Annotated in this window: 200 protein-coding genes, 2 pseudogenes and 3 riboswitches (2 of these 205 only partly in view); of the genes and pseudogenes, 112 read left to right on the top strand and 90 right to left on the bottom strand. The window is 57.1% G+C overall.

Annotated elements, in window-relative coordinates:
- The 7 genes from hemJ to RMR21_RS14115 form a co-directional block, all read left to right on the top strand.
- Positions 1-227: the 3' portion of a protoporphyrinogen oxidase HemJ gene (hemJ, locus tag RMR21_RS14145; protein WP_498668608.1), read on the top strand. Its footprint begins 319 nt before the window's first position; 227 of the gene's 546 nt are visible here — the last part of the coding sequence; its start codon lies beyond the left edge, outside the window; it ends in the stop codon at positions 225-227.
- A 187-nt stretch (positions 228-414) separates the two neighbouring features.
- On the top strand, positions 415-1680 hold the full coding sequence (gene rho, locus RMR21_RS14140) for a transcription termination factor Rho (protein WP_108722654.1): 1266 nt from the start codon (positions 415-417) through the stop codon (positions 1678-1680).
- Between the two features lie 136 nt (positions 1681-1816).
- Positions 1817-3139: a tRNA uridine-5-carboxymethylaminomethyl(34) synthesis GTPase MnmE gene (mnmE, locus tag RMR21_RS14135; RefSeq protein ID WP_498668607.1), complete on the top strand. Its 1323-nt coding sequence runs from the start codon at positions 1817-1819 to the stop codon at positions 3137-3139.
- A 51-nt stretch (positions 3140-3190) separates the two neighbouring features.
- Entirely contained in the window at positions 3191-5071 is a 1881-nt protein-coding gene (mnmG, locus tag RMR21_RS14130) for a tRNA uridine-5-carboxymethylaminomethyl(34) synthesis enzyme MnmG (RefSeq protein WP_498668606.1), read from the top strand.
- Between the two features lie 11 nt (positions 5072-5082).
- Positions 5083-5700 (top strand): 16S rRNA (guanine(527)-N(7))-methyltransferase RsmG, encoded by a 618-nt coding sequence (rsmG, locus tag RMR21_RS14125; RefSeq protein WP_498668605.1) that lies wholly within the window; start codon positions 5083-5085, stop codon positions 5698-5700.
- Positions 5701-5720: 20 nt separating this feature from the next.
- Positions 5721-6512, top strand: coding sequence for a ParA family protein (locus RMR21_RS14120; protein ID WP_498668604.1), 792 nt, complete (start codon positions 5721-5723; stop codon positions 6510-6512).
- Positions 6513-6620: 108 nt separating this feature from the next.
- The gene (locus RMR21_RS14115; protein WP_498668603.1) at positions 6621-7505 is read left to right on the top strand and encodes a ParB/RepB/Spo0J family partition protein; all 885 of its coding nucleotides are present in this window, start codon (positions 6621-6623) and stop codon (positions 7503-7505) included.
- 62 nt (positions 7506-7567) lie between these two features.
- Here RMR21_RS14115 and RMR21_RS14110 read toward each other — a convergent pair whose 3' ends face one another.
- Positions 7568-7768, bottom strand: a complete 201-nt coding sequence (locus RMR21_RS14110; protein ID WP_498668602.1) for a DUF1674 domain-containing protein — start codon at positions 7766-7768, stop codon at positions 7568-7570.
- Positions 7769-7876: 108 nt separating this feature from the next.
- Between RMR21_RS14110 and htpX the strand changes: the two genes are divergently transcribed.
- The 5 genes from htpX to RMR21_RS14085 all read left to right on the top strand — a co-directional run bounded on the left by htpX (position 7877) and on the right by RMR21_RS14085 (position 15488).
- Positions 7877-8836 carry a zinc metalloprotease HtpX gene (htpX, locus tag RMR21_RS14105; protein ID WP_498668601.1) on the top strand — a complete coding sequence of 320 codons (960 nt, stop codon included), beginning with the start codon at positions 7877-7879 and terminating at the stop codon, positions 8834-8836.
- Positions 8827-10218: an RsmB/NOP family class I SAM-dependent RNA methyltransferase gene (locus RMR21_RS14100; RefSeq protein WP_498670178.1), complete on the top strand. Its 1392-nt coding sequence runs from the start codon at positions 8827-8829 to the stop codon at positions 10216-10218. The genes htpX and RMR21_RS14100 overlap by 10 nt, the downstream gene beginning before the upstream one ends.
- Positions 10219-10533: 315 nt before the next feature.
- Complete coding sequence (locus tag RMR21_RS14095) at positions 10534-12153, top strand: heparinase II/III family protein (RefSeq protein WP_498668600.1); 1620 nt, start codon at positions 10534-10536, stop codon at positions 12151-12153.
- A gap of 155 nt (positions 12154-12308) precedes the next feature.
- The gene (gene purH, locus RMR21_RS14090) at positions 12309-13925 is read left to right on the top strand and encodes a bifunctional phosphoribosylaminoimidazolecarboxamide formyltransferase/IMP cyclohydrolase (RefSeq protein ID WP_498668599.1); all 1617 of its coding nucleotides are present in this window, start codon (positions 12309-12311) and stop codon (positions 13923-13925) included.
- Between the two features lie 282 nt (positions 13926-14207).
- Positions 14208-15488: an L-fuconate dehydratase gene (locus RMR21_RS14085; protein ID WP_498668598.1), complete on the top strand. Its 1281-nt coding sequence runs from the start codon at positions 14208-14210 to the stop codon at positions 15486-15488.
- A gap of 136 nt (positions 15489-15624) precedes the next feature.
- On the opposite strand, the gene cobD is transcribed toward RMR21_RS14085, so the two are convergent.
- Positions 15625-16659 carry a threonine-phosphate decarboxylase CobD gene (cobD, locus tag RMR21_RS14080; RefSeq protein ID WP_498668597.1) on the bottom strand — a complete coding sequence of 345 codons (1035 nt, stop codon included), beginning with the start codon at positions 16657-16659 and terminating at the stop codon, positions 15625-15627.
- On the opposite strand from cobD, the gene cbiB reads away from it, so the two are divergent.
- Entirely contained in the window at positions 16658-17623 is a 966-nt protein-coding gene (cbiB, locus tag RMR21_RS14075) for an adenosylcobinamide-phosphate synthase CbiB (RefSeq protein WP_498668596.1), read from the top strand. The genes cobD and cbiB overlap by 2 nt on opposite strands.
- Here cbiB and RMR21_RS14070 read toward each other — a convergent pair.
- Both RMR21_RS14070 and cobO read right to left on the bottom strand, forming a co-directional pair.
- Positions 17610-19067 carry a cobyric acid synthase gene (locus RMR21_RS14070; protein WP_498668595.1) on the bottom strand — a complete coding sequence of 486 codons (1458 nt, stop codon included), beginning with the start codon at positions 19065-19067 and terminating at the stop codon, positions 17610-17612. The two genes, cbiB and RMR21_RS14070, sit on opposite strands and share 14 nt — an antisense overlap.
- Positions 19068-19070: 3 nt before the next feature.
- On the bottom strand, positions 19071-19688 hold the full coding sequence (cobO, locus tag RMR21_RS14065; RefSeq protein ID WP_498668594.1) for a cob(I)yrinic acid a,c-diamide adenosyltransferase: 618 nt from the start codon (positions 19686-19688) through the stop codon (positions 19071-19073).
- A gap of 108 nt (positions 19689-19796) precedes the next feature.
- A riboswitch (cobalamin riboswitch) is annotated at positions 19797-20005 on the top strand.
- A gap of 117 nt (positions 20006-20122) precedes the next feature.
- Here cobO and RMR21_RS14060 point away from each other — a divergent pair.
- The 7 genes from RMR21_RS14060 to RMR21_RS14030 are packed head-to-tail and all read left to right on the top strand — an operon-like array spanning position 20123 to position 28487.
- Positions 20123-20548, top strand: coding sequence for a DUF1636 family protein (locus RMR21_RS14060; RefSeq protein ID WP_498668593.1), 426 nt, complete (start codon positions 20123-20125; stop codon positions 20546-20548).
- A complete protein-coding gene (gene cobW, locus RMR21_RS14055; RefSeq protein WP_498670177.1) occupies positions 20542-21579 on the top strand; it encodes a cobalamin biosynthesis protein CobW in 1038 nt (345 codons plus the stop codon). The genes RMR21_RS14060 and cobW overlap by 7 nt, the downstream gene beginning before the upstream one ends.
- Positions 21580-21582: 3 nt before the next feature.
- A complete protein-coding gene (cobN, locus tag RMR21_RS14050; protein ID WP_498668592.1) occupies positions 21583-24933 on the top strand; it encodes a cobaltochelatase subunit CobN in 3351 nt (1116 codons plus the stop codon).
- A complete protein-coding gene (cobG, locus tag RMR21_RS14045; RefSeq protein WP_498668591.1) occupies positions 24930-26321 on the top strand; it encodes a precorrin-3B synthase in 1392 nt (463 codons plus the stop codon). The genes cobN and cobG overlap by 4 nt, the downstream gene beginning before the upstream one ends.
- Entirely contained in the window at positions 26318-26950 is a 633-nt protein-coding gene (locus RMR21_RS14040; RefSeq protein ID WP_498668590.1) for a precorrin-8X methylmutase, read from the top strand. The genes cobG and RMR21_RS14040 overlap by 4 nt, the downstream gene beginning before the upstream one ends.
- A complete protein-coding gene (locus tag RMR21_RS14035; RefSeq protein ID WP_498668589.1) occupies positions 26947-27729 on the top strand; it encodes a precorrin-2 C(20)-methyltransferase in 783 nt (260 codons plus the stop codon). Before RMR21_RS14040 ends, RMR21_RS14035 begins: the two co-directional genes overlap by 4 nt.
- Complete coding sequence (locus RMR21_RS14030) at positions 27726-28487, top strand: precorrin-3B C(17)-methyltransferase (RefSeq protein ID WP_498668588.1); 762 nt, start codon at positions 27726-27728, stop codon at positions 28485-28487. Before RMR21_RS14035 ends, RMR21_RS14030 begins: the two co-directional genes overlap by 4 nt.
- Here the strand turns inward: RMR21_RS14030 and RMR21_RS14025 are convergent.
- On the bottom strand, positions 28454-29221 hold the full coding sequence (locus RMR21_RS14025; RefSeq protein ID WP_498668587.1) for a cobalt-precorrin-6A reductase: 768 nt from the start codon (positions 29219-29221) through the stop codon (positions 28454-28456). The genes RMR21_RS14030 and RMR21_RS14025 overlap by 34 nt on opposite strands.
- Between RMR21_RS14025 and cbiE the strand changes: the two genes are divergently transcribed.
- Genes cbiE through cobM form a run of 3 tightly spaced genes read left to right on the top strand, consistent with a single transcriptional unit; the run spans position 29220 to position 31620 of the window.
- The gene (cbiE, locus tag RMR21_RS14020; RefSeq protein ID WP_498668586.1) at positions 29220-30476 is read left to right on the top strand and encodes a precorrin-6y C5,15-methyltransferase (decarboxylating) subunit CbiE; all 1257 of its coding nucleotides are present in this window, start codon (positions 29220-29222) and stop codon (positions 30474-30476) included. The two genes, RMR21_RS14025 and cbiE, sit on opposite strands and share 2 nt — an antisense overlap.
- 41 nt (positions 30477-30517) lie before the next feature.
- Positions 30518-30850 carry a cobalamin biosynthesis protein gene (locus RMR21_RS14015; protein WP_498668585.1) on the top strand — a complete coding sequence of 111 codons (333 nt, stop codon included), beginning with the start codon at positions 30518-30520 and terminating at the stop codon, positions 30848-30850.
- The gene (cobM, locus tag RMR21_RS14010; protein ID WP_498668584.1) at positions 30847-31620 is read left to right on the top strand and encodes a precorrin-4 C(11)-methyltransferase; all 774 of its coding nucleotides are present in this window, start codon (positions 30847-30849) and stop codon (positions 31618-31620) included. The genes RMR21_RS14015 and cobM overlap by 4 nt, the downstream gene beginning before the upstream one ends.
- On the opposite strand, the gene RMR21_RS14005 is transcribed toward cobM, so the two are convergent.
- Complete coding sequence (locus RMR21_RS14005; protein ID WP_498668583.1) at positions 31575-32705, bottom strand: cobalt-precorrin-5B (C(1))-methyltransferase; 1131 nt, start codon at positions 32703-32705, stop codon at positions 31575-31577. The two genes, cobM and RMR21_RS14005, sit on opposite strands and share 46 nt — an antisense overlap.
- 92 nt (positions 32706-32797) lie before the next feature.
- Here RMR21_RS14005 and RMR21_RS14000 point away from each other — a divergent pair, with 92 nt between their 5' ends.
- From RMR21_RS14000 to RMR21_RS13985, 4 genes are all read left to right on the top strand, one after another.
- Positions 32798-34111, top strand: a complete 1314-nt coding sequence (locus tag RMR21_RS14000) for a cobyrinic acid a,c-diamide synthase CobB (RefSeq protein ID WP_498668582.1) — start codon at positions 32798-32800, stop codon at positions 34109-34111.
- 104 nt (positions 34112-34215) lie between these two features.
- Positions 34216-35112 carry a glutathione-dependent disulfide-bond oxidoreductase gene (gene yghU / locus RMR21_RS13995; protein WP_498668581.1) on the top strand — a complete coding sequence of 299 codons (897 nt, stop codon included), beginning with the start codon at positions 34216-34218 and terminating at the stop codon, positions 35110-35112.
- 10 nt (positions 35113-35122) lie between these two features.
- Positions 35123-35503 carry a hypothetical protein gene (locus tag RMR21_RS13990; protein ID WP_498668580.1) on the top strand — a complete coding sequence of 127 codons (381 nt, stop codon included), beginning with the start codon at positions 35123-35125 and terminating at the stop codon, positions 35501-35503.
- 102 nt (positions 35504-35605) lie between these two features.
- On the top strand, positions 35606-36844 hold the full coding sequence (locus RMR21_RS13985) for a cytochrome-c peroxidase (protein ID WP_498668578.1): 1239 nt from the start codon (positions 35606-35608) through the stop codon (positions 36842-36844).
- Here the strand turns inward: RMR21_RS13985 and leuB are convergent.
- From leuB to RMR21_RS13960, 5 genes are all read right to left on the bottom strand, one after another.
- A complete protein-coding gene (gene leuB / locus RMR21_RS13980; RefSeq protein ID WP_498668577.1) occupies positions 36825-37937 on the bottom strand; it encodes a 3-isopropylmalate dehydrogenase in 1113 nt (370 codons plus the stop codon). The genes RMR21_RS13985 and leuB overlap by 20 nt on opposite strands.
- Positions 37938-38131: 194 nt before the next feature.
- The gene (gene leuD / locus RMR21_RS13975) at positions 38132-38737 is read right to left on the bottom strand and encodes a 3-isopropylmalate dehydratase small subunit (RefSeq protein ID WP_498668576.1); all 606 of its coding nucleotides are present in this window, start codon (positions 38735-38737) and stop codon (positions 38132-38134) included.
- Between the two features lie 122 nt (positions 38738-38859).
- Entirely contained in the window at positions 38860-39366 is a 507-nt protein-coding gene (locus RMR21_RS13970) for a GNAT family N-acetyltransferase (RefSeq protein ID WP_498668575.1), read from the bottom strand.
- Positions 39367-39603: 237 nt separating this feature from the next.
- Positions 39604-41424: a translational GTPase TypA gene (gene typA, locus RMR21_RS13965; RefSeq protein ID WP_498668574.1), complete on the bottom strand. Its 1821-nt coding sequence runs from the start codon at positions 41422-41424 to the stop codon at positions 39604-39606.
- A 168-nt stretch (positions 41425-41592) separates the two neighbouring features.
- Positions 41593-43659, bottom strand: coding sequence for a M3 family metallopeptidase (locus tag RMR21_RS13960; protein ID WP_498668573.1), 2067 nt, complete (start codon positions 43657-43659; stop codon positions 41593-41595).
- A 189-nt stretch (positions 43660-43848) separates the two neighbouring features.
- Here RMR21_RS13960 and RMR21_RS13955 point away from each other — a divergent pair, with 189 nt between their 5' ends.
- Both RMR21_RS13955 and RMR21_RS13950 read left to right on the top strand, forming a co-directional pair.
- Positions 43849-44319 (top strand): MarR family winged helix-turn-helix transcriptional regulator, encoded by a 471-nt coding sequence (locus RMR21_RS13955; RefSeq protein ID WP_498668572.1) that lies wholly within the window; start codon positions 43849-43851, stop codon positions 44317-44319.
- Positions 44320-44336: 17 nt separating this feature from the next.
- Positions 44337-45515, top strand: coding sequence for a multidrug effflux MFS transporter (locus RMR21_RS13950; RefSeq protein WP_498670176.1), 1179 nt, complete (start codon positions 44337-44339; stop codon positions 45513-45515).
- A 45-nt stretch (positions 45516-45560) separates the two neighbouring features.
- Here the strand turns inward: RMR21_RS13950 and RMR21_RS13945 are convergent, their stop codons facing one another.
- Positions 45561-46784 (bottom strand): argininosuccinate synthase, encoded by a 1224-nt coding sequence (locus tag RMR21_RS13945; RefSeq protein WP_498668571.1) that lies wholly within the window; start codon positions 46782-46784, stop codon positions 45561-45563.
- A gap of 243 nt (positions 46785-47027) precedes the next feature.
- Between RMR21_RS13945 and RMR21_RS13940 the strand changes: the two genes are divergently transcribed.
- The 5 genes from RMR21_RS13940 (at position 47028) to RMR21_RS13920 (ending at position 50633) form a co-directional block, all read left to right on the top strand.
- On the top strand, positions 47028-47882 hold the full coding sequence (locus RMR21_RS13940; protein ID WP_498668570.1) for an SDR family NAD(P)-dependent oxidoreductase: 855 nt from the start codon (positions 47028-47030) through the stop codon (positions 47880-47882).
- 104 nt (positions 47883-47986) lie between these two features.
- Positions 47987-48634 carry a LysE family translocator gene (locus RMR21_RS13935; RefSeq protein ID WP_498668568.1) on the top strand — a complete coding sequence of 216 codons (648 nt, stop codon included), beginning with the start codon at positions 47987-47989 and terminating at the stop codon, positions 48632-48634.
- A gap of 38 nt (positions 48635-48672) precedes the next feature.
- On the top strand, positions 48673-49212 hold the full coding sequence (locus tag RMR21_RS13930; RefSeq protein ID WP_498670175.1) for a sigma-70 family RNA polymerase sigma factor: 540 nt from the start codon (positions 48673-48675) through the stop codon (positions 49210-49212).
- Positions 49209-49934: an anti-sigma factor gene (locus RMR21_RS13925; RefSeq protein WP_498668567.1), complete on the top strand. Its 726-nt coding sequence runs from the start codon at positions 49209-49211 to the stop codon at positions 49932-49934. The genes RMR21_RS13930 and RMR21_RS13925 overlap by 4 nt, the downstream gene beginning before the upstream one ends.
- A gap of 141 nt (positions 49935-50075) precedes the next feature.
- Positions 50076-50633 (top strand): fasciclin domain-containing protein, encoded by a 558-nt coding sequence (locus RMR21_RS13920; RefSeq protein ID WP_498668565.1) that lies wholly within the window; start codon positions 50076-50078, stop codon positions 50631-50633.
- 62 nt (positions 50634-50695) lie between these two features.
- Here RMR21_RS13920 and RMR21_RS13915 read toward each other — a convergent pair whose 3' ends face one another.
- From RMR21_RS13915 to RMR21_RS13885, 7 genes are all read right to left on the bottom strand, one after another.
- Positions 50696-51490: an ABC transporter ATP-binding protein gene (locus RMR21_RS13915; RefSeq protein WP_498668564.1), complete on the bottom strand. Its 795-nt coding sequence runs from the start codon at positions 51488-51490 to the stop codon at positions 50696-50698.
- Positions 51487-52368, bottom strand: coding sequence for an ABC transporter permease (locus RMR21_RS13910; RefSeq protein ID WP_498668563.1), 882 nt, complete (start codon positions 52366-52368; stop codon positions 51487-51489). Before RMR21_RS13910 ends, RMR21_RS13915 begins: the two co-directional genes overlap by 4 nt.
- A 198-nt stretch (positions 52369-52566) precedes the next feature.
- Positions 52567-53520: an ABC transporter substrate-binding protein gene (locus RMR21_RS13905; RefSeq protein WP_498668562.1), complete on the bottom strand. Its 954-nt coding sequence runs from the start codon at positions 53518-53520 to the stop codon at positions 52567-52569.
- Between the two features lie 105 nt (positions 53521-53625).
- Positions 53626-54819 (bottom strand): dual-specificity RNA methyltransferase RlmN, encoded by a 1194-nt coding sequence (gene rlmN / locus RMR21_RS13900; protein ID WP_498670174.1) that lies wholly within the window; start codon positions 54817-54819, stop codon positions 53626-53628.
- A gap of 244 nt (positions 54820-55063) precedes the next feature.
- Positions 55064-55567, bottom strand: a complete 504-nt coding sequence (locus RMR21_RS13895) for an invasion associated locus B family protein (RefSeq protein ID WP_498668561.1) — start codon at positions 55565-55567, stop codon at positions 55064-55066.
- 279 nt (positions 55568-55846) lie between these two features.
- Positions 55847-56224 (bottom strand): YkvA family protein, encoded by a 378-nt coding sequence (locus RMR21_RS13890; protein ID WP_498668560.1) that lies wholly within the window; start codon positions 56222-56224, stop codon positions 55847-55849.
- A 52-nt stretch (positions 56225-56276) separates the two neighbouring features.
- On the bottom strand, positions 56277-56582 hold the full coding sequence (locus RMR21_RS13885; protein ID WP_498668559.1) for a 4a-hydroxytetrahydrobiopterin dehydratase: 306 nt from the start codon (positions 56580-56582) through the stop codon (positions 56277-56279).
- Positions 56583-56698: 116 nt separating this feature from the next.
- Here RMR21_RS13885 and RMR21_RS13880 point away from each other — a divergent pair, with 116 nt between their 5' ends.
- The gene (locus tag RMR21_RS13880; RefSeq protein WP_498668558.1) at positions 56699-57178 is read left to right on the top strand and encodes a low molecular weight protein-tyrosine-phosphatase; all 480 of its coding nucleotides are present in this window, start codon (positions 56699-56701) and stop codon (positions 57176-57178) included.
- Here RMR21_RS13880 and thpR read toward each other — a convergent pair.
- Positions 57112-57705: an RNA 2',3'-cyclic phosphodiesterase gene (thpR, locus tag RMR21_RS13875; RefSeq protein WP_498668557.1), complete on the bottom strand. Its 594-nt coding sequence runs from the start codon at positions 57703-57705 to the stop codon at positions 57112-57114. The two genes, RMR21_RS13880 and thpR, sit on opposite strands and share 67 nt — an antisense overlap.
- 68 nt (positions 57706-57773) lie before the next feature.
- Positions 57774-58424, bottom strand: a complete 651-nt coding sequence (locus RMR21_RS13870; protein ID WP_498668556.1) for an arylesterase — start codon at positions 58422-58424, stop codon at positions 57774-57776.
- Between the two features lie 83 nt (positions 58425-58507).
- Here RMR21_RS13870 and RMR21_RS13865 point away from each other — a divergent pair, with 83 nt between their 5' ends.
- The 3 genes from RMR21_RS13865 (at position 58508) to RMR21_RS13855 (ending at position 62751) form a co-directional block, all read left to right on the top strand.
- The gene (locus tag RMR21_RS13865; protein ID WP_498668555.1) at positions 58508-59218 is read left to right on the top strand and encodes an ABC transporter ATP-binding protein; all 711 of its coding nucleotides are present in this window, start codon (positions 58508-58510) and stop codon (positions 59216-59218) included.
- Positions 59215-61773, top strand: coding sequence for an ABC transporter permease (locus tag RMR21_RS13860; RefSeq protein WP_498668554.1), 2559 nt, complete (start codon positions 59215-59217; stop codon positions 61771-61773). The genes RMR21_RS13865 and RMR21_RS13860 overlap by 4 nt, the downstream gene beginning before the upstream one ends.
- A 240-nt stretch (positions 61774-62013) precedes the next feature.
- Positions 62014-62751, top strand: coding sequence for a Bax inhibitor-1/YccA family protein (locus RMR21_RS13855; RefSeq protein ID WP_498668553.1), 738 nt, complete (start codon positions 62014-62016; stop codon positions 62749-62751).
- Between the two features lie 69 nt (positions 62752-62820).
- Here RMR21_RS13855 and RMR21_RS13850 read toward each other — a convergent pair whose 3' ends face one another.
- From RMR21_RS13850 to acnA, 3 genes are all read right to left on the bottom strand, one after another.
- A complete protein-coding gene (locus RMR21_RS13850; RefSeq protein WP_498668552.1) occupies positions 62821-63213 on the bottom strand; it encodes a DUF2794 domain-containing protein in 393 nt (130 codons plus the stop codon).
- A gap of 290 nt (positions 63214-63503) precedes the next feature.
- Entirely contained in the window at positions 63504-64259 is a 756-nt protein-coding gene (locus RMR21_RS13845; protein WP_498668551.1) for a DUF1223 domain-containing protein, read from the bottom strand.
- Positions 64260-64466: 207 nt separating this feature from the next.
- Positions 64467-67160 carry an aconitate hydratase AcnA gene (acnA, locus tag RMR21_RS13840; protein WP_498668550.1) on the bottom strand — a complete coding sequence of 898 codons (2694 nt, stop codon included), beginning with the start codon at positions 67158-67160 and terminating at the stop codon, positions 64467-64469.
- 270 nt (positions 67161-67430) lie between these two features.
- On the opposite strand from acnA, the gene ccmA reads away from it, so the two are divergent.
- The 5 genes from ccmA to RMR21_RS13815 all read left to right on the top strand — a co-directional run bounded on the left by ccmA (position 67431) and on the right by RMR21_RS13815 (position 70411).
- Entirely contained in the window at positions 67431-68072 is a 642-nt protein-coding gene (gene ccmA / locus RMR21_RS13835) for a heme ABC exporter ATP-binding protein CcmA (RefSeq protein WP_498668549.1), read from the top strand.
- A 91-nt stretch (positions 68073-68163) separates the two neighbouring features.
- Entirely contained in the window at positions 68164-68823 is a 660-nt protein-coding gene (ccmB, locus tag RMR21_RS13830) for a heme exporter protein CcmB (RefSeq protein ID WP_498668548.1), read from the top strand.
- Positions 68824-68868: 45 nt separating this feature from the next.
- Positions 68869-69639, top strand: a complete 771-nt coding sequence (locus tag RMR21_RS13825; RefSeq protein WP_498668547.1) for a heme ABC transporter permease — start codon at positions 68869-68871, stop codon at positions 69637-69639.
- Positions 69636-69812 carry a heme exporter protein CcmD gene (gene ccmD / locus RMR21_RS13820; protein WP_498668546.1) on the top strand — a complete coding sequence of 59 codons (177 nt, stop codon included), beginning with the start codon at positions 69636-69638 and terminating at the stop codon, positions 69810-69812. The genes RMR21_RS13825 and ccmD overlap by 4 nt, the downstream gene beginning before the upstream one ends.
- The gene (locus RMR21_RS13815) at positions 69809-70411 is read left to right on the top strand and encodes a DsbE family thiol:disulfide interchange protein (protein ID WP_498668545.1); all 603 of its coding nucleotides are present in this window, start codon (positions 69809-69811) and stop codon (positions 70409-70411) included. The genes ccmD and RMR21_RS13815 overlap by 4 nt, the downstream gene beginning before the upstream one ends.
- Before the next feature lie 3 nt (positions 70412-70414).
- Here the strand turns inward: RMR21_RS13815 and RMR21_RS13810 are convergent, their stop codons facing one another.
- From RMR21_RS13810 to RMR21_RS13785, 6 genes are all read right to left on the bottom strand, one after another.
- Positions 70415-71011 carry a DUF2585 domain-containing protein gene (locus RMR21_RS13810; protein ID WP_498668544.1) on the bottom strand — a complete coding sequence of 199 codons (597 nt, stop codon included), beginning with the start codon at positions 71009-71011 and terminating at the stop codon, positions 70415-70417.
- Positions 71008-71658, bottom strand: a complete 651-nt coding sequence (locus RMR21_RS13805) for a septation protein A (protein ID WP_498668543.1) — start codon at positions 71656-71658, stop codon at positions 71008-71010. The genes RMR21_RS13810 and RMR21_RS13805 overlap by 4 nt, the downstream gene beginning before the upstream one ends.
- 2 nt (positions 71659-71660) lie before the next feature.
- Positions 71661-73103, bottom strand: coding sequence for a signal recognition particle-docking protein FtsY (gene ftsY, locus RMR21_RS13800; protein WP_498670173.1), 1443 nt, complete (start codon positions 73101-73103; stop codon positions 71661-71663).
- Between the two features lie 20 nt (positions 73104-73123).
- Positions 73124-74398, bottom strand: a complete 1275-nt coding sequence (gene mtaB / locus RMR21_RS13795; RefSeq protein ID WP_498668542.1) for a tRNA (N(6)-L-threonylcarbamoyladenosine(37)-C(2))-methylthiotransferase MtaB — start codon at positions 74396-74398, stop codon at positions 73124-73126.
- The gene (dapF, locus tag RMR21_RS13790; RefSeq protein ID WP_498668541.1) at positions 74395-75297 is read right to left on the bottom strand and encodes a diaminopimelate epimerase; all 903 of its coding nucleotides are present in this window, start codon (positions 75295-75297) and stop codon (positions 74395-74397) included. The genes mtaB and dapF overlap by 4 nt, the downstream gene beginning before the upstream one ends.
- Before the next feature lie 101 nt (positions 75298-75398).
- Positions 75399-76469 carry an MBL fold metallo-hydrolase gene (locus tag RMR21_RS13785; RefSeq protein ID WP_498668540.1) on the bottom strand — a complete coding sequence of 357 codons (1071 nt, stop codon included), beginning with the start codon at positions 76467-76469 and terminating at the stop codon, positions 75399-75401.
- Positions 76470-76806: 337 nt separating this feature from the next.
- On the opposite strand from RMR21_RS13785, the gene ffh reads away from it, so the two are divergent.
- The 5 genes from ffh (at position 76807) to trmD (ending at position 80496) form a co-directional block, all read left to right on the top strand.
- Entirely contained in the window at positions 76807-78372 is a 1566-nt protein-coding gene (gene ffh, locus RMR21_RS13780; RefSeq protein ID WP_498668539.1) for a signal recognition particle protein, read from the top strand.
- 8 nt (positions 78373-78380) lie between these two features.
- Positions 78381-78698, top strand: a complete 318-nt coding sequence (locus tag RMR21_RS13775; protein ID WP_498668538.1) for a chorismate mutase — start codon at positions 78381-78383, stop codon at positions 78696-78698.
- A 33-nt stretch (positions 78699-78731) separates the two neighbouring features.
- Entirely contained in the window at positions 78732-79109 is a 378-nt protein-coding gene (gene rpsP / locus RMR21_RS13770; protein WP_067645938.1) for a 30S ribosomal protein S16, read from the top strand.
- Positions 79110-79220: 111 nt separating this feature from the next.
- A complete protein-coding gene (gene rimM / locus RMR21_RS13765; RefSeq protein ID WP_498668537.1) occupies positions 79221-79793 on the top strand; it encodes a ribosome maturation factor RimM in 573 nt (190 codons plus the stop codon).
- A gap of 1 nt (position 79794) precedes the next feature.
- Complete coding sequence (gene trmD, locus RMR21_RS13760) at positions 79795-80496, top strand: tRNA (guanosine(37)-N1)-methyltransferase TrmD (RefSeq protein ID WP_498668536.1); 702 nt, start codon at positions 79795-79797, stop codon at positions 80494-80496.
- Here the strand turns inward: trmD and RMR21_RS13755 are convergent.
- Positions 80478-81224, bottom strand: coding sequence for a sulfite exporter TauE/SafE family protein (locus RMR21_RS13755; RefSeq protein WP_498668535.1), 747 nt, complete (start codon positions 81222-81224; stop codon positions 80478-80480). The two genes, trmD and RMR21_RS13755, sit on opposite strands and share 19 nt — an antisense overlap.
- 271 nt (positions 81225-81495) lie before the next feature.
- Here RMR21_RS13755 and rplS point away from each other — a divergent pair, with 271 nt between their 5' ends.
- The 3 genes from rplS to RMR21_RS13740 all read left to right on the top strand — a co-directional run bounded on the left by rplS (position 81496) and on the right by RMR21_RS13740 (position 83892).
- Positions 81496-82062, top strand: a complete 567-nt coding sequence (gene rplS / locus RMR21_RS13750) for a 50S ribosomal protein L19 (RefSeq protein WP_498668534.1) — start codon at positions 81496-81498, stop codon at positions 82060-82062.
- 228 nt (positions 82063-82290) lie between these two features.
- Positions 82291-83043, top strand: a complete 753-nt coding sequence (locus tag RMR21_RS13745) for a transporter substrate-binding domain-containing protein (RefSeq protein ID WP_498670172.1) — start codon at positions 82291-82293, stop codon at positions 83041-83043.
- Positions 83044-83076: 33 nt separating this feature from the next.
- A complete protein-coding gene (locus RMR21_RS13740) occupies positions 83077-83892 on the top strand; it encodes an amino acid ABC transporter permease (RefSeq protein WP_498668533.1) in 816 nt (271 codons plus the stop codon).
- Positions 83893-83895: 3 nt separating this feature from the next.
- Here the strand turns inward: RMR21_RS13740 and RMR21_RS13735 are convergent, their stop codons facing one another.
- Positions 83896-84411: a nuclear transport factor 2 family protein gene (locus tag RMR21_RS13735; protein WP_498668532.1), complete on the bottom strand. Its 516-nt coding sequence runs from the start codon at positions 84409-84411 to the stop codon at positions 83896-83898.
- A gap of 122 nt (positions 84412-84533) precedes the next feature.
- Positions 84534-85823, bottom strand: a complete 1290-nt coding sequence (locus RMR21_RS13730; RefSeq protein WP_498668531.1) for an MFS transporter — start codon at positions 85821-85823, stop codon at positions 84534-84536.
- 403 nt (positions 85824-86226) lie between these two features.
- On the opposite strand from RMR21_RS13730, the gene leuC reads away from it, so the two are divergent.
- Positions 86227-87636, top strand: a complete 1410-nt coding sequence (gene leuC / locus RMR21_RS13725; RefSeq protein WP_498668530.1) for a 3-isopropylmalate dehydratase large subunit — start codon at positions 86227-86229, stop codon at positions 87634-87636.
- A gap of 43 nt (positions 87637-87679) precedes the next feature.
- Here leuC and RMR21_RS13720 read toward each other — a convergent pair whose 3' ends face one another.
- On the bottom strand, positions 87680-88228 hold the full coding sequence (locus RMR21_RS13720) for a L,D-transpeptidase family protein (RefSeq protein WP_498670171.1): 549 nt from the start codon (positions 88226-88228) through the stop codon (positions 87680-87682).
- A gap of 194 nt (positions 88229-88422) precedes the next feature.
- Here RMR21_RS13720 and RMR21_RS13715 point away from each other — a divergent pair, with 194 nt between their 5' ends.
- Positions 88423-89106 (top strand): response regulator transcription factor, encoded by a 684-nt coding sequence (locus RMR21_RS13715; RefSeq protein WP_498668529.1) that lies wholly within the window; start codon positions 88423-88425, stop codon positions 89104-89106.
- A gap of 87 nt (positions 89107-89193) precedes the next feature.
- Positions 89194-89649 (top strand): cyclic nucleotide-binding domain-containing protein, encoded by a 456-nt coding sequence (locus RMR21_RS13710; protein WP_498668528.1) that lies wholly within the window; start codon positions 89194-89196, stop codon positions 89647-89649.
- A 3-nt stretch (positions 89650-89652) separates the two neighbouring features.
- Here RMR21_RS13710 and RMR21_RS13705 read toward each other — a convergent pair whose 3' ends face one another.
- The 6 genes from RMR21_RS13705 to tesB form a co-directional block, all read right to left on the bottom strand.
- Entirely contained in the window at positions 89653-90456 is an 804-nt protein-coding gene (locus RMR21_RS13705) for an exodeoxyribonuclease III (protein ID WP_498668527.1), read from the bottom strand.
- A gap of 94 nt (positions 90457-90550) precedes the next feature.
- Positions 90551-91213: an outer membrane lipoprotein carrier protein LolA gene (locus tag RMR21_RS13700; protein ID WP_498668526.1), complete on the bottom strand. Its 663-nt coding sequence runs from the start codon at positions 91211-91213 to the stop codon at positions 90551-90553.
- 154 nt (positions 91214-91367) lie between these two features.
- Positions 91368-93998, bottom strand: coding sequence for an FtsK/SpoIIIE family DNA translocase (locus RMR21_RS13695; protein ID WP_498668525.1), 2631 nt, complete (start codon positions 93996-93998; stop codon positions 91368-91370).
- Between the two features lie 219 nt (positions 93999-94217).
- A complete protein-coding gene (locus tag RMR21_RS13690; protein ID WP_498668524.1) occupies positions 94218-95579 on the bottom strand; it encodes an ammonium transporter in 1362 nt (453 codons plus the stop codon).
- 28 nt (positions 95580-95607) lie between these two features.
- A complete protein-coding gene (locus RMR21_RS13685) occupies positions 95608-95958 on the bottom strand; it encodes a P-II family nitrogen regulator (RefSeq protein ID WP_174154308.1) in 351 nt (116 codons plus the stop codon).
- 213 nt (positions 95959-96171) lie between these two features.
- Positions 96172-97056 carry an acyl-CoA thioesterase II gene (tesB, locus tag RMR21_RS13680; protein WP_498668523.1) on the bottom strand — a complete coding sequence of 295 codons (885 nt, stop codon included), beginning with the start codon at positions 97054-97056 and terminating at the stop codon, positions 96172-96174.
- 86 nt (positions 97057-97142) lie between these two features.
- Between tesB and RMR21_RS13675 the strand changes: the two genes are divergently transcribed.
- The 4 genes from RMR21_RS13675 to fdxA all read left to right on the top strand — a co-directional run bounded on the left by RMR21_RS13675 (position 97143) and on the right by fdxA (position 102762).
- Positions 97143-98357 carry a ubiquinone biosynthesis hydroxylase gene (locus tag RMR21_RS13675; RefSeq protein WP_498668522.1) on the top strand — a complete coding sequence of 405 codons (1215 nt, stop codon included), beginning with the start codon at positions 97143-97145 and terminating at the stop codon, positions 98355-98357.
- A 294-nt stretch (positions 98358-98651) separates the two neighbouring features.
- On the top strand, positions 98652-101702 hold the full coding sequence (locus RMR21_RS13670; protein WP_498670170.1) for a helicase-related protein: 3051 nt from the start codon (positions 98652-98654) through the stop codon (positions 101700-101702).
- Between the two features lie 99 nt (positions 101703-101801).
- Positions 101802-102221, top strand: a complete 420-nt coding sequence (locus tag RMR21_RS13665; protein ID WP_498668521.1) for an RNA-binding S4 domain-containing protein — start codon at positions 101802-101804, stop codon at positions 102219-102221.
- A 202-nt stretch (positions 102222-102423) separates the two neighbouring features.
- Complete coding sequence (gene fdxA, locus RMR21_RS13660) at positions 102424-102762, top strand: ferredoxin FdxA (RefSeq protein ID WP_498668520.1); 339 nt, start codon at positions 102424-102426, stop codon at positions 102760-102762.
- A gap of 67 nt (positions 102763-102829) precedes the next feature.
- Here fdxA and holA read toward each other — a convergent pair whose 3' ends face one another.
- The 3 genes from holA to leuS are packed head-to-tail and all read right to left on the bottom strand — an operon-like array spanning position 102830 to position 107046.
- Positions 102830-103867, bottom strand: coding sequence for a DNA polymerase III subunit delta (gene holA / locus RMR21_RS13655; RefSeq protein WP_498668519.1), 1038 nt, complete (start codon positions 103865-103867; stop codon positions 102830-102832).
- Positions 103868-103877: 10 nt separating this feature from the next.
- Positions 103878-104423, bottom strand: a complete 546-nt coding sequence (locus RMR21_RS13650; RefSeq protein WP_498668518.1) for a hypothetical protein — start codon at positions 104421-104423, stop codon at positions 103878-103880.
- Positions 104416-107046, bottom strand: a complete 2631-nt coding sequence (gene leuS / locus RMR21_RS13645; RefSeq protein ID WP_498668517.1) for a leucine--tRNA ligase — start codon at positions 107044-107046, stop codon at positions 104416-104418. Before leuS ends, RMR21_RS13650 begins: the two co-directional genes overlap by 8 nt.
- A gap of 193 nt (positions 107047-107239) precedes the next feature.
- Here leuS and RMR21_RS13640 point away from each other — a divergent pair, with 193 nt between their 5' ends.
- Entirely contained in the window at positions 107240-107899 is a 660-nt protein-coding gene (locus RMR21_RS13640; RefSeq protein ID WP_498668516.1) for a YggS family pyridoxal phosphate-dependent enzyme, read from the top strand.
- 86 nt (positions 107900-107985) lie between these two features.
- On the opposite strand, the gene RMR21_RS13635 is transcribed toward RMR21_RS13640, so the two are convergent.
- The gene (locus tag RMR21_RS13635) at positions 107986-116478 is read right to left on the bottom strand and encodes a glycoside hydrolase family 94 protein (protein WP_498668515.1); all 8493 of its coding nucleotides are present in this window, start codon (positions 116476-116478) and stop codon (positions 107986-107988) included.
- Between the two features lie 576 nt (positions 116479-117054).
- Between RMR21_RS13635 and RMR21_RS13630 the strand changes: the two are divergent.
- Positions 117055-118195: pseudogene (locus RMR21_RS13630) on the top strand (M20 aminoacylase family protein).
- 57 nt (positions 118196-118252) lie between these two features.
- Here the strand turns inward: RMR21_RS13630 and RMR21_RS13625 are convergent.
- Positions 118253-118396 carry a hypothetical protein gene (locus tag RMR21_RS13625; RefSeq protein ID WP_498668514.1) on the bottom strand — a complete coding sequence of 48 codons (144 nt, stop codon included), beginning with the start codon at positions 118394-118396 and terminating at the stop codon, positions 118253-118255.
- Positions 118397-118624: 228 nt separating this feature from the next.
- On the opposite strand from RMR21_RS13625, the gene RMR21_RS13620 reads away from it, so the two are divergent.
- Complete coding sequence (locus RMR21_RS13620) at positions 118625-119725, top strand: NAD(P)/FAD-dependent oxidoreductase (protein ID WP_498668513.1); 1101 nt, start codon at positions 118625-118627, stop codon at positions 119723-119725.
- Here RMR21_RS13620 and RMR21_RS13615 read toward each other — a convergent pair whose 3' ends face one another.
- Together RMR21_RS13615 and RMR21_RS13610 are read right to left on the bottom strand one after the other, a co-directional pair.
- The gene (locus tag RMR21_RS13615; RefSeq protein ID WP_498668512.1) at positions 119726-120700 is read right to left on the bottom strand and encodes a threonine ammonia-lyase; all 975 of its coding nucleotides are present in this window, start codon (positions 120698-120700) and stop codon (positions 119726-119728) included.
- Between the two features lie 110 nt (positions 120701-120810).
- Positions 120811-122244 carry an aldehyde dehydrogenase family protein gene (locus RMR21_RS13610; protein ID WP_498668511.1) on the bottom strand — a complete coding sequence of 478 codons (1434 nt, stop codon included), beginning with the start codon at positions 122242-122244 and terminating at the stop codon, positions 120811-120813.
- 282 nt (positions 122245-122526) lie between these two features.
- Between RMR21_RS13610 and RMR21_RS13605 the strand changes: the two genes are divergently transcribed.
- Positions 122527-123720, top strand: coding sequence for a fumarylacetoacetate hydrolase family protein (locus RMR21_RS13605; RefSeq protein WP_498668510.1), 1194 nt, complete (start codon positions 122527-122529; stop codon positions 123718-123720).
- Positions 123721-123799: 79 nt separating this feature from the next.
- Here the strand turns inward: RMR21_RS13605 and acs are convergent, their stop codons facing one another.
- Positions 123800-125758: an acetate--CoA ligase gene (gene acs / locus RMR21_RS13600; RefSeq protein ID WP_498668509.1), complete on the bottom strand. Its 1959-nt coding sequence runs from the start codon at positions 125756-125758 to the stop codon at positions 123800-123802.
- A gap of 234 nt (positions 125759-125992) precedes the next feature.
- Here acs and RMR21_RS13595 point away from each other — a divergent pair, with 234 nt between their 5' ends.
- Positions 125993-126700: a DUF1013 domain-containing protein gene (locus RMR21_RS13595; RefSeq protein ID WP_498668508.1), complete on the top strand. Its 708-nt coding sequence runs from the start codon at positions 125993-125995 to the stop codon at positions 126698-126700.
- Positions 126701-126772: 72 nt separating this feature from the next.
- Here RMR21_RS13595 and pyc read toward each other — a convergent pair whose 3' ends face one another.
- Positions 126773-130234 carry a pyruvate carboxylase gene (gene pyc / locus RMR21_RS13590; protein ID WP_498668507.1) on the bottom strand — a complete coding sequence of 1154 codons (3462 nt, stop codon included), beginning with the start codon at positions 130232-130234 and terminating at the stop codon, positions 126773-126775.
- A 119-nt stretch (positions 130235-130353) separates the two neighbouring features.
- A complete protein-coding gene (locus RMR21_RS13585; protein WP_498668506.1) occupies positions 130354-131091 on the bottom strand; it encodes a helix-turn-helix transcriptional regulator in 738 nt (245 codons plus the stop codon).
- Between the two features lie 481 nt (positions 131092-131572).
- On the opposite strand from RMR21_RS13585, the gene RMR21_RS13580 reads away from it, so the two are divergent.
- Positions 131573-133348, top strand: coding sequence for a glucan ABC transporter ATP-binding protein/ permease (locus RMR21_RS13580; RefSeq protein WP_498668505.1), 1776 nt, complete (start codon positions 131573-131575; stop codon positions 133346-133348).
- Between the two features lie 116 nt (positions 133349-133464).
- Here the strand turns inward: RMR21_RS13580 and RMR21_RS13575 are convergent, their stop codons facing one another.
- From RMR21_RS13575 to RMR21_RS13555, 5 genes are all read right to left on the bottom strand, one after another.
- Positions 133465-134130, bottom strand: coding sequence for a YiaD family glycine zipper/OmpA-like lipoprotein (locus tag RMR21_RS13575; protein WP_498668504.1), 666 nt, complete (start codon positions 134128-134130; stop codon positions 133465-133467).
- Positions 134131-134198: 68 nt separating this feature from the next.
- Positions 134199-135449, bottom strand: coding sequence for a flavodoxin-dependent (E)-4-hydroxy-3-methylbut-2-enyl-diphosphate synthase (ispG, locus tag RMR21_RS13570; RefSeq protein ID WP_498668503.1), 1251 nt, complete (start codon positions 135447-135449; stop codon positions 134199-134201).
- Between the two features lie 155 nt (positions 135450-135604).
- Positions 135605-136768, bottom strand: coding sequence for an MFS transporter (locus RMR21_RS13565; RefSeq protein ID WP_498668501.1), 1164 nt, complete (start codon positions 136766-136768; stop codon positions 135605-135607).
- 23 nt (positions 136769-136791) lie between these two features.
- On the bottom strand, positions 136792-137613 hold the full coding sequence (locus RMR21_RS13560) for a DeoR/GlpR family DNA-binding transcription regulator (protein WP_498668500.1): 822 nt from the start codon (positions 137611-137613) through the stop codon (positions 136792-136794).
- A 116-nt stretch (positions 137614-137729) separates the two neighbouring features.
- Positions 137730-138629: a polyprenyl synthetase family protein gene (locus RMR21_RS13555; RefSeq protein WP_498668499.1), complete on the bottom strand. Its 900-nt coding sequence runs from the start codon at positions 138627-138629 to the stop codon at positions 137730-137732.
- A gap of 170 nt (positions 138630-138799) precedes the next feature.
- Here RMR21_RS13555 and mtgA point away from each other — a divergent pair, with 170 nt between their 5' ends.
- The gene (gene mtgA, locus RMR21_RS13550) at positions 138800-139546 is read left to right on the top strand and encodes a monofunctional biosynthetic peptidoglycan transglycosylase (protein ID WP_498670169.1); all 747 of its coding nucleotides are present in this window, start codon (positions 138800-138802) and stop codon (positions 139544-139546) included.
- Positions 139547-139551: 5 nt separating this feature from the next.
- Here mtgA and RMR21_RS13545 read toward each other — a convergent pair whose 3' ends face one another.
- Together RMR21_RS13545 and metA are read right to left on the bottom strand one after the other, a co-directional pair.
- Positions 139552-140574 carry an aldose epimerase family protein gene (locus RMR21_RS13545; RefSeq protein WP_498668498.1) on the bottom strand — a complete coding sequence of 341 codons (1023 nt, stop codon included), beginning with the start codon at positions 140572-140574 and terminating at the stop codon, positions 139552-139554.
- A gap of 75 nt (positions 140575-140649) precedes the next feature.
- A complete protein-coding gene (gene metA, locus RMR21_RS13540; protein WP_498668497.1) occupies positions 140650-141588 on the bottom strand; it encodes a homoserine O-acetyltransferase MetA in 939 nt (312 codons plus the stop codon).
- A gap of 76 nt (positions 141589-141664) precedes the next feature.
- Positions 141665-141741, bottom strand: a riboswitch (SAM riboswitch).
- A gap of 90 nt (positions 141742-141831) precedes the next feature.
- Here metA and RMR21_RS13535 point away from each other — a divergent pair.
- The 6 genes from RMR21_RS13535 (at position 141832) to RMR21_RS13510 (ending at position 149661) form a co-directional block, all read left to right on the top strand.
- A complete protein-coding gene (locus RMR21_RS13535) occupies positions 141832-142482 on the top strand; it encodes a thiamine diphosphokinase (protein WP_498668496.1) in 651 nt (216 codons plus the stop codon).
- A gap of 4 nt (positions 142483-142486) precedes the next feature.
- Positions 142487-144307, top strand: coding sequence for an ABC-F family ATP-binding cassette domain-containing protein (locus tag RMR21_RS13530; protein ID WP_498668495.1), 1821 nt, complete (start codon positions 142487-142489; stop codon positions 144305-144307).
- A 56-nt stretch (positions 144308-144363) separates the two neighbouring features.
- A riboswitch (TPP riboswitch) is annotated at positions 144364-144473 on the top strand.
- A 42-nt stretch (positions 144474-144515) separates the two neighbouring features.
- On the top strand, positions 144516-145529 hold the full coding sequence (thiB, locus tag RMR21_RS13525; RefSeq protein WP_498668494.1) for a thiamine ABC transporter substrate binding subunit: 1014 nt from the start codon (positions 144516-144518) through the stop codon (positions 145527-145529).
- An 18-nt stretch (positions 145530-145547) separates the two neighbouring features.
- Complete coding sequence (thiP, locus tag RMR21_RS13520; protein WP_498668493.1) at positions 145548-147167, top strand: thiamine/thiamine pyrophosphate ABC transporter permease ThiP; 1620 nt, start codon at positions 145548-145550, stop codon at positions 147165-147167.
- On the top strand, positions 147164-147880 hold the full coding sequence (locus RMR21_RS13515) for a thiamine ABC transporter ATP-binding protein (RefSeq protein WP_498668492.1): 717 nt from the start codon (positions 147164-147166) through the stop codon (positions 147878-147880). Before thiP ends, RMR21_RS13515 begins: the two co-directional genes overlap by 4 nt.
- 254 nt (positions 147881-148134) lie before the next feature.
- Complete coding sequence (locus tag RMR21_RS13510) at positions 148135-149661, top strand: M48 family metalloprotease (protein WP_498668491.1); 1527 nt, start codon at positions 148135-148137, stop codon at positions 149659-149661.
- Positions 149662-149759: 98 nt separating this feature from the next.
- Here RMR21_RS13510 and RMR21_RS13505 read toward each other — a convergent pair whose 3' ends face one another.
- Positions 149760-150329 (bottom strand): CarD family transcriptional regulator, encoded by a 570-nt coding sequence (locus RMR21_RS13505; RefSeq protein ID WP_174154279.1) that lies wholly within the window; start codon positions 150327-150329, stop codon positions 149760-149762.
- 542 nt (positions 150330-150871) lie between these two features.
- On the opposite strand from RMR21_RS13505, the gene RMR21_RS13500 reads away from it, so the two are divergent.
- The gene (locus tag RMR21_RS13500) at positions 150872-155635 is read left to right on the top strand and encodes an NAD-glutamate dehydrogenase (protein ID WP_498668490.1); all 4764 of its coding nucleotides are present in this window, start codon (positions 150872-150874) and stop codon (positions 155633-155635) included.
- Between the two features lie 73 nt (positions 155636-155708).
- On the top strand, positions 155709-157094 hold the full coding sequence (locus RMR21_RS13495) for an MFS transporter (protein ID WP_498668489.1): 1386 nt from the start codon (positions 155709-155711) through the stop codon (positions 157092-157094).
- On the opposite strand, the gene phaR is transcribed toward RMR21_RS13495, so the two are convergent.
- Entirely contained in the window at positions 157085-157657 is a 573-nt protein-coding gene (phaR, locus tag RMR21_RS13490) for a polyhydroxyalkanoate synthesis repressor PhaR (protein WP_498668488.1), read from the bottom strand. The two genes, RMR21_RS13495 and phaR, sit on opposite strands and share 10 nt — an antisense overlap.
- Before the next feature lie 242 nt (positions 157658-157899).
- Between phaR and RMR21_RS13485 the strand changes: the two genes are divergently transcribed.
- From RMR21_RS13485 to bfr, 4 genes are all read left to right on the top strand, one after another.
- The gene (locus RMR21_RS13485) at positions 157900-159081 is read left to right on the top strand and encodes an acetyl-CoA C-acetyltransferase (RefSeq protein ID WP_498668487.1); all 1182 of its coding nucleotides are present in this window, start codon (positions 157900-157902) and stop codon (positions 159079-159081) included.
- Positions 159082-159152: 71 nt separating this feature from the next.
- Entirely contained in the window at positions 159153-159878 is a 726-nt protein-coding gene (gene phbB, locus RMR21_RS13480) for an acetoacetyl-CoA reductase (protein WP_498668486.1), read from the top strand.
- Positions 159879-160121: 243 nt separating this feature from the next.
- Positions 160122-160433, top strand: a complete 312-nt coding sequence (locus RMR21_RS13475) for a (2Fe-2S)-binding protein (RefSeq protein ID WP_498668485.1) — start codon at positions 160122-160124, stop codon at positions 160431-160433.
- The gene (gene bfr, locus RMR21_RS13470; RefSeq protein WP_174154453.1) at positions 160399-160890 is read left to right on the top strand and encodes a bacterioferritin; all 492 of its coding nucleotides are present in this window, start codon (positions 160399-160401) and stop codon (positions 160888-160890) included. The genes RMR21_RS13475 and bfr overlap by 35 nt, the downstream gene beginning before the upstream one ends.
- 47 nt (positions 160891-160937) lie before the next feature.
- Here the strand turns inward: bfr and RMR21_RS13465 are convergent, their stop codons facing one another.
- The 14 genes and pseudogenes from RMR21_RS13465 to rplU all read right to left on the bottom strand — a co-directional run bounded on the left by RMR21_RS13465 (position 160938) and on the right by rplU (position 173008).
- On the bottom strand, positions 160938-161450 hold the full coding sequence (locus RMR21_RS13465; RefSeq protein ID WP_498668484.1) for an RNA pyrophosphohydrolase: 513 nt from the start codon (positions 161448-161450) through the stop codon (positions 160938-160940).
- 39 nt (positions 161451-161489) lie between these two features.
- On the bottom strand, positions 161490-162686 hold the full coding sequence (locus RMR21_RS13460) for a divergent polysaccharide deacetylase family protein (RefSeq protein ID WP_498668483.1): 1197 nt from the start codon (positions 162684-162686) through the stop codon (positions 161490-161492).
- 66 nt (positions 162687-162752) lie between these two features.
- Positions 162753-164081: a S41 family peptidase gene (locus RMR21_RS13455; protein ID WP_498668482.1), complete on the bottom strand. Its 1329-nt coding sequence runs from the start codon at positions 164079-164081 to the stop codon at positions 162753-162755.
- Positions 164071-165477, bottom strand: a complete 1407-nt coding sequence (locus tag RMR21_RS13450) for a murein hydrolase activator EnvC family protein (protein ID WP_498668481.1) — start codon at positions 165475-165477, stop codon at positions 164071-164073. Before RMR21_RS13450 ends, RMR21_RS13455 begins: the two co-directional genes overlap by 11 nt.
- Before the next feature lie 126 nt (positions 165478-165603).
- Positions 165604-166086 carry a 23S rRNA (pseudouridine(1915)-N(3))-methyltransferase RlmH gene (rlmH, locus tag RMR21_RS13445; RefSeq protein WP_498668480.1) on the bottom strand — a complete coding sequence of 161 codons (483 nt, stop codon included), beginning with the start codon at positions 166084-166086 and terminating at the stop codon, positions 165604-165606.
- A gap of 103 nt (positions 166087-166189) precedes the next feature.
- Positions 166190-166632, bottom strand: a pseudogene (gene rsfS, locus RMR21_RS13440) (ribosome silencing factor).
- A 93-nt stretch (positions 166633-166725) separates the two neighbouring features.
- Positions 166726-167310 carry a nicotinate-nucleotide adenylyltransferase gene (locus RMR21_RS13435; RefSeq protein WP_498670168.1) on the bottom strand — a complete coding sequence of 195 codons (585 nt, stop codon included), beginning with the start codon at positions 167308-167310 and terminating at the stop codon, positions 166726-166728.
- Positions 167311-167352: 42 nt separating this feature from the next.
- A complete protein-coding gene (locus tag RMR21_RS13430; protein WP_498668479.1) occupies positions 167353-168639 on the bottom strand; it encodes a glutamate-5-semialdehyde dehydrogenase in 1287 nt (428 codons plus the stop codon).
- A complete protein-coding gene (gene proB / locus RMR21_RS13425) occupies positions 168632-169813 on the bottom strand; it encodes a glutamate 5-kinase (protein ID WP_498668478.1) in 1182 nt (393 codons plus the stop codon). Before proB ends, RMR21_RS13430 begins: the two co-directional genes overlap by 8 nt.
- Complete coding sequence (gene obgE, locus RMR21_RS13420; protein ID WP_498668477.1) at positions 169810-170877, bottom strand: GTPase ObgE; 1068 nt, start codon at positions 170875-170877, stop codon at positions 169810-169812. The genes proB and obgE overlap by 4 nt, the downstream gene beginning before the upstream one ends.
- A gap of 180 nt (positions 170878-171057) precedes the next feature.
- Entirely contained in the window at positions 171058-171624 is a 567-nt protein-coding gene (locus RMR21_RS13415) for a GNAT family N-acetyltransferase (RefSeq protein WP_498668476.1), read from the bottom strand.
- Positions 171621-172253, bottom strand: a complete 633-nt coding sequence (locus RMR21_RS13410) for a GNAT family N-acetyltransferase (protein ID WP_498668475.1) — start codon at positions 172251-172253, stop codon at positions 171621-171623. Before RMR21_RS13410 ends, RMR21_RS13415 begins: the two co-directional genes overlap by 4 nt.
- A 128-nt stretch (positions 172254-172381) precedes the next feature.
- A complete protein-coding gene (rpmA, locus tag RMR21_RS13405; protein WP_045230877.1) occupies positions 172382-172651 on the bottom strand; it encodes a 50S ribosomal protein L27 in 270 nt (89 codons plus the stop codon).
- A gap of 42 nt (positions 172652-172693) precedes the next feature.
- Positions 172694-173008 carry a 50S ribosomal protein L21 gene (gene rplU, locus RMR21_RS13400; protein WP_045230876.1) on the bottom strand — a complete coding sequence of 105 codons (315 nt, stop codon included), beginning with the start codon at positions 173006-173008 and terminating at the stop codon, positions 172694-172696.
- Between the two features lie 328 nt (positions 173009-173336).
- On the opposite strand from rplU, the gene RMR21_RS13395 reads away from it, so the two are divergent.
- Positions 173337-173777, top strand: coding sequence for a metallopeptidase family protein (locus tag RMR21_RS13395; protein ID WP_045230875.1), 441 nt, complete (start codon positions 173337-173339; stop codon positions 173775-173777).
- A 19-nt stretch (positions 173778-173796) separates the two neighbouring features.
- Here the strand turns inward: RMR21_RS13395 and RMR21_RS13390 are convergent, their stop codons facing one another.
- Both RMR21_RS13390 and RMR21_RS13385 read right to left on the bottom strand, forming a co-directional pair.
- Positions 173797-174003 (bottom strand): DUF1737 domain-containing protein, encoded by a 207-nt coding sequence (locus RMR21_RS13390; RefSeq protein WP_498668474.1) that lies wholly within the window; start codon positions 174001-174003, stop codon positions 173797-173799.
- Complete coding sequence (locus tag RMR21_RS13385; RefSeq protein ID WP_498668473.1) at positions 174000-174911, bottom strand: HpcH/HpaI aldolase/citrate lyase family protein; 912 nt, start codon at positions 174909-174911, stop codon at positions 174000-174002. The genes RMR21_RS13390 and RMR21_RS13385 overlap by 4 nt, the downstream gene beginning before the upstream one ends.
- 111 nt (positions 174912-175022) lie before the next feature.
- On the opposite strand from RMR21_RS13385, the gene RMR21_RS13380 reads away from it, so the two are divergent.
- Both RMR21_RS13380 and ppa read left to right on the top strand, forming a co-directional pair.
- Positions 175023-175259 (top strand): hypothetical protein, encoded by a 237-nt coding sequence (locus RMR21_RS13380; RefSeq protein WP_498668472.1) that lies wholly within the window; start codon positions 175023-175025, stop codon positions 175257-175259.
- Between the two features lie 229 nt (positions 175260-175488).
- The gene (gene ppa / locus RMR21_RS13375; protein WP_498668471.1) at positions 175489-176022 is read left to right on the top strand and encodes an inorganic diphosphatase; all 534 of its coding nucleotides are present in this window, start codon (positions 175489-175491) and stop codon (positions 176020-176022) included.
- Positions 176023-176104: 82 nt separating this feature from the next.
- Here the strand turns inward: ppa and RMR21_RS13370 are convergent, their stop codons facing one another.
- A complete protein-coding gene (locus RMR21_RS13370; protein WP_498668470.1) occupies positions 176105-176395 on the bottom strand; it encodes a YggT family protein in 291 nt (96 codons plus the stop codon).
- 402 nt (positions 176396-176797) lie between these two features.
- Here RMR21_RS13370 and RMR21_RS13365 point away from each other — a divergent pair, with 402 nt between their 5' ends.
- Positions 176798-177226: a FliM/FliN family flagellar motor switch protein gene (locus RMR21_RS13365; RefSeq protein ID WP_498668469.1), complete on the top strand. Its 429-nt coding sequence runs from the start codon at positions 176798-176800 to the stop codon at positions 177224-177226.
- Here the strand turns inward: RMR21_RS13365 and RMR21_RS13360 are convergent.
- The 6 genes from RMR21_RS13360 to hemC all read right to left on the bottom strand — a co-directional run bounded on the left by RMR21_RS13360 (position 177198) and on the right by hemC (position 183185).
- Positions 177198-177965 carry a glutamine amidotransferase gene (locus tag RMR21_RS13360; RefSeq protein WP_498670167.1) on the bottom strand — a complete coding sequence of 256 codons (768 nt, stop codon included), beginning with the start codon at positions 177963-177965 and terminating at the stop codon, positions 177198-177200. The genes RMR21_RS13365 and RMR21_RS13360 overlap by 29 nt on opposite strands.
- Complete coding sequence (locus tag RMR21_RS13355; protein ID WP_498668468.1) at positions 177955-178446, bottom strand: tellurite resistance TerB family protein; 492 nt, start codon at positions 178444-178446, stop codon at positions 177955-177957. The genes RMR21_RS13360 and RMR21_RS13355 overlap by 11 nt, the downstream gene beginning before the upstream one ends.
- Positions 178447-178464: 18 nt before the next feature.
- On the bottom strand, positions 178465-180072 hold the full coding sequence (locus RMR21_RS13350; RefSeq protein WP_498668467.1) for a heme biosynthesis protein HemY: 1608 nt from the start codon (positions 180070-180072) through the stop codon (positions 178465-178467).
- Between the two features lie 3 nt (positions 180073-180075).
- Positions 180076-181446, bottom strand: a complete 1371-nt coding sequence (locus RMR21_RS13345) for a COG4223 family protein (RefSeq protein ID WP_498668466.1) — start codon at positions 181444-181446, stop codon at positions 180076-180078.
- Positions 181447-181518: 72 nt separating this feature from the next.
- A complete protein-coding gene (locus RMR21_RS13340) occupies positions 181519-182253 on the bottom strand; it encodes a uroporphyrinogen-III synthase (protein WP_498668465.1) in 735 nt (244 codons plus the stop codon).
- Between the two features lie 2 nt (positions 182254-182255).
- Entirely contained in the window at positions 182256-183185 is a 930-nt protein-coding gene (gene hemC / locus RMR21_RS13335; RefSeq protein WP_498668464.1) for a hydroxymethylbilane synthase, read from the bottom strand.
- A gap of 72 nt (positions 183186-183257) precedes the next feature.
- Here hemC and tsaD point away from each other — a divergent pair, with 72 nt between their 5' ends.
- Genes tsaD through RMR21_RS13310 form a run of 5 tightly spaced genes read left to right on the top strand, consistent with a single transcriptional unit; the run spans position 183258 to position 186755 of the window.
- The gene (tsaD, locus tag RMR21_RS13330) at positions 183258-184355 is read left to right on the top strand and encodes a tRNA (adenosine(37)-N6)-threonylcarbamoyltransferase complex transferase subunit TsaD (RefSeq protein ID WP_498668463.1); all 1098 of its coding nucleotides are present in this window, start codon (positions 183258-183260) and stop codon (positions 184353-184355) included.
- Positions 184352-185341: an NAD(P)H-dependent glycerol-3-phosphate dehydrogenase gene (locus tag RMR21_RS13325; RefSeq protein ID WP_498668462.1), complete on the top strand. Its 990-nt coding sequence runs from the start codon at positions 184352-184354 to the stop codon at positions 185339-185341. Before tsaD ends, RMR21_RS13325 begins: the two co-directional genes overlap by 4 nt.
- Positions 185342-185362: 21 nt before the next feature.
- Positions 185363-185656, top strand: coding sequence for a YciI-like protein (locus tag RMR21_RS13320; protein WP_498668461.1), 294 nt, complete (start codon positions 185363-185365; stop codon positions 185654-185656).
- Positions 185657-185661: 5 nt separating this feature from the next.
- The gene (locus tag RMR21_RS13315) at positions 185662-186105 is read left to right on the top strand and encodes an EVE domain-containing protein (protein WP_498668460.1); all 444 of its coding nucleotides are present in this window, start codon (positions 185662-185664) and stop codon (positions 186103-186105) included.
- A gap of 5 nt (positions 186106-186110) precedes the next feature.
- A complete protein-coding gene (locus RMR21_RS13310; RefSeq protein ID WP_498668459.1) occupies positions 186111-186755 on the top strand; it encodes a class I SAM-dependent methyltransferase in 645 nt (214 codons plus the stop codon).
- A 12-nt stretch (positions 186756-186767) separates the two neighbouring features.
- Here the strand turns inward: RMR21_RS13310 and RMR21_RS13305 are convergent, their stop codons facing one another.
- Positions 186768-187133 (bottom strand): hypothetical protein, encoded by a 366-nt coding sequence (locus RMR21_RS13305; protein ID WP_498668458.1) that lies wholly within the window; start codon positions 187131-187133, stop codon positions 186768-186770.
- A gap of 286 nt (positions 187134-187419) precedes the next feature.
- Between RMR21_RS13305 and sdhC the strand changes: the two genes are divergently transcribed.
- The 15 genes from sdhC to lpdA all read left to right on the top strand — a co-directional run bounded on the left by sdhC (position 187420) and on the right by lpdA (position 204038).
- Positions 187420-187812 carry a succinate dehydrogenase, cytochrome b556 subunit gene (gene sdhC / locus RMR21_RS13300; protein WP_498668457.1) on the top strand — a complete coding sequence of 131 codons (393 nt, stop codon included), beginning with the start codon at positions 187420-187422 and terminating at the stop codon, positions 187810-187812.
- A 12-nt stretch (positions 187813-187824) separates the two neighbouring features.
- Positions 187825-188205 (top strand): succinate dehydrogenase, hydrophobic membrane anchor protein, encoded by a 381-nt coding sequence (sdhD, locus tag RMR21_RS13295; RefSeq protein ID WP_498668456.1) that lies wholly within the window; start codon positions 187825-187827, stop codon positions 188203-188205.
- A 6-nt stretch (positions 188206-188211) separates the two neighbouring features.
- Positions 188212-190056 (top strand): succinate dehydrogenase flavoprotein subunit, encoded by a 1845-nt coding sequence (sdhA, locus tag RMR21_RS13290; protein ID WP_498668455.1) that lies wholly within the window; start codon positions 188212-188214, stop codon positions 190054-190056.
- A gap of 16 nt (positions 190057-190072) precedes the next feature.
- Entirely contained in the window at positions 190073-190852 is a 780-nt protein-coding gene (locus RMR21_RS13285; RefSeq protein ID WP_498668454.1) for a succinate dehydrogenase iron-sulfur subunit, read from the top strand.
- 202 nt (positions 190853-191054) lie between these two features.
- Complete coding sequence (locus tag RMR21_RS13280; RefSeq protein WP_498668453.1) at positions 191055-191594, top strand: protease inhibitor Inh/omp19 family protein; 540 nt, start codon at positions 191055-191057, stop codon at positions 191592-191594.
- A 49-nt stretch (positions 191595-191643) separates the two neighbouring features.
- Entirely contained in the window at positions 191644-192807 is a 1164-nt protein-coding gene (zapE, locus tag RMR21_RS13275) for a cell division protein ZapE (RefSeq protein WP_498668452.1), read from the top strand.
- Between the two features lie 180 nt (positions 192808-192987).
- Positions 192988-193950, top strand: a complete 963-nt coding sequence (gene mdh / locus RMR21_RS13270; RefSeq protein WP_498668451.1) for a malate dehydrogenase — start codon at positions 192988-192990, stop codon at positions 193948-193950.
- 31 nt (positions 193951-193981) lie between these two features.
- Positions 193982-195175, top strand: a complete 1194-nt coding sequence (sucC, locus tag RMR21_RS13265; protein WP_498668450.1) for an ADP-forming succinate--CoA ligase subunit beta — start codon at positions 193982-193984, stop codon at positions 195173-195175.
- A 17-nt stretch (positions 195176-195192) separates the two neighbouring features.
- A complete protein-coding gene (gene sucD, locus RMR21_RS13260; RefSeq protein WP_498668449.1) occupies positions 195193-196095 on the top strand; it encodes a succinate--CoA ligase subunit alpha in 903 nt (300 codons plus the stop codon).
- A 160-nt stretch (positions 196096-196255) separates the two neighbouring features.
- The gene (locus tag RMR21_RS13255) at positions 196256-199252 is read left to right on the top strand and encodes a 2-oxoglutarate dehydrogenase E1 component (protein ID WP_498668448.1); all 2997 of its coding nucleotides are present in this window, start codon (positions 196256-196258) and stop codon (positions 199250-199252) included.
- 56 nt (positions 199253-199308) lie between these two features.
- Complete coding sequence (gene odhB, locus RMR21_RS13250; RefSeq protein WP_498668447.1) at positions 199309-200538, top strand: 2-oxoglutarate dehydrogenase complex dihydrolipoyllysine-residue succinyltransferase; 1230 nt, start codon at positions 199309-199311, stop codon at positions 200536-200538.
- Positions 200539-200606: 68 nt separating this feature from the next.
- Positions 200607-201020 carry an MAPEG family protein gene (locus RMR21_RS13245; protein WP_498668446.1) on the top strand — a complete coding sequence of 138 codons (414 nt, stop codon included), beginning with the start codon at positions 200607-200609 and terminating at the stop codon, positions 201018-201020.
- Between the two features lie 14 nt (positions 201021-201034).
- A complete protein-coding gene (locus tag RMR21_RS13240) occupies positions 201035-201676 on the top strand; it encodes a LysE family translocator (protein WP_498668445.1) in 642 nt (213 codons plus the stop codon).
- A gap of 138 nt (positions 201677-201814) precedes the next feature.
- Positions 201815-202555 carry a DUF4241 domain-containing protein gene (locus tag RMR21_RS13235; RefSeq protein ID WP_498668444.1) on the top strand — a complete coding sequence of 247 codons (741 nt, stop codon included), beginning with the start codon at positions 201815-201817 and terminating at the stop codon, positions 202553-202555.
- Positions 202556-202631: 76 nt separating this feature from the next.
- Positions 202632-204038, top strand: coding sequence for a dihydrolipoyl dehydrogenase (lpdA, locus tag RMR21_RS13230; RefSeq protein ID WP_498670166.1), 1407 nt, complete (start codon positions 202632-202634; stop codon positions 204036-204038).
- A gap of 75 nt (positions 204039-204113) precedes the next feature.
- On the opposite strand, the gene RMR21_RS13225 is transcribed toward lpdA, so the two are convergent.
- From RMR21_RS13225 to RMR21_RS13215, 3 genes are all read right to left on the bottom strand, one after another.
- On the bottom strand, positions 204114-206108 hold the full coding sequence (locus tag RMR21_RS13225) for a BCCT family transporter (protein ID WP_498668443.1): 1995 nt from the start codon (positions 206106-206108) through the stop codon (positions 204114-204116).
- Between the two features lie 150 nt (positions 206109-206258).
- Positions 206259-207350, bottom strand: a complete 1092-nt coding sequence (locus tag RMR21_RS13220; RefSeq protein WP_498668442.1) for a TraB/GumN family protein — start codon at positions 207348-207350, stop codon at positions 206259-206261.
- 123 nt (positions 207351-207473) lie between these two features.
- Complete coding sequence (locus tag RMR21_RS13215; RefSeq protein ID WP_498668441.1) at positions 207474-208454, bottom strand: tyrosine recombinase XerC; 981 nt, start codon at positions 208452-208454, stop codon at positions 207474-207476.
- A gap of 90 nt (positions 208455-208544) precedes the next feature.
- Between RMR21_RS13215 and RMR21_RS13210 the strand changes: the two genes are divergently transcribed.
- The 11 genes from RMR21_RS13210 (at position 208545) to RMR21_RS13160 (ending at position 222995) form a co-directional block, all read left to right on the top strand.
- Positions 208545-210776, top strand: a complete 2232-nt coding sequence (locus RMR21_RS13210; RefSeq protein ID WP_498668440.1) for a primosomal protein N' — start codon at positions 208545-208547, stop codon at positions 210774-210776.
- A 67-nt stretch (positions 210777-210843) separates the two neighbouring features.
- Positions 210844-211230, top strand: a complete 387-nt coding sequence (locus RMR21_RS13205; protein WP_498668439.1) for an AGROH133_08824 family phage infection protein — start codon at positions 210844-210846, stop codon at positions 211228-211230.
- A gap of 260 nt (positions 211231-211490) precedes the next feature.
- The gene (locus tag RMR21_RS13200; RefSeq protein WP_498668438.1) at positions 211491-212057 is read left to right on the top strand and encodes a F0F1 ATP synthase subunit delta; all 567 of its coding nucleotides are present in this window, start codon (positions 211491-211493) and stop codon (positions 212055-212057) included.
- Complete coding sequence (atpA, locus tag RMR21_RS13195; RefSeq protein ID WP_065700562.1) at positions 212057-213586, top strand: F0F1 ATP synthase subunit alpha; 1530 nt, start codon at positions 212057-212059, stop codon at positions 213584-213586. Before RMR21_RS13200 ends, atpA begins: the two co-directional genes overlap by 1 nt.
- 28 nt (positions 213587-213614) lie before the next feature.
- Positions 213615-214493, top strand: coding sequence for a F0F1 ATP synthase subunit gamma (locus RMR21_RS13190; protein WP_498668437.1), 879 nt, complete (start codon positions 213615-213617; stop codon positions 214491-214493).
- Between the two features lie 24 nt (positions 214494-214517).
- Complete coding sequence (gene atpD / locus RMR21_RS13185) at positions 214518-215975, top strand: F0F1 ATP synthase subunit beta (RefSeq protein ID WP_498668436.1); 1458 nt, start codon at positions 214518-214520, stop codon at positions 215973-215975.
- A 72-nt stretch (positions 215976-216047) separates the two neighbouring features.
- On the top strand, positions 216048-216458 hold the full coding sequence (locus RMR21_RS13180) for a F0F1 ATP synthase subunit epsilon (RefSeq protein WP_498668435.1): 411 nt from the start codon (positions 216048-216050) through the stop codon (positions 216456-216458).
- Positions 216459-216589: 131 nt separating this feature from the next.
- Positions 216590-217420, top strand: coding sequence for a formate dehydrogenase accessory sulfurtransferase FdhD (fdhD, locus tag RMR21_RS13175; RefSeq protein WP_498668434.1), 831 nt, complete (start codon positions 216590-216592; stop codon positions 217418-217420).
- A gap of 156 nt (positions 217421-217576) precedes the next feature.
- Positions 217577-218962 (top strand): sigma-54-dependent transcriptional regulator, encoded by a 1386-nt coding sequence (locus RMR21_RS13170; RefSeq protein WP_498668433.1) that lies wholly within the window; start codon positions 217577-217579, stop codon positions 218960-218962.
- Positions 218955-220982, top strand: a complete 2028-nt coding sequence (locus RMR21_RS13165; protein ID WP_498668432.1) for a cache domain-containing protein — start codon at positions 218955-218957, stop codon at positions 220980-220982. Before RMR21_RS13170 ends, RMR21_RS13165 begins: the two co-directional genes overlap by 8 nt.
- 357 nt (positions 220983-221339) lie before the next feature.
- Positions 221340-222995, top strand: coding sequence for an OFA family MFS transporter (locus RMR21_RS13160; protein WP_498668431.1), 1656 nt, complete (start codon positions 221340-221342; stop codon positions 222993-222995).
- 97 nt (positions 222996-223092) lie between these two features.
- On the opposite strand, the gene RMR21_RS13155 is transcribed toward RMR21_RS13160, so the two are convergent.
- The 4 genes from RMR21_RS13155 to RMR21_RS13140 all read right to left on the bottom strand — a co-directional run.
- Complete coding sequence (locus RMR21_RS13155; protein ID WP_498668430.1) at positions 223093-224820, bottom strand: methyl-accepting chemotaxis protein; 1728 nt, start codon at positions 224818-224820, stop codon at positions 223093-223095.
- Positions 224821-225171: 351 nt separating this feature from the next.
- Positions 225172-225648 (bottom strand): chemotaxis protein CheW, encoded by a 477-nt coding sequence (locus tag RMR21_RS13150; RefSeq protein ID WP_498668429.1) that lies wholly within the window; start codon positions 225646-225648, stop codon positions 225172-225174.
- Positions 225648-227426 carry a methyl-accepting chemotaxis protein gene (locus tag RMR21_RS13145; RefSeq protein ID WP_498668428.1) on the bottom strand — a complete coding sequence of 593 codons (1779 nt, stop codon included), beginning with the start codon at positions 227424-227426 and terminating at the stop codon, positions 225648-225650. Before RMR21_RS13145 ends, RMR21_RS13150 begins: the two co-directional genes overlap by 1 nt.
- 195 nt (positions 227427-227621) lie before the next feature.
- On the bottom strand, positions 227622-230686 hold the 3' portion of the coding sequence (locus RMR21_RS13140; RefSeq protein ID WP_498668427.1) for a translocation/assembly module TamB domain-containing protein. It continues 1096 nt past the right edge of the window; 3065 of the gene's 4161 nt are visible here — the last part of the coding sequence; the start codon falls outside the window, past its right edge — the gene reads right to left on this strand; its stop codon occupies positions 227622-227624.

Below are 230686 nucleotides of genomic sequence, written 5' to 3'. Positions count from 1 at the left end.
TTTATCTCGCCTGGTCGGTTTATGGTTTCCAGGGTGGCTGGCTGCACGCAAAGATCGCGCTGGTGGTGCTGATGACCGCGACCCACGTCTATTTCAGCCGCAGTGCCAAGCGTTTTTCGCGTGACGAGAACACCCGCACCGCCCGTCACTGGCGGTTGATGAATGAGGCACCGACGCTTCTGATGATCGCCATAGTCATACTGGTGGTTGTGAAACCATTCGGATAACGGCCGTTCACGATAAATTTCTCGGAATTGGTGCTTTCCTCTTGCAGCTTGAAGGCTGAAACGCTATTTTCCGCTCACTCATCTCAATGGCATGTGAATTATTCAGACGTCTGCGGGCCACCCACAGTACCTGATTCGCGAACAAGCCTTCCCCCACACACATATTTTAAAGACGGTCTTTCTCTTCATGGCTGAAATGAAGCTTCAGGAACTCAAGAGCAAATCCCCTACCGATTTGCTGACGTTTGCCGAATCCCTGGAAGTCGAAAATGCGAGCACGATGCGCAAGCAGGAGCTCATGTTTGCAATTCTCAAGGTTCTTGCCAGTCAGGACGTTGAAATCATCGGCGAAGGTGTCGTTGAAGTTCTTCAGGACGGCTTCGGTTTTTTGCGCTCTGCCAATGCCAACTATCTGCCAGGCCCGGATGATATTTATATCTCGCCATCACAGATCCGCCGGTTTTCGCTGAAAACGGGCGACACCGTCGAAGGACCGATCCGTGGACCCAAGGAAGGTGAGCGTTATTTCGCCCTTCTCAAGGTCAACACCATCAACTTCGACGACCCAGAGAAAATTCGCCATAAGGTGCATTTCGACAATTTGACGCCGCTTTATCCGAATGAGCGCTTCAAGCTGGAACTCGAAATACCGACATCCAAGGATCTGTCCGCCCGCGTGATGGACCTCGTCGCACCACTCGGTAAAGGCCAGCGCGGTCTTATTGTTGCGCCACCGCGCACCGGTAAGACCGTCCTTCTGCAAAATATTGCCCACTCGATCACGGCCAACCATCCAGAATGCTATCTGATCGTTCTTCTCATCGACGAACGGCCAGAAGAAGTGACGGACATGCAGCGGTCCGTGAAGGGTGAAGTGGTCTCGTCTACCTTCGATGAGCCAGCTGTTCGCCACGTTCAGGTTGCTGAAATGGTTATTGAGAAGGCCAAGCGTCTTGTCGAGCATGGCCGTGACGTCGTTATCCTGCTCGATTCGATCACGCGCCTCGGCCGTGCCTACAACACCGTCGTGCCGTCTTCCGGCAAGGTCTTGACCGGTGGTGTGGATGCCAATGCCTTGCAGCGTCCAAAGCGCTTCTTCGGTGCCGCCCGCAATATTGAGGAAGGTGGTTCGCTGACGATCATAGCGACGGCTCTGATCGATACAGGCAGCCGCATGGATGAAGTCATCTTCGAAGAGTTCAAGGGAACCGGCAACTCGGAAATCGTGCTGGATCGCAAGGTCGCCGACAAGCGTATCTTCCCATCCATGGACATCCTCAAATCCGGCACGCGTAAGGAAGACCTCCTCGTTCCGCGTCAGGATCTCCAGAAAATCTTCGTTCTGCGTCGTATCTTGGCACCGATGGGCACGACAGATGCCATTGAGTTCCTGATCGACAAGTTGAAGCAGACCAAAAACAATGGCGACTTCTTCGACTCGATGAACACCTAACCAGCTGGGTTCGTCCTGCTAGGTCATAAGGCCGCGTCCGATCAAACGGGCGCGGCCATTCTTTTGAACGGGTTTTGTATAAACCGTGATGAAAGCCGAACTGCCGCGCTGCTAGCGTTTGATGGAGTGAAAACCAATGTTGCTATCCACTGACACGATTTATGCTCTCTCCAGCGGCTCACTACCCGCCGGTGTGGCGATCTTGCGTATCAGCGGTCCAATGGCGCATCATGCGTTGGAGACATTGATCCGAGGGCACTTACCCACGCCCCGGATCGCCGTTCTGAAAACGATTCGGAACCGCAACGATGAAACGATAGACCAGGCGCTAGTCTTCAATTTTCCTGCTCCGAACTCTTTTACCGGCGAGGACTGTGTCGAATTGCATGTCCACGGCAGCAAAGCGGTGGTCGCAGCGATCTTCGAAGAGCTCGCCGTCATACCAGCATTGCGTCCGGCGGAGGCCGGTGAGTTCTCCAAGCGCGCTTATGACAATGGCAAGATGGACCTTCTCGAAGTCGAGGGGCTCGCCGATCTTCTTAAAGCCGAGACGGAAATGCAGCGACGTCTGGCTGTGGAGCAAACCAGTGGCAGACTGTCTGGACTCTATGATGGATGGGCTCATCGTCTAACGCGGTGCCGTGCCTTGATCGAGGCCGAGTTGGACTTTTCCGATGAAGAAGACGTTCCGGATTCGGTATCGGCCCAGGTTTGGAGAGATGTTTCCACTCTACAGGATGAGCTGTATCTGCATTTGAACGCGGGTTCGAGCAGTGAAATCATCCGTGACGGGTTTAAAGTCGCGCTCGTCGGCGCTCCGAATGTCGGAAAATCGACCCTCATGAACGCGTTGAGCGGACGTGACGTGGCGATTGTCACGGACATTGCCGGAACGACGCGTGATGTTCTCAGCGTCGATCTCAATGTTGGCGGATACCTCGTGACGCTTTTCGACACCGCAGGACTGAGAGAAACCGATGATGTGGTGGAGCAAGAAGGCGTGAGGCGCGCACGTCTCACTGCCGAGAATGCGGACCTCATCTTGCTTCTATCTGACATCGATTCGCCCCCGCAACAATTGGCAGTCGAAGACCAGCGGAGAATCCTCAATATCGCAACTAAATCGGATATCATCAAAACCGCCATCGTTCCTTATGATATTGCGCTCTCCGCCAAGAGTGGGTTAGGGCTCGATCAACTTCGATCCGCCATCGCAGCGGCGATTGAAGAGCGTGTTGGCGCATCTCTCACGCTGGCACCCGTCAGGGCGCGCCACAAGAAACGACTTGAAGAGACGTGCAACTATGTTAGTGATGCGTTGACATCAGACGGCATGGATCTAGCGATCCGATCGGAATATCTGCGTCTTGCCGCTACGGCTCTCGGTCGTATCACCGGACGCGTCGATGTAGAAGATTTGCTCGGTGTGATATTTTCCGAGTTCTGTATCGGCAAATGATTCACGTGAAACATCTCGTAGCCTGCGGGCGCGACAGGGATAAAGAGATTTATGATGACATATGATGTCGTTGTAATTGGTGGCGGCCACGCTGGCAGTGAAGCTGCGGCTGCAGCTGCCCGACATGGTGCCAACACTGCACTGCTGACCCATAACAAAATGACGATCGGCGTTATGTCGTGTAACCCCGCCATTGGCGGCCTTGGAAAAGGCCATTTGGTCAGGGAAATCGACGCCCTTGACGGCCTTATGGGGCGTGTCGCAGATCAAGGCGGCATCCAGTTCCGCATGTTGAATCGCAAAAAAGGGCCTGCGGTGCGTGGTCCGCGTACCCAGGCCGATCGCCGTCTTTACCGAGAGGCGATGCAGGCGGAGATTGGCGCCATCGCCAACGTGACGGTCATCGAAGGCGATGCTTTTGATATCGAAATGAAAAACGATGTTATCACCGCCGTTATCCTCTCGGATAACAGGCGCATCGCCTGTCGGGCAGTCGTTCTAACCAGCGGCACGTTTCTGCGGGGCCTCATTCATATCGGTTCCGAAAAGATTCCGGCGGGGCGGGTTGGGGAAAAACCATCTGTCGGATTGTCCGACACGCTTGCGCGTGCGGGACTAGCGATGGGAAGATTGAAAACCGGGACACCCGCTCGCCTCAGCAGCAAGACGATTGATTGGGACGCGGTTGAGCGTCAGGGTGCGGATGACGAACCTGTTCCGTTCTCCTTCATGACCGACAAAATCACAAATCCTCAGATCGAATGTGGCGTCACGAGGACCACACCCGCTGGTCACAAGATCATTCAGGACAACATTCATCTCTCGGCCATGTATTCGGGGCAAATCGAAGGTGTCGGGCCGCGCTATTGCCCGTCGATTGAGGACAAGATCGTCCGCTTCGGTGAACGTGATGGCCACCAGATATTTCTTGAGCCTGAAGGTCTGGACGACGACACCATCTATCCCAATGGTATTTCCACGTCCCTGCCCGCCTTCGTGCAGGAGATGTTCATCAAAACCATACCCGGACTGGAAAAGGTTCAGATTCTCCAGCCGGGATATGCGATCGAATATGACTATGTCGATCCGAGGGAACTGAAGCCGTCGCTGGAATGCCGTAAGGTTGCCGGCCTCTTTCTGGCTGGCCAGATCAATGGTACGACGGGCTATGAGGAGGCTGCTGCGCAGGGTCTTGTTGCGGGCCTCAATGCTTCCCTGTTCGCGGGCGGCGCTGATGCCGTTCATTTCAGCCGGACCGAGTCTTACATCGGTGTCATGATCGATGATCTGACATCCAAGGGTGTGACCGAGCCCTATCGCATGTTTACATCGCGGGCGGAATATCGGCTGTCGCTCCGTGTCGATAATGCCGATCTGCGCCTCACACCAATCGGTATCAAGGCAGGCATTGTCGCAAAGGATCGTTCCAGCCGCTTTGCTGGCTTTCTGGACAATATCGATCGAGAACGTGCTCGGTTGAAAGCGTTGTCTATCACACCAACGCAGGCGGCTAAACACGAGCTGAGGCTGAACAATGATGGCAAGCGAAGAACCGCATACGAGTTGCTTGCTTATCCCGACATCACGTTGAATACGCTAGAAGCGGAATGGCCTGAGTTGGCCTCTGTGAATGGCAAGGTGGCCGAGGTTCTCGAGATCGAGGCCAGCTATGCTGTCTACATGCAGCGTCAAAGCGCTGATATTGTCGATATTAAGCGCGATGAAGATCGCAAGATTCCTGAAGACTTCGATTTCTCAGGTCTTTCCGGATTGTCCAACGAGCTGAAACAAAAGCTTCAAGTCACAAGGCCCATAAATATCGCGCAGGCAGCAAGAGTTGACGGGATGACACCGGCGGCAGTGTCGTTGATTCTTGCGTTGGTCAAAAAAGGCTCGTATAGCCAAACCTCAAAGTTGCGTACACAGCTATAACGAGTCTCAATATGAACATAAACGGCCAAAGTGTTTCACGTGAAACATTGGATCGTCTTGAACACTTCGTCGAGCTTTTCAAGAAATGGAATGCCACGACCAATCTCGTGGCGTCCTCTACGGTTGGGGACATTTGGTCACGACATATCGCCGACAGTGCTCAAATCTTTCAATTGGCACCAAAGCCCCTGATATGGGCAGACCTGGGTAGCGGCGGCGGATTTCCCGGTATCATTACCGCTATTTTTCTCACTGAGTTGAATGAAGGATGGGTCAATCTCATCGAAAGCAACAATAAGAAGGCTGCTTTCCTGCGTGTTGCCCTCAAAGAAACGGGCGCTCGCGGCTCAGTGCATCCTGTTCGGATCGAGTCTGCGCCTGACATCGTCGGCCCCTGTGACGTGATTTCCGCCCGTGCCCTTGCCGATCTCGATCTTCTTATGGATTATATCCAACCCTGGGCCGTCCAGAATGGCGATCTGCGCTGTTTTCTAAATAAAGGCAGGGATTATGAGGCCGAGCTCGAAAAAGCGCGTGGTCGTTGGGATTTCGATCTGTTAATACATAAAAGCAGCGTTGAAGCGAGTTCTGTCGTGCTTGAAGTCAGCCACCTCGCAGCGAAACGCTGATTGACCAGCAGGTGCACCCTATGTTTGACAAAAACCGGATCATCACGATTGCGAACCAGAAGGGTGGCGTTGGCAAGACGACGACTGCCATCAACTTGGCAACGGCGCTCGCGGCCATAGGCGAGCGGGTACTGGTGGTCGATCTCGATCCGCAGGGCAATGCCAGCACAGGTCTCGGCATCGACAGGCGTTCCCGCACGCTGTCCTCTTACGATCTTTTGATCGGCACGAATACAGTCTCTGAGGTTGTCGTGCCGACTGCGGTTCCCAATCTCGATATCATCGCGTCCACGATGGACCTGCTGGGTTTCGAGATGGAGGTCGCCAATGCTGCGAACCGCGTTTTCCTGCTGAAAAACGCCCTTCAATCGGATGAGGCACGAGCCTATTCCTACATCCTCGTGGATTGCCCGCCTTCCTTTAATTTGCTGACGATGAACGCGATGGCGGCTGCGCATTCGGTGCTCGTCCCGCTGCAATGCGAATTTTTCGCTCTCGAAGGATTGAGCCAGTTGCTCGATACGGTCAACCAAATCAGGGTCACCGTCAACCCTGGTCTCGATATCCAGGGTATCGTCTTGACGATGTTCGATTCGCGTAACAATCTTGCGCAGCAGGTCGTGACCGATGTGCGCACTCATCTCGGGGAAAAGGTCTACCACACGTTGATTCCGCGCAATGTGCGTGTGTCCGAGGCACCATCCTATGGTAAGCCTGCGATCCTCTACGACCTCAAATGCGCCGGTAGCCAGGCCTATTTGCAATTGGCATCCGAAGTCATCCAGCGGGAACGTCTTCGTAAAGCGGCCTGACGCAACCCAAAATTTTTCTCAACGGCGTCTTTGGACCGCTTATAATCCCATCATGAGTCTGAACAGCCGTTTTCGTGCGACGCCTCATTGGTTTTACGGAGTTTGAAAATGAGTGATGATCTTTCCAAGCGTCGACTGGGACGCGGACTTGCCGCATTGATAGGTGAAATGGACCAGCCTCTTCCTGTCGGTGAACCACAGAGAGCCGTGACGGCCGACCGGACTATACCCATTGAATTCATCGCCCGCAGCGCCCGCAATCCGCGCAGACATTTCGATGAAGGAGAGTTGCAGGATCTCGCATCCTCTATCCGTCAGCACGGTATCGTTCAGCCTGTCGTGGTACGAACGGTGGCCGAAGGTCGCTATGAGATTATCGCGGGTGAACGTCGCTGGCGCGCCGCGCAACTGGCGGGTTTTACGGATGTTCCGGTCATCGTGCGCGATGTCGATGACCGCACGGCCCTCGAGCTTGCCATTGTTGAAAACGTTCAGCGCTCCGATCTCAACCCGCTGGAAGAAGCAATGGGCTATGACCAGCTGATTGCCGAGCATGGATATACGCAAAACGATCTTGGCGAAATTATCGGCAAGAGCCGCAGTCACGTCGCGAACAGCCTGCGTCTTTTAAAGCTGCCGGAACCGGTACGCGATATGCTGGCGGAAGGTTCGCTTTCGGCCGGCCATGCACGTGCTCTCGTTTCAACGTCGGATCCAACCTTTCTTGCCCGCTCTATCGTGGCCAAGGGTTTGTCGGTTCGTGACGCAGAACGCATGGCACAGGCTGATATTCATATGCAGCTCAACCCGACGCTTCCCCGCAAGGAAGAACACGAGAAGGACTCCGATACTGTCGCGTTGGAGCGCACGTTGTCCGATGCACTGGGCCTGGATGTGAAAATCAACCACAAGGGAAACGGTGGGCATATCCGCATCAATTACCGGACACTCGAACAGCTGGAGAGCGTCTGCCGATTGCTCGAGCAAAAATAAATCTAAATATTTGATATCATTGGTATTTTCACAAAGAAAAGCAAGGCCCAATGGGGTCTTGCTTAAAAATCGATGGCACGCCCCTTGATCTCATAGTCTCCAAAACGAACAGCTTCCGGCCCCTCGCGTCCACCGATCTCTGGTGGCAGTTCCATGGTCTTGGCCTGCTTGCGACGCTCTTCTGCTTCCTGCAAGGCGCGCTGCGCGGCAGGCGAAATCTTTCGCTTGGTATCGGCGCCGTTGTCGTTGTCCGGGTTCTGCATGATCGGTGAGCCCTCATGACGGGATATTGAAAAGCATTTTCTCATAACCAGATTATAGAAGTCCGGTGGCATTGATAAGCCATTTTGCTTTTGAATGGAGATTTTTGGATGAACATGATGCGTACGGCCATGTTGTTGGCGTTCATGACCGCGTTGTTCATGGGCATTGGATTTCTCATCGGCGGCACGGGAGGCATGATGATCGCATTCCTGTTTGCGGCTGGCATGAACCTGTTTTCCTACTGGAACTCCGATAAAATGGTCCTGCGCGCCTATAACGCGCAGGAGGTGGACGAGCGCAATGCGCCAGACTTCTTCGCGATGATCCGCGATCTCTCACACAATGCCGGGCTTCCCATGCCTAAGGTCTACGTCTACGACAGCCCACAACCCAACGCCTTTGCAACGGGTCGTAATCCGCAAAACGCTGCCGTTGCGGCATCGACGGGTCTGATGGAGCGCTTGACGCCTGAAGAGGTTGCAGGCGTCATGGCACACGAACTGGCGCATATCCAGAACCGCGACACGCTGACGATGACCATCACCGCGACGCTCGCCGGTGCGATCTCGATGCTGGGCAATTTTGCTTTCTTCTTCGGTGGTAACCGTGAAAACAACAATCCGCTGGGCTTTATCGGTGTGCTGGCCGCGATGATCGTCGCACCCTTGGCGGCGATGCTGGTGCAGATGGCCATCAGCCGTACACGCGAATATTCCGCAGACCGTCGTGGTGCCGAGATTTGCGGCAACCCCCTGTGGCTGGCCTCCGCATTGCAGAAAATCGCAGGTGCTGCCCAGCAGATCCATAATCCAGACGCCGAGCGCAACCCTGCGACAGCGCATATGTTCATTATCAATCCGTTATCGGGCGAGCGGATGGACAATCTATTTTCTACCCATCCCAATACCGACAACCGTATCGCTGCCCTGCGTGGCATGACACAGGAGTTTGCGCAGGCATCGACCTATCAGCCGACAAGTGGTAAGTCCGTCCGCAAATCACGCTCCGTGCCCAACGCTGGCTCTGCGGGCGGCCAAAACAATGAGCGTAAAGGTCCCTGGTCTTGACATCGAATTCTTCCGCCAAGCCTGCAAAGCAGCACACACGCAAACCGTCTGGCGGAGGACATGACGACGAACCCGGCAATGATGGCTGGAAGCCCGGACTGGGCGCCAGGACGGCTGCGGTCAAAATCCTGTCGGCGGTTCTGGACAAGAAAACCTCTCTCGATGGTATGCTGGACGCCGAACACGGCAATCCGGCCTATCGAGCACTCAGCCTAGCCGACCGAGCACTTGTTCGTGCCATCGTCAACACAGCCTTGCGACACCTGCCACGAATCGAGGCTGCTCTGTCCATGCTGCTGGATGGACCCCTCCCCCAGGGCGCACGCTCGTTGCACCATGTTCTGGTGGTCGGTGCTACGCAGATGATCTATCTCGATGTTCCTGATCATTCCGCAGTGGATCTGGCGGTCGAACAGGCGCACCGTGATCCGCGAAACCGGCGCTTCGTCAAACTTGTCAACGCCGTTTTGCGGCGTCTGGGGCGTGAAAAGCAAGATATCATGGGGGCGATCGCGACGGTTCCAGTGTTGCCGACTTGGTTTTTTGATCGTTTGAAATCTGTCTACGGCGGCGATGCCGCCCATAAGATGGCCGAAGCGCAGCTCATCCCCTCGGTGATCGATGTCACCGTCAAGTCAGACCCCGTTCATTGGGCGCAAAGGCTGAACGGCACGGTCATGCCCAATGGCAGCGTCCGGCTTGCGTCTTTTGAGGGGTCTGTGTCCGGGCTGGATGGGTTCGATCAGGGTGAATGGTGGGTGCAGGACTTTTCGGCCAGCATGCCGGTGCGTTTGATGGGCAACCTCACCGGCAAGCGCGTCGCGGATTTGTGCGCCGCGCCTGGCGGCAAGACAGCACAGCTTGTTCTGGCGGGTGCCGACGTGACGGCGCTTGATCAATCCGGCAACCGGCTGAAGCGGCTGCGTGAAAATCTGGATCGGTTGCAACTGAAGGCGACGACGATCGAAAGCAATATGCTGAAATATCAGCCGGACGAGCTGTTCGATGCGGTTCTTCTGGATGCGCCCTGCTCGTCCACCGGTACTTTGCGCAAGCATCCCGATGTTTGCTGGACGAAGGACAAAAACGATATTGCCAAGCTCGCGACCTTGCAGGAGCAGATGCTGCGTCATGCCATAACTCTGGTCAAACCGGGCGGTATCGTCGTGTTTTCCAATTGCTCGCTCGATCCTTCCGAGGGGGAGGAGATGGTTGAGCGCGTGTTGGCGAGCAACGGGCGGCTTGAGCGTGTACCTGCTTCGATTTCAGATTTTCCAGGTATGGAAGCAGCGCTTACGGCTAAGGGTGAACTTCGCACGACACCCGATATGTTCGGCGGTGTCGATGGGTTCTATGCGGCGACGCTGCGGGTTAATGCATAGGGTATCGTGGTTTTCATGGCTGAGCGTCGTGCTGCGTCCGCCGCACGTTGCGTCTTTTAAACAATGGCTTGATGGGCGGATGTCGTAATTCGATGCGAAGTCCGATCTGGAATCATTTCTTAAAAATGCCGTTCGTTTACAAAATATGAAGTATTTCGTGAAAATTTGAATGATCTTTCCGTTCCAATCCAAAAACACTTACGTTTTGAAACACAAGTCATCTTCGCGCAGGCGGGAAACACGCGTTTGGTAGGATCCCTGAACAGCAGCTTGAGCGTGACGGGGCTTTTTTTACGTACCCTGTGGGATCGATGCATGATCGGTAGTGCACCGGTGCGTCTGCAGTTCCTGCGTGTTGCAGATCGTGTGCCGAACGGTCTTGTGGCAGCGCCGACCGACCTGCGTGCCGTCGATCCCTACGTCGCCCAGGAATTGGTGCTTGGCCGTATCGCGCTCGCGGGGCGGATATTGGAGACGGGTGGCGTCTCTCCGTTCGTGCTGGAGATGCCCTCGCCCGCCTTTGAAGAAAGGCTGCATGCGTTTCGCTGGCTGCGGCATGTGCGTGCCAGCAAATCCGACGAGGCCTGCGCGCGCGCACGTATTCTGGTCTCCGACTGGATTTCGATGCATGGGCACAAGATCAGCGGTGCGGCTTGGGCGCCGGAAACCGCGGCGCAGCGACTGATTGCCTGGCTGTCACACTCGCCGGTGGTTTTACAGAACGCCGATGCCGGCTTCTATCGCCGCTTCCTCAAAAGCCTCGGCTATCACCTGCGTTATCTCAACCTCATCGCAAAACACGCGCCCGATGGCGAAACGCGCCTTAAAATTCGTATCGCGCTGGCGATCGCTTCTATTTCGCTTCCGAACCGTGCTGCCAGAATTGCCCGCCATGGGTTCAAGCTGGATCGGGAACTAGAGCGACAGATCATGCCGGATGGCGGCCATGTCTCGCGAAACCCTCGCGTGATACTGGATTTGATGCTCGACCTTCTGCCGCTGCGTCAAAGCTACATCAATCTCGGCCATGACGTGCCGCCAGGGCTCGTACCCGCCATCGACCGCATGTTTCCCGCCATTCGCTTCTTCCGGCATCAGGATGGCGATCTGGCGTTGTTTAACGGTGCGACTGTCACGCTTGCCAATGAACTAGCCTCGGTTTTGCGCTATGACGAAACTTCCGGGCGCCCTTCGCGCGCGCTGTCCGACATCGCCTATCAGCGGCTGTCTGCGGCAGATACGGTGATCGTGGTCGACACTGGCATTCCGCAGTCCATGGCTCTCTCCAGAGGGGCGCATTGCGGTTGTCTGTCGTTTGAGATGTCGTCGTCCCGAAACCGCTTTATCGTCAATTCCGGCTTTCCGCCTTTTGCCGTCGATGCCTTCAAACGCGCGAGCCGCTCGACGGCGGCGCATTCGACGGTCACCATCAACGATACCTCGTCTTCGCGTCTGTCGCGGTCACGCCTGCTCGGCCCGGTCATGATACCGGGCATCACCGATGTCCTGGTCGAGCGCGAGACGGATCAGAAAGGGGCCGATGTGCTGCGTGCATCACATGATGGCTATCGAAGCGCGTTTGGCTATTTTTACGAGCGCGAACTGGAGCTGAACGCTGCCGGGAGCAAGATCAAGGGGCGCGATAGCGTCCAGCCCGAACAGGACAGCAAGGGTCCGCCCGTGTCCGCCGATGCCGTGTCGCGCTTTCATGTTCATCCATCCATCGAACTTGTCCGGCTGGATGACGAGTCCGTCATGATGCGCGCTGGCGATGGCACAAGCTGGGTGTTTTCCGCGCCCGGCCAGACCGTTACGATTGCAGAAGACGTTTTCATGGCGGATGCATCGGGAATCCGGCCATCACAGCAGATCGAAATCCCGTTTCTTCTTCCCGATATCACGGACATTCGCTGGATTATCGAAAAGAAACTCTAGCGCTCGACAGCGTCGAAGTGGATTAAAAACAACCTTTGTCGACATAAGCCTAGGCTTGGCTCTGTTTATTAATGCGCAAAGCTGTGCTAACGCGGCGGCAACCGCCGGATGGATCGCTCTCCGGCCTCTCCTCAACGCATCACGGAGTTCTCCCGATGGCTGTCGTTTCCAAGAAAATTCCCGCTCCCGACAAGGTCAAGATCCGCACAGCCCTGCTGTCGGTTTCCGACAAGACAGATATCATCGAGCTGGCCGGTGCCCTCGTGAACATGGGCGTCAAGCTGCTGTCGACGGGCGGAACATCCAAGGCGATCGCAGATGCCGGTCTGCCGGTCACCGATGTTTCCGATATCACACATTTTCCCGAAATCATGGATGGTCGCGTCAAGACGCTGCACCCGAACGTTCATGGTGGTCTGCTTGCCATTCGCGACGATGCCGACCACGTGGAAGCCATGCGCGCTCATGGTATCGAGGCCATCGATCTTTCCGTAATCAATCTTTATCCTTTCGAAGAGGTTCGCGCCAAGGGTGGTGATTATCCAACCACCGTCGAGAACATCGATATTGGCGGCCCGGCGATGATCCGTGCTTCTGCCAAGAACCATGCCTATGTGACGGTGCTGACCGATCCGAGCGATTATCCAGAGCTGCTGGAAGCCTTGCAGGCTGACGATGGCCACACGAGCTATGCGCTTCGCCAGCGTTTTGCCGCAAAAGCCTATGCCCGCACCGCCGCTTACGATGCGGTCATTTCCAACTGGTTTGCCGAGGCGCTTTCGATAGAAGCCCCGCATTACCGCGCCATTGGTGGCGTGCTGAAGGAAAAGATGCGCTATGGCGAAAACCCGCACCAGAGCGCGGGCTTCTACCTGACCGGCGACAAGCGCCCCGGCGTGGCCACAGCCACGCTTTTGCAGGGCAAGCAGCTTTCCTACAACAACATCAACGATACGGATGCGGCGTATGAGCTCGTATCCGAGTTTCTGCCGGAAACAGCACCGGCCGTTGCCATCATCAAGCATGCCAACCCCTGCGGTGTAGCAACCGGCACCACGTTGCTGGATGCCTACAAGCGCGCACTGGCCTGCGATCCCGTCTCTGCCTTCGGTGGCGTGATTGCGCTCAACCGCACGCTGGATGCCGAAACGGCGGAAGAGATCATTCAGCTTTTCACCGAAGTCATTATCGCGCCTGACGTGACCGAAGAGGCGAGGCAGATCATTGCCCGTAAGCCGAACTTGCGTCTGTTGTCTGCCGGTGGCCTGCCGGATGCGCGCGCCCCGGGCATTACCGCCAAAACCGTTTCCGGTGGCCTTCTGGTGCAAAGCCGCGACAATGGCATGGTCGAGGATCTCGATCTGAAGGTCGTGACCAAGCGTGCGCCGACAGCGCAGGAACTGGAAGACATGAAATTCGCCTTCAAGATTGCCAAGCATGTCAAATCCAACGCCGTCATCTACGCCAAGGATGGTCAGACAGCGGGTATCGGTGCCGGTCAGATGAGCCGCATCGATTCGGCGCGCATTGCCGCTCAAAAGGCTGAGGACGCAGCAAAGGCCATGGGTCTTTCCGAACCTTTGACCAAAGGCTCTGCCGTGGCGTCGGAAGCTTTCTATCCGTTTGCGGACGGACTGCTGGCTGCTATTGCTGCGGGTGCGACAGCGGTTATCCAGCCGGGCGGCTCCATGCGCGATCAGGACGTTATCGATGCAGCCAACGAGCACAATGTCGCTATGGTGTTTACTGGCATGCGTCACTTCCGCCACTGAGGCCCTGAACTTACAAGGCTTGGCTGACGCGCGTCGATCGCGTTAGCCAACGCTAATTTCCCCTCCCCTGTTTTCTGCGGATATTTACGCCCGCTTTGATTGCTGGTGTTTGCAGCCTATCTGTGCTTCTTTTCATCGTCGCTGATGCATTCGTGCAGCGACGCTGGAGGAGTTTTGACAATGACATCGGATACGCTGAACGCCGGGCGATGGCGAAGCTCTGCGGTTGGACCTTTCCAGCATGAACCCGTTTTCTGATCCCTGACTGCGAGTGAATGGCCGATGACCAAGATTACCGATCTGCGTGTGTTCGATTTGCGCTTTCCCACATCGCAAAGCCTTGATGGCTCCGATGCGATGAACCCCGACCCGGATTATTCGGCAGCCTATGTCATTCTCGATACCGATGATGCGGCCCTGAAAGGCCACGGGCTGACCTTCACCATCGGCCGCGGCAACGACATCTGCTGCATGGCCATCGAGGCGATGAGGCATCTTGTTGTTGGCACCGATCTTTCCACAGTGTTGGCAAACCCTGGAAAATATTGGCGGCATCTAACCAGCGATAGCCAGTTGCGCTGGATCGGCCCGGACAAGGGTGCCATGCATCTGGCCACCGGTGCCGTCGTCAATGCTGTCTGGGATCTGCTGGCGAAACAGGCGGGCAAGCCCGTCTGGCAACTGGTCGCCGATATGAGTGCGGAACAGATCGCCGATATCGTCGATTATCGCTACCTGACCGATGTGTTGACGCGGGATGAAGCCTTGGCGATCTTGAAAAAAGCTGAGGTCGGCAAGGCAGAGCGCGTCGAGATCCTTAGACAGGACGGTTACGCCTGCTACACGACATCCGCCGGTTGGCTTGGTTATGGCGACGAGAAGCTGCGCCGCCTTTGTCAGGAGGCCATCGATGCTGGGTTCAACCACGTAAAAATGAAGGTTGGCCGCGATCTGGAAGACGACATTCGCCGCCTGACAATTGCCCGTGAGGTGATCGGCCCCGACCGTTACCTGATGATCGACGCCAATCAGGTTTGGGAAGTGGATCAGGCGATCGAATGGGTCAACAAACTCGCCTTCGCCAAGCCCTTCTTCATCGAAGAGCCGACCAGCCCTGACGATATCGCTGGTCATCGCAAAATCCGTCAGGCCATTGGCTCGGTAAAGGTGGCGACGGGCGAAATGTGCCAGAACCGCATCATGTTCAAACAGTTTATCGCCGAAGGTGCCATCGACGTGGTGCAGATCGACAGTTGCCGAATGGGTGGCTTGAACGAGGTTCTGGCCGTGCTGCTGATCGCCGCAAAATACGATCTACCGGTCTGGCCGCATGCCGGCGGCGTGGGCCTGTGCGAATATGTGCAGCATTTGTCGATGATCGACTATCTCGTCGTTTCAGGCACCAAAGACGGCCGCGTTATCGAATATGTCGATCATCTGCATGAGCATTTTATCGAGCCCTGCGATATCAGGAATGCGGCCTATATGCCGCCCACGATGCCAGGGTTCTCTGTCGAGATGAAGCCTGATTCGATTGACGCCTATATGTTTGGTGGGGCGTAGGTTGTTTGGTCACTACTAATCGACCCTCTCCTCCGTCATCCTCGGGCTTGACCCGAGGATCTAAAGAGCCGCCGGCATCAAACGTGGTTAGATCCTCGGTTCAAGCTCGAGGGTGACGACTGTGGCCGGGTCGGATTCAGTCGTTGAAGTTCGCCAATGCCATTTCCAGTCGTCTCCACTCCATTTCATTACCCGGCAGACCGAAACGCAGATCATCAGGCCTTTCGTCGAAAATGCGGGTGAGAATGCCGTTCTTTGCGAGGTGGTCAAATAATGGCATCACCCGTTTGTCCCTGACCAACGTGAACAGCGACGTGCCGCCTGCGATCGCCAAGCCGGTATTCTTCAATAGCCCGTTCAAACGCTCCGCCTCTTCCCTTAGCCGGAGTCTCATTGCATCACTCCACATCTTGTCCGCCAGCGCCTCCGTTGCGATGTGCAGGGCTGGGCCGGAAATCGCCCAGGGGCCAAGGCGCGATTCTAGGTCTGCGGTGATATCGGGGTGAGTAATCGCGAAACCGAGGCGGATGCCTGCCATGCCGTAGAATTTTCCGAAGGAGCGCAGCACGATGCGGCTTTCTGAGTGGCAGGCGTCTGCGATGCTTTCGCCATAGCCGGTTTCAACGAAGGCCTCGTCCACAACCAGCAGGCCGCCTTTGTCGTGCATGGTGTCTGCCAGCGACAGCAAGGTATCGCGATCTGTGACCCTTCCATCGGGATTGTTGGGGTTGATGACGATGGCGTAATCGAAGGCGTCGAGATCAGTGACGTCAGAGACTTCGGTAACAGGTAGTCCGGCGATACGCGCAGTGCGGGCGTGTTCGGCGTAGGCGGGCGACAACACGCCACAGGTTTTCGCACCGCGTCGAACGGCGATCTGCGCGAGCAGTGGCATCAACATTTGCGTGCCTGGCGATGCGGCGATGTGTGCGGAGGAAGGCGCGCTGAAGGCGGTTGCGGCGATGTCTTTCAGCGTTTCCACGGCGCGCGGTTCCGGCAGGCGGGCAAAGGCGCTGGCGGGAACAGGCGAATGCGGGTAGGAGTGCGGATTGATCCCGGTCGAAAGATCGATCCAGGGTTCGGGCGCTTGTGGAAAAAAGAGACGCGCCTGACCCAGATTGCCACCATGGCGGATCGCCGGTTGCGTCTTTTCTGGTATCCTGTCGCCCATGTTCTTCGCTCTCGCTTTCCTGTCGCTGCTGATCGAACGCCTTGTCGGTTATCCCGACTGGCTGTTCCAGCGCATCGGTCATCCCGTGACATGGATAGGTTCGCTTATCGCGCTCCTCGATAGAAAATGGAACCGGGAAGGCGACACATTTTTGCGCCGCAAGGCCATTGGCGTGGTGGCGCTGGTTGTTTTCCTCGGTTTGACCGTGCTTCTTGCAGTGATGTCGCAATCCATTCTTCTGGCTCTGCCTTTCGGCCTGTTTTTTGCGGCCGTGTTGGGTGCATCGCTTCCAGCACAAAAAAGTCTGGAGCAGCATGTCGCCGCTGTGGCCTCGGCTTTGGAGCGTGATGGTATCGAGGGTGGCCGGAAGGCGGTTTCGATGATCGTCGGGCGTGATCCTGAAAATCTGGACGAGGCGGCCGTGTGCCGCGCGGCGATTGAAAGTCTGGCGGAGAACTTTTCCGATGGCATCGTCGCGCCGTCGCTTTGGCTTGGGTTCTTGGGCTTGGCCGGAGGTGCCGGTTACAAGGCCATCAACACGGCAGATAGTATGATCGGCCACCGCTCGCCACGCCATGAGGCATTCGGTTGGGCATCGGCGCGGCTTGATGATCTGGTCAATCTGCCCGCCTCTCGCCTCACCGGTTTTCTGTTCGTCACGGCCGCTTTTTTCGTGAAGGGCGCTTCGCCACAGGCGGGTTTGCGCGCCATTTTCCGGGATGCCAGTCATCATAGCTCGCCCAATGCCGGGTGGCCGGAAGCGGCGATGGCTGGGGCGCTTGGTTTTGCGCTGGCAGGTCCACGCTCTTACGGAGGGCGGATGATCGAAGCGCGTTTTATGGGCGAAGGCGGGCGGAGGGATTTGACCGCTGCCGATGTTCGTCAAGCGTTGAAACTGGCACGCATTGCAGACGCTATGCTGATTGGCCTGTTCGGCGCGCTTCCGCTCGTCATCGCGCTATAGCCAGCAGCGCGTCGAGATCGAGATGGCGTTCCATATGGTCTGCCAGCCGGTCCAGCACGTCATCCACCTGTGCTTCATAATTCAGGGCTGAATGATGGCCGCCCAGCCTCTCCAGCCACGCACTGCGTTGGCTATCATCGGCAAACAGGCCGTGGACGTAGGTGCCGAACACGCGGCCATCTGCCGAGATCGCGCCTTCGCGGTGGTTGCCGATGGCGGAAAACGGGCGAGCTGCATCTTTCCCCTCGGTCGCGCCGACATGCATTTCATAGCCGGAGAAAGATATTCCGTCGAAACTTCTGCCTGTGACCGAAACCAGCCGTTTATCGTCGGTCAGGACGGTATCGACATTCAGCAGTCCCAATCCTTCAACCGTCATCGGCGCGCCTTCGATGCCATCCGGGTCCGCCACGGTTTTGCCGAGCATCTGATAACCACCGCAAAGACCCAGAACACGGCCGCCCCGGCGCAGATGTGCCTTGATATCGGTATCGAAACCGGCATTTTTCAACGTGGTCAGATCGGCGATGGTAGATTTGGAACCGCAGAGCAGAACCAACTTGGCATCGCCCGGAATGGCCTGACCGGGTCGTATGCGCAAAAGCTCCACATCCGGCTCCGCTTCCAGGGGATCAAGATCATCGAAGTTGGAGATATGCGGCAGGATGGGCACGGCGATGCGAATTTTCGCACCGGGTTTGTGCTGTCCTGGTGCTGTTAGACCCAGCGCGTCTTCGGCGGGCAGGCGGCTGGCATCGGCAAAATGCGGCAGAAGGCCAATCGGATTCCAGCCGGTTTTGTCAGCGATGAGACGCATGCCCTCATCGAACAGGGTCGGATCGCCTCTGAAGCGGTTGACGATGAAGCCCATGATCATCGCTGCGTCGTCCGGTTCCAGAACCGTTTTTGTGCCGACAAGGCTGGCAATGACGCCGCCCCGGTCTATATCGCCGATCAGGATTACCGGAACATTGGCTGCGCGGGCAAAGCCCATATTGGCGATGTCATTGGCGCGAAGATTAACCTCCGATGCGCTGCCCGCACCCTCGACCAGAACGAGGTCGGCTTGTGATTTCAGATGCTCGAAACTCTCCAGCACCTGCGGCATCAGCCCCGCTTTCATATGCTGATAATCCGCCGCTTTGGCATTGCCGATGACCTTGCCCTGCACCACAATCTGCGCGCCGGTTTCGCTCTGTGGCTTCAGCAGCACCGGGTTCATGTGGACGGAAAGCGGAACGCCTGCGGCACGCGCCTGCAAGGCCTGCGCTCGACCGATTTCACCGCCATCGGCGGTCACGGCGGCATTGTTGGACATGTTTTGCGGTTTGAAAGGCATGACGGACAGGCCGCGACGCACGAATGCGCGGGCCAGACCCGCCACCATAAGCGACTTGCCGACATCCGAGCCGGTTCCCTGAAACATCAAGACGCGCGCTGCCATGAATTAGAACTCTATGCCGGATTGCGCTTTGACGCCCGCCTTGAAGTGATGTTTCACCAGCGTCATTTCCGTGACCATATCGGCGGTATCGATGAGCAGCTGTTTGGCGTTGCGACCGGTGACGATGACGTGCAGACCGGGGCGACGGTTCTTCAGGGTCTCCACGACCTCCTCCAGCGGCAAATAATCGTAACGCAGCGCGATATTCAGTTCATCCAGCACCACAAGACCGATGGTCTCATCAGCCATCAGAACCTTGGCTTCCTCCCAGGCCTTAGATGCGGCAGCGACGTCGCGTTTCAGATCCTGAGTGTCCCACGTGAAACCTTCGCCCATGGTCCGCCATGCGACGCGATCTCCGAACAGGGCCAAAGCGCCCTGCTCGCCGGTTGACCATGCGCCCTTGATGAACTGGACGATGCCGACACGTCTGCCGGTGCCGAGCATGCGAAGCGCCAGCCCGAAAGCGGCGGTGGACTTGCCCTTCCCGGCGCCGGTGTTGATCATCAGCAGGCCTTTTTCGATGGTCTTCTCCGAGACTTCAGCGTCCTGCACCACCTTGCGATTGACCATTTTGGTCCGATGACGTTCGGCTTCGCTGTCGCTGATGTCACGGGTCATGGCGGTTCATCCTTCCGGGTATCTTGCTTTTCGAAGCGGCGACTATAGCCAAAACGCATGCGTGAGCAATGATGCCTGGCATTGACACTCAAGCATCGTAGGGCCTAAGGGTTAGGGTCTGACGGTCTTTTTCCGGCAACGGGAAAAGCTAAGAGGGAACACGGTTCAGTTTGCAATGCGAACCAATCCGTGGCTGCCCCCGCAACTGTAAGCGGTGAGCCCGCGCCGGAAAGCCACTGGACATCAAAAGTCCGGGAAGGCGGCGCAAAGGCGTTCAAGCCGCGAGCCAGGAGACCTGCCGTTTCAGGAAAAACGTCTGCCGGGCGGGGTGCTCTGGTCAGTCGGTTGTTTGAACAATGGCTGTGCGTGTCGTCGCATGCTGTTTTTCGATATCCGCACCCCAGGACCATGTTGAAGGCGCGGAAATTATACTCTTGGATATCAGATCGACATCGCCCAGCGTGAATGACAAAGCAGATCGCGACACCGCGCCCGGCGTCGTTGTTTACGTGTGCCGTAGCTGCCGGTCCGAAGCGGATCCGAATGCTGACCCGCGTCCCGGCGCAACACTTGCGCAGGCGGCCATTGATCTGGGGCGGTCAGAGGGTGTCGATATCCGCAGCGTCAATTGCCTTGCCAATTGCAAGCGCGGCCTGAGTGCCGCGATGCGTAGCGCCGATGGCTGGTCCTATATGTTCGGATCGCTCGGTGAAGACGATGCGGCCGATCTGGTGGTTGGCGCGCGGCTTCTATCTCAGGCAAGTGATGGCTTGATGCCATGGCGCGGGCGGCCCGATAGTTTGAAGCGCGGCCTTGTTGCCCGCATTCCCCCTTTGCATTTTACCGAGGAGACATCATGACCACGCTCAACCGCGTTCCCTGCACCATTATCACCGGCTTTCTGGGCGCTGGAAAAACCACCTTGCTGCGTGGCCTTCTGGAAAAGCTCGATGGCAAGCGTCTCGCCATCATCGTCAATGAATTCGGCGATGTCGGTATTGATGGTGAAATCCTCAAGGGTTGCGGCATTGAAAGCTGCCCGGAAGAAAACATCGTGGAGCTGGCCAATGGCTGCATCTGCTGCACGGTAGCGGATGATTTTCAGCCCGCCATCGAGCAGATCCTGAGCCGCGAGCCACGCGTCGAGCATATTCTGATCGAAACGTCAGGCCTCGCGCTGCCTAAACCGCTGGTGCAGGCTTTCCAGTGGCCAGCGATCAAAAGCCGGGTGACGGTTGATGCGGTCGTGGCCGTGGCCGATGGTGCCGCCTTGGCAGACGGCATGGTATCGCATGATCTGGAAGCACTCGCTGCTCAGCGCCAGAATGACGAAGCGCTGGATCACGACGATCCTGTCGAAGAGGTGTTTGAGGACCAGATTGCCTGCGCCGATCTGATCGTCCTGACCAAGGGCGATCTGCTCGATGCCGCAGGGTTGGAGCGGGCGAAGGCGCATATCAACGCGCATCTTCCCAAGGCCGCCAAGATCATCGTGGCCGCCAATGGCGTAATCGATCCGGCCGTGCTGATCGGTCTTGGCCTTGCGGTGGAAGAGCATATCGAAAATCGCCACACCCATCACGACGATGAAGAAGATCATGATCATGACGAGTTCGACAGCTTCGTCGTGGAGCTGGACGCGGTAACGGATGCCGATGCGCTGGCCGCGCGCATTTCCGAAACAGCGGCCTCTGAAAACGTGTTGCGCATCAAGGGTTTCGTGGACGTATCGGCCAAGCCGATGCGGTTGCAGGTGCAGGCGGTCGGCTCACGCGTCAATCATTATTTCGACCGTCCCTGGGCCGCCGGTGAGGTGCGTCGCAGCCGTCTCGTAGTGATCGGTGAAAAGGGTCTCGACCGCGCAAAAATCGAGCGGATGCTGGCTGCCTGATCCATGCACATCCTCGCCACCACATCTTCGTCTCTGGACGATCTGATAGAGCCGGTTGATCTCGACCAAGGCGAGGTTGATGTGGTGGTGATGTCCTTTTCGGCGAGCGATCTGGGCGGCCTGGAGCGTGGGTGGCAGCGGAGCACGGATGGTTCTGTTTCATTCGTGTCCGCAAATCTTTTCGAACTGCGGCACCCCATGTCGGTTGATCTGTGGATCGAAAAGACTGCGGAACATGCAAAGCTGATCCTTATCCGGATTCTTGGCGGTGCCGACCGCTGGCGTTATGGCGTCGATGAGTTGTCCAGAATGGCGCGACGACGCGGCATCAAGCTGGTGCTTCTGCCGGGCGAATGCAGCGAGCGCGACGAGAAACTGGAAGCTGCGTCAACGGTCGACCTGCCGACCCAGTCCAAAATCCTGTCTTTCTTTCGGCAGGGCGGGCCGGAGAATATGGGCCGTGTGGCGAAAGGACTTGCAGCTTTTGCGCGAGGTGATGCCTGGCCAGATATCGAAGCAGAACCCCTGCCGAAATCCGGTTTCTACCGACCCGACGAGGGCGTTGTCGATCTATCCGAAGCGCTAAACGGGTTTTCAGACGACGCGCTCCTGCTGCCGATCCTGTTCTATCGTTCCATGCTGATGGCCGCTGATGTCGCTCCCATCGACGCGCTCTATGGCACGTTGCGCAAGCGTCGCTTCGCGCCACTTCCAGTCTTCGTCGGCGGTCTGAAGGATGCGGAAGCGATCCGGTTTCTGGAGGAAACACTCGCGCCACTGAAACCGGCGGCGATGATTGCGGCGACGGCTTTCGCCAGCCACGCCGATGGAGACGGCCATAGCCTGTTCGACCGGCTGGGTGTGGCGACGTTTCAGGTCATCATGGCCACCACGCGGTGGGATGGCTGGGCAGAAAGCATGCGCGGTCTCAACCCATCCGATCTTGCCATGCATGTGGTGCTGCCGGAACTGGATGGCCGGATTCTGGCCGGTGCCATTTCTTTCAAGCAGCCTGACCCGCAAGGCGGACGCGGCCTCGTTCATTGCTCCGAGCCGGATCGCGTCGAACAGGTTGCGGATCGTATCTCCGCGTTTCTGCGGCTGAAAGAGACTGCAGCATCGCAGCGGCGAATTGTCATTCTGATGCCGGATTATCCCGGTGCGGCACCGGGACGCACAGGTTACGCTGTCGGCCTCGACGTGCCGCAAAGCGTGCTGGAGATTTTGCACGATCTGCGCGAAGCCGGTTATGCGGTGGACAATATTCCTGACACGGCACGGGCATTGCTTGATTGCGTCGAGCGCGGGTCAGCCAGTTTCGGACTTGCTGAATATTCGACGTCTCGTCATGCCTTGCCGCAAGCCGCTAATCAGGCACTGGATGATACCTGGGGTGATGCGGACAAGGACGATGCCGTCGCTAACGACACATTTCACTTTCGTGCGGCTCGGTTCGGTTCCGTAACGGTTGCGTTGGCACCGGATCGTGGCCGCACCGAAGACCGGCGGGTGGATTATCACGACCCTGCCCTGCCACCCCGGCATGCGCTTGTCGCTTTCGGCGCATGGATGCGCCATAGCCTCGATGCGCATGCGATCATCCATGTCGGCGCGCATGGCACGCTGGAATGGTTGCCGGGCAAGACGGTGGCTCTCTCGCAAGCCTGCTTCCCGGAAATCGTCACTGGTGCGCTGCCGGTGATCTATCCGTTTATCGTTTCAAATCCCGGCGAAGCCGCGGTCGCCAAGCGTCGTATTGCTGCGGTGACCATCGGCCATATTCCGCCAGTGCTGGTGAATGCCGGGCTTACGAGCGAACAGATGGCGCTGGAACAGCTTGTCGATGAATATGCGCAGGCCGATGGGCTGGACCGCCGCCGCCGTGACAGGCTGGCGAAACTGATTGTCGAAAAGGCTCAAGAAACCGGGCTTGCCGGAGATGCCGGTGTCGGCACGCAGGACGATGCCGATACGGCTTTGTCGCGGATCGATGCGTTTCTCTGCGACCTCAAAGATTTCGCCATCAAGGATGGCCAGCATGTGTTTGGCCGCTGTGTGGATGATGAGCCTGATGTCCTCAGGCGAGACAGTGCCAAGGCAGAAAAAGCGGCGTTGCTGGCAGCGCTAGATGGGCAGCACATCACGCCCGGCCCTTCCGGCGCGCCGGCGCGCGGACGACTGGATGTGCTGCCGACAGGCCGCAATCTCTACGCTGCCGACCCGCGCACCATGCCGACCCCAACCGCTTTCGAGCTTGGCCGGATGGCGGGCGAAGAGGTGCTGCGGCATCATCTGCAAAGCCATGGTGATTGGCCTAAGCATATCGTGTTCGATCTCTGGGGCTCGGCATCCCTGCGCAATGGCGGCGAAGATGTGGGCCACGCGCTGCATCTGATGGGTGCGCGGCCGATCTACGATCAGGCTACGGGTCGCGTCACTGGCATCGAAGTGTTGCCTCCGGCCGTGCTGGGACGTCCCCGCGTGGATGTGACATTTCGCATTTCCGGCCTGTTCCGCGATATGTTTCCGGCGCTGATCGCTTTGCTCGACGCTGCGGCAAGGGCGATTGCACGGCGCGAGGAATCGCCTGGCGATAATCCCTTGGGAGAAGAGGCCGCCGGTCTCGGCCATATTCCCGCGCGGATCTTTGGCTCCGCGCCCGGCACTTATGGTGCGGGCATCGAAGAAAAGCTGGCCAATGGCCGTTGGGATGATCGGGAAGAGCTTGGCCAAATCTATCTCGATGCCGCAAGCCATGCCTTTGGCGGGGCGGATGGTCTTGGCGTGTTCACTGACGTCGGTTTTGCCGCACAGGTAGAGAAAGCCGACCTGCTGGTTCATACAGGAGATGATCCGGGGCGTGACCTGCTGGATGGATCCTCGGACGTTGCCTTCATCGGCGGTTTTGCAGCAGCCAAGGCAGCGCTTGGCCAATCGGCGGATGTGGTGGCGCTGGATACGACCGATCCGGCACGGCCTAGGGCTCGCTCCATTGCCCAGGCCATTACGCGTGTGGTGCGCGCCCGTGCCATTAATCCACGCTTCATTGCCGGGCAGATGCGGCATGGGCCGCGTGGTGCCTCTGAATTTGCCGAGACGGTCGATCGTCTCATCGGTTTTGCCGAGACGACCCATGCGGTGTCATCGTCCCTGATAGAAGCGCTCTACGATGCCTATTTCGGCGATGAAGAGGTGCGCGACTTCATTTTGCGGGAAAACCCGCAGGCAGCGGAGGTGATGGCGCAACGGTTTCTCTCCGCTCGTCGTCGCGGCCTTTGGCACAGTCGCCGCAATGCGGTGGACGCCGAACTGGAAATGCTGATCGCACCGAAACAGGCGAGGGTAAAGGCATGAGCGCCCGCCCTGTGGACGTCCAACCTTTTAAGCGCCGTGGCGTGTGCCCTGCTTTGTCTGCGCCCATGCAGACTGGGGATGGATTGCTGTCTCGTGTGGCGTTTGCGAGTGCGATTTCGCCTACGGATTTGGGGAGCCTGTGCGCTCTCGCCACTCGCCACGGCAATGGGTTGGTCGATATTACTGCACGCGGCGGTTTGCAGTTTCGCGGCCTGACGGAGGGAAGTGCTGTGGCGCTGGAGGTCGATGTTCTGGGGCTTGGCCTGCCGCTGCGGCAAGGGTTGGCGGTGGAAACGTCGCCGCTTGCGGGCATGGATGAGACGGCAGTTGCCGATACGCGCGACATTGTGAGCCGGATATCTGAAACGGCTGCGACGCTTGGTCTTGATGATCGTCTGGCGGCGAAAATGTCCGTGATCATTGATGGCGGCGGGCATGTGCAGATGGGTGAACTGCTCGCAGATATCAGGCTGAAGGCGGTCAGGCCTGATGATGGCATTTTCTGGCTTTTGATGCTGGGTGGCGCGCAAGACAAGGGTTTGAAGGCCGGTCTGCTGCGGGCGGATGATGCAGTTGATGTTGTTATCGAGCTGCTTTCCTGTCTGGCGGAACGGGGACCGGATGCGCGGGGGCGTGATCTTGAGATTGAGACGGTTCGACGGATTTGTGGAGAGCGGTTGCTTGAGCGTGCTGTCGATGTGGCACCGGCACGGGTTTCATCTCCGTCTGGTTTGATGCGCTTGGTAGACTACATCCATCGTCCTTCAATATCGCCACTGACAAACAACCGCTTCGCCGCAGCACTGGCACCAGCCTTTGGGCAGATATCAGCAGAAGCACTTGCCGCTCTCTGCCGCCAAGCATCTGATCTTGGCATAAAACTCATCAGGTTTGGTCCGGCACACGGACTGTTTTTCATCGGCACAGAGGATGCCTGCCAAGCTCTCCTTGCCCGAGCCGACGACGCAGGTTTCGTCACCACTGCCGATGATCCACGTTCGGCAATTGCCGCCTGTGCCGGGAAACCGGCTTGTGCTTCAGCCTTCATCGCCACGCGGGCGCTGGCAGAAGACGCCGTCATCGAGATTGCCGGCTTGCTGGATGGGTCTCTCACGCTCCATCTTTCCGGATGCGGGAAGGGTTGCGCCCACCCGACGTCTGCGCTTCTTGCCTTTTCAGGCAGCGTTGAAGGCCTGGCATTCACCTATTCAGGCCGCGCTAGTGACATTCCAGACGTAGTTTTGCCACTCGTAGAGCAGAAGGCCGCATTTTCGCGACTTGCTCGACTATATGAAAAAGAACATAAGCCCGGAGAAAATGCCCGCGCCCTGCTTGCCCGTCTTGGCAGGCAAACGATCGTTGCGGCGCTCCGACAGGATGATCGATGACTGAATACGACTATATTCGCGATGGTAACGCGATCTACGAGCGCTCCTTCGCGATGGTGCGGGAAGAGGCGGATCTGTCTGCCTTCACGCCCGACCAGGCCGAGATTGCCATCCGCATGATCCACGCCTGTGGGCTTGTCGAGGCCGCACAGCATTTTCGGTTTTCACCGGATTTCGTGTCTGCTGCGCGCGGTGCGCTCGAGGCGGGCAAGCCTGTTTTATGTGACGCCGAAATGGTGGCCCATGGCGTGACACGGGCGCGTCTACCCGCCCGAAATGAAGTGATTTGCACGCTACGCTATCCACAAACACCGGAACTGGCAAAGGCAATCGGCAATACCCGTTCTGCTGCAGCCCTTGATCTTTGGGGCGATAAATTGGATGGCGCGGTGGTCGCTATCGGGAACGCGCCGACAGCTTTGTTTTACCTCCTGGAAATGCTGGAGCGTGGTGCGCCGCGTCCCGCCGCCATCATCGGTATGCCGGTCGGTTTCGTGGGTGCGATGGAATCGAAAGACGCGCTGGCGGAAAGCCCTCTGCGCATTCCCTACGCCATCGTCAACGGTCGCCTTGGCGGTTCTGCGATGACGGCAGCGGCGGTGAATGCCGTGGCGAGGCCCGGACTATGAGTGCTGCACTGTTTGATCCCGCACCCCATAAGGTATTGAAGGGAAAGCTGATCGGTGTCGGTACCGGACCGGGTGACCCCGAACTTTTGACGCTGAAGGCGGTGCGCGCCATCGAGAACGCCGATGTCGTCGCTTTCTTCTGCAAGAAGGGCAGCAAAGGCAATGGACGCGGCATTGTCGAAAGCTTCATCCGCTCCGGTACGCTGGAAATGCCGCTGGTCTATCCGGTGACGGTGGAGAGCGACAAAAACGGCGATGACTATCGCGGCGCGATTGCCGGATTTTTCGATCAGTCTGCCAGAGATATTGCCGTGCACTTAGATGCCGGGCGCAATGTTGCGGTGTTGTCCGAGGGCGATCCGCTGTTTTACGGTTCCTACATGCACCTGCATTTGCGGCTTGCACCGTCCTATCCGGCAGAGGTCGTGGCAGGGATTACCGCCATGTCCGGCTGCTGGTCCATGGCCGGTTTGCCGCTGGTGCAGGGTGATGACATCTTGAGTGTCCTACCCGGTACGCTCGGCGAAGACAGGCTGACCGAGCGTTTGTCCGGCACGGATGGTGCCGTGATCATGAAGGTCGGGCGCAACCTGCCGAAAATTCGCCGCGCGCTGGAAAAGGCGGGCAAGCTCGAAAGCGCGCTTTATGTGGAGCGTGGCACGATGGCAAACGGTCACGCGATGCGGCTTGTTGAGCATGATGGTTCGCCCGCGCCATATTTCTCGCTGGTGCTGGTTCCGGGCTGGAAAGACAGGCCGGTGGGTGGAGAGACCTTATGAGCGGACGTCTCACCGTCGTTGGGCTTGGTCCCGGTAATCTTGGGCAAATTACGCCGGAAGCGCTGGATGCCGTGCGTGAGGCGGAAGACTTTTTTGGCTACATTCCCTATCTCGATCGCCTCTCGCTTGCGCCGCATCAACGCCGCCATGCATCCGACAATCGCGAGGAAATCTCCCGCGCTGAGGCTGCGCTGACGATTGCAGCGGCCGGCGGCAAGGTTTGTGTGGTGTCGGGTGGCGATCCCGGTGTTTTCGCCATGGCGGCGGCGGTGTGTGAGGCAATTGAAGCTGGCCCTGCGGAATGGCGCGACATCGATTTTCGCGTCGTTCCTGGCGTCACGGCCATGCTGGCGGTTGCCGCGCGCGCCGGTGCGCCGCTGGGGCATGATTTCTGCGCCATTTCGCTTTCGGACAATCTCAAACCATGGTCGCTGATCGAGAAGCGGTTGATTGCGGCGGCTGACGCCGGTTTCGTGATGGCGTTCTATAATCCCGTCAGCAAGGCGCGACCCCACCAGCTGGCAACGGCGTTCGATGTGCTGCGCGCTCATCTTCCTGGCTCTGTGCCGGTTATATTCGGACGTGCTGCCGGGCGGTCAGATGAGCGTATGCGTGTTGTGCCGCTTGCTGATGCGGTCAGCGATATGGCGGATATGGCGACTTGCGTCATTGTCGGTTCGGTGGAAACACGGTTGATCGAACGCGACGGACAGATGCCGATCGTCTATTCGCCGCGCTCTTCCAAAAGGGAAAGCTGATGGTGGATGGCGGCCAGCGCGGCGTCTATAGTTGGCACCGTTGGGTTGCGGGCCAACGCCGGTCGCGCAATCATCAGCACCCTGATGCCAAGCTGGCGCGCCGCTTCGATCTTCGCATAGGCCGCTGTGCCACCGGAATTCTTGGAAACGATGAACGCGATGCGGTTTTCACGCAGCAGGTTGATTTCGTCCTCAACCGTGAAGGGTCCGCGCGCCGTGATGTAACGCGCATGCGGAACGTCGAGCGGGGGTTTCACGGGGTCGACACTGCGGATGAGATAATGGTGTTGCGGCGCGGCTTCGAAGGGCAAAAGCTCCTGACGACCCAGCGCGAGAAAGGCGTTTTTGTACTCTGCCCCGAGAGCGCTGACGGCGCTTTCTACATCTTCAACGCTTTGCCAGTCATCACCTGCCTGCTTTTCCCAAGCGGGACGTTCCAGCGTCACCAGCGGCACATGCGCGATCTCTGCGGCCTGAACGGTGTTTGCGGAGATGCGCGCCGCGTAGGGGTGGGTGGCATCCACCAGCAGATCGAAGGCGTGTTCGGTGATAAAGGTGGCCAGTCCGCCTGCTCCGCCAAAGCCGCCGGTTCGCATCGGCACCGGTTGTGGAACCGGGTCGCGGGTGCGGCCCGCCATGGACAGCAACAAACGGTAGCCGGAGTCTTCAGCCAGTTTTCCAGCCAGAATGCGGGCATCCGCCGTGCCGCCGAGAATGAGTATGGAGCGTGTCATGGCGTCTGAATATGCCGGAATGGATGCCGCATCCACTGAAAAGGCGAAAAAGCCATGGCTTTCCATCGTTGGTATTGGCGAAGATGGGCTTGGTGGACTGGGTGATGATGCGCGGCGCGCTATTGAGGCCGCTGATTTCGTGTTTGGCGGCAAGCGGCATCTGGCGCTGGCCGCGGATGGGATCATGGGAGAGGCGCGGTCCTGGCCGGTGCCTTTCGATGTCGCTGTGGCCGATGTCGTGGCGCTGCGGGGCCGAAAGGTTTGTGTGCTTGCCTCTGGTGATCCGTTTTTTTACGGTGTCGGTGTGACCTTGTTTCGGCATGTGGCTGCTGAGGAAACCGTGTCCTACCCTGCCCCATCGGCTTTTTCGCTTGCCGCATCACGGCTTGGCTGGGCGTTGCAGGATGCGGAATGCGTTTCGCTACATGGCCGTTCGATTGATCTCATTCGCCCGTATTTGCAGCCCGGCGCGAAGCTCATCGTGCTGACATCGGATGAAAAAGCACCTGCCCTTTTGGCGCGACTTTTGTGCGAGGCCGGGTTCGGTCGCTCGGATTTCAGGCTGCTGGAGGCCTTGGGCGGACCGCGTGAAAATGTCCGGCATGGCAAGGCGGCGGAATTTTCGGCTTCTGATGTTGATCCGCTAAATGTCGTGGCAATCGATGTTGTTGCGGATGAAACGGCGCGTGTTCTGGCCTATACGCAGGGGCTGGACGATGCATTGTTCGAGCATGACGGCCAGATGACCAAACGGGAAATCCGTGCGGTGACGCTGTCGTCTCTAGCTCCGCGCCATGGTGAGTTGCTGTGGGATATTGGGGCCGGTTCCGGCTCTATCGGCATCGAGTGGATGCTGGCGCATCCGTCGCTGCGGGCCATTGGCATCGAGCAGCACCCGGAACGGGCTGAACGCGCCACGCGCAATGCGCAGGCCTTTGGCGTGCCGGGGCTGGAGGTGGTTATCGGGCAGGCACCGGAGGCTTTCGAGGGTTTACCGACGCCGGATGCGATCTTTATCGGTGGCGGTGGCAGCGAGCATGGTGTGCTGGACGGTGCCATCAAAGTGCTGAAACCCGGCGGGCGGCTGGTTGCCAATGCGGTGACGCTGGAAATGGAAGCCATGTTGCTGGCGGCGCAGGCACGACTTGGTGGTTCTCTGATCCGGCTTGAGGTTTCTCGTGCGTCACTGGTCGGTTCCATGCAGGGCTGGCGTCCGGCCATGCCGGTCACGCAATGGGCATGGGTCAAGCCGTGATTGTTGCCGGGATCGGGTGCCGCAGAGGAACGAGTGCAGAGATGATCATTGCCGCGCTGGACGAGGCATCACTGATCCATAATGTGAAGATCGATTTTATCGCGACTGCGCCCATCAAAGCTGACGAGCCGGGTTTGCTAGAGGCGGCGATGCGGCTCGGTATGGCATTCGTCGTGGTAGCGCAGGCGGATTTCGAACAAGCGAGTGTTCGAACGATAACCCAATCGGCCACGAGCCTGAAACATTCGGGCTCTCGCAGCCTCAGCGAAGCATCGGCTCTTGCTGCTCTGGGACCCCATTCAAGACTTATCGCCCCGCGTATGGTGATCGGCGATATTACGGTGGCGATTGCCACGTCTGGAGACGAACAATGACGGTTCATTTTATCGGTGCCGGTCCGGGTGCGGCTGATCTTATCACGGTGCGTGGGCGCGACCTGATCGCCGCCTGCCCAGTCTGCCTCTATGCGGGATCGCTGGTGCCGAAAGCCTTGCTGGGTTATTGCCCTGATGGTGCGCGCATCGTCGATACGGCAGCGTTATCGCTTGACGATATCGAGGCGGAATATGTGACGGCAGCCCGGGATGGAAAGGATGTAGCACGGCTACATTCCGGTGATCTCTCAGTCTGGAGTGCGATGGGCGAGCAAATCCGCCGTCTGGATCGGCTGGGGCTGGATTATACGGTCACGCCCGGCGTTCCCTCGTTTGCCGCTGCTGCTGCGACGTTGCGGCGTGAGCTTACGGTGCCGGAGGTGGCACAAAGCCTTGTTTTGACGCGTATCTCAGGCCGTGCGTCCAAAATGCCGGAGAGGGAGACGCTGAAGGCATTCGGTGCGACGGGGGCGACGCTGGCCATTCATCTGGCCATCCACGCCATTGCCAAGGTGGTAGAGGATTTGACGCCGCTTTATGGGGCCGATTGCCCGGTTGCCATCGTCGTGCGGGCATCGTGCCCGGAAGAACGGATTATTCGTGGTACGTTGGGCGACATAGAGGCCAAACTTACTGAGGAACCGGTGGAGCGCACGGCGCTTATCTTCGTTGGCAAAGGATTGGTTTCAGAGGATTTTCGCGAGAGCGCGCTCTACAGCACGGATTATGTGCGCCGGTTCCGTTCGCCGGACGGAAAAGCCGAGACGTGATGGGAGGGCGCAAAGCCGAAGCGCCCTTTCAAATCTCCATCCCGGTTGAACACCAGAATTTCTAGCACCGTCTCAGGCACGTTGAGCGCGTCTGCAGCCGTTTTCCACGCATTCTCGGCGACGATATTGCCGAGATCGATCCCCGCGCTGCCCGCCATGGTGAAGGCATGCGCCACCGTGTTGGCATTTCGGATCAAGTCTGCCAGCGCCTCATCCCCGCCCGCGTCTGTCGCGAGTTTCGCCAGCGCATCTAGATCGGCAAGGCCGCGTTTGGAGTGAACGTCCAGCATGCCCTGCGCCAGCTTGGTCATCTTGGCGACACCGCCTGCGATCGTCAATTTTTCGACGGGGTGCGTGCGCAGGTATTTCAGCATGCCTCCAATGAAATCACCCATGTCGATCAGGGCTGTTTCCGGCAGTCCATGAAGCGCCTGTCCGGCTTTTTCCGAAGCGTTGCCGGTGGCACCGAGAATATGGGGCAAGCCTTCGGCGCGCGCCACGTCGATGCCGCGCCAGATGGAATGAATCCAGGCTGAGCAGGAAAACGGAATGACGATGCCGGTGGTGCCGAGAATGGAAATGCCGCCGAGGATGCCAAGCCTGCCATTCAGGGTTTTTTCGGCAATCTTTTCGCCGTTCTCGACAGAGATTTCCACTTCGAAATCGGCGTTTTCGCCCGCGACTTCGTGGATCGCCATCTCGATCATCTTGCGCGGCACGGGGTTTATGGCGGGTTCACCCACGGCCAGTGGCAGGCCGGGCCGGGTGACGGTGCCGACGCCCCTGCCCGCCTTGAAGGTGATGCCGGTACCGGGTTTTCCAGGCCGCACGGTGCTTTCAATCAATGCGCCGTGGGTCACATCCGGGTCGTCACCGGCATCCTTGATGACGCCAGCGCGGGCAAAACCGTCACCATTTTGCCGGGTGGCCAACGAAAAGCCGATACGCTTGCCGCTTGGAAGTTCGATCTCGACAGGGTATGGAAAGTCACCGGTCAGCAATGCGGCGCAGGCAGCTTTTGCCGCCGCCGTGGCGCAGGCACCGGTCGTCCAGCCGCGACGCAGATTTTTTCCATCCGTTTCCATCGTGTTTCTATAGCGGTTACGGGTTTGTCCGTCATCGGGAAACAACAGGCAGTGTGCATGTCGAGACCGCTTATTTTCAAACAGGCTAAGCCATGACGGCACGAGCAATCATCATCGGTGCGCCGCGTTCCGGCTCCGGCAAGACCAGCGTCACAATCGGTCTGTTGCGCGCTTTCGCACGGCGTGGCGTCAAGGTGCGCGGTATCAAGACCGGGCCGGATTATATCGATCCGGGGTTTCATGCCTTCGCTGCGGGAACGCCGGGCCTTAATCTCGATAGCTGGGCCATGCAGCCGGATTTGCTGCGGCATCTGTTTGCGCAGCAGGCGTGTGATGCCGAACTGGTGTTAATAGAGAGTGCGATGGGACTGTTCGATGGCATTGTGGTGCCGGACAACCGAACCGGCTCTGCGGCTGATCTGGCACGTTTGTTCGGCATTCCCTGTTTGCTGGTGCTGGATATATCCGGCCAGTCCCAGACGGCTGCTGCCGTGGCACGTGGTTTTGCCCATTACGATCCAGCCGTCACAATGTCAGCCGTGGTGCTGAACCGCGCAGGCAGTGAGAGACACCGCACGTTGTGTGCAGAGGCAATCGAAAAGGTCGGCCTGCCGGTTGCCGGTTGCGTGATGCGCGATCCTTCGCTGGTTTTGCCGGAGCGGCATCTGGGACTGGTGCAGGCCAGCGAACATCCGGAAATCGACGCGCATATCGAACGTCTTGCCGATGCAATGGAAAAAGCGATCGATCTTGACGCAATTTTTGCATTGGCGCGCCCGGTGGATGTGCCGCAGGGATCGGTTGATGCGGCGATTGATCCACCCGGCCAGCGCATCGCGCTGGCGCAAGATGCCGCCTTCACCTTTCTTTATCCGCATCTCCAGCGCCACTGGCGGGAAGCGGGTGCCGAAATCGTGCCGTTTTCCCCGTTGACTGATGAAGGCCCGGATGCATTGTGTGATGTCTGCTGGTTGCCGGGTGGATATCCTGAGCTTTATGCGGGACAGCTTGCTGCCGCCAACAATTTCAAATCGGGGCTGGCCCGGTTTTCACAAATGAAGCCGGTCCATGGTGAATGCGGTGGTTACATGGTGCTGGGTGCCGGGCTGGAAGATGCGGACGGTGTGATGCACAAGATGACCGGGCTTCTTTCCCATGCGACAAGCTTTTCCAAACGCAAGATGAACCTTGGGTATCGGCAGGCGAAGATCACCGCCGATGGTCCGCTTGGGCGAGCCGGTGAAGTGTTGCGCGGCCACGAATTTCATTATGCGCGCGTGATCGATCCAGGCCATGATCTGGCCTTTGCGGAGATTGCGGACGGGCAAGGCAAGCCGCTTGGACTGTCCGGTGGCCGGCGTGGGCTGGTTACGGGTACGTTTTTTCACGCCATTGCCAAAGGTTAAATTTTTCTCATCAATGATGCAGTGGAGCAAACGCGCTTTGCTCCCTATATTGCTTTTGAGTGCTGAATGCTTGCGCTCTACCAATTGAACAAGGACAGATTTTCATGACCGAAAAATCCCCCGAAAATAACTTTCCCGCCGGTTACGAACCAGCCGAAGTCTGGGAATGGGAAAAGGGCAATGGTGGTCAGTTTGCCAATATCAACCGCCCGATTGCCGGCCCGACCCATGACAAGGCATTGCCTGTCGGCAAACATCCGCTGCAGCTGTATTCGCTGGCGACGCCGAACGGCCAGAAGGTCGGCATCATGCTGGAAGAGCTGCTGGCAGCGGGCCACACGGGTGCGGAATATGACGCATGGCTGATCAAGATCAGCGATGGCGACCAGTTCGGATCGGATTTCGTCAAGGCCAACCCGAATTCCAAAATTCCGGCATTGGTAGACCATTCCGCGCCAGAGCCGACGCGGGTTTTCGAAAGCGGCGCCATTCTGCTTTATCTTGCAGAAAAATTCGGCGCGTTTCTACCGGCAGATCACAAGGGCCGCACCGAGGCGATCAATTGGCTGTTCTGGCAAATGGCATCCGGCCCCTATCTAGGCGGTGGTTTCGGGCACTTCTACGCTTACGCGCCACTTCACATCAAATATGCCATCGACCGTTTTGCGATGGAAGCCAAGCGACAGCTTGACGTGCTGGACCGTCATCTGGCAGAGAACCAGTATCTGGCCGGTTCGGAATATTCGATCGCGGACATCGCCGTCTGGCCATGGTATGGCAATCTGGCCCGTGGACAATCTTATCCGAAGGCCGATGTTTTCCTTGATGTGAAAAGCTATAAGCATCTTCAGCGTTGGGCGGCTGAGATCGCGGAACGTCCTGCGGTAAAGCGCGGTCGGATGGTCAACAAGGCAACCGGCGATCTATCGGAACAATTGCACGAACGCCACGATGCGTCTGACTTCGAGACGAAGACCCAGGACAAAATCGGCAAAGCATAAGGAATAAACGATGGCAAAGCTGCCTGAAATGACGAAACACCGTGGCTTTCCATCTGGCATGCCGAGCACGGGCATTCAGTTCACCATACGCCGCGCAAATCCGCGCGGCGTGACGCCTGTCAAATTCATTCCGCGACGCGCCCGCAACGACTCGGCAGAGCATAAGGTGGACGCGGCCTTCATGCACGCGCTCTGGCATCAGTTCGGCAACGAGCCGTTCGAGCGTGGAAACCTCGATGCGGCCCGTCTCAGCCTGCTTTTCGGGCGCGAAGTGCTGCCCGCGGACAAGAATTTCGATCCTCTGTCCTACGAATCCATGCTGGTGATCGATGAACGGGTTGCACGGCAGAACTTTCCGGAATCCTTCGAGAATTACTTTCAGATCGACTGAAACATCCGCTGCAATAAAGTGGAGCGGGCAGAGAAAGTTTCTGTGCTTCAACTGATTGAAATGTTATAGAGCACGCCAGTTTCATCGTTTTCGGCGTCTGCCATGATCAGGCATTTCATCTGCAGTCTTGCTGCTTGCGTTTTTATCCTGCTGCCTGCTGGTATTGGTATCAGCGAGCCTGCGCATGGCGGGGAAGATTATGCCACGCTGGAAAAGCTGGGCGCTGCGCTCTTCAACGACACCGACCTTTCCATGAACCGCACCATGTCCTGCTCCACATGTCATATGGAAGCTGTCGGGTTCACGGATGCACGCGAGAGCGACAAGGTTGGACATGATGTCTCCTTGGGCGATGATGGCAGCTCGCTGGGCGATCGCAACGCGCCAAGTGCCGCCTATGCGAAATTCTCTCCGCCCTTTGGCAGGAACGCGGCTGGCGAATATGTCGGCGGTCAGTTCTGGGATGGGCGGGCATCGTCTCTGGAAGATCAGGCCGCTGGCCCGCCGCTGAACCCGATTGAAATGGGGATGCCCGACAAGGCCACCGTAGCAAAGCGGCTGAAAGAAAATCCGGATTATGCGGCAGCGTTCGGCACGCAATTCGGTGGCGATGTGTTCAAGAGCGACGACACAGCCTTTGCGGCAATGAAAAAGGCGCTAGCGGCTTTCGAGAGATCTGATGCGTTTTCCACGTTCGATTCGAAGTATGACCGCTTCCTGCGCGGCGAGGAAAAGCTGACAGATCAGGAAGAGCTGGGCCGCGTCTTGATGTCATCCAGCCAGTTCACAAACTGTAACACATGTCATGAGATCAAGGGTGCAAACGGCCTGTCCGATGGTGTCTTCACCAACCACAAATATTTCAATATTGGTGTTCCCGCCAACAAGAATGTGCGGGCAGCAAACGGTTCAAAGCCGGATGCCGTCGATCTGGGGCTGGCACAAAATCCCGTCGTGGCGGGTGACCCGGCCCAGCGCGGCAAGTTCAAGGTGCCGACCCTGCGCAATGTGGCCGTGACCGGCCCTTATATGCACAATGGCGTGTTCAAGGATTTGCGCACGGTCGTGCTGTTCTACGTGAAATACAAAAGCAAGAAGGCCAGCCGTCAGGTCAACCCGGAAACGGGGCAGGCGTGGGACGCACCCGAGGTGCCCGAAAACATCGCCATGACGGAGCTGACGGCGGCACCTGCGCTGGATGACAAGCGTGTCGATGCCGTCGTCGCGTTTCTAAAAACGCTGACGGACAAGAGATATGAGCATCTCTTGTCAAATGAGAATACTGGGCAAGGCGCGATGCCCCCTGCCCAACCAGCTGCGCTTACGCAAAAAGCGCCTTGAACTCTTCCAGAACCGCATCACCCATCTCGGACGTGCTGACCTGCTTGCTGCCATCCGATACGATATCTGCGGTGCGGATGCCCTTGTCCAGAACGTTGGCGATGGCAGTTTCCAGCTTGGTGGCCTCATCCACCATGTTGAACGAATACCGCAGGCACATGGCGAAGGACGCGATCATGGCGATGGGGTTGGCAATGCCTTGGCCTGAGATATCGGGCGCAGAGCCATGCACGGGCTCATACATCGCCTTGCGCTTGCCGGTCTTGGCATCCGGCGCGCCAAGCGAGGCGGATGGCAGCATGCCGAGGGAACCAGTCAACATGGCGGCAACGTCAGACAACATATCTCCGAACAGGTTGTCGGTGACGATAACGTCGAACTGCTTTGGCTTGCGCACGAGTTGCATACCACCGGCGTCGGCCAGCATATGTTCAAGCTGGACGTCGTTATACTTAGCGGCATGGGTTTCTGTGACGACCTGGTTCCACAACACGCCTGATTTCATGACGTTGCGCTTTTCCATGGAGCAAACGCGGTTGCCACGGGTGCGGGCCAGCTCGAAAGCGACACTGGCGATGCGTTCGATTTCGAACGTGTCATAGATCTGCGTATCGATGCCGCGCTTCTGGCCGTTGCCCAGATCGATGATCTGCTTCGGCTCACCGAAATAAACGCCACCCGTCAATTCACGAACGATGAGAATATCAAGACTCTCGACCAGTTCCTGCTTGAGCGAAGATGCGGCAGCCAGCGCCGGATAGCAGATGGCGGGACGCAGGTTGGCGAACAGCTCCAAATCCTTGCGCAGGCGCAAAAGACCGGATTCGGGGCGCACTTCATAGGGCACGCTATCCCACTTGGGACCGCCGACTGCGCCGAACAGAATGGCGTCTGTGGCCAGCGCCTTTTCCATGTCCGTGTCGGAAATCGCCACGCCATGCGCATCATAGGCGCTGCCGCCGACGAGGCCTTCTTCAGTCTCGAAGCCAGCGGCCTTTTCGCTGTTCAGATAATCGATCAGCTTGCGGACTTCCGCCATGGCTTCGGGGCCGATGCCGTCACCAGGCAGCAGGAAAAGCGTGCGCACTGTCATGATAATCCTCCTTGGCCACGACGCAAAACCACGGGTGGTTTTCAAAGCGGCGGGCGCGTCAAAAATCTTGACCCTGCAGCATCAACGTTGCGGGGTGCGGGCTTCTTAGCGGTGGAGATGGCCTATTTCAAGGAAGACTGGCGCCGATTTGGTACGGTTAAGGACCAGATGGCCTCGAATGCGTGCGAAAGCGCCTATGCCCAGGGCCGAGCAGAGGCATTGGTCTTTTCGAACGTGTCGATCGCACCGGCATGTTCCAGCGTCAGGCCGATGTCATCGAGACCGTTCAGCATGCAGTGGCGCTTGAATTCATCCAGCTCAAAGGTAATCGTGCCACCATCCGGGCCGCTGATTTCAAGGTTTTCTAGATCGACCGTCACGACGGCGTTGGAGCCGCGCGATGCGTCGTCCATCAGCTTTTCCAAATTCTCAGGGCTGACGATGATAGGCAGGATGCCGTTCTTGAAACAGTTGCTGTAGAAAATATCGGCAAAGCTGGTGGAGATCACGCAGCGAATGCCGAAATCCAACAATGCCCAAGGCGCATGTTCGCGCGAGGAACCGCAACCGAAATTGTCACCGGCAACGAGGATCTGGGCATTGCGATAGGCAGGCTTGTTCAAAACGAAATCCGGGTTCGGCGAACCATCTTCCAGATAACGTGACTCGGCAAACAGGCCTGTACCCAGACCGGTACGCTTGATGGTTTTGAGGTAATCCTTCGGAATGATCATGTCCGTGTCGATGTTGACGACCGGCATAGGGGCGGCAACACCCGTCAGTTTCGTGAATTTTTCCATCTCTCACTCCGAAATTATGCAGGTCAGCATAGGGCACTTGGCTGCATTAGCGCAAAATCGGTGCTATTTGAAGGCCAATCCGTACGAAGGCGGTACGCTATGTGAGGGACGGAACACGTGGCCTAGCGCCAGGCGAAGCCGAGTTTGCGCAGTTGTACGCCTGCGAAGTCTTCCATGCCCTCTGCCACGTCCTTGCCCCCGTGAGAGCGGAAGAAACGGTTGGCGACATCGCTGTCCTCCAGGCACCAAACGACGACGCCCTTGCAGCCCAGAGACTTGAGCAGACGCCGCGCTTCGGTAAACAGAACGGAGCCAAGGCCCATGCCCTGATATTCCGGTTGCAGATAAATCTCGTATATTTCGCCGTCATAGGGCAGGCCGCGGGCGCGGTTGAGGCCGAGTGTCGCATAGCCCGCGATGACGCCTGCTATTTCCACCACCAACATGGTGGCCGAACCACGCGCCGCCTTGCGCCACCACATTTCATTGCGACGATCTACCATTTGCCGCAGCGGCTTATGGGGGATGAGACCCGCATAGGCCTGCTGCCAGGAGGACCTATGCGCGTCAGAAATGGCGCGCGCATCGTCCGGCTCTGCTCGGCGAATGTCTATGGATAACGTTTTCATAACGCGATTCTGATCCCGGCGCAGAAAACTTACCAGCCATAAAGGTTAACGGCTTTGAGCTTACCCACAGCCTATTCATGTGGATGATGGTAAAAAATTAACGCTATATTTACCACTGACGCAAGCCGGACCCGAAGCAGTCCCGTGAATAAATGCCGGGGACGAACGATAAAATGACAGGCAACAAAAAACCCGGCGCTGTGGCCGGGTTCTTCGAAGTTGAAATTTACATGACAATCAGCCAGCAAGCTTTGCCTTGTCGAAACGCTTGCGGTCGTTCGCATCCAGGAACATCTTGCGCAGACGAATGGACTTCGGCGTCACTTCCATCAGTTCGTCGTCCTGAATCCACGACAGGGCGCGGTCGAGCGTCATACGGATCGGCGGTGTCAGCTTCACGGCTTCATCCTTGCCAGCTGCACGGATGTTGGTGAGCTGCTTGCCCTTGAGAACGTTGACTTCAAGGTCGTTGTCACGGGTGTGGATGCCGATGATCATGCCAGCGTAAACCTTTTCGCCGGGCTCGATCATCATCGGGCCGCGATCTTCCAGGTTGAACATGGCGTAGGCAACGGCTTCGCCGGAACCGTTCGACAGAAGAACGCCCTGAACGCGACCAGCGATAGCGCCCTTGAACGGCTGGTAGGAGTGGAACAGACGGTTCATGATCGCCGTGCCGCGTGTGTCCGTCAGCAGTTCGGACTGGTAGCCGATGAGGCCACGCGTTGGAGCCAGAAACTTCAGGCGAATGCGGTTGCCGCCGGATGGACGAAGCTCGGTCATTTCTGCCTTGCGCTCGGACATCTTCTGAACAACGATACCGGAATGCTCTTCATCCACGTCGATGACGACTTCTTCGATCGGCTCGATGGTCTGACCGTTCTCATCCTTCTGCATGACGACGCGTGGACGCGACACGGCAAGCTCGAAGCCTTCGCGACGCATGGTCTCGATCAGAACGGCCAGCTGCAATTCGCCACGGCCTGATACGAAAAACGAGTCCTTGCCTTCGGCTTCTTCAATCTTCAGCGCAACGTTGCCTTCGGCTTCCTTGTACAGGCGATCGCGGATAACGCGCGATGTCACCTTGTCGCCTTCGGTGCCAGCCAGTGGGCTGTCGTTGACGATGAAGGACATCGTAACCGTTGGCGGATCGATTGGCTGTGCGGTCATGGCTTCGGTGATGGAAGGGTCACAGAAGGTGTCGGCAACGGTGCCCTTGGAAAGACCAGCGATAGCAACGATGTCGCCTGCATGGGCTTCATCAATCGCTGTGCGCTCGATGCCGCGGAATGCGAGGATTTTTGAGATACGACCGGTTTCGATGGTCTTGCCATCCTGGCCCAGAACCTTGACGGCCTGGTTCGGCTTGATCGAACCGGACGCGATACGGCCTGTGATGATGCGACCGAGGAACGGGTTGGCTTCGAGAATCGTGCCGATCAGGCGGAACGGGCCTTCTTCAACCGTTGGCTCAGGCACGTGCTTAAGAACGAGGTCGAGCAGCGGCGCAAGACCTTCATCCTTTGGACCTTCGGGGTTGACGTTCATCCAGCCATCACGACCGGATCCGTAAAGGATCGGGAAGTCCAGCTGTTCGTCCGTCGCATCGAGGTTCGCGAAAAGGTCGAACACTTCGTTGATGACTTCTTCGTGGCGGCCATCGGGACGGTCGATCTTGTTGATTGCAACGATTGGGCGAAGACCAACCTTGAGCGCCTTGGAGACCACGAATTTGGTCTGCGGCATCGGGCCTTCAGACGAGTCGACCAGAACGATCGCGCCATCCACCATCGACAGGATACGCTCGACTTCACCACCGAAGTCGGCGTGGCCGGGGGTGTCGACGATGTTGATGCGAACACCCTTCCACTCGACAGACGTTGCCTTGGCGAGAATGGTGATGCCGCGTTCTTTTTCGAGGTCGTTACTGTCCATGACGCGCTCTGCAACGCGCTGGTTTTCGCGGAACGAACCGGACTGTTTCAGAAGCTCGTCAACGAGCGTCGTTTTGCCATGGTCAACGTGCGCGATAATCGCGATGTTGCGAATTGCCATTGTTCAATATCTCTGAAGTTGGGGCGTCATATCTTGGATGCGCCAATTTAGTCTGGCGGGCCTATAACCTTTTTTTTGCAAAAGCGAAAGGGGGGCCTAGGACATAAGCCCCTTGCAGAAACGCGATAGCAGAGTTTTATGACAGTTTTCGGGTGCCGTTTGAAAGGCTCAGCCTAGAACCAGCCCGCGCTTTTTCAGCATCGCATCGGGGCTTGGCATCTTGCCGCGAAATGCCTTGTAGGTTTCTTCAGCGTCGATGGAGCCGCCGACGGAGTAGATGTTGTTTTTCAGCTTGCGGGCCATGTCAGCGTTGAAAGCATCACCGGTTTCCTCGAAGGCGGCAAAGGCATCAGCGTCGAGAACCTCCGACCACATGTAGGAGTAATAACCGGCGGAATATCCATCACTGGAAAACACGTGCTGGAAATGCGGCGTGGCATGGCGCATGACCATGGATTTTGGCATGTTGAGGGATGCCAGAACCTCAGTCTGAACGGCCATCGGATCATCAACCGCACCCCGCGTATGGAATGCCATGTCCACCAGTGCGGATGAGGTGAACTCGACGGTATTGAAACCGGCGTTGAAGGTCTGTGCTGCGAGCACCTTGTCCAGCAGCGCCTTTGGCATCGGTGCGCCAGTTTCGTAATGCAGGGCGTATTTTTCGAGGATTTCCGGCACGGTCAGCCAGTGTTCGTAAAGCTGCGATGGCAGTTCCACGAAATCGCGGGAGACGCCCGTTCCAGAAACGGAAGGGTAGGTGACATTGGATAGCATGCCGTGCAGCGCGTGGCCGAACTCATGGAACAGCGTACGGGCATCGTCCAGCGACAACAATGCAGGCTTACCTTTGGACGGCTTGGCAAAATTGCAGACGTTGTAGATGATGGGTAACTCGCCTGTGGTGCCGTTCTTCATGGGCAGTTTGTGCTGCGACTGGAATGCGCTCATCCATGCGCCGGAACGTTTTGATGGTCGGGCGAAGAAGTCCCCAAGGAACATCGCGACGAGATCGCCTTTTTCGTTACGGATTTCGAATGTTCGCACATCAGGATGATAGGCGGTCACATCTTTCAGCTCGATCGCGCGAATGCCGAACAGTCTTTGCGCCACATCGAAGCAGGCCTCGATGATTTTTTCCAGCTGCAGGTAGGGCTTGAGTTCAGCTTCCGAAAAACTGAATTTTTTCGCCCGAAGTTTCTCGGCATAGTGACGCCAGTCCCACGGCATGACGTCATGGTTCTTGCCTTCGTCGCTGATGACGGTGGCCAGTTCAGCCTCTTCTTCAGCGGCACGCTCGACGGCTTTTTCCCAGACCTGAATCAACAGCGTGTTCACGGCATCCGGTGTTTTTGCCATGGTGTTATCAAGCTTGTAGGCGGCAAAATTCGCGTAGCCCAGAAGCTTTGCCTTTTCATCGCGCAGCTCAAGCGTGCGCTTCACCGTTTCACGGTTGTCGGTTTCGCCACCGTTTTCTCCACGCGCGACCCATGCCTGAAACGCCTGTTCGCGCAGGTCGCGACGCTCGGAAAAGGTCAGGAAGGGTTCGATGATCGAGCGTGACAGGGTGACGGCGAATTTGTCGTCTTCGCCATGCTCGCGCGCAGCACCTTCCATGGCGTCTCGCAGAAAACCGGGAAGGCCCGCAAGCTCTTCTTCCGTCGATAGAAGCAGCTTCCAGCTTTTTTCGTCAGCCAGAACATTTTGACCGAATTTTGCGCCGAGACCGGCAAGCTCCTCGTTGATCGTGGCGAGGCGTTCCTGATGGTCTTTCGCCAGCTTCGCTCCTGAACGGACAAAGCCCTTCCAGTGCCGCTCCAGCACGCGCGTTTCTTCGCCCGTGAGACCAAGCGTATCGCGTGTCTCCCACAGCGTATCAATGCGCGCAAACAGCGCTTCATTCATACTGATCCTGGAATAATGCCGCGACATTTTTGGCGCGATGTCGCGCTCCAGTGCCTGAATGGCAGGATTGGTGTGGGCGCCGGCCTTGTTCCAGAACAGTGCCGAGACCCGTGACAACGCCTCACCGGCAGTTTCCAGAGCAATGATGGTGTTGGCGAAGTTCGGCGCATCAGAGTTGCTTGCGATCTCGTCGATCTCGGTATCGTGGATGGCGAGCGCTTCATCGAACGCACCGGCAAAGTCCTCGTCTTTGACAGCATCGAACCGAGGCAAACCGTTTTTCCCGTTCCATTCCGTGAGGGCAGGATAGTGCGCGGCGGTTGAAGTCATCGGTTCGTCCTCATGCAGATGCGATTTGTCTGCATATGGGCATGGCTGAGGTCGTGTTTCAATATGTCGTCACGTAATCGCATGCATGGCGAGGCCGGTATCCGTCTCACGAAGGCTGCGCGTAAACAGTGCGTCTTGCCATCGTACGGCGAAGTTTTTTATAAGGGAGGCTTACAAAGCAGGCGCACCATGAAGACTTCACTCGAAAAACAATCGCTGGCATTCCTTTTGAACAGCAGTGCGCGTTTTCTCAACAGCGCCTTCGAAAAGCGCATCAGTGAGGCAGGCCTTGGGCTGACGCCGGGGGAAGCGCGGGCGTTGCTAACGGTTGCTGCTATCGATGGCAGCAAACAGGCCGATATTGCCAGCCGTATCGGTCTCGAACCCATGACGGTCTGTACCTATCTCGACAGGCTGGAATCGCTCGATCTGGTAGAGCGTCGCCCCAACCCCGGTGATCGCCGCTCCAAATGCATTTATCTGACCGACACTTCGGCGCAGTTGCTCGTGGCGGTGCGCCTTGAGGTCGATAGTCTGATCAGTCAGGCAACGGATGGTTTCAGCGAGGGCGATTTTTCAAAATTTCACGATCTTCTGGCAATCCTGCAGAACAACCTGCAAATAGCGGTGAGCGACAAAAACAAGCAGAATCCCGCATGAGCAATCCCACAACGCCCATGAGCGTGCGGCGCACCGCTATTCTCGGGGCGATGCTGACCTCGCTCGGGCCTGTATCGATGGCGATCTATACGCCTGCCATGCCTGAACTCGTCAGAGCTTTCGCGACGACGGAATCTGCTATCAAGATGAGCCTTACGCTCTATTTCGGCGGCTTCGCCCTGGCGCAGCTGGTTTCGGGCGCCATGTCGGATGCCTTTGGCCGGCGCAAGGCGACGATCCTGTTTTTGCTGATCTATCTGGCGGGCGGAACGCTGGCCGCTTTCGCACCCAGTGTAGAGGTGCTGCTGGCCGCCCGGCTTATTCAGGGCATAGGGGCGTCCGTGGGCGTGACCGTCGCGCGGGCGGTTGTGCGCGACCAGTTCAGTGGCCATCAGGCCATCGGAATCCTGAACCTCATCGGCATCATGCTGGCGATTGGCCCGGCAGCGGGACCAACCATAGGGGGCCTGTCTCTGCTGGCCTTCGGGTGGCAATCGGTCTTCGTCCTGATGCTGGCTTTCGGGCTGATTTCGATCACGGCGGTTGGTTTGTGTCTTCGCGAAACGACGGTGCCGGACCCCAGCCGCCTTCGCCCCTCCCGCTTGCTCAGCGCCTACGGCGAGCTTCTGGCCTCGCCGCGCTTTCTGCTGTCGGCACTTGTGCTGGGCGGCACTGTCGGCGCGCTATATGCACAATCGACCATGCTTCCCTTCGTGCTGATCAACGAAGTCGGACTGTCACCCACGGCATTCGGCGTGGGAATGCTGATGCAATCCGGCGCTTATTTTCTGGGGTCTATTGCGCTCCGCTTCATTGCCCGCAGAATCGGAGATCGCCGGTCTGCTGTGGCAGGGCTTTGTATGTCTGCGATGGGTGGAGCGCTGATCTTTCTGTCGGTCCATCTCATTCCGCCCTCGTTTCTGTCCATTATGGGACCGGTTGCGGTGGCAACCTTCGGCCTTGCGCTGCTCACGCCGCACATCATCACCATGGGCATGGCACCTTTTCCGCATATTGCCGGCTCCGCTTCGGCGATGATGGGGTTTATCCAGATGAGTGCGGGTTTTATAGCCGGTGTCGCTGCTTCTCTGCTGGGCTCACCGCTCATGAGTTTCGGCACCATCATTCCGTTGATGGAATTGAGTGCCGTAGCCAGCTACGTCATTTTTGCGATCCTGTCGCGCAGACAAACATGAAAAAGCCCCGGAGAACCGGGGCTTCGACGTCATATTTGAAAAGGTTTATTTACCGAGGTTGCGTTTGGCTAGTGTGCGCAGGCGCAGCGCATTGAGCTTGATGAAGCCTGCCGCATCCTTCTGGTCGTAAGCGCCCTGATCGTCTTCGAACGTTACCAGCTTGTCGGAATAAAGAGACTTGTCGCTCTCGCGGCCAGTGACCATGACGTTGCCCTTGTAGAGCTTCAGCGTCACTTCACCGTCGACATGTTCCTGGCTCTTGTCGATCAGTGCCTGCAGCATTTCGCGCTCTGGCGAGAACCAGAAACCGTAATAGATGAGTTCCGCATAGCGCGGCATGATCTCGTCCTTGAGGTGGGCTGCACCGCGGTCGAGCGTGATGGATTCGATGGCGCGGTGGGCCGTCAGCAGGATCGTGCCGCCGGGTGTTTCGTAAACACCGCGCGATTTCATGCCGACATAGCGGTTCTCGACCAGATCGAGACGACCAATGCCGTTGTCGCGACCGTAATCGTTCAGTGTGGCAAGGATTGTCGCAGGCGACATCTCGACGCCGTTGATGGAGCAGGCATCACCCTTGCGGAAACCGACCTTGATGATGGTTGCCTTGTCTGGCGCTGCTTCCGGGGAAATGGTGCGCATATGCACATATTCGGGTGCTTCAACGGCTGGATCTTCCAGAACCTTGCCCTCGGACGAGGAGTGCAGCAGGTTGGCATCGACCGAGAAAGGAGCCTCGCCCTTCTTGTCCTTGGCAACCGGGATCTGGTGCTGTTCGGCGAAGTTCAGAAGATCGGTACGGCTCTTGAAGTCCCAGTCACGCCAAGGGGCGATGATCTTGATGTCGGGGTTGAGCGCATAGGCGGATAGCTCGAAACGAACCTGGTCGTTGCCCTTGCCGGTCGCGCCATGGGCGATGGCGTCGGCACCGGTCTTCTTGGCGATGTCGATCAGGTGCTTGGAAATCAGCGGGCGGGCAATGGATGTACCCAGCAGATAGACGCCTTCATAAACGGCATTGGCGCGGAACATCGGAAAGACGAAATCGCGAACGAACTCTTCGCGCACATCTTCGACATAGATTTCCTTGATGCCCATCATCTCGGCCTTCTTGCGGGCCGGCTCGAGCTCTTCGCCCTGGCCGAGGTCTGCCGTGAAGGTCACGACTTCAGCACCGAGTTCGGTCTGGAGCCATTTGAGGATAATCGAGGTATCAAGTCCGCCGGAATAGGCGAGAACGACTTTCTTTACGTCTTTTGGAAGAGCCATCAGTGAAATCCATTTGCGTGTCGGCGACATCAGGATATCGCCATTTCCTTGGGATTTCGGCACTTTTAGCGAGTTTATCGGCTGGCGCAACAAAAATGCAAAATCGTCCAAAGTTGGAACAAGGCCATCTTCATGTGACTTGGCGGGCCGATGGGACTAGACTGTGGACAGCGTCAGTAGAACGCATGGTTCCATGGGACGTCGCTGCCGGACTTTTTCAGCGGTAGCGAAAAGGAGAAACCAATGACGAAACTTCATCCCGCATTCATGCAAGACAATGTCGCCGTCGTGACAGGCGCCGCCTCCGGCATCGGCCTCGCCGCCACCCGAAAATTCGCCGGTTTCGGCATGAGCGTCGTGATGGTCGATCTCGACGGTGAAAAGCTGAGCAACGCCCGAAGCGAGATTGCGCAGCTTTCCGAAGGTGGCGAGGCGCAGATCGTCGCCATTCCGACCGACGTTTCGAAACTCGATGAGCTGGAAGCGCTGGAGCGCGCCGTCATTCAACGGTTCGGGCGCGTGCATGTGCTGATGAACAATGCGGGCGTCCAGCCGGGCAGCGCTATCTTTGGTCCGCAGGTGAACTGGGAGAAGATTTTCGGCGTCAACCTGATGGGTGTCGTCAACGGTAGCCGGGTGTTCGGCTTGGGCATGCTGGCCCATGGCGAGCAGGGCCTTATCATCAACACCGGTTCCAAACAGGGCATCACCACGCCACCGGGTGATCCCGCCTACAATGTTTCCAAAGCGGGTGTGAAGGCCTTTACCGAAGCCTTGCAGCACGAATTGCGGAACACGCCAGATAGCAATATTGCCGCGCATCTTCTCATCCCCGGCTTCGTCTTTACCGGTCTCACCGCCAATGGCCGAACCGAAAAGCCATCCGGTGCATGGACCAGCGAACAGACGGTCGATTTCATGGTCGACAGCATCGGCAACGGCGATTTCTACATTCTGTGCCCGGATGGTGATGTGGATCGCAGAACAGACGAGAAGCGCATTCTCTGGGCGGCCAACGACATCGTTGAAAACCGCCCTCCACTGTCGCGCTGGCACGGCAATTACAGCGATGATTTCAAGTCTTTTCTCAATAGCTGATCTACCTGCCGCGCCTTCTGGCGCGGTCTTGCCGTCTCTGGCTTGGCAGGCTCTGGAAACGGCGTTATGAACGCGTATCCAACTCTCCAAAACGTGGTGCCGCCGTGGATTTCATACCCAGCCTGCCAACCCTGATTGCCTTTACCGTCGCCATCCTGTTGCTGGCGGTGACGCCGGGTCCTGACATGACGCTGTGGATCAGCCGGTCCCTGCGTGAAGGCCGGGCGTCGGGCTTTATGACATTGGTCGGGACCAATCTCGGCATTACCGTGCATACGATGCTTGTTGCCTTCGGCGTCGCGGCCCTCATCGTTGCGTCTCCCACGGCCTTTCTGGTTTTGAAAACGGGTGGGGCAGCCTATCTCGTCTGGCTCGCCATTCAGGCCATCCGCAAGGGCTCGAATTTCGTCATGGAGCGCCCGACGGAGCAGAAGGCGGAGGCTTCGCTGACGTCTGCTCTGCTGAACGGTATCTGGGTCAATCTGCTTAACCCAAAAGTCATCATCTTCTTCATGACGTTCCTGCCGCAATTCGTCAGCGCTTCGGACCCGCACGTCACTGGCAAGCTGATTTTCCTCGGCCTCTGGTCGATCATCGTTGCGTTACCGATTGGCGTCGCTATCGTTATTGCTGCGGATCGGTTATCGGGCTGGCTGCAAAGCAATCGCAAGGTTCTGCGCGGGCTGGATTATACGATTGCCGGTGTGTTTTCGCTTTTCGCCTTCAAGATTTTCTTTGCGCAGGCTAAATAGCGGCATGGCGTACCTATGGGCTTTGGCGGGATGGCATGATGCGGCATGAAGACCTTGGTACTTTAATCGGCCGCGTTGCATTGTCGGATCGCAATGCATTTGTTTTGCTCTATAAACAAACAAGCCCGAAACTTTTTTCTATCTGCCTGCGTATACTCAAAGACCGGACAGACGCCGATGAGGCGTTGCAAGAGGTCTACGTCAAGATCTGGCAGCGAGCACATTTATTTTCGACTATGGCAGGAACGCCGGAAGGCTGGATGGCCACGGTTGCGCGCAATCAGTCGATCGACATGATCCGCACGCGCAAACCTGTCGCTAGTGAACTGGATGACGTGCCTGATCTGACCGACGGTTCACCTGACCCGGAACAGGCGACATTGAACAAGGACACCGGTCGAACCATAGATCTGTGTCTGGCGGAACTGGAAGACACCCGTGCAGACGCCGTAAGGCGCGCATATCTGGATGGCATGAGCTATCTGGAGCTTTCAGAACATTACGCTGTACCACTGAATACGATGCGGACATGGTTGAGGCGTAGCCTCATCAAACTCAAAGAGTGCATGGAGAGATGACGGCATCCGAGCAAAATAAAGGGGACAAACCCCGCGATAGCGCGATTGCCGCAGAATATGTTCTGGGCGTATTGTCGTCTACCGACCGCAAAAAGGTCGAAACGCGCATTCTGACGGATGATGCGTTTGCACGTCTGGTCCAGAACTGGGAGACGCATTTCTCTGGTCTGAACAGTGCTTACGAACCCTCCACCCCGCCTGCCGTAACATTGGCGAAGATAGAAAAGAGATTGTTCGGTACATCACAGCCATCAAAAGCATCAGTTTCGAGACTGTGGAGTTCGCTCGCATTCTGGCGTGGCATGACAGCCATGGCAAGTGCCGCCGCTGCAGGGGTTGTCCTCATCAGCGCTTTCAATGTGCAGACACCTGAGCAACCCACACGTATGTCTTATATGGCCGAACTGTCCTCACCGGATGTTCCTATGGCGGTGATGGTTGCCTACAACGCGCAATCGGGAAAAATGGTCCTGACGCCGATGGCCGCCGGTGAAAACCAGCAAAAGTCGCTTGAGCTCTGGCTGGTGAATGCCGATGGAACACCGCATTCGCTGGGTGTGGTCGATCCCCACAAGGACGCGGAAATGGTCGTTCCCGTCAAGATGCGAGATCAGCTTAAAGATGGTATGACGCTGGCTGTCAGCCTTGAGCCTTATGGGGGCTCACCCACTGGCAAACCAACCGGCCCGGTTCTCGCTAGCGGAACGACGCGTCAGCTCTAAATTAAAAAATCGTTATTTTTTCACGAAAAAATCAACACGGCTGAAACTTCGTCTGAACATGGCCCGTACTTCCTCATGTAACCGGATACGTCACCTGCAAAAACGCCGGTGGCGATTGGCGGAACCAGAGGAGAAAACGCCATGATGAAGTCCAGCCTGCGCATGATCGCGCTAGCCGCAGCCGTTTCGACCGTCGCATTCGCAGCCCAAGCCAAGAACCCGATGGTTGGCGGCGCCGCGATGTATGAGAACAAGAACATTGTCGAAAACGCCATGAACTCCAAGGATCACACGACGCTGGTTGCTGCCGTTAAGGCTGCCGGTCTGGTTGAAACGTTGCAGGGCAAAGGCCCTTTCACTGTTTTCGCTCCTACCAATGAAGCGTTTGCCGCACTGCCAAAGGGTACCGTCGAAACGCTTCTGAAGCCTGAGAACAAGGCAAAGCTGACCAAAATCCTGACATGCCACGTTGTCGCTGCTGACGCGATGTCCACAGCCATCGAAAAGATGATCAAGGACGATGGCGGCACACATGACGTGAAAACGGTTGGTGGCTGCATTCTGAAAGCCAAGCAGAGCATGAACAAGATCACGCTGACCGACGAGAGCGGCAACGTGGCCGATGTAACGATTGCGGACGTCAAGCAGTCCAACGGCGTCATTCATGTCATCGACAAGGTTTTGCTGCCGAAAATGTAATTTTTCGGTGCATCGAAACGCCGTGTGCTACCCCAGGCGCACGGCGTTTTTCTATGACCATTCTAGCCGATCAGCAATTCGTCGTCATCCAGCGTTTGCCCGCGTATCTTGCGGAACATCTCGATCAGGTCTTCCACCTGCAAGCCCTTGCGGCTCTCACCGGAGACATCCAGCACGATCTCTCCCGCATGCAGCATGATGGTACGGTCGCCGTAATCCAACGCCTGCCGCATGGAATGCGTGACCATCAGCGTCGTCAGCTTGCGCTCTTCGACGACCTTTTCGGTCAATTGCATGACGAATTCCGCCATACCCGGGTCGAGCGCTGCTGTATGTTCGTCCAGCAGCAAAACGTCAGATCCGGCCAAGGTGGCCATGACCAGTGAAACGGCCTGACGCTGGCCACCGGACAGAAGGTCCATGCGGTCCTTCAGGCGGTTTTCCAGACCAAGGTTGAGGGATGCGATACGATCCTTGAAGAATGCCCGCCGCCCGCCACCAAGGGCTGGCAGCAGCCCACGCACCTTGCCGCGTGCTGCGGCAAGCGCAAGGTTCTCTTCGATGCTCAGCGCCCCACAGCTGCCCGCCAGCGGGTCCTGAAACACGCGGGCGACCTGACCAGCGCGGTTGGCCGTCGGTTTGCGCGTCACGTCCACGTCGCCGATGGTGACTTTGCCCGCTGTTGGCAGAACGTCGCCAGCGAGAACACCAAGGAGAGTTGATTTTCCTGCGCCATTGGAGCCGATGACCGTGACGAAGGAGCCGTCCTCGATGGTCAGATCGATCTTGGCGAGTGCTTTTTTCTCCAGCGGCGTACCGCGTCCGAAGACGACCTGAATATCGGAAAGCGAAATCATGACGATGCTCCTCCACGGCGCAGGCGCGGCAGGATAAGTGCCACAGCCACCAGCACGGCTGTCACAAAATTGAGGTCGGAGGCTTTGAGGCCGAGCGCATCGCTGGATAGAGCAAGCTGAATGGCCAGACGATAGGCAATCGAGCCCAACACGCACCCGATCAGCGCAATCAGAATGCCGCGTGAACCGAACAGCGTTTCGCCGATGATGACGGCGGCAAGACCGACGACGATGGTGCCGACACCGGCGGTCACATCCGCAAACCCATTGGTCTGGGCAAACAGCGCGCCACCAAGGGCAACCAGCGCGTTGGAGAGCGCCATGCCGAGATAGATCTGGTTGCCTGTCTTCACGCCCTGCGCCCGCGCCATGCGGGCATTGGCACCGGTGGCACGCATGGCAAGGCCCGCATCGCTTTCCAGAAAACGCCAGACGAGAATAACCGCGATCACCACCAGCACGCCGACGAACAGCGGTCGCAGCAGATATTCGGAAATGCCAAGGCCGTAAAACGGTTCAATGACCGTTTCCTGATTGAGCAGCGCGATATTCGGTTTGCCCATGACGCGCAGGTTCACGGAAAACAGCGCAATCATCGTCAGGATCGACGCCAGAAGGTTGAGGATTTTGAACCGGACATTCAGAACCGCCGTCACCAGACCGGCAGCAGCCCCTGCCACCATGGCAATGCCCGTTGCCAACCAGGGGTTCAGCCCTGCAACGATCAGCACCGCCGCCACGGCAGCACCGAGCGGAAACGAACCGTCCACGGTCAGGTCAGGAAAGTCGAGCACGCGGAATGCGAGATAAACGCCGATAGCGACGAAGGCAAAAACCAACCCCAGTTCGACGGCACCCCAGAAGGCGATTTGGCTCACGATGAAAGTCCTTGGTTTGTCGCCCGCCTTGCGGTGAGCTGCAATTGAAACAGTCGTCAGACTGCCATTCGGCTGCCCGCCAATCTCTCCTTCGTCATGCTCGGGCTTGTCCCGGGCATCTCCTGCCGTCCAACTTTCATTGAACGTGGTTAGATCCTCGGGACAAGCCCGAGGATGACGAAGAGGGCAGGTGGCCTTTTACTCGATGATCTTGGTCGCGCGCTTCGTTACGCTCTCAGGAAACGTCACGCCAGCCTTTGCAGCTGCCGTTTTGTTGAGAACGAGATCGGTACCCACGGCAACACTCGCTGGGATGTCACCGGGCTTTTCACCCTTGAGGATGCGAACGACGACCGCACCGGTCTGCTTGCCCACGTCAAAATAGTTGAAGCCGAGAGCGGCAATCGCACCACGCGCCACGGAATCCGTATCGGCGGCAAACAGTGGGATTTTCGCCTCTGAGGCAACACCCGCAGCGGCTTCGAAGGCCGAGACTATCGTATTGTCAGTTGGAACGTAGATCACGTCGGCTTTGCCCACCAGTGCGCGGGTCGCGCCCTGCACTTCGGCGGATTTCGTGGCAACGGATTCAACGACCTTCAAGCCTGCCTTTTCGGCTTCGGCCTTCAAAAGCTCCAGCGTCGAAACGGAGTTGGCTTCGGCGGAATTGTAGATGTAACCGATGGTCTTGGCGTTGGGGGTGATTTCCTTGATCAGCGCCAGATGTTCGGCAACCGGCAGCCTGTCCGAAAGGCCTGTCACGTTGCGGCCGGGCTTTTCCATGGACTTGATCAGTTGCGCACCGACCGGATCGGAAACTGCTGTGAAAACGATGGGAATGTCGCGGGTTGCGGCAACGACGGCCTGAGCAGACGGTGTGGAAATCGGAACGATCACGTCAGGCGCATCGCCAACGAACTGGCGGGCGATCTGCGATGCGGTGCCGGGGTTGCCCTGTGCAGACTGGTAGACGAATTTCAGATTTTCGCCCTCCTTATAACCGGCTTCGGCAAGCGCTGCCTTCACGCCATCACGCGCAGCATCGAGTGCCGGGTGTTCGACGATTGCGGTCACGGCAACGGTCACGTCTTGCGCCTTTGCAGGCAGGGCAAGAGCGGTTGCGGCGGCGAGCGCCAGAACGAGTGCGTGCATAGGGTATTCCTCCGATTGTTTCGTTTTTCTTGGCCCTCTTTAAGAAAGCGTTAAAACGAAATCAATCGTGGAAGCCTGAACGCACCCATCAATTCTTTTTCTTGATCAGTCGTCCGCGCCGTGATTGGCGATCATCATGGCCTCGAATGCCATGCGTTCGGTCTTGCGCATACGCTCGGATTCCGACTTCAGCTGACCGCAGGCCGCCAGAATATCACGCCCGCGCGGGGTGCGGATCGGCGAGGCATAACCTGCGTGATTGATGAAATCCGCGAATTTCTCGATCTGTTCCCAGTCGGAACACTGGTAGTTGGTGCCCGGCCATGGGTTGAACGGAATGAGATTGATCTTGGCGGGAACGCCTTTCAGAAGCTGCGTCAGCATTTTGGCGTCTTCCAGACTGTCGTTGACGTCCTTCAGCATCACATATTCGAAGGTGATGCGGCGGGCATTCGACACGCCTGGATAATTGCGGCAGGCGTCGATCAGCTCTTTCAGCGGATACTTCTTGTTGATCGGCACCAGCATGTCGCGCAACTCGTCACGCACGGCATGCAGCGAGATGGCCAGCATCACGCCGATTTCGTCACCCGTGCGGAAAATTTCCGGCACGACACCGGATGTGGACAACGTCACGCGGCGCTTGGAGAGCGACAGGCCGTCACCGTCGGTCGCGATCAGCAAGGCCGTCTTCACATGCTCGAAATTGTAGAGAGGCTCGCCCATGCCCATCATCACGATGTTGGACACCTTGCGGCCCTCGGCGGGCATGATCGTGCCCTGCGGCGCTTCGCGGTCTGGAAAATCACCGAGGCGATCCCGCGCCACCAGAAGCTGAGCCAGAATTTCCTCAGCCGTCAGGTTGCGCACCAGACGCTGCGTTCCGGTGTGACAGAAGGAACAGGTCAGCGTGCAACCGACCTGGCTGGAAATGCACAGGGTGCCGCGACCTTCTTCGGGAATATAGACGGTCTCGATCTCGACCGGACGGCCGGCACCACGCGGCGGAAAGCGTATCAACCACTTGCGGGTGCCATCGTTGGAGACCTGCTCCTCGACGATCTCAGGGCGCGCAATGGTAAAATGCTTCTTCAGCGTTTCGCGCAAGTCCTTGGCGACATTGGTCATGTGATCGAAATCGGAGACGCCGCGAACATAAAGCCAGTTCCACAACTGACTGACGCGCATCTTCGACTGCTTTTGTGACACGCCGATATCCATCAGCGCCTCGGCCATTTCCTCACGCGTGATGCCGATCAGCGACGGCTTGCCATCCATCAGATCGGTATTGGCAACCATCGGGTTCTTGATCACCAGACCGGCGCTCGCTTCCAGTACGGACATCGTCTTCATCCCATCAGCCATTGCAGAGCGAAACCGCGCAAACAAAGCGGCGGACGGTGGTCTGCATGTGGTGAAAAATCAAAGGCGAAGCGCTTTTCGCGCATCCGCCTGTTTTGTTGTCGCGCCTTTAGCATCAAAACAGCCAAAACGCAAATGGCCGGTCAAGGACCGGCCATCTCGAACCACAATTCGGTTATGCTTATTTGCAGCTCTCGACCTGTTTCAGCGCTGCCGAAATCCCAGAAAGGGAGTAGGCGTAGTTCGTGGGCGTACCACGGGCAGATGTGGCTTTTACGGTCATCGACTTGCCGTTCTTCATGGCTGCAACGAGCGCTGGCTCTTCTGCCGCATTTTCAACCCAGGCGGCCTTGTCCTTGGTGAACATCACGAAGGTCTTGCTGTCGATGGTCACATTGACCTTGGAGCCTTCTTTCAGTGAATAACCGACCATGGCCTGTGGCTCATAGGAGATGTTCTGTCCAGGACGCTGCGAGACGATGAAGAAGATATCACCGTGATCGACGCTCGCCGGTTCCTTGGAGGTGGGGATGGATAGCGCATAGCAAACGGTGCTTTTACCCGACTTGTACGAATAGGCACCCCATGCATTGAACTGCTGGATGCGCGTGGGCGACTGTGCAGAGGCAATGCCGACACTGGTCAGCAAAATGGCGACTGCGGTTGCTACACTTCTTACAAACATTGAATTTCCTGCCGGGTTTTATTGTCTTCCAGTTGGCCGAACGGCTGCGCCGGGCCGATGCTAGGTGAGGTCCGTCATGCTGATATTGGCTAAAGATCGGTTACCAAACCGTCAACACCAATGCGAAAATTCGAAATTTGCATCAAGATGTAACAGATCGGTGGTTCCCAGCGCCAGCCCACGAACACTCACATGCTCGTTTGATGAGCAATGACACAAGAATTCAGGCAAGAATTTGTCGGCGTCCAGCTGGGGTGGAAACGGACCATCACAGAGCCGTTACTCCTGCTTGAGCCTTTCGATAGCCGCGTCTGCCGCATCGTAGTGTTCCATCTTGATGTGAGCCCTGATCATGGCAAGAGCTGCCGTCAAAACCGCGATGTCGTCGGTAAAGCCGACAACCGCGAAGATGTCGGGAACGACATCAATCGGCAAAATGAAATAACCGAGTGCTGCAAAAAGAATTCCCTTTGCGCGGAACGGTGTCTCGCGGTCCATGGCGCAATAATAGGCGGCTGCAGCGTCGCGGGCGAACGGCACCTTGCTCGCCACCCGCTTCATCTTCGGCCAGAATTTCGATCGCACCTGACGTTCGGTCTCTTCTTGCCTGTCGGGTTCGCCCGGCAGCAAAATCTCACCAATCTTCACATCATCCATGGTCGTGTGTCCTGTGGTCATGACCAATAATATAAGGCCTCACCCCTTATGTTCAATCGCTGCGCCCACCGGCGGCCCTCTGCATGGCACCAGCGAGCATGATGTCGCGCTCTGTAACGCCTTGTGAATCATGGGTCGTGAGACATACTTTCACGCGGGAATAGACGTTTGACCATTCGGGGTGGTGATTGAGCTTTTCGGCCACCAAGGCACATTCCGCCATGAAACCGAACGCTTCGGCGAAGTTGGCGAATTTGTACGCCTTGACGATGGCCAGACCGTCCTCGCGCAAAGACCAGCCTTCTAGCTTTGCCAATTCGGCGTCGATCACATCTCGTTCGAGTTTGGGATATTGCATCTTTTTGCCTTTCATTGAGCACGGGACACGCGGTTTGCGTGTCTTGATCCGTCCTTCGTTTTATCTATATCGCCTTTCACCGCAAAACCGCCCAACAGTTTTGGTGGAGGTTAGGAATGAAACGCACAGCAGTCCTTTTTGTTTGCATGGGAAATATTTGTCGCTCACCTTTAGCGGAAGGCATCTTCTCGCATTTGGTCGCTAAACAGGGGATCGCCGACCGATTTGTGATCGATTCCGCAGGGACGGGAGGATGGCACTCCGGTGATGCGCCCGACCGGCGCTCGGTGGCCGTTGCGGGCGACCACGGCATCGATATCGCCAAACAGAGTGCACGGCAGGTGAGACCATCAGATTTCGAGGACTTCGATCTCATCCTTGCCATGGACAAGGACAACCTTGCCAGCCTTCAGGTTGTCTGCCCACAGCATTGGTCGCAGAAGCTTCACCTGTTTGCAGACTACGCCACGGGCCAGAGATCAGATGTTCCAGATCCCTATTATGGCGGGCAAGACGGTTTTCAGACCGTCTACACCATGCTTTTTTCTGGCTGCACGTCCTTGATCGGCAGATTAGAGACCGGCCAGGCCTCCTGAAGCGGAAAGGCTTCCTCGACGATGTAGGGTCCGCCGCCGACCGATTCTTTTGATGACATCAGCACAAAACGCCCAATGGTAAAGGGCGACGTTCGAAAATCACCACGCCCGGAAAGATAGTGCACCACATCATCCAGTCTGGAACTGCGCAGACGCGCAAGCGTGACATGGGGCGTGAATTTGCGCGGGTCGGGTGGGAGACCCAGACGTTGGCAGATCCGCTCGATCTCGCCTTGAAGTGCATTCATCTCGGCAGATGGAGAAACACCGGCCCAGATGGAGTGCGGCTTTTTCGAGCCGAACGAGCCTATTCCGGTCAGATTGACGTCAAATTCGGGTCGGTCGATACGATCGAGGCGGTTGACGACTTCATCGGCGGTGCGACCGTCAATGTCTCCGATGAAGCGCAGAGTGATGTGATAATTCTCCACATCGATCCACCGGGCACCCGGAAGACCACCGCGCAACAGTGACAGGCTCATGGCCGCGTTGCGCGGAATTTCGAGGGCGGTAAACAGTCTCGGCATGGCGAGCTCCCCGAATCTTTTGGCAGAACAACCCTAGCGAATCATGCAACGCTTCTGCGTGCAAGCGCTTATTTTTTTTGCTCACCGATAGTCTTTATAAAGTCTTCCACGGTGGGCAGCGTTTTTTCGACCATCACGGCGATGCCCTTGGTGTTGGGATGCATCCTGTCCTCCAGCTGCAGGCTCTCATCCATCACCACTCCGTCCAGAAAGAACGGGTAGAGAGGCACATCATGCTTTTTTGCCAATCGAGGGTAAATCCCGTTGAAACGGCTGGCGAAATCGCCGCCCATGTTGGGGGGCGCCATGATGCCGATCAGCAGAACCGGGACGTTGCGCTTCTGAAAACCAGTGATAATTGCATCAAGGTTTTTTTCCGTCTCATCCGGCGACATGCCGCGAAGTGCATCATTGGCACCGAGCTCCAGGATCACGCCATCGGTGCCGTCAGGGACGGACCACTCGGCACGGGCAAGCCCACCTGAACTCGTATCACCCGAAACACCGGCATTTGTCACGACGACATTGACGCCCTTGGCCTTTAATGCTGTTTCCAGTTGCGCGGTGTAGCTATCGGTGGGTGGCAGTTGGTAACCCGCCATCAGGCTGTCTCCAAACCCGACCAACTGGACCGGCTTGTCCTGCGCCTGCGCGTAGGGCGCTGACAGCAATGCGCAGCTTATAACGATGAATTGAGCGGTAGCAGCTTTAAAACCCATGTCGGCCTTCCTAATTTGTCTGGCACGGCCGAAAGTCTGATTGCTCCCGGATTGCCCTTTTCTTTTATATAGGAACGCGAATTGTGACGAAAAGCATCATTGATCTCGATAAGGCCGATCTGACACTGGGGAGTGCTGCTGCCAAGGTTCATGTTCTCAAAAGCATCGATCTCAGCATCGGTGAGGGCGAAGCGGTTGGCATCGTAGGGCCTTCCGGCTCTGGAAAATCAACGCTTCTCATGGTTCTTGCCGGGTTGGAGCGGCTGGATAGCGGTGCGATCACGATTGCGGGAACACAGCTTCACAAGCTTGGTGAAGACGCCCTTGCGGAGTTTCGCGGGCGCAATATCGGCATCGTCTTTCAGTCGTTTCATCTCATTGCCAATATGACGGCACTCGAAAACGTCGCGGTACCGCTTGAGCTCGCCAACGTGCCGAACCCTTTCGATATCGCTGAAAAAGAGCTGGTGGCTGTGGGGCTAGGCGCTCGTCTCAACCATTATCCGGGACAGCTTTCCGGCGGCGAACAGCAGCGCGTTGCGATTGCCCGCGCGCTTGCCCCCTCACCCGCCGTGCTGATCGCCGACGAGCCGACCGGCAATCTGGATACCGACACGGGCAGGCAGATTGCAGACCTGCTGTTTTCAAAGCAGGCAGAGCGAGGCATGACGATGATCCTCGTCACCCATGACGTGTCTCTTGCCGCCCGCTGCTCACGCCAGATCAAGGTTCGTTCAGGCCAGATCGAAAGCGACAGCGTGGCGTTGGTTGCCAAGCAGGCGGTTTCGGTATGACATCTCCGCTCCCGTCGGTCTTCAATATCCGCAATGCCTTGCGGCTTGCCAGCCGTGAAATTCGTGGCGGCTTGCGTGGCTTCTACATTTTCCTGGCCTGTATCGCGCTGGGCACAGGTGCCATTGCAGCAGTGAATTCGGTATCGCGCGCGGTCACCAGTTCCATTGCCACGCAGGGGCAATCCATTCTGGCCGGTGACGTGCGCTTCGAACTTCGTAACCGCGAGGCATCACCGCAGGAGCGGGCGTATCTGGATGGTCTTGGACAGGTTGCGATTTCGACCGGGCTGCGCTCCATGGCCCGGCTTGCAGATGGGTCGCAACAGACGCTGACCGAGGTCAAGGCGGTGGATGATGCCTATCCGCTCTATGGTCATTTCGAAGCCGAACCGGCAGCTCCGCTTCCGCAGCTTCTTGCCATGCAGGGTGATGCCTATGGCGCGGTTGCAGCCCCGCTGCTTCTGGAGCGGCTGGGGATCAAGCTTGGGGACGAATTGCTGCTCGGCAATGTCAGGTTGAAGATTTCCGGCACTGTCGCCAATGAGCCGGATGCGCTGTCGGACGGGTTCGGCTTTGCGCCGCGCCTCCTCATCAGCCGCGATGCGCTGGCCGCATCCGGGCTTATCCAAAGTGGCAGCCTTGTGGAACATGCCTATAAGGTCCGTCTCAACGATACCTCCAAACGCGCAACGGTGACCGAAGATACCAATCGCGCGTTCCCCAGCGCAGGATGGTCCATTCGCACCAGCGACCGAGCCGCTCCCTCGCTGACGGAAAACGTTAACCGCTTCTCGCAGTTTCTGACGCTTGTCGGCCTTACTGCACTGATCGTCGGCGGTGTCGGCGTGGCCAATGCCGTACGTGCCTTTCTCGATTCCAAACGCACGACCATCGCATCGCTGAAATGTCTGGGCGCACCGGCGAGCGTGGTGACGATGACCTATCTGTTTCAGATCGCGTTTATCGCCGTGATCGGTATTGCCATCGGTTTGGCGTTAGGCGCAATCACACCGCTGATTGCCATGCGTTTTCTCGACGGCGTTCTCCCTGTACCGGATGAGCTGGCTATCTATCCCGGCCCGCTTTTCATGGCGGCCGTCTTCGGCCTTCTGACGACGCTGGCGTTTGCCATTCTGCCGTTGGGTCAGGCGCGTGAAGTGCCTGCGACGGCGCTGTTTCGTGAGCAGGGTTTTGAAGAAAACAAGATGCCCTCATGGCCTTATCTCGTGGCGACGGCACTGCTTTTGGCAGCTCTTGCCGGGCTTGCCATTTTTACGTCGGAAGAACGTTTCATCGCATCCGTCTTTCTGGGCGCCGTGGCTTTCGCATTCATAGTGTTGCGTCTGGTGGCCTGGGGTATCAAAGCTCTTGCGAAGCGAAGTCCGCGCGTTCACTCGGCAGCGCTTCGGCTTGCCATCGGCAATATTCACCGTCCCGGCGCTCTGACGCCGTCTGTCGTATTGTCTCTTGGTCTTGGCCTGACGCTTTTGGTGACGCTGACGCTGATTGACGGTAATTTACGGCGCGAGCTGACCGGCAGTCTGCCGGAGCGTGCGCCGAACTTCTTCTTCGTGGACATTCAAAGCACCGACCGCGACGGTTTTCGCGACCTCGTCAAGCGCGAAGCGCCTGAGGGTACATTGACCGAAGTTCCGATGCTGCGCGGACGTATCCTCGCCTTCAATGGTCAGGACGTGACCAAAATGGAGGTGCCCGCCGCAGGCCGCTGGGTGCTGCGGGGAGATCGCGGTATCACTTACGCCGAAGATCTGCCTGACAATGCCAAGCTGTCTCAGGGCACGTGGTGGGAGAAGGATTATAGCGGCGAGCCGCTCGTTTCCTTCGCGGCGGAAGAGGCGGGTGAGCTTGGCCTGAAGATCGGAGACAGTGTCACCATCAATGTGCTGGGGCGTAACATCACGGCCAAGATCGCCAATCTGCGCGACGTCCAATGGGAATCGCTGTCGCTCAATTTCGTCATGGTGTTTTCACCCAACACGTTCCGCGGGGCGCCGCATGCCTGGCTGGCAACACTTGCCGATCCGTCCGCGACGCCCGCCAAGGAAGGTGAAATCCTGCGGACCATCACCAATGCCTATCCGACGATCACCAGCGTCAGGGTCAAGGATGCCCTTGATGTCGTGAACCGCCTCGTCGGACAACTGGCGACCGCCATCCGCGCGGCAGCGGCGGTGGCGCTGATTGCCTCGGTTCTGGTTCTGGCGGGCGCGCTTGCTGCGGGCAACCGGGCACGAACGCATGATGCCGTGATCCTGAAGACGTTGGGTGGCACCCGCGCCATGCTCATCCGTGCGTTTTCCTACGAATATATGATACTTGGGCTGGCGACCGCCATCTTCGCGCTGGCGGCAGGCGGCGCTTCTGCGTGGTTCGTCATTGCCCGCATCATGAAGCTGCCATCGAGCTTCCTGCCGGATGTCGCCATCGGCACAATCGTCATTGCACTGGTCATGACCGTCGGTATCGGGTTGATCGGAACCTGGCGGATTCTGGGACAGAAGGCGGCGCCGGTTCTGAGGCAGGCCGGCGAGTAATACGAAAAATTGTGCGCCACTTAACTTTAACGATTAAATCGGCATCCTGATCGCCAAAACGTTATCGCTTTTCGCGCATACGGTGTTTTTTCGGTTCTGAAAGCTCTTGTATCTAGGAAGTGATATCATCATATTCTTCGGTAGGCTTGCTGTAGCTCCGCAGCGGCGCCTGGGGTATGGTCTTGAAAGCACGACGATATGCCGACACCGTAGCAATTTCGGAGCTCAAAAGAGGTAACAATGTCTGACTTCAACAATTACCAGAACCGTATGACCCAGGGTCATGCACAGTCTGGTGCTATGATCGATGAAGGTCTCCGGACCTATATGCTCAAGGTTTATAACCTGATGGCACTTGCGCTGGTCATTACCGGCGTAGCATCTTTCGCCACCTACACTCTGGCGGTCACCAACCCGGCTTTCGCCCAGCTGCTTTACGGCTCGCCGCTGAAGTGGGTGGTGATGTTTGCCCCGCTCGGCCTGGTGCTGTTCCTGAGCTTCCGCATCCAGAATATGAGTGTGTCTGCCGCACAGGCAACCTTCTGGGGTTACGCGGCGCTGATGGGTGTGTCGCTGTCGTCGATCTTCCTGGTCTATACCGGCCAGAGCATCGTACAGACGTTCTTCATCACCGCTGCTTCCTTCGGCGCGCTGTCGCTTTACGGCTACACGACGAAGAAGAATCTTTCCGGCATGGGCTCGTTCCTGATCATGGGCCTGTTCGGTCTGATCATCGCGTCTATCGTCAATATCTTCCTGCAGTCGTCCGCCATGGGCTTTGCGATCTCCGCCATCGGCGTGCTGATCTTCGCGGGCCTGACCGCCTACGACACGCAGAAGATCAAGGAAATGTATTTCGACGGTGACGACGTTGCCACGGCTGGCCGCAAGGCCATCATGGGCGCACTGACCCTCTATCTCGACTTCATCAACCTGTTCATGTTCCTGCTGCAGTTTCTTGGAAACCGCGACAAGTAAGACCGGTTGACACAGACATGGAAAAGGCGGCTCTCGGGCCGCCTTTTTTGTTGGTGAAAATCTGCCTGTTTACCTGATGAGCTTCACGACCTTCTCGAAGACCTTCAGCACCTGCGCCAATTCATGCCCGCGCTTCAAGATGCGGCCGTCGACATTGATGACGCTGTAGGCGCCCTGCTTGGCGGCAAGCTTAGGGTTCTTTTCGATGCGGAAGAGCGGCATTTCACCAGAGCGTTTGAACACGGAAAAAACGGCTTTTTCCTTGAGATGGTCGATGGCGTAGTCCCGCCATTCTCCTTCACCCACCATCTGACCATAGACCCGCAAAATGGCGTCCAACTCACGTCGGTGGAATGTAATCGGCAAGGGATCCTTGCTTTGCCTGTATTCACTGATATCGACGATGGAGGGGTTGTCGGTGTGAGATGGACTTGATCGCTGCAAATCCGAATGATCCGTCATCAGGCAACCTCGCTCAACCGCAAATGACATTTGTACGACAGTTTGACCCTGACCAAAGCAAATTGCAAGTCTTGCCTCGAGGTCAAAAAAATGCGTGACGTGGCAATGTTTTAGCGGAATCGGATACGTGCAATTGCCCTATTTCGGTCAAATCATGGCCCGATTTGGATGGGATACCACTATCGTCAATTGATGCCTCGGCACCAAGATGACCCGGTCCGGAGCATTGACCCTTTACCCCCAGCCCCCAATGCCCGGATCGGATCTTCTTAATCCAATAGCTGTTGAATTTAATCTTCCTTTGGTAGAAGAACACTTGCACCGATGATTGCCGAGGGATTTCCCTGCGCATCCGTGGTCTGCAACAGAACTGCGCAACCGCCATTCTTTGCTTTGCTCATGACACTCGCTGGTAGCTTGACTGTCATGGATTTCCCATCCCACATACCCACTGTCTGAACGTCATAAACGCTATGCCAGTAGGAAATCTTCTTGCCTTCGTTCTCGCCCTTCTGGACGTCGACAACCTGCTCGCGGGTGAAGTAAGCGACGACCACATCGGCCTTGCCTTGGCCGGCACCGATATCGATGGCGATCTCGTCTGCAACACGCTGCGCCTTTACCGGTACGCTTAGCCCTTCGCCAGCGCGCTTGAAGGTATCGATCCTGTTGTAAATCGCCTGGACATCAGCGCCTTTGACGTGATCGCGACCATTGACCACGGCCTGCGGCGTATAGACGTTGTTGCGGCCTAGCGCCCGCGCATAACCGTACTGGCGTTCGGTGTTTTCCTTGGACGCCAGCGAATCCGCCCAGCCAAGATAGTTCCAGTAATCCACGTGGTAAGACAGGCCGATCACATCGCCCTTCTGGATCAGCTTGCGCAATGCTTCATCGGCAGGCGGGCAGGACGCGCAGCCTTGAGACGTGAAGAGCTCTACGACGCCTTTAACCTCTTGCTCCTGCGCTTGCACGGGCGCGGTGGCCAACATGCCGAGCATGCACAGCGAAAAACCAAATGTCAGGGACCCGTATTTCAGAGACATTGCAAAACCCTTGTCTGGACGCGTCTCCAGACTATTGATGCTATCAATTCATGTCGGGATGCGCTGCGGAAAATAGCGCCGAAATCCCTTCAATAGAAAGTCACGATGGGGTGAGGGGCAATCACGAAACATCCATGTGTTTCACCCATCTCTCCACGCAAAAACGCCGGGATTGCTCCCGGCGTTTTCTGTTTGATCCCTCAGAGCCTATGCAGCCAGATCGCGAAGAACTGTTTGCAAAATGCCACCATTGTTCATGTAGATCACTTCGTCCAGCGTATCGATACGGCAAAGGAGCGGAACATCCTTCACGGTGCCGTCGCCGTAGGTGATTTTGGCAATCTTCTTCTCGCGCGGCTTGATGTCACCTTCGAGACCATCGATCTCGACCGTTTCATCGCCCTTGAGGTTGAGGCTTGCCCATGTGGTGCCTTCCTCGAAGGTGAAGGGCACGACGCCCATGCCGACGAGGTTGGAACGGTGGATACGCTCGAACGACTGCGCAATCACGGCCTTGACGCCCAGCAGGTTGGTACCCTTGGCAGCCCAGTCACGGGAAGAACCGTTGCCGTATTCCACGCCAGCAAAGATGACGAGCGGAGTGCCCTCGGCCTTGTACTGCATGGCCGCATCGTAAATCGACATTTCTTCCTTGGATGGATAGTGGATGGTGTAGCCACCTTCTTTGCCGTTTGGCCCAAGCATGTGGTTGCGAATACGAATGTTGGCAAACGTGCCGCGCATCATCACTTCGTGGTTGCCACGGCGTGTGCCGTACTGGTTGAAGTCGGCAACGCCCACGCCATTATTGGTGAGATAAGCACCGGCAGGTGACGCAGCCTTGATCGAACCGGCCGGAGAAATGTGGTCGGTGGTGATCTTGTCGCCGAAGAGACCGAGAACGCGCGCGCCCTTGATGTTCTTCAGGCCAGTGCCTTTCTTGCCCATGCCCACGAAGTATGGAGGGTTCTGGACGTAGGTGGACTGGTCGTCCCAGGCATAGGTCTGGCCCGGAGGAACCTGAACGGCCTGCCAGTTTTCGTCACCCTTGAACACGTCTGCATATTTGGACTCGTAGAGCTCGCGCGTGACGTATTTCAGGATGAATTCCTGAATTTCGGCAGATGTCGGCCAGATGTCCTTGAGGAACACAGGCTGTCCATCGGAACCGATACCAAGTGGTTCGGTCGTCAGGTCCTTCTGCACCGAGCCAGCCAGCGCATAAGCGACGACGAGCGGAGGAGAAGCGAGGTAGTTCGCCTGGACGTCCGGCGAGATACGGCCTTCGAAGTTACGGTTACCTGAGAGAACGCCAGCAGTGATCAGACCCTTGTCGTTGATGGTCTTGGAGATCGGTGCTGGCAGCGGGCCGGAATTGCCGATGCAGGTCGTGCAGCCGAAACCAACGAGGTTGAAGCCGATGGCATCCAGATCCTTCTGAAGACCGGACTTTTCGAGATATTCGCCAACAACCTGAGATCCCGGTGCGAGCGACGTCTTGACCCAAGGCTTGGATGTCAGACCCTTCGCTACGGCGTTGCGGGCCAGAAGTCCGGCTGCAATCAGAACGGAAGGGTTGGACGTGTTGGTGCAGGATGTGATGGCAGCAATGGCGACATCGCCATGGCCGAGATCGAAATCCGTGCCTTCGACAGGGTAGCGGTTGTCGAGCTGGCCGGGCTTCTTGTACTCGGTTTCCAGCGACGTCGCAAAACCGGAGGCAATGCCTTCCAGCGAGATGCGGCCTTCTGGACGCTTAGGACCAGCCATGGATGGCACGACTTCGCCGAGGTCGAGTTCCAGTGTGTCGGTGAAGACGAGTTCGGCGCCGTCGCCTGTGCGCCACATGTCCTGTGCCTTCGAATAGGCTTCGACAAGCGCGATGCGGTCCTTGGTGCGGCCGGACATCGTCAGGTAGTTGATGGTTTCTCCATCGACCGGGAAGAAGCCGCAGGTCGCTCCGTATTCCGGGCCCATGTTGCCGATGGTGGCACGGTCGGCCAGTGTCATCGAATCAAGTCCAGGGCCGAAGAATTCGACAAACTTGGAAACAACGCCCTTCTTGCGCAGCATCTGAACGACGGTCAGCACGAGGTCGGTTGCGGTGACGCCTTCCTTCACCTTGCCTGTCAGCTTGAAACCGATGACTTCAGGCAGAAGCATGGAAACCGGCTGGCCAAGCATGGCCGCTTCGGCTTCGATACCGCCAACGCCCCAGCCCAGAACGCCCAGACCGTTGATCATGGTCGTGTGGCTGTCGGTGCCGACGCATGTGTCGGGGTAAGCGATGGTTTCGCCGTCTTCTTCCTTGGTCCAGACGGTCTGGCCAAGATATTCGAGGTTCACTTGGTGACAGATGCCTGTGCCGGGCGGAACGACGCGGAAGTTCTTGAACGCCTGCTGGCCCCATTTCAGGAAGCGGTAACGCTCGCCGTTGCGCTCGTATTCCAGTTCCACGTTGCGGGCAAAGGCTGTTGGCGTGCCGAATTCATCAACGATAACAGAGTGGTCAATGACCAGATCGACAGGAACCAGTGGGTTGATCTTTTCAGGATCGCCACCCAGAGCCACCATTGCATCGCGCATGGCGGCAAGGTCGACAACGGCTGGAACGCCGGTGAAGTCCTGCATCAGAACGCGGGCAGGGCGGTATGCGATTTCGTTTTCGACGAGGCCCTTGTTGTTCAGCCAGTCGGCAACGGCCGTGATGTGTTCCTTGGTGACGGTCTGGCCGTCTTCGAAACGCAGGAGGTTCTCAAGCAGAACCTTCATCGAATAGGGGAGCTTGGAAACGCCTGTCAGGCCGTTCGCTTCTGCCTTTGGCAAACTGAAATAAACATAATCCTTACCGTCAACGGTAAGAATGGAGCGACAATTGAAACTGTCGAGAGATTTAGCCACGGATAAAAACCCCGCTTCCTCTGATAGCCAACACGCGCGTGCGGACCCCTGTGCACAGATGCACATCAGGATGCGGGTACGGTCATTTCCGCTGTCCGCACGAGACGCTGCTTTCGCAACGTCAGGTCCGGCGCCGTATGATGATCACGCCGACCGCTGGCGTGGTTGACACCCATATAGATAATTTATGAGAAACGTGCCAGACCGGAAAAAGACCTAAATCGATTTTTTTCCCATCGAGATGATTAAAATCTTAAACGAGATGATCCCATGCTGCTGACAGCAGAAAATCTTTCCGCCCGGCGTGGGGACGATTTGATATTCATGAATGTTTCCTTCAAGTTAACGAGCGGTGAAGCGCTCGTACTGACTGGGCCTAATGGATCGGGAAAGTCCACGTTTCTGCGCGTCGTTGCCGGGCTTTTGCGGCCCGAAGCAGGTGGTGTGAAGATAGCCGGCGAAGGAATTGAAAAGGATACCTCCATTGGCGAGGCCAGTCATTATCTTGGCCACAAGAATGCAATGAAGCAGGAACTGACGGTTTTTGAAAATCTTGCCTTCTGGAAGAATTTTCTGGGTGACTTTCATCGTGGTGCGTCGCTTGGTGTCGAGCAGGCCGCTGAAACCGTCGGTCTTGCCGGGATCACTCATTTGCCATTCGCTTATCTCTCCGCCGGCCAGCAGCGCCGATTCGCGATGGCCAAGCTGTTGATCGCATGGCGCCCAATCTGGATACTGGACGAGCCAACGGCGGCTTTAGACACAAGTGCGGACATGATGTTCACCGGGTTGGTGTCCTCACATCTCGCAAATGGCGGCATCGTGATTGCTGCGACCCATCAGCCTTTGGGGCTGGAGGGTGCGCGGGAGTTGCGGATGACAGGGTTTGTAGGCGCAGAGGAGGACTGGTGATGGTGGGGTTTAGACTTGGTTCAGCTGTTGTGGGTGCGGCTACCCCCGTCCCAACTCCGCCTGCATCATCATCACACCTCAGAGTGAACCCATGATCGCCCTCTTTCTCCGCGATCTGAAACTCTCCATCCGGGCAGGCGGCGGCGCGCTGATCGGTGTTCTGTTCTTCATGACCGTGGTTGCCGTCATTCCCTTTGGTGTTGGCCCAGATCTCAACCTTCTCTCGCGCATCGGCCCCGCCATCGTCTGGATCGGTGCATTGTTGGCAGCCCTTCTCGGGCTTGACCGTCTGTTTCAGGCGGAGCGTGATGATGGCTCGCTCGACCTCATCCTCATGCAGGAAAACCCGCTTGTCATGACTGTTCTGGTCAAATGTCTCGCGCACTGGACGGCCACCACCTTGCCGCTAGTCATCGCATCACCCTTGCTGGGGCTCTTCATGAACATGAGAGAAGAGGCCATCGGTGCCGTGATGTTGACCTTGCTGGTCGGCTCTCCGGCATTGACCTTCGTCGGGGCTGTGGGCGCGGCGGTGGCTGTGGCCCTTCCACGCGGCGGGCTGCTGGTATCGATCCTCGTGCTGCCCCTATGCATTCCTGTGTTGATTTTCGGCGTTAGCGCGTCCTATGCCGCCGTTCAGGACCCGGCACCTTTTATGCCGCCCTTCCTTATCCTGATCGCCATCACGCTCTTTTCATCGGTCGTCGGCCCGTTCTTCGCCGCTTTGGCTTTGCGCAGTTCTGTGGATTGATAAGGATCAATTGCCGTCACCCTTGTCTCATTGTAGAAAGACGCCATGAGCGACAAAAGCCTTGCCATTACCAAGTTCAGCGACCTTGCCAACCCGACGCGGTTCCTGGCATTGGCATCTCGTCTATTGCCTTGGCTGGCAGCGCTGTCCGCGCTCTGTCTTGCCGCTGGCCTCTATATGGCATTCACCACCGATAGCGATTATCAGCAGGGCAACACCGTTCGCATCATGTATGTGCATGTACCAGCCGCATGGCTTGCCATGATGTGCTACACGGTCATGGCAGTCGCTGCGATTGGTACGCTGGTCTGGCGGCACCCCTTGGCAGACGTCGCTCACAAATCCGCAACGCCCATCGGTGCAGCCTTCACGCTCATTGCGCTCGTCACCGGCTCCCTTTGGGGCAAGCCCATGTGGGGCACATGGTGGGTGTGGGATGCGCGCCTGACTTCGGTTTTCATTCTGTTTTTGATGTATCTCGGCCTCATAGCCTTCAATAAGGCAATGGACGATCCATCCAAGGCAGCCCGCGTCAGCGCGGTGCTGATCCTCGTCGGTTTCGTCAATATTCCCATCATCAAGTTTTCGGTCGAGTGGTGGAACACGCTGCACCAGCCGGCCAGCGTTCTGCGCTTGAGTGGTCCCGCCATAGCATCGGAATTCCTGTGGCCGTTGCTGACCATGGCTATTGGTTTCACTTTGTTGTTTTTTACCCTGCACCTCGCCGCCATGCGCAATGAAATCTGGCGCAGACGTATCGCTGTGCAGCGCCGACTGGCTGCCCGCATGGCGAGCCGTGGGAAAGCCACACCATGAGCCACGCTTTTTATATCGGCATCTCCTATGGTCTGACCGGTCTGATCGTTGTTATTCTGATTGGTTGGATCATCATGGATGGTCGTGCCCGCCAACGCGAAATGGCAGAGCTCGAAGCATCCGGCATGCGCCGCAGGGGACGTAACGCCTCCGTGGAGCAGCCGACACCATGATGAAAGACACGAAAATACCTCCCGCTCCTTCGGGCAAGAAGGCGCGCTACGCTCTGGCGCTGTTGCCGCTGCTGGCTTTTGCAGGCTTCGCCGCCATTGCTGCCAAAATGCTGTATGAGCAGGACGTCAACGGTCTTGATGTCAGCGCCATTCCATCGGCGCTGCTCAACACGAAGGCGCCGTCCTTGTCGTTACCGCCGCTTGAGGGTGCCAATGTGCCGGCACTGACAGACGCCGCCATCGAAGGCAAGCTGACCCTCGTCAACGTCTTTGCGTCCTGGTGCGTGCCTTGCAGGCAGGAACATCCGATGCTGAAGGAACTGGCAAAGGACGAGCGGCTGAACATCGTCGGCATCAACTACAAGGATAAATCCGATAATGCCCTGCGGTTTCTAGGCGAACTCGGCAATCCCTATGCTGCCATCGGTATCGATCCGAACGGCAAGGCCGCCATAGACTGGGGTGTCTACGGCATTCCCGAGACGTATCTGGTTGGGAAGGATGGTACCATTGTCTACAAGAAGGTCGGGCCCATCGATGCCGCGACCTATGAACGCGACCTCATTCCCGCCATCGAAAAGGCCGCTGCCGCTGATTGATTTTCAAGAGGCGGGAAGCGCGTTCTGCCATTCCTTGATCGCATCAATGGGCGAAATCAGCATCAGGACATTGAGTGTCAGATTGTCGCGGATGAGCCAGCCGGTGAAAACCTCGAAGAAGATCGCGACAACAATCGTTACCCAGATTGGCATGCGTGCCGCAAAGAAGAAGCCAAGCATCATGAACACCGTGTCCATGGCCGAATTTATGATGCTGTCGCCGCTGTAACCCAGCGCCATGGTGGCGTTGCGGTAGCGGTCGATGATGATGGGCGAGTTTTCGAGAAGCTCCCACGCAGCCTCGATGACGACGGCAAAGGAAAGCCGCATGGAGAAGGGCTGCTTGCGAAACAGCAGCCATGCCAGCCCGTAAAACAGAAAGCCGTGGATGATGTGCGATGGCGTGTACCAGTCGGCCAGATGCTGCGAATTACCCGGCGTGTTCACGCCCGGCTCGAACAGCTTCACGTAGCCGCATTCGCAGATCGGCAGACGACCCATGAAATAGAGGATGACGATCTGCAACAGCAGGAGACCGGCTGCCACGCCAAACCAGATGTGGGAAGACGAGCGGGTACCTGGCATCTGCGCAGAGGTCATTTCTTGTCTTTCGTCAAAGGCTCAAGCGAGTGGCGCATGATGAGAGGCATCTGCGCCATGGTGAAGAGAACGGTGATGGGCATGGTGCCCCAGACCTTGAAAGCGACCCAGGTATCGGTGGAAAATCCGCGCCAGACGACTTCGTTGAGGACGGCGAGGAACAGAAAGAAAAAGCCCCAGCGAAACGTCAGCTTGCGCCAGCCTTCTTCGTTCAGCTTGAAAGCCGAATTGAAGACGTAGCCCAGCAGAGAATGGCCAAACAGCAGGCCGCCCAGCAAAATGACGCCGAACAGCGCGTTGACGATCGTCGGCTTCATCTTGATGAAGGTGTCGTTTTGCAGATAGAGCGTCAGCGCGCCGAAAACGAGGACGACGATACCCGAGATCAGCGGCATCATCGGCAAGGTGCGGGTCAAAATCCACGATACCGTCAGCGCCAGTGCCGTCGCAATCATGAACAGGCCGGTTGCGATAAAGATCGGTCCGCCGAATTCGGTCAGTACGGGAAATGTTTTTGCCAGCCACTCGCCACGGGAATTGGCGAAGAAGAACACCACCAGGGGTCCAAGTTCCAGCACGAACTTCAACAACGGGCTGATCTCGCGGACCATTTTTTCGCTCTCGCGCTGATTGCTCTCCACGTCCATTGTCATACTCCCGCAATCGCCTTGGCGAAATCTTCCGCTTCGAATGGCTCCAGATCGTCCACGCCCTCACCCACACCGATGAAATAGACCGGCAGTTTGTGTTTGGCAGCAATGGCAACGAGGATACCCCCGCGCGCCGTGCCATCCAATTTTGTCATAATCAGGCCGGACACGCCCGCGACGTTGCGGAAAATCTCGACCTGGTTGAGTGCGTTCTGGCCTGTCGTCGCATCCAGCGTCTGAAGCACGGTGTGCGGCGCGTCGGGATCGAGCTTACCCAGCACGCGCACGATCTTCTCAAGCTCGGCCATCAGTTCCGTCTTGTTTTGCAAACGGCCAGCCGTATCGATGATCAGAACGTCGCTTTTCTTCGCCAGCGCTTGCTCGTACGCATCATAGGCTAGCCCTGCTGCGTCGGCACCCAGCTTCGTGCCGATGAATTCCGAACCCGTGCGGTCGGCCCAAATCTTCAATTGCTCGATGGCGGCGGCTCGGAAGGTATCGCCTGCTGCGAGCATGACCTTGAGACCGGAGCCGGACAGCTTGGCCGCGAGCTTACCGATGGTGGTCGTCTTGCCGGTGCCGTTGACGCCGACGACGAGAATGACATGCGGCTTGTGGGAGAGGTCGAGTTCCAGCGGCTTGGCAACGGGCGTCAGAACCTTGGTGATTTCGCCAGCCATGATGCGAACGACGTCTTCGCCGCTGACATCCTTGCCGTAGCGTTCGGATGACAAGGCACCGGTGATGCGCATGGCGGTTTCCAGACCGAGATCGGATTGAATCAGCAGATCCTCCAGCTCATCCAGCGTGTCTTCATCCAGCTTGCGCTTGGTAAAGACTGCCGAGATCTGGCTCGTCAGTTGCGATGAGGTGCGCGAAAGGCCGGCGCGCAGACGCTGGAACCAGGACAGTTTTTTCTCAGGCGCGACTTCGATCGGTTCGATCCGCTCGCTCGACAGGGAAAAGCCTTTTGGAAGAGCCGATGGTACCAGCAGAGCGTCGAGCGCCTCCTGTTCCGTGGCGGCTTCGGCCTCATCCAGCAATGCGTCCATGGCACCGGTATCCAGTGGTGCGTTCGGGTCGGTCAGTTCCGGTGTTGCGGGCAGGTCTGCCTCCGCTTCCGCCTGCAACAGCGAAAGCGGAACCATGCCGATATCGCCCACCTGCTCGGGGCCGGGAAGGAGAGGGGCGTCCTCTTCCGCTTCTTCCTCTAATAACGCCCCATCGCTGTCTGCATCCGGGGCGGGGCCACCTGCAGTTTCCATTTCGAGCTCGGAGACCGGGTCTTTTGCCGGGGGCGCGTGCGCTTCGGCTTCGATCATGACCTCTTCAAAGGATGCGTTGACATCGCTTTTTTCAATCACGGCATCGCTGTCCGGCTTGTCCGTCTCGGTCTTGTCCTTGCCGAAGGAGAAGACTTTTTTGATGAAGCCGATGGCCATGATTGTTCCGTATCGTTCCGTCAGGCGGCTTCTGCTGCCAGACATTGCATATCTAAGTGTTTTCCGTTGTGACCCGTAATCACAACCTGCGCAAGGGTACGGGGTAGAAGATCGGGTGCAGCAACGAGAGTGAAGTTGTCGGTATGGGCAAAGCCGTTATTCTCGACGAGAATGGTCTGCCGACTGCCGACCATGTTGGCAAGATGCACCTGCCGCAGAGCCTCGCCGCGCTCGCGAAGCCTGGCGGCCCGCTGTTTCACAAGACCACGGTCCAGTTGCGGCATGCGCGCGGCGGGGGTTCCGGCGCGCGGGCTGTAGGGGAAAACGTGCAGGTTGGAAATGCCGCACTCTTCCGCAAGCGTTGCGGCATTTTCGAACATATCTTCGGTTTCGGTCGGGAAACCCGCGATCATATCCGCGCCAAAGGCGATTTCTGGCCGCAGTGCCCTGGCCTGATGACAAAAAGCGATGGCATCTGCGCGCATATGGCGGCGCTTCATGCGTTTGAGGATCATGTCGTCGCCATGCTGGAGCGACAGATGCAGGTGCGGCATGAAACGCGGTTCGTCTGCGATCAGGTCAAGCAGATGATGATCGGCTTCGATGCTGTCGATGGAGGATAGGCGCAGGCGCAGTATGTCCGGTACCTGCTTGAGCAGCGTCTTGGCAAGGTATCCAAGCGACGGTTCACCGGGAAGGTCCGCGCCATAGCTTGTGGCATCCACGCCCGTCAGCACGAGTTCGCAATAGCCGTTTTCGGTCAGCTTGCGGGCCTGTTCGACCACGGCACCCATGGGCACCGACCGTGAATTGCCACGACCATAGGGAATGATACAGAAGGTGCAGCGGTGATCGCAGCCGTTCTGCACCTGAATGAAGGCGCGGACGTGCCCGTCGATATGCTTGATCATCTGCGGCGCGGTGGCCTTGATGCTCATGATGTCGTTGACGCGCAACTTCTCTTCCGCCGAAACGCCAAAATCTGGCAGCGCCCGGTAGGAGGCGCTTTTCAGCTTTTCCTCATTGCCCAGCACGACATCGACTTCGGGCATTTCGGCGAAGGTCTGCTTTTCGGTCTGGGCGGCGCAGCCGGTGACGATGATACGGGCATGGGGATTTTCGCGTCTTGCGCGACGAATGGCAGCGCGGGCCTGCCGCACTGCCTCGCCTGTTACGGCGCAGGTGTTGACCAGCACGGCATTGTTCAGGCCCGCCTTTTCAGCTTCAGACCGCATCACTTCGGATTCGTAGGTATTGAGACGACAGCCGAAGGTTATGACCTCGACGCCGCTCATAGGGCCGCCTGCTCCGGCGCCGCATCGCGCGTCCAGGTGCCGGTTACGGGATCGGCCCGGCCTGACCATTCCCATTCGGCGGGACCCGTCATGACGACGTGGTCGTTCTGTCTCCATTCGATGATGAGGGGAGTGCGAACGGGGCTGGAAGCCACATCGATCTCGACGGTGCGGCCAGTGCAACCCGTGCGGGCAGCGGACACGGCAGCAGCGCATGCGGCGGAACCACAGGCCAGCGTGAGACCCGCGCCACGCTCGAAGGTACGGGTGCGCAAGGCTTTGTCCGAAATAACTTGCGCCAGCGTGATGTTGGCCTTTTCTGGGAACATCGGATGGTTTTCCAGCAACGGCCCGAAGCGCTCCAGATCAAACGTCATCGGATCGCTGTTCACCCAGAAGACCGCATGCGGATTGCCCATCGACATGACAGCGGGCGAATGTAAAATCGGGTTGTCGATCGGTCCGATCTGAAGCTCGATGCGACTTGTATCGTGAAACTCTTCGGCAAGCGGTATGTCGTCCCAACGGAAGCGCGGCAGGCCCATGTCGACCGATATCATGCCGTCTTCGTGCTCGCTGGCGTTCAATATGCCTGCAATGGTCTGGAAGGTGAAGGTCTTCTTGCCGGTTTCGGCGGCCAGCGCCTGCACTACGCAACGGGTGCCGTTGCCGCAAGCCTGCGCCTTCGTACCATCGCAGTTGAGAATGTCGATATAGGCATCGGTGCCCTGCGCGCGCGGGTCGTGGATGGCCATAATCTGATCGAAGGCGGTTTCGGGATCGGCGTTCAGCGCAATCGCCGCCTGCGGCGTCACCATGTCTTTGCGGCCGCGCATATCGACAACGAGAATCTTGTTGCCAAGGCCGTTCATCTTCGCAAATTCGACCGTATCAGACATGCCCTAAACCCGTTTGAGATATATGCGGCGCGATAACCGTATTATACCCTATATGGCGGAAATGCGCGCACATTACCAGTCTGGGTGCTTCTGACTGGTCGTCATACGTGGGGTACGTCGAAGACCTCACTTGGGCGCATGGGCCGAAAGCGATCTTGGGCAACGCCGTGCTCGCTCAAGGCAGCCTTTAGCGCGATGATCGGCGCGTCGATCGCTTCATCGGTGAGCTGGACCGTGCCCCAGTGGTGTCCGCAGGCATAGGCGGCATTGCAAATCTTCATGCCTTCCACGGCCTCCGTCGGGTTCTGGTGCTGGCCTTTCATGAACCAGCGCGGCTCGTAGGCTCCAAAGGGGAGGTTGGCGAGGCGGAAGCTGCCGTGTTTCTTTGCCGCCGCGTGATAATTCAGACCGCGATGAAAGCCGGTGTCGCCAATGTGGTAGATTTTGCCGCCCGGTGTTTCGATGACGAAGGCCGCCCAGAGCGCCATGCGGCGATCGTTCAGCCCACGTGCCGACCAGTGATGGCAGGGCTCGAAATGGATTTTGACGTCAGGTGCGACCTCCAGCACATCGCCCCAGTCCCCCGTCGAAATCTTCGCCGCCTCGATCTGTGTGCGAATGACCGCGTCGTTGCCGAGCGGGGTGATGAAGTGCGGCTTGTGGGCGATATGAAGCTGGTGGAGCGTTTCCAGATCCAGATGGTCGTAATGATTGTGCGTGATCAGTAAGAGATCGATGGGCGGCAGATCATCGAAGCGGATGCCGGGCGGATTGACGCGCTTGGGTCCGGCGAAGCTGACAGGACTGGTTCGTTCGGACCAGACGGGATCGACTAGGATGTTCAGCCCTGCCGTCTGGATAAGGAAGGAGGCGTGACCGATGAATGTCACCCGCAAATCTTTCCCGTCTACGCGTTCAGCTGGCTTTACGAAGGGAAACGGGCTGGGATAGGTTTCAGGCCATGTCGCCTTCTGTCCATCGAAGCGCCACTTCATCAGGTCCAGAAAGCCATTGGGCGCCTCGCCGCCGGGGTTGAAGAAGCGCGTGCCGTCGAAGTGATCCGACATAGGGCCACTATAATAAGCACTGGCACGGGTCTGGCGGGCATAAAGGCCGCCACCGACGAGGAGGGCACCAAGGAAGGAGAGTTTGAAGAGCGCGCGTCGTTTCATGACAAAGCTATATGGCGTGCGCCACGGCCTCTTCAAGCGCGCAGATGCGCATAGGTGTTATTTTCACGAAGACGTCAGCGGTTGCGTCTGTCTCAAAATCCATGCTTTGTCTTGACTCTCTCAGCCTTTTCCTGTTAACCCGCGCCAATCAGCTGGCAGTTTCATGACCGCAGCCGCCGACCGGGACCCGCAAGGTATAAAGAGATCCTGGAGGCAAACATCCGACAGCGCAATGCGCCCTCGGGTGCTTTTTGGCTATGCCCTTTCTTGGGCGTCTTGTTTTTGACAGCAAAACCACCGACGTTTCGGAAACCCCGGAACGAAGAAGGATGACGCGATGTTTGAAAACCTCCAGGACCGCCTTGGCTCCATTTTAAATGGACTGACCGGCCGTGGCGCGCTTTCGGAAGCCGATGTAACGGCTGCCCTGCGCGAGGTTCGTCGTGCGCTGCTGGAAGCGGACGTTGCGCTGGAAGTCGTGCGGTCCTTTACAGACAAGGTCCGTGAGAAGGCCGTTGGTGCCTCGGTTCTCAAAGCCATCAAGCCCGGCCAGATGGTCGTCAAGATCGTCCATGACGAACTGATCGAAATGCTGGGTTCCGAAGGTGTTTCCATCGACCTGCATGCGGCAGCCCCCGTCGTCATCATGATGGTGGGTCTGCAGGGTTCTGGTAAAACCACAACCACCGGCAAGCTTGCCAAGCGCCTGACAGATCGCGACAAGAAGAAGGTGCTGATGGCATCTCTCGACACGCGTCGTCCGGCAGCGCAAGAGCAGCTTCGCCAGCTCGGCGTGCAGACCGGTGTCGATACGCTGCCGGTGATCGCTGGACAGTCGCCGACCGATATCGCTTCGCGCGCCGTGCAGGCTGCCAAGCTCGGCGGCCATGATGTCGTGATCCTCGATACCGCCGGTCGTACCCACATCGACGAGCCGTTGATGATGGAAATGGCTGACATCAAGAAAAATGCCAAGCCGCACGAAATCCTTCTGGTCGCCGACAGCCTGACCGGTCAGGACGCCGTCAATCTGGCCCGCAATTTCGATGAGCGCGTTGGCATTACCGGCCTTGTGCTGACCCGTATGGACGGCGATGGCCGTGGTGGTGCTGCCCTTTCGATGCGGGCCGTGACCGGCAAGCCGATCAAGCTGATCGGTACCGGCGAGCGTATGGGCGAGCTGGAGGAGTTCCATCCGCGCCGTATTGCCGACCGTATTCTCGGCATGGGCGACATTGTTTCGCTGGTTGAAAAAGCGGCTGAAAACATCGATGCGGAAAAAGCCGCGGCGATGGCCAAGAAGATGCAGTCGGGCAAGTTCGATCTCAACGATCTGGCCGATCAGCTTGGCCAGATGAAGAAAATGGGCGGCATGGGCGGCATTATGGGCCTGATGCCCGGCATGTCCGGTATGAAGGACAAGATGGCCGCTTCAGGCCTCAACGACAAGATGTTCGACCGCCAGATCGCCATCATCTCTTCGATGACCAAGGCCGAGCGCGCTAACCCTGACATGCTCAAGCACAGCCGCAAGAAGCGCATCGCTGCCGGTTCCGGGACGGATGCTGCCGAAATCAACAAGCTGCTCAAGATGCATCGCGGTATGGCCGACATGATGAAAGCCATGGGCGGTAAAGGCAAGGGCGGCATCATGAAACAGATGATGGGTGGTCTTGCTGGCAAGATGGGTCTTGGTGGCGGTATGGGCGGAATGCCTGATCTGGCCAACATGGACCCCAAGCAGCTTGAGGCTCTTCAGAGACAAGCGGAAGCAGCAGGGCTTGGCAAGCAGGGTGGTATGCCCGGTCTTGGCGGCATGGGCGGTCTTCCCGGTTTGGGCGGGCCCAAGCTTCCGGGCCTCGGCGGACTTCCGGGTCTTCCCGGTTTCGGCAAAAAGAAGTGAGTGCTGTCATGACCGACGCAGACGTCAAGGCTCAACTTTCGCAATATCGCCAGTCCATCGACAATATCGATGCTGCTCTGGTGCATATGCTTGCAGAACGGTTCCAGCGCACCAAGGCGGTGGGCGTTTTGAAAGCGACCTACGAATTGCCGCCGGCAGACCCGGCGCGCGAAGAATACCAGATTGAACGCCTGCGCCATCTAGCAAAGGCCGCCGATCTGGACCCGGATTTCGCCGAGAAGTTCCTGAACTTCATCATCAAGGAAGTCATCCGGCATCATGAAGCCATTGCCGCTGAACATAACGGCACTGAAAAGACCGCCTGACCGGCGGACTAGCCATTCTTAAGGAGAAATAACATGGCACTGAAAATTCGTCTCGCACGTGGTGGTTCCAAGAAGCGCCCGTACTACCAGATCGTTGTTGCTGACGCCCGTTCGCCACGCGACGGCCGTTTCCTCGAAAAGGTCGGTTCCTGGAACCCGATGCTTGCCAAGGACAACGCTGATCGCATCCAGATCAACGGCGACCTGATCAAGGAATGGATTGCTAAGGGCGCGCAGCCAACAGACCGCGTTCTGCGCTTTCTCGCAGAAGCCGGCATCGTAACGCGCGATGCCCGCAGCAACCCTGAAAAGGCAAAGCCAGGCAAGAAGGCCGTAGAGCGCATTGCCGAGAAGAAGCAGAAGGCCGATGATGCCGCTGCTGCTGCTGCAGAAGCTACTGCTGCCGAATAAGTCCGGTTTGCACGACAGGAACGGGTGGTGTGGTTTTCCGCGCCACCCGTTCCTGTTTATTTTGACTGCGACTTATCGTAAGAACAAAAAACACCAGAAAACGGACAACCGATGGCGAAGCTGGAAAACCCTATTCTCATGGCCAAGATTGGCGCCGCACAAGGGCTGCGTGGCGAAGTGCGGGTCAGCTCTTTCACGGATGATCCGACCGCATTGGGAGAATATGGCAACCTGATTGCCAGCGATGGCCGGACGTTCGAAATCCTTGAAATTCGTGAAGCCAAGACTGTTGTCATCGTGCGCTTTCGCGGGGTCAACGACCGCAACGCGGCGGAAGCTTTGAACGGGCTGGAACTGTTCATCGAGCGTGACAACTTGCCCGACGACGATCTGGATGAGGACGAATTCTATTATACAGATCTCGAAGGACTTGAGGCCGTCGACGCAGAAGGCAAGAGCTATGGTTCGGTTGCCGCCGTTCACGATTTCGGCGCGGGCGATCTGCTGGAGCTGAAAGGTGCCGGTCGCCGTCCGACACTCATTCCGTTTTCCGAAGCTGCGGTGTTGGAAATTGACCTCGAAGGCGGAAAAATCCTGATCGATCCGCTGGCCGCTGGCTTGATCGACAACCCTGATGACGGCAAGGACGACCCGGATCATCCGATCTTCGGCAAGAAAAAATAACATGACATTCAAGGCAACCGTGCTGACGCTCTACCCGGACATGTTTCCGGGGCATCTCCGCCATTCTCTGGCGGGCCGGGCACTGGAGCGCGGACAGTGGCAGATCGAGCCGGTTCAAATCCGCGACTACGCTCTCGACAAGCACCGCAGTGTTGACGACACGCCGGCTGGCGGTGGCGCTGGCATGGTGCTGAAACCGGATGTGCTGGCGGCGGCGATAGACGGTGTTTCGGACGGCGATACGAGGCCAAGGCTTTTGATGAGCCCGCGTGGCAAACCGTTGACGCAGGAGCGCGTGCGTGACCTTGCGCAAGGCGAAGGCGTTATCATCATCTGCGGTCGTTTCGAAGGCGTAGATCAGCGGGTGATCGACGCCCGTAACCTCGAAGAAGTCTGTATTGGCGACTATATTCTGTCCGGCGGCGAACCGGCTGCGCTGACGCTGCTGGATGCCGTGGTGCGCATTCTGCCCGGTGTGATGGGCAATGATCTCTCCGGCGTGCATGAAAGCTTCGAAGGTGGATTGCTGGAGCATCCGCATTATACCCGCCCGCAGGTGTGGGAGGAGCGCGATATCCCTGCCGTTTTGACGTCCGGCAACCACAAGGCTATCGACGCATGGCGGCATGAGCAGGCGCTGGCGCTGACTAAAGAGCGTCGCCCTGACCTGTTGGCGAAACCAACTCAGGTCGAGACGAAGTAGTAGACCGACAGCAGGAAGCCGACCGAGATCACCAAGGCGCGGATGACCCATTGCGGTACACGCCGGGCGATATAGACGCCGCTATAACCGCCAATCGCCGATGAAGGAATCATGATCAGCGCTGCGGGCCATGCCACCACGCCGCCGCCGACAAACACGACGATGGCGACGGCGGCTATCACCACTGCGAGCAGATTTTTCAAAGCATTGAGATGATGATAGGTTCCGCCTGATGTCAGGCTCAGGACCGCCAGCATCATGATGCCCATGCCAGCGCCGAAGAACCCGCCATAGATCGAGGTGAGGAACTGCCCGATCAGGCTTGCGGCATTGCCGGGGGAGCGCTGCGCATTCGAGCGCGGCCGCAGCCATGGACCCAAGGCAAACAGCAGCGTGGCAGCAAGTAGAAGCCATGGCACGAGTTGGCGAAAGGCCGGGTTATCGAGCGACAGAAGCAGAAGTGCGCCAGCGGTCGATCCAGCGATTGATAGCAAGGCTAGAAAAACGGCGCCTTTCCAGTGTGTGCGGATCTCCGGCCAATAAGCGATGACAGAGGTGACGTAGCCGGGAAATTGCACGATGGAGGAGGTGGCGTTGGCCGAAATCGGCGCGATGCCTGCAAGCGTCATCGCCCCGAAGGTCAGAAACGTGCCGCCGCCTGCGATGGCATTGACCGCACCCGACAAGAAGCCGCTGGCGAGCAGCAGCAGAATGATGAACAAAGACATGGTCCCTCCAGTGCCTTTCGCGGCGCTTCGGCCTTCCATATCCCTTGTGAGGATTGCCGACAATTCGGTCGCGACCGATAAAATAATCTTGCAAAAGGGATGACAAATGCGTCGTCTTGCTGTAATGGCCCGCTTGGAACTGGGGTTTACCCCTTTAACCGCAAGCAAAGAATGGTGAACCCGCTCCTGCCGCAAGGCATGGTCCCGAGACTTGGTTTCAAGGGATGACAGTTGAGCGCTCTGGCTGTTTCAGAAGAACTCAGAGGTTAATATGACCAACATTATCGAACAGCTGGAAGCCGAACAGGCTGCCAAGATCGAAGCAAAGCGCAAGCTTCCAGAATTCTCCCCAGGTGACACCGTTCGCGTCAACGTGCGCGTGACGGAAGGTACACGTACCCGTGTACAGGCTTACGAAGGCGTCGTTATTGCCCGTTCCGGCGGTGGCATCAACGAAAGCTTCACCGTTCGCAAGATTTCCTATGGCGAAGGCGTAGAGCGCGTATTCCCGGTTTATTCTCCGCTGGTTGAAGGCGTTGAAATCGTTCGCCGCGGTAAGGTCCGTCGCGCGAAGCTCTACTACCTGCGCGACCGTCGCGGCAAGTCTGCCCGTATCGTTGAAGACACCGGCGTTCGCGCTCGTAAGCTCAACGATGGCGAGCGTCAGGCTGCTGCCGAGGAAAAGGCACGCATCGAAGCTGAAAAGGTTGCAGCAGCTCAGGCTCTGGCCGCCGAAAAGGCAGCAGAAGAAGCCGCAGCAGCCAAGGCTGCTCAGGAAGCCGAAGCAGCGAAGGCTGCTGAAGAGGCTGCAAAGCCTGCTGAAGGCGCAGCTGAGTAAGCTTTTCCATTTTTCTGGAATTTTGACAAAGGCGGTCTTCGGGCCGCCTTTTCTTTTTTGGATGTGTGGTGTGTGACTGTCGTCAATGGCGGCAGGTGTGGCTTACCCCCGCTGCCATCCGATGCACTCTTGCCCATCCCCCTCAAACCATGTCACTTTCCCGCATTGCCAGCAGGAGACACGACATTGCTCAGACGTTCGTTTTTCATCACCATTGCCGCGACGTTGATGTCGCCCGTGATCTCCGTTGCCGCCGATCTGCCGGATCTCAAGGGGAAGACTGTCGTCGTCGTGACTGAGAATGCCTATCCGCCCCTGCAATTCGTCGATCCGAAATCCGGCACGGCCATCGGTTGGGAATATGATGCGATGGGCGAGATTGCCAAGCGGCTGAATTTCAAGGTCGAGTATCAGAACACATCTTGGGATGCGATGATCCAGGCGGTGGCCGATGGGCAATACGACATCGGCATGACCGGTATCAGCATCAAGGACGAGCGCAAGCAGAAGGTGGACTTCTCCGATCCTTACATGCGCTCGGAAATGTTCATGCTGGTGCGTGCCGACGAGACGCGCTTTACCGATGCCAAGAGCTTTGCCGCCTTCGACAAGGGTCTTGTGGGTGCGCAGGCAGGCACGACGCCATTTTACACCGTTGTTTATGACGTTCTTGACGGAAACGAGCAGAACCCACGCGTAAAGCTCATGGAAACCTTCGGCGCGACCGTGCAGGCGCTGAAAACTGGCGATGTCGATCTGGTGCTGACGGATGGCGTGGCGGGGAAGGGCTATGTGGAGGCATCAGGTGGAACGTTGAAACTGATCGGCGGCCCTCTGGGAGGCGATGATTTCGGCTTCATCTTTAAGAAGGGGTCCGATCTGGTCGCACCCGTAAATGCCGCGATTGCAGCGTTAAAGGCGGATGGCACATTCGCTACGCTCGAAAAGAAGTGGTTTCTGGACTACAAGCTTGGCCAGTAAGCGGATGCGCTGTGAGCAGCGAAAGGCGGGCGTGTGAGCGCCCGACCCCGATCCTCTGCTGCCGATGATTTTCCGTGGTGGCTGGTAGCGCTCATTGGCATCGGGCTTGTGCTGGCGGTCCTGATTGCGATTAACGGCCTCTACGCGCAGGTGTTCAACACGGTCATCAAGGGTGTAGGCATGACGGTGTTCGTCACCTTGGCGGCGTTCGCGCTGGCATCGCTGTGGGGGCTGGTGATTGCCGTGCTTGGCATGGCTGACCATATCGTCCCGCGCCAAATTGCCCGTTTCTACATCGAGACGGTGCGCGGCATTCCGGTTCTTGTCGTGCTGTTCTTTATCGCCTTCGTCGGCGCGCCTGCTGTCGTTGGTGCGATCAACTGGATAATCACGCCGCTGGTTCAGGCCGGATGGATGGAGGCAATGCTGGTGCGCGATTTTTCGCTGACCTGGCGGGCCATTCTGGCGCTGACAATCTGTTATGCTGCTTTCATCGCCGAAATCTTCCGGGCCGGGATCGAGGCCGTCGATCAGGGGCAGATCGAGGCGGCCAAGGCGCTGGGGCTCAGCCGTGCCATGCGCTTTCGGCTGGTGATTTTTCCACAAGCGATCCGCACGATCTTTCCGCCGCTGTCGAATGATTTCGTGTCGATGGTCAAGGACAGCTCTCTTGTATCGGTTCTGGGGGTGACGGATATCACGCAGCTCGGCAAGGTCTATGCGGCCGGGTCGTTCCGGTTTTTCGAAACCTATTCCATCGTCGCGTATATCTATCTCATCCTGACCTTGGGGCTTTCGCTGGTGTTGCGGCGCTTGGAAAAATCCCTGCGCCGCAGCCCAAGGGTATAGAGCTTACTGACCCTTCAGCGCTGAATCCCAGTGCTCGTCGGCCTTGCCATCCACGAAGCGCCATGTGTCGAACCATGTCGTCGTATAGGTCTTTGTAGGGTCTTTCGGATCCTTGACCTCACGGACGAAGCCGACGGTGACGAGATCGCCTTCTGCCGTAACGAAGGCGACAGGTGAGCTGATTTTATCGGGAATTGGCTTTTTCTCGACTTTCAAGACTTCGGTGAAGAACTTGACCACACCATCGCGGCCCGATGCCGCGTTGGGATTGTGTTGAATATAACGTTCGGTCAGATATTGGTCCGCCTTGTCCCAGTGGCCCGCCTCCAGAAGATCACGGATGATCTTGTAGGTTACTTGCTTGTTAGCATTCAGCTTGGGGTCGGGACTGGTGAAGAGGGCTTCTGCATCCGCTGCCTTGAGGACGGCTTCCTGCGCATAAGCGGGAAGGGCGGCAAGCGAGAATGCTGGCAGTGCCAGCGTGAAGCTTAGGGCCATGTTTCTGATGAGGCGGATCACGGTGTTCTCCTGTCGTGCGCGGCGGTGGATGCGCGAACCATAGGGCGCGGAGAACGGCGCCGAAAGAAGGCAGTTTTTCCGCCGCTGGTAACACAGAGGGAACCAGCGGCGGTAAAGATGTATCAGGCCTCTACGCCTTGTGCCTTCGCCCGTCTTGCGATCATGCGACCGGCGATGATGACGAGTACACCGGCGACCGCTAGGCACGCCGACAAGAAGAACATCGGAGCGATGGTGCTGCCTGTCTGGTCCTTGATCCATGGCACGACATTCTGGGCAACGAAGCCGCCGAGATTGCCGACCGAGTTGATGGCGGCGAGGCCTGCTGCGGCACCCGCACCTTTGAGGAAGCGGCCGGGCAGGCTCCAGAACACCGGCTGACCCGCAAAGATGCCCGCAGCTGCGACACACAGAAAAGTGAACTGCACGACAGGTGCGGTCACAAGCGCCGACATCAGAAGGCAAAAGGCGCCGAGAAAGGCAGGGCCGACGATGAAAGGAATTTTGTTCTGTGACCGGTCTGCCGCAGACGGGATGACGTAAAGAGCAATCGCCACGCCAATCCATGGAATGATGTTGATAAAGCCGTTGGTGGTGTTGGACACGCCGAAGCTCTTGACGATGGTCGGAAGCCAATAGCTGAGGCCGTAAGCCGCTAATGGAAAGCCGACGAAACAGAGCGACATGAACAGCACCTGTGGATTGATCAAGGCCTTGAAGCCGTTTTCCGCATGCTCTTCCATATCGGAATTTTCAGAGGCGATCCGCTTGCTCAGCCAGTCTTTCTCATCCTGGCTCAGGAATTTGGCCTTCTCCGGCGTATCGTCCAGATAGAAGATCGTGAAGATGCCGGCGATGACGGCGGGAACGCCGGTGGCAAGGAACACCCACTCCCAGCCCGCCAGCCCCATGACGCCATCGAGATCCAGCAGCATGCCGCCAAGTGGGGCGCCGATGGCATTTGCGAGCGCACTGAAGATCATGAACAAGCCGACCATGCGGCCGCGATAGTCACGCGGGAACCAGATCGTCAGAAGGTAGAGAACGCCGGGGAAGAAGCCAGCTTCGCAGGCACCCAAGAGGAAGCGAAGGATGTAAAACATGGTCTGGCTGTTGGTAAAGGCCAGCGCGATGGTGACGAGCCCCCAGGAGATGATGATACGGGCAAACCAGCGGCTTGCGCCGAAGCGGGTGAGCAGCAGGTTGCTGGGCACTTCGAAGATGAAATAGCCGATGAAGAACAGAGATGCGCCCAGACCATAGGCATATTCGCTTAAACCCAGATCCCCGACCATTTGTAGCTTGGCATAGCTGACGTTCTGCCGGTCGATATAGGCGATGAGGTATAGAAGCCCCAGAAACGGCATCAGCCGCCAGGTTATTTTTGAAACAAGTGCCTTTTCAGATACCAAGACGTATCCTCCCTCTCACTGCTTTAAGCGCAGTTATTCTCTGATCATGCCCCCGCCTTCACAAGAGCGTTATAGCACTGTGACATGGCTCCGACAGACCCTAACGTGCAAGAGGGTTGTTTTATCCATTTGAAATACGCGCTGGCCTAGCATTTCCGCGTGAATCGCAATATTGCCGTCGAAATGCCAATCTGCTAGAAAAGCGCCATGGGATCGAAATTCGGATGTCTCGCGCAAAACATTTTCGTGCTGCAGGACCACAAGCGTCTGCCGGCACGTTTTTTTGCGCGCATATCCGGCGCGCTTGGCGGTCGACTTACTTTCGCCTGACAGTCCGTCCAAAAGGCTGACGGCCTTTTTGCACATACCCATTTTCCTGATTCAAAATTTGGTGGATAGAGCCATGAGCGCACCTCGTACCCTTTACGACAAGATCTGGGACGACCACGTCGTCAATCGCGACCCGGATGGAACCTGTCTTCTCTACATCGACCGTCACCTTGTGCACGAGGTGACGAGCCCGCAGGCCTTTGAAGGGCTGCGGATCGCCGGTCGTCCCGTTCATTCGCCAGCTCGCACGCTGGCAGTCGTCGATCACAATGTGCCGACGACTGCCGACCGTCTTGAAGGTATCAAGAACGAGGAAAGCCGCATTCAGGTTGAAGCGCTGGCGAACAATGCCGCGGAATTCGGTGTCGAATATTACTCCGAGCGCGACAAGAGACAGGGTATCGTCCACATCGTCGGACCGGAGCAGGGCTTTACACTGCCAGGCATGACCATCGTCTGTGGTGATAGCCATACGTCGACGCATGGTGCATTCGGAGCGTTGGCGCATGGTATCGGCACGTCAGAGGTGGAGCATGTGCTGGCCACTCAGACACTGATCCAGAAGAAAGCCAAGAACATGCTGGTGCGTGTCGATGGCAAGATTCCCGATGGTGTGACGGCCAAGGATATCATCCTGGCCATCATCGGCGAGATCGGTACGGCGGGCGGTACGGGGCACGTCATCGAATTTGCGGGTGAAGCAATCCGTTCGCTCTCGATGGAAGGCCGCATGACCGTCTGTAATATGACCATCGAAGGTGGTGCGCGTGCCGGTCTGATCGCGCCTGATGAGACGACGTTCGACTACATCAAGGACAAGCCGCGCTCACCCAAAGGCGACGTGCTGGAGCAGGCCATCGCGTACTGGAAGACGCTGAAGTCCGACGAAGGCGCTCATTACGACAAGGTCGTGGTGCTCAACGCTGCCAACTTGCCGCCGATCGTATCCTGGGGTTCGTCTCCTGAAGATGTCGTGTCAATCCAGGGTGAGGTGCCTGATCCGGCTGACATCACCGACGAGAACAAGCGCAATTCCAAGCATCGTGCCCTCGAGTATATGGGCCTGACGCCGGGCACGAAGATGACGGACATCGCCATCGATCGCGTCTTCATCGGGTCGTGTACCAATGGCCGTATCGAGGATTTGCGCGCGGCGGCCAAAGTTGTCGAGGGCCGCAAGGTCGCGTCGACTGTGTCAGCGATGATCGTTCCCGGCTCAGGCCTGGTGAAGGAGCAGGCAGAAAAGGAAGGTCTGGACAAGATTTTTCTCGAAGCCGGCTTTGAGTGGCGCGAACCGGGCTGCTCCATGTGCCTTGCCATGAATGATGACCGTCTTGCCCCGGGTGAACGCTGTGCATCGACATCCAACCGCAACTTCGAGGGTCGTCAGGGCTACAAGAGTCGCACCCACCTCGTGTCGCCCGCCATGGCAGCGGCAGCGGCGGTGGCCGGCCATTTCGTCGATATTCGTGAGTGGCAGTAAGACTGTGACCAAGGCTGGAACGGGTGACTGTTTCTGCCTTGGTCTACAAGACCTCGATCCTTCTGCCCTTGCGCAGAAACGGCAGGATGCGGCGCATGTCGCGAGGATGAAGCGCCACGCATCCGGCTGTGGGTTCATAGCCGGGGCGGATCATGTGCATGAAGATCGCCGAGCCTAGATTGCGGCGGCGCGATGTGATGTTCCAGTCCAGTACGAGACAGACGTCGTAAAGACCATCTGGCCGCTGCATTTCCTCATGGCTTGGTTTGAAGGGTGCTTTGGTCTGGCGGTTGTAGTTGGGGTCCCCAGAGGCATCGCACCATAGCATCGTCGCGCGGGTTCGATACATCGGCAGCGGCGTTTTCAATGCGGCAATTCTCTCGCCGCGATGGAATCCCGATAGGACCGACATAGTGGTAATTGGTGTTTTTCCGTCGCCCTCGCGTTTTCGAACTGTGCGCCCGTTGCGACCGATGGCCGCGCGGAGCGTCAGTTGGCCCAATTGCAGCAAAGCGCGACTTTTGTTGCCTGGTGCTGGACGGATAAGGAGTTTTGAGTGCGTTTTTTGCTGTTTTTTCGTGCGTCTCATCATCATTCTCACGAGATTTTGCTTTGCAGGTGTGCCAACGTGACCTCATAGCTCCGTGTTATAGTGTGACAAAGGGTTGACGTTTCGGTGTCAAACCGCTGAATTGGTTCACGAAAGCGAAAAGCATGTCGATCCTAGCCGCACATGAGCTCTGGCGCGATCTGCTTTTAATATAAAATGAAAGGCTGAGATATCCCATGACGGCCCGTACACTTCTCCTTGTGGATGACGATGACGATCTTCGCGAAACGCTAGCCGAGCAATTGTCTCCCTACGAGGAGTTCAATCTTCTGACCGGTGCCAACGCCAATCACGCAATTCAGACAGCGAAATCCATGCAGGTCGATTTGCTGATCATGGATGTCGGGCTGCCGGATATGGACGGACGCGAGGCTGTGAAGCTAATGCGCAAGAACGGCTTCAAGGCTCCCATTATTATGCTGACTGGCCACGACACGGATTCCGATACGATCCTTGGTCTGGAAGCAGGCGCCAATGATTATGTCACGAAGCCATTTCGCTTTGCTGTGCTTCTGGCGCGCATCCGTGCGCAACTTCGTCAGTACGAGCAGAGCGAAGACGCAGTATTTACCGTCGGTCCATATCAGTTCAAGCCAAGCCAGAAGCTGCTGACGACCGAAGATGGCAAGAAAATCCGCCTGACGGAAAAGGAAGCGGCCATCATTCGTTATCTGTACCGCGCTGGCAGCGCTGTGGTAACGCGTGATGTGCTTCTGGAAGAGGTCTGGGGCTACAATTCAGGCGTGACTACTCACACGCTTGAAACCCACGTCTACCGTCTGCGTCAGAAAATCGAGCGTGACCCTTCGAATGCCGAACTTTTGGTCACAGAGAATGGCGGTTACAAGATTGTGCCGTAACGATAATTCTGGCGGTGCGGCCCTTGTCTTGGCCGCTCCGTTGTTCGAAAACCGGTGCTGTTATCAGGTCTTGAGGTTTCGAACGATATGGCACTGAACGACGATATCCATCTTCTGGCGCAGGTGCCCTTGTTTCAAGGCTTCAGCGACGACCAGTTGCGTCTTATCGCATTCGGTGCCGAACGGCGCAGGATTGCCGAGGGACAGGCACTGTTTCGTGAGCACTCTCCGGCGGAATGTGGCTTCGTCATCGCGCGTGGCGGGTTCGATCTCTACAGCACTGGACGCCATGGCAAACCCGAATTACAGGCCCGACCACAGACAGGGTCATTGCTGTCGGAACTTGCGCTGTTTACGCTGTGCGAACGCAAATACACGGCTGTTGCATGTGAAGATTCCGAAGTCATCCGCATCACCCGCATCCTCTTCCACCGCATGATCGAAGAGTTCCCCGATGTCGCCGATGTCGTACTTGCCCGTATTCGCGATAATATCGCCGCACTTTCCGCTGGTGCGACCGCGCTTCAGGGGCGGTTTTCATAAACCTCAGAACTTGAAATGTGCGGTGACCGGAACATGATCCGAAGGGCGGTTCCAGCCGCGGGCTTCACGCAGGATCTCGATGCGATCCAGTGAGGGCCCAAGATCCTGCGATGACCAGATATGGTCGAGGCGTCGGCCACGGTTTGCGGCTTCCCAGTCCTTGGCGCGGTAGCTCCACCAAGTGTAGATTTTTTCGGTTTCGGGCACGTTGAGGCGCATCAGGTCGAGCCAGTTGCCCTTTTTCATAATCTCCAGCATGCCGTCGGTCTCGACGGGCGTGTGGCTGACGATTTTGAGAAGCTGTTTGTGCGACCAGACGTCGTGTTCAAGGGGCGCGATGTTGAGGTCGCCAACGAGGATAGACGATGTGCCGGGAACGCCATCCGCACTCAATGCTTTCATCTCCTCGATGAAGTCGAGCTTATGGCCGAATTTCGGGTTGATCGAGCGATCCGGCTCGTCACCGCCTGCGGGAACGTAGAAATTGTGAAGGCGGATTTTGCGCGAGCCGACTTGCACGACGCCTGATATGTGGCGGGCGTCGCCGATGCCGCAATAGTCCTGCCGGTGATCTTCCGTCAGCGGCAGTTTCGAGGCGATGGCCACGCCGTGGTAGCCTTTCTGGCCGTGAATGATGACATGCTCGTAGCCCAAAGCTTTCAGGGGCTTGAGGGGAAATTCGCCATTGGGGCATTTGGTTTCCTGAAGGCAGAGCACATCCGGCTTGTAACGCACCAGAAACTGCTCGACGATCGGCATGCGCAGCCGTACCGAGTTGATGTTCCAGGTGGTAATCGAAAAGGTCATGCCTGCGCTCCGTTGGTCCTTCAAGACAAGGTGGAAGCAGGCTTATTACATCGGCCAGAAAACGGAAATGCTTTTATCGTCCTTTGGCGGCGCGTTAGCCGCGACTGCGGACTTCTTCGTAGTTGATGGCGAAGACCTTGTCATCCAGAGCCATGCCGGTCTGAACGTTGAAAATCATGACCGTCGTATCCTTGTTCTGCGCGTCCGTGGTAGTCCACTGGCGCAGATCGAAGGTCTTAGGATCAAACATCAGGGTGATAGTCGAATCGCCGAAGATGCTTTTGTCGCCTAAGACGATGGTCGTCAGGTCAGACTCCTGCTTGACGTCGCGGACTTTCTGGTTGCCCAGATCGATCTTATCCGACAAGAGCAGACTGAGCGGCGTCTTGGACAGCGGGTAGAGATCCCATGTCTTCAGCTTGTTGTTGCCGATGACGACATTCTTGCCATCGGAGATGACTCGCATGGGCGAGGGGTCTTCATAATTGAAGCGGAGCTTGCCCGGGCGGGCGATGTAAAATTTTCCACCCGTCTGTTCACCGCGCGGGCCGAACTGCACGAACTCACCCATCATGGTCTTGACGGAAGAGAAATGGCTGGCGATCTTCTGCGCGGTGGCGTCCTGCGCAAAGGCCGTCAGCGGCTGAAGTGCTGCCAAGGCTGCCGTTGCGGAAAACAGGGTCATCACACCACGACGGGTCATGTTGCCATCAAGGCCGCAGGACTGCGCGGAAACGACCGGGAAATTCTTTTTCATTCTTTTCTCCTTCATCGTTTTTCTTGTGCCAAAAAAACGCGGCGGCTTCATGACATAACCGTTCGATATAACGCCGGAACGTTGTCTTGGTTGCTGACATCGTCGTGAACGGACGCACGCCTGATGGGACCCTGCAAATACGAGATTCCGCGTATCAATCCTGTTCGGTCGGTACCAGAATTTCACGCTTTCCGGCATGGTTGGCAGGGCCGATGATGCCCTCCTGTTCCATACGCTCGATGAGCGATGCGGCGCGGTTATAGCCGATGCCCAGACGGCGCTGCACATAGGAGGTGGACGCCTTTCCATCGCGCAGCACGACGGCAACCGCCTGATCGTAAGGGTCTTCCGAATCAGCCATGTTGCTCGTGCCCGCAGGGCCTCCGCCATCCTCGTCCTCATCTTCTTCGGTGATGGATTCGAGATATTCCGGCGATCCCTGGGTCTTTAGGTAGGCGACAATATCTTCGACCTCGTTGTCGGCCACGAAGGGACCGTGGACGCGCTGGATGCGCCCGCCGCCCGCCATGTAGAGCATGTCACCCATGCCCAGCAGCTGTTCAGCACCCTGTTCGCCTAGGATGGTACGGCTGTCGATCTTGGAGGTAACCTGGAAGGAGATACGGGTCGGGAAATTGGCCTTGATGGTGCCGGTGATGACGTCCACTGATGGACGCTGCGTGGCCATGATGACGTGAATGCCGGCGGCACGGGCCATCTGCGCCAGACGCTGTACCGCACCTTCGATGTCCTTGCCGGCCACCATCATCAGGTCGGCCATTTCGTCGATGATGACGACGATATAGGGTAGCGGCTTCAGGTCGAATTCTTCGGTCTCGTACATGGCCTCGCCGGTCTGGCGGTCAAAACCGGTCTGGACGGTGCGCGTCAGAACCTCGCCCTTGTCGATCGCCTGCTGGACCCGGGTGTTGAAGCCATCAATGTTGCGGACCCCGATCTTCGACATCTTCTTGTAGCGCTCTTCCATCTCGCGCACGGTCCATTTCAGCGCTACGACGGCCTTCTTCGGATCGGTGACAACAGGCGAGAGCAAATGCGGAATACCGTCGTAGACGGAAAGTTCCAGCATCTTCGGGTCGATCATGATCAGGCGGCACTGTTCCGGCGTCATGCGGTAGAGCAGCGAGAGGATCATGGTATTGATAGCGACAGATTTACCCGAGCCCGTGGTGCCGGCGACAAGCAAGTGCGGCATCTTGGCCAGATCGGCGATGACGGCTTCGCCGCCAATCGTCTTGCCGAGCGACATCGGCAGTTTGGCTTTGTTGTTTTCGAAGTCGCGCGAGGCGATCAGTTCGCGCAGATAGACCGTTTCGCGGATCTTGTTCGGCAGTTCAATGCCGATGGCATTGCGGCCGGGAACGACGGCGACGCGTGCGGCGATGGCGCTCATGGAGCGAGCGATATCGTCGGCCAGGCCGATTACGCGCGATGATTTGATGCCTGGTGCCGGCTCCAGTTCGTACATCGTGACGACGGGGCCTGGGCGAACATGGATGATCTCTCCCTTGACGCCAAAGTCCTCCAGAACGCCCTCCAGCCTGCGGGCATTCTGCTCGAGAACCTCCGCGCTCAGCGTGTTGTCTCGAACAACGCTCTTGGGCTCTGCGAGGAGATGAACGGAAGGAAGCTGGAAGCCGTCTCTGGCGATAAAGGAAGGCTGGGCGTCACGAGCAACCCGCTCGCTTGGTTTGGGACGGGCAGATGGCGGGGTGATGCGGGTCTGGCCAGCTGGTGGACGGGCCACGAACTTCGCATCGCCGGACAGAACGCCATCGGGCAGGCTGTCGTCGTCTTCGTCGCTGCCTTCCTCGTCATCCATGGAAATCGATGGCGGCGAGATCTCGCGCCGCGCACGGGCTTCGGCACGCTCTTCAAAGGATGGGTCGGCACGTTCCAGCCGGTTGATGGCCGTCTTCAGACGCGATGGCTCGTTCAGCGTTCCAAACTCGTAGTCGTTGAAGTCGTACGGTTGTTCGAACTCGTTTCGCATTGACTTCGGCTTAAGGCCAAACAGGCGGCGGAAGCGGGCCTGGGTAATATACCAGTAGTGAGTCATTGCGCCGAAAGCGAGCAGGCTGCCGAAGAAGCCGTCGCCATCGTCTTCTTCCTCATCCGCGACCTCCTGCACCTTGCGCGCTTTGCTGGGCGCTGCCGTCTGTGCGACGAGGATATCGTCCTCGTCATCCGGAGAGCCAAGGAGGCCGGAGGCGAACAGCATGAGCCATGTGGCAGGCACTGCGAAGATAGCGCCGAGGATAGTGGCGAAGGTGCCGGTGGGATAGGCGCCAATGAAGAGAGCTGGGAAACGCAGGATCATATCGCCGATGACGCCGCCAATGCCATTGGGCAGTGGCCATGTCAGCGGTGCTGGGAAGCAACCAAGCGATGCGGATGCGATGAAAGCGCCGCTGACCCAGGCGACAAGACGGGCGGGAATACGGTTGAACTTGCGGCCGGAAATGAGCGCAAATGCCCAGGCGAGAATTGGCAGCATGGCGATGAGCGCCGAAAGCCCGAAGAACTGCATCATGATATCGGCAAAGATAGCGCCGCCATGTCCCAGCAAATTGGTGGGTGCTTTGCCGGTGGCGTAGGACAGGCTGGGATCCGCGACATTCCACGTGGCCAATGCCGTGATGCCCAGTGTCAGCGCGCCCAAGACGGCGAACCCACACAAAGCCATCATTTGGCGCACGACAAATGCCGTCAGCACGAAGCGGTTATCACGACCATCAAATGTCGGAGAGGTCACTCTGTCCATATCCTGAACCTGTCGTTCTTTGTTGCTTCCGGGGTCCGCACACGGTTTGGCGCAGACGGGATGACAGGGCAAAGTACCGGCTTGGTGGTTAATATGGCATTAACCATGCAAAATCAGTCTGAACCATTCATGTTTGAAACAAAAAAAAGCCCGGCGATCGCCGGGCTTTTCATTTGTTTGGTGCGCTGCGGATCTAAACCGATCGCATGCCGGACGACTTTAAGAGTGGTAAGCCGCTTCGCCGTGGGAGGCCAGATCGAGACCTTCGCGTTCGGCCTCGACCGGAACGCGCAGACCGACGATGATGTCGACGACCTTGTAGAGGATGGCAGAGCCGATGCCGGTCCACAAAAGTGTGATGACGACAGCCTGAGCCTGAACCATGAACTGGCCGCTCATGGTCTGTTCGCCAGCGTAACCGATGCCGCCAAGCGAAGCGCTTGCGAAAATGCCAGTTGCGAGAGCGCCGAAGATGCCGCCGACGCCGTGAACGCCGAACACATCTGCGGTGTCGTCATAGCCGAACTTGTTCTTCACCACTGAGACGAAGAAGTAGCACAGCGGCGAGACGATGGCGCCCATGACGATCGCGCCCATTGGACCAACGATACCGGCGGCCGGTGTTACGGCAACCAGACCAGCGATCATGCCGGATGCAGCACCCAGCATGGATGCTTTTCCGCGTGTGAAGGTTTCCACCAGGCACCATGACAGGATGGCCGCTGCCGTTGCAACGAAGGTATTGACGGTTGCGAGCATCGCGCCGCCTGAGGCTTCGAGGTTGGAACCGGCGTTGAAGCCGAACCAGCCAACCCACAGCATGGCTGCGCCGACATAGGTCAGCGTCATGGAGTGAGGGGCCATCATGTCCTTGCCGAAGCCGGTACGCTTGCCGACCATGATTGCGCCGATCAGACCGGCAACACCGGCGTTGATGTGAACGACTGTGCCGCCAGCAAAGTCGAGCGCGCCGAGACCGAAGAGGTAGCCCTTCGCATCCCAGACCATGTGCGCGATCGGGAAGTAGACGAATGTCACCCACAGAATGCAGAACAGGATCGAGGCGGAGAACTTGATGCGTTCGGCAAAGGCGCCGATGATCAGCGCTGGCGTAATGGCAGCAAAGGTCATCTGGAACATCACGAAGATGTATTCAGGAATGACGACACCCTGCGAGAAGGTTGCAGCCGTGCTGTCTTTGGTAACGCCGGAAAGGAACATCTTGGCAAAGCCGCCGAAGAACGGGCTTTCCGAGCCGCCAAAGGCAAAGGAATAACCGTAGACGACCCAGATGATCATGACCGAAGCGGCGATCACGGTGCACTGCATGAGGACCGACAGCATGTTCTTGGAACGGACGAGACCGCCGTAAAACAGGCCGAGACCTGGAATGATCATGAACAAAACGAGGATGGTGGCGACGAACATGAAAGCGGTGTCGCCCTTATCGGGAACAGGCGCAGCTGCGGCCGCCGCAACTGCGGGCGCCGCAGCGTCCTGGGCAAAGGCAAAAGCGGGGGCGAGAAGAGCCGCCGCACCGGCGCTGAGCCGACCGAGTGTTGAAATTTTGTTGAATTGCATGGTTTGAAAACTCCCCTGTCAGCCGAGCTTAAAGCGCTTCTGTGTTTGTTTCGCCGGTACGGATGCGCACGGCCTGTTCAATCGAGTAGACAAAAATCTTGCCGTCGCCGATTTGTCCCGTCTTGGCAGACGCTGCGATGGCCTCGACAGCCTTTTCGACGAGATCGGAAGCAACGGCGATTTCAATCTTCAACTTGGGAAGAAAGCTGACCGCATATTCGGTGCCGCGATAGATTTCGGTGTGCCCCTTCTGGCGTCCGTAACCCTTGACCTCGGTCACCGTAAGGCCCTGAATGCCGACGCCGGTCAGTGCTTCGCGCACTTCGTCCAGCTTGAACGGCTTGATAATGGCCATCACAATTTTCATCTGGTTTCCCATCCTTTGTTTGTCCTCGGCGCAGAGCCGATTCTCCTCGACGCTGGCTGATCAGTAACAGCGACTAATCCCCTACATTCAAGGCGCGTGCCAATTCGAGGCGGTTTTTTTAAGTTATTGATTTTAAATGATAATAATAAATAAGACTGAAAAATGGGCAAAAAATTGCACCGATCTCGCGCAATCGCTGTGCAAATTTAAAGAAATGATCAAAAATTAATCATTTGCTATTTTGCGGATCAGGCCTTCCTGCGCCATGGATGCGACCAGAACACCATCGCGTGTAAAGAGGCTGCCGCGCGTCAAGCCGCGTGCACCTGAGGCGCTAGGGCTGTCCTGAGTGTAGAGCAACCAGTCATCGAGTTTACAAGGCCTATGGAACCACATGGCGTGGTCGAGGCTAGCAGCCTGGATGGCCGGATCGAAAATCGTCGTTCCATGGGCGTAGAGGGATGTGTCGAGCAGGGTCATGTCGGAGAGATAGGCAAGAACGGCCGTCTGATAATGCCGGTCATCCGGGACCTGACCGACGGCTCTTACCCAGATATCTTGTTTCGGATCGAGCTTTTCCTTTGAAATATAATGCGCCAGCGAGACGGGTCGAATTTCGATGGGACGCTTGTTTTCCCAATATTTCCGAATGGCGGGCGGTGCCTTGGCCAGAAACGCGTCGCGCATCTGCTCTTCGCTCATCAGTTCTTCCGGCTGTAAAACCTTGGGGATCGATGCCTGATGATCAAAACCATCCTCGTCGATCTGGAAGGAGGCCGACATGGAAAAAATCGGCTTGCCGTGCTGGATGGCAACGATGCGGCGGGTGGCGAAGCTTGCGCCATCACGGATGCGGTCTACCTGATAGATGATGGGGACGAGTGGATCACCCGGTCGCATGAAATAGGCGTGCAGGGAGTGAACGAAGCGTTCCGCGCTAACCGTGCGCTGGGCGGCCATCAGTGCCTGGGCAATGACCTGACCGCCGAAAACCCGCTGCCAGCCGACCTGTGGGCTCGTGCCGCGAAACAGGTTTTCTTCAAGTTTTTCGAGATCCAGCGTGGAAATGAGATTTTCCAGCGGCGCTGTATTTTCAAAGGGGCGCGACATTTTCGACATGCTCCAGCTGTAGGAAGACGTGAGTGCATGGTCTATAGTGCCTTGTTAATATGCACAAGAATGCAGGGAGAGACGCGATGCTGGATGTGGTTGTTGCAGGCGGCGGATATGTTGGACTGGGCGTTGCTGTTGCCATCAAGCAGGGCGCGCCTCATCTGAGCGTCGAAGTCATCGAGGCCGCGCCGGCGGATGTCTGGAAGAAGGATATGCGGGCGTCGGCCATCATCGCGGCAGCATCGCGGATGCTGGATGTGTTCGGTGTCTGGCAGGAACTGATTCCGGAAGCGCAGCCGATCAACAGGATGATCGTGACGGATTCCAGAACATCGGATCCGGTCCGCCCGGTGTTTCTGACCTTTGATGGGGACGTCGCAGACGGACAGCCGTTCGCGCACATGGTGCCGAATGTCGCCATGGTCAGCGCGTTGCGCGGGCTATGCGAGCGGCTTGGCGTTACGATCCGCCACGGCTTGGGTGTTTCCGGCTTCGAGGCCGGACATCGCAGCAATCTCGTGACGCTTTCCGATGGCTCCACGCTGGAAACACGACTGCTGGTGGCCTGCGATGGTGTCCGCTCGGCGCTTCGCGATATGGCTGGCATCAAGACGGTCCATTGGACTTACGATCAGTCCGGCATCGTTACCACCGTGGAACACGAACGTCCGCATGACGGTTGCGCCGAAGAGCACTTCCTGCCGTCCGGCCCGTTTGCCATTCTGCCGCTGAAGGGCAATCGTTCGTCGCTGGTGTGGACGGAGCGCACGGCGGATGCCGACCGACTGGTGGCCTCCGATGATCTGGTATTCGAGGAAGAGCTGGAGCGGCGTTTCGGTCACAAGTTGGGGCCTATCCGCCCTGTTGGCCCACGGCGGGCCTTTCCGCTGGGGCTGACGCTGGCCCGCGCCTTCGTGGCGCCCCGTCTGGCACTTGCCGGTGATGCGGCGCATGGCATTCATCCGATTTCGGGGCAGGGCCTCAATCTCGGTTTCAAAGATGTCGCGGCGCTGGCCGAAACCGTGGTCGAAGCGGATCGTCTCGGCCTCGATATCGGTTCGCTGAACGTGCTGGAGCGCTACCAGTCTTGGCGGCGATTCGACACGGTGCGCATGGGCATCACCACGGACGTGCTGAACCGGCTGTTTTCCAATGATGTCGGACCCATTCGTGTGGCGCGCGACTTCGGCTTGGGCATCGTGGACAGAATTCCGCGTCTCAAATCCTACTTCATTGGGCAGGCGGCTGGTACCAATGAAAAGGGTGGCCCTAGATTGCTGGCCGGTCAGCCACTTTAATCGAGTTACCCCGATTCAGGATTTGGTGGGTAGCGGGTTCGGGTAGGCCATATATTGCCGTGAACAAAAGCTGAATCCGCAACTTTAGCAATTCGTCGCTGATTCGTTCGCAGCATGTTCTAAGTCGTGGTTGGATGGCAAAAACCGAGGCGAACGCGCCTTTCGCTCGGTTATGCCTTGCCTTTGAGCGTTGCGATTGCCATGTGTGTTGTCAGAGGCGGACGGAACGTTTCCGAATGGTTCTCAAACAACAGTTCAGTCGAACTTACGGATAATACGTTGAATTCTCGTCCCATGATCTTGAGCGGCCGCGGTGTTACGGCCGTTCTTGGACCCACCAATACCGGCAAGACGCATTATGCCATCGAGCGCATGGTTGCCTATGGAAGCGGTGTCATCGGCCTGCCTTTGCGGCTGCTTGCCCGCGAGGTCTACACGCGGCTTGTCGAGAAGGTCGGGGCGCCCAACGTTGCGCTGATTACCGGCGAAGAAAAGATCAGTCCTCCCAAAGCGCAATATTTCGTCTGTACCGTCGAAGCGATGCCGCGTGAGACGACAGCCGCTTTCGTCGCCATCGATGAAGTGCAACTGGCTGGTGATCTCGAGCGCGGCCATATCTTCACCGACCGCATTCTTCATCTTCGCGGACGTGAACAGACATTGCTTCTGGGCGCTGGCACCATGCGGCCCATTCTGGAAAAGCTTTTGCCTGGTATCGTCGTGGTCGAGCGTCCCCGGCTTTCGCAGTTGTTTTATGCCGGTCAGAAGAAAATCACCCGTCTGCCACAGCGTACCGCCATCGTCGCGTTTTCCGCAGACGAGGTCTACGCCATTGCCGAGTTGGTACGCCGTCAGCGTGGTGGTGCGGCTGTGGTGTTGGGTGCTTTGTCGCCGCGTACTCGAAATGCGCAGGTGGGGCTCTATCAGAACGGTGATGTCGAATATCTCGTCGCGACCGATGCCATCGGCATGGGCCTCAACCTCGATGTCGATCATGTCGCCTTTGCGCAGGATCGCAAATTCGATGGCTATCAGTTTCGCAACCTGAATGCCGGTGAAATGGGACAGATTGCCGGACGCGCTGGTCGCCACCTTCGCGATGGCACATTCGGCGTGACGGGCCAAGTCGATCCATTTGATGACGAGCTTGTCCACCGGGTCGAATCACATCAGTTCGATGCGGTCAAAGTTCTGCAATGGCGCACGAAGAACTTTGATTATTCATCGATCATCAATTTGTGCGCAAGTCTCGATGCAGCGCCGACCGTTCAGGGTTTGACACGTGCACTCCCTGCAATCGACCAGCAGGCACTGGAACATCTTGCGCGGTATCCCGAAATCGTGGACATAACCACCAACGCTGCGCGCGTGGAAAAACTTTGGGAAGCCTGTGCCTTACCGGATTTTCGCCGTATCGCACCAGCACAGCACGCCGACTTGATTTCGACACTCTACTTCGACCTCGTGAAACGCGGTGCGGTCAATGAGGATTTCATGGCCGAACAGGTGCGGCGGGCGGACCGCACCGACGGAGAGATCGATACGCTCTCTGCAAGGATTGCGCAGATCAGAACATGGACGTATGTATCAAACCGCCCAGGATGGCTTGCCGATCCGACACACTGGCAAGAAAAGACTCGGGAAATCGAAGATCGATTGTCCGATGCTTTACATGAAAGGTTGACGAAACGCTTTGTTGATCGCAGGACATCTGTGCTCATGAGGCGCCTAAGAGAGAATGCGATGCTTGAAGCTGAAATCAGTGTGAATGGTGATGTCTTTGTTGAAGGACATCATGTCGGCCAATTGGCGGGTTTCCGGTTTACACCGGTAGCCGGAGCTGAAGGGCCAGATGCCAAGGCTGTGCAAGGCGCAGCGCAAAAGGCGCTTGCGCTGGAATATGAGGCGCGTGCTGCGCGCCTGCATGCCAGTGGCAACGGCGATCTTGCGTTAAGCTCTGATGGTCTGGTCCGCTGGCTGGGTGAGCCAGTCGCTCGTCTGACGTCTGGCGATAATATCATGAAGCCGCGTGTCATCATGCTGGCCGACGAACAGTTGAGCGGCAATGCGCGCGACCACGCCGTTGCCCGCATCGAGCGTTTTGTGAACCACCAAATCGCAACCATCTTGAAGCCGCTGGATGATATTTCCCGTGCCGAAGACCTTCAGGGTCTGGCGAAGGGTCTGGCGTTCCAGCTTGTGGAAAATCTGGGTGTGCTGTTCCGTCGCGACGTGACCGAAGAGGTCAAGACGCTGGATCAGGACGCACGCGCCTCCATGCGCCGCTACGGCATTCGCTTCGGCGCCTACCATGTTTTCCTGCCCGCGCTGTTAAAGCCTGCTCCGGCAGAGTTGGTGACACTTCTATGGGCATTGAAGAACGATGGTCTGGGCACGCCCGGCTATGGCGATCTCATTCCGGTTCTTGCCGCTGGCCGTACATCTGTCGTGACGGACGCAAGCTATGAGCGTATGTTCTACAAACTCGCCGGCTTCCGCTTCCTTGGTAAGCGCGCCGTGCGGATCGACATTCTGGAGCGCTTGGCCGATCTCATCCGTCCGCTGTTGCAGTGGAAGCCTGGCACGCAGCCACGGCCAGAAGGTGCCTATGATGGTCGTCGTTTCACGACAACCACAGCCATGCTGTCCATTCTCGGCGCGACACTTGACGATATGGAAGAAATTCTGAAGGGTCTCGGTTACCGCGCTGATCAGATCAGCGCAGAAGAGGCCGCTACATTCCTTGGTCAGAACGCTGATGCTGCAAAGGCTGAAGCGTCTGCTGGCGCTGCGCCATCTGAAGAAACGTCAGCGCATGACGACGCGGACGCGGAGATACCTGCACAGGACGCGCCGACGACCGAAACGGTTGCAGACGGTCCTGTAGAGGAAACTCAGGCCGAGACGGCTGAAGCACCAGCAACCGACGCGGCGCCTGCCGAAGTCGCCGAGCCGAAGCCGGTTCTGCTGTGGCGTCCTGGTGGTCGTAACGACACCCAGCGCAGCGATAACAGACGTCCCGGCAACCGTGGCCAAGGCGAACGTCGTGCAGAGGGCGTTGAAGAGCGAAAAGCTGCGCCGCGTGATGGTGCTGCCCGCGATGGCGACCGCAAGCGTGACGGAGATCGCAAACGCGACAATGGTCGTCCAGACCGCAACAACAGCAATCGCAATGATCGCCCTGATCGTGGCGAGCGCAAGGATAGGCCTGATCGCAACGACCGGGGCGGCAAGCCGCAGGGTCAGCAGCGTTTCGAAGCCAAGCCACCACGCAAGGAGAAGCCGCTGGATCCGGATTCGCCTTTTGCCAAGCTCGCAGCCCTGAAAGACCAGCTGAAAAAATAAGGATAAAGCCTTTCGCCTTCTGAAAAGAGCGAAAGGCTTTACTTTTTTTATTGCAGGTCTGGATGGAAAGCCGAGGCACATTTATCCTGGAAATGCTCAATGGTTGAGAAGCAGCAGCAACAGGATGCAGGCCGTCAGCGTCTCGACAAGTGGCTGTTCTTCGCCCGGATTATCAAATCTCGTTCGCTTGCCCAGAGTTATATTCGGTCTGGCAATGTCAGGGTGAACGACAATCCGGTGCGCCAATCGAGTCATTTGCTGAAGCTGGGTGACAGGCTGGAACTGTCCTTGGAGCGTTCAAGCCGCATTCTTGTCGTTCTGGCCTCCGGCGAGCGACGTGGCCCTTATGAGGAAGCAAAGCTTCTCTATGACGACCAGACGCCACCACCTGCACCAAACGACCATATAACGCCTTTCGAGCAGGCAATGCGAGAGCCGGGCAGCGGGCGCCCGACGAAGAAAGAACGACGTGCGCTCGACCGGTTTATCCTGGATAGCGGGGAAGGCTCCGAACAATAACCGTCGCATCAAAAAGAGTCCGGTGAAACACATTGCCGTGCGTTGGAATAATTCACTCACATGAGCCGTTTTTTTGAAACCGTTTGTCCTTGCTATATTGTGACAAAGGCATTACCTCACTTGCAAAATTGCCCTGTCTGAATTCCGGGCGGAGGCTTGCCTCTCAAGCCCTTTGGTTCGGCCTGCATATCTGGAGTTCCTCATGACGTATGTCGTGACCGACAACTGTATACGATGCAAATATACCGACTGCGTCGAAGTCTGCCCCGTGGACTGTTTCTATGAGGGCGAGAATTTTCTGGCGATCAACCCCGATGAGTGCATCGACTGTGGTGTATGCGAACCGGAATGTCCCGCAGAAGCCATCAAGCCGGATACGGAACCAGGTCTCGACAAATGGTTGACGCTCAACGCCGAATACGCGGCAATCTGGCCTAATATCACGGTCAAGCGTGACCCGTTGGCGGAAGCCAAGGAAATGGACGGCGTCGTAGGTAAGCTTGATCTCTACTTCTCGGCAGAGCCGGGTAAGGGCGACTAACAAAAAATAACATGTGAAAGAAAGCCTTCCGGTTCGCGCCGCGGAGGCTTTTTAGTGTCTGCTGGTGTTATCCGGCGCGGGCGGATTGGAGAGTGGTGGAGAGGAGTGTCAGCAAGGCGACGCTTTCCTCCAGGCTTTGCCGCTGGCGGCTTTGCAGGATCGCTGCCTGCAATCGGTTCATCTCACGCGCAATCGCCGCCGGCTGCCACGTCCGAAGGGCCCGCTCGATCACGGGTTTGCGGCGGAAGTGAATGCCGCGTCCCAAGGTCAGCATGACCTGGCCGGCCTGCTGTTTCTTGTCGTCCATTTCAGCCCGCATCTGGTCAAGCAGCTGGAACTGGCGCAGGCAACCTTGCAGTACCAGAAAGATCGGCGTTTTTGACGCGATAATCTTTTGCGTGGCGTGGAAGAAGGCGTTCCGGTCGCCTTTTAAAATGGCGTCAACGGCATCGTCGGCCGAGACGGTGCTGGCATCGCCTATGATGGCCATCACATCGTCTTCCTCGATCACATCATGGCCACGGCAATACAGTGCGAGTTTGCGGACCTCGTTGCGCGAGGCGATCCTGTCGCCGCCGAGCGATTCTGTCAGCCTCTGTCGCGCCGCTGGCGAGATGCGCAGATGTTCTGTCGAAAGTTCCTGATCGATGAGAGCATTGAGAGCACGCGCATCGTCTGCATAACAGGGAATGGCGGCAATGGCGCGCGACGGTTCTGCAATCTTGCGAAGTCCGGTTCCCTTTTTGAGGTCGCCCGCCTCGATGATGAGGAAGCTGGCCTCTGGTGGACTGTCAGCGAGAACCTGCAGCGCATCGACGAGTGCCTTCTCGTTAGCAGCACCCTTGACCCAGACGAGTTTCTCGCCGCCGAAAAGACCGATGGCGTTGACCTCGTCCAGAAGTCTACCTGGATCGCCGTGAAGATCGGATACGCTCAGCTTTAGCGATGCGAAGGCATCGTTGGGATCAATGCCGGTTTTTGACGCTATGAGCGACGCTCGTTCTGAGACAAGGCCGCGGTCTGGACCGTAGAGAACAAAAATGCGAAAACGCTCCGCCGGTTTTTCGGCGAAGCGTTCGAATTCATGCGACTTGATTTCCGTCATGAAACGGATCTCAGCGGCTGAGAGTGGCGGCGATATCCGTACCGATGATTTCGGCAAGCTCCCGTGCTGCACGGTTTTCACCATCACGAATGGCGCGAATCTTTGCGAATTCCTGCTGTGGTAAATCGAGCATGGCGGTCACGGCGCGGGTGGCTGATCGCATGACCTTGCCATCCGAAACGCGGGTGATGACGTAGGTGCCGGTCATGCTGACGCGGCCCGGATACGGGCCGTCATAGTTGTTGCGACTGATCGACAGGCTGGTGTCGTCGGTGACCTCGGTCGATGTGGCGCTGGAACTGACGGTGAGCTTCACCGTATAGTCCTTGGTCTTCGGGGCGCCTGCGCCACCATAGGCTAAGAAGACAAGATGGTTGCGCACTTCCTGGGTAATACGATCGCTGGCCCCGGCAAAGCTGACGCTTTCCAGCTTCTGGCGGGTACCGGAGGCTTCACCGTAGAGCGGGCGCACCTGACACCCGGCAAGAACGCCAGCAAACAAAACGACGGAGATTGCGGCTGCTATGCGGCCCCATCTGGAATAGGCATCAGACAACAATGTTCACAATCCTTTGTGGAACCACAATGATCTTTTTGGGCGTCGCGCCTGCGAGCGCCGTCTTGACGGCGTCCAGTTCAAGCACGGCTGCGCAGACGGCATCTTGATCCGCATCGCGCGCGATTGTCAATTCGCCACGCCTCTTGCCATTGATTTGGATCGGCATGACCACATCATTTTCTTGGGTGAGGGAGGGTACGAATTCAGGCCAAGGGCTTTGAGCGACGAGGCCTTCGTTACCGAGCGCCACCCAGCATTCCTCAGCCAGATGGGGCGTCATCGGCGCGATCAGGCGCACGAGAATTTCAGCGGCGTCACGGGCGGCAGCCTTCACGTCTTCCGGTTTACCGCCATTGGCAATCTCGGCAAAGGGACCTGCCAGCGTGTTGACCAGTTCGTAGATGCGGGCAATCGCCTTGTTGAAGGCAAGCTTGTCGAGGTCATCCTGAACGGCTTTCAGCGTCTTGTGAGCGGCCTTTGATATAACAAGGCCTTCGCCCTGCGATGCGGGCGCAGGCTTTACCGTCTTCAGTTCTTCCGCAGCTTCACCGACGATGCGCCAGACACGCTGCACGAAGCGGTGCGCGCCCTCGACACCGGATTCCGACCAGATGACGTCGCGCTCTGGCGGACTATCCGACAGCACAAAGAAACGGGCGGTATCGGCACCATAGGATGCGATGATATCGTCCGGGTCGACCACGTTCTTCTTCGACTTCGACATCTTTTCGATGGAGCCGATCTGAACCTCTTCACCGCCGGACAGCAGGAAAGCGCGGCGTTTTCCTTCATTTTCTTCGATGCGAATATCAGCAGGCACGACCCACTGGCCGTTCTGGCCTTCGCCAAGACGGTAGGTTTCGTGCACCACCATGCCCTGCGTGAAAAGGCCCTTGAAGGGCTCCTTCACATCCACATGGCCGGTTGCCTTCATGGCGCGGGTGAAGAAGCGCGAGTAGAGCAGATGCAAGATCGCATGCTCGATGCCGCCGATATACTGATCGACCGGCAGCCAGCGATTGGCGACCTTCGGATCGGTCGGCTGTTCTTCCCATGGTGCCGTGAAGCGGGTGAAATACCAGCTGGAATCGACGAACGTATCCATCGTGTCGGTTTCGCGACGCGCATCGTGGCCGCATTGCGGGCAAGAGACATGCCGCCATGTGGGGTGGCGATCCAGCGGATTGCCGGGCACATCGAAGGTCACATCATCAGGCAGCTTGACCGGCAGGTCCTTCTTGGGAACAGGAACCACGCCGCAGACTTCGCAATGGATGACCGGGATCGGGCAGCCCCAGTAACGCTGGCGGGAAATACCCCAGTCGCGCAGGCGGAAATTGACCTTGCGTTCTGCCTGCGGCTCGGTGCCAAGCGTTTGGGCGGACAGTTTCGACACCACGGCCTCGAAGGCATCCGTGGTCGTCATGCCGTCCAGGAACTGCGAATTGATCATCACACCGTCATCGACGTAAGCCGTATCATCCACGGTAAAGGTGGCGGCATTTTCGCCTTCCGGCATCACCACGGCGACCACAGGCAGATCGTATTTGCGGGCGAAATCCAGATCCCGCTGGTCGCCGGACGGGCAGCCGAAGATGGCGCCGGTGCCGTAATCCATCAGCACGAAATTGGCGATATAAACCGGCAGTTCCCACGACGGATCGAGCGGATGCGCGACCTTTACACCGGTGTCGAAACCACGCTTTTCCGCCGTTTCCAGCGCAGCCAGGGACGTGCCCTGACGACGGCATTCGTCACAGAATTCGGCCAGTTCGGCGTTGTTTTCGGACAGCTTTTTTGCCAGCGGATGGTCGGCTGCAATGGCAAGGAACGATGCGCCGAACAGCGTGTCAGGGCGCGTCGTATAAACGGTAATGTCGTCAAAGCCCGCGGGCGCAGTTGAAGCAACCGTCTGCCAGCGCAGCGACAGGCCTTCCGACTTGCCGATCCAGTTCTTCTGCATCAGGCGGACTTTTTCCGGCCATTGGTCGAGCTGGTCCAACTCATCCAGCAAATCCTGGCTGAAATCGGTAATGCGGAAGAACCATTGCGTCAGTTCGCGTTGTTCCACCAGCGCACCGGAGCGCCAGCCACGACCGTCGATGACCTGTTCATTGGCCAGAACCGTATGATCGACCGGATCCCAGTTGACCTTGGACTGCTTGCGGTAAACCAGACCTTTTTCCATAAAGTCGATGAACAGCGCCTGCTGCTTGCTGTAATATTCAACATCGCAGGTGGCGAATTCACGGGTCCAGTCCAGAGACAGACCCATGGATTTCAACTGGCCGCGCATGGTTGCGATGTTCTGGTAGGTCCAGTCCTTCGGGTGGACCTTGTTCTGCATGGCCGCATTTTCAGCCGGCATGCCGAAGGCGTCCCAGCCCATGGGGTGCAAAACGTTGTAGCCGCGCGCACGCTTGTAGCGCGCCACCACGTCACCCATCGCGTAATTGCGCACATGGCCCATGTGGATGCGGCCGGATGGATATGGAAACATCTCAAGAACGTAATATTTCTCGCGGGCGTCGCTGTTGTCGGTCACGAAGACATTGTCTTCGTTCCATTTTTGCTGCCAGCGCGGCTCGGCGTCGCGAGGATTATAACGTTCGATGGCCATACTTCTGAAATCCGGGTATCAAGGGGAAAATTCGCGCTGACCTTCACCACGAAACGGCCTATGCGTCAAGTTTGGCAGGGCGTGCGATGGCGCAATCTTGGTCAGCAGGGTTCAAATGGTGACATTGTTGCTTGGCATCAAGGCAAGTGGCGGCTACTGAAACCCCTATTGCTTGCTAAAGTGAAGGTTTGACATGGAAATCGAAGCGCGCCTTGAAGATGTCACGCAGCGGATTGCGGCGGTTGCGGAAAAAGCGGACCGGAAGGCCGGTAGCGTCAACCTCGTTGCTGTCTCAAAAACCTTCGATGCCGACATGATCCAGCCCGTGATCGATTGCGGCCAGCGCATATTCGGTGAAAACCGGGTGCAGGAAGCGCAGGGCAAGTGGGCTGCATTAAAGGAAAAGACAGACGGCATCGAACTGCATCTGATCGGTCCTTTGCAATCCAACAAGGCGGCCGATGCTGTCGCGTTGTTCGATGTCATCGAGACAGTCGATCGTGAAAAGATCGCGCGTGCGCTTGCCGATGAGTGCAACAAGCAGGGAAAGACACTGCGCTTTTATGTGCAGGTCAATACCGGAATGGAGCCACAAAAGGCGGGCATCGACCCGCGTGAGACGGTGGCTTTCGTGGGCATGTGCCGCGACGAATTGAAGCTGAATGTGGAAGGGTTGATGTGCATTCCACCGGCAGAGGAATATCCCGGCCCGCATTTTGCGCTGCTGGCTAAACTCGGCCGGGAATGTGGCCTGGAAAAGCTGTCCATGGGCATGTCGGGTGATTTCGAGACGGCCATCGAATTTGGTGCAACCAGCGTGCGCGTCGGGTCGGCCATTTTCGGCACGCGCTGAGGCCGTTCTTTTCAAGACAAAAAAGCCACGGCACTTTTCGGTGCCGTGGCTTTTTGTTGAGGGGACGGGGCCGAAGCCCTTTTTTATCAATCGAAGGCGATGGCCTTGCCGGTTCCGGAGACCGGCTTACCGTCGATCAACACTTCGACTTCCGCCGAGCCTTCGTTGCGCGTCACGGCGACCTCGCGGACTTTGCCTTCCAGAGTGATCTTTGCCGAGAAGCCATCCCAGGCCTGCGGTAATGACGGTGCGATGTGCAGCTTTCCATCGACGCGCGTGATGCCCAGAATACCTTCGACGGCCGCGCGGTAGAGCCAGCCGGCAGAGCCGGTGTACCAGCTCCAGCCACCACGACCCGCGTAGGCGCCGGCGCCATAGACGTCCGCGGTGACCACATAGGGTTCCACACGGTACGTTTCTGAAGATGGTCGGTCGAGGGCGTGGTTGACCGGGTTGAGCAAGGAGAAGCACTTCCATGCATCTTCGTTGCGGCCCAGTTTGGCCAAGGCCAGAACAACCCAGGTTGCCGCGTGGGTATATTGACCGCCGTTCTCACGGACGCCCGGCGGATAGGCCTTGATGTAGCCCGGGTCCTGCGGAGAGCGGGAGAAGGGCGGCGTGAAGAGGCGGATGATGCCTGTCTCTTCATCGACAAGTTCCTTCATGACCGCGTCCATCGCTTGAACGGAGCGCTTTTCTTCGCCTTCGCCGGATAGAACGCTCCAGCTCTGGCCCAGCGAATCGATGCGGCATTCCTCGCTGGTGATCGAGCCGAGCGGCGTGCCATCATCGAAGTAACCACGACGATAGTATTCCCCGTCCCAGCCAGCGGTTTCGAGTGCTGCCCGCAGCTTGTCGCGATGTGTCTTCCACTTTTCGACCCGGTCGAGATCACGACGTTCCTGCGCGATTTCGATGAAGTCACGCAAGGTGCCTGCGAGGAACCAGCCGAGCCAGACGCTGGTGCCTTTGCCAGCCACGCCCACACGGTTCATGCCGTCGTTCCAGTCGCCACCCAGAATGAGCGGCAGGCCGTTTTCACCTGTGCGATGGATGGCAAGATCAAGCGCCAGCGCGGCATGTTCGTAGAGGCTTGCCGTCTTTTCGCTGGTCTCCGGCTGGAAGAAGGCATCGTGCTGACCGGGCGTCAAAGCCTGACCCTTGAGAAACGCAATGTCTTCTTCGAGGATGGCCTTGTCGCCGGTGGCGGCAATGTACTGATGGGTGGCGTAAGCGAGCCAAACGACGTCATCTGAGATGGTCGTGCGCACACCGGCACCCGTCAACGGCAACCACCAATGCTGGACATCACCTTCCGCGAACTGGCGTCCGGCTGCGCGCAGAATCTGTTCGCGGGCAAGGTCCGGCTGGTAGAGAAGGAATGCTAGCGTATCCTGCAACTGGTCGCGGAAGCCGAAGGCACCGCTGGATTGGTAAAAGGCAGTGCGGGCCAGAATGCGGCAAGCGAGCGCCTGATAGGGTAACCAGCTGTTGACCATGTGGTTGAAGCCGGCATCCGGTGTGGACACCTGCAACTGGCCGGTGAAGCCCTTCCAATAGTCCTTGTTGGCATTGAGCACTGCATCGAAGTCCGACTGGCGGATGTCCTTGACGAGATCGCGGGCTTCGTCTGCGGTATCGGCATCCCCCAGATAGAACATTACATGGCGTTCTTCACCGGGTTTCAGGTGGATTTCCTGCATGACGGCGGCGCAGGGTGCGCCATCGAGTTCAAGGGTGCCGGAAAGGGCTGCGCCTGAAACGACGGCTTGCGGCGCGACGATCGAGCCGTAACGACCGATGAACTCGCGTTTGCTGGTGGTAAAGGCGTTCGCTGGACCTTCCATGGAAAGGAAGGCGGCACGGGCGTTATAGTCGATGCTGTAAGGGTTGGATGCAAACAGTGCACCGGTTTCCTCGTCATGCGTGCTGAGGATGAAAGGTGCCGACTTCTGTGCGTTGTTGCCAAGGACCCATTCGACGTACCCATAGGTTCGCAAGCGGCGGTTCTGGGTGCCGACATTGCGTACGGTCAGGCGCGACAGCTTAACCGGCTTTTCGCGATCGACGGTCTGCGTCACTTCTATGTCGAGGCCGTCTTCGACGCTTCTGAACACCGAGTAACCAAGGCCGTGACGGGTTTCGAAAACCGCTTGCGGGTTGCGCGACAGCGCTGCAAAGGGCGAATGCACCTTTCCACTTTCGACGTCTGCGACGTAGATCGCTTCACCCGGACGGTTGACGACCGGATCGTTGCTCCACGGCGTCAGCTGGTAGTCACGCGAGTTGCGGCTCCAGGTGAAACCCGCACCTTCGGCCGAAATATGGAAGCCGAAACGTTCGTTGGAGATGACGTTGATCCATGGCTGCGGTGTGGCCTGGCCACCGTGCAGACGCACGACATACTCGTCACCAGCCTTGGTGAAGCCACCGAAGCCGTTCCAGAAATCCAGATCCTGCGCATCTTCGATCGCTTCTGCGACCGGGAAGACCTTGGCAGGAAGACGTGCGCCAGCCAACTCGCTGCCTTCAGGCCCACGATGGGCTGCGAACAACGAGACGGCGCGGTTGACTTGATCGACGATCTTGCCGTTGCGAACGTGGAGAACGACACGGGACGCTGCCAGCAAAGCCGTCCATGTTTCTTCGTCAATCAGATCGCGACGAACGGAGAAGACGTGCTGTCTGCCACCGTCTGCCGGATTGATGCGGCGTTGCGCTTCGGAGATGAAGTCCAGCGCGTGCTGCATATCCTGAGCATAGGAGGCCGCGCGCTCATTGACGATGACGAGATCGAAAATGACACCACGGGCGCGCAGATATTCATGCGCACTGAGGGCTTCGCGCGCGATATCCATGTCCATATCGTCGTTGATACGAAGGCTGAAGATCGGGAAATCGCCCGAGATTGCCAATGGCCAGAGCGAACGCTGTGAGGCTAGACCCGTTTTCAGCGTATCGGCATCGGCACGCAGGTGCATGTCGGGATAGACGAGATAACGGGCCAGATGCTGGAACGCTGCCGCCTGCTGCGAAGACACGCCCACGTGGCGCATCTGCACCTGTGTACGGGTCCAGGCATGTACAAGTTCATGCGCAAAGGCATCGGGGTGGCGATAACGATCGATCGCCTTGTCGACGTCCTCGCGGCTTGGTGCAGCGATGGTCCAGAAGATGACGCTGACCTTCTTGCCCGCAGGCACGCGCACGACGCGGCGCAACGACAGGATCGGGTCGAGCGTAAACCCGTCCATTCCCGACAGGGTCGCACCCGGATCGAAGGCTGCCGCTTCACCGAGCGAACGGCCACGTCCCAGGAACTTGGCACGATCCGTTTCGAATTCGGTCGGCCGGGAAGGGCCAGCATTGTCTGCCGCCAGATGCGCGATGACCGTGCTCGGCTCGCTTGGGCTGCGCTTGTTGCGCCAGGCGCGGATGACATCACCACGCTTGCCGATTTCCGTCTGCACGAACATGCGCGAGAACAGCGGATGAGCGCTGTCATCGTCGTCATTGGCAATGACAGGCTCCATATAGGAGGTCACTTCGATGTAGCGGTCTTCAGAGCCGACATTGAGGAGCGTTACGCGGCGGCCTTCGGCGTCGTGCTCGGTCGCAACGATACATTCGACCACGCTTTGTAGGTCGCCAACCGTCTTGTGGAATTCGGCTCTGTCGTCGGTGAAGACCGTCTTGGTCTTTTCACCTTCGGCAACGCGCGGTTCTGCTGTCGCACTCCACCATTCGCCCGATGTCGTATCGCGCAGGAACAGGAACGTGCCCCAACGATCTTCGGTCGGGTCTGCCTTCCAGCGCGAGATAGCCAGGCCATTCCACTTGGAGTAACCGGCCCCCGTTGCCGTCAGCATGGTCGAGTAGTGGCCGTTGGACAGGAACACGACGTCACGGTCACGCACAGCAGGATCGGCGATTGTCCGCACCTCTGCGCGCAACAGGTCTGCCTGTTCCTTACCGGGTGTTTCCGGCTCGTATTTGGCACTCATCACAGGCACTTCGCGCGGCGCCTTTTCCTGAAGCAGCAGTTCGGCCGCTTCGATCACCGGGTCGGCGTGGAAGAGTTCGCGCAACACACCGTCGAGAACGACGTTGGCAACGGCTGCAATCGACATGCCATGGTGGTGGGCATAGTAGTTGTAGACGATGGCACAGACCTTGCCATCTGGTACGCGGGTCGGCGTGAAGTCTACCGCATCATGGAAGCCATACTGGCCGAGTGCGCCCAGCTTGCGCAACTTCTCGAGGTTTTCGAGAGCTGCATCCGGATCGTACTGCGATGCAAGGATGGAGGCGTAGGGCGCGATCACGGCATTTTGGCCCAGACCACGCTTGAGGCCAAGCGTCGGCACACCGAAGTTGGTGTACTGGTAGTTCATGTTGTGATCGCGTGCGTTAAAGGCGGCTTCGGAAATACCCCATGGCGTGCCGAGACGGCGACCATGGTTGATTTGTTCTTTGACGATCAGATTGTTGGTCTGGTTCAGAATACCGCCGTGACGTTCCTGCATGACGAGCGGTGGCATCAGGTATTCGAACATCGAGCCTGACCAGGAGACCAGAGCACCCTGCGCGCCGATCGGAACAACCTGACGGCCGAGACGGTACCAGTGTTCTGTCGGCAGATCGCCCTTGGCAATCGCAAACAGGCTGGTGAGGCGGCATTCGGATGCCAGAAGGTCGTAGCAGGCTTCGTCCAGTTCCTTGCTGTCCACTCGGTAACCGATGGAAAGAAGGCGGCGATCCTTGCGGTAAAGGAAAGCGAAATCCATCGTGAAAGCGAGATCGCGGCTGCGTTCCTGGAGCGACATCAGGCGGTCACGCAGCGGATCGATCGTGGAAAGATCAAACGCGCTGTCGGAAATATGCGCTTCGCAGCAATCGACAAGAGACTGTGCCCAGCGGGTGATTTCAGCACTCTGTTCGTTCTTGACCTCGAGATTGAGGTTGGACGCCAGTTTTTGAATGTCGCGTGCTAGAACCGCCAGATTGATGACGCGGATCGATGCAAATTCGTGTTCGCGCTTGACGGAGGCCAAGGCGTTGGAAAACCCGATGATGCGCTCTTCCAGACGACGATGCAGCGGACGCAAGTTCTTACGGTCGTCCGGCAGCTCTTTCAGCGTTTCACGCAGGATACCGGCGACATCGCCGATGCCATCGAGATTGCCTTGAAGGTGAGCCGACGTCGCCTCCGCCCATTGGCGGCATGCCGAAGAAATGGCGATCAGATGACCGGCGAGGTTACCGCTATCGACTGCCGAGACATATTTGGGCCCGAGCGTCTGGAGCGTGTCTGTGTGGTACCAGTTGTAGAGATGACCGCGATACTTCTCCATCTTCTCGACCGTCTCGATGGTCTTTTCCATCCGCTCGACGGTTTCAGAAAAGCTGATCCAGCCGAACTGACGGGCCGAGATGACCGATAGCAGATAGACGCCGATGTTGGTGGGCGAGGTGCGGCTCGCAACCATCGGCTCAGGTGTTTCCTGATAGTTGTCCGGCGGCAGATAGTTCTCGTTTGCAGTGACGAAGGCTTCGTAATAGCGCCACGTGCGGCGAGCGATCTTGCGCAATTCGCTCGACACATGTTCCGACACGAATAGACGATCTTCGGTTTCGGCAGACTGGCTGACGAACCAAGCCACTGCTGGCGAAAAGACCCACAGCAAGGCAAAGGGCAGGCCCACTAGGAAGGCGTTATCGCCGGGAAGCGCTGCGAAGGCGAGGCCGATCAGGGCAACGACAGGCGCGTGCCACATCTGTCGGTAATAATCGAGAATGCTACCCTGTGCGCTGCCTTGAATGCTCGCAGCCGTGCGCCATTCCAGCATAAGCTTGCCGCTGACGAACAGGCGATAGAGCGAGCGGACGATGGCGTCCGCCATCATGCAAGCACTATCGGCGATGAAGACGATACGCAGCGCAACCTGTGCATTGGTAGCCCGGATTTCAGACCATAGTGTGTGGAAATGCGCCTGTGGTACGATATCGGTGGAGCGTGGTACGAGGCCTGCTGCCAGAGAAATCGTCGGCGCGACGAACAACGAGAAGATCAATAGAATCTGCCAGATCAATGCGCCGACCGGGCCCATGAAATACCAGCCGAGGACAGACGCTGCAAACCAGGCAATCGGGGTCAGCGAGCGGCGAAGATTGTCGATCATCTTCCAGCGACCAATGCCGGTCACGCCGCGCTTCATGTCCATGATGTAGGGAAGCAACTGCCAGTCGCCACGCGCCCAGCGGTGTTGACGCGACACTTCTACCTCATAACGGGTCGGAAAGTCTTCGACCAGTTCGACATCCGTCACCAGAGCGCAACGGGCAAACGAGCCTTCAAGAAGGTCGTGCGACAGAACGGCATTTTCATCGATACGGCCCTTCAGGGCTGTCTCGAAAGCGTCCACATCGTAAAGGCCTTTGCCGGTGAAGGTGCCTTCGGAGGTCAGGTCCTGATAGACGTCTGAAACGGTGAAGACGTACGGGTCGATACCACGATTGATGGAGAAGACGCGCTGGAAGACGGAGGCGTCCTTGCCGGTGGTGAGCGACGGCGTCACGCGCGGCTGAAGCAGGCCGTAGCCATGGACCACACGGCCGGTCTCGGGGTCGTGGACCGGGCGGTTGATCGGGTGATGCATCTTGCCGACGAGCTTGGTGACGGCATCGCGCATCAGGCGCGTGTCGGCATCCAGCGTCATGACATATTTGACGTTCGCAGGCACCATGTTGGCGCCGTTGAGGAAGGTCGTGTCCTTGTCGCCGCGCAACAGCATGTTCAGTTCATGCAGCTTGCCGCGCTTGCGTTCCCAGCCCATCCAGCTGCCTTCCGCCGGATTGTAGAGGCGGCGACGATGCAGAAGGAAAAAGCGTGTCTTGCCATCGAACGCATAACGGGCGCTGAGAGCTGCCACTTCGCGCTTGGCATATTCGAGAATTTCGACGTCTTCGGGCGATTGTTCGTACGGTGCGTCGCGCCAGTCGCTGATCAGCGAGAAATAAATTTCGCCGTGTGGATTGGCGAGGTAATGCACTTCGATGTTGCGGATCATCTCGTCGACGCTGTCGCGGCTGGTGATCATGCAGGGCACCGCTACAAGGGTGCAGGCGTCCTTGGGAATACCTTCCTTGAACTCATAGCCAACAAGACGAAACGGTTTGACGAAAGAAGTCACGACCGTGTTGAACAGTCCCGTTGCACCTTCCGATGCAGGCAGAGCGAACATCAACAAAAATGCCGTGATGACATACCAGGGCATGCCAGCGTCTGCCAAAAACCAGCCTACGATGACAAGCGCCAAAGCCGTTAGAGCGATAACCGGCACCGCGACGGACACCCAGTTGAATTTGCTCATGAAGCGAACGATGCGTTGCGAAACGAGCGGATTGTATTGTATTTTTCTTTCCAGCTCTTCACGACGTTCACCAATCAGAAAACTTCCGACATTGGGCGCATGCGGCTGTTTTTCGCTGGAATTTACGGCGTCCGTGACCATATCGACGGCGGCCTGCGCCACTTCGATCTCCGTCTTTGGCGAACGGCGCGCCAGAAGTTCGACCGTATTGCGATAGGTGTTGCGCGAACCGAAATCGAGCGTTTCATAATCGGTCTGCTCACGCAGAACCTTGTCGATATGGCTGACTTCCTCAAACCAGACGGACCATTCGGTATCGTCGATTTCGCGCAGGCTCTTGACGATGTTGCCCATCGTCACATTGCCGGACGCAAGGCGGTTATGCTCCGCCATCATGATGTTTTCGGCGTCGGTGCCAATGCTGCTCAGGTGCTCTTCGAGCCAGTTCAGCGCAAAACCTGATGTCTGCGATCCGTTTCTGAGGCGATAGAGGAACTGGGTGGAAAAGGTCGGGTCGCTGACGAGAGATTCGATCTGCTTGAGCAGGGCAGCGGATGCGTCGGCATCGTTGAGACGGATGATCTCGTCGACCACCTCGTTTGCCTTCTGGCGCATCCGGCGCGAACGCTCGACGCGGATGGAGATGCGGCGCAGATTTTCGATCAGGACGAACCGCAGGATGGATGGCAGAGCCCAGAGCTCTCCGATCTGTAGGGTCTTCGACGTTTGGTAGCCTTCGACCAGCGCCGTCATGCTTTCGCGTGAAATCGTGCTGTGCGTATGGGCAACGTAAATCCAGGCGAGTGCCATGACACGCGGTATCGTCGAGTTGCCAACCTTCACAGTCGGCAGTTGACGATAGAACTTGCGCGGGAAGTCGCGGCGGACCTCCTGGATGGCTTCTTCGATCACATAATGGTTGTCCAGCAGCCACTCTGCGGCTGGTGTAATCGTCGCCCCGTTTTCTGAATCCACGGCTGTCGAGCGGTAGACCCGCAGGATTTCCTTTTCGTTTTCACGATGGCGCGCGAAGAAATCGAACTCCATGAAGCCGGGCAGATCCTGGGCTCCGGATGTGGAAAGCTCGGCCCCGCAGTTCCTCAACTCCTCAATCGTGAAGTACGCGGAACGGATCGAATCATTATGATCGATCTGCTTTGTTTCTGAATCACGGGCGGCGGCGGTCGGCGTAATATGAAATGACATCGGCTCGTATTCTGCACTCTTGTGAGGGGTGGCTTGTCTTAACCGGGATTTGTTTCAGATTGCTTTTAGGGATCGAAACAACTTGGCAGCTTTATCTCGTGCTGATCCTGAACCTTTGCTGAACCATCGCGAACCAGCGGGCGATGATCTTCGGGAATTCAGCTTGCTTACCAACATGGCGATTTTCGGCGCCACGGGAGCACGCCGTCAACGGCTTTGGTGGGTGAATGTGAGAAGTTGAGCGTGTCGCGGCATCGCGATGTCGCACTCATGAAACACGTCGCAGACTCCCCAAAAGCGAAACACGTCATGCTTTGCCTAATCCGATCTTGTCCTTAGCCCCGCGATATGCGCTCCTTAAAAATGTGGAGGCAGCCTGAGGGGTGGAATGATTAAAAGGCGCTATCTGTTCCATGCCACCTGTCGACTTTATGTGCAAGCGGCGAATGCCTTGCCCGATCGTCTGGCCTTTCGACCGTGAGCGTATGCTGCTATGCAGATATCGATACCAAACGATGCGACCGGACATGAAATATGACGATGCACACCAAGCCCGATACCTCTTTTGCCAACCACATGCCCGAGGTGGTGGCGATCCGTCATCACCTTCACCGCACCCCAGAAATCGGGCTGTCAGAGTTCAAGACGTCGGATTTCGTGGCGTTGAAACTGGACGAGATGGGGTATGAGGTGACCCGTGGTCTGGCCGGAACGGGCATTGTCGCGACGTTGAAAAATGGTGACAGCCAACGTTCTCTGGGCATTCGTGCCGATATCGACGCGCTGCCCATTAATGAAGAAACTGGCGCGGAGTACGCCAGCCAAAATCCCGGTGTCATGCATGCCTGCGGCCACGATGGGCATACCGCCATGTTGCTGGGTGCCGCGAAGATTATCGCCGAGCGGCGCAATTTCGTTGGTACGCTGCATCTGATTTTCCAGCCTGCGGAAGAAAATTTTGGTGGCGCTCGCATCATGATCGAAGATGGCGCTGTTCGAGCGCTTTCCCTGCGATGCCGTGTTTGCGCTCCACAATGATCCTAGCCTGCCGTTCGGGCATTTCGTGCTGCGCGATGGGCCGATCATGGCGGCGGTCGATGAGTGTAAGATAACCGTCAACGGCTATGGTGGCCACGGCGCGGAGCCGCAAAGCGCTCTCGACCCCATCGTCGCCGGTGCCAGCATTATCATGGCATTGCAGACCATCGTGTCGCGCAACATCCACCCGATTACGCCGACAGTGGTGACGGTGGGTGCATTTTATGCCGGAATTGCCAGTAACGTCATTCCAGAAAAAGCAGAGATGTTGCTGACCATCCGCTCGTTTGATCCGCAGGCGCGCGACGAGCTCGAAAAGCGCATCCGACTGATCGCCGAGGGGCAGGCTGCCAGCTACGAAATGAGCGTCACGCTTGATTATCAGCGTGGATACAATCCGACCGTCAACCACAAACGCGAAGCCGATTATATCGCGGATCTCGCGACGCGCTTTGCAGGATCGGACAAAGTCGTGGAGATGCCGCGTCCGACCATGGGAGCGGAGGATTTCGCCTACATGCTGGAGGAGCGACCCGGCGCCTATTTCTTTCTCGGATCCAAGCGGACTGAGAACGATCCGCCGCTGCATCATCCGAAATACGATTTCAACGACGACATATTGCCGATCGGCACGGCCTTCTGGGTGGAACTTGCCGAGGATTATCTCAAGGCCGGGTAGGCGCAAAAGAAAAAGGCTTCCGCTTGGAAGCCTTTTTTTTAGTCCTGTCGGGAGGGGTCAGGGTACAAGACCGAAGATTACGGCGACGACAAAGGCAAAGCACAACCCGACAATCGCGGTGTGGAGTGTGGCTTGCCAGCCGATTGGCTGCGCAGACGATGGCGTAAAATCTTTGATTTTTCCAGACTTGGAATAAGACATCGCATCCTCCCTCGTTGACGTTGACCGGATCATCCGGCCTTGTGGTCTATGACACAGAGAATATCTCTATTCCCTAGTCTTTCTGTAGAGATAAAATTCTATAAGTGGGTCTCATCGGAGAAAATACAGATCGCGACTTGCCTCCCAACACGCATCGATCTACCCGTTCTGTTGATAGCAACGCGCAACGTCACTTCCGGTTCAACACTAAATTAACGTTTGGGCGCTTTGACTGATATCGACGTCATCATCATCGGAGCGGGGGCCATCGGCCTCTCGACAGCACGGCATCTGGCGCAGGCTGGCATGTCGGTCATCGTGCTGGAAAAGGAAGACGCCTTCGGCACGCACACCTCGTCGCGCAACAGCGAGGTCATCCATGCCGGTCTCTACTATCCGAAAGGCAGCCTGAAGGCGCGGCTTTGCGTCGAGGGCAGGCCTAAGCTCTATGCTTTCTGCGAAAGCCACGGGGTTGCGTATCGCCGCTGCGGCAAGTTGATCGTGGCAAGCGATAGAACGGAAATTGCCACTCTCGAGGACCTGCATCATCGTGGAAGTGTCAATGGCTGCGACGATCTCAGATTGATCGGCAGCGAGGAGGCACGCAACATCGAGCCCGCGCTTTCCTGCGAAGCGGCTCTGCTATCGCCCTCCACCGGTATCATCGACAGCCATGGCTACATGCTGGCCCTCCTTGGTGACGCGGAAGACGCCGGCACTTCGGTCGCATATCGCGCGCCGTTCCTCCGCGCCGAGCAGACGAGCGAGGGCTTTAAGGTCTTCGTGGGTGGCGAAGAGCCGATGCAACTGGCCTGCCGGACCCTTATCAATTCGGCGGGCCTCTTCGCCCCACAGGTAGCACGGCAAATAGGGGGGCTTTCAGAAGCGCTCATTCCGGTGGCGCGTTTTGCCAAGGGTTCTTATTTTTCGCTTTCCGGCAAATCACCTTTTTCGCATCTGATCTATCCCGCGCCACATGCCCATGGTCTGGGTGTTCATCTGACGCTCGATCTGGGAGGGCAGGCGCGGTTCGGCCCTGACATCGAATGGATCGATGTGATCGATTACGCCGTCGATCCGCAACGCGCGACCGGGTTCGATGAAGCGATCAGGCGCTATTGGCCGGGATTGCCGGATGACGCGTTGTCGCCCTCCTATAGCGGTATCAGACCGAAAATCTCAGGACCGGACGATCCTGCGGTGGATTTCCGTATCGATGGGCCGGAGGTTCACGGCATCAAGGGTCTCGTCAACCTGTTTGGCATCGAAAGTCCAGGCCTGACGGCATCGCTCTCCATCGCCGAAGAGGTGTTCTTGCGTCTTCGTTGATCACGAGAAACGCGACAGAGCTGACGCCATGATGGCGGGGTCGACATTGCCGCCGGATGCAACAGCAATCACCGTGTCGGTCTCCAGTTCCGCACCGTGGAAAAAGGCGGCGGCCAAAGCCACAGCGCCGCCGGGTTCGATGACGAGCTTCAGTCGCAAAAAGGCCAGCACCATGGCCCGCAGGGCCTCATCGTCGGTCACGGCAATGCCCTTGCCGCAGCAGTTCTTCATGATTGGAAAAGTGATGTTGCCGGGTTGAGGTGTGACGATCGCATCGCAGATGGAGCCGGTTAGGGCCTCATTGCGTTCAATTCTGCCAGATGCCAGTGAGCGTGCAACGTCATCGAAATTTTCAGGCTCACAGGGTCTGACGGTGTATCGAGGTGCCCTCGCCTCCAAAGCCAGCGCAATGCCGGAGGTCAGCCCACCGCCACCGCAGGGTACGAGAATGTCGGCTTCATCGATCCCGTATTCGCCGCCTTGTTCGGCGATTTCCAGGCCGACTGTTGCCTGACCTGCGATCACCAATGGCTCGTCATATGGCTTGATGAGTGTGAGGTTGCGCTCTTGTGCAAGCGTTGCGCCGATTGCGTCGCGGTCTTCGTTGGCACGATCGTATAACACTACCTCAGCGCCGAATGCCTTCGTGTTTTCGATTTTGATTTTCGGTGCGTCGTGCGGCATGACGATGATTGAGGGGACGCCGTGCAAGGCGGCCGCAAGCGCCACACCCTGCGCATGGTTGCCGGACGAAAAGGCAATGACGCCGCGTTGGCGTATCTCTGGCGCTATGCCTGAAACAGCAGACCAGCCACCCCGAAATTTGAACGATCCTGTCCGTTGCAGGCATTCGGCTTTTACGAAGACTTTTCGACCGGCGATATCGTCCAGAAAGGGAGACGAGAGCAAAGGTGTGCGGATTGCCTGCGAGCCGATACGCTGACGGGCGGCCTCGATCATCGAAATATCTGTCATGCCATTCCTGCTTACTGACGCTTTTGCAAGGTGAGCATAGTCAGAAATTATCATCAAGAAAGAGGCAAAATCCCCGGACTGTGCCGGGGATCGTTTTTCTGTAAAGCGTCTTAAGCCAGCGTGTAGGCGGTTTTTACTGTGGTGAAAAACTCGCTTGCGTAGCGACCCTGTTCGCGCGGACCGAAGGAAGACGCTTTGCGGCCGCCGAACGGCACGTGGAAATCCACGCCCGCCGTCGGCAGATTGACCATGACCATGCCCGCTTCCGCATTCCGCTTGAAATGCGTCGCATGCTTCAAGCTGGTGGTGGCGATGCCAGATGATAGGCCGAACGGCGTGTCGTTTGCAGCGGCCAGCGCCTCGTCGTAATTCTTGACGCGGATGACGGCGACGACGGGTCCGAAGATTTCTTCCTGCGAAATGCGCATGCTGTTGGTCGCTTCGGTAAACAAGGCAGGCTGAAGGAAGAAGCCGGGCGTGTCACGCTTCAGGACGTCGCCACCGAAGGCCAGCTTCGCGCCTTCCTGTTTGCCGATCTCGATGTAATCGGTGTCCTGCTTCAACTGCTTTTCATCCACGACGGGGCCGACATGGGTGCTTTTGTCCATCGCATTGCCGACATTGATTTTCGTCAGGCGCTCTGTCAAAGCTGCCACGAACTTGTCGTGGATGCCCTCTGTGACGATGAGGCGCGAGGACGCCGTGCAGCGCTGTCCGGTTGAGTAGAAGCCGGAATTGGCGGCCGCTTCGACGGCAACGTCCAGATCGGCATCATCCAGAACCACGAAGGGGTTCTTGCCACCCATTTCCAACTGAAATTTACGGTTGAATGGGAGCGAGGACGCAGCAACGCGCTGACCGGTGCCGGTTGAGCCGGTAAAGGTGATGCCGGCTAGATGCGGGCTGTCGAGCATGGCCTGACCAACGACGGAGCCACGGCCCATGACCAGGTTCAACACACCCTTCGGCAACCCTGCGCGGTGCAGGATGTCGACGATGGCCCAGGCGCAACCGGGCACGAGATCGGCAGGCTTGAAGACGATCGTGTTGCCGTAGCAAAGCGCCGGTGCGATTTTCCAGGCCGGAATGGCAATCGGGAAATTCCACGGTGTGATGATACCGATGACGCCGAGCGGCTCCCGGGTCACTTCAACGCCGATGTTTGGGCGCGCGGATGGAATGATTTCGCCCGCGAGACGCAATGCTTCACCCGCGAAGAAGTCGAAAATCTGGGCGGCACGGATGGTCTCGCCAATCCCTTCGGCCAGAACCTTGCCCTCTTCACGTGCCAAAAGCGCGCCGAGTTCTTCCTTGCGGGCGAGAATTTCGTCTGCGGTCTTTTTCAGAATCGCATGGCGTTCCAGAATGCCGGAGCGTGACCATGCCGGAAATGCCGCCTTGGCCGCAGCAATGGCTTGCTTGGCATCTTCGGCGCTTGCCTGCGCGTAAAGGCCGACGACCTCATTCGTGTCGGACGGATTGATGTTTTTCGAAGTCTCGGCTCCGATCCACTCTCCGCCGATAAGGTTTTGATGGATGCTCATGAACATGCTTCCTTTCACGCTGAAGTGGCCGATATCTGCGCCACTTCGCTATTTATGAACGACATTTCAGTCACCGCTCGATGGGCGACGCACCAGAATTCACGGCCGCTATTCTCGCGATAATCTTATGTCATATGATCTCTTGACGAAGGCAAGCATATGACAGCATCGTCAAATAATGTCCATCGGCATCGACTCGCGGTGGGCTTTGCCGCAAAAGCGGACGTTGGCGGGTATGCCGAAAAAAATTGTGGTTGTCATACATTCTGGCAAGTCGGTACGATGGCCGTATCAATTGGTAACGGGAGAAAGAGTGTGGCTGGTAGAGAGATTGTCGATCCGACCCTGATTTTGCCGGAGGATCATGCACGTGCGGTGCTGATAGGCCGCGTCTGGTCGAAATCCGAAGAGGGCCCTTGCCCCGTTCTATACAAGGCCGGTGTGCTCTACGATTTGTCGAGGCTGGCGCCCACTGTTTCGGAACTGCTCGAGAGATCGGATCTGTTGGCTTCACTGTCTTCGTTGCAGGAGTTTCCAGCTCTTGGCACGCTTGAGGCCTTTCTGGATGGCTCTGCCGGTGAATTGCTCGCTCCCAACGATCTACAGGCCGTGAAAGCCGCTGGCGTGACCTTTGCGGATAGTATGCTGGAACGTGTCATCGAAGAGCAGGCGAAGGGCGACCCTCTGCGAGCTCAGGACATCCGCCAGAAACTCGCACCTGTTCTGGGTGACAATCTGAAAGGCCTGGAGGCGGGCTCCGACAAGGCCGCCGAGGTCAAGTCGCTGCTACAGGATACGGGTCTCTGGTCGCAATATCTCGAAGTCGGCATTGGCCCCGATGCCGAGATATTTTCCAAGGCGCAGCCGATGTCGTCTGTCGGTTGTGGCGCACTGATCGGCGTTCATCCCAAATCGCAGTGGAACAACCCCGAACCGGAAGTGGTGTTGGCTATAACATCGGATGGCCGCATCGTCGGTGCCGCCCTTGGCAACGATGTCAATCTGCGTGATTTCGAGGGGCGGTCGGCGCTGCTTTTGAGCAAGGCCAAGGACAACAACGCCTCCTGCGCGATCGGTCCATTTATCCGTCTGTTCGATGAGAGCTTCACCCTTGAGGACGTCAAGACCTCGGAGATTTCGCTTGCCGTCGAGGGCAAAGATGATTTCACCATGACCGGCGTCAGCGCCATGAAAGCGATCAGCCGGTCACCCGAAAATCTCGTATCTCAGCTTCTCAATCGCGATCATCAGTATCCGGATGGTGCGGTGTTTTTTCTCGGAACGATGTTTGCGCCGGTCAAGGACCGCCATGGGCCGGGGCTTGGCTTCACCCATGCCAAAGGTGACCGGGTGGAAATCTCATCGCCAAAGCTCGGCAAACTTATCAACTGGGTTGCCAGCACATCGGATTGCCCACCATGGACATTCGGTACGGTGGCGCTCATGCGCAATCTGGCAAAGCGCGGGCTTCTCTGATCTCACTGCGCTGACCTTCTCCAGAAAACACCCGGCGACTGTGAGGTGGCCGGGTGCTTTTCCGTAAAGGCAAATATCCTTACGCTGCCTCCACCTTATTCTGCCTGTTTTCGATGAGGTCATCGACGACGGCTGGGTCTGCGAGTGTGGATGTGTCGCCGAGCGCTCCGAAGTCGTCCTCTGCGATCTTGCGCAGGATGCGGCGCATGATCTTGCCCGAGCGGGTTTTGGGCAGGCCCGGCGAGAACTGGATCTTGTCAGGCGTGGCGACAGGGCCGATTTCGTTGCGGACATGCTTGACGAGTTCGGCGCGCAGCGCATCGTCGCCGGTCTGGCCCGCCATCAGCGTGACGTAGCAGTAGATGCCCTGTCCCTTGATGGTGTGCGGATAGCCGACGACCGCGGCTTCCGAGACCTTAGCGTGGGACACGAGCGCCGATTCCACCTCCGCCGTGCCTAAGCGGTGGCCGGAGACGTTCAGCACGTCATCGACACGACCGGTAATCCAGTAATAGCCGTCCTCGTCGCGGCGGCAGCCATCGCCGGTGAAGTATTTGCCCTTGTAGGTCGAGAAGTAGGTCTCGATGAAGCGCTGGTGATCGCCGTAGACCGAGCGGGACTGTCCCGGCCAGCTATCGGCGATGCACAGGTTACCATTGGCGGCCCCTTCCAGAACCTTGCCTTCGGCATCGACCAGTTGCGGCTGAACGCCAAAGAAAGGCCGTGTGGCCGAGCCGGGTTTCAGGTCCGTCGCACCCGGCAGCGGCGTGATCAGAATACCGCCGGTTTCCGTCTGCCACCAGGTGTCGACGATCGGGCTCTTATCCTCGCCGACGATATGGTAATACCACTCCCAGGCTTCCGGGTTGATCGGCTCTCCGACCGTGCCGAGAAGCCTCAAGGAGGAGCGCGAGGAGCGTTTGACGAACTCGTCGCCCGCCCCCATCAGCGAGCGAAGCGCCGTGGGTGCCGTGTAGAAGATGTTGACCTGATGCTTGTCGATAACTTCCCAGAAGCGGCCCTGATCGGGAAAGTTCGGCACGCCCTCGAACATCACGGTCGTCGCGCAATTGGAAAGCGGCCCGTAGACGATATAGGAATGGCCCGTCACCCAGCCGACATCGGCGGTGCACCAGTAGATATCGCCGTCGTGATAATCGAATACGTATTCATGCGTCATCGACACATAGACCAGATAGCCGCCTGTCGTGTGCAGCACGCCCTTGGGCTTGCCGGTGGAGCCTGATGTGTAGAGGATGAACAGCGGGTCTTCCGCCTTCATCTTTGCCGGTTCGCAATGGGCTTTGACGCTGGCGACTTCCTGATGGTACCAGAGGTCGCGCTCGGGTGACCAGCTGGTCTTGCCGCCGGTGCGGCGCACGACCAGCACCTTGTCGACCTTAACATTCTGCCTGGCCGCGATGTCGACCGCCTTGTCTGTATTGTCCTTGAGCGGGATCGGCTTGCCACCGCGCACGCCCTCGTCGCAGGTGATGACGAAGGTGGACTGACAATCGACGATGCGGCCAGCCAGCGCATCCGGCGAGAAACCACCGAAGACGACGGAATGGACAGCACCGATGCGGGCGCAGGCGAGCATCGCATAGGTCGCCTCCGGCACCATCGGCATGTAGATGGTGACGCGGTCGCCCTTCCTGACGCCGTGCTTCTTCATCACATTGGCCAGACGACACACCGCATCGTAAAGCTGGTTGTAGGTGATCTTCTTGTCGATATAGGGATTGTCGCCTTCCCAGATGATCGCGGTGCGCTCGCCATGGGTCTTCAGGTGACGGTCGATGCAATTATACGAGACATTCGTCAGCCCGTCCTCGAACCACTTGATCGGCACCTTGCCCGTAAACGACGTGTTCTTCACCTTCGTATACGGCTTGAACCAGTCGATCCGCTTGCCGTGCTTGCCCCAGAACCTGTCAGGGTCATCAACGCTCTCCTCGTACCATTTCAGGTAACGGGCGTTGTCGATCAGCGTGCTCGTCTTCGCAGATTGCAGAACAGGATAGATTTTGGCAGACATGATTTCCTCCTCAGGCCGCGTCTCGTCTTGCGATCACCGGAGACTCCTGTTCTCCAGTCATGTGCCAGATTCATAGCAGTTCGGTGACCTCAGGCAATTAGACAAAGGTCATTTGTCTCGCAAAGAATTGCAATTCTGATGCAATCCGGCTATAGACCGGTCATATCCCGGAAATTAGTGGTTTAACATCCACGTCCCGCGCCCCCGGAGCGGACGGACAGAAGGACTGTATCTATGGCTCAAACATTGCTCATGCCCAAAGCGACGGCCGTCTGGCTGGTGGATAATACCGCATTGTCGTTCGAGCAGATCGCCACGTTCTGCAAACTGCATCCCCTGGAGGTCAAGGCTATCGCCGATGGCGAAGCTGCGCAGGGCATCAAGGGGCTAGACCCGATTTCGACCGGGCAGTTATCCCGCGATGAAATCGAGCGTGCGGTCGCCAATCCTAATCACAAGATCAAGCTTTCAGAGCCAAAGGTTCGTGTGCCGGAATCCAAGCGTCGTGGACCGCGTTATACGCCAGTTTCCAAGCGCCAGGATCGCCCAAACGCCATCCTGTGGCTGGTACGCAATCACGCCGAATTGAAAGATGCGCAGATTTCGCGCCTCGTCGGTACGACCAAGTCAACCATCGAACAGATTCGTGATCGCAGCCATTGGAATTCGGCTAACCTGACGCCGATGGACCCGGTTACGCTCGGTCTCTGCAGTCAGATCGACCTCGACCTCGAAGTCGAGCGCGCATCGCGCGGCCGTCCGTTGCCAACAGCTGCGGAGCTCGACGCTACCTTGCAGCCAGCCGCAGCAACTGAAGGTCTCGGCTACAAATATGAGCGTGAAGAAGAGAAAGAAAAAGAAATCGACGCCAACGCCGTCTTTGCCAAGCTCAGCTCGCTTAAGTCTACCCGCAAGGATGACGACGAAGACGACAATTATTGATCGCTCGTTTCAAACACCAGAATAGACGAAGCCCCGGAGTGATCCGGGGCTTTTTAGTTTCAGAGGACAGATCTATTCGCCGTAAGCGATCAACAAATCCTTCGCGTCGATCTGATCGCCTGGCTTGACGAGAACTTCGGCAACCTTGCCGTCGCGCTCGGCATGAAGTGCGGTTTCCATCTTCATGGCTTCGATAGAAACGAGCACATCGCCTGCTTTCACATCCTGCCCTTGATTGATGAAGACGCGGGAAATGACGCCCGGCATCGGCGCACCGACATGAGCGGTATTTCCGGGTTCGGCCTTGCGACGTGCGGCTGCACTGGATGCACCTTGCGCGCGGTTCGGCACCTTGATGCGCCGCGGCTGGCCGTTGATCTCGAAGAAGACCGTGACCATGCCCTTGTCGTCGGTGCCGGATGACGCCTGATTGACGATGACGAGCGTCTTGCCACGCTCGATATCAGCAAACAGCTCCTCACCATCCTCCATGCCGTAGAAATACGCATGCGTCGGCAGAACCGAGACCGGGCCGTAGGTCTCCGAGGCCAATGCAAAGTCGGTGAAGACCTTTGGATACATCAGATAAGAGGCAAACTCGAAATCATCGACGGAGCGCTCCAGCTTGGTTTCGATCTCCTTGCGCTCTGCGTCGAGATCGGCATCTTCCAGAAGCGAACCGGGACGAACCGTATAGGGTTGATCTCCCTTCAAGGCCTTTTTCTGCAATGCCTGTGGCCAACCACCGGGTGACTGGCCGAGATCGCCCTTCAACATGGAAACGACCGAATCAGGGAAGGAAACCTCCTTGTCGGGGTTCTCGACATCAGCAACCGTGAGGTCCTGAGAGACCATCATCAGCGCCATGTCGCCAACAACCTTTGAGGACGGCGTGACCTTGACGATATCACCGAACATCTGGTTGACGTCGGCATAGGTCTGCGCGACCTCGTGCCAGCGGCTCTCGAGACCCAGCGAACGGGCCTGTTCCTTGAGATTGGTGAACTGCCCACCCGGCATTTCATGCAAATAAACCTCAGATGCCGGTCCCTTGAGATCGCTTTCGAAGGCCGCATATTGGCCACGTACCGCTTCCCAATAGAAGGAGATGCGGCGGATCCACTCGGTATCGAGGCCCGTATCGCGCTCTGTGCCCTTGAGAGCTTCGACGATGGAGCCGAGGCAAGGCTGCGAGGTATTGCCGGACAGCGCATCCATAGCCGCATCCACGGCGTCGACGCCCGCATCGACTGCCGCCAGAACCGTCGCGGCAGAGATGCCGGACGTATCATGCGTATGGAAGTGGATCGGCAGACTGGTCGCCTCGCGTAGAGCCTTGAACAGGACCGTTGCGGCGGCCGGTTTCAACAACCCGGCCATGTCCTTCACGGCAATGATGTGGGCGCCTGCCTTTTCCAGTTCGGCGGCGAGACCTGTATAATATTTGAGGTCGTATTTCGGACGGGCGGAATTGAGGAGATCGCCTGTGTAGCAGATGGTCGCTTCACAGAGCTTGTTCTCCTCGGCAATCGCATCCATCGACACGCGCATGTTCTCGACCCAGTTCAGGCAGTCGAAGACGCGGAACAGATCGACGCCGCCCTTTGCCGCTTGGCGAACGAAATATTTGACGACATTGTCGGGGTAGTTCTTGTAGCCGACACCGTTTGCCCCGCGCAGAAGCATCTGCAACAACAGGTTCGGCGCGCCTTCTCTGATAAGGTTCAGCCGCTCCCATGGGTCTTCGGTCAGAAAGCGCATGGACACATCGAAGGTCGCGCCACCCCAGCATTCCAGCGATAGGAGCTGCGGCAACGCTTTGGCATAGACGCTGGAAATGCGGGCAATATCGTGGGTACGCATGCGGGTCGCCAGCAGCGACTGGTGACCATCCCGCATGGTCGTATCCGTTACCAGAACACGCTTTTCATTGCGCATCCACTCGGCAAAACCCTTGGGGCCCAGAGTGTCGAGACGCTGCTTTGTGCCATCAGGTGTCGGTTTGTCGATATAGGGAACAATCGGTACGGGTGCATTGATGGCCGGTTTAACGCGGCCTTTCGTTTCGGGATGCCCGTTGACGGTCACATCTGCCAGATATGTCAAAAGCTTCGTCGCGCGGTCCTGCCGCTTAACCTGCTCGAACAGTTCAGGCGTCGAATCAATGAAGCGCGTCGTGTAGGTGTTTCCGACAAAGCTCGGATGGCTGATAATGGCTTCTAGAAAGGTGAGGTTGGTCGCCACGCCGCGAATACGGAATTCGCGCAGCGCACGATGCATACGCGCGATGGCTTCGTTCGGCTGCGGAGCCCAGGCGGTGACCTTGACCAGCAACGGATCGTAATAACGGGTGATAATCGCGCCCGAATAGGACGTGCCACCGTCCAGACGAATGCCGAAACCCGACGCCGAACGGTAAGCGGTGATGCGACCGTAGTCAGGAATGAAATTGTGTTCCGGGTCTTCCGTCGTGATCCGGCACTGAAGCGCATGACCGTTGAGACGGATGTCCTTTTGCGCCGGCACACCTGACTCGGGTGTGCCGATGGTTTCGCCTTCAAGAATGTGGATCTGCGCCTTGACGATATCGATGCCGGTGACGACTTCGGTCACCGTGTGCTCGACCTGGATGCGTGGATTGACCTCGATGAAGTAGAACTTGCCTGTGTCTGCATCCATCAGGTATTCGACCGTACCGGCACCGACATAGTTTGTGGCACCAGCGATCTTTAGCGAATAATTTGCCAGTTCCTGACGGCGTTCGTCTGAAAGATAAGGCGCTGGTGCACGCTCGACCACCTTCTGGTTCCTGCGCTGGATGGAGCAGTCACGCTCAAACAGATGCACGACATTGCCATGCGTATCGCCCAGAATCTGGCTTTCGACGTGGCGCGCGCGCTCGAGAAGTTTTTCCAGATAGACTTCGTCCTTGCCGAATGCCGCTTTCGCTTCACGCTTGGCTTCGGTCACTTCGCGGGCAAGGTCCTCCTTTTTTCTGATAGCACGCATGCCGCGACCACCGCCGCCCCAGGAGGCTTTGAGCATGACCGGGTAACCAATCTCCTCGGCCATCCGCTCCACTTCTGTCATGTCATCCGGCAGAGGTTCGGTTGCCGGAACAACGGGTACACCGACGGAAATCGCCAGATTACGCGCGGCAACCTTGTTGCCAAGACGGCGCATCGTATCTGCGGTTGGTCCGATGAAGATCAGACCGGCCTCATTACAGGCCTCAACGAACTCCGGGCTTTCGGACAGTAGGCCGTAACCGGGATGGATGGCGTCAGCGCCCGAAAGCTTGGCTACCCGGATGACTTCCTCGATCGACAGATAGCTTTCGATCGGTCCCATGTCCTTGGCCAGATGTGGGCCACGGCCGACCTGGTAACTTTCATCCGCCTTAAACCGATGCAGCGAAAGCTTGTCCTCTTCTGCCCAGATAGCGACCGTTTTGATGCCCAGTTCGTTGGCAGCACGGAATACGCGGATCGCAATCTCTGAACGATTGGCGACAAGGATTTTCGATATTTTCAAGACGGCCTCCCAAACTCGCAAGCAAATGTATTTGCTGCATCGCGAAATTAAGCAGTAATTGTCACGGTTGGAAAGGGCGTTTTTATCTTTGTTCGTACGGATCGTGTGTCGAGAGAAATTTACGAGATAATGCCGTGTCGAAGTGCAAGCGCTACCACATGCTGGCGATTTTTAGCCTCGAGCTTGCGCTGTATGCCGTTTATGTACCAATCGGATGTGTGGCTGGAAATCGACAGGATTTTACCGATTTCGGGGGATGTCTTTCCCTGCGCAAGCAGCATCAACACATCCAGCTCACGACGGGTAAATTGCGTGATAGACGGATCGGGAATGGAGAGGAGGTCGTTGGATTGCCCCGCAAATTCCAGCAGGCGCCAGAATACAACACGCATGGCCGTGTCGATGATGAACAGTTCTGAATGGGAAAACAGTCGCCCTTCACCCAAGATGAAGGAGCCGCCAAGCAAGCCGTTGCGTCCATGAACCGGAAAAGCATAGGCTTCTCGCAGACCAAACCGGGCGGCATCCTGGAACAGTTTGGCGGCCCGTTTTCGTTGCGTTGCCTGCGGCAAAAGGCCGACCACATCACGACATCGGAACGGCTGGTTCAAGAGCCCGAAAGACCGCTTGACCGGATCGATACTGCCGTATTTCCTTTCCTGATAAACCTCCCGCCAACCCGCCGGCAGATGATCTGCCAAAACATTACCCGTCAGCGTCAGATCCTCTGAATCGCGGCGCACGACCCTGTAATATTCGTAGCCCAGACTGCGGATGAGGTCGTGAAAAATGGAGAGGAGCCGGTGCTGTGACTTTGCTTCGCTGCACACCGTCAAAAATTGAAAAACATCGTGCATTGAAGTGGATACCCTGAAATAAATAAAACAACCTTGAACGGTTTGAAGGCGCCGTGTTTCGGACAATTCCCCAACGAGACGTTGTCCCCAATATGGTTAGCAATATTTAAAGCCAAAATGCCATTTCTTGCATTGTGGCCGCGATTTCTCCGCAGTCAACCGAAACGACACACAATGCTCGCGTTTAAGGGGTGCATAGCCCTTCCTTGCTACTAAAGTCTCGATTCGGGCACCGGTTTTCGACGCGGCAATGGTTCTACCGATCGCTTCGTCGTCGGACATATGAGCAGCCTCTCCTGACCGCATGATGTGAGACACTATTTGAGGCGCTTCTAGGTTTGTCGTGGCCGTTAAGCGCCCATTCATGTAGAAAAAGCCATAAACAATCACTTGAACATCTGCGTCGTTCAATAAAACGATACGGAGTTTTGCGCTTCATAAAACAGCGCTACACGATGGATACGAAGACAGGATTTGAGAATTGACACTGTTTCAGGTTTATACTCGCGCCCTGCGATACCTCTCCGACAACAAGCTGCGTGTCGCCGTTGTCGTCATCGCCAACGTTATCCTCGCTGCGATCACCATCGCAGAACCTATTTTGTTCGGGCGCATCATCGATGCGATCTCGTCTGGTTCTGATGCAACCAATATCTTGATCCTGTGGGCCGCCTTCGGTGTGTTCAACACTATCGCCTACGTTGCCGTCGCACGTGAGGCTGATCGCCTGGCCCACGGACGTCGTGCTTCGCTTCTGACAGAAGCGTTTGGCCGCATCATTTCCATGCCGCTATCCTGGCACCATCTGCGGGGCACATCCAATGCGCTGCATACGCTCCTTCGCGCCAGCGAAACACTGTTCGGTCTGTGGCTTGAATTCATGCGGACCCATCTGGCGACTTTCGTGGCCCTGGCTTTGCTCATTCCAACCGCGATTTCCATGGACCTTCGCCTGAGCTGCGTTTTGATCGCACTGGGTACCGTCTACTGGTTCATCGGCAAGTGGGTCATGGAGCGTACCAAGGAAGGTCAGGCCTCCGTCGAGGAGCACTACCATTCCGTGTTCGCACACGTTAGCGATTCCATCAGCAATGTGTCGGTGCTGCATAGCTACAACCGCATCGAAGCAGAGACCAAGGCATTGAAGTCGTTCACCGAACGTCTTCTCAGCGCCCAGTACCCCGTGCTTGACTGGTGGGCATTTGCCAGTGCGTTGAACCGCACGGCATCGACCCTATCCATGATGATCATTCTCATCATCGGTACTATCCTCGTGAAGAACGGCGAACTCAGGGTCGGTGACGTCATTGCCTTTATCGGCTTTGCCAACCTCCTTATTGGTCGTCTCGATCAGATGCGCGCCTTCGCCACACAGATTTTCGAAGCGCGCGCCAAGCTTGTCGATTTCTTCAAGCTGGAAGATTCCGTGCAGGAACGGGAAGAGCCAAGCGGTGCGATCGAACTCGGTCAGGTTTCCGGCAAGGTTGAATTCCGCAACGTCGATTTCGGCTTTGCGAACACCAAGCAGGGCGTCCACGATGTTTCCTTCACCGCCAATGCGGGTGAAACGATCGCTATCGTCGGTCCGACGGGCGCTGGCAAGACCACGCTCATCAACTTGCTGCAGCGGGTCTATGATCCCAATAACGGTCAGATTCTCGTTGACGGCACGGATATCTCGACGGTTACCCGTCAGTCTCTGCGCAACTCCATTGCCACGGTGTTCCAGGACGCTGGTCTGTTGAACCGCTCCATTCGTGACAATATTCGCCTGGGACGTGATACCGCGACCGACGACGAGATCACGCAAGCTGCGGCTGCGGCTGCCGCCACCGATTTTATCGACAGCAGGGCGAGCGGTTACATGACGCAGGTCGGGGAGCGCGGCAACCGCCTGTCGGGCGGCGAACGCCAGCGTATCGCCATCGCCCGCGCCGTGTTGAAGAACGCACCTATCCTCGTTCTCGATGAGGCGACCAGCGCGCTCGACGTGGAAACCGAGGCACGCGTGAAGGACGCCGTCGATGCTCTGCGCAAAAACAGAACAACCTTCATTATTGCCCACCGCCTGTCGACCGTGCGTGACGCCGATCTTGTGCTGTTCATGGACAACGGTCGCATCGTTGAAAAGGGTACGTTCGACGAGCTGAGCATGCGTGGCGGTCGCTTTTCCTCGCTGCTGCGCGCCAGTGGTCTGCTCAACGACGACGAAAAGACAGGTGCGCCCGTGTTGTCATTGCCTGCGAAGTCAGCCTGATAGGCGCTTTCCGGCCATAGGACCGTTAGACAAAAAAGAGCCCACGATGTTCAGCGCATCCTGGGCTCTTTTTACGTATGAGGGCGGCGCACCGGAGCGAGCCTTGCCGAATTTCCTCAGCCGTTCTGTGTCAGCGGCGAAATCAGCACTTCCACTCGACGGTTCTGGGCGCGGCCATCTGCCGATGCGTTGGAGGCAATCGGCTGCGATGGGCCAAAGCCCATGGTGGAAATACGGCGCTGGTCGACACCGCCGCGATCGCCGAGATAATTGGCGACAGAAGCGGCGCGACGCTCGGACAGGCCTTGATTGTGCGCAAGGCTACCGGTGGAATCGGTGTGGCCGTTAATGTCGATATAGGTCTTGTTGAACTTGTTCAGAACGATCGCTACGGAGTTCAGCGTCGGATAGAATGGCGGAATGACCTGATCCTGATCCGTCGCGAAGGTGACGTTTGAGGGCATGTTCAGAACGATGCTGTCGCCACGACGGGTCACGGAAACGCCCGTTCCCTGAAGCTGCTGACGAAGTTCGGATTCCTGATTGTCCATGTATCCACCGATGGCGCCACCGGCCAGCGCGCCGATACCGGCACCGATCAGGGCATTGCGACCCTTGTTGCCGCCACCGATGGCCAGGCCGCCGACAGCACCTGCAAGGGCGCCGATACCAGCGCCGCCCGCCATATTCGAAACTTTCTGCTCACCCGTGTAAGGGTCGGTTGTGGTGCAGGCAGAGAGGTAGGTTGCGGCAAGCGCAAGAACGATAAACTTCTTGATCATGAATTCCAGTGCTCCGTGAGTTCACGTTAGGTAAGATAGATGAATTTCGGCATTTTCAGGGTCGAAACTCACTCTGCCGCATCCTTTTGGCCGAAACGTTTCTCGATGTAGTCGATGACGAGGGCCTCGAAATCCTTGGCGATATCAGGACCACGGAGCGTCAGCGCTTTTTCGCCATCGATGAAAACGGGAGCGGCTGGGTTTTCGCCGGTGCCTGGAAGTGAAATGCCGATATCAGCATGCTTGCTTTCACCGGGGCCATTAACGATGCAGCCCATGACCGCAACGTTGAGCGCCTCGACACCCGGATATTTGTCGCGCCAGACCGGCATGTTCTTGCGCAGGTCGTTTTGAATGTTTTGCGCCAGTTCCTGAAACACGGTGGAGGTCGTGCGTCCGCAGCCGGGACAGGCCGCAACGACGGGAACGAACTGGCGGAAACCCATAACCTGAAGAATTTCCTGAGCAACCTGCACTTCGCGCGTGCGGTCGCCGTTCGGCTCGGGGGTCAAAGACACGCGGATGGTATCGCCGATGCCGTGTTGCAACACGTAGCCCATGGCCGCGGAGGAGGCGACGATGCCTTTAGAGCCCATGCCGGCTTCTGTGAGGCCCAAATGCAGCGCGTGGTCGGAGCGTTCAGACAGCATGGAATAGACTGCAATCAGGTCCTGCACTTGACTGACCTTGGCGGACAGTATGATGCGATTGCGCGGCAGGCCAATCTCTTCGGCCAGCTCTGCGGAAATCAATGCCGACTGGACGATGGCTTCGCGCGTGACCTGACGGGCCGACAGCGGAAAGCCCTGATCCTTGTTCTTGTCCATAAGGGTCGTCAGCAATTCCTGATCGAGCGAACCCCAGTTGACGCCGATACGCACCGGCTTGTCATACCGGATCGCCATTTCGACGATGTCGCCGAACTGCTTGTCCTTCTTGTCCTTGAAGCCGACATTGCCGGGATTGATGCGATATTTCGCCAGTGCTTCGGCGCAGGCGGGGTGATCGGCCAGCAGCTTGTGGCCGATATAGTGGAAATCCCCCACCAGCGGCACATCGAGGCCGAGGCGCATCAGGCGATCCCGGATTTTCGGAACAGCAGCTGCGCTTTCATCGCGGTCCACGGTGATGCGGACGATTTCGGAACCGGCGCGAAACAGGGCTGCCACCTGCTGCACCGTGGCGTCGATATCGGCTGTATCGGTGTTGGTCATGGACTGCACCACGACCGGCGCCCCGCCACCCACGATCACACCACCAACATCGACAGCAACCGAGGACCGGCGCGGCTTGGGATCGTAGTCGGCGTGTGACGTCATGATTTTCTCTGATAATTGCGGTAAATCTGATCATTCAGGTGGAACACGGCGAGCGCCTTGTCAACATCGAAGCGATCAACTCCACTTTTACCGCAATCATGGCGAAATTCGAGACCTTGCCGGTGCGCGCATATCAACTTTGCGAAATTGGACGGTCAGTGGCCGCTCGCACCATCCGCATGACGTGCAAGCTTGGCCAGTAGAAAAACGACCACGTGCAAAAGCGGCAGACCGATGAACACGGCTGCAAGCCCGGTATGCTCGGCGATGAAGCCGATGGCCGATGGCGCGACCAGAATGCCGGAATATCCCATGGTGGTTACGACCGACAGGGCGATGCCCGGTGCCATGCCCGGCATGTTGCCGGCCGCCGAAAAGGCAATCGGCACCATGTTGGAAATGCCGATTCCGGCAATCGCAAAGCCGGCAATCGCGATGAAGGCATTGGGTGCGAAACCGGCAATCAAGAGACCGACGATCGATATGGCGGAACAAAATTGCAAAGTGCGGACGGCTCCGAAGCGATCACGCACCAGATCCCCTGCAAAGCGCATGATGGCCATGGTCAGCGAGAAGGCTGCAAATCCGAAGCCGGAAAGGGTGACGGAGGCGCTGAGTTCATTGCGGAGATAAAGCGCGCCCCAATCGAGAATGGCACCTTCCGGGATCATCGAAAACAGCGCCATGATGCCGATGATCCACGGCAGCGGGGTCATGGGTAGTCCACCCTTGGGGCGTTCTTCTTCCGGGTGAGGGCGATCGATTTGTACCCGTAGCCAAGCGACGGCCAGCATGGCGGCTGCAATGATCGTCAGCGTTATGGCATGTCCGTAGATGCCAATTTTGGTGATCAGCAAACCGCCGAGGCCAGCACCGAGAAGGCCGCCCAGACTCCAGAATGCGTGACACGACGACATGATCGCTCGGCGCATGCTGCGTTCCACCACGACTGCATTGGCATTCATGGCAACATCCATGGCTCCCGTCAGCCCGCCGAAGATAAAGACGGCGATGACAGCCGCCCATAATGGATTCGCCATGGTGATCAACAGCAGCGTCGGCACCATGATCAGCGCGACCGTCAGCGTGACGGTTCGTGAACCTAGACGGCCGATCTGAGAGCCCGCAATGGGCATAAAGGACAGAGACCCGAGGCCGTAGGCCAGGATGACGAGGCCCAGAGTACTTTCGCTCAGCGAAAAACGCTTGGCGAATTCAGGGATCATCGGAGCCCAGGATCCCATCATGAAACCGTTCATCAGAAACAGCAGGGATACGCCGAGGCGTGTTCTCGTCATATAGGGGGTACGTGCGGTCATGGGCGTTTGCGTGGCAGTGCCGGTCATCGGGACTGGTCCTTCGGTGCATGCGTGTGAGATGAGGTGCCGGACGACGATCCAGCCTGATGAATGTTGACTCCCGTCCCAGCGAGAGCGCCGACCATGGTGAGATCGGCATCCTTCTCAAGAACGAGGGTAAGCGTCGAAGACAGTGGGGAAACATGGAAAGCCGAGGGTACCCCCAGCTTCTCGGAGGTTATGGCGGCAAGTGTCCTTGTGCTGGCTTCACAGGCAAGCCGCTTGAAGGTGGCATCCTCATAGATTTCGGCACAAAGTCCATCCACTGTCAGACCGCAGACGCCGACGATGCAGAGATCGGGCCGCATCTGTTCCAACTGCCGTATGGCCGTCGCATCGATGGCCGCGCCGATGGCAGGATTGACCCGGCCACCGATCAGAATGAGATCGATGTCCGTATTTCCTTCAAGTTCGGCCGCGATGACCGGCGTGCTGGTGATCACGGTAAGCTTCAAACCCACCCCAAGATTTTTAGCAATAGCCAGATTGGTGGAGCCCGCATCGATAAAAACGGTCATCCCGTCCTGTAAGAGGCGAGCCGCAGTTCGGCCCAACGTCGCCTTGCGATCCGGCATTTCCGTCATGCGGGTTTTCAATGGGACGGTTGTTCTGGTCGCCAAAAGCGCGCCGCCGTAAACGCGCGTGCATTCTCCGCGAGCCGCCATCTCGCGCAGATCGCGCCTGACCGTATCTTCCGAGACGTCGAACGTCTGCGCCAGTTCCTGCGCCAGCACCCGGCCGTGCTGTTGTAACTGGGCGTAGATCAGCGCTTGTCGTTCGCTCACAAAATGGTCTGGCTTGTTCATTCGGAATCATTCGGCTAAATCGTGCATAAACATGCATATGATGATCAAGGTCATCGATCAAGCGATTTTTGGCGAGCGTTTTTAAAAACAGGAGCTGACTGGTCTGGCGATGGCAGTCAGTTTTTGCGCTCGGCAACGAACCGAGCGGTCTCGATCAGAATATCCGCGCGTTTGCCATAGGGGGAGAGCAGATCCGAGGCTTCTGACACCAGTTCACGCAGGCGGCTTCGACCCCAGTCCGATCCGCGCAGGGCAACCAATGTTCCCTTTCCGCGGGCAGCATCCTTGCCGGTCGCCTTGCCCATGGTGGCGGCGTCTGAGGTGAGATCGAGGAGATCGTCGGCCAGTTGGAAAGCAAGGCCGATCTTTTCGCCGTAGCTGCGCAGGCGCGTTCGCTCGGTCGGATCACTTCCGGCGATGATCGCACCGGCTTCGCAGGCAAAACGGATCAGGGCACCGGTTTTCATCGCCTGCAATGTAATCACGCCATCCTCGTCGGGGGCTTGGCTCTCGGCGGCCAGATCGAGTGCCTGTCCGCCCGCCATGCCGCCGATACCCGCTGCTTTCGCCAATGCGAGGACGAGTGTGGCTCTGCGATCGTCGGGTAGGGTGGTGTCCGGTGACGCGATAATATCGAAGGCGAGCGTCAGCAGGCTATCGCCCGCCAGAATAGCCGTCGCCTCATCGAATTTCCTGTGAACCGTCGGTTGGCCGCGCCGCAGATCATCATTGTCCATGGCAGGAAGATCATCGTGCACCAGCGAATAACAGTGCAGGCATTCCAGCGCTGCGCCGACATGCAATGCGGCGGTGGGGTCACCACCCAAAAGAGCTGCCGTTTCGATAACCAGAAACGGCCGCAACCGCTTGCCGCCGTTCAAGACGCCATGGCGCATGGCGTTTAGAAGGTTTTCCGGGCGGGTGATCTCGTCGGTGCGTGGTCTGCTGGATAGCAGCTCGCCGAGCAAGGCTTCGGTTCTTGCCGCATTGTCGCGCAGCCTGGTCTCGAATGTCATCTTGCCTGTTTCCTTACCATGTCAGGTGACGGTTGGCTCTTTCGCATGGGGAAAAAAGGCTGGCAATCGTTTTTGTCATCTGGATGTGGAACTTCGTTATCGACAGTAGCCTTGATGGTGTATGCGGAATATGAAAGGTTTCAATGGGTAGCGAAGTGGGGGCAAAGTTTTTGAGCAGCACGCCGGACAGCGAGACGGATCACGAAACGCTTGTCGAGAGCGGGAGAAAACCTGATGTGGATGTGCGAAGCCTCGTGAAACGGATCCTCCTCTTCATTCTCGTCCTGCTGGCTTTGCCCTACCTGCTCATTGCGCTCTATGCCCTGCCTTTCATGCGTCCGGTTTCGACGCTGATGCTGGCCGATCTGGTGACGTTTCAGGGCTATGATCGACGCTGGGTGTCGCTCGACGAGATTTCGCCACGGCTCGTGCAATCGGTGATGATGTCCGAGGATGGGCAATTCTGTTCCCACGGCGGAGTAGACTGGAACCAGATGCAGACGGTGGTCAACAGCGCATTGGAAGGTGAAGCCACGCGTGGTGCGAGCACCATCCCCATGCAGACGTCAAAAAACCTGTTTCTATGGAATGGCCGGTCCTTTGTGCGCAAGGGACTGGAACTGCCACTCGCCGTCGTGTCCGACTTCGTCTGGTCAAAGAAGCGAATGATGGAAATCTATCTCAACATCGCCGAATGGGGCCCTGGCATTTACGGCATCGAAGCGGCGTCGCAATATCACTTCAAGGTCTCCGCCTCGAAGCTCAGCTCGCGACAGGCGGCCCTTCTGGCGGTGGCGCTGCCCAATCCGATCGATCGCGTTGCCGGTAAACCAGGTCGTGGCATGCAGCGTCTTGCCGGGCTTATCGAGAGACGAGCCCGCGGATCAGGCGCTTATGTCGGCTGCGTGCTGGACTAGGAATTTCAGCCCTTGGTGAAGATGTAGTCGGTTTCCTGACGAAGCGTCTCGCCGGGGCGCAGGATTGCCTTCGGGAAACCATCGTGATTGATCGCATCCGGCCATATCTGGGTTTCGAGGCAAAGGCCTGCGAAAGGTCCATAGTGACGGCCCTCCAAGCCCGGAGCGCCCGTGTTCAACTTGAAAGCCGAGTAAAATTGCACGCCGGGCTCGGTCGTGTGGACTTCCAACGATACTTTCGAGGCTGGTGCCGTAACGCGCGCGACCCTTCGCTTGGCGACGCGCTCTGATGACAGACAGAAATTGTGATCGTAGGTCACCTGCTCGCCGTTCTCTTCCCGCGCGACGGGAACGGGACGGCGCAGATCGAACACGGTGCCGTCAACGGCACGGATTTCGCCGGTCGGGATTTGCCGCGCATCGGTCGGTAGATAGTGATCGGCGGCGATTTCGATTTCGTGGCCAAGCGTGTTTTGCGCGCCATCGAGATTGAAATAGGAATGCTGGCAGATGTTGGCGATGGTGGGCTTGTCGGTTGTTGTCTCATACACAACAGACAGCACACCACCTTCCCGGATCGTGTAGGTCGCGGTCACGGTACAATTGCCCGGATAACCGGCGCGACCATCGGGATCGACGATCTGCAGAACCACGTGGTCGGGGCCGTGTTCCACCAGCAGCCAGTTGCGCTTGCCGATGTTGTCGCTGCCACCGTGTAGATGGGTGACACCTTTTTCGTTCAGATCGAGCTGATAGGTCTTTCCATCGATATTGAACTTGCCGCTATCGATGCGGTTGGCATTGCGGCCCGGCGTCGCGCCGAAATAGGAGGAGTATTTCGGGTAGTCATCGAAATTGTCGAAGCCCAGAACGAGTGGTGGCTCGTGGCCATCAAGGCGCAAATCCTGGATAACAGCACCCCAGGTCATGACATGGGCCGTCAGTCCGTCTGCGGAAATGGTGACACGCTCGACCTTTTCGCCCGATGCCGTCAGTCCGAAATTTTCCCGTGTTGCACCATCGTTCATCGTCTTCATTCTCCCAATCGACACATGTGGGCCGGACGTTGCTTTATTTTACGGCCTCACGCAATTGCAGAATTTTCACTCTCCGGTCTGGTTCTGGCCTTTTCCGATCTCTTCCAGATCATATGGTGTCGTCTGGTAAATCTCGTTGATCCAGTTGCCAACAAACAGATGGGCGTGGCTGCGCCAGCGGTTGAGCGGCGTCAGACCGGGGTCGTTGTGCGGAAAATAATCATGCGGCACCTTGATCGGCACGCCAGCGTCGACATCGCGAAAATATTCATCGGCGAGCGATGTGGAATCGTACTCGACATGATTGAACATATAGAGCCGCTTGCCTTTCTTTTCGTGCACCAGGCAAACGCCCATCTCCTCGGATTCCATCAGGATTTCAAGGTCGGGGTGCTTTTCGATGTCGGCGCGGCGGACTTCCGTCCATCGCGAAACCGGCACCTGAAAATCATCCGAGAAGCCATTGAGATAGATGGAGGCAGGGCTCAAATTGCGGTGGCGGTAGACGCCGAACGCCTTTTCCTTCAGCGCGTGCTTCGGCACATCATGGAAATGGTAGATGGCCGCCATCGCGCCCCAGCAGACATTCAGCGTCGAATGGACATTCGTCTCCGTCCATTCGAAAATCTTCCGCATCTCATCCCAATAGGTCACATCCTCATAGGTGAGTTTTTCCACGGGCGCGCCGGTGATGATGAAGCCGTCGAACTTGCGGTGACGCACCTCTTCCCAGGTCTCATAAAAGGATAGCAGATGCTCTTCCGGCGTGTTCTTGGCACGGTGGCCGCCGATACGAACCAAAGAGAGCTCCACCTGAAGCGGAGACGCGCCCACCAGTCTCGCCATCTGGATCTCGGTCTTGATCTTGTTCGGCATGAGATTGAGAAGCCCGATCTGGAGCGGGCGAATATCCTGCCGGATGGCCGCCGTTTCTGTCAGTACCCGCACACCCTCATGTATCAGGGTTTCGAACGCAGGCAGCGTATCGGGAATTTTTATCGGCATGTCGAACTCACTTCCGTGGTGGCGAGGGCCATAAACACAAAAAACCGGCAACGAAATCGCAGCCGGTCCTCGGAAATGAGATGTTTCCTCGACCATTTAGCGACTTCTTTAAAGTGGCTGCAAGCCGGTCGGCAAATCACCACTGGCAGGTGTCATAATCCTCTCGCTCAAGAAAATCAATATCACCGCTTTCCAAGGCGTTTCTGCCTTTCCATCCAACACCGTTCCGGGCTATGGCAAGGCATGACGACCAGCCACTTCACCATTTTGCTCGGCGGCAACATCACCGTTACAGATCGCTTGCAAAAGGCGGTGGCGGATACGCGCGTGATTGCCGCAGACAGCGGCATGCGTCACGCGCAACCGTTGGGGCTTACCCCTGAGCTTTGGGTCGGCGACTTCGATTCGTCCGACACGGCGCTGCAAGAGGGTTGGCCCGATGTCGAGAAACAACCGTTTCCGGCTGCAAAGGGCGTAACAGACGGCGAGATAGCGGTTTCCGAAGCCCTGTCCCGGGGTGCGCAGCGATTGACACTGGTCGGAGCATTGGCGGGTGAGCGGTCGGACCACGCGCTGTTTCATCTGCTTTATGCGGTTTCGCTGGCAGAGCGCGGATTCGAGGTGGTGCTGACATCGGGCGAAGAAGAGGCTTATCCTCTGATGGAAGGCACTCTGGCGCTCGATCTTCCCTCCAGTTCCCTGTTTTCCGTTGCCGGTTTTACCGCGCTGGAAGGCCTCGATATCGAAAATGCACGCTATCCCCTAGAAAACTTCGCGCTTGCTTTCGGCTCGTCGCGCACTATTTCCAACGTGGCGGAAGGGCCTTTGCGCCTCCGCCTCAAAAGCGGCAAAGCCATCGTGCTTGCCCGTCCTTATGACCTGACCGGAGCCTGATACCTTGGCACCCCCCATTCTGAAACTCGACGATATCATGCTGAAATTCGGCGCTACCCCGCTGCTTGACGGTGCAAACCTGCAAGTCGAGCCGGGCGATCGCATCTGCCTCGTCGGCCGCAACGGTTCGGGCAAATCCACGCTGATGAAAATCGCTGCCGGTCTGGTCGAGGCGCAATCAGGTGAGATTTTCAAACACCCTTCCGCCACCATTCGCTATCTGGATCAGGCGCCGGATTTTCCCGGTTACGAGACAGTGCAGGCCTATGCCGAAGCGGGTCTGGGACCGGGCGATGATGCCTATCGCGTCACCTATCTGCTGGAACATCTGGGCCTGACGGGACAGGAGCATCCGTCCAGCCTTTCGGGTGGAGAAGCGCGCCGCGCCGCACTCGTGCGCGTCATGGCACCTGAGCCTGATATCCTGATGCTGGACGAGCCCACCAACCATCTCGACCTGCCAACCATCGAATGGCTGGAAAGTGAATTGCAGCAGACACGCAGCGCGCTTGTGCTGATTTCGCATGACCGTCGTTTTCTCGAAAAAGTCTCAACCGCCACTGTCTGGTTGGACCGCGGGCAGGCGCGTCGTCTTAGCCGCGGCTTTGCGCATTTCGAGGAATGGCGCGACAAGGTGCTGGAAGAAGAAGAGCTGGAACAGCACAAGCTCGGCAAGGCCATCGAGCGTGAAGAGCACTGGATGCGCTATGGCGTGACCGCCCGCCGCAAGCGCAACATGCGCCGTGTGGGCGAACTTCAGGCGATGCGTGCCGATTATCGCGGCCATAAGGGACCGCAGGGTTCAGTGCAGGCAACGGCGGCGGAGGGGCGTGAATCCGGCAAACTGGTGATCGAGGCTCATGCCATCACCAAATCCTATGGTGAGCGAGACATCGTTACGCCATTTTCCCTGCGTGTCCATCGCGGCGATTGCATCGGTTTTGTCGGACCCAATGGTGCTGGCAAGACCACGCTGTTGAAGATGCTGACGGGCCAGTTGAAGCCCGACACGGGTAAAGTCAAACTCGGCACCAATCTGGAAATCGCCACGCTGGACCAGAAGCGTGAGGATCTCGACCCCAACGATACGCTGGCGCAATATCTGACCGATGGCCGTGGTGAAAACCTTCTCGTCAATGGCGAGCTGAAACATGTCACCGGCTATATGAAGGACTTTCTGTTTGCGCCCGAACAGGCCCGCACGCCGATCCGCAATCTCTCGGGTGGGGAACGCGCGCGTCTCATGCTGGCACGCATTCTGGCCAAGCCCACCAACCTTCTGATCCTCGACGAACCGACCAACGATCTGGATATCGAAACGCTCGATCTGTTGCAGGAAATCGTCGCGAGCTTTTCAGGCACCGTCATTCTCGTCAGCCACGATCGCGACTTTCTTGACCGGACCGTGACCTCGACGATCGCGCCTGCCAATCCGGATGCGCCGGATGGCCGCTGGATCGAATATGCCGGCGGTTATTCGGATATGATGGCGCAGCGCAAGGGCGCGTCGGACGAGAAGAAAAAAGCCGAAAAACAGGAGAAGGCGAAGTCTGCATCCAACACAGCGTCCGACCCTGCCAAGGCGAAGGGAAAGCTCTCCTTCAAGCAGAAATTCGCACTCGAAAATCTGCCGAAGGAAATGGAGAAGACCCAACTCGAAATCGCTGAGCGCGAACAACGCATGGCCGACCCCAATCTGTTCGCCAAGGACCCGGCTATCTTCAACACACTTGCGACTGAAATGTCGAAGCTTCGCGAAAAACTCGAGGCCATGGAAGAAGAGTGGCTCGAGCTGGAAATGCTGCGCGAGGAGCTGGGAAACTAAAGCCGTTGGCGTCGACGCCATCTTGCTAATTCACCGATCACCGACTACACATTTGCTCAGATCTAACGGGGTGCTTTGTTCTTTCAAGGACAGGGCTGAGAGGCGTTGCCAACCCGAAGAACCTGATCCGGTTAAGACCGGCGGAGGGATTAGACGGCTTCCATCCAGACGCCTGTTCCCCGTTGCCCATGTCGAGGAGGTGCTGTTGATGTATCGTCGTTTATTCCTGCATTCGCTGATTGCCACGTCTTTGTTGTTGCCAGCCATTGCTGTCGCGCAGGATAAGAAGACGCTGACGGTTTACACCTATGAGAGTTTCGTTTCCGAATGGGGCCCAGGCCCCAAGGTCAAGGCTGCCTTTGAGGAAACCTGCAATTGCACCGTCAACTTCGTTGGCGTCGCAGATGGTGTGGCGCTTCTCAACAGGTTGAAGCTTGAGGGTGCGAGCTCCAAAGCCGATGTCGTCGTCGGGCTTGATACGAACCTGATCGCCGAGGCCAAGCAGACCGGACTTTTCGAGCCATCGGGTATCGATGCTTCGGCTGCCAAGGTGCCGGGCGGTTTTACCGATGATGTCTTCGTGCCCTATGATTATGGCCACTTCGCTGTCGTCTACGACACGCAGGTGCTGAAAAATCCGCCGAAAAGCATGAGGGATCTGGTCGAGGGCGACCCTTCGCAAAAGATCGTCATTCAGGACCCGCGCACGTCTACGCCCGGTCTTGGCCTGCTGCTCTGGGTAAAATCGATCTATGGCGACAAGGCACCCGAAGCGTGGGCCAAACTGAAGAACCGCGTGCTGACCGTCACCCCCGGATGGTCGGAATCCTACGGTCTCTTTACCAAGGGCGAAGTACCGATGGTGTTGTCCTACACCACCTCGCCCGCCTATCACATGGTCTCGGAAAAGACGGATCGTTATCAGGCAGCCAGTTTCGAAGAAGGGCATTATATCCAGATTGAAGTGGCTGGTATCTTGAAGAACGCGCCGGAACAGGCGCTGGCAAAGCAGTTTCTGGCCTTTATGCTGACCACGGGGTTTCAGGATGCCATCCCTGAAAACAACTGGATGAGGCCGGTCGCGGCTACTTCCGCGCCGTTGCCGGAGGCCTTCTCCAAATTGGTCCAGCCCTCGAAGACGTTTCTGATGTCTTCCGAAGAGGTGGCGAAGAACCGCAAGGCCTGGATCGATGAATGGCTTACGGCCATGAGCGTGAAGTAAGGCGGATCGCCGAGCATCATGATCGAGCGCCGCGACAGTCTAGGATTTATCGTCAGTGGAACGGTGGCATTTGCCGCCATTCTTCTGTTCATCTGTCTTGCTGTTACGGCTCTATTGTCCTTCGACACCGGCGCGGCGACGACTGAATTGTTCGATGCCTATACGCTGCGCATTCTGCGCTTCACGCTCTGGCAGGCGACACTTTCGACGGTTCTGTCCCTCGTGCTTGGCTTGCCCGTTGCGCTTGCGCTTGCCCGGCAGAGAGATTTTCCCGGCCGTATCTGCATCATTCGCCTGATGGCCGTGCCAATGGGCCTGCCGGTGATCGTCGGTGCGCTGGGGCTTATAGCGATCTGGGGCAGGCAAGGTGTTTTCAATACGCTTCTCATGTCGGCGGGCGCGGCGCAGCCGTTTAGCATCTATGGCTTGTCTGGCATTCTCATTGCCCATGTGTTTTTCAATCTGCCGCTGGCGGTGCGGTTCTTTCTGGCTGGGCTGGAGCGGGTACCATCGGAATATTGGCGCATGAGCGCTAGCCTCGGTCTTGGGCCTGTCTCGACGTTTCGTTTCATCGAATGGCCCGCCGTTTCAAGACTGCTTCCCGGGGTGGCGGGACTGATCTTCATGCTGTGCGCCACGAGTTTTACGCTGGTGCTTCTGCTGGGTGGCGGACCTGCGGCGACGACGATCGAAGTGGCGATCTATCAGGCACTGCGCTTCGACTTCGATCCGCCGCGTGCTATTGCACTGTCGCTGATGCAGATCGGCATGACGGGTGTTCTGCTGGCGTTGCTGTCCTTGTTGCCTTCGGCAGACGCAGAGGCAGACAGTTATGGCCGAGGTGTTCGCCGTCTGGATGGAGAAAGGCTCGCAGCTCGCCTTTGGGACGCGGGGACGATCACCCTGGCGATGCTGCTGGTCGGGTTGCCATTGGTAGCCGTCGTTGCATCGGGTCTTTCTGCCGATCTCTGGCGCCTTTTGTCGGCCAACAGCTTTCGGCGTGCAGCGATGACAAGCCTGCTGATCGCGGTTGCCTCTGCCTCGCTTGCCATTCTTGTTTCCATTGCACTCATTCGCGCGCGCCGAGCCATTGCTGTCGACCGACATGCTGGGTACGGAATGAAAGCACTTTTCATAGCCATGGGCAGCGGTTCATCCTTCGTATTGCTGGTGCCGCCGGTAGTGCTGGGGAGTGGTTGGTTTCTGCTGCTGCGGCCTTTTGGCGATGTGGCCATGTTTGCGCCTGTGCTTGTCGCTGTCATCAACATGCTGATGGCGCTCCCCTTCGTCATACGCGTTCTGGAGCCGGCTTTCATAACCCACCAGTCACGCACGGGACGTTTGTCCTCCAGTCTCGGCCTTTCCGGGTTCTCCCGGCTTCGCATCGTGGATTGGCCGATTTTATGGCGACCGGCGGCCATGGCATTTTCGTTTGCCATGGCGCTTTCGATTGGCGACCTGGGTGCCGTTGCCCTGTTCGGCTCCGAAAGCTTCGTGACTTTGCCCTGGCTCGTCTATAGCAATATGGGCAGCTACAGAACCAATGACGCTGCGGGTTATGCCTTTATTCTGGCTGCTATCTGCCTCGCACTTGCAGCAGGCGGTGTCTCGCGACAACCATCGAGAGGCACCGAATGAGCGCGCAAGGGTGGGGTGCCAAGCTCGACAAGGTGACTTTGACGCTCGGCGAGCAGGACTTCGTGCTGGATTGCGGCTTTGCACGCGACAAGATCACCGCTGTCATCGGCGCCTCGGGTTCTGGAAAATCTACGCTTCTCAACCTCGTTGCAGGCTTTGAAACACCGGATGCGGGCCGCGTGCTGATCGATGGTCACGACATGCGCAGGCTTGATCCCTCAAAACGACCCGTCTCTCTGATCTTTCAGGACAATAATCTCTTTGCGCATCTGGATGTTTTCACGAATGTCGGCTTAGGCGTCAGTCCCTCCTTGAGGCTGTCGCGCACCGATAAAGCCAATATTGAGGAGGCATTGAATCGCGTCGGTCTCAATGGTTTTCAACATCGGATGCCATCTACGCTGTCGGGAGGAGAGCGGCAGAGGGCGGCGCTGGCGAGAGCGCTGGTGCGTCAACGCTCCGTCATGTTGCTCGACGAACCCTTCGCTGCGCTCGATCCGGGCTTGCGCGCCGGCATGGCGACATTGCTGAAGCAACTTCATGCAGAGATGCAAAATACCATTCTCCTTGTGACCCACCAGCCTGATGATATTCGCCGTCTCGCCGATGAGGTTGTTTTTCTCTCGAACGGTCGCGTTTTGTTTAAGGGGGCCGCCGATGATTTCTTTGCTGCGACCCATTTGAAAGAGATCGGAACATTTATGTCGGGTTGAGGGGGCGTGGCCGCGTCACAATTTCGACGCGGGTCACTGTCAAGTCTGCAAAATCACATGGACGGTACGCTATTTTTGCACTTGCGAATTTTATGTAACTGCTTGAAAAAACGATGTGAACAATTTCTTACTTGAATACGTTCGTGTGAGGGATCGTTTTCACAGCTTGAGCATTCAAGCGCCCGTGTTCGGCAATATGGTATACTGGTCTGCAGTTAACGGATGATCAGGAACGTTAGGAGCAGACAAGCGTAATGGCGACGTGTGTGAAGGCTCGGAAGGGCCACACCTCCGGTCAGAAACCATGGCAGCGGGGCGCTGCGGCAAGGCGTGGTTTGGCGCTTGTTACCGCTGGCCTCCTCTTGTCTTCTTGCCAGTCGCTTTTTAGTCCCTCCTACCAGTCAACGCTCAAGCCGTCGGACAATCCGCAGACCGTCGAACAGGTGCAAAAGGACGACCCGCGTGCGCAGATGGGTGCACGCGAGCATCCACGTATCGTGGCAAGCTATGGCGGTGAATATCGTGATGACAAGACAGAACGCTTGGTTGCACGCATCACTGGCGCACTGACGGCGGTTTCTGAAAATCCACAGCAGTCCTATCGCATCACCATTCTCAATTCCCCGGCAATCAATGCTTTTGCTCTGCCGGGGGGATATCTTTACGTGACCCGTGGACTTTTGGCGCTCGCGAATGATGCGTCTGAAGTGGCGGCGGTTCTGTCGCACGAAATGGGGCATGTCACTGCCAACCACGGTATCGAACGCCAGCGCCGGGAAGAAGCGGAAGTCATTGCCAGCCGCGTGGTCGCGGAAGTGCTGTCGAGCGATCTGGCCGGAAAACAGGCCTTGGCGCGCGGCAAGCTACGTCTTGCGGCCTTCTCCCGTCAGCAGGAGTTGCAGGCGGACGTGATCGGCGTGCGCATGTTGGGCGAAGCTGGTTACGACCCATTTGCGTCGCCGCGTTTCCTCGATTCGATGGCCGCCTATGCGCGCTTTACGTCCGCAGATCCCGATAGCGATCAAAGCCTCGACTTCCTGTCGAGCCACCCGAACACACCGCAGCGCATCGAGCTTGCGCGTCGCCATGCTCGCGCTTTCGGGCAGGAGGGGCAGGTCGGCGACAAGGGTCGCGACTGGTTCCTGAACGGAATTGATGGTTTGCTCTACGGCGATAGCCCACAAGAAGGTTATGTCCGTGGCAATACCTTTCTCCATGGTAGCCTTGGCATTCGTTTCGATGTGCCGGAGGGCTTCCAGATCGACAATAAGGTCGAGGCCGTCCTGGCCACTGGCCCCGGTGAAATGGCAATCCGTTTCGATGGCGTGGCGGATCCCAAGCAAACGACACTTCCGAATTACCTTACAAGCGGTTGGGTCGCTGGGCTGCTTCCGGAGACGGTAAAGGAAATTGAAATCAATGGACTTCCAGCAGCAACGGCTCGGGCCAGTGCTGACAAATGGGATTTCGATGTGACTGTTATCCGTGTCGGACAGCAAATCTTTCGCTTTTTGACCGCAGTACCGAAGGGCAGTGCTCAACTTGATAGCGTCGCCACTATTTTACGGACCAGCTTCCGCAAAATGACGCCTTCGGAAATTGCGGCTTTGAAGCCGCTGCGTGTCAGGGTCGTGACGACAAAGCCCGGGGATACGGTTGCTACCCTCGCTGCCCGGATGATGGGAACGGACCGGAAGCTGGAACTTTTCCGCGTTCTCAATGCCATGAGCGCGACATCAGTCATTCAGCCTGGTGAACGGGTCAAGATTATAGCTGAATAAAAAACCCGACCTTTGAATTGAAACCCTTGAAACTGACCGTCAGTGTCCAGGGATGCAATTCAAAGGTCGGGTTCTTAAAAAACGCAGTCGAAACCGGTTTAAGCGGCTTCTTCCTGTGCGTCTTCTTCGTCTGCGGTCTTGCCGCGCTTTGGTCCCTTGTTGAGATTGACCTCTACAAGGCGGACCGCCTCTGTTTCGGACATCTTGTTAACGGCAGCAATTTCACGCGCCATGCGATCAAGGGCTGCTTCGTAAAGCTGACGTTCGGAATAGGACTGTTCCGGCTGATTTTCGGCCCGATAGAGATCGCGTACAACTTCAGCGATGGCGATCAGATCGCCGGAATTGATCTTTGCATCGTATTCCTGCGCACGACGCGACCACATCGTCCGCTTGACACGAGCTCTGCCCTGGACAACTTTCAACGCACGCTCGACAAAGTCCTCTTCGGATAGCTTGCGCATGCCGATAGTGACAGCTTTGGCGACCGGAACTTTCAGACGCATCTTGTCTTTTTCGAAATCAATGACGAACAGTTCGAGCTTCATGCCCGCGACTTCCTGCTCTTCAATAGACGAAATGGCACCGACACCATGAGCGGGATAAACGATTTGCTCGCCGATCTTGAAACCGTGACGCGCTGGAGATTTCTTCTGCTGGATAGTCATTCGTTCTAAAAACTCCCTGTTGCATGCACCCGGGGGTCCGGGGTCGGGTCGGTAAGGCCCGGATGAGACGGGGGAAACCGTCAGGTGACTTCGTACTGGTACAGACGTGCGCTCAAAAATAAATCACATTGCAACCGGCAGGTTGACAACACAAACGAACGATATGTCACGGAAACCGCGTGCAAGTGATGAATTGCTTTCGTGGTGTTTTTGGGCACGCAAATGCCACGCTGTGGATCAGTTTTTAAGGTGTACCACAAAAATACGAGGAAATCAATAATTTGCTTCCACCGTGACTATCGAGTCACAATAGGGCCTCTTTGAGCTTAACACGAATTGACCATTTGTGCTTTTTGATTCGCCAGCGAGACCTGTCAGTCGCACTTTCAATCGAATAAAATCCTGATGAAGCACTTAAAGCATTGATTGCCACTTAAACTCTTCATAATTCCGCGCCAATATCCGATTCGAATTTGATGGAAATGACGATTTTTTTCGATTTTCTTTCATAAACCCTCACCCTTTGAGAGGAAAAAGGCAAAATGGGCTACCGGAACAATCCAAAACGCGACAAAACACTCGAAAAAACCAAAAAACTGGCTGAGGTGTCGGGTAAGCCTTTTTTGGATCCGGAGGCGATCTTCGGTCGTGCAAGCACGGATGATATCCAATATTATACCCCAGACATGCTGGCTGCTGCGGCCCTTCATACGTGGAATGAACTGTCGTACTGGAAAAAAGACACGCCATATATTGGCATCTCTCAAGTAGAGGGTGTTACGCCGCGTGATATTTCTGTGACTGTTCTGACCATTATCGGTCGTAACATGCCATTCCTCTACGATTCCGTGATGGGTGAGGTTACCAACAGCTATCGCAGCCTTTATCTGGCCGTTCATCCCATTTTCGTTGCAGATGAGAAGGCTGACGGCGGATATCGGCTCGCGGATTCCGACATCGATGCTCCCCAGGACCATATCAGTCTCATCCAGCTTCACATTGCGCCGGTGACACCGCAGGCAGGCGAGGCTCTGGAAGAGCGCATCCGCTTCGTTTTGTCGCAGGTTCAATCGGCATACAGCGATTGGGAACCGATGGTCGCCAAATTGGACGAGGCGTTGGCGGAGTTGAAAGAGCGCGCACCGAGCCGCCGCAAGTCTGGACGCGACGAAGCGGTGGCGTTTCTGGAGTGGCTGCGCAACGACAACTTCACCTTTCTCGGTATGCGCGACTACAGCTATTCCGGTCAGGGCAAGAATGCGAGGGTGGAGCGAGGCGAAGGCAGTGGTCTGGGCACGTTGACCGATCCGAATGTACGGGTCCTGCGTCTGGGCAAGGATGCGGTAACAACGACTCCTGAAATTCTGGCCTTCCTCGACGGTCCGGATTTCCTGATCGTTACCAAGGCCAATGTCAAATCTCTCGTCCACCGCCGAGCCTACATGGACTATATCGGCATCAAACGCTTCGATGAGGACGGCAATGTCGTCGGCGAGCTGCGTATCGTCGGGCTTTTCACGGCCACAGCCTATACACGTTCGGTCAGACAGATTCCGCTTTTGCGCGCGAAGGTTTCCGAGGTCGAGGATCATTTCGGCTTCGATCGGAACAGCCACTCCGGGCGCATTTTGCACAACACGCTGGAATCCTATCCGCGTGACGACCTCTTCCAGATCGATGCCGATCTTCTCATTCGGTTCATCGAGCAGATCATGGAACTGAGCGATCGTCCGCGCGTGCGCGTTCTGCCGCGCATCGACCGTTTCGACCGTTTCGTGTCCGTCATCATTTTTGTGCCGCGCGAGGAGTATAATTCCTATGTTCGCGAGCGGATGGGCGCGTATCTGTCGCAGGTCTATGATGGCCACATCTCGGCCTATTACCCCGCCTTCCCGGAAGGTGCCGTTGCGCGCGTCCACTTCATTGTCGGCCGCACGAACGGCAAGACGCCACGCGTAGCGCAGGATAAACTCGAAGATGCTGTCAGCGATATTGCTGCCCGCTGGATCGATCATTTTGTTGCGCTGTCTCCATCCGGCGCGCCCATTCTGGATGTCGATCAGGCCTATCAGGAGGCCTTTACGCCGGAAGAAGCGATTATCGACCTGCCTGATATCGCTGCGACTGCCGGCGGAGAGCCTGTTCGCATCGAGTTTTACCGCCGTGACGATCAGGCCGAAGGGGTTCTCTCGCTCAAGATTTTCCACCGCGACGGGCATCTGCCGCTGTCTCGGCGCGTGCCGTTGCTTGAAAACCTGGGTTTCAGCGTCATCAGCGAACGCACCTTCGATGTTGGTGTCATATCCGGCGACGAAAACCGCACCATCGTTCTCCATGACATGGAATTGAGGGTGCAGCCGGGCGTCAAGCTGGATCTCGCCATCTACGGGCCGAGGCTCGAGGAGGCATTTCTGGCGGCATTCGACGGTACCGTCGATAATGACAACTTCAACCGTCTGATCGTTGCGGCGGGCCTCGGCGTTCGGGAAGTGTCGGTTTTGCGTGCCTATGCGCGCTATCTCCGACAGACGGGCATCGTCTACTCGCAAGAGCACATTTCAGAAACACTGTTCAAATACCCTGCCATCGCATCAAAGATTTTCGAGCTGTTTTCAGATGGCTTCGATCCGAAGATTGGCGACAAACCGCGTCTTCGCAAACTGTCCGATCTGCATAAATCCATCGAGACAGCGCTATCGGGCGTTCCAAACCTGGATGAGGACCGCACCCTTCGCCGCTATGTGAATGCGGTGGATTCGACATTGCGCACCAACTATTTCCAGCGCAACGAGGATGGATTGCCAAAGGCCATGCTGGCCTTCAAGTTCGATCCCAAGCTTCTGGACGGGTTGCCCGATCCCAGACCGTTTCGCGAAATCTTTGTATATGGAACGGAAGTGGAAGGTGTCCATCTGCGGTTTGGCAAGGTCGCCCGTGGCGGGTTGCGGTGGTCTGATCGCGGGCAGGATTATCGCACGGAAGTCCTAGGCCTGGTCAAGGCGCAGCAGGTCAAGAATGCCGTGATCGTGCCCGTGGGTGCCAAGGGCGGCTTCTATCCGAAAACGCTGCCTGTGGGCGGTAACCGCGACGAAATTTTCAACGCGGGCAAGGAAGCCTACAAGACCTATATCCGAACTCTGCTGTCAATTACCGACAATATCGTTGGCGATGATATCATCGCGCCTGCCGATACGTTGAGGCTTGATGGCGACGATCCGTATTTTGTCGTCGCAGCTGACAAGGGAACGGCAACCTTCTCCGACACCGCGAATGGGTTGGCGCGCGACGCCGGGTTCTGGCTGGACGATGCTTTTGCCTCAGGTGGTTCCGCTGGCTACGACCACAAGAAAATGGGCATCACCGCGCGCGGTGCGTGGGAGACTGTGAAACGGCATTTCCGCGAGATCGACACGGATATCCAGACGACGCCGTTCAAGGTGGTCGGTGTGGGCGACATGTCCGGCGACGTCTTCGGTAACGGCATGTTGTTGTCTGAGAAGATCGAGCTGATAGCAGCCTTCGATCACCGCGATATCATTATCGATCCGACACCCGATACGGACAAGTCTTTCGCCGAGCGCAAGCGCCTGTTCGACTTGCCGCGCTCCAGCTGGCAGGATTATGACCGATCCACGCTGTCTCAAGGTGCGATGATCATTTCTCGTTCAGAAAAATCCGTATCGCTGACGCCGGAGGCGGTTGTGGCCATCGGTATCGATACATCCGTGGCCACGCCGTTCGAAATCATGACGGCGATCTTGAAAGCCCCGGCCGATCTTCTCTGGTTCGGAGGTATCGGCACCTATGTGAAGGCTGCGGTTGAAACCAACGCCGAAGTGGGGGATCGTGCCAATGATCCGATCCGCGTCAATGCTACGGAGGTGCGCGCCAAGGTCATCGGCGAAGGTGCCAATCTCGGCATCACGCAGAAAGCCCGTATTGCCTATGCGCTGTCTGGCGGGAGATGCAATTCCGATGCCATCGATAATTCCGCCGGGGTCAATTCCTCCGACGTCGAAGTCAATATCAAGATCGCCTTGGCGTCGCCGGTCAATGACGGTCGTCTGACATTGCCCAAGCGCAACCAGTTGCTTGTCTCCATGACCACGGACGTGGGGCATCTGGTCTTGCGCAACAATTATCTTCAGTCACTGGCCATCTCGCTGACCGAACGTCGTGGCACGGAAAACCGTGAGGAACTCGGGCGTCTGATGGGCGCAATGGAAGCGGCGGGTCAATTGAACCGCAAGGTAGAAACTCTGCCGAACGACGCGGAATTCGGCGAGCGCTACGCGGCTGGAAAGCCATTGACCCGACCGGAAATCGGCGTTCTTCTCTCCTATGCGAAGCTGACGCTGTTCGATACGCTGGTCGCCAGCACGTTGCCGGACGAACGCTATCTCCAGCATCTCCTGACGGATTACTTTCCGAGCAAGATGCAAAAGACCTATGCGGCAGATATCACCAGCCACCGTCTCCACCGGGAAATCGTTGCGACGTCCGTTGCCAATCAGGTCGTCAATCGTGGTGGTCCCGGTTTCGTGCAGAAGATGGTCGACGCCAGTGGTCTCATGGCACCGGCGGTCGTAAGGGCAGCGATGATCGTTGAAGACGGCTTTGGTCTAAAGCGCTTGTGGAGCGAGATCGACAAGCTCGACGGTCTCATTTCCGGCATTGTGCAGAACGGGCTCTATGCCGATGTGGCGCGCATATACACCGATGCGACACGGCTTTATCTCCAGACGTCACCATCAGCCACCGAACCGATGGTCGATGAAATCGAGCGCTTGAAGACGGCCATCAAGACGCTGTATGCCGGTGCCGCGAAGTACAAGGAAGAGATCGGCTTCAGCGAGATCGAAGACGTAAACCCAGCGCTGATCCAGGAACTGGAAACCCTTTCTTTGCTCGTTTACGTCCCTGAGATCATGCTGATTGCCGCACAGGCCGATACGTCGCTGGCTCGGGCTGCTGAAAGCTATGCGGCGGTGTCTGCCACCTTCCGCGTGGCAAGGCTGTTGGATGCAGGCCAGCGCGTAACGCCAGCCGACCATTACGAAAGCCTTGCACTGCTGCGCAGCCAGGATCAGATCGCCTCGTCACGTCGCCGGATCGTTATTTCGGCGTTGACGGAACATGCCAAGGACAAGAACCCGGTGCAGGCGTGGTATGCAGCCGACCGCGTGCGGGTCAACCGCATCGTGTCGGAACTCGGGGCTTTGAGCGACAGCGGTGAGACCAACCTTGCGCGGCTGACGGTTGCCGCCGGATTGCTTTCCGATATAGTCCAGGGGCGTAACGTCTGATATCAGACACAGACCTGCCCGGCATCATAGCCGGGCAGGTAATTGGTGTATACAATTGCCCAAAGGGTGACGAATGGCCTCATCTTCCCTTGTGACCGGGCAAACCGTAACGAAACGCGGTATCTGGGGCTGGATGCTTTTCGACTGGGCCGCTCAACCCTTTTTCACTGTCGTCACCACCTTTATTTTTGGACCCTATTTCGTGGCGAGGCTGACGGCGGACCCGATTTCCGCGCAGACGACCTGGAGCAACATGGCAACCATCTCTTCGGTGGTCATTGCCATTTTCTCGCCGATCCTCGGTTCTATCGCCGATCAATCCGGTTCGCGAAAACCATGGATTGCTTTTTTTGCGACGCTGAAGATCGCGAGCCTTGCAATGCTGTGGTTTGCGGCACCCGGCTCCGCCATCATCTGGCCGGTCATCTTCATGATCGTGGCGTCGATCGCTGCCGAATTTTCCATCGTTTTCAACGATTCCATGATGCCACGGCTGACCACGCCGGAAAATGTCGGACGCATTTCCAACACAGCCTGGGGGCTCGGCTATCTGGGCGGCATGGTGGTTTTGATCTTCGTGGTGCTGTTTCTGGCCGCCGCCCCCGACAAGGGTGTAACGATCCTCGGGATTCCGCCCTTGTTCGGGCTCGATCCTGCGGCTGGCGAAGATGCCCGTATCACCGGCCCGATCTCTGCACTCTGGTACCTCGTTTTCATTCTGCCGATGTTTCTGTTTACCCCTGATGTGAAGAAGGGCCTGCCCTTCGGCCGGGCCGTGCATTCGGGCATGACAGAACTCAAGGCAACGTTGAGAGAATTGAAAGGTCGGCCTGCGATCACCCGGTTTTTGATCGCACGCATGTTGTATCAGGATGGCGTCAACGGCGTCCTAATTCTGGGGGGCGCCTTCGCAGCTGGATTGTTCGGCTGGGGAACGCTCGAAATCGGCATCTACGGCATTATTCTCAATATAGTAGCGATCGGAAGTTGCATTGCCGCAGGCTTTGTCGACCAGCGTTTGGGCTCGCGAAACACGGTGCTGATCAGCCTTGCCCTGTTACTGGTTGCGACCGTCGGCATTGTTTCCACCTACACCGATTCAACGCTCTTCGGTCTGCTGGCGCTTCCCATATCCACAACGGAAGGGCTGTTTTCCAGTTCGGCGGAGAAGGCTTATCTTGCCTACGGCATCCTGATCGGCATCGCGTTCGGCCCTGTTCAGGCATCGTCGCGTTCCTACCTTGCACGCAATGTCACGGTTGCAGAGGCGGGCCGATATTTCGGGATCTATGCACTGTCGGGCCGCGCCACGAGCTTCATGGCGACCCTGTCCTTTTCCATCGTCACCTATCTGAGCGGATCGGCGCATCTGGGCATGGCAATGCTCACGCTTTTTCTGGGCACAGGCTTCCTGTTGCTGCTGCGTGTTCCTGAAAAGGACAGAAACGTTCAGAGCTGATCGAGTTTGGTCTGAAGCGTGCGCAGTTGCGCTTTCAGCTCATCGATCTCGGAGGCATCGGGTTTCTTGGGCTCTTTCGGTGCGGCTGGCATCGGAAATGGTGTAAACACCTGCATCGCCTGTCGAAACAACTCCGTGTTGCGCTTGACCTGTTCCTCCATGAAACCGAATGGCGTCGAAAAATTCTTGGCCGACGTGTCACCGAAGGCCTTGCCCATTTGCTCCTGCATCTGACTCTGCTGCTCGGAAAACGTCTTCATGGAGTGTTCGAGGAACGTCGGCACCACCATTTGCATCTGGTCGCCGTAATAGGAAATAAGTTGGCGCAAAAAAGCTGTCGGCATCAGCGTGTTGCCGGTCTTGCCTTCCTGCTCCATGATGATCTGCGTCAAAACCGCGTGGGTGATATCTTCGGACGTCTTGGCATCCTGAACCTTGAACTCTTCACCGCGCTTTACCATTTTCGCAAGGTCTTCAAGCGTCACATAGGTGCTGGTCCCGGTGTTGTAGAGCCGCCGGTTGGCATATTTCTTAATGACGGTCTCGCCGTTGTGTTTTGCCATGCTCGCCTCCTCGCGATCCTGGTATTTTCTTTTTATCAGGTGTTTTTGCTCTTCCCGCCTTTAAGTTTATGCTCAAATCCATCGGCATGACAAATGTTTTGTGCGATGCAACAGTCAATTTTTTGCGCAGCAATTTCACGCGAAACCGGACTGATGAGCTGTTGAGGCTTAGGCGCGTCGAGATGGTTTGACTTGGCTTCAAAGCTTTGACAATCTCGCGCCGCAAAATGGGAGATTTTGAAATGACGTCGTCCTCGATCGTTATCGTCAGCGCAGCGCGCACGGCGGTTGGTTCTTTCAACGGCAGCTTTGCCAATACACCCGCTCATGACCTGGGCGCGACGGTGATCAAGGCCGCACTGGAACGAGCGGGGGTTGCTGCAAACGAGGTGGACGAAGTTATTCTCGGGCAGGTGCTGAGCGCAGGTGAGGGGCAAAATCCAGCGCGGCAGGCAGCCATGAAAGCAGGCATTCCGCAGGAAGCAACTGCGTTTGGTATCAATCAGTTGTGCGGGTCGGGCTTGCGCGCGGTTGCTCTCGGCATGCAGCAGATCGTGACGGGTGACGCGTCCATCATCATTGCTGGCGGGCAGGAATCCATGTCGATGGCACCCCATTGCGCCCATCTGCGCGGCGGCGTGAAGATGGGCGACTTCAAAATGGTCGATACCATGATGAAGGATGGCCTCACGGATGCTTTTTACGGCTATGCCATGGGCGTTACAGCCGAAAACATTGCGCGCCAATGGCAAGTGTCACGGGAAGAGCAGGACCGGTTCGCTGTCACCTCTCAAAACCGCGCCGAGGCCGCAAAGTCTGCGGGACGTTTCACCTATGAGATCGTGCCTTTCGTCATCAAGGGTCGCAAGAGCGACGTAACCGTCGATGCGGACGAATACATCCGTGCTGGCGCATCGCTGGATACGATGTCGAAGCTGCGCCCGGCCTTCGACAAGGAAGGGACGGTGACCGCAGGCAACGCTTCGGGTCTCAACGACGGCGCGGCTGCAGTATTGTTGATGAGCGAGGCTGAAGCGGCCAAGCGGGGGCTCCAGCCCTTGGCCCGTATCGCCTCGTGGGCGACAGCTGGTGTCGATCCGCAAATCATGGGGACCGGCCCAATTCCTGCATCACGCAAGGCGTTGGCCAAGGCGGGATGGTCCGTATCCGATCTCGATCTCGTGGAGGCCAACGAGGCGTTTGCCGCGCAGTCTTGTGCCGTCGTTCGGGACCTTGGACTTGATCCCGAGATCGTCAACGTCAATGGAGGGGCCATCGCGATCGGCCATCCCATCGGTGCATCCGGAGCTCGTGTTCTCAATACGCTCCTTTTCGAAATGAAGCGTCGTCAGGCGAAAAAAGGCTTGGTCACGCTGTGCATCGGCGGAGGCATGGGTGTTGCCATGTGCCTCGAAGGTCTCTGACCTCAGCATCATCGAAATGCCACTTTGTCCCATCTTAAGGCTGACGCACAGATATAAGGGGAGGCCCCGAGATGAGCCGGGTTGCTTTGATAACAGGCGGGACGAGCGGAATTGGTGCGGCCATCGCAAAAGCGTTTCACGCTGCCGGCTACAGGGTCGCGGTCAATTACGCTTTTACAGAAGGGCGCGCGGCGCAGTTTCGCAGTGAAACGGGCATTCCAGCCTATTGCTGGGATATCCGTGACTACGACGCTTGCGTGGCGGGTATCGCACAGGTCGAGCTTGACTTCGGTCCCATCGAGGTTCTCGTCAACAATGCCGGGATTACCCGGGACGCGATGTTTCACAAGATGACGCCGCAGCAATGGCGTGAAGTGCTGGATACCAATCTGAACGGTGTCTTTAACATGACCCATCCCATATGGCCCGGTATGCGCGAGCGTGGCTTTGGGCGGATCATTAACATATCGTCCATCAACGGCCAGAAGGGGCAGGCAGGCCAAGTCAATTATTCGGCTGCCAAGGCGGGCGATATTGGTCTTACCAAAGCGCTGGCACAGGAGGGTGCTTCGCGCAACATCACTGTTAACGCCATTTGTCCAGGCTATATCGGGACAGAGATGGTGCGTGCGATGCCCGAAAATGTGCTCAACGAGCGCATCCTCCCCCAAATTCCCGTGGGACGGCTCGGCGAGCCAGAAGAGATTGCCCGCTGCGCGCTGTTTCTTGCTGCCGACGATGCGGGCTTCATTACCGGTTCCACGTTGACCGCGAATGGTGGGCAGTATTTTGTTTGAAGTCTCAAATCAGTAAACTTTTCGTGATCGCCTTTTGCTTTTTCTGAAGTGTTGACGAAAACTTGAAAACGCAAATCTTTGCGACAGAGAATGCTAACCAAATGAAAATACGAGGATTTTTGTTAAGTTTAGAAAGAGTCTAAAAAATTGCGCGATTGCGATCCTCATCTTTTTCTTGACACTGACTATCCTGTTTTGGTTTAAGAATGAAAACAACGTGTTGCGTCATACAGGCAAAGAACCATGCTCGTTTGCAGCTGTAATTACATCACAGATAACGATATCCGCGACGTCATCAATGAGATGCTCGATGAGGACTGTTGGCAGCTTATCGTCCCGTCGAAAGTCTACCACGCAATGGCCAAGCGCGGCCGTTGTTGTGGTTGTTTTCCGACCGTGGTCGAACTGATTATCAAGACGACTGAAGAATATCATTCCCGTCGCCACTCGACGGAGGCCGATGTTTTTGATTTTATGTCCCGCCTGAGACAATTGCATGAAGATAACAGGAGAGCGGACATTGAAAGGCGACACAAGAGTCATCGAGCAGCTTAACGAGGCTTTGTTCCTCGAACTCGGTGCGGTCAATCAGTACTGGCTGCATTACCGACTGCTGAACGATTGGGGCTATACAAAGCTCGCCAAGAAAGAGCGTGCCGAATCCATCGAAGAGATGCAGCACGCCGACAAGATCATTGATCGTATCATCTTCCTCGATGGACATCCCAACCTTCAGACCGTCGCGCCTTTGCGCATCGGTCAGAACGTCAAAGAAGTTCTGGAGGCTGATCTTGCGGGCGAATATGATGCCCGCGCCGCCTATAAAAAGTCACGCGACATCTGTCACGATGCGGGCGACTATGTTTCGATGAAGCTTTTCGAAACGCTGCTGATCGACGAAGAAGGCCATATCGACTTCCTCGAAACGCAACTCGACCTCTTGAGCAAGATCGGCGAAGCCAAGTATGGCCAGCTCAATGCGGACTCCGCTGACGCTGCCGAATCAGAATAAACTACCTTATCGTGGAATTGAAAAAGGCGGCCCTCTGGCCGCCTTTTTTATTGATCCGAGAGATGCCGGAATTCGGCAACGACCTGTTCGTAAACCCCACGTTTGAACGGAACGATCAGGTCCGGCAGGCTTTCCATCGGCTTCCAAGCCCACTCATCGAATTCGGCTTCATGGCCTGTTGGCGGTGGGTTGATCTGTATTTCGCTTTCGTCGCCCTTGAAGCGAAACGCAAACCAGCGCTGAGTCTGACCGCGATATTTGCCGCGAAGGCCGATGCCGAGCAGTTTCGGCGGCAGGTCGTAATGGATCCAGTCGCTGGCTTCTGCGAGCAGTGAGACGGTCTTCATGCCCGTTTCCTCGTAGAGTTCGCGAATGGCTGCGACAAGCGGCTTCTCGCCTTCGTCTATGCCACCCTGTGGCATCTGCCAGAGTTGAGGAGAGCCATCGAATTCCGAGTTAGCTTGCGAAATTCGTCGTCCGGCCCAGACCAGCCCTTTGGCGTTGAGAACCATGATACCCGCACAGGGGCGGTAGGGTAGATCGTCCGCTTTGATTGTCATTTTGGACCTTTGGTGGATGGAGTGCTGTGGCAGAAAGACTTACGGGGCAGCCTTGTCCGAAACAAGTGCGGAAACGCCGACGATTTCTATGCCGCGCCCGGAGGCTTCGACCGACCATTTGGAAATCGCGGCAATGCTTTCATCAAAAGCAGAGGCAACGCCGATCGCAGAACCGTTGCGACGCGCGATCCGCTCCAGATCGTCCAGCTTGCGCAATATGGCGTTCTCGTTGACCTGATCGTCCAGTTGCAGGTCGGCAAAGCCCGCAGCAGTCGATTGCGCCTTTGCAACCGGTGCGCTTTTTGATTGAGCAGACGAGCCATCGTCAAGAAACAACAAACCGCGTTTGCCAATATCGCTCAGGATCGGCTCCAGCGCTTTCTCATCCGCCATGAACCGTCCACCCAGATAATTCACGATGCCTGTATAGTTGGTGATCTTCGCCATGGAGCGATGTAACCGCTCCAGGTTGATCTTGGCGGGACCGGCAACGAGCAGGGTGTCCGGTCCGGGATTCGTGCCGGGATATCCGAACGGTTCGAACGGAACCTGAAGCAGGATTTCGTGGCCCTCACGGCGGCTTTCCTGCATCCAGCGTTGCAGACTGTTGCCGCTTGCTGCAAAACCGAGTGTAACTTCCGGCGGCAGATCTCGAATGGCTTTCTGCGTGCCGGTCTGGCTGAGGCCGAGACCACCGACGACGATGGCGATCCGCGTGCCTCTGGCACCGGACCATGGCCGGGCATATTGCTCCATGGGTCTCAAGCCATCCGGGCCTGTCGTCGGCAGCCTGCCGAAGGACGAATCCTCCAGCAGTTCCTCATTGGGTTGGGCTGCCATGCGCACGTCTTGCCCGTATGTTTGGCCGCTCATCAACACAGGGCCGTTGCTGTCGCGCTCGCGTGGCGAATAGACGGATACGACATTGCCGTCCGCCATGGTGTTTCTCTGGACATTCGCGCCGGAACGCCCGCTTTGATGCACGAGCTCGCCTCCGGTCTGGTTAGGGCTAGACGCTTGCGGCGTTGTTTCGGATGGCGGAACGGAGATATCGGCGTCAGGCGCCGTCGAGCTGCCCTTTAGATTGCCTGGCGAAAGCGCCGTATAGACCGATAGCCCGCCAACACTGCCGACGCCAATCACCATCAGAGCCGCAAGCGCAGAAAAGCGCCAGAACGACCCGGCGCTTTTCTTTTTGTTTCGACCCATGAGCGGTTTGCGCAGGTCTGAAGGCAATGAACTATCCGTGACTGACTGGGAGCGTGAAACAGGAGCATCGGGGTGACCCGATGCTCTTAAATCTTACTGCTTGTTGACGACAGTCTTTTCGGGGTTTGGCGGGAATGATGGGTCCGTCTTGGTGCCGCGGAAGAGATCCAGCGCATAATTCAACTGGATGTCGTCTTTGGCCTCTGGCGGCACGTATGCAGCCGAACCCGAGCCCTCTTCCGTCTCGCTTTGGCCCTGAATGTGACCACGCAGACTGGATTCGCCTTCAGCGCGCACGCGCCCCTGCAGCTCTTCCGGCAGCGGCTGATCAACCTTGACGTCGGGCGTGATGCCTGTACCCTGAATGGATTTGCCAGATGGTGTGTAATAAAGCGCTGTCGTCAAACGAAGCGCTCCGGTGTCGCCGAGTGGAATGATCGTCTGGACCGATCCCTTGCCGAAAGAGCGTGTTCCGAGAACCGTCGCGCGGCGCAGGTCTTGAAGCGCACCCGCCACGATTTCCGATGCAGAGGCCGAGCCGCCATTGACGAGAACGATCACCGGCTTGCCGTCTGTCAGATCGCCAGCGGTTGCGTTGAAACGACGGGTTTCTTCAGGGTTACGACCGCGTGTCGAAACAACTTCGCCACGCTCCAGGAAGGCGTCGGAGACGTTGATCGCCTGGTCCAGCAAGCCGCCTGGGTTGAGGCGCAGATCGAGGACATAACCCTTCAGCTTGTCAGCTGGCACGTCTTCCTTAATCTTCTTGATCGCCTTTTCGAGATCGTCATAGGTTTTTTCGGTGAACGAGATAACGCGCAGATACCCGACATCGCCACCTTCGACGCGCGACTTGACGGCGCGAACGGCGATGATTTCACGCATGACGGTGATGTCGAGCGGCTTGTCGGCGCCCTGGCGGATCACTGTCAGCTTGATCGGTGTCTTCACGGCGCCGCGCATCTTTTCAACGGCTTCTTCCAGCTTCAAACCACGGACCGGTGCACCATCGATTTCAGAGATATAGTCGCCCGCAAGAATGCCTGCCTTGGAAGCTGGCGTGTCATCCATGGGCGAGATGACCTTGACCAGTTCGTTTTCCATCGTGACTTCGATGCCGAGACCGCCGAACTCACCCTTTGTCTGAGAGCGCATATCGGTGGCATCCTGAGCATTCAGGAAGCTCGAATGTGGATCGAGTGAACTCAGCATGCCGTTGATGGCGTTTTCAACCAGCTTCTTATCGTCAGGTGGTGTCACATACTGGGCGCGCACGCGTTCGAACACGTCACCAAAAATCGACAGCTCCTTATAGGTCGAGGGGCCAGCGGCCTGCGCCGGCATGCTTGCCGAGTAGATAACGCTCATCGCTGTGGCACCCATAAGTCCACCAATGAGGAGAAGTGAAGCCTTACGAATCATTGCGCGCCCTTCCGGTATTTTTTACGGTCCACCAAGGTTGAGAATCAACTGGCACGCCGTCTTTTCGAAATTCAATGTAAAGTGTCGGCTTGTCAGTTTCCAGCGCCAATGCAGCGGCACTCGCCACTCTTTTTGCGCCCATGGAGGCGATGGGTTCGCCAGAGAACACAAACATGCCCTGCCTAGTCCTCACATTGTCCATGCCTGTCAGCACCAGATGATAACCGTCCCCGGCATTGAGAATAATCATGCGGCCATAACTGCGAAACTCACCGGCAAAAACAACGAAGCCGTCGGCAGGCGCCGTTACCAGTGCTTCGGGGCCAGTCGCAACCACGATTCCCTTGGAAAAATGCCCCGTTCCGTCAGCATCGCCGAACTTTCGCAGCACATCTCCGGAGACCGGCATGGCCAGCTTGCCCTTCAGACTCGAAAACGGATATGCGGGCGCAATGCGGTTTTTATCGGGCATTCCGGCGTCGGTTTGGGCCTGCACCTTGTCCCGTTCGGCCTGCGATAACGCGGCCAGTCTTTCCTGTTCCTGACGCTCTTTTTCCTTGGCATCCCGCACGGAGGAAATCTCGTTTTCAAGCGATGAAACCAGACCTTCGAGGCTTGTTGCCTTGCTCGCAAGTTCTTCAGAACGCTGGCGTTCTGCGTCGAGATCGCTTGCGGTCTGGGTGTTGCGCTTCTCGTTTTCAAGACGGAGCAGGTCTAGCCGCTTTTCCTCCTCCAAGCTCGCCGTCATCGTGCCCGTCAGCTGTTCTTTCTCGCTGGCGATAGCGCGGCGCACGTCGGTCAACTCTTTGAGAGCGGCGACCAGCTTGTCTGTCTCGGATCGAATACCGGGAACGACGGCGCCCAGAAGAATGGCGCTTCGCACCGATGCAAGCGCATCCTCCGGTGAAACCAGGAGTGCAGGGGGCGGATTACGCCCCATGCGTTGAAGAGCGGCCAGCACTTCAGCAAGCACGCCGCGCCTTTCTCTCAAAGACGCCTTGACCTCGTCGTCGCGGATGCCGAGCTTGGCAAGGCGGTCTTCGCCGTCGCTGATCTTGGCTTCCAGGTCCTTGCGACGTTTCGCCGAGGCGATCAGTTCGTCCTTGATCCTGGCCGTATCCTGATTGAGCGCGGCAATGCTGTCTTGAAGCTGGCGGGATTTGTCTTCGGACAGGCCAATGCTGTCGACCAGTTCCTGCAAATCCTGGCGGTTCTGGTCACGGCGCTTTTCGAGTGCGTCCAGATCACTTGCAGGCTGGGTTGCATCCTGTATCGTGGCGGGCGCAGCATCCTCTTGGGCAAAGACCCGAAAGGAGGGATAGGCAGTGACCATGCAGGCAGCAAGGATCACGCCCGAAAGGGTCGTCCACCTGTTGCTGCTGGGTACATCTGCCATGGAATATGTCTAACCGTCGAAAATATGGGCGACCATACGCTGCTTCGGCGCTTCACGCCAATGGGGTCATCGCCGTGCTAGGCGATATGATGGCCGGATTTGTGGCGAGACCCGCGGCTGGGGCTTTCAAACGCGATGGTAGGGATGGCCGGACAGAATCGTCACCGCACGGTAAAGCTGTTCCGCGATGAGGATACGGACCAGTTGGTGCGGCCATGTGAGTTTACCAAGACATAAAACAGCGGACGCCTTGTCATAAAGCGCGGGATCCAGCCCGTCCGCGCCGCCGATGGCGATCACGAGATCGCGTTTGCCGCTGTCGCGCATATTGCCGAACAAATCCGCAAAAGCCGGGCTGTCGAGCGCCTTGCCGCGTTCATCCAGCAAAATGAGAGCGGCGCCATCGACCAGATGTTTTTCCAGCATGGCAGCTTCTTCACGCTTGCGCGTTTCAGCGTTCGAGGCACGACTTTCAGCGACCTCGATGATGCGGGAAAATTCCAGGCCGATTGCCGGACCGGTTTTGGCGAAACGGTCCAGATAGCGTGACGCAAGATCCTTTTCAGGGCCGGATTTGAGCCGTCCCACCGCAAAAATTGAAATCCGCATTCACACATCCATCCATATCGCAAATGTTGCCAGTTGCGTGTCTATCAGGACGGGCTGCGGATTCCTATGCGGGTGATGCGTCAGCATCAGCTAGGAAGCCGCATCAGTGCAGCGTTTCTTCCTCGATGTCGGGAGCAGCCCACATCTTCTCGATGTTGTAGAATGCTCGGACTTCAGGACGAAACACATGGATGATGACATCGCCAGCATCGATCACGACCCAGTCGCCGTTTTCGAGGCCTTCGATGCGCGAATGGCCGAAGCCCTCATCTTTCATGTCGGACATGAGATGTTCGCAGATCGCCGAGACATGCCTGTTCGAACGCCCGGAAACCACAACCATGTAGTCCGCAAGCGCCGATTTTCCGGCAATATTCAGGTAAACGATATCTTCTGCTTTGGAGTCCTCGACACTTGTAAGGACGGTTCCGAGGGCACGACGGGCAGCATCAACGCCACTCTCCATGCTCTTTGGGATAGCGCTGAAAGCTCTTCCCTTGGTGTGTACTGTTGTCAGTGGTTTTCCCTTCCGAAATGACAAACCAGATACTGCGCGACGCGATTCTTGCGGCACACAATAAAGTTGGCACCAAAGCGTCAACTTTTCAAGATGTGGGCGAAGGATGTGCCCCGCATACTTCATTTATGCTCGTTGCGCAGTGCCGTGGAACTCAGTGTCGAGCGCGGGCCGTGGATGAACATCCAGGCCGGTGCTGTCTTCGTCCAAAAGATACCGGCATCGTCTTCATCGACACGCGCATGGCTATAGGCTTGCGCCATGGTGGAGGAAAGATAGGCGAGGGTGGCGCCCGGCCTGTCTATGACGGCGATAGGGAACGTTTCGGCGATCTTGCGCCACTTCTGCCAACGGTGAAATGTCCGCAGATTATCCGCACCCATGATCCAGATGAACCGCGCATGGGGGTTCTTCGCCTTGATGAGCGCAAGAGTATGGGCGGTATAGGTAACACCGAAGGATTGCTCGAAAGCTGTCACTTTGACACGTGGGTCGCTGATGAGCTTTTCGCAGGCCGCGATGCGGCACTTCAAGGGAGCGAGGTCGGCCCTGTTTTTCAAGGGATTTCCCGGTGTCACCATCCACCAGAGTTGATCCAGTCCCAGACGGCGCAAAGCGATTTCGGCAACCAGTGCATGACCCGCATGGGGCGGATTGAACGACCCGCCGAAAAGGCCGATCACCATGCCGCGCTCCGTATGCGGCATGGTAAGGTAGCGCTTGTCCAGACCGGGATCGTCAGTCACATATCAGGTCCGCGTCTGGCCGGTGCCATGCACACGGTATTTGAAGGACGTCAGCTGCTCGACGCCAACGGGGCCACGCGCATGCATCTTGCCGGTGGCGATGCCGATTTCAGCGCCCATACCGAATTCACCGCCGTCAGCAAATTGCGTGGAGGCATTGTGCAGCAGAATGGCCGAATCGATCTCGTTGAAGAAACGAGCAACCACGTCCGCATCTTCGGCGATCACGGCTTCGGTGTGATTGGAAGAATAAGCGCCGATATGTTCGATGGCACCGGAAATACCGTCGACCAAAGCGACCGAGATGATGGCATCGAGATATTCCGTGCGCCAGTCTTCCTCGGTTGCCGCTTTCACGCCCTCAAGGGCATCCTGTACAGCTTGCAAACCACGAACTTCGCAGCCTGCGTCGATGAGCACCTGGACCAATGGTTTCAAATGCGTGGATGCGGCTGCGCTATCGATGAGCAGGGTTTCGGCCGAGCCACAAATGCCCGTGCGTCGCATTTTGGAATTCAAAACGATATCACGTGCCATGGTCAAATCAGCGGATTTATCGATATAGACGTGACATATGCCTTCGAGATGGGCAAAGACCGGGACGCGCGCTTCGGACTGAACGCGGGCGACGAGGCTTTTGCCGCCACGTGGAACGATGACATCCACCGTGCCGCCAAGTCCCGCCAACAGGCTGCCGACGGCGGCGCGATCTGTGACCGGTACCAGTTGGATCGCATGTTCTGGAAGGCCTGAGATCTTCAGCCCTTCAACAAGGCAGGCGTGGATCGCGCGCGATGAATATTGTGAATCAGAACCGGCGCGCAGAATGACGGCATTGCCTGCCTTCAGGCAAAGCGCGCCCGCATCAGCGGTGACGTTGGGGCGGCTTTCATAGATCACGCCGATGACGCCGAGCGGTGTGCGAACCCGCTCGATCTTCAAACCATTGGGCCGATCCCATGCCGCAATCACGTCTCCAACGGGGTTGGGAAGTTTTGCTATGGAGCGAAGTCCTTCCGCAATCGCGGAAATTCGCAATGTATCGAGTTCCAGACGGTCGATGAAGGAGCCTGAAATGCCCGCACTTTTGGCGGCGGAAACATCCTTGCCATTGGCCTCGAGAATTTTCGCCTCTGATGCCTCGATGGCAGACGCCATGGCCAGCAGGGCCCGGTTTTTCTGGTCCGCGCTGGCAATGGACAACGGTCGGGAAGCAGCCTTTGCCTGAGCGCCGATGGACATCATCAGCGTTTCGATTTCATGGCTCTGCTTCACGGCCTGTTCAGGCATCGATTTCATCCTTGTTTGCATGTTTTACGTTGACGGACGCACCCGTCATCACCAGATCGTCGCGATGGATCATCGCTGCGCGACCGACATAACCGAGGATCGCCTCGATTTCTGTAGACTTATGGCCGTTGATCTGCCGTGCTTCATCGTCATCATAACCGGCAAGGCCACGGGCAATTTCCCGACCTTGCGAGCCGATAATGACAACTGCGTCACCGCGACCGAAATTACCCTTCACCAGTCTCACACCTGCTGGCAGAAGACTTTTACCGTCGTAAAGCGCCTTTTCAGCACCCGCATCCACATGCAGTTCGCCGACAGGCTGGAGCTGTCCGGCGATCCAGGTCTTGCGGGCAGTAATGGGCGTACCGGAGGGGGCGAACCATGAAGAACGTGCACCGTTTTCGATGGCCTTCAATGGATTGAGCGTCTTTCCCGACGCGATGATCATCCCGCAACCGGCAGCGGTTGCGATCTTGCCTGCATCGATCTTGGTGCGCATGCCGCCGCGCGACAGTTCCGATGCTGCTCCACCTGCCATGGCCTCGATTTCGGGCGTGATCTTTTCGATCGTCTCCAGAAACAGGGCTTCGGGATCGAGATGTGGCGGTGCCGTGTAGAGCCCATCGATATCCGACAGCAAAACCAGAAGGTCCGCACCGGTCATGGTCGCCACGCGCGCGGCCAAGCGGTCATTGTCGCCGTAGCGGATTTCCGTTGTCGCAACCGTGTCGTTTTCGTTGATGATCGGGATTGCACCGATCTTGAGCAACTGATTGATCGTCGCACGGGCGTTGAGATAACGGCGGCGCTCTTCCGTGTCAGACAGCGTCAACAGAATCTGGCCAGCGACCATATCGTATTTCGACAAGCTCTCGGACCATGCGCGTGCCAGTGCAATCTGGCCGACCGCTGCCGCCGCCTGGCTTTCCTCAAGCTTCAGTGTTCCCGAGGGTAGACCGAGCACGGTGCGGCCAAGAGCGATAGCGCCCGAAGACACGACCTGCACATCTACACCCTTAGCCTTCAGCGCAGCGATGTCCTCGCAGATGGCGTTGAGCCATTCCTTTTTCAGTCCGCTCGCACGATCAACCAGAAGGGCGGAGCCGATCTTGATGACGATGCGGTGGTGACTACCGAGGGGCTTGCGCGCCGCGGTCGAGATCGATGTCATAGACGGTCGTCTCCATCCTCGATATCGTCATCTACAGGCATGGAGCGATCCGGCATCGCGGTGTTGCCGCCTCGGCTGTCGGATACGATGATATCGCGCAACTCGCGAAGGGCCTCCAGCATGCCGATATGGGCAGCAGCAGACAAAAGAAGCGGCGGACGGCCACAGGCCTTTTCCAATTCTTTCGCCTTCTTCTTCAGCTCTTTTTCGTCCAGCACGTCGATCTGCGAGAGCGCCACGACTTCGGGCTTATCGGTCAACCCGCCGCCATAGGCTGCAAGCTCACGTTTGACGGTCTTGTAAGCCTGACCGACATTCTCTTCCTGCGCCGAAACGAGGTGCAACAGAACACGGGTCCGCTCAACGTGACCAAGGAAACGGTCGCCAATGCCGACGCCTTCGTGAGCGCCCTCGATCAGGCCCGGAATATCGGCCAGAATGAATTCGCGGCCATCGATGGTGGCAACGCCCAGATTGGGATGCAGCGTTGTGAAGGGATAGTTGGCTATTTTCGGGCGTGCGCGGGTGACTGTCGCCAGAAATGTAGACTTGCCCGCATTGGGAAGGCCGACCAGGCCTGCGTCGGCAATCAGCTTCAGGCGAAGCCAGATCATCTTTTCCTCACCGGGAAGGCCGGGGTTGGCGTGCGTCGGGGCCTGATTGGTGGAGGACTTGAAATAGGCATTGCCGAAGCCGCCATTGCCGCCGGCAGCCAAACGGAACCGCTGGCCTTCCTTGGTCAGGTCCATAATCAGCGTTTCATTGTCTTCTTCAAAAATCTGCGTGCCAACGGGAACGCGCAACACCACACTGGCACCTTTCGCGCCAGTCCGGCCTTGGCCCATGCCGTGCTGGCCGATGGTGGCCTTGAAGTGCTGCTGGAAGCGAAAATCGATGAGCGTGTTGAGACCATTGACGACCTCCACCCAGACATCGCCACCACGCCCGCCGTCACCGCCATCAGGGCCGCCGAATTCGATGAATTTTTCACGCCGGAAGGAAACCGCGCCGGCACCGCCGTCGCCGGAGCGAATATAAACTTTTGCTTCATCGAGAAATTTCATCGTCTTGGCCGTTCTGTCAGCTTAGTGGCAATTCCAGCAAAAATTTGCGGATTTGCTTTTTTTAAAAAGGATCTGTCGCTCCAAATATAGGTGCGGGCTCTCAAGGTCAAAGATTATCGTTGTGCGAGAACCGATAGGGCAAGGCCGGTTTGCAACGAAACCGGCCCTAACTCATGTTGTTTACGGTCGCGGCTTTTGAAAAGCATGTGCCGCCAATGCGGTATCCAGATGTGTCACCATGCTTGCGCGTGCGATAGCATAGATCTCATGGCACCCGATGATCTGGAAACCAAGCTTGTTCTGGACCCGCAAAGAGGCCTGGTTATCGGCAAACATGCCGGAATAGAGCACCTCGTTCGGCATGTGCTGAAAGAAGCGTTCGACGACGCCAGCCACGGCCTCGGTCATATAGCCCTTGCCCCAATGGGCACGGTCGAGCCAATAGCCGAGACGCCACTCGTCACGAAGCCGCTCTATCGAAACGACGCCGATCAAAGTGTCGTCACCGCAGGTAATGGCAAAGTCCCACTCGAGGGAAGTGCTTGACGTCCTGATGATCAGCCACTCCAGGGCATCCTGCTTGTAATAGGGCGCTGGAACACGCGCGAGCATGCGGGTAACCTGAAAGTCGCTGAGCGATTGCGCAATGCTCCCGGCATCCGAAAGGCGCTGCGGGCGCAGCACCAAGCGGTCTGTCTCAAGAACCGAGGGAGCGCTTTGCTTCGTGATTGCGTGCGCCGTTCTCATCGCATATCTCCCCAGCTTCTCAGTGAAACCCATGTCTTGCGGTCCAGCCGGTACCATTCGACTGGGACCATGCCGCCCAGCGCCAAAGATCCGACCATACCGGAACCTTGAAGCTGAAAACCGCACTTTTGTATGACGCGGCGCGATGCGATATTGGTGACCCGGCAACGGGCATCGATCTGTTCGATGTCGCGGGTTCGGAACGCCATGTCGATCAGCGCATGGGCGGCTTCTGTGGTGTATCCATTGTTCCAGTAGCGTTCGCCGAGCCAGTACCCCATCTCCAGGGTCTTGCCGTCTTCCTGCGGTTCCAGCCCGCAGCAGCCCATAAACTCGCCGTTCTCCATGCGGGTAATCGCATAGACGCACTTGCCAATCTCGCCCACTTTTGCACGTCGCACGAAATCCGCGGCATCTTTGGCCGTGTAGGGGTGCGGCATACGCGACACCATGGTCGCGATGTTGGCGTTGTTGGCAAGATGGGCAAGGGCGTCAATGTCTTCTTCGTGAGGCGCGCGCAAAACGAGCCTTTGCGATAATAAGACGGGGCAATCGCTCCTCGACCTATCAGGTCTCGGCCGTTCTTCGGGTGACCGTGATTGGTCTTCCCTCAACAATTCAGCTTGCATGGTTCAGTCCCTCCATGAGGTTAAGAAAAAGGGGAGTTGGGTGGTGCCCCAACTCCCCTTTTTGTGACTGAACCTGTTACGTCTTCAGCCGGGTCATTGAGACACCGGCTGCATATGACGCGACCGGCTTATTCTGCTGCTTCCGCTTTCGGTGCCACAGACACGTATACGCGGCCATTGCCCTTCGAGCGGAAGGACACGTTACCGGCTGTCAGCGCGAAAATCGTGTGGTCTTTGCCAAGGCCAACATTGGCGCCTGGATGCCACTGCGTTCCGCGCTGGCGCAGAATAATGTTGCCTGGAATGACGGCTTCGCCGCCGAACTTCTTCACGCCAAGGCGCTTGGAATTCGAATCGCGACCGTTACGCGATGAACCACCAGCTTTTTTATGTGCCATTGGATTTCTCCTTTAAAAACCTAGTTTCCCGTGTCGCGCCGATTAGGCTGCAACGATGTCCGTGATACGGACGACGGTGTGATGCTGACGATGACCGCGCGTACGCTTGGAGTTCTGACGACGACGCTTCTTGAAGGCGATGACCTTCTTGCCGCGATTGTGTTCGACAACTTCAGCCTTGACCGTTGCGCCTGCAACGAAAGGTGCGCCGAACTGTGCGTCAGCGCCAACGCCGATCACGAGAACTTCGGTGAATTCTACAGTTGCGCCAGCGTCTGCTTCCAACTTTTCAATTGTGAGCACGTCGTTGGCCGCTACACGGTACTGCTTACCGCCGGTCTTGATGACTGCGAACATTTTTTACCCTTTCATGTTCGTTCCGGCTCTGCCCGCAAATGCGGTCTGGCCGTCTTTTTATCAGTCGGATAGCTTGGTTCTGGAAGCTGAAGGCCTCTAAAAACCGCGCCGATGAAACCGCTTTTGATAAAGCGGTGTGAACGGAAGACGCAATACGCCCTCGATTTCACGTGCCGGATACGCGACCAAGCCGTTTCTGTCAAGGTCGCAAGGGGGCGGAAAGTAACCGTGATGTCCAAGAATCTCAGGGGATTTCGTCCCTTGTGGCAAACAGGTCTCGAAATTTTGTCGGCAAGGGTTTATATGGGCCTCTCAACAAGGAGCAGAAATGGCCCGCATAGACAAAACCGACGATTGGCGGGATCGCCACGCGCCGACACTTTCAGCGTTCGAATCGCTTGCCATCGAGGCATATGGCCATTTGCCCGAAGAGTTTCGCGCGCTGACCAAGGACCTGATCATCGAGATCGCGGATTTTCCGACCGATGAGGTGTTCGAGGACATGGCTCTGGAGACGCCGTTCGATCTGCTCGGTCTGTTCGAGGGACGCGGCATTTCAGAACGCTTCACCATGGAAACAGGCGAGATGGTCAATCGCATCATCCTTTATCGCCGCCCCATACTGGACTACTGGGCCGAAAACGAGGAGACGCTGGGCGATATCATCACTCATGTGCTCATTCACGAAATCGGCCACCATTTTGGCCTCTCCGACGACGATATGGAGCGCATCGAAGAAAGCGCCGACGAGGCAGCGACGGATCGTTGATCCGCCGTTGTCAAGAGTCCTACTGCTCGCCCAGCTTCATATCCGGGTGGTATTCTTTACCTTCGACCATCTTGATGACCGGCTGTCCGCAATGCATCACGCCAGTTGCCGCATTGAAGGCGTAGGTCGGTGAACCCGCCAGTTCCCAGCCCTTGTTAAGCGCTTCGGTGACGCGGTGACAGAACTTTGCGTCGTCGGGACCAGTGATGAAACGATAGACCTTCATGCTTTTTTGCCTTTCATCTGTTCGATGATCGCGGCCATTGCCACAAGCCTTTTCGCCTGATCCACATGCAGCCGCTCGATCATCCGACCATTGGAATTGATGACGTTCAATCCCACAGATTCCGGTTTTGCGAAAGTCGCAATAATCTCATGCGCCTCTGCCAAGGATTTTTCATCCGGCGCAAAAGCCTGGTTTGCAGCTTCGATCTGGGAGGGATGGATCAGCATCTTGCCATCAAAACCCATGGCGCGACCCTGTCCGCACTCTTCGGCGAAAGCATCCAGATCGCGAAATTCGTTGGAAACGCTGTCGATCACATCGAGACCATAGGCGCGCGCGGCCAGCACGATTTGCATCAACCATGGCAAGAGATAGGTGCGCCCGGTCTGCGCAGGAACGCGCGTCTCCTTCCGCAGATCGTTCAGGCCGACCACGAAGCCACCCAGCCGCGCGCCCAGCGTATGCGACGCCTCGGCAATGGCGGCAACGTTTAAAATGCCTTTCGGTGTTTCGATCATCGCCCAGATTTTCAGGCCGTCCGGCGCATCCGCCTCTGCCAGCCAATCGGCGACGTCCTGAATATGCGATGGCTGCTCCACCTTGGGCAGAAGGATCGCATCCGGCGCGCAAGCCAGCACCACCTTCAGGTCACTCAGTCCTGTCGTGGTGGAGATCGGATTGATGCGGATCATCGCCTCGCGGCCAACAAGGGGTGTTTCCCTGAAGAAGGTCAGGAGGTTATTTCTGGCCTCGTCTTTCATCTCCGGTGCGACCGAATCTTCCAGGTCGAAGATGACGCCGTCGCATTCCAGTGTGCCGAGTTTTGCAAGTGCGCGAAGATTGATGGCGGGCACCGACAAAAGTGAGCGGCGTGGGCGAGCAGTATCGTTGAAATAAAAATCGGCCATGCCGCACTTGTGTCAACCTTTTGTGACATTCGCAAGCAGATAGGCGGTGTGCATCCTCTTGCAAGCAACGCAGAGAAGGCCCACATTCGTCTGGACAGAAAGGTTTGGATCATGCAGGGCATTCGTACATTCTTCTTCGCCGCTTCCAGCATCGCAATTCTGGCGTTGGCCGCACTCTTCACAGCCTCCTTGACGGTTGCGCTCGTGGGGACGTTGGCGGTGCTCAGCGCAGCGCGCCTGCTGTCCTCCCGCCTTAAACCAGCTCCCATCCCAGTGAAGCCTCACCAGCGTGAGGAACAGAGCATGCGGGTATGGAACGATGGCCGCGGGACGATCATCGACCTGTAGGCTTTTTAAAGACCCATTCTTTCTGGCGTTGCTTGATGAAGTGATCGTCTGTTGGCGGACGATCGTGACGAGAGCGTTTGTCGAGTTCACTTTTAACGGTCTTCGCAACGCTGGTCAGAACCACCAATTGGCACTATGAGTTTTGGTGCAACTGCCATCATCGTGTTGCAAAGCTGCGACTTTCCCAGTATCGACATGCCAGTCCAACCCACCTAATCGAGGGAAGCGAATGCGTATCGATGCTATTTCTATCGGCAAGAACCCGCCGGATGATATCAATGTGATCGTGGAGGTCCCCGTCGGCGGCCACCCCATCAAGTACGAGATGGACAAGGACGCGGGCGCTCTGGTCGTCGACCGTTTTCTCTACACGCCTATGACCTATCCGGGCAACTACGGCTTCGTGCCGCACACGCTGTCTGAAGATGGTGACCCGATCGATGTCCTGATCTGCAACACGCGGCCGCTGGTACCCGGCTGTGTGATCAATGTGCGCCCAATCGGCGTGATGATCATGGAAGACGACGGTGGCAAGGATGAAAAGATTCTTGCCGTTCCAGCCCCTAAGCTGACCCAGCGTTACGACAAGGTCCAGAATTACACAGACCTGCCGGAAATCACGCTTAAGCAGATTGAGCACTTCTTCGAGCACTACAAGGATCTGGAGCCCGGCAAATGGGTGAAGATGGGCGGCTGGCAGAATGTAGATGTTGCCAAAAAGCTGATCATCGAAGCGATCGAGCGCTACAAGGCACAAAGCTGACGTCAGCCATTGCGCATCCATAGAAATGACAAATCCTCCGGTTCGCATTTGAACCGGAGGATTTTTTTATACTGACCAAAGGTCAGGCGACCAGCGGGTAGATCGTGTTCCACATCAACGAACGGATGAAGAAGATGATCAGAAGAAGGATGATCGGCGAAATATCGATGCCGCCAAGGTTTGGCAGTACACGACGAATGGGTCGCAGCGCCGGTTCGGTGACATTGTAGAGAAAGCTGCCGATCGCTCCCACGAACTGGTTCGAAGAATTGATGACATTGAAGGCATAGAGCCATGAGAAGATGGCACTGATAATCAGTATCCAGGTATAAAGGTTTAACGCCAGATCGATCGTCTGAAACAGGGCAAGCATCAATGTCTCCATATCGTTGTTGGGTGACATTTAGTCATTCACACGGCGACCGGCAAGTGGCGGTTGATTTACATGGTCTTCCAGCCGTCACGCCGCTGTTTTTGCGCTGATCCAAATAAATGACCTGCGTCCATTTTTGACTCCAAGATCTGCTGCTATATGTCCTGACGTGTTACAGGGTTGATCTTTCAGTCTTAAGACATTGCACCAGTTTGAAAATGTGTGTCGTTTTGAGGCAGTCGTTTTATCTGAACGCCGTCTGCGAACCTCCGCCTGTGGATGTTAGGTGCGCGTTAATCATACTGTCATTCTTTTGCAAATCAGCAGTCACGGCGTCGGCAGCTCCAGTACAATGACAGTGGCCCTATGGATGTGGCTGATTCGATATGCCGAGGGTGTTCCATGATGGATTCAAGTGACGGTGCAGCGCCTTTCTCGTGGCCAGCTGTTGGCGCGAGTTTCAAACAGCCTTATCGGGTCGAACATACCCTGAACCCTCCTGTTTCGGATCGGCAGGCCGTAAGCGCGCAACTTGCGGATTGGGGCCAACCGATGCACGATAACAGCCGCGCTCTCGTCGCCTCGCCGCAACCGTCCGGTAAACATTTCGATGAGATACCGCTGACGATGGAAGTCGTCATCGGGCACGCGCAGGTCTCTGTTTCCGCGCTCATGGCCCTCAACAAAGATCAGGTCGTTCTCTTGAACAGGAGTTTTGGCGATCCGGTTGAAATCCGGGTCAACGGTCAGACCATCGGTCGTGGTGAAATCGTCTCCGACGGCGAGGACAACGTCATTGGTGTCAAACTGACAGAAGTGCTGCGTCGCTAGAAACGGTGGTTGTCTGTAATCTACGTTGAAAGACCAGATCCAGAAACTGCGAGAGCCACACTTTGAGCGCATTGTCGAACAGCATTCGGCCTTCCAGATGCTGGCTTCCAACCTGCGCGTTCGGCATACCAAATTTCGCAGCGCCACGTACCACCCAGCTTTGCATCATCGCGCGTGTCAACTCTGCATGAAACTGCAGACCCCAGGCATTTCGACCGTAACGGAAGGCCTGATTGGGGTACGCGTCACCTGTGGCCAGCAGCTCTGCCCCGTGCGGCAACTCAAATCCTTCGCGGTGAAAATGATAGACCATCTGTGGCCAGGATGACATGAGAAGGTTGCCTTTTTCGGTCGCGCGCAGAGGATACCATCCGATTTCCACTCTGCCGTGCTCGTCGCCATTCACCCTCGCGCCGAGGTGCTTGCAGAGCATTTGTGCGCCAAGGCATATTCCAAGAAACGGTTTGTCTTCTTCAAGCGGGATTTTCAGCCAGTCGATTTCCATCTGGATGAATGCGTCCGGATCGTTTGCACTCATCGGGCCACCGAATATCACCGCACCGGCATGGGCAGACAGGGTGGTCGGCAGATCGTCACCCAATGCGGGCCGCCTAATGTCGAGTCGGTACCCTTTCTCTATCAGCATTTGCCCAACCCGACCGGGCGTTGACCTCTCCTGATGCAGAACGATCAGGATTCTGTCTTGGCTGCCTCTGTGATCAGACGGATCAAACAGCATCTTTCTCGGTTTCACTTTCATCCGATATATTCACATGCGTGGCGGCTTGTTGGCGCTGCAGAACGCGGTCTCGGACCGAGACGCCCAGAAGGTCGGCGACACGCCAGATCACATGGTCTTCCATCTCATTACGCTCGCCATCCGCATAGACGATATCCCAGAGGATACCGATCAGCTCAACGCGCTTTTCCTCATCAAGGTGACGGCGAATGTCGGCAGTGAAACGATAATAGTCGACCGCTTCCCGGCCAGCCTCGCGGCCTGCTTCCATCAGCGCGTCCAGCTTGTTGGAACTAAGGTCATAATGCTCCTGCAACAGCTCACGCAGACGCTGACGTTCTACCCTGGAGACTGTACCGTCGGCCTCCATAACCTGAAAACAGAGTGCTGCGATGGCTACGCGCAGGTCGTCGGGCGCAAAATCCTCGGAAGGACTGCCCTGCGTGAGATTATGAAAAAACGACTGAATACGCTCGAGCATGGCGGTCCTTTGTGTTCGTTAAAACAATTTCAGTCGCGTTTTTTCGTCCAGATCACCAGCGGGCCTCTTCACGCCCGGATCGTCTGGGGCTCCGCCGAAAAAGGCGACTGGTTCCTGCTGTCTTTCAAGCTGCTTGTTTTCCGTAGAGGTGGCGACCATCGGTTTTGGCGCCACTGGCTTTTCAGCGATTACCACGGGTGTGTCAGGCTGCAGCACAGGCTCTGATACCTTGGCTGGTACAGGTATTTCGATAATTTTTTCGCGAATTTCGGGCTTTGCCACATCGGGTAAGGACGACAGCGCGTCATCGACGCTGACATCCTCGACGGGGCCTTCCATCTGGCCGAACGGCATTTTCCATTCGAACGCATCCAGACGACCGGTGACGGGAGAAGCAGGCAGCCACTTTTCGGAGACAATACCGTCCGCCACCCAGGCATGATCTCTCGGTGCGCGCAGTGCCTGCGCCATCCAATGGCGAATGCGGCCCTGATCACCTGTTTCGGCTTCTTCGATATCAGCGAGTAGCAGATATGTGCTTTCGCGCGGCTCGATGCGTGCGGCAGCTTGTGCTTTGCTCCGCGCGCGGGCGAAGTCCTGTGCATCGAGCGATGCCTGAGCAACGGCAACAAGGGCTTCAACATTGTTGGGCTTGAGACTTTCGAGCCGCTCCGCCCGTTTGAGGCGGTCAATGGCGGTATCACCGCTGCGAGCTCGTATGTAAAGCTGGGCGATCTGCGGATGCGGCGCAATCTTCCAGACAGGCTCAAGGACTGCGGCAGCCTTGCGCAGATTGTCTTCGCGCAGATAGGATTTGGCAGCAACCAGAGCCGCAGGCACGAGCCCCTTTGACAGTTTCAGCGCCTGCTTGGCATCTTCGCGCGCGGCTTTTGGGTCGCTCTCGAATTTCTCTTCGGCTTTTGCCGTCAGCAGAACCGCTTTTAGGCGCTCGGCTTCACCGCGCTCCAGAACGCTTGCCGCCTTTTGTTGGTCGAGCAGACGAATAGCATCGTCCCATTCGCCGCTTCGGGATTTGCTCTCAAGGGTCGCCTGCGCCGCCCATGGCAGGTAGGGCGCATTCTTTGCAGCATCTTCCGCATATTCCAGTGCCGCTTCGTTCGCGCCTTGGCGTCGGGCTTCCATGTAAAGACCACGAAGGCCGAGCTCGCGGGTTTCAGGGTCCTGAGCCATCGCTTCGAACTTGCGGCGGGCCGCGTCGTATTTGCCTTCGATCAGGTCTGCCTGCGCTTCCAGTAGATGGATCAACGGTTCTTGATCAGCGTTCAAAAGCCCTTGCGTTCGCGCGGTCATTTTCCGAGCAAGAATAGCGTTTCCAGCACCTGCTGCGATCAAGCCGGTCGAGAGGGCCTGATAGCCTCGATCGCGCTTTCGCGAGCGGAAATAGCGGCGTGCCGCGTGCGGTGAAGTCCATACGGTGTTGAACAGCCACCAGACGATCATGACAGCAGCAACGAGGGCTGCCACAAGAGACGCAGCCACCATGAGGCTCATCTCGATCAATTGGCCTTGCCAGACAATCGATAGGACGCCTGGCCGGTCTGCGAGCCAAGAGAAACCAAAGCCGACGAGAAGGACGATGACGACGAAACTGATAATCTTTGTCATGTCTTACCCCTGCTGGCCGGTGCTGCTGATAGCGCGGGTCAGCGTGCCGTTTACAAGATCCTCGACCTGCACGCGGGCATCGAGCGATGTCTTGAAATCTTTTGATGCAGTCTTGGCAGGCTCGGGCAGGCCATCCCACTCAAGAGAGGCGCCCTTCAGGTCACCATTGCGAAGCTTGTCCTCGATGCGCGCGATCTTGGCTTCTGCACCTTCCCCTTCCACATTGCCCACCGGCCTTACCTTGACGAGCGACAGCGCACTTTCCGCCAAGCGATCAACGATGCCTTGGTTGGGATCTGTCTGGTTGAGCGAGTCAAGCATGGCATTGGCGACATCCGGGAAATTGCGAGTCAATTCGGAGCGGGATGGAACGCCGGTATTGGCGAAGGGTCTTAACGATTGAATGGCGGGATCGTCAGGCGTCACGCGTGACAGGGTGTCCAATTCGGTCAAGAACGGCCCACCTCGGTCGATAGCAGCCTTCAGGCCCGCAGACGCAATGGCGCGCGCCACTTCGATATCGTCGCGTGGTTCGTTGATCTTGGTTTCCGCGTCGCTCAAGCGGCGTGTCAAGTCGGCATTGGCCGCGTCTTGTGCGGCTTTTTCAGATTGTAGGGTCGATAGGGTGGATTCGAGTGAGGCCAGCTTGTCAGTGACATCACCACCGCCGGATGCTGTCGAGCTCTCCAGAGCAGCCATACGCGTTTCAAGTGCAGATGTGTCAGCTGTCGTTTGTGGCGCATTGGATATTTGCTGGCGCAGACTTGAAACCTCGGTCTTGAGGGATGCCAGTTCGTCGGACGAGCCAGTGCTGGACGAAAACGGAGGCAGGTAACCTGCATATTGCATGCTGCCCGCAGCCACCAGCGCGACCAAGCCACCAACGATGCCAGCCAATAACACACCAGAATTCCGGCTACCATTATCGCTGCTTTTGGCGTTGGACGAGGATGCCGCAAAGGTTTTATTATCCGTCGCCGGCTTAGATGCTTCCGGTTGTCGCGGCTGCGTCGTCGGTTTGTCGGATTTTAGTGGCTCAGTCTTGAAAGGCGGAACGGTTGTCGTGCCTGCCGCCGCGGGTTTTGCCGTTTGATCCGCCTTTACGTCTTCAGCCTTCTGAAGATTAGGCTCTGGCTCGATCGGCTTCCTGACTTGGTTGTCCCATATCGGTTTCGGGTCCGACTTTTCAGCGCCGAATGCTGAGGTCTTCTCAGAGGGTGCAACCGCCTCCGGCCCTGTTGCTGGTTTGGCCTCTACGGGCCCCGTGTCCTTGTCCTTGTCCTTGCCGATGTCCTTCACGTCCTTCGCGTCGAGATCGATCGTGACAGGTTCAGTGGTGGACTTGGAGTGGCGTGGCGGTTTTCCCGATACCATGACAACCTCATTCTGCCTGAATTTACCTAAACCTAGTCAGTGATAACGGCAAAGGAAAGGGGCGGAAGGGAATTAGGTTCCCGCTTCTCGATCAAGAAGATCAAACATCCGAGACTCACTCGGTGCAGTGCTGGCGAATGCCGCGTGTTGAAACGATGCGGGAACCTGGGAAAGTACTTTGCTGCTGATGCAGACCATCCTGCAATCACGAAATTGTTCAGGATATTTTTCACGTTCCATCAGTTCGAAAAAGATCCGCACGGCTTCGCTCGAATAAAACAGGACTGCATCGATTGGGATATCCGCAATACGCTTTTTCAGGTTGTGGCTTTGCCAAGGAACGGGCTGCATCCGGTAGATTTCGACGGTTTTAAAAGGCACTTTCAATTCACCAAGTGCGCGCTCAAAGCCCTGATCCCTTGGGGTGCCTGCCAGATAGAGGACGGTGCCACGATGGGAGGCGCCCGTATCGGCGATGAGGTGCGCCAAGGCTGAGCCATCGCTTTCGCCGGAGATAATCGCCTGAAAGCCAGCATCGCGTGCCGCTTTTGCAGAGGCATTTCCGACGACAAATATGGGTCTGTGCAGGCTGGCAGCCAGATCTGCGCCTGAGCCTAAAAGGGCACGAACCGCCTCCGCACTCGTCACTGCCAAGAATGCTGGTGTTTTTGCCAAGGCAGCAATGGCCGCCGTTGCATCATGGGTCGGACTTGTCAGCGGCAACAGGACAGGCTCATGGCCAATCTCGTGCAAAAGCTGCGCCGTCCTTAACCCCGATGCTTCCGGGCGTGTGACGACGACGCGCATCGTTAGCTCCAGCTTTCGAAGAAACCGGTTCCTGCAGCAGCGCGGACGTGTTCGCCGGCTTTTTTACCCAGCTCCAAAGCTTGAGCGCTTTTTCCGGAGATTTCGACACTATGCTCTGTTTGCCCATCCGGTGTCAGAATGAGGCCTGAAAAGTGCAGGTCACCGCCATCGCATTGGGCGTAACCGGCAATCGGTGTTCGGCATGAACCATCCAGAACCGACAGAAACGCGCGCTCGCAGGAAACGGCGTCGTAAGTGGGACAGTGGTTGACGGCAGCGAGTAGATCGTCGATGCGGGTATCGCCAATACGACTTTCGATGCCGATGGCGCCTTGTGCCGGTGCCGGGAGGAAATCTTTCGTTTCCAGCAGTTGCGTCGGTATGTCAGCCATATTCAGGCGTTTGAGACCTGCAAAGGCGAGTAAGGTCGCGTGCGCCATTCCCTCGTCAAGCTTGCGCAGACGCGTTGCAACGGCACCCCGAAAGAGGATGAGGTTGAGGTCGGGTCGCACCCGGCGGATAAGAGCTTGTCGGCGCAACGAAGCGGAACCGACTGTTGCGCCATGCGGCAACTCTGTGAGTTTCGGGGCGGTGCGACCGATAAAAGCATCACGCACGTCTTCGCGGGGCAGGAACGCGGACAGATGTAAGCCATCTGGCAGTTTCGTCGCCATATCCTTGGAGGAGTGCACGGCAAAATCCAGCTCCCCGGAGAGAAGCTTCGTCTCGAGTTCCTCCGTAAACAGTCCTTTGCCGCCGACCTCCGACAAAGCACGATCAGCTATGCGGTCACCCTTCGTCACAATCGGCACGATTTCGAACATCTCCGGCACAAGGCCATGCGCCGCGACGAGGCGATCTCGCGTCTCGAAGGCTTGCGCGAGCGCCAAGGGGCTGCCACGCGTGCCGATTCGAAAAGGTTTTGTTTGCATCCGCTTCTATCCATTGTTACCGGAGGTGTTCGTACCCAAGTTTCTGAAACACCGCAATCAACGAACCGGCTGATGACCCCCTTTCTTCGTATCCTCGGCATTGAGACAAGCTGCGACGAAACCGCTGCATCCGTGGTGGTTCGGCATGCTGACGGTCGCGGCGAGATCGTCTCTGACGTCGTTTTGTCGCAGCTGGAAGAACACAGTGCCTATGGTGGGGTGGTGCCGGAAATTGCCGCGCGTGCCCATGTGGAAGCACTCGATACCCTGATCGAAGAAGCACTGGCCGGTGCGGGCGTGACGCTTGCCGATATCGATGCTGTCGCCGCAACCTCTGGCCCCGGTTTGATCGGCGGACTGATCGTCGGTCTGATGACGGGAAAGGCGATTGCCAAGGCGGCAGGGAAACCGCTTTACGCCATCAATCATCTCGAAGGTCATGCGCTGACGGCGCGTTTGACGGATGGCCTGTCCTTCCCTTACCTGATGCTGCTCGTCTCCGGCGGGCATACGCAGCTCATTCTCGTGCGCGGCGTCGGTCAATATGAGCGCTGGGGCACGACCATCGACGATGCGCTGGGCGAGGCCTTCGACAAGACCGCAAAGCTCTTGGGCCTACCGTATCCCGGTGGGCCTGCGGTCGAGAAGGCAGCAAAAACTGGCAATGCGGACCGTTTCGCGTTGCCTCGGCCGATGGTGGGTGAAGCGCGGCTCGATTTTTCCTTTTCCGGCCTGAAGACCGCAGTTCGTCAGGCGGCAACAGCTATTGTCCCGCTCTCAGATCAGGACATTGCGGACATCTGCGCCTCTTTTCAAAAAGCCGTATCGCGGACTTTGAAAGACCGTATCGGCCGTGGACTGCAAAGGTTTGTGGAGGAGTTTCCATCGGTTGATGGAGGTCCGTCGCTGGTCGTGGCTGGTGGCGTTGCGGCCAATCAGGAGATACGTCGCACGCTTCAGGACTTGTGCGACAAGCATCGGTTTCGGTTCATCGCGCCACCCTTGCAACTGTGCACCGATAATGCTGCGATGATTGCCTGGGCGGGGCTCGAGCGCATGGCGCAAGGCATGGAGCCTGATAGTCTCGATGTTCAGCCGCGCTCACGCTGGCCACTGGATGCGCAGGCCCAGACGTTGATCGGCTTTGGCAAGCGAGGCGCAAAGGCATGACGGAGCGTGAGAAGATCGTCGTCATCGGTGCAGGCGCTTTCGGCACGGCAATCGCCGTGGTCGTTGCGCTTGAAAACCGCCACAATGTGACGTTGCTCGGCCGAGACGCTGGGTTGATGGCGGATCTGTCCGCCGATGGCGTTCACGATGCAGCGCTGCCCGGCATTTCCTTGCCGGATGGCTTGAAATACTCGGCTGAACCCGAGGCTCTTGAAGATGCTGACATCGTTCTCTTCGCCATACCATCGCAGGCGCAAGCGGATGCAGCACGGCATTACGGTCCTTACCTGGCTAAAGATACCGTTATCGTGACCTGTGCCAAGGGTATCGACCGATTATCCGGAAAATTGTTGACGGATGTGCTGGAGCGCGAACTGCCGCATCATGTGGTCGGGGTCTTATCAGGTCCTGGCTTTGCGGCCGATATCGCCAAGGGGTTGCCGACGGCCATGGCGGTCGCTGCGCGCGACCTGAGTGTGGCCCAGCGACTTGCGCAGACAATTTCCGGCCGTACGTTCCGGCTTTATGCCTCGACGGATCGTATCGGTGTGCAACTGGGTGGTGCGTTGAAGAATGTGCTGGCGATTGCGGGCGGCATTGTCGAAGGCGCGGGCCTCGGGGATTCCGCACGTGCGGCGCTGATTTCACGCGGGCTCGCGGAAATGTCGCGTCTCGCCGCCGCCATGGGAGGGCAGTCTAATACTGTTCGTGGCCTTTCCGGCCTTGGAGATCTGGTTCTGACGGCGACCAGCCACCAGTCGCGTAATTTGCGTTTCGGCATTTTGCTGGGGCAGGGCGGCGATGCCGCCACATTTCATGGCGGTTTGGTGGAGGGCGCCTACGCGGCCTCCGTTGCGTCGCGTCTCGCCGATGGGCTCGGTGTCGACATGCCAATTACAGATGCGGTTGCGGCGATCATCGAGGGCAAGCTGGACATCAAGACCGCCATTCAACAATTGATGACACGGCCCATCACCACCGAGTAGGGCACTCAAAAGGAGACGAAAATGCTGTTTGCTTTCATTTGCAAAGACAAGCCTGACCATCTGCATGTGCGTATGGAGACCCGCCCTGTGCATCTGGAGCACCTCAACAGGCTGAACGCAGAAGGTACGCTGAAAATGGCAGGCCCGTTTCTGGATGCAGACGGCAAGCCGAATGGCAGCCTTGTGATCGTCGAGGCAGCCGATATCGATGCGGCAAAGGCGCTGGCCGATGCCGATCCTTATGCCAAGGCGGGTCTGTTCGAAAGCGTCGAAGTGAAGCCCTATAATTGGGTCTTCAACAATCCGGGAGCGTGAGAGCCATGGCGAATTACTGGCTTTTCAAGTCCGAGCCATCCACATGGTCGTGGGCGCAGCAAAAGGCCAAAGGTGACGCTGGCGAAGAGTGGGGTGGGGTGCGCAATTACCAAGCGCGCAACAATATGCGTGCCATGAAAATTGGCGACAAGGGCTTCTTCTACCACTCCAACGAGGGGCTGGAAGTCGTCGGTATCGTCGAAGTCTGTGAGTTGTCGCGGCCTGACACAACTGCGGAAGGTGATGCGCGCTGGGACTGCGTACACATCAAGGCCGTGTGCGATATGCCAACGCCGGTTACACTCAAAGACGTGAAGGCCAATCCCAAGCTTGCCGAGATGTCGCTTGTCACGTCCATGCGTCTGTCCGTACAGCCTGTATTGCTTGAGGAGTATCTTGAAGTTTGCCGGATGGGCAAGCTCGACAAGCCTCCGCGCTCTCCGGACTGAAAGGATTGAAAACCGATCCTTACGTCTTCATCCGGGGCAATACGACAGTCATGTCGCCGCCGCATGTACCGGAAATTCGGCTGCATCTGGCAAGTGAAGCACATGAACTCTGGTTGAAGACGGAAGACGAATTGCAGGAGATCGGCTTGCCGCCGCCATTCTGGGCATTTGCCTGGGCGGGTGGCCAAGGGTTGGCGCGTTATATTCTCGATCATCCCGAGACGGTGGCAGGCAAGCGCGTCGTCGATTTTGCCAGCGGTTCGGGGATTGTCGCGATCTGCGCTGCGCTCGCGGGTGCGGCAAACGTGACGGCTGTCGATATCGACCCTTGGGCAAAGACGGCCATTGCTCTCAACGCCGCAGAAAACAATGTGCGTGTCGACTTCATGAGCAACGACATCGTCGGAAAAGCCATCGACGCAGATGTGCTACTGGCAGGTGATGTCTTTTATGATGGCGCCTTTGCCGCCCTTCTCACACCCTGGCTTTCGACCCTAAAACGAAACGGGGTCACGGTTCTGATCGGTGATCCCGGTCGGGTCTATTTACCGCAAAACCTTTTGGAGCCTTGCGCCATCTACCAGGTGCCTGTCACGCGGGTTCTGGAAGACAGCGACGTGAAGAAAACCACGGTCTGGACATTCGTCTAGCGCAGAAACGTTTCAGGGACGGATGACGCAGACGCCTGCTTCGTATGAGCATTCAGCACCCATCGTCTTTCTGTTGACGTGAATGATGCGTGGTCTGTTGGGGCTTGGTATCGTGAAAGTCGCATTTCCGTTGGTGCCCTCTGCGGCAAAGTAGATCCCGTTGCGCGGCGCACGGATACCTGAAACGGCGCCTGCATAAGTGCCGATCCCACGGATGTAAGACGGTAATCCATCGCCGCCATAATAAGAACGATACTGGTGCCGATGATGGTTGGTACTGTTTTTATACTGTAGATTGTCCATCGCATTCGCGTGAGAAACGCCTATGATTGCGCCTGTCACCACGATGAAAGAGGCAGCGATTCGGGGTGTTAACATGACGATTTCTCTCCGGATTTATCGCGTATACGGTGCCGATTATTTTGACGTTTACGTAAATTATTTTTAGCGTCTCAGCTTGGAAACGCTCAGGAATTTATTGTTGATCCAACGAATTACAATGATTCTTCAAGCCACAATCGATTAAATTCGTTCGCGCTGGCAATTGTGCTTGTGGTCATGACCTCGTGCTATTAAAGGTCGCGGTTGGTGCAATGCACATTTCTCCGTCATGTGCGTTGTTTGGGGCGCCCGCTTTATGGGCGCGGAACGCCGTGAGGTTCATATGGCGAATACGACAAGCAATCGGCCATTGTCGCCGCATCTTCAAGTCTACAGGCTCATCCCGACGATGCTGGCATCGATCGTGCATCGAATCACCGGTGCGGCGTTGTATTTCGGCACAGTGTTGGTTGCGTGGTGGTTGATCGCGACAGCGTCCGGCGTGGATGCCTACAGCTGGGTCCAGTGGGCCATGAATTCCATTATCGGTAAACTCGTTCTGATTGGGTATACCTGGGCGCTCGTTCACCATATGCTGGGTGGCCTTCGCCACTTCATGTGGGATCTGGGTCATGGCTTCGACAAGCATTTCACCACGAAAATCGCCAAGGCGTCCTTCGTGGTTTCGATCTGTCTGACCGCGCTGATCTGGGTTGTCGCCCTGATCGTGCGCTGAGGAGATATTACCATGGATATGCGTACACCCCTCAATAAGGTTCGCGGTCTTGGCTCTGCCAGGGAAGGCACGGAGCATTTCTGGCGCCAGCGCGTAACCGCAGTCGCAAACGTTCCGCTTCTGATTTTCTTTGTCGTCTTCCTCGTCATGTATGGCGGCGCACCCTTTGAAGAGGTGGCCGCGGCCTTGGCCAACCCACTCGTTGCCGTGACGATGGTTCTTGTCGTTGTCTCCGGCATCATCCACATGAAGCTGGGCATGCAGGTCATCATCGAAGACTATGTGCATGCGGAAGTGCCTAAGCTCGTCTTTTTGATGCTCAACACGTTCTTCTCGGTGATCATGGCCGGTCTCTGCCTTTTCGCCGTTCTGAAAATCGCATTCGCAGGATAACCCGTCATGGCACCCAACAGTTCACCTTCTCAGAACGGCAAGGCCTATACTTATGTCGATCACTCCTATGACGTGATCGTTGTAGGGGCTGGCGGCGCGGGTCTTCGCGCGACGCTCGGCATGGCCGAACAGGGCTTCAAGACAGCCTGCATCACCAAGGTTTTTCCGACCCGCTCGCACACCGTTGCTGCGCAGGGCGGCATTGCCGCATCGCTCAACAACATGACGCCCGACAGCTGGCAGTGGCACCTTTACGATACCGTCAAGGGTTCCGACTGGCTGGGCGACGTGGACGCCATGCAGTATCTTGCCATGGAAGCACCAAAGGCGGTCTATGAGCTAGAGCATTACGGCGTGCCGTTCTCGCGTAACGCCGAAGGCAAGATCTACCAGCGCCCATTCGGCGGCCACATGCAGAATTACGGTGAAGGTCCACCAGTGCAGCGCACCTGCGCCGCTGCCGACCGTACCGGCCACGCTATTTTGCACACGCTTTACGGTCAGTCGTTGCGTCATAATGCCGAATTCTTCATCGAGTATTTCGCGCTTGATCTCATCATGTCGGATGACGGAAGCCGTTGCACAGGGGTCGTTGCTTGGAACCTCGATGACGGCACCATCCACCGCTTTACGGCGAAGATGGTGGTTCTGGCGACGGGCGGTTATGGCCGTGCCTATTTCTCCGCAACGTCTGCGCACACCTGCACGGGCGATGGCGGCGGCATGATCGCGCGTGCCGGTCTGCCGCTTCAGGACATGGAATTCGTTCAGTTCCACCCGACCGGCATCTACGGCGCAGGCTGTCTGATCACAGAAGGCGCACGCGGTGAGGGCGGTTATCTCGTCAACTCCGAAGGCGAGCGCTTCATGGAGCGTTACGCGCCATCCGCCAAGGATCTTGCGTCGCGTGACGTCGTCTCTCGTTGCATGACCATGGAAATCCGTGAAGGTCGTGGCGTCGGCAAGAACAAGGACCACATCTTCCTGCATCTGGATCACCTCGATCCGGCCATCCTGCATGAGCGCCTTCCAGGCATTTCCGAAAGCGCCAAGATTTTTGCGGGCGTGGATGTGACGCGCGAACCGATCCCCGTTCTGCCGACGGTTCACTACAATATGGGCGGCATTCCGACCAACTATTGGGGTGAAGTGCTGAACGCCGATAGTGAAAACCCTGAGCGGATCATTCCAGGCCTGATGGCTGTGGGTGAAGCGGGTTGTGCCTCGGTGCACGGTGCGAACCGCCTCGGCTCCAACTCGCTGATCGACCTCGTGGTCTTTGGCCGTGCCGCTGCCATTCGTGCAGCCGAAGTCATCGATCGTCCCAGCGCTATTCCAGCGCTCAACGTTGCTGCCTGCGACAAGATCATGGATCGCTTCGACCGTCTGCGCAACGCAAGTGGTGGCACGCCGACCGCCGTGTTGCGTGACAAGATGCAGCGCGCCATGCAGGACGATGCTGCGGTGTTCCGCACGCAGGAATCGCTGGAAAGCGGTTGCCAGCGCCTTTCTGCCATCTGGAAGGAATTGCCTGATATCAAGGTCACCGACCGTTCCATGGTCTGGAATTCCGATCTTGTCGAAACGTTGGAACTTGAAAACCTCATGGCCAACGCCATCACCACCGTCTACGGTGCCGAGGCCCGCAAGGAAAGCCGTGGCAGCCATGCGCGTGAAGACTTCGTGGACGGCCCGTTTGGCGGGCGCGACGACGTCAATTGGCGCAAGCACACGCTGGCCTGGGTGAACGAGCAGGGCGATGTGAAGCTTGATTACCGTCCGGTTCACACGGAACTGATTGCTGAGGGTATCGATCTGCAAAAGATCGCGCCTAAAGCTCGCGTCTACTGATTGAGAGGAACTGGACATGGTTGAACTTGCTCTCCCAAAAAACTCTCAGATGACCGAAGGCAAGGTCTGGCCGAAGCCGGAAGGCGCGAAGAATATTCGCGAATACCGGGTTTATCGCTGGAACCCTGACGATGGGCAGAACCCGCGTATCGATACCTATTACATCGATGTCGATGATTGTGGCCCGATGGTTCTCGATGCTCTTCTCTACATCAAGAACACTGTCGATCCGACACTGACGCTTCGCCGTTCCTGTCGCGAGGGCATCTGCGGTTCTTGCGCGATGAACATCGATGGTACGAACACGCTGGCCTGCACCAAGGGCATGGAAGAAATCAACGGGACCGTTAAGGTCTATCCGCTGCCGCACATGCCTGTCGTGAAGGACCTCGTTCCTGATCTTTCGAACTTCTATGCGCAGCATCGCTCTATCGAGCCTTGGCTGAAGACGGTATCACCGACGCCTGCCAAGGAATGGAAGCAAAGCCATGACGATCGTCAGAAGCTGGATGGTCTCTATGAGTGCATCTTGTGCGCATGCTGCTCCGCCTCCTGTCCCAGCTACTGGTGGAACGGCGACCGTTATCTCGGTCCGGCTGTTCTGCTGCAGGCCTATCGCTGGCTGATCGACAGCCGTGACGAAGCGACTGGCGAGCGCCTCGATGATCTGGAAGATCCGTTCCGCCTGTATCGTTGCCACACGATCATGAACTGCGCACAGGCATGCCCGAAGGGGTTGAACCCTGCCAAGGCGATTGCCGAGATCAAGAAGATGATGGTCGAGCGCCGCGTCTAAGCGCGGTGGATAATGGACGAAAACAAACAGGCCGCGATCCCCATCGTGGCCTGTTTCATGATAACGAGGCTGGACACGTCTGTAAAAATCGACTGAAATTGCAATTATCCCGGTAGTGGCTTGCGTTGGCTAATGCTTTGGTAATAATTCAGCCGTTTTGTGTAGACATGGTCTTGCCGAAGCAGAAAATCGGGAGCTTGAAATGCAGTTCAGATATGTGGTGACGGGTCTAGTGGTCGTTATGAGCCTTGCCGGTTGCCAGCGTACCTCCTTCGATTACAACAATAACAGCAGCCCGAACGGCAATCCCGGTTACACGCCGCCGCTTCAGGCACAGCCAGTGCCGTCCGTGCAGTCCGGCGCTTTACCGCCTCCCGGCGGTTCCTCGCAGTTCCCGAATGCGCCTGCCAATGCAGCGCCCGGCGGTACGAATGTGGCGTCTGCTCCTCCGACTGCTGCTATGGACGTCACCAAGGAAGCTATGGTTGGCAACTGGCGTGTGTCCAATGGCGGAGCAAGTTGCGACATGTTCCTGACCCTGACCAACCTGGGCAGCGGATCGCGCGGCGGTACCCGCGGTTGCGCTGGGGAACTGTCGTCCATGGGCTCATGGGAAGTCTCCAACAAGATGGTTCAGTTCAAGAACCGCGCCGGCGATACGATCGGTCGGGTCTACAAGACAGGCGATACGCGTTACGATGGCACGACCAACAGCGGTCAGCCACTCAGCCTCAGCCGATAATGTTTTCACGCGGGCAGCGTTTTACGGTGCTCGCGTTTGAGGCGCGTGTATGAAGCCATTACCAGATTACAATCATAGTGTTGTTGAACAGCTCAATGCACTAACAGTGTCTGGCGAGTTGAAGGCCGACGCCGCACAGATGGGTGTGGCAGTGCAACTGGATCGGATTCTGGCCGATCTCAAGATCCGCAAGCCAGCTAAGAAAAAGAGTGCGCTCGGCTGGATGTTTGCAAAAAAGGTAGGCCCTGCCGCATCCGTCAAAGGCCTCTATGTCGAGGGAAGTGTTGGACGCGGAAAGACGATGCTGATGGACATGTTCTTTCAGCTCGCTCCCATCGAAAAGAAACGCCGCTGCCATTTTCACGAATTCATGGCCGACGTGCACAATCGCGTCCACGCGCATCGCCAGAAGCTGAAAAGTGGTGAAACCAAGCAGGCCGATCCCATCCCGCCGGTTGCCGCACAGTTGCTAGCCGAGGCTGAGCTGCTATGCTTCGATGAATTCTCGGTCACCGATATCGCTGATGCGATGATCCTCTCGCGGCTTTTCACCGAACTCTTCGCCAATGGATGCGTGCTGGTTACGACATCGAATGTCTTGCCGGACAATCTTTATAAGGACGGTCTTAATCGTAGCCTGTTTCTGCCCTTCGTCGATTTGCTACAGCAGCATGTTCAGGTCGTGACCCTGAATAGCCCGACCGATTATCGGATGGAGAAAATCAGGAGCCTGCCTGTCTATGTAGCGCCACTGGGCGAGGCTTCCGATAAGGCTATGGATATGGCTTGGCAGCAATTAACCGAAGGTCATGTCAGTGCGCCGACCGATATCGCTGTCAAGGGACGCTCCGTCGTTGTACCGAAGGCCGCTGGGCGCGTTGCACGTTTTTCGTTCGCCGATCTGTGCGAGAAGCCGCTCGGTGCGTCTGATTTTCTGGCCATCGCCGACAGGTTCGACACTGTTTTCATCGATCATATTCCTCTGCTTGATGCTGACAAGCGCAACGAAACGAAGCGCTTTATTATCCTGATTGATGCCTTCTACGATCGTACCATCCGAATCTTTGCCTCCGCCGCAGCCATGCCGGAAGACCTTCTTGTTAAGCGGAAGGGGACTGAAGGCTTCGAGTTTGATCGCACCGCATCGCGCCTGTTTGAGATGCGAAGCGCTGATTATCTCGCTTTGCACAATGAAAAACGCGACACTGTGTGACGTTTTTATAACTTTAGTTCTTACGTTTACGTAAGTATTTTGTCATCTAAACGATTGAAAATACTCACTTCAAAACTATTTGTTGCCATTTCCTCCCAATAAAGCTAAGTCGAGTGCGACAATTTAAAGCCGCCTTGTGTTTGCGGCGAAATTGAATTGAAGCTCAAGAGGAAGCATTCGATGTCTCGCAAAAAGATTGCACTTATTGGTTCTGGCATGATCGGCGGCACGCTGGCGCACTTGGCCAGCCTCAAGGAACTGGGCGATATCGTCCTCTTCGATATTGCTGATGGCATTCCACAAGGTAAGGGTCTCGATATTGCCCAGTCCGGGCCGGTTGAAGGTTTCAATGCCAAGCTGACCGGCGCATCCGATTACGCTGCCATCGAAGGCGCAGACGTTTGCATCGTGACAGCCGGTGTTGCCCGCAAGCCCGGTATGAGCCGCGACGATCTTCTCGGCATCAATCTCAAGGTCATGGAACAGGTCGGCGCCGGCATCAAGAAATATGCCCCGAATGCTTTCGTCATCTGCATCACCAATCCGCTCGACGCCATGGTCTGGGCTCTCCAGAAATTCTCCGGCCTGCCGAAGAACAAGGTTGTTGGCATGGCTGGCGTTCTCGACAGCGCGCGCTTCCGCCTGTTCCTCTCTGAAGAATTCAACGTCTCCGTTCAGGACGTAACGGCCTTCGTTCTCGGTGGTCATGGCGATACCATGGTTCCATTGGCACGCTACTCCACCGTTGGCGGCGTTCCTTTGACAGACCTCGTGAAGATGGGCTGGCTGACGGCCGAGCGTCTCGAAGAGATTGTTCAACGTACCCGCGACGGCGGTGCCGAAATCGTCGGTCTTCTCAAGACCGGTTCGGCTTATTACGCACCTGCTGCGTCGGCGATCGAAATGGCTGAATCCTACCTCAAGGACAAGAAGCGCGTTCTTCCTGCTGCGGCCTACCTTTCCGGTCAGTACGGCGTCAACGACATGTATGTCGGCGTGCCCACGATCATCGGTGCTGGCGGTATCGAGCGCATCATCGAAATCGAACTCAACAAGGACGAGGAAGCTGCCTTCCAGAAGTCCGTCGGCGCGGTTGCGGGCCTCTGCGAAGCCTGCATCAATATTGCTCCGTCGCTGAAGTAATGGCCTTACGGCTTAAAACAGGGATTAATCCATGAATATTCATGAATATCAGGCCAAAGCTCTTCTCAAGGGCTATGGTGCGCCGGTGGCCGAAGGGGTCGCTATTCTCAAGGTTGAAGAAGCCGAAGCGGCTGCAAAGCAGCTTCCCGGCCCGCTTTACGTCGTCAAGAGCCAGATCCATGCTGGTGGCCGCGGTAAAGGCAAGTTCAAGGAACTCGGCCCCGATGCAAAGGGTGGCGTTCGCCTTGCGAAGTCCATCGAAGAGGTTATCAGCCACGCCAAGGACATGCTTGGCAACACGCTGGTCACGGCGCAGACGGGTGACGCTGGCAAGCAGGTCAACCGTCTCTATATCGAAGACGGCGCAGACATCGACCGCGAACTTTATTGCTCGCTGCTGGTGGATCGCTCGGTTGGCCAGGTTGCTTTCGTGGTTTCCACCGAAGGCGGTATGGACATCGAAGCTGTGGCACACGACACGCCAGAGAAAATCCACACGATCGCTATCGAGCCTGAAGCCGGTGTGACCGCTGCAAACATCGAAGCCATCTCCAAGGCTCTCGAATTGTCGTCGGCTGCTGCTGAAGACGCAAAGGCACTTTTCCCGGCGCTGTATACTGCGTTCGTTGAAAAGGACATGGCTCTCCTCGAAGTGAACCCGCTGATCGTCATGACTGATGGTCATCTGCGCGTTCTCGATGCCAAGATGTCCTTCGATGGCAATGCGCTTTTCCGTCACGACGACGTAAAGCTGCTGCGCGACGAAAGCGAAGAAGACGCCAAGGAAATCGAAGCGTCCAAGTGGGACCTCGCTTACGTGGCGCTTGATGGCAACATTGGCTGCATGGTCAACGGCGCTGGTCTAGCCATGGCAACGATGGACATCATCAAGCTGTACGGCAAAGAGCCTGCAAACTTCTGCGACGTCGGCGGTGGCGCTGGCAAGGAAAAGGTTGCGGCTGCGTTCAAGATCATCACGGCTGACCCGAAGGTTGAAGGCATTCTCGTCAACATCTTCGGCGGCATCATGAAGTGCGACGTCATTGCCGAGGGCGTTATCGCCGCGGTGAAGGAAGTCGGTCTGCAGGTTCCACTCGTTGTGCGCCTCGAAGGCACCAATGTCGAACTGGGCAAGAAGCTCCTGAACGAATCGGGTCTTGCGATTACGGCTGCTGACGATCTGGACGATGCAGCCAAGAAGATCGTTGCGGCGATCAACGGCTAATTGAGGGACTTGAAATAATGTCTATTCTTGTAAACAAAGACACCAAGATCCTCGTTCAGGGTCTGACCGGCAAGACCGGCACTTTCCACACCGAACAGGCGCTTGCTTACTACGGCACGCAGATGGTCGGCGGTATTCACCCCAAGAAGGGTGGCGAAACATGGACCGGCTCCAAGGGCGAGAGCCTGCCGATCTATGCGACCGTTGCGGAAGCCAAGGAAAAGACCGGTGCTGACGCATCGGTGATCTATGTGCCGCCAGCAGGCGCGGCTGATGCGATCATCGAAGCCATCGACGCGGAAATTCCGTTCATCACCTGCATCACCGAAGGCATTCCTGTCATGGACATGGTTCGCGTCAAGGCTCGCCTCGACCGCTCCAAGTCCCGCCTGCTTGGCCCTAACTGCCCGGGCATCATGACACCGGAAGAGTGCAAGATCGGCATCATGCCGGGCTCGATCTTCCGCAAGGGTTCGGTCGGTATCGTTTCGCGCTCCGGCACGCTGACTTACGAAGCCGTGTTCCAGACATCCAACGAAGGCCTTGGCCAGACGACGGCTGTCGGTATTGGTGGTGACCCGGTCAAGGGTACCGAGTTCATCGACATCCTGGAAATGTTCCTCGCTGACGAAGCCACGCAGTCGATCATCATGATCGGCGAAATCGGCGGTGCTGCTGAAGAAGAAGCAGCGCAGTTCCTGATCGACGAAGCCAAGAAGGGCCGTAAGAAGCCAATGGCTGGCTTCATCGCTGGACGTACCGCACCAAAGGGCCGCACCATGGGTCATGCCGGTGCTGTGGTTTCCGGTGGCAAGGGCGACGCGGAATCCAAGATTTCGGCCATGGAGGCGGCTGGTATCAAGGTTTCGCCTTCCCCGGCGCGCCTTGGTAAGACTCTGGTCGAAGTCCTCAAGGGCTGAGACTGAAACAGATCTGGCAGCGGGCAGGGGTCGGAAACGGCAGCCTGCCCGAAGCCGCAAGAAGAACAGTCGATGCTTTCGCACCGAAGACCAAAGCGGCAGGCCGGCGACGGTCATCAACGGGATTGAGGAGGCGGGCGAATACGTCCGCGAAAACACCATGGCAAGGCAAGAAGCCAACGAGCAGTTTCAGATCACGTCGTTTCTAGACGGCGCGAATGCAGCCTATATCGAGCAGCTCTACGCCCGGTACGAGGAGGATTCGTCTTCCGTATCTCCAGAATGGCAGAGCTTCTTCAAAGGGCTTTCCGATAATCCCGATGACGTGAAAGCGGCGGCCAAGGGTGCTTCATGGAAGCGCTCCAACTGGCCGATCGCTGCCAATGGCGACTTGATTTCGGCGCTGGACGGCAATTGGGCCACCGTCGAAAAGGCCATCGAAAAGAAGGTTCAGGCCAAAGCTGAAGCCAAGGGTGCCGAGACAGGCAAGACCGTCAGCGAGGCAGAGGTTCTTCGTGCGACACGCGACAGCGTGCGCGCCATCATGATGATCCGAGCCTACCGCATGCGTGGTCACCTGCATGCCAAGCTCGACCCGCTCGGTATCGCGAGCGCCGTCGAGGACTATGATGAATTGTCGCCGAAGTCCTATGGCTTCGAGGAAAGCGATTACGATCGCAAGATTTTCATCGATAATGTGCTGGGTCTCGAATACGCCTCCGTCCGCGAGATGATCGAGATTCTTGAGCGCACCTATTGCTCGACGCTCGGCGTCGAGTTCATGCATATGTCGAGCCCCGAAGAAAAGGGCTGGATCCAGGAGCGCATCGAAGGCCCGGACAAGGGCGTCGCGTTTACCGCCGAAGGCAAGAAGGCGATCCTCTCCAAGCTGATCGAGGGCGAAGGCTACGAGCAGTTCCTCGACGTTCGTTTCAAGGGCACCAAGCGTTTTGGTCTGGATGGTAGCGAATCGCTCATCCCGGCGCTGGAACAGATCATCAAGCGTGGCGGCCAGGAAGGCCTGGAAGAAGTTGTTCTCGGCATGGCGCACCGTGGCCGTCTGAACGTTCTGACCAACGTCATGGGCAAGCCGCATCGCGCCGTTTTCCACGAGTTCAAGGGCGGTTCGTTCAAGCCAGACGACGTCGAAGGTTCTGGCGACGTGAAGTATCATCTTGGTGCATCCTCGGACCGTGAGTTCGATGGCAACAAGGTTCACCTGTCGCTGACCGCCAACCCGTCGCACCTCGAAATCGTCAACCCCGTCGTCATGGGCAAGGCCCGCGCCAAGCAGGATCAGCTTGCCAAGGCTTGGGATGGCGACACCATCCCATTGTCCGAACGCGCCAAGGTTCTGCCATTGCTGCTGCATGGTGATGCGGCCTTTGCGGGTCAGGGCGTGGTTGCCGAAATCCTCGGTCTGTCCGGTCTGCGCGGTCACCGCGTTGCCGGGACCATGCATGTCATCATCAACAACCAGATCGGCTTTACGACGAACCCCGGCTTCTCGCGGTCTTCGCCGTATCCATCCGACGTTGCCAAGATGATCGAAGCACCGATCTTCCACGTCAATGGCGACGATCCGGAAGCTGTTGTTTACGCGGCGAAGGTCGCGACCGAATACCGCATGAAGTTCCACAAGCCTGTCGTGATCGACATGTTCTGCTACCGTCGCTTCGGCCACAATGAAGGTGATGAGCCTTCGTTCACGCAGCCGAAGATGTACAAGGTCATCCGTGCGCACAAGACCGTCGCCAACATCTATGCCGAGCGTCTGATCGCCGAAGGTCTTCTGACCGAAGGCGAGTTCGAAAAGATGAAGGCTGATTGGCGCGCGCATCTGGAGCAGGAATTCGAAGCGGGTCAGAGCTACAAGCCCAACAAGGCCGACTGGCTTGATGGTCAGTGGTCCGGCCTGCGTGCCGCCGACAATGCCGACGAACAGCGCCGTGGCAAGACCGGTGCCCCGATGAAGCAGTTGAAGGAAATCGGTCGCAAGCTGTCGACCATTCCTGAAGGCTTCAAGGCACACAAGACGATCCAGCGCTTCATGGAAAACCGCGCCCAGATGATCGAGACCGGCGAAGGTCTGGATTGGGCGATGGCGGAAGCCATGGCGTTCGGCTCGCTGGTCGTCGATGGTCACAAGATCCGTCTGTCCGGCCAGGATTGCGAACGCGGCACGTTTTCGCAGCGCCATTCGGTTCTCTACGATCAGGAGAGCGAAGAGCGTTACATTCCGCTGGCAAACCTTGCGCCGACGCAGGCCCGTTACGAAGTCATAAACTCCATGCTGTCTGAAGAAGCCGTTCTTGGTTTCGAATACGGTTATTCGCTGGCCCGCCCGAATGCGCTGACACTCTGGGAAGCCCAGTTCGGTGACTTTGCCAACGGTGCTCAGGTCGTGTTTGACCAGTTCATCTCGTCTGGTGAACGCAAGTGGCTTCGGATGTCCGGTCTCGTCTGCCTCCTGCCGCATGGCTATGAGGGTCAGGGCCCTGAACACTCGTCTGCCCGTCTGGAACGCTGGTTGCAGATGTGCGCCGAAGACAACATGCAGGTCGCAAACGTCACGACGCCGTCGAACTACTTCCACATCCTACGCCGTCAGGTGAAGCGCGACTTCCGCAAGCCGCTCATCTTGATGACACCGAAGTCTTTGCTGCGCCACAAGCGTGCGACGTCATCGCTGACGGAACTGGCTGGTGAATCTTCGTTCCACCGTCTGTTGTGGGACGATGCCGAAGTCATCAAGGATGGTCCGATCAAGCTCCAGAAGGATTCGAAGGTCCGTCGCGTCGTTCTTTGCACCGGCAAGGTCTATTACGACCTGCTTGAAGAGCGCGAAAAGCGTGGTATCGACGACATCTATCTGTTGCGTATCGAACAGCTCTATCCGTTCCCGGCCAAGGCGCTCATCAACGAGCTCTCCCGTTTCCGCAACGCGGAAATGGTCTGGTGCCAGGAAGAGCCGAAGAATATGGGTGCGTGGTCGTTCATCGACCCTTACTTGGAATGGGTTCTGGCGCACATCGATGCTAAGTACCAGAAGGTCCGTTACACGGGTCGTCCGGCTGCAGCATCGCCTGCAACGGGCCTGATGTCCAAGCACCTCGCGCAGCTCGCGGCATTTTTGGAAGACGCGTTGGGAGAGTGATCACTCTCCCACACGCACCCTCGCAAAACAGACATATGATGAAACGGAACTAGATCATGGCCACTGAAATCCGCGTACCAACCCTCGGCGAGTCCGTCAGCGAAGCAACTGTCGGAACATGGTTCAAAAAGGTTGGCGACTTCGTCAAGGCTGACGAACCGCTGGTCGAGCTGGAAACCGACAAGGTTACCGTTGAAGTTCCTTCGCCAAAGTCGGGCGTGTTGACCGAGATCGTTGCGCAGAATGGTGAAACGGTCGGTCTCGACGCTCTTCTCGGCCAGATCGCAGAAGGGGAAGCTGGTGCTGCTCCATCCGCACCAGCCGCAAAGGCTCCTGAGCCTACGGCTGCCGCTGCTTCACCAGCAGCTGTTTCGGCCCCCGCGCCAACCTCGATGCCGCCTGCACCGGCTGCTGGTAAGCTTCTCGCCGAAAACAATCTGTCTGCCGATCAGGTCGATGGTTCCGGAAAGCGTGGACAGGTTCTCAAGGGTGATGTTCTAGCTGCTGTTGCCAAGGGCACGTCGGCACCTGCCGCTGCCCCGGCAGCCGTTTCCGCACCACGTCCGGTTTCCGCAGAAGGTGACGCCGTTCGCGAAGAGCGCGTGAAGATGACGCGCCTGCGCCAGACCATTGCACGCCGCCTCAAGGATGCGCAGAACACTGCCGCCATGCTGACCACTTACAACGAAGTGGACATGAAGGCCGTGATGGACCTGCGCACCAAGTACAAGGATGTGTTCGAGAAGAAGCATGGCGTCAAGCTTGGCTTCATGGGCTTCTTCACCAAGGCCATCACACATGCCTTGAAGGAACTGCCTGCCGTTAACGCTGAGATCGACGGTACGGACATCATTTACAAGAACTATTGTCACGTCGGTATGGCTGTCGGTACCGACAAGGGTCTTGTCGTTCCGGTCATCCGGGATGCCGACAAGATGTCCATTGCCGAAGTCGAGAAGGAACTGGCACGTCTTGCCAAGGCTGCTCGTGATGGTTCGCTTTCCATGGCAGACATGCAGGGCGGCACCTTCACCATCACCAATGGTGGCGTCTACGGCTCGCTGATGTCCTCGCCGATCCTCAACGCACCGCAGTCGGGCATTCTCGGCATGCACAAGATCCAGGAACGCCCTGTTGCCATCGGCGGTCAGGTCGTCATCCGTCCGATGATGTATCTGGCACTCTCCTACGATCATCGCATCGTTGACGGCAAGGAAGCGGTGACCTTCCTCGTTCGCGTCAAGGAAAGCCTCGAAGATCCAGAACGCCTGGTTCTCGATCTCTGATCGGGCCTGCTTTTTCCATCAGCGGGGTTTCAACCGAGATCCCGCTGAAATTGCCTCAGGAGCAGTCTGTGCAACCCACTTTCCTCGCCGCCTCACCGTTTCTGCCTCTGGTCGGGATCAGCGTTATCCTGCTTATTGGTCACATCATGCTGCAGGCGATGACGGCGACGAAGGAGTTCGGCCGGGATTGGAATGCAAGCCCTCGCGATGACGGCAAAAAAGTGCAAGGCAAAATTGCTGGCAGAGCCGAACGTGCGGCCGCAAATTTCCGCGAAACCTATCCTGCTTTTATCGCTCTCGCCTTCGGTGTCATCATGGCCGGAGACCCAATTGGTCTTGCACTGATCGGCGCCTGGCTGTGGGTCGTCTGCCGCATCATCTATATTCCGCTTTATCTTGCCGGCATTCCTTATGTCCGCTCACTGATTTGGGTCGGCTCAATGATCGGGCTCACGCTCATGCTCTTCGTGTTGCTGTTTTAACGGGAGAGGGACCGATGCACCAATATCTGATCGAACTTGCATCTCTGATGGCGATTTTCGTATTCGCGATCGTTTCGCCGGGTGCGGACCTTGCCATGGTGATGCGTCAGGCCATGACGCATGGACGCCGCGAAGCGATCATCACGAGCTTTGGCGTGGGCACATCCTTGATGTTCCATGTGACCTATACGATTCTGGGTCTTGGGTTGATCATCTCGCAGTCCATCTATCTCTTCAACATCGTCAAATGGCTTGGCGTCGCCTACCTGATCTATATCGGTTTCAAGGCTTTGCGAGCTGGCAAGATGGAAATGCCGGACATCGATGGCACCGAGCTTGCTCAGAAAAAGCATCAATCCGGGTTGAAAGCCTTCACGCTTGGTTTTGCTGCCAATGCCCTTAATCCCAAGCCCGTCTTCTTCTTCCTGTCGATTTTCTCGACGGTGGTGCATGCCCATACACCCGTTCCGATCAAATTCGGCTACGGCTTGGTCATGGCAAGCTGCCTTATCCTGTGGTTCGTCGCCGTCAGCATGTTCATGACGACACCGCGCATGCGCGCAGCTTTTGCCCGTGCGAGCCAATGGATCGACCGCACCAGCGGTGTCGTCTTCATCGCGCTCGGCATCAAGCTGGCCACGGAAAAGGCTGCCTAGATGCAAACGGCCTGGAGGAATGAAAACGCGATCAAACGATGCTTCGGCTTTGGGACTCAAGCCCCTTCAGTTTGTTTTGAGCTGCAATTTTGTCGGTTGGCCGTTAATGTTGGCCGAGGTTTTTGTAGGTCGGCCTGAATGATGCGTCGATGGTTTCTCAAGACTTTTGCTGGTGGGTTAGGTTTATGGGCTTCCTCTAAGCCAGAGTTAGGAGAGGCAACTATTATCCGGGAAGCGGAAAGAGATGAGCTAAATAACTTTAAACTCGTTTCCCTTGATGAAGAAGAATTGGCAAAACGACAAATTAGCGCTCTGGATGTGGGGGAAGTTGTAATTCACTCTGGCCGTATCCGCGCTTGCGACCCTCTTTCTTATCCGGATTTCCCTCAGCTTGAACGGCAGGTACCAAGAGGTCAATATGCTGTCAGACTATATAAGGCCTTTGGTCGCGTGGCTGTTGCGACGCTTCGTATCGCTGAGGGCACACCAACAGTGTGGGAGAGCGCAAAGCACGAAGGCCGCGGCGAGTATAGGAATATGCCAGTCATCGGATATCCGGTAGATGCGGGTATGGGATCATACGCAGATTCGGATGCTTTTGCGCAAATGACCCGTAGGATTGCTGCGGTAGCATCGACCGCTGGAGATACGAGTGTAAACTATTATGATGATGTCGTTGCGTCCGAACTTAAGGACGACGATTGGGTGCTCCATAGGCCAATGGCAGATAATGCGCTTAATGTCGCAATGTTTTCCAGTGGTTGGGGCGATGGATATTACTCAGTCTATTGGGGACTTTCAGATACCGGTTCGCCTCTCGTTTTGTTGACGGACTTCGTTGTCTTGGAAAACGCAGATGGACGAAAAGAACCAGACTGAAACAGCCGCCGCGCAGAACGGCGAGTATCGAAATCGAATGACGGGCGAACTGTCCGTGAGAAAAGAGGATTTGATTATGGCTTATGATGTAGTTGTTATCGGCACTGGCCCTGGTGGATATGTTTGCGCGGTCAAAGCGGCTCAGCTTGGACTGAAGGTCGCCGTCATCGAAAAGCGTGCGACCTATGGCGGCACGTGCCTGAATGTTGGCTGCATCCCTTCCAAGGCGCTGCTGCACGCATCGGAAGTTTTCGCCCACGTGGCCCATGGCGTCGATAGCCTTGGCGTCGAGGTTTCGGCGCCCACGTTGAACCTTGATAAAATGATGGCGCATAAGGACGGTGTGGTGAAAGCCAATGTCGATGGCGTTTCCTTCCTGTTCAAGAAGAACAAGATCGATACATTTCAGGGTCTCGGCAAGGTGGTCGGCACTGGCAAAGTGTCCGTGACCAACGATGCTGGCGAAGTTCAGGAAATCGAAGCCAAGAATATCGTCATCGCAACCGGCTCGGATATTGCCGGTATTCCAGGCGTACAGGTCGACATCGATGAGCAGGTCATCGTGTCCTCCACGGGTGGCATTGCCTTGTCCAAGGTTCCTGAAAAGATGATCGTCGTGGGTGGCGGTGTCATCGGGCTTGAGCTCGGCTCGGTCTGGTCACGTCTCGGCGCCAAGGTCACGGTTGTCGAATATCTCGACAATATTCTGGGCGGTATGGACGGCGAGTTGTCCAAGCAGGCGCAGCGCCTGTTTGCCAAGCAGGGCATCGACTTCAAACTTGGTGCAAAGGTTACTGCCGTCGAAAAGTCTGGCGAAGGCGCCAAGGTTGTGTTCGAACCGGTCAAGGGCGGTGCAGCTGAAACGCTGGATGCCAACGTCGTGCTGATCTCGACAGGTCGCAAACCTTTCACAGAAGGTCTTGGTCTGGCGGAAGCCGGTGTGGTCCTCGACGGTCGTGGTCGCGTCGAAATAGACGGTCACTACAAGACCAATGTCGAAGGCATCTACGCCATCGGTGATGTGGTCAAGGGGCCGATGCTGGCGCACAAGGCCGAAGACGAAGGTGTGGCGCTTGCGGAAATTCTTGCCGGACAGCATGGCCATGTGAATTACGATGTCATTCCGGGCGTCGTCTACACACAGCCGGAAGTCGCGTCTGTCGGCAAGACGGAAGAGGAACTGAAGGCTGCGGGCATTGCGTACAAAGTCGGCAAGTTCCCCTTTACGGCCAATGGCCGCGCTCGCGCCATGCAGGTTACGGACGGTTTCGTGAAAATCCTGGCTGACAAGGAAACGGACCGTGTTCTCGGTGGTCATATTCTCGGCTTTGGCGCCGGCGAGTTGATCCAGGAAATCTCCGTGCTGATGGAGTTCGGCGGTTCGTCCGAAGATCTCGGTCGCACATGCCACGCGCACCCGACCATGTCGGAAGCGGTGAAGGAAGCCGCACTCGCAACCTTCTTCAAACCGATCCACATGTAAGCTTTCGAGCTCAACGAAAAGGCCGCAGCCCTGTCTGGACTGCGGCCTTTTTTGTGTCTGCGCCAGCGCCTGCTGTCAGGTGCGGATGGCGTGAAGATACTGGAAGTGCCTGTCATATTGTAGGAGCACGTCCTGAATGAGCTCTTCTTTCGTGAAGCCCATCAGGTCGTAGTCCTGCCCGCCATCTGACAGGAAGACTTCCGCACGATAATAATACTCGGCCTTCTTTCGGCTGGATTGGCTTTCGAAGAAGCTGTAGCCAGGTGTCTCATAACGGCGCATGCGAATGCCGTAGATGAACTCCTCCGCTTCTCCGGGCGTCACGATCAGCTTTACTCTGTCGGCCTCGCTATTCATTTTCGAGACCAGCGAGCGTTTCTCAAGCTCAAGTGCTACCGCTTCCAAGGCTGGGGTTGCTGTTTCCTGTAGGAAGCGCTCTGTTTCCGCCTTGCCGGGATGGTTGAGAATACCCTGGAGCTGTCGCTGCCAGCTTGCCGATTGGCGTGGACGCAGGCTTTGGACCAACGCATTCTGGCGCAGACCTTCTTTTTGCAGCCCCTTCCACAAGCCCCAGCACATCAACAACATGACGAAGGTGAAGGGCAGAGCGCCCGCGATGGAGGCGGTTTGAAGTGCGTCCAGCCCACCGGTCGATAGCAGGATCGCGCCGATGATACCGGAGACGATGGCCCAGAAGACGCGTCTTGCCGTCGGTCCATCCTCGCGTCCGCCCGATGTCAGCGTATCGATAACGAGGGCCGAGGAGTCGGCACCGGTGACGAAGAAGAACACGATCAACGCCATCGCAAACCATGAAACGTAAACCCCGAATGGAAATTGCTCCAAGAAGACGAAGAGGGCGAGGGTCACATCATTTCCGACCGCGTCGGACACAGCGGTCGTGGCGCCCGTCAGGTGCATGGAAAGCGCGGTATCCCCAAACACCGTCATCCACGCAAAGCTGAAGCCGGTCGGAACCAGCAGGACACCGGCGATGAATTCTCGGATGGTGCGTCCGCGCGAAATGCGGGCGATGAACATGCCCACAAATGGCGACCAGGCGATCCACCAGCCCCAGTAAAACAGCGTCCAATCACCCAGCCAATCACTTGGCCCCTTATCGGGCGCATATGCATACATGTAGAAGGTACGCAACACGAATTGGTCGAGATAGGTGCCAAGGTTCTGTACGAAAGCGCGCAACAGGAACGTCGTCGGCCCCATGACGAACACGAACAGCATCAGGGCGACTGCCATCAGCATGTTCATGTTGGATAGAAACTTGATGCCTTTGTCGAGGCCGGTCGCAACCGAGACGGTTGCCATACCGGTAATGACGACAATCAAAGGCAGTTGGATCCAGAAGCTGATCGGCCAGCCCAGAACGTGGTTGAAACCCGCATTGACTTGGAGAACGCCAAGGCCGAGAGATGTGGCGACGCCGAACAGCGTCCCCATCACCGCAAATATGTCGACGGCATTGCCGATCGGCCCGTAGATACGGTCCCCGATCAGCGGATAAAGCGCTGAGCGCATGGTCAGCGGCAGGCCGTGGCGGAACGAGAAGTAGGCGAGCGACAGACCGATGACCGCGTAGACCGCCCATGCGTGCAGACCCCAATGGAAATAGCTGATTTCCATGGCCGTTCGGGCTGCTTCCACTGTAGCGGGATCACCAGTTGGCGGTGCGGTGAAATGTTTTACGGGCTCCGCTACGCCAAAGAACACGAGGCCGATGCCCATGCCAGCGGCAAACAGCATGGAAAACCATGCGCCATAGCTGTAATCCGGCTCGGAATGATTGGGGCCGAGCTTGATTTTTCCGTGGCTGGAAAAGCCGAGATACAGCATAAAAATGAGAAAGATGGCGACGGATAAAAGGTAGATCCAGCCCAGTTCCGTGACGATCCAGGATTGCAGAGAACTGAAGAATGCTGCGGATCCTTCCGGCACGATCACACCGGCAATGACGAATGCCAGCGTCAGCGCAACGGACCAAATGAAAACCGGCTTGTTGACGCCCTCTGTCAATCCTACCCGTTTCTGGGCAGGTGGTTGCTCCTCAGCCATATCTGTTCCCCTCGTAAAAAATACATGTCGCTGACAACGCAAGGCGTTGCACCGATAGGGAATGAATTACGCACGAGAAAGTTGCATGCCGCACGCATTTTTAAAATTTAGAATATTCTAACTTTACAGAGGGTTAGAGCAATCGCCGCTCTACCGGACCGCCGTGAGTGTGAAGCCCTTGGCACGCAAAAGCTCGATGACGCCGACCTTGCCAGGCAAATGCAAAGCGCCGACGGCCATGAAGACATCGCCTTTTTCCAGATGCGGTGCCGCACCATCAGCCATGACGTGGTTGCGATCATCGATAATGCGTTGCTCGAAGGCGTCGTATCCATCCTGACGTTCACCGAGATTGGCGTCGATGCTCTTCATCATCGGCATGATCATGCCGACCTCGCCGTTCAGGTAAAGGTCGATCATGGTCGCCATCACGTCTTCCATGCGGTCTCCCAGTTGCAGCATGTCGATCAGGGACTGGATGTGGAAGGACATGGGAAGGTCGGACAAAGCCTTCATCTGCTCCAGAAGCGTTTCCAGCCCCACCAATTGCTTGCCGTCAGCCAAAGCATCATTGGCAAGCTTCATGTCCAGGAAGCTAGCGCCGCGCGCCTTGCGGGCAAATTCGCAAGCCGGCAGCGCGACGAAACTGGACAAGATCCACGGCTTCATTTTCAAGACCGCGTTCAAGGGGATGCCGCGCTCTTTCAGACCGGCCTCAAGCTTTGCGATATCGTCCTTCGACAACATGTCGGTGATGGATTTGCCATCGGTGAACATCGTCAATCCGGGCTCTGCCAACAGCTTTACGGTTGCCTGCTGCTGACTGGTGATTTCATCCGATTCAACGATGACCGTTGCCGCTTGATCGAAGGCTGTCTTGGCACCTTGCGGCATGGCCAGCACGCGAGGGTCGGAAATATGCATGGTACCAAGCAGCCATGAAGGTTCTGCGCCCGCTTTTTCGATTTTCCAGAACGTGCCCTTGCCATTTGGAATCGTCTTGGCCTCGGCAACGATCGCGTCATAGCGCACGGTGTCGTTCTTTTGCATGTCGAGAAGGATGTCGTTGCCTGCACAAGCAGTGGCTGGCTCGGCTGCCTGCACTTCGGAAAGCGAGAACAGTGTCAGTACGAGAACGGCTAAGGCAACGAGATGCACGGACGCGAACAGCCATAACAGCGCGTCTCCGATGCGGCCCATCAGCAGGGATGTCATGTTTTGCGGTCTGGAAAGAACAATCATCGAATCACCCCCGTTTCATGCATTCGCTTATAAGAGCGGGGTTTTGCATGGACGGTTAACGTCCATAGTTAATAAATCGTTACGGCTTGGTTCTTTTTAATCATCGCTCGAAAGCATGGATCGTCATGCGCGTGGATGGGCGTTGTCGTAGATTTCCAGCAGTCTGGCAGTGTCGACCCCGGTATAGATTTGTGTCGTTGAGAGGCTGGCATGTCCCAGCAGTTCCTGAATGGTGCGAAGATCACCGCCGCCTGCCAGCAGATGCGTGGCGAAGGAATGGCGTAGCGCGTGCGGGGTTGCATTCTCAGGCAGGCCGAATGCGCCCCTTAATTTCTGCATGTCCCGCTGGATGATGGCTGGTTGAAGTTTGCCGCCGCGTGCACCGAGGAACAGAGGTTCGTGTGGCGCCAGATGGTAAGGACAAAGTGTGCGGTAGGCGTCGATGGCTTCCAGAACGACTGGAAGGAGCGGGACGATCCGCATCTTGTTGCCTTTACCGGTAACCCGCAGGTTGCGAGTTCCCGCAGTCAAATCGGATGCCGTCAGATCGAGCGCTTCCGATATCCGCAGACCGCAGCCATAAAGCAGCGCGAGGACGGCGGCGTTGCGTGCCGCGATCCATGGCTCGTCGGACAGTTGTGCATCCGCAGTGGTGATTTTCAGAGCCTGGCGATCCGTCAACGGTTTTGGCAGGGATTTCGGCTGCTTGGGGGACCGCATCGCGGTGGCCCCTGCGGCGTTGACCAGCCCTTTTTTTTCCAGATGACGCAGGAAAGATCGAAGGCCGGCAAGATGGCGACCGAGCGAACGGGCGCCAGCGCCTTCTTTCCGACGGGCGGCCAGAAAGGCTCGCAGATCGACGGGGCGCAGATTGCTGACATCCTTGATGCGTGTCGGATGGCCGAGGTAACCCGTCATGAACATCAGATATTGTCTCGTATCGCGCTCATAGGCTTCCAGCGTATTCTCCGCCAGCCGTCGTTCGCCCTCAAGCGAGGATAGCCAGAGTTGCCGCTCGTTCAAAAGCTCCTGATCGGCAAAGGTGAGGATTTCATCCAAGGCGATTATCCTGTTGTTTCCGGGTGATCCTAGAACATGTACCATCTGTATTTGGTTAAAATGCAGATGACATTTAGGGCTGCTGTCCGCTAAAGGTTCCCTTTCCCGTTTCCAGAGGGCATTGTCGCCAGCGTTATGGCAAAAGATTCGACCGATCTGTTCGGGGCGTTGTTTGATCAGCGCAAGCCCGCCTCGTCCGACCCTGTTTCGGCCGTACCCGTTCTGGTACCGCTGCCGGCGCCGGGGCCATATAGCTATGCGGTTCCGGCAGATATGGTGGTCGAGCCGGGCTCTGTGGTGCAGGTACCCCTGGGTCCGCGACAGGTCATTGGCGTTGTCTGGGATAAAAGCGACGGCGCGACCGTCGATCCTAAAAAGCTTCGCCCGATTACGAAAACATTCGATTGCCCGCCGATGCGCGAGGAAATGCGCCGCTTCATCGATTGGGTTGCGGCTTATACGCTGTCACCGCCCGGTCTGGTGGCGCGGATGGCCTTGCGTGCGCCAGCCGCTTTCGATCCCGAACCGATGATCGAAGGCTTGCGGCTGACGGAAGCGCGGCCCGAACGGCTGACGCCAGCGCGCGAACGGGTACTGGAACTTGCCGCAGAAGGACAGGCCTGGACCAAAAGCGGTCTCGCCAACGCTGCCGGTGTGTCTGCCAGCGTCATCGACGGTCTTGCCAAGCAGGGCATTTTCGAAACCGTGTTCCTACCAGCGCCCTCCGTCGTGGCAGAACCGGACCCTGATTATACCGAGCCCCGTCTGGAAGGACCGCAGAAGCAGGCAGCCTCTGAAATTCTAGAGGATGTCAGAAAAGGTGGATTTGCCGTTTCGTTGATCGACGGCGTGACGGGCTCCGGCAAGACCGAGGTCTATTTCGAGGCGGTGGCCGAGACGCTGCGACAGGGCAAACAAGTTTTGATCCTGCTGCCGGAGATCGCGCTGACCGCCTCGTTTCTTGAGCGCTTTCAGGACCGCTTCGGCTCCAAGCCTGCCGAGTGGCATTCCGATCTTTCGCCGCGCATGCGTGAGAAGGTTTGGCGGCAGACTGTGACGGGCGAGGTGCGGGTGGTGGCCGGTGCGCGTTCCGCACTTTTCCTGCCCTTCGACAATCTTGGTCTCATCATCGTTGATGAGGAGCATGATCCGGCCTACAAGCAGGAAGATCGCGTCTACTATAATGCGCGTGACATGGCCGTAGTGCGGGCGCGAATTGCTGACTTTCCGGTGGTACTCGTGTCCGCGACTCCATCTGTCGAAAGCCAAGTCAATGGCACCTCGGGCCGCTACAATACGATCCATCTGCACACGCGATTCGGTAACGCGGCAATGCCGGATCTGCATCTGGTCGACATGCGTCGTCATCCGCCGGAAAGAGGTGGCTTCCTGTCGCCGGTGCTGTTGCGCCGCATTGCCAAAACCATGGAAAAGGGTGAGCAATCGCTGCTGTTTCTGAACAGGCGTGGCTATGCACCGCTGACGCTTTGCCGGGTTTGCGGCCATCGTTTCCAGTGCCCGCAATGTTCCAGCTGGCTGGTGGAGCATCGGTTTCGCAGCCAATTGCAGTGTCACCAGTGCGGCCACAATCAACCGACGCCGGACCATTGCCCCGAATGCGGTACGTTCGATCATCTGGCCGCTTGCGGCCCCGGTGTCGAGCGCATTGCCGAAGAGGTCGAGAAGCACTTCCCCGAGGCGCGTACCATCGTGCTGTCTTCAGACCTGATGGGCGTCAAGCGTTTGCGACTGGAGTTGGAGGCCATCGTCAAAGGCGAGGCGGACATCGTCATCGGCACCCAACTGGTGGCCAAGGGGCATAATTTCCCGCTCATGACGCTCGTCGGCATCGTGGATGCGGATATCGGTCTTGCCAATGGCGACCCACGCGCAGCGGAGCGCACGTTCCAGCTTCTGTCCCAGGTGACAGGCCGCGCTGGTCGTACAGGCCTCAAAAGTCATGGCTTGTTGCAGACCTACCAACCGCAGCATCCGGTCATGCAGGCCATCGTATCCGGCGACGCTGCAGCCTTTTATGAGCGGGAAGTGATCGAGCGGGAAAAGGCTCTGCTGCCACCCTTCGGACGGCTGGCGTCCGTCATCATCTCTGCCGATACGCGCGCCGAGGCAGAAACGCATGCCCGGGGTCTGCGGGCGTCTGCGCCGCCAGCGTCCGGCATCATGTTGCTGGGGCCCGCCGAAGCGCCGTTGGCCTTGATCCGTGGGCGTTACCGGTTCCGCTTGCTGGTGCATGGCAAACGAAATTCGGACATGCAATCCTTCATGCGTGCTATGTTGGGCAGCGGCCCCAAGGAGCGCGGCTCGATCCATGTGCAGGTCGACATCGATCCGCAAAGTTTTCTCTGACCTTCTTTCGATCATTCCTGCGCCATGCCATAAGGCGACAGGGGAACACTGATTTGGGGACGACCATATGGAATTTTATTTTCCAACGGAATTTGGCGAACAACTGGCTTTCTCGGCCGCGGCCATATCGGCGATCATCGGGCTTGTCATCATGTTTGCACCGGGGGTGACGTTCCGGCTGTTCGGCCTGCAATATCTGACCGAGCGCCGCGACGGTCTCGTGCTGCTGCGCTCTTCGCTTGCCGGTTTCTATCTCGGCTTTGGTGCGAGCGCTTTGCTTTTGGCGCAGCCAATGGTCTACCTTGCGTTCGGTATATCGTTCGCGATAGCTGTCTTCGGCGCCGTACTCTCCATCCTGTCCGATGGAGGCGCAACTGTGCGAAATTGCTTACTTCTGGTTGTGCATTCGGCGCTTGCGATATTACCGCTCATGTATGTTTTCGGATGGGTTTGAGAGCCGATCAAGGGTAATTCGCTCTTGCTTCATGCTGTTTCTTGGGTGATGTCGGAAAATTTAACGCTATCCCTCTTGCCCAAAAGACAGTTTCCGTTACTACGCGTGTTGCGAGTCCCGGCGTCGTATGGTAGACGGACCGCGAAATCGAGATAAGGCAGGGGGGAATTCCAGCCTTTTTCGGGGAAATTGAAACGATTTCAAGAATTTGGAAAGCTTAACAGGCGACCCGGTCTTCTTGAACGATTAGCAGGGAAAAAGTGCCCGTGGCAGATACCTCCCATGGAACATCCGGTGTAGCGGAAAGGTATGCGTCGTCGCTTTTCGAGCTGGCCTTGGAAGCGGGTGTCGTTGACTCGGTTGGTGCCGACCTCGACAAGTTTCAGGGCTTGCTTGACGAAAGCGCAGATCTGAAGCGTCTGGTTGCGAGCCCGGTCTTTTCGGCGAAAGAACAGTCGAGCGCCATTTCCGCCATTGCGGAAAAGGCGGGAATCACTGGTCTGACTGCAAACTTCCTCAAGGTCGTTGCCAGCAATCGTCGCCTGTTTGCCGTTCCCGGCATGGTCGTTGCCTATCGTGACATTGCTGCCGCCCATCGCGGCGAGATCACGGCCGAAGTTACTTCGGCACATGCGCTGGATGAGGCGCAGGAAACTGAACTGAAAGCGGCGCTGAAGAGCGTTACTGGTAAGGATGTGAAGGTCGCGCTGACCGTCGATCCATCCATTCTTGGCGGTCTTATCGTCAAGGTTGGCTCACGCCAGACAGACACGTCTCTTCGCACCAAACTTTCCACCCTTAAGCTTGCACTGAAAGAGGTTGGCTGATGGATATCCGCGCCGCGGAAATTTCCGCTATTCTAAAAGACCAGATCAAAAATTTCGGCAACGAGGCGGAAGTCTCGGAAGTCGGCCAGGTGCTTTCCGTCGGTGACGGTATCGCCCGCGTTTACGGCCTCGACAATGTTCAGGCCGGTGAAATGGTCGAGTTCCCAGGCGGCATTCGCGGCATGGCTCTCAACCTCGAAAACGACAACGTCGGTGTTGTTATTTTCGGTTCCGACCGCGACATCAAGGAAGGCGACACCGTCAAGCGGACTGGCGCTATCGTTGACGTTCCTGTTGGCCCAGAGCTTCTCGGTCGCGTGGTCGATGCTCTCGGCAATCCGATCGATGGCAAGGGTCCGATCAACGCAACGCGTCGTTCGCGCGTTGACGTCAAGGCTCCCGGCATCATTCCACGCAAGTCGGTTCATGAGCCTATGTCGACCGGCCTCAAGGCCATCGATGCTCTGATCCCGGTTGGTCGTGGCCAGCGCGAGCTTGTCATCGGTGACCGCCAGACCGGCAAGACAGCGATCATTCTCGACACGATCCTGAACCAGAAGGCCATTCATGACAGCGGCCCGGACAGCGAAAAGCTGTACTGCGTCTACGTGGCTATCGGTCAGAAGCGTTCGACGGTTGCCCAGTTTGTGAAGGTTCTGGAAGAGCGTGGCGCTCTTCAGTATTCCATCATCGTTGCTGCAACGGCTTCCGACCCTGCTCCAATGCAGTATCTGGCACCGTTTGCTGGTTGCGCCATGGGCGAATACTTCCGCGATAACGGCATGCATGCGCTGATCGGTTACGATGACCTTTCCAAGCAGGCTGTTGCCTACCGTCAGATGTCGCTACTTCTGCGTCGTCCTCCGGGCCGCGAAGCCTATCCTGGCGACGTCTTCTATCTGCATTCCCGTTTGCTCGAGCGCGCCGCCAAGATGGGTGACGATGCTGGTAACGGTTCGCTGACGGCTCTGCCAGTCATCGAAACGCAGGGTAACGACGTTTCCGCGTTTATTCCGACCAACGTGATCTCGATCACCGACGGCCAGATCTTCCTCGAAACCGACCTGTTCTATCAGGGTATCCGTCCGGCTGTTAACGTTGGTCTGTCGGTTTCGCGCGTTGGTTCTGCCGCTCAGATCAAGGCCATGAAGCAGGTTGCCGGTTCGATCAAGGGCGAGCTTGCCCAGTATCGTGAAATGGCAGCGTTTGCCCAGTTCGGTTCTGACCTTGATGCCTCCACACAGCGCCTGCTGAACCGTGGTGCACGTCTGACCGAATTGCTCAAGCAACCACAGTTCTCGCCGCTCAAGACGGAAGAACAGGTTGCGGTGATCTTCGCTGGTGTGAACGGTTACCTGGATAAGGTCGCCGTTGCTGACATCAGCAAGTTCGAGCAGGGTCTGCTTTCTTACCTTCGCTCGGAAGGCAAGGACATTCTCGACACCATCCGCACGGAAAAGGCTGTTAGCGACGACACCAAGGGCAAGTTGAAGACTGCTCTTGAAAACTTCGCCAAGTCTTTCTCCTGATTAGCCTCGTGACTGGGACGGATAACGGATGCCTTCACTAAAGGATCTGAAAAACCGCATTGCCTCCGTAAAGGCGACGCAGAAGATTACCAAGGCGATGAAAATGGTCGCCGCGGCGAAGCTTCGGCGCGCCCAGGAAGCTGCGGAGGCCGCCCGGCCTTACTCGCAGCGCATGGGCGCCGTTCTTGCCAATATCGCTCAGGCAGTCGAGGCGGACGTTGCTCCGCTTCTGATGACCGGGACGGGCAAGGACGACGTGCATTTGCTCGTCGTTTGTACGGCTGATCGTGGTCTTTGCGGTGGTTTCAATGCACAGATTTCCCGTTTTGCTCGTGATCGTGCCCGCAAGCTGATTGCGGAAGGCAAGACGGTCAAGATCATGACTGTCGGTAAAAAAGGCTATGACAGCCTTCGTCGTGAATTCTCGTCCAACATCATCGAACGCATTGAACTGCGTGACGTGAAGCGGGTGGCTTTTGAGAACGCCGACGGTATCGCAAAGAAGATCATTGCGCGTTTCAACGCCGGTGAGTTCGATGTCTGCACGCTGATCTATTCCGAGTTCAAGTCGGTCATCAGCCAGATTCCGACAGGTCTGCAGCTCATTCCTGCTGCCGCTCCTGCGGTTGAGGTCGAGCAGTCTGCAACGACGGCGATTTACGAATACGAGCCGGATGCGGCTTCCATTCTGGAAGACCTTATTCCGCGCAACATTTCCGTTCAGGTTTTCCGGGCGCTGCTCGAAAACGTGGCTGGCGAAATGGGTGCCAAGATGAGCGCGATGGACAATGCCACGCGCAACGCCGGTGAAATGATCAACAAGCTGACGCTTTCCTATAACCGTCAACGTCAGGCTCAGATCACCAAGGAACTGATTGAAATCATTTCGGGCGCGGAAGCGCTCTGAGGTTAAGGAAAGAGGGTAAGGATAATGGCTAAGGCAGCTACCCCAAAGAAAACCGCAGCGATCACTGGCGCGACCGGCAAGGTTAAGCAGGTTATCGGCGCTGTTGTCGACGTGGCGTTCGAAGGCGATCTGCCTGCGATCCTCAACGCGATTGAAACTGACAACAACGGCAACCGTCTGGTTCTCGAAGTTGCGCAGCACCTCGGCGAAAACGTCGTGCGTACAATCGCCATGGACTCGACCGAAGGTCTGGTTCGCGGTCAGGCCGTTCGTGACACGGGCGCTCCGATCACCGTTCCTGTTGGTCCTGAGACGCTTGGCCGTATCATGAACGTCATCGGCGAGCCGGTCGACGAAGCAGGCCCGCTGGTAACATCCGGCATGCGCGCCATTCACCAGGAAGCGCCATCTTACGTGGAGCAGTCCACAGATGGCCAGATTCTGGTCACAGGCATCAAGGTTGTTGACCTTCTCGCTCCTTACGCAAAGGGCGGCAAGATCGGCCTGTTCGGCGGCGCCGGCGTTGGCAAAACCGTTCTGATCATGGAATTGATCAACAACGTTGCCAAGGCGCACGGTGGTTACTCGGTGTTTGCTGGCGTGGGTGAACGTACCCGCGAAGGCAATGACCTTTACCACGAAATGATCGAATCCGGTGTTAACAAGCTGGGCGGCGGCGAAGGCTCCAAGGCTGCTCTCGTTTACGGCCAGATGAACGAACCACCAGGCGCGCGTGCTCGCGTTGCTCTGACAGGTCTGACCATCGCTGAAGACTTCCGCGATAAGGGCCAGGACGTTCTGTTCTTCGTGGACAACATCTTCCGCTTCACACAGGCTGGTTCCGAAGTTTCGGCTCTTCTGGGTCGTATTCCTTCTGCTGTGGGTTATCAGCCAACGCTGGCAACCGATATGGGCCAGATGCAGGAACGCATCACGACGACGACCAAGGGCTCGATCACTTCCGTTCAGGCCATTTACGTGCCCGCCGACGACTTGACCGACCCAGCACCAGCAACATCGTTTGCCCATTTGGATGCAACGACGGTTCTGTCGCGTTCGATCGCTGAAAAGGGCATTTACCCGGCTGTTGACCCGCTCGACTCCACGTCGCGCATGCTCGACCCGCTGATCGTTGGTGAAGAGCACTATGAAGTTGCCCGTAAGGTTCAGATGACCTTGCAGCGTTACAAGGCTCTTCAGGACATCATCGCCATCCTCGGCATGGACGAATTGTCTGAAGAAGACCGTTTGGCCGTTGCGCGCGCTCGTAAGATCGAACGCTTCCTGTCGCAGCCATTCTTTGTTGCCGAAATCTTCACTGGCGCTCCGGGCAAGCTCGTGGCTCTTGAAGACACGATCAAGGGCTTCAAGGGTCTCGTCAACGGCGAGTACGACCATCTGCCGGAAGCTGCTTTCTACATGGTTGGTTCGATGGAAGAAGCCGTCGAAAAGGCCAAGAAGATGGCTGCTGAAGTCGCCTAATACCGAAAAGAAGGCGCGTGGTATTTTGCACGCGCCTTTGTCCGTCGCGCAACGAAAAAGAAGTGAATAGCCATGGCCGACAGTTTCAAATTCGAGCTTGTGTCTCCAGAGCGTCTGCTTGTTTCCGAGACGGTCACTGAAGTTGTCATTCCCGCTACGCTCGGTGAGATGACGATTCTGCCAAACCATGCGCCCGTCATGACCACCATCAAGCCTGGTCTTGTGACGGCGAAATTCGCATCCGGCGAAACGCATAAATATGTTGTTTTCGGTGGTTTCGCGGATATCGTTCAAAGTGGCTGCACCTTGCTTGCAGAGTCTGCAACGCCTGCTGACGACATCAGTTCTGATGATTTGCAAAAGCGTATCGATGCCGCCCGTTCGGAAATCGAAGAAGGCAATCATCACCACGAGCATCTGACCAAGCTCGAAAAGCATCTCTACGAATTGACGAACCTGCACGAGGTTCTCGTCGCTGCTTGAAAGCACCGGGTGGGTTCGTAAGAATGGCTGCCCACAGATCGAACACTTGAAGCGGCCTCACAGGCCGCTTTTTGTATTTGGGACCCAACGGGTCGTTGTGAACCGTTTGCCCGACCAATGAAGGGTTTATCATGTCGACGATGCCAGCATATCGAGCGGTAACGCGGATCTCCCGGCTTGGTGGTTTGGTGTCGACCGGCCATCGCGACGTACCCGAAGAGGTGCCTGTCGCTTTTTCCTATGGTGGCTCTACCCATGCAGTTATGATGGCATCGCCCGTGGATCTTGAGGATTTTGCTGTCGGTTTTAGCTTGACGGAAGGGATCATCCTCGAACCATCACAGATAGAGGCCGTTGAGGTCGTGCGGACCGAGCAGGGATTTGATGTACAGGTTACGCTGTTTGATGAGCAGGCAGATGCGTTGCGTCTTCGCAGGCGTCATATGGCCGGGCCTGTGGGTTGCGGTCTGTGTGGCATCGAATCCATCGAGCAGGCCGTTAGGCCTGTTCCCGACGTTTCGATGACGCGGCTTGCTCTGAACGCCGATGATCTTGTTGTCGCGATGGATGCCCTTCATCAGGCGCAACCCCTTTTTCGTCATACCCGAGGAGTGCATGGTGCCGGATTTTTCAATCCTGCAACCGGTCTGATCACGGCACGCGAGGATGTCGGGCGACACAACGCGCTGGACAAGCTTGCGGGTGCCGTGCTTCGCAGCGGAACGCCGGGTGCTGCAGGTGCCGTTGTCGTCACCAGCCGTCTCTCGGTAGAAATGGTACAGAAGGCCGCGATCCTCGGCAGCCCAATTCTGGCCGCGGTCTCAGCGCCCACAGCCCTTGCCATCGAAACCGCCGAGAAGGCGGGGATGACATTGGTTGCGCTGGTCCGTGGTGAGGATCTTGAGATATTCACGCGCGCCGATCGCATCACAATAGAAGGGCTTAAAACTGAATTGTGCTAATGATCATCATTCGTTTTGCTTTCCGTTGCAGCTTTGATATTCGTCCATACACCATTGCCCTGATGTGGCGCGGTTGGCGACGTCAAGCTGCAACGCTGCAATCTCCATGCACACATCTGACGGACCGTTTCGCGATGGCGGCACCCGGAGAGCACCATGCAGCATGACCTGATCTCGAAAACGCGAACGGTGGCGCTCGAAACCGATTTCGGCCCCTGGCTTGCAAAAGCGTCCATTCTCATTGTCGATGATGAACCCGGCATGCGCAACTTTCTGATGAGGACGCTGGAGACCCGCTGCGCCTTTGTCGATGAGGCGGGTGATACGGCACAGGCGACGAAGAAGCTGGATGAGCGGCACTTCGACATCGTCATCCTCGACAACATCATGCCGAAAAAAACGGGGCTGGAATGGTTGGCCGACCAGCGGGCAATCGGCTTTTACGCCGATGCCATCCTTATGACGGCCTATGCCGATCTTGATACCGCCATTCAGGCGATACGCGCAGGTGCTGCGGATTTCGTCCTGAAGCCGTTTCGGTCAAACCAGATATTGAATGCTATATCGCGGGCGCTCGACCGATCCAATTTGCGGCGAGAAAACTCTGCTTTGAAATATCAGCTGCAAACTGCTTCAGATCACTTGTTTCTGCGCGATCGCCTGGTGGGCAGTTCAGCAACGATCCAGCAGACACGCGACATGATCAGCCGTGTCGCACCGCTTCCGACCTCCGTTCTGCTGACGGGTGAGTCCGGTACGGGCAAGGAAGTTCTGGCGCATTCCATCCACGAATTATCGGATCGCGCCGGAAAACCCTTTGTGCCGATCAATTGCGCGGCCATTCCGGCAGATATGCTGGAGACCGAACTGTTCGGCCATGTAAAGGGTGCCTTCACCGGAGCGGAGAGCCGCCGCGAAGGTTTGTTTCTGCACGCACAGGGCGGAACGCTCTTTTTGGACGAAATCGGTGAGATGCCGATTGCCTTGCAAAGCAAATTGCTGCGCGTGATCGAGGACCGCAAGGTGCGCCCCGTGGGTGCAGAGCGCGAAATGCCTATCGACATTCGTTTCATTTTCGCCACCAATGCCGATCTGGCCGCTGATGTGGAAAAGGGGCGTTTCCGCGCTGATCTGTTCTACCGGATCAACGTTATGGACATCTATCTGGCGCCGTTGAGAGACCGCGAGCGCGATGTGGTGGAATTGACCGAGCTCTTCATGCACAAGCTTTCGCAGCAGCTTGGTATGCCGCCGGTGGCCATTGATGATGCCGTGCGCACGATGCTGTTGGCTTATCGCTGGCCGGGAAACGTCCGCGAACTGCGAAACTTCGTTGAGCGTAGCCTCATCCTCGGGCGCTTCCCGATGGATCTGCGTGGAGGTGCCCCCGCCGCAGTCGCTGCTGGCACCTTGGAAGAGGTCGAAAGGCGGCATATTCTGGCTGTTCTGAGTGACGTTTCAGGAAATAGGGACGAGGCCTCGCGCCGCCTTGGTATTTCCCGCAAAACGATCGATCGCAAGATGTCGTCCTGGCATGGCTGAGAAATCGGGAATCGCAACGGTATTTGGTGCCTTGAAGTCGGTCCGGTTCCGCCTGTTGGCCATCGCCCTGTTGCCGACACTCGTCATTCTGCCCCTGCTTCTGGGCGTGACCATGGTGCGGTGGAGCGGCAAGCTCGATGCGCTGCTCATCACCAAGGTCAATAGCGACCTGACCGTTGCGCACCAGTACCTCGTCACGATCCTTGAAGATACCGGCGAGCGGTTGGAAGCGATTACAGATTCCGCGCGGCTTCAAGATATCGTTTTGGCGGGGAATAGAACGTCACTTTCCGGACTTCTGGAGGAAAACCGCCAAAAACTTGGTCTCGATTTTCTATTTCTGGTCGATAGCAATGGCGATCTTTCTGCGAGTGCAGGAACGGACGAAGAAAAGACACGCGTGGATTGGCCAGTTCGGGCCGCCGCGCTGTCCGGCAAAGCATCCTACGCCATGGATGTCTTCTCCGAAGAGGATCTGACGAGGCTTTCACCTCTTCTGGCGGATCGGGCGCGGATCGGAGTCGCGCCAACATCCGATGCAGCGAGAGGCCAGACATTCGAAACACGTGGAATGATGATCCATGCGGCAAGCCCTTTGCGCTTGCCGGGTGGTCGAGCCTTGGCGCTGGTTGGCGGCAGGTTGCTCAATCAGAACCTGGATTTCATCGACACGATCAACGATCTGGTCTATCGGCAAGCCAGCCTGCCGGAGGGCAGCCAGGGTACCGCGACTTTGTTTCTGGACGATGTACGCATCAGCACGAATGTCCGCCTGTTCGAGAATCAGCGTGCTTTGGGAACGCGGGTATCTGAGGCGGTGCGAGCGACGGTTCTCGGGGCCGGAAAAGTCTGGCTGGACAGCGCTTTCGTTGTCAATGACTGGTATATCTCTGCCTACGAGCCCTTGGTCGATAGTTATGGAAAACGTGTCGGCATGCTTTATGTCGGTTTTCTGGAAGAGCCGTTTGCGCGCGCCAAATATGAAACGCTCGGTTCCGTCATCGCCGCGTTCCTAGGGATAGCGATCCTCAGCATTCCGGTTTTCCTGCGCTGGGCGCGGGGCATCTTCAAGCCCCTCGAGCGCATGACGCAGACCATCTCCAGGGTCGATGATGGTGATTTGGGCGCGCGCACAGGCCTGCCGCCGACCGGCGATGAAATTGGGCAGGTCGCAGTTCATCTCGACGGGTTGTTGGAACGTCTGCAGCAGCGTGAAGGCGAGCTCCGGGCTTGGAACCAAGAGCTGAATGCACGTGTAGAAGAAAGAACGCAGGAACTCCAACTTGCCAATCTGCGTCTTGAAGCGACGACCAAACAGCTCGTCATGTCCGAAAAGCTGGCAACGATTGGCGAAATTACCGCTGGCGTAGCCCATGAGATCAACAATCCCATCGCGGTCATTCAGGGGAATTTGGAGGTCGCGCGGAGCATGCTGGGCAAGACGACGGACGTTGCCAGAACGGAGTTCAATCTGATCGACGAGCAGGTGGATCGCATCAGTCGAATCGTCGGCAAGCTGCTGCAATTTGCAAGGCCGGAAGAATTTGCTGGCTACGTCGAGCGCCAAGACCCCGAAACGGTGATCTCCGATTGCATGCCACTCGTCAAACATGTGCTGAGCCGCGCCGGCATCGACGTTGTCAAAAACAACAAGGCGAGTGGACTCCTGGCGATGAACCGAACTGAGTTGCAGCAGGTTCTGGTCAACCTCATCGTCAACGCCGCCCATGCGATGCCGCATGGTGGCACGTTGACGCTTGGAAGCCACGATGAGGAGCGGCACGGATCTCGCGGTGTGGCCATCAGCGTGGCCGATACGGGTGTCGGGATTGGGGAGGATGTCGTGGATCGCATTTTCGATCCCTTTTTCACGACCAAGCAGCAAGAGGGTACGGGACTTGGGCTTTCTGTGAGCCAGATGTTGATTGCGCGACAGGGCGGAGAGATCACCGTGAGGAGCGCTGTTGGTTCGGGGACGGTGTTTACGATCTGGTTGCCCCAGGCGTTTGAACTCCAGTAACTCGTGCGTTCCACGTTTGAAAATACGGCGAAAATCAAGCGGAAATAAGGACAATTTGTCGCGATGTTCCGGACAAATTGTCTCATGGGCTCGTGCGTTGGCGCGCATCCTGTTGATAAAAAACAATTTATTATTGGCACACAAATTGCTGGGTGGGGTTGGCAACACATAAGGCCATTTGCGTGTGAGCGTCCCGAAGAAGGAGCCGCCCGCGCAGTTTGGTCCGTGGGCTTGGGACATTGTTTCGGATGGAACGTTGCGGGACTTGCCTGTGCTTGCAGGTCACGCAACGGGCCCCGAGGCGAACAGCAACATCCAAATTCATGGCGCTGCGCGTGGTGAATGGAGGGACACACAATGACTGCGACGAACGAAGCATTCGCGCCAGGGGCTGCGGGTGCAGGTCTTCTGGACCGCGAAAGAATTATCGCAAAACCTGGCTTCAACCGCTGGCTGGTTCCACCGGCGGCGCTTGCCATCCATCTTTGCATCGGCATGGCATACGGCTTCTCGGTGTTCTGGTTGCCGCTCACCAAGGCAATCGGCATCACCTCGACCGTTGCCTGCCCTGATCTCAACCTTGCTTCGGCACTGTTCACCACCACCTGCGACTGGCGGGTCAGCGACCTTGGCTGGATCTACACACTCTTCTTCGTTCTCCTAGGCTGCTCTGCAGCCATCTGGGGTGGCTGGCTGGAACGCGCCGGTCCGCGCAAGGCCGGTTTCGTATCGGCAATCTGCTGGTGCGGGGGCATGTCCATCGCCGCCATCGGCATCATGACGCACCAGTTGTGGTTGATGTGGTTCGGTGCAGGCGTCATCGGTGGTATCGGCCTTGGCCTTGGCTATATTTCTCCGGTGTCCACCCTGATCAAGTGGTTCCCTGACCGTCGCGGCATGGCGACCGGCATGGCCATCATGGGCTTCGGCGGCGGTGCAATGATCGGTGCTCCGCTTGCGGATGCTCTGATGCGCCACTTCCGCACCGATGCCTCCATCGGCGTTTGGGAAACCTTCCTTGTGATGGCGGCGATCTATTTCGTCTTCATGATGGCTGGTGCGTTCGGATACCGCATTCCACCGGCAGGATGGAAGCCTGAAGGCTGGACGGCACCTGCTGCCAAGAACTCCATGATCACAACCCGCCATGTGCATCTCAAGAACGCCCACAAGACCAAGCAGTTCTGGATGATCTGGCTGGTGCTGTGCCTCAACGTATCGGCTGGTATCGGCGTTCTTGGTATGGCGTCGCCCATGCTACAGGAAATCTTTGCCGGTTCGCTGATCGGTCTTCCTGACGTGAAGTTTGCCGACCTGACACCTGAGCAACTTGCTCAGATCGCAGCGATTGCTGCTGGCTTTACAGGCCTGCTGTCCGTGTTCAACATTGCAGGCCGCTTCTTCTGGGCATCTCTGTCCGACCGCATCGGCCGCAAGGCAACCTACTTCACCTTCTTTGCGCTAGGCATCGTGCTTTACGCTTGCTCGCCTTGGGCGGCTGGTCTTGGCAACAAGGCGCTTTTCGTCGGCATGCTCTGCATCATCGTTTCGATGTATGGCGGTGGCTTCGCGACGATCCCCGCTTATCTCGCCGATATCTTCGGAACCCAGTTCGTTGGCGCGATCCATGGTCGTCTTCTGACAGCATGGGCAACGGCTGGCATCATCGGTCCCGTCGTCGTCAACTACATTCGTGAAGCACAGATCGCTGCGGGCATTCCGCGTGCTCAGGTCTATGACTTTACGATGTATATCTTGGCGGGCATGCTGGTATTGGGCCTGATTGCCAACCTCATGGTCAAGCCGCTCGAAGACAAGTGGTATATGTCGGATGACGAAGTGGCGGCACTTCAAGCAAAGACGACGGCTGCGACCAGTGGCCCAACAGGTTCTTTCGGCATCGGCAAGGGCGGCTTCGACGCCAAGGCGGCAATCGCATGGGCAGTCGTTGGTATTCCGATTGTCTGGGGTATCTGGATTACCCTGCAGAAGACGTTCGTTCTGTTTACCTGATTGACTGTTTTGCCCGATAGAAAACAAGAAGGCGGCACCGGTGCCGCCTTTTTCAGTTCGTTAGATATGGTCTTTTTATCCGCTGACCTCGTGATGCCTAATGGCGGGCCGATGCGGTCCTTGGAAGGGTCTGTGCATCGTAATCTTCCGAGTATCTGGACTGCGGTGCCGACGAGACAGGTCCGTCGCTCACCTGGAACTGTGTCAGCAATTCTCGCAGGCTTTCAGCCTCGCGTGCCAGTCCATGGCTTGCTGCGGTGGTTTCTTCGACCATCGCCGCGTTCTTCTGGGTCGCCTGGTCCATCAGGTTCACGGCGTCGTTGATTTCGGCCAAACCATTGGCCTGTTCGCGCGATGCCTCGACGATTGCCACGACGTTCAGATCGATTTGCCCAACCTGTTCGGCAATCTGTTTCAGCGCGTCGCCCGTTTGTCCAACGAGGTCCACACCGTTCGATACGTGCTGGCGCGACTTGCTGATGAGTTCCTTGATCGCTTTTGCAGCGCTGGCAGAGCGTTGAGCCAGTTCACGCACTTCCTGGGCCACGACAGCAAAGCCTTTGCCCGCTTCGCCCGCCCTGGCAGCCTCTACACCAGCGTTCAGCGCCAGAAGGTTGGTCTGGAACGCGATCTCGTCGATGACGCTGATGATGCTCGTGATTTCACCGGATGACTGAGAAATCTCATCCATCGCCTCAATGGCACGGTGGACGATTTCACCGGACCGTTCGGCACTTTTTCGGGTGGAAGCAACAAGCCTTCCGGCCTCGTTGGCGCGGTTGCTGGAATCCTTGACGGTGGTGGTGATTTCTTCCAGTGCGGCGGCGCTTTCTTCCAGCGACGCGGCCTGTTGTTCGGTGCGGCGTGCAAGCTGATCCGCTGCAACGCGGATTTCGGCCGAGCCGGACGCAATGGTGGCCGAGTTGTGTGCGACCGTCTGCATGGTGGAGCGAAGTGTCTTCATCACCTCATTGAAATCGGCACGAAGCTTTTCCATGCTGGGTACGAAAGGTGTATTCAGGCTCTGGCGGAGCTCGCCACTGGCCAACAGGCGAAGGGCTGAGCCCAGCGTGGTGATGGCGCTCATGCGCGGTGTCACGTCTGTTGCGAATTTGACGACTTTGACAACACGACCCTTGCCGTCGACAATGGGATTATAGGCGGCCTGTATCCAGACTTCCTTTCCGTTCTTGCCGAACCGGACGAACTCGTCTGAAATAAACTCCCCCGCCGCCAGACGTTTCCAGAAATTCGCATAATCGGCAGAGGCTGCATAGGTCGGCTCGCAGAACAGACGATGGTGTTTGCCGACGATGTCACTCAGGCCATAACCCAGCGTCGCACAGAAATTGTCGTTGGCAGTAATGATTTCACCCTGTGGTGTGAACTCGATAACCGCCTGAGAACGCGAAATCGCTTGCAGCTTGTTGTCGTCTTCTTCGGCTTTGAGCTTTTTTGCCGTGATATCGGTTGCAATCTTCACGACCTTGTAGGGCTTACCGCTTCGGCAGACCGGATTATAAGATGCTTCGATCCAGATTTCGCTTCCATCCTTGCGGAGGCGTTTGTATTCCCGCGCATCGTACTTTCCAGCGCCAAGGCCTGCCCAGAAATCCGAATAGGCTTTCGAGTTGGTATAATCCGGATCGCAGAAGACTCGATGATGTTTTCCGATGATTTCTGCAAGATCATAACCCAGCACTGCGCAGAAATTCTTGTTTGCTGTCAGAATATTACCTTTGAGATCGAATTCGATCACCGCTTGCGACGCAGATAACGCGTCCAAAACGCTCTTATTGTCAGCATTTTTCCCCAGCCAAAGCATGCTATCTCCAAGTAAGCTGAAAATGCCGCGGCAGTGGTGACTTCATTGTCGCGCGCGTTTTTGTTATGGGTCCGTCGATTCGATGTTTTTCATTCCATAATTGAATTAGACATTAATAATATTAATGCTAAGTTGACGAGATAAACGATCGAAGTTTAATTTGTGCAGTCACTAAGTTTAAAACGTTGCCTCACAGCATCGCTGAAGGTTTTGTTCTTGATCATTTTATAGATGACGTTTCTTTTTCTCTTTTCTTTAAGGTTGAGGGCGAAAGCCAAACGAAAACACGCCGCCGGGTGTCCAGGCAGCGTATTTTAAAACATAAATCTGATGTCGCGTGCGTCGAGCGGCCTAGGCGGCCATATCTTCAAGGTCTGCACCCTTGAACATCTTGGCGAGGTTCAGGAAGCAAATCATACCATGTTCGTTGGCAATGATGCCTTCGGAGAAGGATTTGTCGAAAGATGCGGAAACTTCTGGAACGGGTTGTACCTGGATTGCAGGGATCGTCAGGATGTCCGATACACGGTCCACCAGCATGCCGATGACCATGTTATGGACTTCCGCCACGACAATGGCGCTGCGTTCATTGGCGACGGTGCTTTTCATGCCAAGCTTGTAGGCAAGGTCAATAATTGGAATAACCGAGCCACGAAGGTTCATCACGCCGATGACGTCTTTCGGAGCATGCGGGAGTGGAGTGGATGGAGCCCAGCCGCGAATTTCCCGGATGGTTGTCGTTTTGACGCAGAACTCCTGATCATGCAGACGAAACGCGATGATCTCGAGGGTATCGCCGCCGAAGTTCGTAGAATTAATCGTAACCATCAGAATTCTTCCCAATCCTTGTTCTGGGCTAGTGCAAGCGCACCGACGCTCGCGTATCCGGATTTTGGCATCCTGCCTGGTGTACGAACAACCGGAGATTTTTCTTCCAGCTTCATTCTGTCATTTGTAACAGAAAAATGTTTCCCAAATCTAAACTGCGTTAACAATTTTTGCAGAGCATGGGCTTCATGTGCAAGGCTGCGACTTGCTGCTGTCGTTTCTTCCACCATCGCAGCATTTTGCTGTGTATTGGAGTCCATTGCTTCAACGGCGTGGTTGATTTCTTTCAGGCCATTTGCCTGCTGGCGCGCTGTTTCTACAATTGCGACGACATTGGTATTGATCTCGCCAACCTGTGTCACGATCGTGTCGAGGGCTTCTCCAGTCTCTCCGACCAGTTTGACGCCTTCCTTTACCTGGTCCGACGAGGTGGTGATCAGCGTCTTGATTTCCTTGGCAGCTTGAGCGGAGCGCTGCGCCAGTTCCCGCACTTCCTGCGCAACAACTGCAAAACCTTTACCGGCCTCGCCAGCGCGTGCAGCCTCTACGCCGGCATTCAAGGCCAAAAGATTGGTCTGGAATGCTATGTCGTCGATAACACTGATAATGTTACCGATTTCGTTGGAAGACTGAGAAATGCGTCCCATGGCTTGTATCGCTTTTGTGACCACAGCACCGGATCGCTCTGCTCCCGCCTTGGTCTTTGCAACAAGTTCTCCCGATTGTTCGGCACGCACAGTGTTTTGTGCAACGGTTCTCGTGATCTCGTTCAAAGCAGCAGATGTCTGCTCCACGGCGGTGGCTTGCTGTTCCGTACGCTTGGCGAGATTGTCGGATGCTTCGCTGACCTCGCGGGAGCCCGTGGCTATGCCAACAGCACTATCAGAAACATCGCGCATCGCATCCTGTAATCTCTCCAGCGAGCTGTTCAGATCTTTACGCACCTTTTCCAGAGTCGGGATGAAGGGTTTGTCGATAACGGCCGTGAGGTCGCCGTTTGCCAATGCGGTCAGACTATTAGCGAGATTGTCGACGGCACGGACACGTTCGGTCACGTCCGTCGCAAATTTGATGACCTTGAAAACCCGTCCATCCTGATCGACAATGGGATTGTAGGACGCCTGAATCCAGACGATTTTCCCGTCCTTGCCGATCCGTTTGAACTCGGCGGCGATGAATTCACCGGCCGCCAGCTTACGCCAAAATTCCGCATATTCCGCGCTTTTTCGAAAACTCTCGTCGCAGAACATGCGATGATGCTGACCACGAATTTCGTTCAGGGTATAACCCAAGCAGCTCAAGAAATTCGGATTGGCCGTGATGATCTCACCGGATGCGGTGAACTCGATGACGGCCTGCGCCCGCGAGATCGCGTCGATCTTCCCGGCATCCTCGGCAGCTTTGATCTTCTCTTCGGTAATGACGGTTGCAAGCTTTAGAATGCTCTTGACCTTGCCGCCCGACAGGATGGGATTATACGAAGCCTGTATCCAGACTTCCTTGCCACCATTTGCGATGCGCTTGTACTGGCGCGCGTCATATTTGCCAGCGCCGAGTTCTTTCCAGAACGTGCTGTATTCCGTGCTTTTCGCGTAGCCATCTTCGCAAAATATGCGGTGGTGCTTGCCGACGATCTGATCTTCGCTATAGCCCATCGCTCGGCAGAAGTTTTCGTTGGCAGACAGTATCATTCCGCTCGTATCGAATTCGATCATCGCTTGCGAGCGACCGAGCGCGGTGAGAACAGCTTTCGCATGCGTTCCAGGAAAAGATAGCACGTAGATGAAACTCCAAGCATGAACGCGTAGGGTTCAATGCAGCCTCTTGCCGTTGCGCGCGGACCTGCCGGGTGAAAACCCTTCAAGGCAACAACAATTTATCTACGATAACTGATTTAAAAATATCTGAATGCACGCATCGAATGTCGACAATGGGCGAAGATCACGATCTTTGCGACCCTCCTTTCTCGGCGTTCAATATTCCTTCTCGTAAAAAATACCGGCTGAACCTGCTCCGTCTGCGCCCGCCGCGCCCCGTAGCTTCACGCCTTTGCCCACATCCAGATTGATGATGGCTTTGGCGCCCTCGCTGCCGCTCTGTTCCAACTCCAGATAGGTCTTGTCGTTGATGTATTTTCCAGCGGATACACGCGCCTGACCTTTAGAGTCTGTGGAAATATCAAGATCGTCAATGCCAAGATTGCTGCGCAGACTATCGAAAAGCGATGTCGAGCGTCCGCCTGCCAATTGGCCTGCGGCATCTGCCAGTCGTGCAATTTGCAGTGCTGAAAGCTTGGACATGGATTGCCCGAAAATCAGCTGCGCCATGACTTCGTCCTGGGGTAAGGCAGGGGAGGATGTAAAACCAAAGGACGGATCGTTTGCGTTCCCCGTGACCGTGACGGTAACCGTGGCGGAACCGGCTGCCGATTCCGCCGCCATGTTGAGGACGGGAACAAGACCGCCGCCGAAGGTTATATCACCATTTGTGAAATCCAGGCGTCGTGTGAGGATTTCAAGCCGACCACGGCGCATCTGGAAACCACCCGAAACCGCAGGGTTTGCAGCGGTTCCGCGCACCGTCAGGCTACCCGTCAGTTCCGCGTCGATGCCACGGCCGCGAACGAAGATGCCGCTCGGCGCATTCACTTGAAGGTCGAGGGCGATGTCGGAAGAACTACCACTCCCACCCTTGTCCGCATTGAGTTTCCGGTCCTGTATGCGCACCGCCGCAGGTGCGTTCTTGTGTTTGATGTCCATCTGCGACAGGGATGCCGGCAAGCGCTCGGGAATCGTGATGGCGCTTTTTTCAAGCGTGACCGTGCCGCCGAGAACCGGAGAGTTCAACACTGGCCCCTTCAAGGTAAGGGTGCCGCTTGCGATGGTGGTGAACAGGGTACCGTCATTATAAGCGGCACGATTGAGGGTAATCGTCAGATCGGCCGGGAAGCCGGAGCCCGGCGCGATGCCGACACTGCCGGCGCCGGACACCGTGCCACCGCCAGCCAGTCTGCCGGTCAATCGGGCGATCGTCGCCCGGTCTCGTTCGAGATTGATGGTCGCGGCCACATTGTTGATGGTCAGGTTGCGGCGAACATCGGTGACGCGTGTCCCATCGGTAGTGATACTGCCTGTGACGATGGGCGCTGTAGCGGTCCCTTCGATCTTCACGTCGAGTGCCGCTTTGCCGCTGACATCGAAGCCCTGTGCTGCCGTTTGGGCGGCGACGGCACCGAAGGGCAGGGCACCATTGAAGGCCATTGAAATGGGTCTGTTGCCAGCGATACCGAAAGTGCCACCACCGGACAGCGATAGCCCACCCTGACCGGTTGCCGTAGTATCTAGACGCAAAATGCCGCCTGCAAATCGGCCATTGGCCTTTATGCCGAGTGGACCCAGTCCGGCCGAGCGTGTCTGGCTCACCGCTGCATCGGCCCATGTCAGATCGTAATCGACGGATGGGTCGGACGCTGCGCCCTTTGCCGTCACTGTGCCGGAAATCGTCCCCGCTGCGTCGAGCGCTGGTGAGAACGCATTGGCAAGGTTGGCGGGCAATGCACGGATCGTTGCGTTGAGATCGAGTGTCTGTCCCGCCCTGCCATTGATCTCGATACGACCGTTGCCGGTCTGAATCACAAGACCGGAAATACGGGCCGTGCCCGCATCGATTGTAACTGTCGTCGGTTGAGCCAGTTTCACTGGAATGCCGCTGGGTGTCGCCGTGAACGTATCGAGGTTTACGGTCATGGGGGAGGCTGCGGTGTCGGCCGTTCCTTTGAACGCCAGCGGCGCATTGTCGTAACGACCAGTCAGATCGAATGCCGTTCCGGAACCGGAGTGATCGATATCCAGATTGAGACCGGAAATGTCGGCTGCACCGGCTTTGATTGTGTCCGCCGTCACCTGCCCGTTGATGGCCAGTGCTTGGAGATCGTCGACCTTCAGATCGGCAGCGAGCTTGGAGATTGTGGTCGTACCCTGGCGGATGGTACCACTTGAAGCTTTGATCGTTGCAGCGATTTTTCCGTCTGTGTTGGATACGACAACGTCACCTTTCACGTCACCATCGGCCTGCTGGGCGGCCAGCGCGGCCAGCAACGACAGATCGGGAAAGTCGAAGGAGAGATTTCCTGTCGGCAGAAATTGCGGGGTAAACTGAAGGTTGCCAGTCAGCACGTTGCGACCGACGGTGACGTTCAGCTTCGGGATCGCTGTTCCGTTTCCGTCTTGCAGGAGTTCACCGGAAGCGTCGATGATCTGCCCATCGAGTGTACCGCTTGCCTGAAGCTGGGCCTGCGGCGCGTTCAGATCCGCTTTTCCCTTGGCCGAAACCTTGAGCGCTTCGAGGGCACGGCCCGCCAGGGTCGCTTTGGCGGAATTCAGGCTGATCTGAAAATCGGCGGCGTTGAGCGGACCGCTGGCCTCCAGCGAAAATCCGAGCGATCCGGCTGCTTGTGGCGTCAGCTTTTCCAGCGCCGGCAGGCGTCCGCCCAGCTTGGCAGACACATTGCCATTATCGAGTGCGATATCACCATTGGCCTCGATGGTTCCAGATTTGACCACGAGGTTTTCGACACGGGTCGCCCCACCAATCGTGCTCTTGAGATAAGCGTCGATGGCGATCGTCGTATCGAATTTTTCGGAAAGGGCCGGTGGCAGGACCGCCGGGAGAACGAAAAGGCGAAGATTGGTGGTGATGGTACCCGCTGACAGATCATAGGTTCCGCTCCCGGTGCCGCCGACGCTGGCGCTTTCCAGCGTCGCACCTTCGAAAGCAATCGTCTGCGGGGAAATACGCAAGGGTGCATTCAGCGTCAACGGTGCCTTGATCGCCCGTTCCAGATCCGGCGCGGTCATGGCGGATTGCGCGATGCTGAGGCTGGTTTTCACCGTACCCGTCTGGTTTGCCAGATTGAGGTCGTCGCTGCTGGCCAGCAGTTTCACGTCTTCGAAACGCCCCTGCGGCAAGGCAAGCGACCGTACAGACGCGCTGACGTTCAAGCGGGCGGCATCGGCATTGCCGCGCAGGGCAAGGTCGA

Source organism: Agrobacterium sp. rho-8.1 (assembly GCF_033957725.1).
GTDB lineage: Bacteria > Pseudomonadota > Alphaproteobacteria > Rhizobiales > Rhizobiaceae > Agrobacterium.
The sequence above is the reverse complement of the archived record's forward strand: the minus strand, read 5'-3'. Positions and strand labels throughout refer to the sequence as shown.

Excerpts from the sequence above, each read along its gene's own strand:
- RMR21_RS14110 (WP_498668602.1), bottom strand. The coding sequence starts at position 7,768 with ATGCAGAACCCGGACAACGACAACGGCGCCGATACCAAGCGAAAGATT.
- RMR21_RS13450 (WP_498668481.1), bottom strand. The coding sequence starts at position 165,477 with ATGGCAGATGTACCCAGCAGCAACAGGTGGACGACCCTTTCGGGCGTG.
- RMR21_RS13205 (WP_498668439.1), top strand. The coding sequence starts at position 210,844 with ATGGAATTTTATTTTCCAACGGAATTTGGCGAACAACTGGCTTTCTCG.
- typA (WP_498668574.1), bottom strand. The coding sequence starts at position 41,424 with ATGGCAATTCGCAACATCGCGATTATCGCGCACGTTGACCATGGCAAA.
- thiP (WP_498668493.1), top strand. The coding sequence starts at position 145,548 with ATGATCGAGCGCCGCGACAGTCTAGGATTTATCGTCAGTGGAACGGTG.
- RMR21_RS13700 (WP_498668526.1), bottom strand. The coding sequence starts at position 91,213 with ATGAAAAAGAATTTCCCGGTCGTTTCCGCGCAGTCCTGCGGCCTTGAT.
- RMR21_RS13325 (WP_498668462.1), top strand. The coding sequence starts at position 184,352 with ATGACGGAGCGTGAGAAGATCGTCGTCATCGGTGCAGGCGCTTTCGGC.
- RMR21_RS13950 (WP_498670176.1), top strand. The coding sequence starts at position 44,337 with ATGAGCGTGCGGCGCACCGCTATTCTCGGGGCGATGCTGACCTCGCTC.
- ccmA (WP_498668549.1), top strand. The coding sequence starts at position 67,431 with ATGCTGCTGACAGCAGAAAATCTTTCCGCCCGGCGTGGGGACGATTTG.
- RMR21_RS13395 (WP_045230875.1), top strand. The coding sequence starts at position 173,337 with ATGGCCCGCATAGACAAAACCGACGATTGGCGGGATCGCCACGCGCCG.
- RMR21_RS13675 (WP_498668522.1), top strand. The coding sequence starts at position 97,143 with ATGCTGGATGTGGTTGTTGCAGGCGGCGGATATGTTGGACTGGGCGTT.
- RMR21_RS13575 (WP_498668504.1), bottom strand. The coding sequence starts at position 134,130 with ATGATCAAGAAGTTTATCGTTCTTGCGCTTGCCGCAACCTACCTCTCT.
- metA (WP_498668497.1), bottom strand. The coding sequence starts at position 141,588 with ATGCCGATAAAAATTCCCGATACGCTGCCTGCGTTCGAAACCCTGATA.
- RMR21_RS13435 (WP_498670168.1), bottom strand. The coding sequence starts at position 167,310 with ATGCCGCATACGGAGCGCGGCATGGTGATCGGCCTTTTCGGCGGGTCG.
- obgE (WP_498668477.1), bottom strand. The coding sequence starts at position 170,877 with ATGAAATTTCTCGATGAAGCAAAAGTTTATATTCGCTCCGGCGACGGC.
- rplS (WP_498668534.1), top strand. The coding sequence starts at position 81,496 with ATGACCAACATTATCGAACAGCTGGAAGCCGAACAGGCTGCCAAGATC.
- RMR21_RS14095 (WP_498668600.1), top strand. The coding sequence starts at position 10,534 with ATGATCGGTAGTGCACCGGTGCGTCTGCAGTTCCTGCGTGTTGCAGAT.
- leuD (WP_498668576.1), bottom strand. The coding sequence starts at position 38,737 with ATGGAAAAATTCACGAAACTGACGGGTGTTGCCGCCCCTATGCCGGTC.
- RMR21_RS13715 (WP_498668529.1), top strand. The coding sequence starts at position 88,423 with ATGACGGCCCGTACACTTCTCCTTGTGGATGACGATGACGATCTTCGC.
- rplU (WP_045230876.1), bottom strand. The coding sequence starts at position 173,008 with ATGTTCGCAGTCATCAAGACCGGCGGTAAGCAGTACCGTGTAGCGGCC.
- RMR21_RS13535 (WP_498668496.1), top strand. The coding sequence starts at position 141,832 with ATGACGACCAGCCACTTCACCATTTTGCTCGGCGGCAACATCACCGTT.
- RMR21_RS13485 (WP_498668487.1), top strand. The coding sequence starts at position 157,900 with ATGACGTCGTCCTCGATCGTTATCGTCAGCGCAGCGCGCACGGCGGTT.
- RMR21_RS13625 (WP_498668514.1), bottom strand. The coding sequence starts at position 118,396 with ATGTCTTATTCCAAGTCTGGAAAAATCAAAGATTTTACGCCATCGTCT.
- RMR21_RS14070 (WP_498668595.1), bottom strand. The coding sequence starts at position 19,067 with ATGGCAGCGCGCGTCTTGATGTTTCAGGGAACCGGCTCGGATGTCGGC.
- RMR21_RS13745 (WP_498670172.1), top strand. The coding sequence starts at position 82,291 with ATGTCGCCCGTGATCTCCGTTGCCGCCGATCTGCCGGATCTCAAGGGG.
- RMR21_RS13355 (WP_498668468.1), bottom strand. The coding sequence starts at position 178,446 with ATGCTCGAGCGTATTCAGTCGTTTTTTCATAATCTCACGCAGGGCAGT.
- RMR21_RS13990 (WP_498668580.1), top strand. The coding sequence starts at position 35,123 with ATGGCAAAGCTGCCTGAAATGACGAAACACCGTGGCTTTCCATCTGGC.
- RMR21_RS13915 (WP_498668564.1), bottom strand. The coding sequence starts at position 51,490 with ATGATTTCGCTTTCCGATATTCAGGTCGTCTTCGGACGCGGTACGCCG.
- RMR21_RS13560 (WP_498668500.1), bottom strand. The coding sequence starts at position 137,613 with ATGAACAAGCCAGACCATTTTGTGAGCGAACGACAAGCGCTGATCTAC.
- RMR21_RS13170 (WP_498668433.1), top strand. The coding sequence starts at position 217,577 with ATGCAGCATGACCTGATCTCGAAAACGCGAACGGTGGCGCTCGAAACC.
- RMR21_RS13925 (WP_498668567.1), top strand. The coding sequence starts at position 49,209 with ATGACGGCATCCGAGCAAAATAAAGGGGACAAACCCCGCGATAGCGCG.
- RMR21_RS14005 (WP_498668583.1), bottom strand. The coding sequence starts at position 32,705 with ATGGAAACGGATGGAAAAAATCTGCGTCGCGGCTGGACGACCGGTGCC.
- cobD (WP_498668597.1), bottom strand. The coding sequence starts at position 16,659 with ATGGGCGACAGGATACCAGAAAAGACGCAACCGGCGATCCGCCATGGT.
- RMR21_RS13370 (WP_498668470.1), bottom strand. The coding sequence starts at position 176,395 with ATGCTTGCCCTGTTTCAGACGATCGATCTGGCGTTAAACCTTTATACC.
- RMR21_RS13775 (WP_498668538.1), top strand. The coding sequence starts at position 78,381 with ATGACCGACGCAGACGTCAAGGCTCAACTTTCGCAATATCGCCAGTCC.
- acs (WP_498668509.1), bottom strand. The coding sequence starts at position 125,758 with ATGTCTGCCAAAATCTATCCTGTTCTGCAATCTGCGAAGACGAGCACG.
- leuB (WP_498668577.1), bottom strand. The coding sequence starts at position 37,937 with ATGACAGTGCGCACGCTTTTCCTGCTGCCTGGTGACGGCATCGGCCCC.
- rimM (WP_498668537.1), top strand. The coding sequence starts at position 79,221 with ATGGCGAAGCTGGAAAACCCTATTCTCATGGCCAAGATTGGCGCCGCA.
- sucD (WP_498668449.1), top strand. The coding sequence starts at position 195,193 with ATGTCTATTCTTGTAAACAAAGACACCAAGATCCTCGTTCAGGGTCTG.
- RMR21_RS13890 (WP_498668560.1), bottom strand. The coding sequence starts at position 56,224 with ATGGATGATGTGAAGATTGGTGAGATTTTGCTGCCGGGCGAACCCGAC.
- RMR21_RS13210 (WP_498668440.1), top strand. The coding sequence starts at position 208,545 with ATGGCAAAAGATTCGACCGATCTGTTCGGGGCGTTGTTTGATCAGCGC.
- RMR21_RS13240 (WP_498668445.1), top strand. The coding sequence starts at position 201,035 with ATGCACCAATATCTGATCGAACTTGCATCTCTGATGGCGATTTTCGTA.
- RMR21_RS13225 (WP_498668443.1), bottom strand. The coding sequence starts at position 206,108 with ATGGCTGAGGAGCAACCACCTGCCCAGAAACGGGTAGGATTGACAGAG.
- cbiB (WP_498668596.1), top strand. The coding sequence starts at position 16,658 with ATGTTCTTCGCTCTCGCTTTCCTGTCGCTGCTGATCGAACGCCTTGTC.
- RMR21_RS13610 (WP_498668511.1), bottom strand. The coding sequence starts at position 122,244 with ATGAGCATCCATCAAAACCTTATCGGCGGAGAGTGGATCGGAGCCGAG.
- leuS (WP_498668517.1), bottom strand. The coding sequence starts at position 107,046 with ATGGCCATCGAACGTTATAATCCTCGCGACGCCGAGCCGCGCTGGCAG.
- RMR21_RS13345 (WP_498668466.1), bottom strand. The coding sequence starts at position 181,446 with ATGGTATCGGGAAAACCGCCACGCCACTCCAAGTCCACCACTGAACCT.
- tesB (WP_498668523.1), bottom strand. The coding sequence starts at position 97,056 with ATGTCGCGCCCCTTTGAAAATACAGCGCCGCTGGAAAATCTCATTTCC.
- RMR21_RS13860 (WP_498668554.1), top strand. The coding sequence starts at position 59,215 with ATGACATCTCCGCTCCCGTCGGTCTTCAATATCCGCAATGCCTTGCGG.
- RMR21_RS13640 (WP_498668516.1), top strand. The coding sequence starts at position 107,240 with ATGGAAATCGAAGCGCGCCTTGAAGATGTCACGCAGCGGATTGCGGCG.
- RMR21_RS13285 (WP_498668454.1), top strand. The coding sequence starts at position 190,073 with ATGGTTGAACTTGCTCTCCCAAAAAACTCTCAGATGACCGAAGGCAAG.
- fdhD (WP_498668434.1), top strand. The coding sequence starts at position 216,590 with ATGTCGACGATGCCAGCATATCGAGCGGTAACGCGGATCTCCCGGCTT.
- atpD (WP_498668436.1), top strand. The coding sequence starts at position 214,518 with ATGGCTAAGGCAGCTACCCCAAAGAAAACCGCAGCGATCACTGGCGCG.
- atpA (WP_065700562.1), top strand. The coding sequence starts at position 212,057 with ATGGATATCCGCGCCGCGGAAATTTCCGCTATTCTAAAAGACCAGATC.
- RMR21_RS13825 (WP_498668547.1), top strand. The coding sequence starts at position 68,869 with ATGAGCGACAAAAGCCTTGCCATTACCAAGTTCAGCGACCTTGCCAAC.
- RMR21_RS13415 (WP_498668476.1), bottom strand. The coding sequence starts at position 171,624 with ATGAGAACGGCGCACGCAATCACGAAGCAAAGCGCTCCCTCGGTTCTT.
- RMR21_RS13985 (WP_498668578.1), top strand. The coding sequence starts at position 35,606 with ATGATCAGGCATTTCATCTGCAGTCTTGCTGCTTGCGTTTTTATCCTG.
- RMR21_RS13880 (WP_498668558.1), top strand. The coding sequence starts at position 56,699 with ATGAAACGCACAGCAGTCCTTTTTGTTTGCATGGGAAATATTTGTCGC.
- RMR21_RS13280 (WP_498668453.1), top strand. The coding sequence starts at position 191,055 with ATGCAGTTCAGATATGTGGTGACGGGTCTAGTGGTCGTTATGAGCCTT.
- RMR21_RS13545 (WP_498668498.1), bottom strand. The coding sequence starts at position 140,574 with ATGAACGATGGTGCAACACGGGAAAATTTCGGACTGACGGCATCGGGC.
- RMR21_RS13595 (WP_498668508.1), top strand. The coding sequence starts at position 125,993 with ATGGCTCAAACATTGCTCATGCCCAAAGCGACGGCCGTCTGGCTGGTG.
- RMR21_RS13165 (WP_498668432.1), top strand. The coding sequence starts at position 218,955 with ATGGCTGAGAAATCGGGAATCGCAACGGTATTTGGTGCCTTGAAGTCG.
- RMR21_RS14030 (WP_498668588.1), top strand. The coding sequence starts at position 27,726 with ATGAGCGGACGTCTCACCGTCGTTGGGCTTGGTCCCGGTAATCTTGGG.
- phbB (WP_498668486.1), top strand. The coding sequence starts at position 159,153 with ATGAGCCGGGTTGCTTTGATAACAGGCGGGACGAGCGGAATTGGTGCG.
- RMR21_RS13755 (WP_498668535.1), bottom strand. The coding sequence starts at position 81,224 with ATGTCTTTGTTCATCATTCTGCTGCTGCTCGCCAGCGGCTTCTTGTCG.
- RMR21_RS13635 (WP_498668515.1), bottom strand. The coding sequence starts at position 116,478 with ATGTCATTTCATATTACGCCGACCGCCGCCGCCCGTGATTCAGAAACA.
- sucC (WP_498668450.1), top strand. The coding sequence starts at position 193,982 with ATGAATATTCATGAATATCAGGCCAAAGCTCTTCTCAAGGGCTATGGT.
- ccmB (WP_498668548.1), top strand. The coding sequence starts at position 68,164 with ATGATCGCCCTCTTTCTCCGCGATCTGAAACTCTCCATCCGGGCAGGC.
- RMR21_RS13695 (WP_498668525.1), bottom strand. The coding sequence starts at position 93,998 with ATGGACAGAGTGACCTCTCCGACATTTGATGGTCGTGATAACCGCTTC.
- dapF (WP_498668541.1), bottom strand. The coding sequence starts at position 75,297 with ATGTCTGATACGGTCGAATTTGCGAAGATGAACGGCCTTGGCAACAAG.
- RMR21_RS13930 (WP_498670175.1), top strand. The coding sequence starts at position 48,673 with ATGCGGCATGAAGACCTTGGTACTTTAATCGGCCGCGTTGCATTGTCG.
- RMR21_RS13705 (WP_498668527.1), bottom strand. The coding sequence starts at position 90,456 with ATGACCTTTTCGATTACCACCTGGAACATCAACTCGGTACGGCTGCGC.
- leuC (WP_498668530.1), top strand. The coding sequence starts at position 86,227 with ATGAGCGCACCTCGTACCCTTTACGACAAGATCTGGGACGACCACGTC.
- RMR21_RS13810 (WP_498668544.1), bottom strand. The coding sequence starts at position 71,011 with ATGACCTCTGCGCAGATGCCAGGTACCCGCTCGTCTTCCCACATCTGG.
- RMR21_RS13970 (WP_498668575.1), bottom strand. The coding sequence starts at position 39,366 with ATGAAAACGTTATCCATAGACATTCGCCGAGCAGAGCCGGACGATGCG.
- holA (WP_498668519.1), bottom strand. The coding sequence starts at position 103,867 with ATGACGGAAATCAAGTCGCATGAATTCGAACGCTTCGCCGAAAAACCG.
- RMR21_RS13565 (WP_498668501.1), bottom strand. The coding sequence starts at position 136,768 with ATGACCGCACGTACCCCCTATATGACGAGAACACGCCTCGGCGTATCC.
- mnmG (WP_498668606.1), top strand. The coding sequence starts at position 3,191 with ATGATGACATATGATGTCGTTGTAATTGGTGGCGGCCACGCTGGCAGT.
- RMR21_RS14085 (WP_498668598.1), top strand. The coding sequence starts at position 14,208 with ATGACCAAGATTACCGATCTGCGTGTGTTCGATTTGCGCTTTCCCACA.
- proB (WP_498668478.1), bottom strand. The coding sequence starts at position 169,813 with ATGACATCGATCTCGACCGCGGCGCGCAAGCCCCTCGGTAGTCACCAC.
- cobG (WP_498668591.1), top strand. The coding sequence starts at position 24,930 with ATGAGCGCCCGCCCTGTGGACGTCCAACCTTTTAAGCGCCGTGGCGTG.
- cobN (WP_498668592.1), top strand. The coding sequence starts at position 21,583 with ATGCACATCCTCGCCACCACATCTTCGTCTCTGGACGATCTGATAGAG.
- RMR21_RS13500 (WP_498668490.1), top strand. The coding sequence starts at position 150,872 with ATGGGCTACCGGAACAATCCAAAACGCGACAAAACACTCGAAAAAACC.
- RMR21_RS13615 (WP_498668512.1), bottom strand. The coding sequence starts at position 120,700 with ATGACAGATATTTCGATGATCGAGGCCGCCCGTCAGCGTATCGGCTCG.
- RMR21_RS13510 (WP_498668491.1), top strand. The coding sequence starts at position 148,135 with ATGGCGACGTGTGTGAAGGCTCGGAAGGGCCACACCTCCGGTCAGAAA.
- yghU (WP_498668581.1), top strand. The coding sequence starts at position 34,216 with ATGACCGAAAAATCCCCCGAAAATAACTTTCCCGCCGGTTACGAACCA.
- RMR21_RS13315 (WP_498668460.1), top strand. The coding sequence starts at position 185,662 with ATGGCGAATTACTGGCTTTTCAAGTCCGAGCCATCCACATGGTCGTGG.
- sdhA (WP_498668455.1), top strand. The coding sequence starts at position 188,212 with ATGGCACCCAACAGTTCACCTTCTCAGAACGGCAAGGCCTATACTTAT.
- RMR21_RS13235 (WP_498668444.1), top strand. The coding sequence starts at position 201,815 with ATGATGCGTCGATGGTTTCTCAAGACTTTTGCTGGTGGGTTAGGTTTA.
- RMR21_RS13710 (WP_498668528.1), top strand. The coding sequence starts at position 89,194 with ATGGCACTGAACGACGATATCCATCTTCTGGCGCAGGTGCCCTTGTTT.
- RMR21_RS13390 (WP_498668474.1), bottom strand. The coding sequence starts at position 174,003 with ATGAAGGTCTATCGTTTCATCACTGGTCCCGACGACGCAAAGTTCTGT.
- cobM (WP_498668584.1), top strand. The coding sequence starts at position 30,847 with ATGACGGTTCATTTTATCGGTGCCGGTCCGGGTGCGGCTGATCTTATC.
- thiB (WP_498668494.1), top strand. The coding sequence starts at position 144,516 with ATGTATCGTCGTTTATTCCTGCATTCGCTGATTGCCACGTCTTTGTTG.
- RMR21_RS13320 (WP_498668461.1), top strand. The coding sequence starts at position 185,363 with ATGCTGTTTGCTTTCATTTGCAAAGACAAGCCTGACCATCTGCATGTG.
- RMR21_RS13515 (WP_498668492.1), top strand. The coding sequence starts at position 147,164 with ATGAGCGCGCAAGGGTGGGGTGCCAAGCTCGACAAGGTGACTTTGACG.
- RMR21_RS14035 (WP_498668589.1), top strand. The coding sequence starts at position 26,947 with ATGAGTGCTGCACTGTTTGATCCCGCACCCCATAAGGTATTGAAGGGA.
- RMR21_RS13895 (WP_498668561.1), bottom strand. The coding sequence starts at position 55,567 with ATGTTTGTAAGAAGTGTAGCAACCGCAGTCGCCATTTTGCTGACCAGT.
- RMR21_RS14000 (WP_498668582.1), top strand. The coding sequence starts at position 32,798 with ATGACGGCACGAGCAATCATCATCGGTGCGCCGCGTTCCGGCTCCGGC.
- rpmA (WP_045230877.1), bottom strand. The coding sequence starts at position 172,651 with ATGGCACATAAAAAAGCTGGTGGTTCATCGCGTAACGGTCGCGATTCG.
- purH (WP_498668599.1), top strand. The coding sequence starts at position 12,309 with ATGGCTGTCGTTTCCAAGAAAATTCCCGCTCCCGACAAGGTCAAGATC.
- RMR21_RS13855 (WP_498668553.1), top strand. The coding sequence starts at position 62,014 with ATGTCTGACTTCAACAATTACCAGAACCGTATGACCCAGGGTCATGCA.
- RMR21_RS13920 (WP_498668565.1), top strand. The coding sequence starts at position 50,076 with ATGATGAAGTCCAGCCTGCGCATGATCGCGCTAGCCGCAGCCGTTTCG.
- RMR21_RS13180 (WP_498668435.1), top strand. The coding sequence starts at position 216,048 with ATGGCCGACAGTTTCAAATTCGAGCTTGTGTCTCCAGAGCGTCTGCTT.
- ispG (WP_498668503.1), bottom strand. The coding sequence starts at position 135,449 with ATGACGTCACACGCCGACTACGATCCCAAGCCGCGCCGGTCCTCGGTT.
- lpdA (WP_498670166.1), top strand. The coding sequence starts at position 202,632 with ATGGCTTATGATGTAGTTGTTATCGGCACTGGCCCTGGTGGATATGTT.
- RMR21_RS13905 (WP_498668562.1), bottom strand. The coding sequence starts at position 53,520 with ATGCACGCACTCGTTCTGGCGCTCGCCGCCGCAACCGCTCTTGCCCTG.
- rpsP (WP_067645938.1), top strand. The coding sequence starts at position 78,732 with ATGGCACTGAAAATTCGTCTCGCACGTGGTGGTTCCAAGAAGCGCCCG.
- rlmN (WP_498670174.1), bottom strand. The coding sequence starts at position 54,819 with ATGGTTGCCAATACCGATCTGATGGATGGCAAGCCGTCGCTGATCGGC.
- trmD (WP_498668536.1), top strand. The coding sequence starts at position 79,795 with ATGACATTCAAGGCAACCGTGCTGACGCTCTACCCGGACATGTTTCCG.
- RMR21_RS13410 (WP_498668475.1), bottom strand. The coding sequence starts at position 172,253 with ATGCAAGCTGAATTGTTGAGGGAAGACCAATCACGGTCACCCGAAGAA.
- mdh (WP_498668451.1), top strand. The coding sequence starts at position 192,988 with ATGTCTCGCAAAAAGATTGCACTTATTGGTTCTGGCATGATCGGCGGC.
- RMR21_RS13150 (WP_498668429.1), bottom strand. The coding sequence starts at position 225,648 with ATGGTTACGATTAATTCTACGAACTTCGGCGGCGATACCCTCGAGATC.
- RMR21_RS13255 (WP_498668448.1), top strand. The coding sequence starts at position 196,256 with ATGGCAAGGCAAGAAGCCAACGAGCAGTTTCAGATCACGTCGTTTCTA.
- RMR21_RS13955 (WP_498668572.1), top strand. The coding sequence starts at position 43,849 with ATGAAGACTTCACTCGAAAAACAATCGCTGGCATTCCTTTTGAACAGC.
- ftsY (WP_498670173.1), bottom strand. The coding sequence starts at position 73,103 with ATGGCCATCGGCTTCATCAAAAAAGTCTTCTCCTTCGGCAAGGACAAG.
- RMR21_RS13665 (WP_498668521.1), top strand. The coding sequence starts at position 101,802 with ATGGTTGAGAAGCAGCAGCAACAGGATGCAGGCCGTCAGCGTCTCGAC.
- RMR21_RS13365 (WP_498668469.1), top strand. The coding sequence starts at position 176,798 with ATGATGGATTCAAGTGACGGTGCAGCGCCTTTCTCGTGGCCAGCTGTT.
- sdhC (WP_498668457.1), top strand. The coding sequence starts at position 187,420 with ATGGCGAATACGACAAGCAATCGGCCATTGTCGCCGCATCTTCAAGTC.
- rho (WP_108722654.1), top strand. The coding sequence starts at position 415 with ATGGCTGAAATGAAGCTTCAGGAACTCAAGAGCAAATCCCCTACCGAT.
- cbiE (WP_498668586.1), top strand. The coding sequence starts at position 29,220 with ATGGCGTCTGAATATGCCGGAATGGATGCCGCATCCACTGAAAAGGCG.
- phaR (WP_498668488.1), bottom strand. The coding sequence starts at position 157,657 with ATGGCAAAACACAACGGCGAGACCGTCATTAAGAAATATGCCAACCGG.
- RMR21_RS13350 (WP_498668467.1), bottom strand. The coding sequence starts at position 180,072 with ATGACAAAGATTATCAGTTTCGTCGTCATCGTCCTTCTCGTCGGCTTT.
- RMR21_RS13465 (WP_498668484.1), bottom strand. The coding sequence starts at position 161,450 with ATGACAATCAAAGCGGACGATCTACCCTACCGCCCCTGTGCGGGTATC.
- rsmG (WP_498668605.1), top strand. The coding sequence starts at position 5,083 with ATGAACATAAACGGCCAAAGTGTTTCACGTGAAACATTGGATCGTCTT.
- RMR21_RS13305 (WP_498668458.1), bottom strand. The coding sequence starts at position 187,133 with ATGTTAACACCCCGAATCGCTGCCTCTTTCATCGTGGTGACAGGCGCA.
- RMR21_RS13945 (WP_498668571.1), bottom strand. The coding sequence starts at position 46,784 with ATGGCTCTTCCAAAAGACGTAAAGAAAGTCGTTCTCGCCTATTCCGGC.
- RMR21_RS13475 (WP_498668485.1), top strand. The coding sequence starts at position 160,122 with ATGCTCGTTTGCAGCTGTAATTACATCACAGATAACGATATCCGCGAC.
- hemC (WP_498668464.1), bottom strand. The coding sequence starts at position 183,185 with ATGCAAACAAAACCTTTTCGAATCGGCACGCGTGGCAGCCCCTTGGCG.
- RMR21_RS13385 (WP_498668473.1), bottom strand. The coding sequence starts at position 174,911 with ATGGCCGATTTTTATTTCAACGATACTGCTCGCCCACGCCGCTCACTT.
- RMR21_RS13495 (WP_498668489.1), top strand. The coding sequence starts at position 155,709 with ATGGCCTCATCTTCCCTTGTGACCGGGCAAACCGTAACGAAACGCGGT.
- RMR21_RS14025 (WP_498668587.1), bottom strand. The coding sequence starts at position 29,221 with ATGACACGCTCCATACTCATTCTCGGCGGCACGGCGGATGCCCGCATT.
- RMR21_RS13805 (WP_498668543.1), bottom strand. The coding sequence starts at position 71,658 with ATGGACGTGGAGAGCAATCAGCGCGAGAGCGAAAAAATGGTCCGCGAG.
- sdhD (WP_498668456.1), top strand. The coding sequence starts at position 187,825 with ATGGATATGCGTACACCCCTCAATAAGGTTCGCGGTCTTGGCTCTGCC.
- RMR21_RS13960 (WP_498668573.1), bottom strand. The coding sequence starts at position 43,659 with ATGACTTCAACCGCCGCGCACTATCCTGCCCTCACGGAATGGAACGGG.
- RMR21_RS14115 (WP_498668603.1), top strand. The coding sequence starts at position 6,621 with ATGAGTGATGATCTTTCCAAGCGTCGACTGGGACGCGGACTTGCCGCA.
- RMR21_RS13815 (WP_498668545.1), top strand. The coding sequence starts at position 69,809 with ATGATGAAAGACACGAAAATACCTCCCGCTCCTTCGGGCAAGAAGGCG.
- RMR21_RS14040 (WP_498668590.1), top strand. The coding sequence starts at position 26,318 with ATGACTGAATACGACTATATTCGCGATGGTAACGCGATCTACGAGCGC.
- mtaB (WP_498668542.1), bottom strand. The coding sequence starts at position 74,398 with ATGAGCGGCGTCGAGGTCATAACCTTCGGCTGTCGTCTCAATACCTAC.
- rlmH (WP_498668480.1), bottom strand. The coding sequence starts at position 166,086 with ATGCGGATTTCAATTTTTGCGGTGGGACGGCTCAAATCCGGCCCTGAA.
- RMR21_RS13455 (WP_498668482.1), bottom strand. The coding sequence starts at position 164,081 with ATGATTCGTAAGGCTTCACTTCTCCTCATTGGTGGACTTATGGGTGCC.
- RMR21_RS13850 (WP_498668552.1), bottom strand. The coding sequence starts at position 63,213 with ATGACGGATCATTCGGATTTGCAGCGATCAAGTCCATCTCACACCGAC.
- RMR21_RS13160 (WP_498668431.1), top strand. The coding sequence starts at position 221,340 with ATGACTGCGACGAACGAAGCATTCGCGCCAGGGGCTGCGGGTGCAGGT.
- mnmE (WP_498668607.1), top strand. The coding sequence starts at position 1,817 with ATGTTGCTATCCACTGACACGATTTATGCTCTCTCCAGCGGCTCACTA.
- RMR21_RS13670 (WP_498670170.1), top strand. The coding sequence starts at position 98,652 with ATGATCTTGAGCGGCCGCGGTGTTACGGCCGTTCTTGGACCCACCAAT.
- zapE (WP_498668452.1), top strand. The coding sequence starts at position 191,644 with ATGAAGCCATTACCAGATTACAATCATAGTGTTGTTGAACAGCTCAAT.
- RMR21_RS13720 (WP_498670171.1), bottom strand. The coding sequence starts at position 88,228 with ATGATGAGACGCACGAAAAAACAGCAAAAAACGCACTCAAAACTCCTT.
- RMR21_RS14120 (WP_498668604.1), top strand. The coding sequence starts at position 5,721 with ATGTTTGACAAAAACCGGATCATCACGATTGCGAACCAGAAGGGTGGC.
- RMR21_RS13220 (WP_498668442.1), bottom strand. The coding sequence starts at position 207,350 with ATGATTGTTCTTTCCAGACCGCAAAACATGACATCCCTGCTGATGGGC.
- odhB (WP_498668447.1), top strand. The coding sequence starts at position 199,309 with ATGGCCACTGAAATCCGCGTACCAACCCTCGGCGAGTCCGTCAGCGAA.
- RMR21_RS13215 (WP_498668441.1), bottom strand. The coding sequence starts at position 208,454 with ATGGTACATGTTCTAGGATCACCCGGAAACAACAGGATAATCGCCTTG.
- RMR21_RS13605 (WP_498668510.1), top strand. The coding sequence starts at position 122,527 with ATGGCCGTATCAATTGGTAACGGGAGAAAGAGTGTGGCTGGTAGAGAG.
- RMR21_RS14015 (WP_498668585.1), top strand. The coding sequence starts at position 30,518 with ATGATCATTGCCGCGCTGGACGAGGCATCACTGATCCATAATGTGAAG.
- RMR21_RS13505 (WP_174154279.1), bottom strand. The coding sequence starts at position 150,329 with ATGACTATCCAGCAGAAGAAATCTCCAGCGCGTCACGGTTTCAAGATC.
- RMR21_RS13785 (WP_498668540.1), bottom strand. The coding sequence starts at position 76,469 with ATGAAACGACGCGCGCTCTTCAAACTCTCCTTCCTTGGTGCCCTCCTC.
- RMR21_RS13585 (WP_498668506.1), bottom strand. The coding sequence starts at position 131,091 with ATGCACGATGTTTTTCAATTTTTGACGGTGTGCAGCGAAGCAAAGTCA.
- ccmD (WP_498668546.1), top strand. The coding sequence starts at position 69,636 with ATGAGCCACGCTTTTTATATCGGCATCTCCTATGGTCTGACCGGTCTG.
- RMR21_RS13685 (WP_174154308.1), bottom strand. The coding sequence starts at position 95,958 with ATGGGAAACCAGATGAAAATTGTGATGGCCATTATCAAGCCGTTCAAG.
- RMR21_RS13380 (WP_498668472.1), top strand. The coding sequence starts at position 175,023 with ATGCAGGGCATTCGTACATTCTTCTTCGCCGCTTCCAGCATCGCAATT.
- RMR21_RS13190 (WP_498668437.1), top strand. The coding sequence starts at position 213,615 with ATGCCTTCACTAAAGGATCTGAAAAACCGCATTGCCTCCGTAAAGGCG.
- fdxA (WP_498668520.1), top strand. The coding sequence starts at position 102,424 with ATGACGTATGTCGTGACCGACAACTGTATACGATGCAAATATACCGAC.
- RMR21_RS13555 (WP_498668499.1), bottom strand. The coding sequence starts at position 138,629 with ATGACATTCGAGACCAGGCTGCGCGACAATGCGGCAAGAACCGAAGCC.
- RMR21_RS13845 (WP_498668551.1), bottom strand. The coding sequence starts at position 64,259 with ATGTCTCTGAAATACGGGTCCCTGACATTTGGTTTTTCGCTGTGCATG.
- RMR21_RS13690 (WP_498668524.1), bottom strand. The coding sequence starts at position 95,579 with ATGCAATTCAACAAAATTTCAACACTCGGTCGGCTCAGCGCCGGTGCG.
- RMR21_RS13940 (WP_498668570.1), top strand. The coding sequence starts at position 47,028 with ATGACGAAACTTCATCCCGCATTCATGCAAGACAATGTCGCCGTCGTG.
- ppa (WP_498668471.1), top strand. The coding sequence starts at position 175,489 with ATGCGTATCGATGCTATTTCTATCGGCAAGAACCCGCCGGATGATATC.
- RMR21_RS13360 (WP_498670167.1), bottom strand. The coding sequence starts at position 177,965 with ATGCTGTTTGATCCGTCTGATCACAGAGGCAGCCAAGACAGAATCCTG.
- RMR21_RS13885 (WP_498668559.1), bottom strand. The coding sequence starts at position 56,582 with ATGCAATATCCCAAACTCGAACGAGATGTGATCGACGCCGAATTGGCA.
- RMR21_RS13155 (WP_498668430.1), bottom strand. The coding sequence starts at position 224,820 with ATGCTTTGGCTGGGGAAAAATGCTGACAATAAGAGCGTTTTGGACGCG.
- RMR21_RS13430 (WP_498668479.1), bottom strand. The coding sequence starts at position 168,639 with ATGCCTGAACAGGCCGTGAAGCAGAGCCATGAAATCGAAACGCTGATG.
- RMR21_RS13870 (WP_498668556.1), bottom strand. The coding sequence starts at position 58,424 with ATGGGTTTTAAAGCTGCTACCGCTCAATTCATCGTTATAAGCTGCGCA.
- ffh (WP_498668539.1), top strand. The coding sequence starts at position 76,807 with ATGTTTGAAAACCTCCAGGACCGCCTTGGCTCCATTTTAAATGGACTG.
- RMR21_RS13340 (WP_498668465.1), bottom strand. The coding sequence starts at position 182,253 with ATGCGCGTCGTCGTCACACGCCCGGAAGCATCGGGGTTAAGGACGGCG.
- htpX (WP_498668601.1), top strand. The coding sequence starts at position 7,877 with ATGAACATGATGCGTACGGCCATGTTGTTGGCGTTCATGACCGCGTTG.
- tsaD (WP_498668463.1), top strand. The coding sequence starts at position 183,258 with ATGACCCCCTTTCTTCGTATCCTCGGCATTGAGACAAGCTGCGACGAA.
- thpR (WP_498668557.1), bottom strand. The coding sequence starts at position 57,705 with ATGCCGAGACTGTTTACCGCCCTCGAAATTCCGCGCAACGCGGCCATG.
- cobO (WP_498668594.1), bottom strand. The coding sequence starts at position 19,688 with ATGACCCGTGACATCAGCGACAGCGAAGCCGAACGTCATCGGACCAAA.